Consider the following 163,287-nt stretch of genomic DNA (forward strand, 5'->3'; position numbering starts at 1 on the left):
TCACCCTGGTCACCGAGGTCGACGACGCCCAGGACCGGCTCGCCCTGGACAACCTGGGCGCCACCCTGCGCACCACCGAGGGCGTCGTCTCCGCGTCGCCGGTGACGTACAGCCAGGGCGGCGACACCGCCTTCCTCACCGTCGTACCGGACTCGTCCCCGCAGTCGGAGCGGACCAGCGACCTGGTGGACCGGCTGCGCGAGGACGTGCTGCCCCGCGCCGAGTCGGGCACGTCGCTCGACGTGCACGTCGGGGGCGTGACGGCCGGCTACGACGACTTCGCCTCCGTCATCGTCGACAAGCTCCCCCTGTTCGTCGGCGTCGTGATCGGCCTCGGCTGTCTGCTGCTGCTCCTCGCCTTCCGCTCGATCGGCATCCCGCTCAAGGCCGCCGCGATGAACGTGGCCGCGGTCGCCGGCGCGTTCGGCGTGGTCGTCATGATCTTCCAGTGGGGCTGGGGGAGCGACCTGCTCGGTCTCGGCAGCGCCGGTCCCATCGAGCCCTTCCTGCCCGTGATCATGGTGTCGGTGCTCTTCGGTCTGTCCATGGACTACCAGGTCTTCCTGGTGAGCCGGATGTACGAGGAGTGGCTGGAGACCGGCGACAACCGGCGGGCCGTCCGCGTCGGCCTCGCCGAGACCAGCCGCGTGATCAACTCCGCCGCCGTGATCATGATCTCGGTCTTCCTCGCCTTCGTGCTCAGCGGCGACCGCGTGATCGCCATGTTCGGCATCGCCCTCGCCGCGGCCGTCGCCCTCGACGCCTTCGTGCTGCGCACGCTGCTCGTGCCCGCGCTGATGCACCTCCTCGGCGGCGCCAACTGGTGGCTGCCGACGTGGCTGGACCGGATCCTGCCCCGGATCAGCATCGAGCCGCCCGACCGCCGTCCCGGCCATGAGAGGCTGGCCGCCGTCACGGACGCCGAGGTGGCGGACGTGCTGGCGAAGGAGGAGCGGCAGCGGGATGTACGCGATACGACTGGGTGACGACGGCGCCGAGATGCGCCCCCTGGAGATCTGGCACGCCGAGGAATTCCTCGCCCATCTCGACCGGGGCCGTGAGTTCATCAACCGGTACGTCCCCTTCGGCTCCCGCGCCACCGACCTGGACACGGCGCGTGAGGCGCTCCAGCGGTACGCCGACCTGCGCGCCGCCGACACGGCCTCGCTGCACGGGCTGTGGCTCGACGGCAAGCTCGTCGGCGGGGTCCTCACCCTGAACCTCGACGCGGCGGCCGGCACCTGCGAGGTCGGCTGCTGGCTGGAGCCCGCCGCCACCGGACGCGGACTCGTCACCCGCGCCATGCGCGTGCTGATCGACTGGGCCGTCGAGGAGCGCGGGATCCACCGCGTCGAATGGGTCGCCGCGTCCGGCAACACCGGCAGCATCGCCGTCGCCCGCCGGCTCGGCATGACCCGCGACGGCGTCCGCCGCGAGGCCCACCTGCACCACGGCGTACGGCACGACCTGGAGGTCTGGTCCGTCCTGGCCCCCGAGTGGCGCGCCCGCGACCAGCAGCCCGACGGGCGTTGAACGGAACCCCGGACGGACTCCGTACGGTGCGGAACACGGCTGAGAAGACGGCGGAACACGGCGGAGAAGACAGCGGAACACGGCGGAGAAGCCAGAGGGCGAAACCGGAACCGCGACCGCGCGACCCTCGCGGAGCCCGACGAGCGGACGGCGGAGCAGGGGCGGGAAGCCGCCGCGAAGAAGCGCGCCGACCGCGGCCGGGCCCCCGCACGGGGCCGGACAGGGCGCGGCCGCCGTCGTCTGTGCGGCGCCCGGCACGGTCTTCCTCACCCGCAGCCGGCCGGGCGCGGCGGCCGCCGCGCGCGAAACCCTGGCGGATCACATCCGTCGCCCGGGGTGGCGTCACCCCGGGGTGATCGGACCGCTGCCGACGGTGCTCACGTACACGGGCGTGCCGCCGGGACCGCCCTCGGCCTCCTGAGGGGGGTTTTAGACGCCGTCTCAGCGGCTTGCCGCCCACCGCGCACGACTTCTGAGGCATCACCGCCCGTGAAGATACGGAACTCTCCCGATGTGACCCGCCCGCCTCGGAGACGAAGGTGGAGGCATCGCAGAAAGCGATACCGGCACCCGATCCGAGGGGGAACCCGCCATGTCCGAGCACGAGCTGTACCGGCTTCGCCACGACGACCTGGTCCGCCGGGCCGCGGAGGAGCGCCGGGTCCGCGAGGCGATGCGGGCCCGCCGCGCCGCCCGCCACGTGTCCGGCGCACGCGGCGGCGCCGAGAGCCATACCTGGCGGCGGTCCCGGTCGGCCCGGACCGCATGAGCACCGCACCGGGGCGGTGGCCGCACGGAAGCGGCCGCCGCCCGTCGTCGGGTCCGGACAGCCGGTGGAGGCACACGGGACACGGAGGAGGCGGTGGCGTGCCGGCGCGCCGGGAGAGGAGAAGCGCTGCGCCGTCGTCGGACGCGCATGCGATGCTCGGAGGCGTGGAGACCAAGTCCGTCAGCCCCGTGTTCGTCGGCCGCACCGCCGAACTCGCCGTTCTGAACGACGCGTTCGACCGGGCCGGCGCCGGGGAGCCGCAGGCGTTGCTGATCGGCGGCGAGGCAGGGGTGGGCAAGACCCGTCTCGTGGAGGAGTTCGCCGCCGCCGTCCGGGACCGGGGCGGGACCGTCGCCCTCGGCGGATGCGTGGAGATCGGCGCCGACGGCCTGCCCTTCGCCCCCTTCTCCACCGCCCTGCGCCAGCTCCGACGGGAACTGCCCGGCCGGCTCGCGGCCGCCGCCTCCGGGCAGGAGGAGGAACTGGCCCGGCTGCTGCCCGAACTCGCCACCGCCGCCGCCCGCGAGGCCCGCCGCGACGAGCAGGGCATGGCCCGCCTCTTCGAGCTCACCGCCCGCCTGCTGGAACGGGTCGCCGCCGAGCACACCGTCGTCCTCGTCCTGGAGGACCTGCACTGGGCCGACGCCTCCACCCGCCATCTGCTCGCCTACCTCTTCCGCACCCTGCGCACCGGCCGCCTCGTCGTCCTCGCCACCTACCGCTCCGACGACATCCACCGCCGCCACCCGCTGCGCCCCCTCCTCGCCGAACTCGACCGGCTGCGCACCGTCCGGCGCGTCGAACTGCGCCGCTTCACCCGCGAGGAGGTGCACCGGCAGATCGCCGGCATCCTCGACCGCGAACCCGAACCGGACCGCGTCGACGACATCTTCGAACGCTCCGACGGCAACGCCTTCTTCGTCGAGGAACTCGCCGTCGCCGCCGACGAGGGCTGCCGCACCGGCCTCACCGACTCCCTGCGCGACCTGCTCCTGGTCAGGGTCGAGAACCTGCCGGAGAGCGCCCAGCGGGTCGTCCGGAGCGTCGCCGAGGGCGGCTCCACCGTCGAGGACCGGCTGCTCGCCGCCGTCGCCGGACTCGGCGAGGACGACCTCATCGAGGCCCTGCGCGCGGCCGTCAACGCCGGCATCCTCACCCCCGCCCCCGACCGCGACGGCTACCGCTTCCGGCACTCCCTGGTCCGCGAGGCCGTCAGCGACGACCTGCTGCCCGGCGAACGCTCCCGCCTCCACCGCCGCTTCGCCGAAGCTCTGGAGGCCGACCCCGCCCTCGTCCCCGCCGACGAGCGGACCACCCGGCTGGCCAGCTACTGGTACCACGCCCACGACGCCGCCAAGGCGCTGCCCGCCGTCCTCGACGCCTCCGCCGAGGCCCGCGCACGCCACGCCTACGCCGAGCAACTGCGCCTGCTGGAGCGGGCGATGGAGCTGTGGGACGCCGTCCCCGACGCCGTGCGCGCCGGACTGCGCCCGCTCGACCACGCCGAGGCCTACCCGTCCCCCGACTGCGGGGACCCCGGCGACGACCCCGGGACACGCCCGCTGCGCTACCTCGACCTGCTGGCCGAGGCCGCCGTCGCCGGCCGCCTCTGCGGCGAACGCGAACGCTCCCTGAAGCTCACCAAGCGGGCGCTGCGCCTCCTCGACGAGGACCCCGACCCGCTGCGCGCCGCCTGGTTCTGGGTGCAGCGCTCCCGGCTCGCCCAGGCCCTCGCCCGCGGTGACGGCCGGGACGAGCTGGGCACCGCGCAGGAACTGGTGCGCGGACTGCCGCCCTCCGAGGTGCACGCCGAGGTGCTCGCCTCCGCCGCCAGCTGGTCGATGCTGCACGAACCCGGACCCGACGCCATGGCCGCCGCGGAACGCGCCGTCGAGTACGCCCGCATGGTCGGCGCCCACGACATCGAGCTCAACGCCCGGCTCACCCTCGGCGGCCTCATGGTCGACGCCGGCGACATCGAGGCCGGGCTCGCCGAGATGCACGAGGTGAAGGACCGGGCGGCCGAGCTGGGCGTCGACATGGTGCTGGCGCGCGCCTTCGTCAACCTGCCCTCCGTGCTCGAAGGGGTCGGCCGCTCCGAGGAGGCCGTACGGCTCCTCGAGGAGGGCGTCCGGGTCACCCGGCGGCTCGGTCTGCTGGACTACCAGGGGTGGGTGTGGGGCAACCTCGCCGAGTCCCTGCTGTCCGTCGGGCGCTGGGAGGAGGCCGCCCTTGCCGCGGCCGACGCACAGCGGACCGAGCAGAGCGCCAAGCCGCGGGCCGGCGGCTCGATACGCCTGGCCCACCTCGCCTTCCTGCGGGGCGACACCGCCGAAGCGGCCCGCTGCCTCGCCGAGGCCCGCGCCCACTTCGGCACCCACGACCCGATGCCCCAGTACGCCCTCCCCATGCAGTGGGTCGCCCTCCGCCTCGCCGCCGCCGAAGGCCGCACGGAGGAGGCCCGCGCCGGACTGTCCGCCGCCCTCGACGCCGGCTTCCCGCCCGGCACCCAGCGCTACGGCTGGCCCCTGCTGCTCGCCGCCACCACCGCCGAGGCCGACCGGTACGGCGACCCGGCGGCCGAACCGGGCCGTCCGGAGATCCTCGACCGGATCCGCCGGGCGGCGAAGACCCTGGCCACCGGTGTGCCCCTGTGGAAGGCCCACGACGAGTGGCTGCGCGCCGAGCTGCTGCGCGCCGAGGGCCGGACCGAGCCGGACGCGTGGTCCGCGGTCGTGGCGGCGCTGGAGCCCCTGGGACGGCCCCACGACCTCGCCTGCGCCCGCCTCCGGCTCGCCGAGGCGCTGCTGGCCGCCGGCGGGGGCGAGGACGAGCGGGCCCGCGCCACCGGACTGCTGCGCCTCGTCGATGCCGTCGCCTCCCACCTGGGCGCGGCGCCGCTGGCCCGGGACGCCGCGCTGCTGGCCCGGCGCGGCCGCCTGGCGCTCACGCCCGCCCCGCGCGAGGAGGCGCCCCCGGCGCCCGCCGACCCGGCCGAGGCACTGGGCCTGACCAGCAGGGAGCGGGACGTGCTGCGCCTGGTGGCAGCCGGGCACACCAACCGCCGGATCGCCGAGGCGCTGTTCATCTCGCCGAAGACGGCCAGCGTCCACGTGTCGAACATCCTCGCCAAGCTGGGCGTCTCCGGGCGCGGCGAGGCGGCGGCGGTGGCCCACCGGCTGGGGCTGTTCCCCGACGGAACCGCGCATCCCGCCACCGCGCGACAATCGATCCAGGACACAAGCGGCCCGGCGCCCGCGGCCCTGGGAAAGGGGAACGATGTTCAACGCCTTCGAGGAACTGTTCTCCCCCGGGCGCAAACACACCCATGACGAGCAGAAACGCCTGGAACTGTCCCGGGAGGACGTCGGCGACGCCGACCCCGGACGCGGGCCGATAGACCTCGCGTCCGGAAAGGTCACCGTCCGCCGGGCGGCCCCGGCCGACGAGGAAACGGACGACACGGGGGACGCCCCGGACGCCCCCGCGGGGGACTGAGCACCGGCTAGCGGACCCGCAGCTCCAGGACGCGGTCGTCGTCCTTCTCCGGGTCGCCCCGGCCGTCCGTGTTGCTGGTCACCAGCCACAGCCGGTCGCCGCCCGCCGCGACCACGGTGCGCAGCCGGCCGTACTCGCCCTCCAGGAACGCCTGAGGGTCCGCGGAGGCCTCCGTCCCCTTGAGCGGTATGCGCCACAGCCGCTCGCCGCGCAGGCCCGCCATCCACACGGAGCCCCCGGCGTACGCGATGCCGCTGGGGGACGCCTCGTCGGTGCTCCACTGGGCGATCGGGTTGTGGAAGCCGCCCTCGTCCGCGTGGCCCTCGGCCTCCGGCCAGCCGTAGTTGCCGCCCGGCGCGACGGCGTTCAGCTCGTCCCAGGTGTTCTGGCCGAACTCCGAGGCGAGCAGCCGCTGTTCACGGTCCCAGGCCAGGCCCTGCACGTTGCGGTGGCCGTACGAGTACACGGGGGAGCCGGGGAACGGGTTGCCCGGGGCCGGGTCGCCGTCCGGGGTCATCCGCAGGATCTTGCCGCCGAGGGACTCCTTGTCCTGGGAGAGCCCCGTGTCGCCGCTCTCGCCCGTGCCCGCGTAGAGCATGCGGTCCGGGCCGAAGGCGATCCGCCCGCCGTTGTGGATCACGCCCTTGGGGATGCCCCGGAACACCGTGTCGGGCGCCCCGAGCTGCTCGCCGGCCGGCTTCCGCTCGTTGTAGAGCATCCGCACGATGCGGTTGTCGGAGGCCGAGGTGAAGTAGGCGTAGATCATGTGGTCCGAGGCGAAGTCGGGGGAGAGGGCGATGCCCAGCAGGCCGCCCTCGCCCTCGGCCGCGACCCCGGGCACCTCGCCCAGCTCGGTCTTCTTCCCCGTCGTCCCGTCGATCCGGGTGATCGTGCCCTTGTCGCGGGAGGACACCAGGAGGTCGCCGTCCCCGACCGGGGCCAGGCCCCAGGGACTGTCCAGCCCCGTCGCCACCGTCCGGACCACCGTCACCGAGCCCTTCGCGGGCGGGGTCCGCTCGGCCTTCCCGGAGGGCGAGGACGGGGCCGCGGCCGAGGGCGAGGAGGCGGCGGCGTCCTTCTCCGGCGGCGCTCCGCCGTCGGAGGAGCAGCCTGCGGTCAGCAGGAGCGCGGCGGCGGCCAGCACGGCCGTCACGGCTCGTCGTTGCACGATCTCGTCCCTTCGACGCGGCGGGTTCTGTCTGTCATACACCGCTCGCGCCTCACAGGTTCCCGCTTCGCCGGGCCCGAACCTCGCCGAGGGCCGGACCGGGCCGGACCGCCCGCCGCCGTCAGGGCCGGCCGCCCCGTGTCCCGGGCGGGGACCTCAGTCCCACGACCCCTGCGCCGGCGGCAGGCTCGCGATCTCCGCGAGATCCTCGTCCGTCAGCCGCAGATCCGCCGCCGCCGCGTTCTCCGTCACCCACCGCTCCTGCTTGGCGCCCGGCACCGGGATCACCTGGCGGCCCCGGCTCAGCACCCAGGCCAGGGCGACCTGCGCCGGGGTGACGTGCTCCCCGTGCCGGCGCGCGACCCGGCGCAGCCCCACCACGATCGGCTGGTTCGCGGCCATCATCTCGGCCGTGAACCGCGGATGCCGGGCGCGCAGGTCGTCCGCCTCGAACCCCTGGCCGGGCGTCAGCGTGCCGGTCAGGAAGCCGTTGCCCAGCGGCATCGCCGCCAGGAAGCCCACACCCCGCGCCTCGCACCACGGCAGCAGCGTCTCCAGCGCCTCCGGCGACCACACCGACAGCTCCGCCTGCACCGCGCTCACCGGGAACACCTGCTGCACGCGCTCCAGCTGCCGGATCGTCGCGTCGTGCAGCCGCGCCCCCGGCCGCCGCGACGAGCGCGCCCCGACCGCGCACAGGCCCAGCGCCCGCACCTTGCCCGCCCGCACCAGATCCGCCATCGCGCCCCAGGTCTCCTCGACCGGGACCTCAGGGTCGGCGCGGTGCAGCTGGTAGAGGTCGATCACATCGGTCTGCAGCCGCCGCAGCGACGCGTCGCAGGCCCGCCTGACGTACCCGGGGCGGCCGTTGGCCACGATGTGCTGGTCCCCCACCAGCAGTCCGACCTTCGTCGACACGAAGGCGTCGGCACGCCGCTCCTTCAACACCCGCCCGAGCAGCAGCTCGTTGGTGAACGGGCCGTACATGTCGGCGGTGTCGAGAAGGTCCGAGCCCGTGTCCAGCGCCCGGTGCACCGCCCTCAGCGACTCCTCGCCGCGCTGCCTGGACGTGCTGTAGGCCCAGCTCATCGGCATGCACCCGAGGCCCACCGCGCCCACCGAGAGCGCCGCCGCGCCGATCGTCCTGCGCTCCACCTGCTCGTGACCCTCCCTCTCCGGCCCCCCAACCTAACCTCTGCCGCTCCGGCGTCCTGAACTAGCCTCCGGGACATGACTCCTGACGTGTGGCTCCCCATTCCCCCGGACGAGATCGACGGACTCCCCGAGGGGCCGCGCTACCACTTCTGGGACGGCGGCGAGACGTACCCGGCCGACCCTGAGGCCTGCGACTTCTACGTCGTGCCGTACATGAAGGCCGCCGAGGTGTGCCTGCGTCCGCTGCCCCGGATGCGGTCCGTGCGCGTGGTGCAGACCCTGTCGGCCGGCATCGACCACGTGCAGCCCGGCCTGAAGGACCTGCCTTCGGGCGTGCGGCTGTGCAACGCGCGCGGGGTGCACGAGGCCAGCACCGCGGAGCTCACGCTCGCCCTGATCCTCGCCTCCCTGCGGGGCGTCCCCGACTTCGTGCGCGCCCAGGACCGGGGGGAGTGGCAGGGCGGCTTCCGGCCGGCGCTCGCCGACCGGACGGTGCTCATCGTCGGGTACGGCTCGATCGGCGCGGCCATCGAGGACCGGCTCACCCCGTTCGAGCTCGCGCGGGTGGCGCGCGTCGCACGCTCCGCGCGCACAACGGAGCGCGGGCCGGTGCATCCACTCACCGCGCTTCCCTCCCTGCTCCCGGAGGCGGACGTCGTCGTCCTGTCCACCCCGCTGACCGAGAGCACCCGGCATCTCGTGGACGCCGGGTTCCTGGCCCGCATGAAGGACGGCGCCCTGCTGGTGAACGTCGCCCGCGGGGCGGTCGTCGACACCAAGGCCCTGCTCACCGAGGTGGAGAGCGGGCGCATCACCGCGGCCCTCGACGTCACCGACCCCGAACCCCTTCCCGTGGACCACCCGTTGTGGCGGGCGCCGGGCGTCCTGATCACCCCGCACGTCGGCGGACCCACGTCCGCCTTCCTGCCGCGCGCGAAGCGGCTGCTGCGCGACCAGTTGCGCCGGTACATGAACCGGGAGGAGCTCGGGAACGTGATTCTGGTGACGGGAAGGGAAGACGTGTAGTCCGCTTCGAGTACCGTCCGCGACTCCCCGGGAGCGGTGGGTACTCGGCGGTTCGTTGATCGTCACGGAGCGTAGAGGGGCTATGTCCCTGAGTGACGATACTGGTGTATCGTCCCGACAGGGGCTGCGCCGTCGACCAACGGCGCGGGGGAGCGACAGGCGGACTGTGAGGGGGGCGACGGGCTATGCACGGTCGAGGGACCAGCGATCCGACGCGGCGGATGCGTCGGCGGCGACACCGGCGCACGGACACGCACAGACACGGTCAGCACATCCGGCGCGGCGACCGGACCGACGGCGCCGGCCCTCACCACCGGCCCCGGCGGACGACCGGCCGGCGGACCCGGACCCAGGTGCTCCGGGGCCCCTGGGGCGCGGCGGTGACGCGGACCGGGAGGGGCCGGTGAGCGCGCCGCCGACCCCCACTGTCGACGGAACGCTGCGTCCCGAGTCCGCCCCGCGGACCCCGCTGCCCGGCGCGCAGGCCGCCGGCCGCCGCCCCGGACCCGCCCTCCGGCTGGCGCTCGCCCTGGTCTGCGGCGCCTACGCCGTCGGCGCCGCGTTCGGCTGGGGGTCGGAGCGACTCGCTCTGATCATGGGGGACTTCGGACTGAGCGCCGCCGCCGCGGCCGCCGCCGTGTCCTGCGTGGTCTACGCCCGCAGCCGCCGCACCCGGTACCGGCCCGCCTGGCTGCTGTTCGGGCTCTCCTCGGCCATGGCGTCCCTGGGCAACCTGGTCTGGGGCTGGTACGAGGTCGTGCTGGACCGCGAGGTGCCGACCCCCAGTTACGCCGACCTGTTCTTCCTCTGCTTCGCGCCGCCCGCCATCGTCGGGCTGCTGGTGCTCGCCAAACGGCCCGTGACCAAGGCCGGATGGGTGTGCCTCGGCCTCGACGCCTGGCTGATCGGCGGCTCGCTGCTGACCCTGGCGTGGAGCCTCGCCCTCGCCCAGGCCGCCCAGGCCGAGGGACCGGGCGTCGCGCACACGGCGCTGTCCCTGGCGTACCCGCTGCTCGACATCGTCCTGGTCAGCATGGTGCTGGCGCTCCACTTCCGGCGCTCGTCGGTCAACCGCTCGGCGGTGAACACGGCGATCGGGGCGCTCGCGCTCACCGTGATGTGCGACGCCCTGTTCACCTCCCCGCTGCTGAACGCCGGCTACCGCTCCGGGCAGTTGCTCGACGCGGGCTGGTTCGCCGGGTCGCTGCTGCTGGCCTACGCCCCCTGGACCGCACCCCGCCGCGGCGGGCCCGAGCGGGAGACGCCCACACGCGTGGTTCGCGAGCACCTTCCCGGGCGGCGCCGCGCCCCGGATCACCAGCACGCGCCGCCGTCCGCCGGGGGCCCGACCCGGTACCAGCTCTCCCGGCCCGTCGCCGGATCGCTCGCCGCGCTCACCCCGTACCTCGCCGCGGCCGTGTGCACCCTGGGGATCCTCTACAACGTCCTCAACGGCCGCAGCGTCGACCGGGTCGTGCTGATCACCGGGGGCACCGTGGTGCTCGCGCTCGTCGTGCGCCAGGGCATCATGCTCCTCGACAACATCACCCTCACCCAGGAACTCGCCCAGGCGGAGAACCACTTCCGCTCCCTGGTGCAGGGGTCGAGCGACGTCATCATGATCGCCGCGCCCAGCGGCGTCCTGCGGTACGTCTCCCCGGCCGCCGCCGGGGTGTACGGCCGCCCGGCGGAGGACCTGGTCGGCACCGAACTGGCCTCCCTGATCCACCCGGAGGACCTGGGCCGCGTGGTGCACGAGGTACGCAGGTTCCTCGCCGCCGACCCGGTGGAAGAGCCCACCCTGCGCATCGAGTGCCGGTTCCGCTCCGGCGGCGGGGGCGCCTCCCGCCCGAGCGGGGCAGGGAGCGAGGAAACCTGGCTCAACGTGGAGTCGACCGTCAACCGGCACCACGGCGGCCTCATCTTCAACAGCCGGGACGTCACCGAGCGGGTCCGCCTCCAGGCCCAGCTCCAGCACAACGCGGAGCACGACCCGCTGACCGACCTGCCCAACCGCGCCCTGTTCACCCGGCGCGTGCAGCAGGCCCTCTCCGGCCGCCGCGCCTCGGACCGGGGCGCGGCCCTGCGCGGCACGGCGGTGCTCTTCATCGACCTGGACGGCTTCAAGGGCGTCAACGACACCATCGGCCACCAGGCCGGGGACGACCTGCTGGTGCAGGCCGCCCGCAGACTCCAGGACGCCGTCCGCAAGGGCGACACCGCCTCCCGGCTCGGCGGTGACGAGTTCGCGGCCCTCATCGTCGGCGACGGCGTCCGCGACCGGGACGCGCGCGAGCGGCACATCCTCGAACTGGCCGACCGCCTCAGGGTCACGCTCTCCCAGCCCTACCTCATCGACGGCAACGATGTCCGCGTCGCCGCCTCCATCGGAGTCGCCTTCGCCGAACCGGGGATCGACGCGGGCGAGCTGCTGCGCAACGCCGACCTCGCGATGTACCGGGCGAAGGCGGCCGGCAAGGGCCGGGTCGAGCTGTACCAGCCGCACATGCAGCAGGACGTCGTCCGCAGGGCGGAGCTGGCCACGCGGCTGCGGGCGGCGCTGCACCACGGCGAGTTCGCCCTGCTGCACCAGCCCGTGGTGTGCCTGGCGGACGGCCGGATCACGTCGGTGTGCGCCCAGGCGCGCTGGCGCTCCTCCCAGGGCGTGCTGTTCACGCCCGCGGAGTTCCTGCGCGTCGCCGAGGACAGCGAGAAGACCGCCGAGCTGGGCCGCTGGGTGCTGGAGGAGGCCGTCGAGCAGGCCGCCGAGCGGCACGCGACGGGCCTGCCCGTGCCGGTGACCGTGCGGCTGAGCGCGCGCCGGCTGCTGGACCGCTCGCTGCCCCTCGGATCGGTCGAGGCGCTGCTCACGCGGCACGGGCTGCCGTCCGGCTCGCTGATCGTGGAGCTGGCCGACACCGACCCCCGGGTCTCCCTCGACGAACTGGAACGCCGGCTCGCCGTGCTCAAGCGGCTCGGCGTACGGATCGCCCTCGACGGCTTCGGCAGCGGACGCGCGGCGATCACGGCCCTCAGACGACTGCCGGTCGACATGCTGAAGCTCGACCGCGGCCTGGTCGACGAGGTGGCGGAGTCCGCGCGCCTGTACAAGATCACCCACGGGCTGCTGCGGATCGCCTCCGACCTCGGTCTGCAGACCGTGGCCGACGGCGTGGACCTGCCCGAGCAGGCCGAGGCACTGCGTGCGATGGGCTGCACCCACGGGCAGGGCCTCGCCTTCTCCGGGCCGCTCGACGAGTACCGGCTGCGCCGGGCGCTGGCCGCCGGGCACTACCCGGTGCCGCACGGCCCGGCCGAGCCGGTGCTGGCGGGCGGGGGCGGTGCGCCGGTGTACTCCACGGGGGTGACGGCGGTGCTCAAGAGCGCTACGACACTCCGCTCACATCATGAGACACCCGTCCCACCCACTTGACAGTGAGTGTGCGCCAGGGGGAGGGTCAGTGCCATGCGCACCCGAATTCTCGTACTTGGACAGCGCGTCGGCTGACGCCGAGCGACGATCGCTCAGCGACCCACCACCCGGCGCGCTCCCCTCGCTTGCCTGACGGCACGAGGGGTTTTTTGTTGCACAGGCACCTGTCGAGCAGCACGCGTAACCCGCACGAACTTCGCAAAAACCCTCAGCATCGAGAAGAGAATGCCGATGACCGAGCAGGCCACCGGGGCCCCTCACCCGCAGCCGCGGCCCCGTTCCGGAGGACAGCAGTCCGTCGAGCACGTCACGGGCGCGCAGTCCCTCGTCCGCTCTCTCGAGGAGGTCGGCGCCGACACCGTGTTCGGCATTCCCGGCGGCGCGATCCTTCCGGCGTACGACCCGCTGATGGACTCCACGCGGGTGCGCCACGTCCTGGTCCGGCACGAGCAGGGCGCGGGTCACGCGGCCACGGGGTACGCGCAGGCCACCGGCAAGGTGGGCGTCTGCATGGCGACCTCCGGTCCCGGCGCCACCAACCTGGTCACGCCCATCGCCGACGCGCACATGGACTCCGTCCCGCTGGTGGCGATCACCGGCCAGGTCGCCTCCAAGGCGATCGGCACGGACGCCTTCCAGGAGGCGGACATCGTCGGCATCACCATGCCGATCACCAAGCACAACTTCCTGGTCACCCAGGCCGAGGACATCCCGCGCGTCATCGCCCAGGCGTTCCACATCGCCTCCACCGGCCGCCCCGGCCCGGTGCTGGTCGACATCGCCAAGGACGCCCTCCAGGCGAAGACCACCTTCTCCTGGCCGCCCGTCATGGACCTGCCCGGCTACCGGCCCGTCACCAAGCCGCACGCCAAGCAGATCCGCGAGGCCGCCAAGCTCATCACCACCGCGAAGCGACCGGTCCTCTACGTCGGCGGCGGGGTCGTCAAGGCCCGTGCCACCGCCGAGCTGAAGGTCCTCGCCGAGCTCACCGGAGCGCCCGTCACCACCACCCTGATGGCGCTCGGCGCGTTCCCCGACAGCCACCCGCTGCACGTGGGAATGCCGGGCATGCACGGTGCGGTCACCGCCGTCACCGCGCTGCAGAAGGCCGACCTGATCGTCGCCCTCGGAGCCCGTTTCGACGACCGCGTCACCGGCAAGCTGGACAGCTTCGCCCCGTACGCCAGGATCGTCCACGCCGACATCGACCCGGCGGAGATCGGCAAGAACCGCGCCGCCGACGTGCCGATCGTCGGCGACGCCCGCGAGGTCCTGGCCGACCTCGTCCAGGCCGTCCAGAAGGAGCACGCCGAGGGGCACCGCGGCGACTACAGCGCCTGGTGGAACGACCTCAACCGCTGGCGCGGCACCTACCCGCTGGGCTACGACCAGCCCGCGGACGGCTCGCTCTCCCCGCAGCAGGTCATCGAGCGCATCGGGCAGCTCGCGCCGGAGGGCACGATCTTCGCCGCCGGCGTCGGCCAGCACCAGATGTGGGCCGCGCACTTCATCCAGTACGACAAGCCCGCCTCCTGGCTGAACTCCGGCGGCGCCGGGACGATGGGCTACGCGGTCCCGGCCGCCATGGGCGCCAAGGCCGGCGCGCCCGGCCGCACCGTCTGGGCGATCGACGGCGACGGCTGCTTCCAGATGACCAACCAGGAGCTCACCACCTGCGCCCTGAACAACATCCCGATCAAGGTCGCCGTCATCAACAACGGCGCCCTCGGGATGGTCCGCCAGTGGCAGACCCTGTTCTACAACCAGCGGTACTCCAACACGGTCCTGCACTCCGGTCCCGACGACGTCAACCCGGAGGCGAGGGGCACCCGCGTCCCCGACTTCGTGAAGCTGTCGGAGGCCATGGGCTGCTACGCGATCCGCTGCGAGGACCCCGCGGACCTCGACAAGGTCATCGAGGAGGCGAACTCGATCAACGACCGCCCGGTCGTCGTGGACTTCATCGTCCACGAGGACGCGATGGTCTGGCCGATGGTCGCCGCCGGCACCTCCAACGACGAGATCATGGCCGCCCGGGACGTGCGCCCCGACTTCGGCGACAACGACGACGACTGAGCGAGAGAGACCGAAGAGATCATGTCCAAGCACACGCTCTCCGTCCTGGTGGAGAACACCCCCGGCATCCTGGCCCGGATCGCCGCCCTGTTCTCCCGCCGCGGCTTCAACATCGACTCGCTCGCCGTCGGCGTCACCGAGCACCCCGACATCTCCCGCATCACCATCGTGGTGAGCGTCGACGAGTTCCCGCTGGAGCAGGTCACCAAGCAGCTCAACAAGCTCGTCAACGTGCTGAAGATCGTCGAGCTCGAACCCGGGCAGGCCGTCCAGCGCGAACTCGTCCTGGTGAAGGTGCGCGCCGACAACGAGACGCGCTCCCAGATCGTCGAGATCGTCCAGCTGTTCCGCGCCAAGACCGTGGACGTCTCCCCGGAGGCCGTGACCATCGAGGCCACCGGGAGCAGCGACAAGCTGTCCGCCATGCTCCGGATGCTGGAGCCGTTCGGCATCAAGGAGCTGGTCCAGTCCGGCACCATCGCGATCGGACGCGGTGCCCGTTCGATCACGGACCGGTCGCTGCGTGCCCTGGACCGGTCGGCCTAAGACACGGAACGGGCGGCCGGGACACCGCCGGCCGCCCGTATCGCGAGACCCCCAACCTTCCCCCTCCCTCACCGTCATACGGTGGGACGCGACACCTGCACACAAGGAGAGAACCCAGTGGCCGAGCTGTTCTACGACGCCGACGCCGACCTGTCCATCATCCAGGGCCGCAAGGTCGCGGTCATCGGGTACGGCAGCCAGGGCCACGCCCACGCCCTGTCGCTGCGCGACTCCGGCGTCGACGTGCGCGTCGGTCTGCACGAGGGCTCCACGTCCAAGGCCAAGGCCGAGGAGCAGGGCCTGCGCGTGGTGACCCCGTCGGAGGCCGCCGCCGAGGCCGACGTCATCATGATCCTCGTCCCGGACCCGATCCAGTCCAAGGTCTACGAGGAGTCCATCGCCCCGAACCTGAAGGACGGCGACGCCCTGTTCTTCGGCCACGGCTTCAACATCCGCTTCGGCTTCATCAAGCCCCCGGCCGGCGTCGACGTCTGCATGGTCGCCCCGAAGGGACCGGGCCACCTGGTGCGCCGCCAGTACGAGGAGGGCCGCGGCGTCCCCTGCATCGCGGCCGTCGAGCAGGACGCCACGGGCAACGCCTTCGCGCTGGCCCTGTCGTACGCCAAGGGCATCGGCGGCACCCGGGCCGGCGTCATCAAGACCACCTTCACCGAGGAGACCGAGACCGACCTGTTCGGTGAGCAGGCCGTCCTCTGCGGTGGCGCCGCCGCGCTGGTGAAGGCGGGCTTCGAGACGCTCACCGAGGCCGGTTACCAGCCGGAGATCGCCTACTTCGAGTGCCTGCACGAGCTGAAGCTGATCGTGGACCTCATGTACGAGGGCGGCCTGGAGAAGATGCGCTGGTCGATCTCCGAGACCGCCGAGTGGGGCGACTACGTCACCGGCCCGCGGATCATCACCGACGCCACCAAGGCCGAGATGAAGAAGGTCCTCGCCGAGATCCAGGACGGCACCTTCGCCCAGACCTGGATGGACGAGTACCACGGCGGCCTGAAGAAGTACGACGAGTACAAGAAGCAGGACTCCGAGCACCTCCTGGAGACCACCGGCAAGCAGCTGCGCAAGCTGATGAGCTGGGTCGACGAGGAGGCCTGAGCCGCACGTTCCGAAGGGCCGGGGCGCCGCGCTCCGGCCCTTCGGGCGAACCAGGGGTAACGTCGGTGGCACGGCGTTGTCCATCCCGTCCGCCACGGACGGGTGATCCTTTCGAAGCGCGTAGGACGACGCCCCCGGCGCCACTACACTGCTGCACTACATACGCGTCAGGCCCACAGCGTCGTGCGTCTTCCACGCGGCTAGCACTTCTTCACCGCCTGCGGCCGTCGGGACGGCCGTCCGCATTGGGACTTGTGAGGACTCACGTGAGCTCGTACCCCGGTCAAAAAGCTACGGTACTCATCGCTGAAGAGCTGTCGCCCGCCACCGTCGACGCACTCGGTCCGGACTTCGAGATCCGGCACTGCAACGGCGCGGACCGAGCCGAACTGCTCCACGCCATCGCCGACGTGGACGCGATCCTGATCCGCTCGGCCACCAAGGTGGACGCCGAGGCGATCGCCGCGGCGAACAGGCTGAAGGTCGTCGCGCGAGCCGGCGTCGGCCTCGACAACGTCGACGTCTCCGCCGCCACCAAGGCCGGCGTGATGGTCGTCAACGCCCCCACCTCCAACATCGTCACCGCCGCCGAGCTCGCCTGCGGTCTGATCGTCGCCACCGCGCGCAACATCCCGCAGGCCAACGCCGCGCTCAAGAACGGCGAGTGGAAGCGGAGCAAGTACACGGGCGTCGAGCTCGCCGAAAAGACCCTCGGCGTCGTGGGTCTGGGGCGGATCGGCGCGCTCGTCGCGCAGCGCATGTCCGCCTTCGGCATGAGGGTGGTCGCCTACGACCCCTACGTCCAGCCCGCGCGCGCCGCGCAGATGGGCGTCAAGGTGCTGTCGCTGGACGAGCTGCTCGAGGTCTCCGACTTCATCACCGTCCACCTGCCGAAGACCCCCGAGACGCTGGGCCTGATCGGCGACGAGGCGCTGCGCAAGGTCAAGCCGACCGTGCGCGTCATCAACGCCGCGCGCGGCGGCATCGTCGACGAGGAGGCGCTGCACTCGGCGCTCAAGGAGGGCCGCGTCGCCGGCGCCGGCCTCGACGTGTACGCCAAGGAGCCGTGCACCGACTCCCCGCTCTTCGAGTTCGACCAGGTCGTCTGCACCCCGCACCTCGGCGCCTCCACCGACGAGGCCCAGGAGAAGGCCGGCATCGCCGTCGCCCGCTCGGTGCGCCTCGCCCTCGCCGGTGAACTGGTCCCCGACGCGGTGAACGTGCAGGGCGGTGTCATCGCCGAGGACGTCAAGCCGGGCCTGCCGCTCGCCGAGCGCCTCGGCCGGATCTTCACCGCGCTGGCCGGCGAGGTCGCGGTCCGCCTCGACGTCGAGGTGTACGGCGAGATCACCCAGCACGACGTGAAGGTGCTGGAACTCTCCGCCCTCAAGGGCGTCTTCGAGGACGTCGTCGACGAGACCGTCTCCTACGTCAACGCCCCGCTGTTCGCCCAGGAGCGCGGTGTCGAGGTGCGGCTGACCACCAGCTCGGAGTCGGCCGACCACCGCAACGTGGTCACGGTGCGCGGCACCCTCGCGGACGGCGAGGAGATCTCGGTCTCCGGCACGCTGGCCGGCCCCAAGCACGTCCAGAAGATCGTCGCGGTCGGCGAGTACGACGTCGACCTCGCGCTCGCCGACCACATGGTCGTCCTGCGCTACGAGGACCGCCCGGGTGTCGTCGGCACCGTCGGCCGCATCCTCGGCGAGGCGGGCATCAACATCGCCGGCATGCAGGTCGCCCGTGCGACGGTCGGCGGCGAGGCGCTCGCCGTGCTGACCGTCGACGACACGGTGTCCACCGCGGTGCTGGGCGAGCTGGCCGCGGAGATCGGCGCCACCTCCGCCCGCTCCGTCAACCTGGCCTGAGAGTCCGGGGGCTCCGCCCCCGGCGCCCCGTTCGCCCCGAACGGGCTCGTCCTCACACGCCGGACGGGCTGAGTGTGTCAGCCTGTCCGGCGTCTTCCGTGGGCTCTTCCGGACGCACCCGCACCCGGCGCAGCGTCACCGACGTCAGGACCGCCGCTCCGGCGAACACCGCGGCGCCCGCGATCGCCGCCGCGTTCATCCCCTGGGTGAAGGCCTCCCGGGCCGCCGCCGCGAGGGCGTCTCCCGCCTGCCCCGGAAGCCGCTCGGCGACGGCGAGCGCGCCGCCCAGCGTCTCCTGGGCCGCCGCCGGAGCGGAGTCCGGCATCCCGCCCCGGTACACGGCGGTGCCGATGGAGCCGAGGAACGCCATGCCCAGCGCCCCGCCGAACTCGGTGCCGGTCTCCATCAGGGAGGAGGCGGAGCCCGCCCGTTCCACCGGAGCGGCGCCCAGCGCGAGGTCCATGATCTGGGACATCACCGCGGTGACGCCCATGGCGAGCACACCGCAGGCGACCAGGACGAGCACCAGGTCGTCCGTGTCCACGGAGGCCAGCAGCGCGTAACCGCACACGGCGGTGGCGAAGCCCGCCGTCACCACGTGGGCGCGGTTGACGCCCTTCTGCACCAGATGGGCCGCGAAGGGGGCCGCGAAGCCGATGGGAACCGACGGCAGCAGGGCCCACAGGGCCGCCTCCAGAGCGCTCTTGTCGAGCACCGACTGGATGTACTGGCTGGTGAAGAACGCCGAGCCCATCATCCCGAACATGGTGACCAGATTGAGGGCGGCGGCCGGGCCGAAGCCGCGACCGCGGAACAGGGCCGGAGGGATCATCGGGGAGGCGGCCGTCCGCTGCCGGTGCACGAACAGGGCCGCGAAGAGCAGGCCGACGGTGACCGACACGACGTACCGCGCGTTCCAGCCCTCGGACGGGATCTCCTTCAGGCCGTAGATGACCGGCAGCACGGCGGCCATGGACAGCGGGACGCTCGGCCAGTCGAAGCGGCCCGGATCGGGGTCCTTGGACTCCGGCAGCAGGAGCGGGCCGAGGACCAGCAGCAGGGCCATCGCCGGCAGGTTCACCAGGAAGACCGAGCCCCACCAGAAGAACTCCACCAGCAGACCGCTCAGCACCGAGCCGAGCGCCACGCCCGCCGTCATCACGGCGGACCAGATCGCGATCGCCTTCGCCCGCTGCGCGGGATCCAGGAAGAGCGAGCGGAGCAGGGCCAGCGTGGAGGGCATCAGGGTGGCGCCGCCGATGCCGAGCAGCGCGCGGGCCGCGATCAGGGTCTCGGCGCTGTGCGCGTACGCCGCCACCAGGGAGGCGGCGCCGAACGCGACGGCGCCGATCAGCAGCAGCCTGCGACGGCCGATCCGGTCGCCCACCGAGCCCATGGTGATCAGGAGGCCGGCCACGGCGAAGGCGTAGATGTCGAAGATCCACAGTTGCTGCGTACCGCTCGGACGCAGGTCCGCGCTGATCTCCGGGACCGCGAAGTAGAGCACGGAGACGTCCATCGAGACCAGCATCAGCGGAAGCATCAGCACAACGAGGGCGGTCCACTCACGGCGGCCCGCCCGGTTCGGGTTCGGTGTCATGACGCCGACTGTACGCACGTCTTATACATTCGTCTAGAACGCTTGTGTAATACGTCCGTATGGGCAGCGGGGTAGGCTGCGGCCATGGGACACCGTGAGGATCTGCTCGAGGGGGCCAAGCGCTGCCTGCTCGCCAAGGGGTTCGTGCGCACGACGGCGCGGGACGTCGTCAAGGAGTCCGGCACCAACCTCGCGTCCATCGGTTACCACTACGGCTCCAAGGACGCGCTGCTCGCGCAGGCCTACATCTCCCTCCTGGAGGGCATGGGCGACGCCTTCGACGGCGACGGGACGGTGGACGAGGCCGCGCCGGGCTCACTGGAGCGGTTCGAGCGGGTGTGGGCGAACATCACCGCCACCATGAAGGACCCCGGTTCGGTGTGGCGGCTCAGCATGGAGGTGCTGGCCTTCGGCGACCGGCTGCCCGAGGTGCGCGAGCATCTGGTCGCGGCCCAGCGGGAAGCGGGGCGCGGGCTGGTGCCGCTGCTGATGGGCGGCCGGGAGGAGGACGTGTCCGACGAGACCGCCGACACCTTGGGCGCCTTCTACGTGACACTGATGACGGGCCTCATCGCCCAGTGGACCTTCGACCCCGGCAGCGCCCCCGACGCCGAGCGGCTCACCGCGGGCCTGCGCCAGGTGGTCGAGGCGGCCACGGGCAGGGCGCCCGCGGCCGCCACCGGCGACACGTCTACAGACGGTGCGCCTTGAGCGCCATGTGCAGCAGCAGGCGGTCCTCGCCGTCGTCCAGGTCGAGGCCGGTGAGCCGCTCGATCCGGGACAGCCGGTAGTACAGCGTCTGGCGGTGGATGCCCAGCTCCGCCGCCGTGCGCCCGGCCTGGCCCGCGCGGTCGAGGTACGCCTCGGCGGTGCGGGCCAGTTCCGTGTGCGCGGGGGAGAGCAGCGGACCGACGGCGGGGTCGTGGGCGGCGCCGGGCGGCAGCGCGGTCAGCAGGCGGTACGGGCCGATCGACGCCCAGTGGGCCACCGGTCCGAGGCGCGGCTCGGCCAGCGCCGCCCGCGCCGACGCCGACGCCTCGTCCCAGGCCGTGCCGAGGCCGGCGAGGCCCGTGCGGGACGCGGCGATCCCCGCGGCCACCGGGAGCCGGCCGGCCCGGCCCGCCGTACCGCCGTCCCGGGCCCGCTCCAGCAGCCGGCCGGCCGCGGTCGTCGCCGGCGTCAGTACGTCGGCGGAGCGCAGCCGCAGCAGCAGCGCGAGGGACACGGACGCGGCCCCCCAGGGCAGGGTGCACAGCGCCGTCGCGCCCGGCACCGTGCGGACCGAGGGGGCGTCGTCGGGGTCGGCCGACGGCCAGGGGGCGACGCACACCACCGTGTGCGGCCCCTCCGCGCGGCTGCCGAGGGCGGTGCGCAGCTCGGCGACCGCCATGTCCCGCTGCCAGTCCCGCTCCGCCGTCAGCACCGCCCGCAGCTCACGGGTGAGGTCCGCGCCGTGCTGCGCCTCGTCGGCGAGCAGCGCGCCGATCCGCGCCGTGACCCGCATGGCCGCGTCGAGCTGCTCCGGCGTGGGCCCGGGCTCGTCCTCCAGCAGCCAGACGTAGCCGAGCGCCACCCCCCGATGGCGTACCGGCAGGCAGACGCGCCCCCGGTGCACGCCCGCCTCCGGGGTGCGCGGGATGCGGACCGGGCCGGTCGCGCGGGTGATGCCGAAGCCCTCGAACCAGGCGCGGACGGCCGGTGTGGAGCGCCGGGTCAGGATCGAGCGGGCGCGCACCGGGTCCAGCGCGGACGGGTCCAGATCGCCCTCGCTGTCGTACGCGCCGAAGGCGATCAGCTCGAAGTCGCGGTTCTCCAGGGTCGCCGGAGCGCCGAGGAGCTCCGAGATCTCGTCCACCAGCTCCTGGTAGTCGTCCCTGTGTTCCGGCGTCACCCGGGCATTCTGCCGCAGGAACCGGAGTCCTTCATACATCTGTCTGAGATCTTGCCCAGGGATGCGTGACGTCTGTCGATGGCCCAGGATCGGGGTCATCCTTAAGTTTCACGGTGGTTCTCCGTGCCGTGCCCGAATGGTCGGGTGGCGGCCTCATGCAGCTTGTGGAGGTGCCCCGTGCTGGGTCCCGTGATTCTCGCCGCGTCGCGCAGCGACCGGATGCGACGCCTGATCTCGGCGGCCCCGGTGACCAAGCAGGTCGTCGACCGCTTCATCCCCGGCGAGACCGTGGACGAGGTCCTGCCCATCGTCCAGGAGCTCACCGGCAACGGCCTGGAACTCACCATGGACGTCGTAGGCGAGGACATCACCACCCCCGAGCAGGCCGAGGCCGCCCGTGACGCCTACCTGGAGCTGATCGACCGGCTGAAGCCGCTGGAGCTCGGCCCGCGCGCCGAGATGTCGGTGAAGCTGTCGATGTTCGGGCAGGCGCTGCCCGGCGGGCACGAACTGGCCCTCGCCAACGTCCGCCCGGTCGTCGAGGCCGCCGCCGAGATCGGCACCACGGTCACCCTGGACGCGGAGGACCACACCACCCTCGACTCGATGTTCGCCATCCACGAGGAGCTGCGGAAGGACGTCCCGCAGACCGGCTGCGTCATCCAGGCCTACCTCTTCCGGACCGAGGAGGACGCGCGCCGGCTCGCCGCCGCGGGCAGTCGCGTACGGTTGGTGAAGGGCGCCTACAAGGAGCCCGCCGAGGTCGCCTACCAGCAGAAGCACGAGATCGACAAGGCGTACGTGCGCATCCTGCGGACGCTGATGGAGGGCGAGGGCTACCCGATGATCGGGTCCCACGACCCGCGCCTGATCGCCATCGCCCAGGAACTGGCCCGCACCGCCGGACGCAAGCTCGACGAGTACGAGTTCCAGATGCTCTACGGCATCCGCGGGGACGAACACCTGCGGCTCGCCGCCGAGGGCCACCGCATGCGCGTCTACACGGCCTACGGCACCGACTGGTACGGCTACTTCATGCGGCGTCTGGCGGAGAAGCCGGCCAACCTCCGGTTCTTCGCCCGCAGCATGATCACCAAGGGCTGACACCACACCGCTCAGATAAGGAGTTACGGAACCCATGGACGCTGTGACCCAGGTCCCCGCCCCCGTCAACGAGCCGGTGCACGGCTACGCCCCCGGAAGCCCCGAACGGGCCCGCCTGGAGGCCAAGCTCAAGGAGCTGGCCGACAACCCGATCGACCTGCCCTGCACCATCGGCGGCGAGAAGCGGATGGGCGGCGGCGAGCGCTTCGACGTCGTGCAGCCGCACAACCACAAGGCCCGCCTCGGCACCTACGCCAACGCCACCCGGCAGGACGCCCAGGACGCCATCGACGCGGCCCTCGCCGCCGCCCCCGCCTGGCGCGCGATGTCCTTCGACGACCGCGCGGCGATCATCCTGCGCGCCGCCGAGCTGCTGGCCGGCCCCTGGCGCGAGACCATCGCCGCCTCCACCATGCTCGGCCAGTCCAAGACCGCCCAGCAGGCCGAGATCGACAGCCCCTGCGAGCTGGTCGACTTCTGGCGCTTCAACGTCCACTACGCGCGGGGCATCCTCGCCGAGCAGCCCCCGGCCAACTCCCCGGGTGTGTGGAACCGTCTCGACCACCGGCCGCTGGAGGGCTTCGTCTACGCGATCACGCCCTTCAACTTCAGCGCCATCGCCGCCAACCTGCCGACCGCGCCCGCGCTGATGGGCAACGTCGTGGTGTGGAAGCCGTCCCCGACGCAGACCCACGCCGCCGTGCTGCTGATGCGGTTGCTGGAGGAGGCCGGGCTGCCCAAGGGCGTCATCAACCTGGTCACCGGCGACGGCCTCGCGGTGTCCGAGGTGGCGCTGGCCCACCGGGACCTCGCGGGCATCCACTTCACCGGCTCCACCAAGACCTTCCAGCACCTGTGGAAGACGGTCGGCCAGAACATCGAGAAGTACCGCACCTACCCGCGCCTCGTCGGCGAGACCGGCGGCAAGGACTTCGTCGTCGCCCACCCGAGCGCGGACCGCGCGGTGCTGAAGACCGCGCTGACCCGCGGCGCGTTCGAGTACCAGGGCCAGAAGTGCTCGGCCACCTCGCGCGCGTACATCCCGGCCTCGATCTGGAACTCCGGCTTCAAGGAGGAGTTCGCGGCCGAGGTGGACGGCATCCCGATGGGTGACGTCACCGACCTGTCGAACTTCATCGGCGCCGTCATCGACGAGCGGTCCTTCGCGAAGAACAAGGCCGCCATCGACCGCGCCAAGGAGGACCCGGCCTGCACGATCGTCGCGGGCGGCACCTACGACGATTCGGTCGGGTACTTCGTCCGCCCGACCGTCATCGAGTGCACCGACCCGGAGAACGAGGTGTTCCGCACCGAGTACTTCGGCCCGATCCTCGCCGTGCACGTCTACGAGGACGAGAAGTACGACGAGATGCTGACCCAGATGGAGTCGGTGTCGGACTACGCCCTCACCGGCTCGGTCATCGCGAACGACCGCGCGGCGGCGGCGTACACGATGGAGAAGCTGCGCTACGCGGCCGGCAACTTCTACATCAACGACAAGTCGACCGGCGCCGTGGTCGGCCAGCAGCCCTTCGGCGGCGGCCGGGCCTCCGGCACCAACGACAAGGCGGGCGCCCCGCAGAACCTGATGCGCTGGACGCTGACCCGCGCCATCAAGGAGACGCTGGTCCCGCCGACCGACTACACGTACCCGCACATGGGCTGACGCCCTCCCCGGACGCGAACGGGCCAGGTCACCCCCCCGACCTGGCCCGTTCGTGTGTCCGAACACGGAAGAACCGCAGGTCAGGGCGGTGTGACCCACTCCACCGTCTCAAATAGTAGGAAGCCCAAGTAATTGTGCAGACAGGCGCCTGTCGCGCCCTTACTTTTGTAGGAGCCGAACGCATCGCTCGATCCAGCGAACGGCGGTTGTGAGCCGGTCCCGTGCAGGCGACCCCTGCGGCCGCGACTCCCCGCCCCTTCCGGCGTCTCGTCACCCTCCGCGCGTCTCCGAGTCCGCGCGCCTTTTCGAAGGAGTCGATCCGTCATGCCCGAGACGACCGCCCGCCGCGTCCGCCGTTCCGCCCGCAGCGCCGAGAACGACCGCAGGAACGCCGCCGCCGCACTGCAGCGCGCCCTCGACCGCCGGGACAACGGCGGCTCGACCGGCCACTGAGCCGTCGCCGGCCGGCCGCTGACACGCCCGAGGCGTCCGTATGCCGGACGCCCCATGTCATCCCGTGGGACGAGGAGTAGGGTGCCCGCATGTCTCGCAGCATCGATCTCGCAGTGATCCCCGGTGACGGCATCGGCCAGGAGGTCGTGGCCGAAGGCCTGAAGGTCCTCTCCGCCGTCCTCCCGCAGGATGTGAAGCTGGAGACCGAGGAGTACGACTTCGGCGCCCGGCGCTACCACGCCACCGGTGAGACCCTCACCGACGCCGACCTCGACGCGCTCCGGCGGCACGACGCGATCCTGCTCGGCGCCATCGGCGACCCGGGCGTCCCGTCCGGAGTCCTCGAGCGCGGCTTCCTGCTGAAGCTCCGCTTCGCCTTCGACCACCACGTCAACCTGCGCCCGTCCAAGCTCCTCCCGGGCGTCGCCACGCCGCTCGCCGGACAGCCCGAGATCGACTTCGTGGTCGTCCGCGAGGGCACCGAGGGCCCCTACACGGGCAACGGCGGCACCATCCGCAAGGGCACCCCGCACGAGGTCGCCACCGAGGTCTCCGTCAACACGGCCTTCGGTGTCGAGCGGGTCGTCCGCGACGCCTTCGCCCGCGCGCAGGCCCGTCCGCGCAAGAAGCTGACGCTGGTCCACAAGAACAACGTGCTGACCTTCGCCGGCCACCTGTGGACGAACGTCTTCACCAAGGTGGCCGAGGAGTACCCGGACGTCACCACCGACTACATCCACGTCGACGCCGCGACCATCTACCTGGTCACCGACCCCGGCCGTTTCGACGTGATCGTCACCGACAACCTCTTCGGCGACATCATCACCGACCTCGCCGCGGCCGTCTCCGGCGGCATCGGCGTCGCGGCCTCCGGCAACATCAACCCGAGCCGTGAGTACCCGTCCATGTTCGAGCCCGTGCACGGCTCGGCCCCGGACATCGCCGGCCAGGGCAAGGCGGACCCCACCGCCACGGTCCTGTCCGTCGCCCTCCTGCTGCGCCACCTCGGCCACGACGCCGAGGCCGCCCGCATCGAGGACGCCGTCTCCGCCGACCTCGCGGAGCGCGGCGGCCTGCCCGCCCGCAGCACCTCGCAGATCGGCGACGCCCTCGCCGCACGCGTAGCCGGCTGACCCGGCGCCCACCTCGACACACTCGAAGCCGCCGGGTCGCATCCGCACCCGGCGGCTTCGACGCGTTCTCCCGCCGGGTGCCGTCAACGACCACCGGGCCGCATTCACCCTGTTTCTTCCGCCGCCTCCGCCGGGCGATAATCGAACGCGGAGCCGCGGATTGAGGGAATGCTCGGACGTCCTAGTACTGGCCACGGGCCGTACGGGCGTGTGCGCGGCCCGTCACTACAACCGGTGAAGGACAAGCACTCATGACGACGCCCACGATCGAGCTCAAGCCCTCGGCCCACCCCCTCTCCGACGCGGAACGCGAAGCGATCCTGGCCAACCCCGGCTTCGGCCGCCACTTCACCGACCACATGGTGACGATCAAGTGGACCGAGGGCCGCGGCTGGCACGACGGCCAGCTCGTCCCGTACGCGCCGATCTCCCTCGACCCGGCGACCACGGTGCTGCACTACGCGCAGGAGATCTTCGAGGGTCTCAAGGCCTACCGGCAGCCCGACGGGTCCGTCGCCACGTTCCGCCCCGAGAAGAACGCCGAGCGGTTCCAGCGGTCCGCCCGCCGTCTCGCCATGCCGGAGCTTCCGGTCGAGACGTTCATCGAGGCGTGCGACGCCCTGGTCGCCCAGGACCAGGCGTGGGTGCCGGCGCACGGCGGCGAGGAGTCCCTCTATCTGCGCCCCTTCATGATCGCGACCGAGGTCGGGCTGGGCGTGAAGCCCGCCAACGAGTACCTGTTCCTGGTGATCGCCTCCCCGGCCGGCGCCTACTTCCCGGGCGGCGTGAAGCCGGTCTCCATCTGGGTCTCCGAGGACCGCGTCCGGGCCGTCCCCGGCGGCATGGGCGACGCCAAGACCGGCGGCAACTACGCGGCCTCCCTGCTCGCGCAGGCCGAGGCGGCCGCCAAGGGCTGCGACCAGGTCTGCTACCTCGACGCCGTCGAGCACACGTGGGTCGAGGAACTGGGCGGCATGAACCTGTACTTCGTGTACGGGAACAAGATCGTCACGCCGACCCTCACCGGGTCCATCCTGGAGGGCGTCACCCGTGACTCCCTGCTGGGCGTCGCCCGCGACCTCGGATACGAGGCGGTCGAGGAGCGCGTCTCGGTCGAGCAGTGGCAGCGCGACGCGGAGAACGGCACCCTCACCGAGGTCTTCGCCTGCGGCACGGCCGCCGTCATCACGCCCGTCGGCACGGTGAAGCGGGCGAGCGGCGAGTGGCAGCAGAGCGGCGGCGAACCGGGCGAGGTCACCCTCCGCCTCCGCCGGGCCCTCCTCGACATCCAGCGCGGCACGGTGGAGGACAAGCACGGCTGGATGCACAAGCTGACCTGACGGAAGGGGGGGGCAGGGCCGTCGCCCCGGCCCCCTCCCGCCCCCCTCGGGACCGCGCCCCGGTCCGCCGCGCGGGGCTGCCCTCCCTCCGGCCCCGCCCCGGGGCCGCGCCGCCCTTGTCCCCGGTCACGGCCGGGTTCCGCCGCCCCGGCCCTGTCCGGGGGCCCGCCGCCGGCCCCGCTTCGGGCCGCCGGGGCGGGACCCGACCCGCGGACGCCGGCCGTCACGCCGTCCGGCTGCGCGCCCTGCTCGACGGTCCGGCCGTCCACGTCGCGATCGGCCCGCGCGGCACCGGCCGGCCCCAGGCCCGGACCACGAACAGATCGCTCGACGAGACGATGCTCGCGGGCGCCTGGGCCCCGCCCGGAGAGCATCGGGCCGCGTCTCATCGCGCCACGCCGGCCGCCCGCATCCTGAGACGGGCGGTGAGCGGGAGGGCGGTGTGTGCCAAAATCCCCCCGTGCTCTCGTTCGCCACGATTATTGGCAGCAGGCGCGCCGGTCCGCAGTGACCGCACGTACGACACCGTACGGGCGGACACCGTCGTCCTCGACCCGCGCGCAGACCTCTCGCACCCGCGAGGGGTTTTTCTGTTTCTCGGCCCACCCGCAGCCGGGAACCGGGCGCGAGGGACCATGGGGGAACGGTGGAACCGGTCATTCCGGTAGACCGAGATCCAGTACAGGAGCCTTCAGACCATGACCGCAACCAGCGAGCCCGACGACTCGTTCCACGTCTTCGACACCACCCTGCGCGACGGCGCCCAGCGCGAGGGCATCAACCTCACGGTCGCCGACAAGCTGGCCATCGCACGGTACCTGGACGAGTTCGGCGTGGGCTTCATCGAGGGCGGCTGGCCCGGCGCGAACCCGCGGGACACCGAGTTCTTCGCCCGGGCCCGGCAGGAGATCGAGTTCCGCCACGCCCAGCTGGTCGCCTTCGGCGCCACCCGCCGCGCCGGCACCACCGCCGACCAGGACCCCCAGGTCAAGGCGCTCCTCGACTCCGGTGCGCAGGTGATCACGCTGGTCGCCAAGTCCCACGACCGGCACGTCGAGCTCGCCCTGCGCACCACCCTCGACGAGAACCTGGAGATGGTCCGCGACACCGTCTCCCACCTCCGCTCCCAGGGCCGCCGCGTCTTCGTCGACTGCGAGCACTTCTTCGACGGCTACCGCGCCGACCCCGCGTACGCCAAGGCCGTGGTCCGCGCGGCCGCCGAGGCCGGCGCCGACGTCGTCGTCCTGTGCGACACCAACGGCGGCATGCTCCCCGCGCAGATCCAGGCCGTGGTCGCCACCGTGCTCGCCGACACCGGCGCCCGTCTCGGCATCCACGCCCAGGACGACACCGGCTGCGCGGTCGCCAACACCCTCGCCGCCGTCGACGCGGGCGCCACCCACGTGCAGTGCACCGCCAACGGCTACGGCGAGCGGGTCGGCAACGCCAACCTGTTCCCGGTGGTCGCCGCGCTGGAGCTGAAGTACGGCAAGAAGGTGCTCCCGGACGGCCGGCTGCGCGAGATGACCCGCATCTCCCACGCCATCGCCGAGGTCGTCAACCTCACCCCCTCCACCCACCAGCCCTACGTCGGCGTCTCCGCCTTCGCGCACAAGGCCGGACTGCACGCCTCCGCGATCAAGGTCGACCCGGACCTGTACCAGCACATCGACCCCGAGCAGGTCGGCAACACCATGCGCATGCTGGTCTCCGACATGGCCGGCCGCGCCTCGATCGAGCTCAAGGGCAAGGAACTCGGCATCGACCTCGGCGACGACCGCGAACTGGTCGGCCGGGTCGTGGAGCGGGTCAAGGAGCGCGAGCTCAAGGGCTACACCTACGAGGCCGCCGACGCCTCCTTCGAGCTGCTGCTGCGCGCCGAGGCCGAGGGCGGGCCGCTGACGTACTTCGAGGTCGAGTCCTGGCGCGCGATCGTCGAGGACCGCCCCGACGGCACCCACGCCAACGAAGCCACCGTGAAACTATGGGCGAAGGGCGAGCGCATCGTCGCCACCGCCGAGGGCAACGGCCCGGTCAACGCCCTCGACCGCGCCCTGCGGGTCGCCCTGGAGACGATCTACCCGCAGCTCGCCAAGCTGGAGCTGGTCGACTACAAGGTGCGCATCCTGGAGGGCAAGCACGGCACCCAGTCCACGACCCGCGTGCTGATCTCCACCTCCGACGGAGCGGGGGAGTGGTCGACGGTGGGCGTCGCGGACAACGTCATCGCCGCCTCCTGGCAGGCGCTCGAGGACGCCTACGCCTACGGCCTGCTGCGCGCCGGGGTGGAGCCCGCCTGACCCGGCCCGGCGCGGCGGATCCCGCGGCCTGAGACGTCCGGACCGGAGGGCAGAAGGAATGCCCACCGGTCCGGATGTCCGTTTCGCGACGTATTCGGGTAGCGTCGAACATATGAAGGTCGCACTGATGCGCACCCTTGTCCGCCTGTTGATCGTGCCGGTGGCCGCCGCACTGGCGGTCCTGATGGCCGGTGCGCCGGGGGCGCAGGCGGCCACGGACGTCTCCGTCGTCGCCGAGAAGCTGCGCGAGAGCCCCGTCTACGTCGATCCCGAGGCCCGGGACATCCTGTCGGAGTCCGACGCCGAGGCCCTCGCCGACAAGATCGAGGACGCCGACAAACCCGTCTTCGTCGCCGTCCTCCCGGCCGACTTCCCCACCCAGAACCTCTTCCATGACCTGCGCACCGAGACGGGCGTCACCGGCCTGTACGGCGTCCGGCTCGGCGACCGCTTCGACGCCCGCGCCGACAGCAGTGTGCTCAGCCGGCAGGGCGTGGCCAACCTGGTCGGGTCCGTGCAGGGCGCCGGGGACGCCAAGGCCCAGCTCAACGACTTCGTCGACAGCGCCCTGCGCAACATCGGCGGCGGCGGGCCGAACTCCTGGAGCGACGGTTCCGGTGAGGTGCCCGTCGGCGGGCTGATCACGGTCGGCGCCCTGGTGGCGGCCGGCGGCGCGGGCGCGTACGCGGTGTCCCGCCGCCGCAGGCGCCGCCACGAGGAGGAGCAGACGGCCGCGCTGGAGAAGCTGCGGGTCGTGGTGGACGAGGACATCACCGCGTTCGGCGAGGAACTGGACCGCCTCGACTTCCACCCGGGCGAGCCCGGGGCGGACGACGCGATGCGCGCGGACTACGAGCGCGCGCTGGACGCCTACGAGAAGTCCAAGGCGTACATGGCGGCGGCCCGCAAACCGGAGGACGTCCGGGCGGTGACCCAGGCCGTGGAGGACGGCCGGTTCGCGCTCGCGTCGCTGGCCGCCCGCCGGGAGGGCAGGCCGGTGCCGGAGCGCCGCCCGCCGTGCTTCTTCGACCCGCGCCACGGCCCCTCCGTCGCCGACGCCCGGTGGACCCCGCCCGGCGGGACGGAGCGTGAGGTGCCGGTGTGCGCGGCCGACCGGGCCCGCCTGGCCGACGGGCGCGATCCCGCGGTCCGCGAGGTCGACACCGAGTACGGCCGCCGTCCCTACTGGGAGGCCGGCCCGGCGTACGGCCCCTGGGCCGGCGGGTACTTCGGCGGCGGCCTGCTGCCCGGCCTGCTGGTCGGCACCATGCTCGGCGGCATGATGGCCGGCCCCGGCTACGCGGCCGGCTACGGCGCCGGGTACGGCGACTTCGACGGCTACCAGGGCGGCGACGTCTCCGGCGCGGACTTCGACGCCGGTGACTTCGGCGGCGGGTTCGGCGGAGGCGGCGACTTCGGCGGGGGCGGCGGCTTCGGTGGCGGCGGCGACTTCGGCGGAGGCTTCTGACCGACGGCGGCGCGCGTCCGGGGCCGGGGCACGTACCGCCCGGGGCGCGCGAGGCCGCGCGCGCCCACGCGCTTTCAGGCACATGACGAGCGCCCGCCCTCCGGTACCGGGGGAGCGGGCGCGCTCGGATACGGCGGGGCGTCAGGCCTTGCGGATCGCCGAGATGTCGAAGTTCAGCTTGATCTTGTCGGAGACCAGCACGCCACCCGTCTCCAGGGCCGCGTTCCAGGTCAGATTCCACTCGGAGCGGAGGATCTCGGCCCTGCCCTCGAAGCCGACGCGCTCGTTGCCGAACGGGTCCTTCGCGGCGCCGTTGAACTCCAGGTCGATGGTGATCGGCCTGGTGGTGCCGAGGATGGTCAGGTCGCCGGTGATGCGGTAGTCGTCACCGCCCAGGGTCTCCGCCTTGGTGGAGCGGAAGGTCATGTCCGGGAACTCGTCGGTCCTGAAGAAGTCCGCGCTCCTCAGGTGACCGTCGCGGTCGGCGTTGCCCGTGTCGATGCTGTTCATCACCACGTCGATCGAGGCCGTCGACCTGCTCGGGTCCGTGCCGTCGAGGTGCAGCTCGCCGGAGAACTCCGAGAAGTGGCCCTTGACGTTGGTGACCATCGCGTGGCGGGCGACGAAACCGATCGTGGTGTGCGCGGGGTCGAGCGTGTAGTCGCCGGTCAGCGCTGCCAGGTCCGGGCTCACCGCGGAGCCGGTGGCGCCCTTGTCGTCGTCCTTGCGGCCGAAGAGACCCATGGTGTTCCTCCTGGGGGACGGGAAGATTCAGTTGAAGCTTCAACTAGCTTGCACGGCCCACCGTAGACCCATTCCCTTCAATATTCAACATCTTTCGGGAAGCTGTGTCGCGATCCGTTCGCCCGGACGAACGGGGAGCACCGGCCGGACCCGGGCCGGACCTAGTCAGGCAGCCGGCGGGCCGGTGCGCCCTGGGTCGCGCCGCGGGTGTGGACGTACAGCGTGCGCCGGTCGCCCACATCGAGCCGCTGGGGGAGCGGCAGCTCGTGACGCACCGGACGCGCGTGGTCGGCGAGCTGCCGGCGCGGGTCGTACACCTGGTTGAACCTCCACAGCATGCGGGCGAAGTTCGTCTGCCCGTGCGCCAGGTTCCGGGCCAGCACCCGCGCCGCCCCGAACGCCGTGCGCAGCCCCAGGTGCTTGCGGTTGATGACCGCCTGGGTGCGCACCAGCTCCTCGTAGAAGCGGTCCAGCGGCAGCGTGGTGGGCACCACCGCGTGCTGGATGTCGAACAGCCGGTAGTCGCGGGTGGTGAGCCGGCGCGACTCGGTGTGCCAGATCTCCGTGCCCGGGTACGGCGTCATCACCGTGAAGTGCACGATCTCCGGCACGGCCATCGCGAACTCCCGTACCACACGGAAGCGTTCCTCGTCCCAGGCCGGGTCCACGATCAGGTTGACGGCGACCTTGATGCCCATCCGCCGGGCCGTCTCCAGCGCCTTCAGGTTCTCGTCCGGGCTGACCCGCTTGCGGTACAGGTCGAGCCCCTCGGCGTCGATCGCCTCCATGCCGAGGAACATGTACCGCAGCCCCAGCCGTGCCCAGCGCTCGAACACCTCCGGGTGGCGCAGCAGCACGTCCGAGCGGGTCTCCAGGTAGTACCGCTTGCGGATCCGGCGCCGCTCGACCTCCGCCGCGATGGCGTCGCCGTGCTCGGGCCGGATGAACGCCACGTCGTCGACGATGAACACGTTCGGCTCGCGGACCGCTGCGAGGTCGTCCGCCGCCGCCTCCGGGGACGCCTTGCGGTAGCTGCGGCCGTAGAACGTCCAGGCGGAGCAGAACGAGCAGTCCCAGGGGCAGCCCCGGGTGAACTCGACCGACGCGCACGGGTCCAGTTCGCCGATGAAGTAGCGGCGCCGGCCGCGCGTCAGGTCCCGGGCCGGCAGCGGCTCGTCGATGCCGTGCAGCATCAGCGGGGCGGGGCCGTGCCCCGACGCCGTGACGACACCCGGCACCCCGTCCACCCCGCCGTCCCGCACCGCCTCGAGCAGCGGTCCGACGGCGGGCTCGCCCTCGCCCCGCACCACGGCGTCCACGGCGCCCTTCGCCTGCTCGATGACCTCCTGGGCGACGAACGAGACGCTGTGGCCGCCGAGGAACACGAAGCACTCCGGCAGCTCCTCCTTCACCCGCTCGGCCAGCCGGATCGCCTCGGGAACGTTCGCCAGGTAGTTCAGGGAGATGCCGAGCGCCTCCGGACGGAACGACCGCACCTCGTCGCGCAGCCGCCGCACGCTCAGCACCTGGAGATCGACCACCCGGACCTCGTGACCCGCCTCGCGGGCGGCGCCGGCCACCCGCTCCAGGCCCAGGGGTTCGAGCCGGAGGAAGATCTCGGAGTACATCAGGGCGCTGGGGTGGACGAGCAGCAGGCGCATCAGGGGACCTCGTCACGGTGCCGGGGAAGGGGCGGAACGTCCCTTTCGTAACCCGGCGCGCCCGGGCGCGTACGGTCCATACGCCCGCATGGCCCATCCGGCGGCACGCAGGAGTGGCCCCGCCGCGCGGCGGGAGCGGCCCCGCGACCGCACGGGTCACGGGCGGCGGAACCCGCGGGCGGGCCCCGCCGGGGCCGCCGCGAACGGGCCGCTGCGCTGGCGCGGCCCCCCGGACCGGGGGTGTCCTGGATGGCGAGGCCCGCAGCGACAGCGCATGGGAGACCGACTCGTGACCACCACCGGCTCCGATTCCACCTACGACCCCCCGGCGGACCCCGCCGCCTCCGCCGCGGCCGCGGCACTCGACCGGACCCCGCCCCGCGCCGACCGGCGCGTCGCCCTCGTCACCGGCGCGTCCTCGGGCATCGGCGCGGCCACCGCCCGCCGCTTCGCCGCCGGCGGATGGCACCTGCTGCTCAGCGGACGCGACCGGCGCCGGCTCGAGGAGACCGCGTCCGGCACGTCCGCGGTCCTGCTGCCCGCCGACCTCGCCGCACCGGACGGGGCGAAGATGCTGGCCGAGGCCGCGCTGCGGGAGGCCGGACGGATCGACCTGCTGATCGCCGGGGCGGGCATCGGCTGGGCGGGCCCCTTCCTGACCATGCCGCACACCGACATCGACCGGGTGCTCTTCCTCGACCTCAACGCCACCCTGCACCTGGTCCGCGAGGTGCTGCCCGCGATGGTGGCGGCCGGGAGCGGCCGGGTGGTGCTCGTCGGGTCGGTGGCCGGCGCGGTGGGCGTCCGCGAGGAGGCGGTGTACTCCGCCGCCAAGGCCGGACTGGCCGCGTTCGCCGAGGCGCTCCGGCAGGAGCTGCGCGGCACCGGCGTCGGCGTCACCCTGGTGGTGCCCGGCCCCGTCGAGACCGGCTTCTTCGCCCGCCGAGGCCGCCCCTACCACCGCTCCCACCCGCGCCCCACCTCGCCCGGCCGGGTCGCGGCCGCCGTGTGGGACGCGGTCGGCGAGGCCCGCGACGACACCTACATCCCGTCCTGGCTGACCCTCCCGCCGCGCGTCCGCGCCCTCACCCCCGGCCTCTACCGCCGGCTCCTCGACCGCTTCGGCTGAGGCCGTGTGCGTCCCCGCCCGCACGGGTAGGCACCCCGTGTTCCCGGTGCGGGGAGGGGCAGGGACGTGACACGGCGACCGCCGACGGGGGACCCGTACGACACCCTGCGCCGGCGCTGGGCCGGCCTCGCGCTCGGCGCCGGGTACGACCCGGCCGCCGAGCCGTACGCCTCCCGGCTCGCGGAGACGGGCGAGCGCGCCCGCGCCTTCCGGGCCGCGACGGACCCCGCTCCCGGCCAGCTCTGGCCCGACCTGCCCTTCGACCCGCCGTCCGGTGTCACCGCGACCTGCGCACGCCTGTGGACCATGACCCGGGCCTGGGCACAGCCCGGCACCGGCCTGACCGGCGACCCCGGACTGGCCGAGGACGTCCTGCGCGGTCTCGACCACCTCACCGCCACCGTCTGGCGCCCCGGCGTCACCCCCTACGGCAACTGGTGGGAGTGGCGGATCGGCACGCCCCGGCTGCTCACCGACCTCCTCGCCGTCCTCCACGAGCGGGCGGGGCCCGGGCGGACCGCCGCCGTCTGCGCGGCCGTCGACCACTTCGTCCCCGGCTCCGCCCTCACCGCGTACACCGGCGGCTCCACCGGCGCCAACCGCGTCGACCTGTGCCGCGTCGTCGCCCTGCGCGGCGTCCTCGGCCGCGACCCGGAGCGGATCGCCCTCGCCCGGGACGCGCTCTCCCCGGTCTTCCGGCACGTCACCGAGGGGGACGGCCTGTACGCCGACGGCTCGTTCGTGCAGCACGCCCGGGTCGCCTACTCGGGGACGTACGGGCAGGTGCTGCTCGACGGGCTGGGGCGGCTGTTCGCGCTGCTCGCCGGGTCGCCCTGGGAGATCACCGACCCGGCCCGGCGGCACGTCCTCGACAGCGTCGAACACGCCTTCGCTCCGCTGATCCACGACGGACTCGTCATGGACGCCGTCAACGGCCGCGCCGTCAGCCGGGGCCGTCTCACCGGCGACGACGAGCACGTCATGCGCTCCGACCACTACCACGGCGGCCTGCTGACCGCGTCGGTCGCTCTGCTCGCCGAGGGGGCGGACCGCGCGCGGCGCGAGCGGTGGCACGCGCTGGTGAAGGGCTGGATCGCGCGCGACACCGTCTGCGACCTGCTGACCGCCCCCCAGTTCGACGTGGCCGACCTGGCCCGGCTGCGGGCGATCGCCGAAGGACCCACGGCCCCCGCGCCCGCACCCGTCGGGCACCGCCTCTTCGCCGCCATGGACCGCGCAGTCCACCGCCGTCCCCGCTTCACCGCGTGCGTCGCCATGGCGAGCGACCGCATCGCCCACTACGAGTGCGGCAACGGCGAGAACCCGCGCGGCTGGCACACCGGCGCCGGAATGGTGTCCTGGTGGGCGGCCGGCCACGGCGACCAGTACACGGACTGGTTCTGGCCCACCGTCGACCCGTACCGCCTCCCCGGCACCACGGTCTCCACCAAGCGGCTGCCGGACGGCGCGGGCGGCGAGTGGGGCGAACCCGTGCCGGACGTCCGCTGGGTCGGCGGCGCCACCGACGGCACGTACGCGGTCGTGGGCCAGCACCTCAAGGGCCTCGGCTCCACCCTGGAGGCCCGCAAGGCGTGGTTCTGCCTCGCGGACGCCGTCGTCTGCCTGGGCGCCGGCATCACCGGCGCCGACGGCGTGCCCGTCGAGACGGTCGTCGACAACCGCAATCTGGGGGAAGCCGGCACGGCCGTCCTCACCCGCGGCCCCGACTGGGCGCACCTGGAGGGACACGGCGGCTGGATCGTCCTCGACGGCGAACTGCACACCCTGCGCGAGGACCGCACCGGAGCCTGGTCCGACATCAACGCCGACGGCCTGCCCGAACGCCGTACCCGCCGCTGGCAGACCCTCTGGCTGGACCACGGCACCGACCCCGCCGGCACCCGCTACGCCTACGTGCTCCTGCCGGGCGCCGCCCGCGGCGAAGTGTCCCGCCGCGCCTCCGGCCGGGGGTGGCTGCGCGTCCTGGCCAACGACGCCTCACGGCAGGCCGTCGACGTCCCCGCGCCGGGTCTCACCGCCGCCGCCTTCTGGCGTCCAGGAAGCGCGGGAGGGCTCACCGTCTCCCGCCCGGCCGCCGTGCTGCTCCGCCGCCGGGGGCGTACCGCTAGGCTCTGCGTGAGCGACCCGACCCGAACGGGCGAACCGGTGGAGATCGAATGGGATCACCCCGTACGGGAGGTGGTCGACGCCCCGGACACCGTGGAGATTCTGGCCACCGGCCCCCGGCTGCGGCTGCGCGTCACTCCGGGGGAGGCATGCGCGACCCACATGTGTGAGGCGACTCTCAGCCGAAGCCGTTTGTGCGACCCCGACAAGCACGAGGGCCTCTGAGCAGTCGGAACGCCTGCACGGCCCCCTGGTTCTGTTCACTGCTACCAGGAAAACACCCCGGACACTGTGAGGAGTCGACGGCTCGCAATCAGCGGCGGGCTTCGTAAGGTCACTACATGACCGTTTTGGATGAGGCGCCGGGCGAGCCGACCGACGCGCGCGGACGCGTGGCCGAACTGCACGAGATCCGTGCCCAGGCACTGGCCGGCCCGAGCGAGAAGGCGACCCGGGCGCAGCACGCCAAGGGGAAGCTGACCGCGCGGGAGCGCATCGAACTGCTGCTGGACGCGGGCTCGTTCCGTGAGGTGGAGCAGTTGCGCCGGCACCGGGCGACCGGCTTCGGTCTGGAGGCCAAGAAGCCGTACACCGACGGTGTGATCACCGGCTGGGGGACGGTGGAGGGGCGGACGGTCTTCGTCTACGCCCATGACTTCCGGATCTTCGGCGGTGCGCTGGGCGAGGCGCACGCCACGAAGATCCACAAGATCATGGACATGGCCATCGCGGCCGGTGCCCCGCTGGTCTCCCTCAACGACGGCGCGGGCGCCCGGATCCAGGAGGGCGTGTCCGCGCTCGCGGGGTACGGCGGGATCTTCCAGCGCAACACCAAGGCCTCGGGTGTCATCCCGCAGATCAGCGTGATGCTGGGCCCGTGCGCGGGCGGTGCGGCCTACAGCCCCGCCCTGACGGACTTCGTGTTCATGGTCCGCGAGACCTCGCAGATGTTCATCACTGGACCCGACGTGGTCAAGGCGGTGACCGGCGAGGAGATCACCCAGAACGGCCTGGGCGGCGCCGATGTGCACGCCGAGACGTCCGGCGTGTGCCACTTCGCCTACGACGACGAGGAGACCTGCCTCGCCGAGGTGCGGTACCTCTTGTCGCTGCTGCCGCAGAACAACCGGGAGAACCCGCCGCGGGTGGAGAGCTCCGACGCCGCCGACCGGCGCAGCGAGGTGCTGCTGGACCTGGTCCCGGCCGACGGCAACCGCCCGTACGACATGGCGAAGGTGATCGAGGAGATCGTCGACGACGGCGAGTACCTCGAGGTCCACGAGCGGTGGGCGCGGAACATCATCTGCGCGCTCGCGCGGATGGACGGCCAGGTCGTCGGCATCGTCGCCAACCAGCCGCAGGCCCTGGCCGGCGTCCTGGACATCGAGGCCTCGGAGAAGGCCGCCCGCTTCGTGCAGATGTGCGACGCGTTCAACATCCCGATCCTGACCTTCCTGGACGTGCCCGGCTTCCTGCCGGGCGTGGACCAGGAGCACGGCGGCATCATCCGCCACGGCGCGAAGCTGCTCTACGCGTACTGCAACGCCACCGTGCCGCGGATCTCGCTGATCCTGCGCAAGGCGTACGGCGGCGCGTACATCGTCATGGACAGCCAGTCCATCGGCGCCGACCTCACCTACGCCTGGCCGACGAACGAGATCGCGGTGATGGGCGCGGAGGGCGCGGCGAACGTCATCTTCCGCCGCCAGATCGCCGAGGCCGAGGACCCCGAGGCCATGCGGGCCCGCATGGTCAAGGAGTACAAGTCCGAGCTGATGCACCCCTATTACGCCGCCGAGCGCGGGCTGGTCGACGACGTGATCGACCCGGCCGAGACCCGCGAGGTGCTGATCCGTTCGCTGGCGATGCTGCAGACCAAGCACGCCGACCTGCCGTCCCGCAAGCACGGCAACCCGCCCCAGTAACTGGGAGAACAGACGATGACGACACCTGACATCCGCGTCGAGAAGGGTCACGCCGAGCCCGAGGAGGTCGCCGCGATCACGGCGATCCTCATGGCCCGCGCGGCGACGCCGCAGACCGCTCCGGCCCACCGGGGCCGCGCCCGGGCCGGCTGGCGCCGCCTGGAACGCGAGAACGGCTTCCGGGCCCCCCACAGCTGGCGCTGACCCCGAAGGGCCCCTCCTTTCCCAGGAGGGGCCCTTCTGCGATCCCCCTCAGGGGGCGGGGAACTGCGCGAGCGAGCATCCACGATCCACGCCCGGCGTCGACAGAACCGCGCACCCCGGTGGCCGTACCCACGGAAACAGCCCCCGCGCCGAAAGGCTGCGGGGGCTGTTCTCGCGTGAGGGGCGTCCTCAGCGCAGGCGCGCCATCAACGCGTGCTCCACGAGCGTGATGAGCGTCGACTTGGCGTCCGCCCGATGCCGCGCGTCCGTCGTGATGATCGGCGTGTCGGGCCCGATCTGAAGAGCCTCCCGGACCTCGTCCGGCGAGTACGGCTGCTGTCCGTCGAAGCCGTTGAGGGCGATGACGAAGGGCAGTCCGCTGTTCTCGAAGTAGTCGACCGCGGGGAAGCAGTCGGCGAGGCGCCGCGTGTCGACGAGGACGACCGCGCCGATGGCGCCGCGCACCAGGTCGTCCCACATGAACCAGAAGCGGTCCTGGCCGGGCGTACCGAAGAGGTACAGGATCAGGTCCTGGTCCAGGGTGATACGGCCGAAGTCCATGGCCACCGTGGTGGTGGTCTTGTCCCCGGTGTGGGTGAGGTCGTCGATGCCTGCCGAAGCAGACGTCATGACGGCCTCCGTGCGCAGCGGGTTGATCTCCGAAACGGCCCCGACGAACGTGGTCTTGCCCACGCCGAAGCCACCCGCCACCACGATCTTCGCCGAGGTGGTGGAGCGGGAAGGACCGCCGCTAGAGCTTGCGAAGTCCACTGAGCACCCTTTCGAGCAGTGTCACGTCTGGCTGGCCGCCGGCGTTCTCGTCGCCGCCGGGCTGATGGATGGCGACCAGTCCCGCCTCCGCCAAGTCGGCGACGAGGATCCTGGCCACGCCGAGAGGGATGGTCAGCAGGGCCGAGATCTCGGCCACCGACTTGATTTCCCGGCAGAGGTTGCAGATCCGCTGATGCTCGGGCAACTGGCCGTGCATCTGGTGCGGCTGCGCGGTGGTGTGCACCAGCGCCTCGATGGCGAGCTGGTACCGCGGCCTGGTGCGTCCGCCCGTCATCGCGTACGGGCGCACCAGGGGATTGTTCGCTGCCCCGGAGGGCGTCGGCTCGGGTGCCCGGCGCTGCGGCTGCACGGGCTGGATGCGCGGGCTCTGCGGCTGGTCGTACGGCGAGGGGCCGGGGCCCTGGGGCGCGTACGGCTGCTGAGGCGTGGAGGGGTAACCGTAGCGGTTCTGGGAACCGTCGTTCTGACCCTGGGCAGGGCCGTACGACCAGTTGCCCGCCGATGAACCGTCTGGGGGTGTTGCCACTTTCTCCTCCTCCGACTGTGCCTGGCACCCATCATGGTGGAGCCGCGTCCCGAAACCTTAAGGCCCCGGGACGCCATAGCGCACCGTCCGTCTGTCAGTTGAGAAGGCTCCCCTGGAGCTCCGCCCGAAGGTCCGGCGTGAGGACCGTACCCGCTCGGTCGACCAGAAGGGCCATCTCGTAACCGACGAGACCGATGTCCGCCTCGGGGTGTGCGAGAACCGCGAGCGACGAACCGTCGGAAATGGACATGATGAAGAGGAATCCCCGCTCCATCTCCACAACCGTCTGATTCACGCTGCCGCCCTCGAAGATCCGAGAGGCGCCGGCCGTGAGAGAGGTCAGGCCGGAGGCGACGGCCGCGAGCTGGTCGGCGCGGTCGCGGGGGAAGCCTTCGGACATCGCCAGAAGGAGTCCGTCGGCGGAGACCACCACCGTGTGGGACACCCCCGGGGTGTTGTCCACGAAGTTGGTGATCAACCAGTTCAGGTTCTGTGCCGCCTGGCTCATCGGGCTCACACTAACGCTCCTGGTCGTAGGTGCTGTCAGGACCGAAGCCCTGGCCGTTCGTTTCACTGCCTGCGGTGCGGCCTCTTTGGACACCGCGCCGCAGGTTGCTCAGCCTGCCCCGGACGTCCTCCGGGGCACGGGAGACCTGTGGGCCTCCCTGGGGGGTCGTTTCGGCGGCTCCCTGGACCAGGTTGGCCTTCGGGACCCTCCGTGGCAGGCCGGAGGAGGTCACTCCGCCCGCCTTGGGCTTCCGGAGCTGCGAGGCCTGCTGCCAGCGCTCGTCGTTGGCCGAGCGCCAGTCGCTGCCGCCGTTGCTCTCCGGAGTGGTGGCCGGCGGCTCCTGGTTCCCGAGGCCCGCGCCGTTCGCGGTGGCCCCGCGGCGCGGAAGCCCGGCGTCGGTGAGCTCGTGGGCCTCGGAGGAAGCCGGTCCCGGACGGTCGAAGCCTACGCTGTCCGGCTCACGCGCGTCAGTGGCCTGCGAGGATTCCCCCTCCGGGGTCTGTGCAGGGTACTGGTCCTGGTAACCGTTGTGGTAGCCGTCCTGCTGCGGCCAGTCGTCGTCCTGACGCCGCTCGCCGAAGGCCGGGAAGGAGCCCGTGGCGCCCGCGGGCGCCTGGCCGCCGCGGCCCGGCTCGGCGTAGGAGCCGTTCCGGTAGCCGCCGTTCTGCGGGAAACCGCCGGTCTGCGGGAAGCCGTCGCCCTGCGGCAGGTTGCCGTTCGGCGCGTAGTAGCCGTCGCCGTACGTCTGCTGCTGGTCGTCGTAACCGCCCTGCCGGCCGTCGTCGTACGCCTGCTGGTCGTACCCGCCGCCCTGCTGGTCCTGGTAGCCGCCGCCCTGCTGGTCCTGGTAGCCGTCGTAGCCCTGACCGTTGTCGTAGCCCTGCTGCTGCGCGGCGAACTCGTCCTGGTAGCCGCCCTCGGCGCTCTCCTGGGCGTCCCCGGCGGTCGGCTCGCCCGGCTGCGGCTGCGACTCCAGGGCCGCACGGCGACCCTCGCGCATCAGGGACCGGCCGACCGGGTCCAGCTCGCGGATGTCGTCGGGGACGTCCGCGTAGCGGCTGTCGTCGAAGCCCAGCTCCGCGGCGGTGCGCATCGGCTGGCCGAAGCTCTCACCCCGGACGTTCTGCTCCGGGATGATCTGCGAGACCGTGAACTCGTCCTGGGCCGGCGCCCCCTCGCCGCCACCGCCGTGGGTGATGGCGTCCGGCAGCATGACCAGCGAGGTGGTGCCGGCCTGCTCGCCCGAGGGGCGGAGCTGGACGCGGATGCCGTGCCGGTCGGACAGCCGGCCGACCACGAACAGACCCATGCGCTGCGAGATCGCGACGTCCACGGTCGGCGGGTTGGCCAGCTTGTGGTTGATGTCCGCGAAGTCCTCGGCGGTGAGGCCGATGCCCTTGTCGTGGATCTCGATCATGACGCGGCCGTCGGGCAGACGGGTCGCGGTGACGCGCACCTTCGTCTGCGGCGAGGAGAACGTGGTGGCGTTCTCCAGCAGCTCGGCGAGCAGGTGCACGAGGTCGGTGACCGCGCGGCCGTGGATCTCGGCCTCCGGCACGCCGGACAGTTCGATGCGCTCGTACTGCTCCACCTCGGAGGAGGCCGCGCGCAGCACGTCGACCAGCGGGACCGGCTGGTCCCAGCGGCGGCCCGGCTCCTCGCCGGCGAGGACCAGGAGGTTCTCGCCGTTGCGGCGCATACGGGTCGCGAGGTGGTCCAGCTTGAAGAGGTTCTCCAGCTGGTCCGGGTCGGCCTCGTTGTTCTCCAGGTCGGTGATCAGGGTCAGCTGGCCCTCGATCAGCGACTGGTTGCGGCGCGACAGGTTGGTGAAGATCGCGTTGATGTTGCCCCGCAGCAGGGCCTGCTCGGCGGCGAGCCGGACGGCCTCGCGGTGGACCTGGTCGAAGGCGCGTGCGACCTCGCCGATCTCGTCCGTGGAGTTGATCGGGATGGGCGTGACGTTGGTGTCCACCCGGCCGGGGTCGGTCCGGGAGAGCTGGTCGACCAGCATCGGCAGGCGCTGCTCGGCGATGCCGAAGGCGGCGTTGCGCAGCTGGCGCATGGACCGGCTCATCTGGCGGGCCACCATGCCGGCCAGGACGAACGCGGCGAGCAGCGCGAGGACGACGGCGGCGCCGGTGATGAAGGCGTCCCGCTGGGCGTCGGAGGCGATCTGCACGGCCTCGTCCACCGCGGTGTTCGCGAGGTCGGACTCGATCTGGCGGTAGCCGTCGAACTTGAGGGTGTTCATCGCCCACCAGTTCTCGGGCGTGATGCCCTGGGCGGCGAGGTCCTCACGGGCGGACTCGTCCGTGGTGGACAGCCGGCCCAGCTCGGAGATCATCGTCTCCGGCTTGGCGGGCGGCGGGACGTAGTCCGGGTCGGCCTGCGCGGCCGCCTTGGCCATGGCGGCGCCCTCGGCCTGGATGCGCGCGGTGATCTCCTGCAGCTTGGCGTTGTCCGCCTCGGTGCCGCCGCCCTTGTACTCCTCGAGGGCGATGCCCTCGAGGTAGGCGTACGAGAGGAAGGCCACGCGCTGGCTGGCGAGCTGGCTGTCGGTCGGGCCCGGCTTCGTCAGCAGGTGCATGCCGATGGCGCGCTCCAGCGACAGGGCGGACTTGGTCAGCGAGATCGCGTAGACCGTGCGGCCGTAGCTGGTGATGTTGCCGGCGCCGAGGTTGAGCTCGTTGGCGATCTCCATCAGGGGGTGGGCGACGGCGACGTAGCCCTCCTCCGTCTCCACGCCCTTGAGCTTGGAGGTGTAGGCGGCGGCGCGCAGCGCGGACAGCTTGGGCTCGGCCTCGCGGACGAGCTTCAGCCGGCGCTCCAGACCGGGCTTGGCCGGCACGTTCCGCGCGGCCTCGTCGAAGGCGTCGGCGGCCTCGTCGGTCGCCTCGCGCGCCTTGGTGACGTCCGGGTCGCTCTGGCCCTTGCCGGTCAGCAGCGGCACGGCGCTGACGTCGCGCTCGTTGTAGAGGGCGTTGGCGTACGTGAGGGAGGCCCGCACCAGGCGGGCGGTGTTCTCGGCGTCCTGCGCCTCGGTCCACGTGTCGATCGAGCTCTTCACCTGGAAGCCGCCCATGACGAGGCCGACCAGCACGGGTATGAGCAGGATCGCGTTGAGTCTGGTGGTCACGCGCCAGTTCCGCGGAGACATGCGTCCCCCGCCCTGAGCGGGCGCGGCCTTCGACTCGGGACCGGGCACGGGGGCGGGCGCCGCTGTGCGCGGCGGCGGCGTGAAGTTGCCCCGGGCCGACGGCTCGGGACTGTTCTTGCTTCGCCTCACTCGACCAACAACCTCTCGGCGGTCGGCACCTTCGTCGTGCCGCAGTGTCTCAGAGCCCGGCATGCCATCGACTACTGAGTACGTCTTTGACCCATGGGCGGTTCAGGCATTCCAGCATGCCGACCAGCGCTCATCCAAACATGGAAAGGCGAGGATCCCGAGTGATGTAAGTCCCAGATAAAACGGTCATAAAGAGCGAGCGCCGTCAAAAGGCGAGGTCTTCATGCGCGCAGCGATATCGCGCGAACGCGTCGCGTGTCGGCCTCACCCGATTCCTCTGCCGAAACGTTATGAACACCGGTGCCGGCCGTGTCCAAGGACACAGCCGGCACCAGTGGACCTACGACAACTGCAGTACGCCGCCTTCGACTTGGCTCTACCTGAGTCGTGCCATGAGGGCATGTTCGACCAGGGTGATCAGCGCACTCTTGGCGTCCGCGCGGTGGCGGGCGTCCGTGGTGATGATCGGGGCGTCGGGCCCGATCTGGAGAGCCTCCCGGACCTCGTCCGGCGTGTACGGCTGCTGTCCGTCGAAGCCGTTGAGGGCGATGACGAAGGGCAGTCCGCTGTTCTCGAAGTAGTCGACCGCGGGGAAGCAGTCGGCGAGGCGCCGCGTGTCGACGAGGACGACCGCGCCGATGGCGCCGCGCACCAGGTCGTCCCACATGAACCAGAAGCGGTCCTGGCCGGGCGTACCGAAGAGGTACAGGATCAGGTCCTGGTCCAGGGTGATACGGCCGAAGTCCATGGCCACCGTGGTGGTGGTCTTGTCCCCGGTGTGGGTGAGGTCGTCGATGCCTGCCGAAGCAGACGTCATGACGGCCTCCGTGCGCAGCGGGTTGATCTCCGAAACGGCCCCGACGAACGTGGTCTTGCCCACGCCGAAGCCACCCGCCACCACGATCTTCGCCGAGGTGGTCGAACGGCTCTCGGAGACCGTCCCGCCGCTAGAGCTTGCGAAGTCCACTGAGCACCCTTTCGAGCAGTGTCACGTCCGGGGCGCCTGTCGCCTCGTCGCCGCCCGGCTGGTGCACGGCGACGAGTCCCGCCTCCGCCAGGTCCGCCACCAGGATCCGGGCGACGCCCAGCGGCATGTTGAGCAGCGCCGAGACCTCGGCGACCGATTTCACCTCTCGGCACAGGTGGCAGATGCGCTGGTGCTCGGGGAGGAGCCCCATGAGCGCTGCCGGGTCGGCCGTCGTACTGATCAGTGCCTCGATGGCCAGCTGGTAGCGCGGCCTGGTCCGGCCACCGGTCATCGCATAGGGACGGACCAGTGGCTGGTCGCCCTCGTCCTCGTACGGCTCCGCGTACGGATCATGAGAGGCGGTGGGCGGGGTCATGAATCCTCCGGGCGGGACAGCAAGCGGTCAGTCGAGCCGTCGGAAGGGGCCGGTGGGGGGAATTGTGGCGGCCGGACGGTTTTTTGGTGAGACGGGTGGTGCCGGGGCCGGTCAGTGGAGCAGACTTCCCTGTAGTTCGGCGCGCAGGTCCGGAGTGAGGACCGCCCCCGCACGGTCGACCAGGAGCGCCATCTCGTAGCCGACGAGGCCGATGTCGCACTCAGGGTGTGCGAGCACGGCGAGGGACGAGCCGTCGGAGACGGACATGAGGAAGAGGAATCCCCGCTCCATCTCGACGACCGTCTGAGCGACGTTGCCGCCCTCGAAGATCCGTGAGGCGCCGGCCGTCAGGGAGGTCAGCCCCGAGGCGACGGCCGCGAGCTGGTCCGCGCGGTCGCGCGGAAAGCCCTCGGAGAGCGCCAGGAGGAGACCGTCGGCGGACACGACGACGGTGTGGGACACCCCGGGGGTGTTGTCCACGAAGTTGGTGATCAACCAGTTGAGGTTCTGTGCCGCCTGGCTCATCGGGCTCAACTAACGCTCCTGCTGGTGAGTGGGCCGCGGGAAGCTGCCGGTCTGTGCGGACCCGGCCTGACGACCCTGTGCGATACCCCGACGGAGATTGGTCAGCCGGCCGCGCACGTCATCGGGGGCGCGCGAGACCTGAGGACCGCTCTGGTGGGACTGCTGCTGAGCCGTGCCCGGGACGAGGTTCGCCTTGGGCACCCGGCGCGGCAGGCCGGAGGTGGTGACGCCGCCCGCGGCCGGCTTGCGGACGCGTTCGGCCTGCTTGACGAGCTCGTCGTTGGGCGAGCTGCGCCAGGCGGTGTCGGACCGCTGCGAGCCGGTCGGGCTCTGCGGTTGCGGGGACTGCTGCTGGGGCTGCTGCTGCGCCGGGGCGGGGCCGTCGCCCTGCTGCTCCTGCGCACCGCCGTTGCCGCCGCGGAACCAGTTGGTCTCCAGCGTGTCGTACAGCGGCGTACGGCCGTCGCCCGGACCGGTGGCCGGGGGCAGCGCCCACTGGTCGGACGGCTGGCGCTGCTCCTGCTGCGGCTGCGGGGCGACGGGACCGCCGCCGTACGCGCCGTTCACCCGCGGGCGCTCGAACTGGCCCGTGGAGGACGGGTCGCCGGAGCGGTCGGGCAGGGCGTAGTGGCCGGTCGCGCCGTTGTCCTGGCCCGGGGCCGGGTACTGGCCGGCCGAGCCGTTGTCGTAGCCCTGCACGGCGGGGAACTGGCCCGTGGGGGCCGGGTGCTGCGCGCCGGGCCGGCCGCCCTGCGGGGCGCCGAAGATGTCACCGCGGACGAACTGGCCCGCGGACTGGGCGCCGTTCGCACCGGGCCGGGCGTACTGACCGGCGTCCGGGCCGGGCGCGTTCTGCTGCTGCTCGTCGAACCGCGGGAACTCCGCCGTGGCTCCGGGACCCTGACGGTCGTCGAAGCGAGGCATCGCGGCGGTCCGGGAGACGTCCGGCTCCTCGTGGCCGCGCGGGGCGTCCATCGGGGTGCGCGGCGCCGGCGGCCGGGCGTTGTCGTCGCTCCAGCTCGGCGTGCGCTGCTGCTGGTCGCCGCCGGGCAGTTCCGGGCGGGCGCCGTCACGCGGCGGGAGCTGGGGACGGCGGCCGCGCTCGGCGGGGGCGTTGCCCCGCTGCGGCGGCACCTGACCGCGGGCGCCGCCGAAGGCGTCCTGGCCCTGGTTCCCGCCCGGACCCGCGGCCCGCGGGGCGTTCGGTCCCTGCTGCTGCCCGAAGCCGGCGCCGGCGCCCGCCGGAGCGGGACGGCCCTGCGGGGGAGCGGAGGGAGCGCCCTGGTCGAACAGCGAAGGCGGCTGGTTGCCCGAGGGGCCCTGCGGTCCCCGGCCGGGCAGCGCGGTCCGCGGGCCCTGGCCGGCCCCGAGGCGCCCGCCGGGCGCACCCCCGCCGGACTGGCCGGCCCCGGCGGAGCGCCGCGCGGCGGCGGCGCCCGCGGCGGCCTGCGCGGCGGCCGGACCACCGGCGCCCACGCCCGGCTGACCGGGCTTGCCCTGCGGCTTCTTGCCGCCCTGGGCGACGTCGACGGGCAGCATGACCAGCGCGGTCGTACCGCCGGAGTCGGACGGGCGGAGCTGGATCCGGATGCCGTGGCGCTGCGACAGACGGCCGACCACGAACAGACCCATGCGGCGGGAGACGGAGACGTCCACGGTGGGCGGCGAGGCGAGCCGCTCGTTGATCGCCGCGAGGTCCTCGGGGGACAGACCGATACCGGTGTCGTGGATCTCGATCAGCACCCGGCCGTCGGGCAGGGCGTGACCGGTGACCTTGACCTTGGTCTGCGGGGAGGAGAAGGAGGTCGCGTTCTCCAGCAGCTCGGCGAGCAGGTGCACGAGGTCGTTGACGACCCGGCCGGCCACTTCGGTGGTCGGCACCGAGGACAGTTCGATGCGCTCGTACTGCTCCACCTCGGACGCGGCGGCGCGGAGCACGTCGACCAGGGGGACCGGGCGGGTCCACCGGCGGCCGGGCTCCTCACCCGCGAGGACGAGGAGGTTCTCACCGTTACGGCGCATACGCGTGGCGAGGTGGTCCAGCTTGAACAGCGAGGACAGCTGGTCCGGGTCGGCCTCGCGGGACTCCAGCTCGGAGATCAGCGAGAGCTGGCGCTGGATCAGACCCTGGGAGCGGCGCGAGAGGTTGGTGAACATCGCGTTGACGTTGCCCCGCAGCAGGGCCTGCTCGGCGGCGAGGCGGACCGCCTCGCGGTGCACGTCGTCGAAGGCCGCGGCCACACGGCCGATCTCGTCCCGGGAGTGCACACCGACCGACTCGACGGTGGTGTCGACGTCCTGCGGGTCCGACTCGGAGAGCTGCTTGACCAGGTCGGGCAGGCGCTCCTGGGCGACCCTGGTCGCGGTGTCCTCCAGGCGGCGCAGCGACCGGATCATGGACCGGGCCACGACGAAGGCGCCGACCAGGGACACACCGAGCACGATGAGGATCAGCGCACCGGAGATGATCGCGTCGCGCTCGGTGGCGCTGCGCAGCTCACGGGCCTTCTGTTCCATCTCCTCGAGCAGCGAGTGCTCGATGTTCTTCATCTGCTGGATCTTGGTGGAGCTGTCGTCCAGCCAGTCACGGTAGGAGCGCGCGCCCACCGACTGCAGACCGAACTCGGAGGCCAGCGCGCGGCCGGCGTACTCGTCGGTCGCCCTGATCGTGGTGTTGCCCTCTTCGATGGGCAGCAGCAGGTCGGCGGCGGGGTTCTCGCCGTAGATGCTCTTGAAGACGCGGAGCTCGGACTTCTGGCTCTCCAGGGCCGACTGCGCGTAGAGCCGGTCGTTCTCGGTGAGCTTGCCCTTGGTGGTGTTGCTGGAGGGCAGCGCCGCGGCCAGGACGGCGCGCTGGATCGACGCGTACTCCTTGGCGGAGGAGAAGGACGCCAGGGCACGCGTGCGCTGGATCATGTCGGGGTTGCTGGTCGCCTCCGCCATGTCCTGCGAGAGGTCGATCAGGTTCTCGATCAGGCGGTGGTAGCCCTCGACGGTCTGCGTGGAGTTGTTCTCCTGCTGGAACGCCGTGTTGCGGATCTTGGCGAGCTCGCTCAGGTCGCCGGCGAGCTGGACCAGGTTGTCGCGGACGCCCTTGAGGTTGCCGTCCTTGCTCGCCGCGTCGATCTCCTCGGAGCTGTCGAGGAAGTTCGACATCGCGCGGTCGGTCTTCTCGCGGTAGCCCTTGACCGAGAAGTCCGTGCCCTTGCCGCCGTGCGCCAGCGGACCGGCCGACTGGTCGCGCTCCTCCTGGAGCGCGTGGGCCAGCTCGGTGGCCTGCTTGGTCATGTCCGTCAGCAGCTTCATGTTGTCGAGCTGCTGGATGTCGTCCATCGACTGCTGGATGCGCAACGCGCCGAGCGAGGTGGCCGCGACCACCGGCAGCGCGAGCAGCGACACCAGACGGGTCGAGATCCGCCAGTTGCGCAGGGCTATGCGCGGGCCCGGGCCGACCGGACCGGCGGGGGCGACCGGCGGCGTGGTCGGGGGTGTGGACGGCGCGCCCGCACCGGGGCGCTCGCCGCCGTGGTCACCGGGCGGGGTCGGCCCCTGGCTCTGGGCGTGCTGGGGCGAGGAGCTGACGGCCTTGGGGCCAGTCCCGCCCTGCGGCTCCGGCTCCGCCGAAGCGCTGCCATCCCTCTTGAAACGTCCCTGCACTAGCGTCGCAACCTCTGAACCAGGCGCCCCTCCGCGTGAACGGGGAGGCACGGTGTCGGCGTCATAGGGGCGCCCTGAATACGCCCCCGTGGTGGTCGTGATGGTCCGGCGCCGGTTCCCCCATCTCGCCGCCGCTCGGCGCGTGGTCGCGCCCCCTGTGCGCCGGCTCGATCCCTGCGGCGGTCCGTGAGATTCCAGCACAGTGCAGGATCTCCAACAAGGCCCGTGGGTCTACCCGTGACATACATGACACCCCGTGTCCGGCGGGTCACCAGTCGTAGAACGGGATCTTGACGATTTCGGGCATACCGGCCCGGACCGGCAGGGCCGGACGGGTGTCCCAGTCGGCATGATCAGGAGCGGAATGGTGGCTTCAGGGGCTCAATGTCCGATTCCGGCCGTCGATGCGAGCGTACGGAATGTCCGGATTGCCATGCACTTCGTGAGCAAACTCACACCCTGATCACGACTCCCCGCCCCGGGCCGCCGGGAATCGACTGTTTAGCCTGACGCTTTACAGGAACGGCAGAACCGACAACCCGCGCCCGCGTGAGGATCTTCCCGAGCCTCCGGGCGCCCGTGCACAGGACAGGGTCAAGTAAACAGTGAAGACGACGACGATGTTCCACAAGATCGCCAACCCGCGGCGCACGACGCTCGCGCACCTCGACGGTGCCGGCGACCTGCAGAAGCCGGTGCAGCAGGAGCACCCCGTCGAACTTCCGGCCCAGACGGCCAACCCCAGGCGCACCGTCCTCATGGAGATCCCGGTCGCGGCCGGCGCCGCGGACTGACACCGGTTCGTACGCGCGGCGCCCGGAAAACGCCCAGCGCGCGCCGAGCACCGACGAGGGGCGCCCCACCGCGGGGCGCCCCTCGTCGGTGCGCCGGGGCCGGACCCCTGCGCGTTAGCCTGGGGCGTCAGACTCCAGCCGCTTCAGTCAAGGGGACCAGCATCCCGTGCGCATCGCCAGATTCTCCATCGACGGGAACGTCGCCTTCGGCGCGGTCGAGGGCGAGAAGCAGGACGAGCTCGTCCTGGACATCATCAAGGGCATCCCGTTCTCGGACTTCGAGCTCTCCGGCACCAAGGTCCCGGTGAGCAAGGTCAGGCTGCTGCCCCCGGTGCTCCCCAACAAGGTGGTGGCCTTCGGGCGCAACTACGCGGACCACGCGAAGGAGATGGGCAACGAGGTGCCCGACGCCCCCTTCGCCTTCTTCAAGCCCGCCACCTCGGTCGTCGGCCCCGGCGACGAGATCCAGTACCCCTCCTTCTCCCAGGAGGTGCACCACGAGGCCGAGCTCGCCGTGGTCATCGGCCGGCTCTGCCGCGAGGTCCCGCGCGAGCGCGTCAAGGACGTGATCTTCGGCTACACCTGCGCCAACGACGTCACCGCGCGCGACGTCCAGAAGCGCGAGAAGCAGTGGGCGCGGGCCAAGGGCTTCGACACCTCCTGCCCGCTCGGCCCCTGGGTGGAGACGGACCTCGACATCGCCGCCGCGCACGACCTGACGATCCAGCTCACGGTCAACGGGGACCAGCGCCAGCTCGGCCGCACCAGCGAGATGATCCACTCCATCGAGGACCTGATCGTCAACATCTCCGAGGCCATGACCCTGCTCCCGGGCGACGTCATCCTCACGGGCACCCCGGCCGGGGTCGGCCCCCTGCACGTCGGCGACGAGGTCGCCGTCACCATCGAAGGCATCGGCACTCTCACCAACAAGGTTGTCAAGCGTGGCTAGCGCACCCGTACGCGTCCGTTTCTGCCCCTCGCCCACCGGTAACCCGCACGTGGGCCTGGTCCGCACCGCCCTGTTCAACTGGGCGTTCGCCAAGCGCCACGGCGGCACCCTGGTCTTCCGCATCGAGGACACCGACGCGGCCCGCGACTCCGAGGAGTCGTACGACCAGCTGCTGGACTCCATGCGCTGGCTGGGCTTCGACTGGGACGAGGGCCCCGAGACCGGCGGCCCGCACGCGCCGTACCGCCAGTCGCAGCGCATGGACATCTACCGGGACGTCGCGCGCAAGCTGCTCGACGGCGGCCACGCCTACCACTGCTACTGCTCCCAGGAGGAGCTGGACGCCCGCCGCGAGGCCGCCCGTGCCGCCGGCAAGCCGTCCGGCTACGACGGCCACTGCCGCGAGCTCACGCCCGCGCAGGTCGAGCAGTACCAGGCCCAGGGCCGCGAGCCGATCGTCCGCTTCCGGATGCCCGACGAGCCGATCACCTTCACCGACCTGGTCCGGGGCGAGATCACCTACCTGCCGGAGAACGTGCCGGACTACGGCATCGTGCGCGCCAACGGCGCCCCGCTCTACACGCTGGTCAACCCGGTCGACGACGCCCTGATGGAGATCACCCACGTCCTGCGCGGCGAGGACCTGCTCTCCTCCACCCCGCGCCAGATCGCGCTGTACAAGGCGCTGATCGAGCTGGGCGTCGCCGAGGAGATCCCCGCCTTCGGCCACCTGCCGTACGTGATGGGCGAGGGCAACAAGAAGCTCTCCAAGCGCGACCCGCAGTCCTCGCTCAACCTCTACCGCGAGCGCGGCTTCCTGCCCGAGGGCCTGCTCAACTACCTGTCGCTGCTCGGCTGGTCGCTCTCCGCCGACCAGGACGTCTTCACGATCGACGAGATGGTCGCCGCCTTCGACGTCACCGACGTCAACCCCAACCCGGCGCGCTTCGACCTCAAGAAGTGCGAGGCGATCAACGCCGACCACATCCGCATGCTCGACGCGAAGGACTTCGCGGAGCGCTGCCGCCCCTGGCTGCGCGCCCCGCACGCCCCCTGGGCGCCGGAGGCCTTCGACGAGGCCAAGTGGCAGGCCGTCGCCCCGCACGCGCAGACCCGCCTCAAGGTCCTCTCCGAGATCACCGACAACGTCGACTTCCTGTTCCTGCCGGAGCCGGTCTTCGACGAGGCGTCCTGGAACAAGGCGATGAAGGAGGGCTCCGACGCCCTGCTGCGCACCGCCCGGGAGAACCTGGAGGCCGCCGACTGGACCTCCGCCGAGTCGCTGAAGGCGGCCGTCCTGGCCGCCGGCGAGGCCCACGGCCTCAAGCTCGGCAAGGCCCAGGCCCCGGTCCGCGTCGCGGTCACCGGCCGCACCGTCGGCCTGCCGCTCTTCGAGTCGCTGGAGGTCCTGGGCAAGGAGAAGTCCCTGGCCCGCATCGACGCGGCCCTGGCGAAGCTCGCCGGCTGACCTCGCCCGCCGTGCAGGGGCGGCTCCCGGACACGTCCGGGAGCCGCCCCTCGGCGTTCCCCGGCGTCCCCGCGCGGGTCCCGGTACCGTCGGTGGCATGGACATCCGCGCCGTGGTCTGGGACGTCGACGACACGCTGTTCGACTACACCACCGCCGACCGGGAGGGCATGCGCGCCCATCTGGCCGTCGAGGGGCTGCTCGCCGGGTACGGCTCCGTGGAGGAGGCGCTGGCGCGCTGGCGGGAGATCACCGACCTGCAGTGGGCGCGGTTCGCCGCCGGCGAGGTGGACTTCGAGACCCAGCGCCGCGACCGCACCCGGGTCTTCCTGGGCCGCGAGCTGACCGACGCGGAGGCGGACGCCTGGTTCGACCGCTACCTGGTCCACTACGAGTCCGCCTGGAGCCTGTTCCCGGACGTGCTGCCCGTGCTGGACGCCCTCGCCGGCAGCCACCGGCACGCCGTGCTCTCCAACTCCAGCCTGCACGTGCAGGACCGCAAGCTGCGCGTGCTGGGCGTGCACGACCGCTTCGAGGCCGTCCTGTGCGCCGCCGAGCTGGGCGTGTCCAAGCCGGATCCCGGCGCCTTCCTGGCCGCCTGCCAGGCCCTCGCGCTGCCTCCGGAGCAGGTCGCGTACGTCGGGGACCACCCGGAGATCGACGGCCGGGGCGCCGCCGAGGCCGGGCTGCTCTCGGTGTGGATCGACCGCGCCGACGCCCGCGCGGCCCTGGAACCGCCCGAGGGTCCGCGGCGGATCGCGTCCCTCGCCGAACTGCCCTCGCTGCTGCGCGGCGATACTCGTTTTGGAGCCCCGACCTCCTTCGGGTAATGTTCTTCCTGCGCCGCGGGGAGCGGGCCGGAAGGCCGGAACCCCGAAGCGCAGAACTAGAACGAGATCCCCTCCGGGGCTTGCGTTCCAGTGGCCTATGGTGTAATTGGCAGCACGACTGATTCTGGTTCAGTTAGTCTTGGTTCGAGTCCAGGTAGGCCAGCTCGCAGAGCTCATCTGCACCCGCGGATCACATCCGCAAGCCCCCGTTGTGTAGCGGCCTAGCACGCTGCCCTCTCAAGGCAGTAGCGCCGGTTCGAATCCGGTCGGGGGTACAGATCCTTCCCGCGAGGACAGTCAGGGTAGCTCCCGCTGGCCACACGGTGACAACATCCGGCTGCCGCCGGATGAGGATCGCTAGGGCCCCCGTTGTGTAGCGGCCTAGCACGCCGCCCTCTCAAGGCGGTAGCGCCGGTTCGAATCCGGTCGGGGGTACTGACTGGTCTAAACCATCATTGGTCTATGGTGTAATTGGCAGCACGACTGATTCTGGTTCAGTTAGTCTTGGTTCGAGTCCAGGTAGACCAGCAGGATCTGTAGAAACGCATGATCCACGCCCCCGTTGTGTAGCGGCCTAGCACGCCGCCCTCTCAAGGCGGTAGCGCCGGTTCGAATCCGGTCGGGGGTACACCGGCGAAAGCCCTCCACCTCGGTGGGGGGCTTTCGTGCTGTCGGTCACTCGATGCCGTACCGCCGCGCAGACTCCTCCTCCTGCGCCAGCCGGTGCAGGGCGCGCAGCACCGGTTCGAACAGCACCGCCGACGCCACGGCCACCTCCACCTGCTCCTTGAGCGTGTCGTACGTCTCCATGTAGTCGAGCTGCCGGGACGCCACCTGGTGCATCAGCCGGGCGTACGGCGCCATCAACTCGGCGTCCCACGGATAACCGAGCCGCCGCAGTGTGGCCACCGCCACCACCAGCGAGCGGTGCACGGGGGAGAGGGAGGCCATCTCCCGCGAGGTCTCCCAGCCCAGCGACTCCAGCAGCCGGTCCACCTCCGCGCGGGCCGCCACCACGTCCGGGTCCTCCTCGTCCGGCTCCGGATCCTGCGGCAGCGCCCACAGGGCCGCGCCGAGGCGGATCGTGCGGCCGAGGGACTCGTCGTCGATGTGGCTCAGCACCTCACGGGCCTTGGCCACCGGGACGCCTCCCACCTGGATCAGCGCGCGCACCAGTCGCAGCCGCCGCAGGTGCTCCTCGCCGTACTCCGCCGTGGTCGCGTTGACGCGGCGGCCGGGCGGCAGCAGGCCTTCCCGCAGGTAGTACTTGATCGTCGCGGTGGACACACCGCTGCGTTCGCTCAGTTCAGCCAGCCGCACCTCTTGCGCCTTTCATGGGATAGCAAGACTATCCAAGAGTTCCCCGGGGAACTCGTCCAGCCCACCCTATGGATCCGGGAGTGAGACATGCGGCACAGGTTCGCGGTCGCCGAGCGCACCACCGCGGCGGCGGAGGGCGACGTCGTCGTCCTGCTGATCGGCATGCGGATCAACCGCTTCCGGGCGGTGCACCACTGGCTGCCCGTACTGGTCTCCATGCGGCGCATGCTGCGCGAACTCGGCAGGCGTCCCGGGAGCGGACTGCTCGAGCACCTCCTCCTCACGGCCTCGCCGCGGACGTACTACGTCGTCCAGTACCGGGAGTCCAAGGAGAAGCTCTACGCCTACGCGCACGCCCCGGGCACGGTCCACCACAGCGCGTGGACGTCTCTCAACCGCAAGGAGCGGGAGGGCAAGGCGCGCGGCCACGTCGGGATCTGGCACGAGACGTACGTGGTGCCGCAGGGCAACTACGAGGCGGTCTACGTCGACATGCCGGCGTTCGGGCTCGCGGCCGCGCACGGACGGACACCGCTGGAGAAGCGCGGCCGGCGCGCCGAGGACCGGTTCGCGTACCGGCCGGAGAAGCCGGCGGCGGCGGACGTGACGGAGAAGACCGCGCCGTCGGCGGTGGCCGACGGCGCGTGAGACGGAGGAGGGTCCGCCGCGGCGTTGGGGCGGACCCGTCCCCCGTGGACGTTGTCGTGGACGGGGGGACGCTCAGGAGCGGCGGAGCGCCTCGGAGAGGCGGGCGGCGGCGTCGATGACGGCCTGGGCGTGCATCCGGCCCGGGTGCCGGGTCAGGCGCTCGATGGGGCCGGAGACCGAGACGGCGGCCACCACACGGTTCGACGGGCCGCGCACCGGGGCCGAGACGGACGCCACACCGGGCTCGCGCTCGCCGATCGACTGCGCCCAGCCGCGGCGCCGTACGCCGGAGAGGGCCGTCGCCGTGAACCGGGCGCCCTGCAAGCCGCGGTGCAGCCGCTCGGGCTCCTCCCAGGCCATGAGGATCTGCGCCGACGAGCCTGCTTTCATGGTGAGCGTGGAGCCCACCGGTACCGTGTCCCGCAGGCCGGACAGACGCTCCGCCGCGGCGACGCAGATGCGCATGTCGCCCTGGCGGCGGTAGAGCTGGGCGCTCTCGCCCGTCACGTCGCGCAGGTGGGTCAGCACCGGGCCCGCGGTGGCGAGCAGCCGGTCCTCGCCCGCGGCCGCGGCCAGTTCGGCCAGGCGCGGGCCGAGGATGAACCGCCCCTGCATGTCACGCGCCACCATGCGGTGGTGCTCCAGCGCCACGGCCAGGCGGTGGGCCGTGGGTCGTGCCAGTCCGGTGGCACCGACCAGTCCCGCGAGGGTGGCCGGGCCGGACTCCAGAGCGCTCAGGACGAGTGCTGCCTTGTCCAGAACGCCGACGCCGCTACTGTTGTCCATGCAACGATACTTGCGTCTCACTCTGTGAAACGCAAGTTCAATTTTCCGTGGAACCCGCCACTCTTGAAGCACGAAGCAACGCGGCCCGTGGACCACCGGGCCTGACGGCGGACGCCCGGTGTCAGGGGCGCGGGCGCCGTCTCACAGATCTCTAGTTGGGCCGGAGGGCAACGTGCCGGCCGGAGGGAAAGCGATGGGTAGGACACTCGCGGAGAAGGTCTGGGACGACCACGTCGTCCGGCGCGCCGAGGGCGAGCCCGACCTCCTCTTCATCGATCTGCACCTGCTGCACGAGGTGACCAGCCCCCAGGCCTTCGACGGCCTCCGCAAGAACGGCCGCCGGGTGCGCCGTCTCGACCTCACCATCGCGACCGAGGACCACAACACCCCCACCCTCGACATCGACAAGCCCATCGCCGACCCGGTCTCCCGGGTCCAGCTGGAGACGCTGCGCAAGAACTGCGCGGAGTTCGGCGTCCGGCTGCACCCGCTGGGCGACGTCGAGCAGGGCGTGGTGCACGTCGTCGGCCCGCAGCTGGGCCTGACCCAGCCCGGCATGACGGTGGTGTGCGGCGACTCGCACACCTCCACCCACGGCGCCTTCGGCGGACTGGCCTTCGGTATCGGCACCTCCCAGGTGGAGCACGTCCTCGCGACCCAGACGCTGCCGATGACCCGCCCCAAGACCATGGCCATCACGGTCAACGGCGAGCTGCCCGAGGGCGTCACGGCCAAGGACCTGATCCTGGCGATCATCGCGAGGATCGGCACGGGCGGCGGCCAGGGCTACGTCCTGGAGTACCGCGGCGAGGCCATCGAGAAGCTCTCGATGGAGGCCCGGATGACCATCTGCAACATGTCGATCGAGGCCGGCGCCCGCGCGGGCATGATCGCCCCCGACGAGACGACCTTCGCGTACCTCGAGGGCCGTCCGCACGCCCCGAAGGGCGAGGACTGGGACGCGGCCGTCGCCTACTGGAAGACGCTGAAGTCCGACGACGACGCCGAGTTCGACGCCGAGGTCGTCATCGAGGCCTCCGAGCTGTCGCCGTTCGTCACCTGGGGCACCAACCCGGGCCAGGGCGTCCCGCTTTCGGCGTCGGTCCCCGACCCGGCTTCGTACGAGGACGCCTCGGAGCGGCTCGCCGCCGAAAAGGCCCTGGAGTACATGGGACTGGAGGCCGGACAGCCGCTGCGCTCCATCGAGGTGGACACCGTCTTCGTAGGTTCCTGCACCAACGGCCGCATCGAGGACCTGCGCGCCGCCGCGGACATCCTCCAGGGCCGCAAAGTCGCCGACGGCGTACGGATGCTGGTCGTCCCCGGCTCCGCGCGGGTGGGTCTGCAGGCCGTCTCCGAGGGCCTCGACGTGGTCTTCAAGGAGGCCGGAGCCGAGTGGCGGCACGCGGGCTGCTCGATGTGCCTGGGCATGAACCCCGACCAGCTCGCCCCCGGTGAGCGCTCCGCCTCCACCTCCAACCGCAACTTCGAGGGCAGGCAGGGCAAGGGCGGCCGGACGCACCTGGTGTCCCCGCAGGTCGCCGCGGCCACCGCGGTCCTCGGCCACCTGGCCTCCCCGGCCGACCTCGCCGCCGCCGACGACCGCACGCCCGCTGGAGTCTGATCAGCCATGGAAGCATTCACCACCCACACCGGCCGGGCCGTCCCGCTGCGCCGCAGCAACGTCGACACCGACCAGATCATCCCCGCCCACTGGCTCAAGAAGGTCACGCGGGACGGGTTCGAGGACGGGCTGTTCGAGGCCTGGCGCAAGGACCCCGAGTTCGTGCTCAACCGCCCCGAGCGGCAGGGCGCGACGGTTCTGGTGGCCGGCCCCGACTTCGGCACCGGCTCCTCCCGCGAGCACGCCGTCTGGGCGCTGCAGAACTACGGCTTCAAGGCCGTGATCTCCGCCCGCTTCGCCGACATCTTCCGCGGCAACTCGTTGAAGAACGGCCTGCTGACGGTCGTCCTCGACCAGAAGATCGTCGACCGGCTGTGGGAGCTTACCGAGGCCGACCCCACCGCCGAGATCACCGTCGACCTCGAGGCCCGCGAGGTGCGCGCCGAGGGCGTCACCGCCCCCTTCGAGCTGGACGAGAACTCCCGCTGGCGGTTGCTGAACGGCCTCGACGACATCTCCATCACGCTGCGGAACGAGGCGGACATCGCCGCGTACGAGGCGAAGCGTCCGTCGTTCAAGCCGCGGACGCTCACGGCCTGACCCCCTCGCGCGGTCGAAGTCCTCGGCAGAGGTCGACTTTCGGCCACCGCGACACCCCGCCCGTACCCCCGATCGGTCCGATCGGGGGTACGGGCGTCTTCGTACCCGTTCGGCTCCGCGTGCCCTCTTGAGAGTCGCCAACTTGCCACGTTAAGAAGGTGGTTGCCGGGGTACACGTGTCACGTGCCCGTGAGCTCCGGGTGTGTGCGGACGGCCGTCCGGCGCGGCAGTTGCCCCCTGCGCAGGCGACAACTCGCCCCAGATGGCACAATCTGTGCATGGAACACGACGGCCAACTCCAGCTCTATACGGCGGTCGCGGTCCGGCTCAAGGAAGCGCACTCGAGGGTGCGCGCACTGCAAGTCCCGGAGGGCGTACGGATGGCGCTGACCCGGAAGCTGCTGGTCATTACGGCCGCGGCCAAGCACGATCTCGCCGGTGCGGCAAGGCGTCTGGAGCGGTTCATTGCGGACCTCGACGCGGGGCGAATCCCCGAAGAGGAACGCTGAGCCAGTCGAGGCAACCGAGTCCGTTGCGGCACAAGGGTGATTAGCCCGTTTCGTGTTTGATTTGCGGTATATATCTGCCTAACGTGCGAAAAAGCTTGAACACATTCGTTCTGGCGATGTCTCCGAAGGGGAAGACGTGAACAAGGCGCAGCTCGTAGAAGCGATTGCCGACAAGGTGGGCGGCCGCCAGCAGGCCGCCGACGCCGTCGACCACGTACTGGACGCCATCGTCCGCGCGGTCGTCGCGGGGGAGCGGGTCTCGGTCACCGGCTTCGGTTCGTTCGAAAAGGTCGACCGCCCGGCCCGCTACGCCCGCAACCCTCAGACGGGTGAGCGGGTTCGGGTCAAGAAGACCTCCGTCCCGCGCTTCCGCGCCGGTCAGGGCTTCAAGGACCTGGTCAGCGGCTCGAAGAAGCTGCCGCGCGGCGGTGAGGTCGCTGTGAAGAAGGCTCCCAAGGGCAGCCTCAGCGGCGGCGCTTCGGCGACGGTGAAGAAGGCCGCGGCGAAGAAGACCACCGCCAAGAAGGCCACCGCCAAGAAGACCGCCGCGAAGAAGACCACCGCCGCCAAGAAGGCTCCCGCCAAGACGACGGCGACCAAGACCACGGCGAAGAAGGCCCCCGCCACGTCGACGGCCGCGGCCAAGAGCACCGCCGCGAAGAAGACCACGGCGAAGAAGGCCCCGGCGAAGAAGGCGACGGCCAAGAAGGCCCCCGCCAAGAAGTCGACCGCGCGCAAGACCACCGCCAAGAAGACCACCACCCGCAAGAAGTAGCGGACGCCTGGTCCCCCCTTCGGGCAAGCGGTACTCACGCGTCGGGCCGGACTCCCCCGGGAGTCCGGCCCGCGGTGTGTCCGAGGCCGCTCACGGGCGCGGTCAGAAGGTCTGCAGCGTCACCAGCGTGATCCGCAGGGACGCGCCCTCGCCCTCCGTCTCCAGCCGCACCCGCTGCCCGGGACGCAGCAGCCGCAGGCCGCCCGCGTCGAACGCCGCGGCGTCGAAGGGGACCGGGGTGCCGTCGTCCAGCAGCACCTGACCGCTGCGGCTGTCGGGGTCGTAGGTGTACGCGGTGGCCTGCATGTGCGGCAGCCTACTGCCGCCCGGCGGGCAGCCGCGCGGCGACCGCGGCCGTGCGGGGACCGACACCCAGCGCCAGCGCCGCCCGCAGATCGCCGCCCGTGTCCACGTCCTGCCGTACGGAGTCCACCGCGTCGAGCGTCAGCTCCACCGCGCCGGACGCCCGGTGCAGGGCGCGGGAACCGACGCCGAAGTGCGGACGCAGTTCCCGGCCCCGGCTCGCGGCGAGCAGCGTCGTGCCGAGCCCCGCGGAATCCGCGAGAAAGGACCGGGGGAATTCCGCCGCCGCGTCCAGGACCCGGGCCAGTTCCGCCGGGCGCAGCGCCGGCAGATCCGCGTTCAGGGCCGCCACCGAGGCCGCGCGGCGGGCGGCGCCCACCACCGCCGCGGCGTGGGTGAGCGCGGCGTTGAGCCCGGTCCGCGGCAGGTCGGGCACGGTCCCGGCGCCCAGCGCGGCCAGTTCCCGGGCGGCCAGCGTGTCGTCGGTGACGACCACCACATCCCGCACCGCCGGGCAGTCGAGCGCGGCCGCCACCGTGTCCTGGGCGAACGCGAGCGCCAGACCCGGCCGCAGACCGTCGTCCGCGGTATCCGCGAGCCTGCTCTTGGCCTGCGGCAGGGGCTTCAGGGGTACCACCAAGGTCCACTGCACGAGTGTTGCGTCCCTCTCTTGTCACGGTCATTGTCACCCGGGGCGGCCGACGGCCGGGGGAGCGGGCGTACGGTGTTCTCGACAGACCGGCAGCCCGGGGCGACACTTGTGCGGCCCGCCCGGCCTGAGGAGGCCGGGACCTGGGCCTGTCGTCCGTAAGAGGAAGGTGTACTTGTGCCGCGCCGCAGAATCGGCTTCTGGTACCGCTTCGCCGCGGTGCTCTGCAAACCGCCGCTGGTGGTACTGCTCAAGCGGGACTGGCGCGGAATGGAGAACATTCCGGCCGAGGGCGGATTCATCACCGCGGTGAACCACAACTCGCACATCGATCCTCTGGCCTACGCGCACTTCCAGTACAACACCGGCCGTGTTCCGCGATTCCTCGCGAAGAGCGGGCTTTTCAGCAAGGGATTCGTCGGCGCCGCGATGCGCGGCACCGGGCAGATCCCCGTGTACCGCGAGAGCACGGACGCGCTGAGCGCCTTCCGCGCCGCGATCGACGCCGTCGAGCGCGGCGAGTGCGTCGCCTTCTATCCCGAGGGCACCCTCACCCGGGACCCGGACGGCTGGCCGATGACCGGCAAGACCGGCGCCGCGCGCGTCGCCCTGCAGACCAAGTGCCCGGTGATCCCGGTCGCCCAGTGGGGCGCCAACGAACTGCTGCCGCCGTACGCCAGGAAGCCGCGGCTGTTCCCGCGCAAGACCAGCAGGGTGCTGGCCGGCCCCCCGGTCGACCTCTCGCGCTTCTACGACCGGGAGATGACCCCGGAGCTGCTCAAGGAGGCGACCGAGACGATCATGGCGGCCGTCACCCGCCAGCTCGAGGTGTTGCGCGGCGAGAAGGCCCCCGAGACGCCCTACGACCCGCGCGAGGAGCGGATGGAACAGCGCCGCAGGACGCGCGCGCAGCGGCGGCGGGACCGGGACGCCCGGCAGGACGGCGCACGGGGCGAGCGGGCCGCCGTGCGGGAAGTACGCGAAGAGGGGCTGGGTACGTGAGCAAGCCGGTCAAGGCGGCCGTCTTCGGCACCGGATCGTGGGGGACGGCCTTCGGCATGGTCCTCGCCGACGCGGGCTGCGACGTCGTGCTGTGGGGACGGCGCCCCGAACTCGCCGAGGCGGTCAACTCCACCCGCACCAACCCCGACTACCTGCCCGGGGTGGAACTCCCCGAGAACGTGCGGGCCACCTCGGACGCCGCCGAGGCCGCGCGCGGCGCCGACTTCACCGTCCTCGCGGTGCCCTCGCAGACGCTCCGCGGCAACCTCGCCCAGTGGACCGACCTGCTCGCGCCCCGCACGGTGCTGGTCTCCCTGATGAAGGGCGTCGAACTCGGCTCCGCGATGCGGATGAGCGAGGTCATCGACGACGTCGCCAAGGTCGGCCACGAGCGGATCGCCGTGGTGACCGGCCCCAACCTGGCCCGGGAGATCGCCGCCCGGATGCCGGCCGCCGCCGTGGTCGCCTGCACCGACGAAGAGGTCGCCCGGCGGCTCCAGACCGCCTGCCACACCCCGTACTTCCGGCCGTACACCAACACCGACGTCATCGGCTGCGAGCTGGGCGGCGCGGTGAAGAACGTCATCGGCCTGGCCGTCGGCATCGCGGACGGCATGGGCCTCGGCGACAACACCAAGGGCTCGCTCATCACCCGCGGCCTCGCCGAGACCACCCGGCTCGGCGTCGCGCTCGGCGCGGACCCGCTGACCTTCTCCGGACTCGCGGGCCTGGGCGACCTGGTGGCCACCTGCTCCTCGCCGCTGTCCCGCAACCACACCTTCGGCACCAACCTCGGCAAGGGGCTGACCCTGCAGGAGACCATCGCGGTCACCAAGCAGACCGCCGAGGGCGTCAAGTCCTGCGAGTCGGTGCTGGACCTGGCCCGCCGGCACGGCGTCGACATGCCGCTCACCGAGACGGTCGTGGAGATCGTGCACGAGGGCAAGCCCCCGCAGGTGGCTCTCAAGGACCTGATGTCGCGCAGCGCGAAGCCCGAACGACGCTGAGCGACGGCCCCCTCCGTTCGGCCCACGCACGGCGTTGCGGGCGCTGTGTCCCGGCTCCGGCAACGGGTACGCTCGTCGCGATATGAGCACCGAGAACCTCCCCCAGAGCCCCGACTCGCCGTCGCGCAAGCCGCGTGTGGCCGTCGTGTTCGGCGGGCGCAGCTCCGAGCACGGGATCTCCGTGGTCACCGCCGGCGCCGTCCTCAAGGCCATCGACCGGACCAGGTACGACGTCCTGCCGATCGGCATCACCCAGGACGGCCGGTGGGCGCTCACCGCCGACGAACCGGAACGCATGGCGATCGCCGAGCGCCGCACGCCCAGCGTCGACCAGCTGGCCGAGTCCACGGAGGGCGCGGTGGTGCTCCCCGTCGACCCCGCCGACCGCGAAGTCGTGTACAGCGAGCCGGGATCGGTGCCCAAGGCGCTCGGTGAGGTCGACGTGGTCTTCCCGGTGCTGCACGGCCCCTACGGGGAGGACGGCACCCTCCAGGGCCTGCTCGAACTCTCCGGCATGCCCTACGTGGGCTCCGGTGTGCTGTCCTCGGCCGTCGGCCAGGACAAGGAGTACATGAAGCGGGTGTTCACCTCCTTCGGGCTCAAGGTCGGCCCGTACCTGGTGATCCGGCCGCGCGAGTGGGCGCAGGACGAGGCGGCGGCCCGCAGGCGGATCGTGGACTTCGCCGGCGACCACGGCTGGCCGCTGTTCGTGAAGCCCGCCCGCGCCGGCTCGTCCATCGGCATCACCAAGGTCGACGACCTCTCCGGCCTGGACGAGGCCATTGCCGAGGCCCAGCGCCACGACCCGAAGATCCTCGTCGAGGCGGCGCTGCGCGGCCGTGAGATCGAGTGCGGCGTGCTGGAGTTCGCGGACGGGCCGCGCGCCTCGCTGCCCGCCGAGATCCCGCCGCCGGACGCGCACGCGTACTACGACTTCGAGGCGAAGTACATCGACTCCACGCCCGGCATCGTGCCCGCGCCGCTGACCGACGAGGAGACGGCCGAGGTGCGCCGGCTCGCGGTCGAGGCGTTCGACGCGGCCTCCTGCGAGGGGCTGGTCCGCGCGGACTTCTTCCTCACCGAGGACGGCGAGTTCGTGATCAACGAGATCAACACCATGCCCGGCTTCACGCCCATCTCGATGTACCCGCAGATGTGGCAGGCGACCGGCGTGAGCTACCAGGAACTCGTCGACCTGCTGATCCAGGCGGCGCTGCGCCGGTCCACCGGGCTGCGCTGAGCCCGGTTCCGTACGCGGGTCAGCTCAGCCCGGTTCCGCACGCGGGTCAGGAGGCGATCCCCTCGGGGATCGCCTTCTTCACGGCCGGGGCCAGATCGATCAGCACGCCCGTGCTGTCCCGCCCGTCGACCACCCTGACCTCGACGTACGCCTCGCGGTTGGCGGTGGTGAAGCGCTGGACGCCGTCCTCCTGCCTCTCCATCAGCCAGTCGACGCCGTTCACACCCCCGGGTACCGCGTCGGCGTCCTGGCCGTTGGCCACCTTGGGATCGGTCATCTTCGGCGGCCGCTCCACACCGCACCGCAGTATGATCGCCACGCCGCCCCAGCCCGCGGTCAGTTCGGACGCGGGTTCGGGGTCGTCGCGGCTCTCACCGTCCACCGTCGCCGGCAGGACCTGGTCCAGGTCCTGACACAGCCCGGTGACCTTCGCGTCCGGGCTGGGAACCGTCGCGGACACGTTGTCGTCTGCCGAGGAGCAGCCCGCGACGGTGATCAGCACCGCGAGAGCGGAGCAAACGGCGTGCCGGTGGCGGAAGGAGTTCACCGGCACAGGGTAGACGGGGGCTACAGATGCACCACCGGACAGGTCAGGGTGCGGGTGATGCCGTCCACCTGCTGGACCTTGGCGACCACCATGCGTCCCAGGTCGTCGACGGTGTCGGCCTGGGCGCGCACGATGACGTCGTACGGACCCGTCACGTCCTCGGCCTGGACGACTCCGGGGATCTTGCCGATCAGATCGGCGACGGTCGACGCCTTGCCGACCTCCGTCTGAATCAGGATGTACGCCTGTACCACGGAACCTCCAGGGCGGCCACGAGGATCATGTGGGGAAAAGGAACGCCACGGTACCGCGTCGCCGCTCGTCGCGGGGAGACCTGCGGGAACCGGGCCGTGCGCGCCGGGGTACAGGCACGGCGGACATTGACGGTCAGTTCGACCGTAGCGAGGACTCGGACGACCCGCGACCGGGCACGGGCAGGGATAGAAGGGGCGAAAGGGAAATGAAGGGCACTGTTGGTGAGCTCGGGGAGTTCGGGCTCATCAGGGAGCTCACCTCCCGTCTCACCACCACCCCGGCGGTCCGGGTCGGCCCCGGCGACGACGCCGCCGTGGTCTCCGCGCCCGACCGGCGGGTCGTGGCCAGCACCGACGTCCTGGTGGAGGGCCGCCACTTCCGCCGCGACTGGTCCACGGCCTACGACGTCGGCCGCAAGGCCGCCGCCCAGAACCTCGCCGACATCGCCGCCATGGGCGCCGTGCCGACCGCGCTGCTGCTCGGCCTGGTCGTGCCCGCCGAACTGCCGGTGACCTGGCCCAGCGAGCTCATGGACGGGCTGCGCGACGAGTGCCAGGTGGCCGGCGCGGCGGTCGTCGGCGGGGACGTCGTCCGCGGCGACACCATCACGGTGTCCATCACCGCGCTCGGCGACCTGCGCAACCAGGAGCCCGTCACCCGGGGCGGGGCGCAGCCCGGCGACATCGTCGCGGTGACCGGCTGGCTCGGCTGGTCCGCGGCCGGGCACGCGGTGCTCTCCCGCGGTTTCCGCTCCCCGCGCGCCTTCGTCGAGGCGCACCGGCGCCCCGAGCCGCCGTACCACGCGGGCCCGGCCGCCGCCGGTCTCGGCGCGACCGCCATGTGCGACGTCAGCGACGGCCTGATCGCCGACCTCGGGCACATCGCCGAGGCCAGCAAGGTCCGCATCGACATCCGCTCCGGCACGGTCGACATCCCCTCGCAGATGCACGACATCGGCCAGGCCGTCGGCGTCGACCCCATGCAGTGGGTGCTGACCGGGGGCGAGGACCACGCGATCGTGGCGACCTTCCCGCCGGACGTGAAGCTGCCCGCGCGCTGGAAGGTCATCGGCGAGGTGCTCAACCCGTCCGCGCTGCCGCAGGTGACCGTGGACGGGGCGCCCTGGACCAGCCAGGGCGGCTGGGACCACTTCGGGGACATCGAGTCATGAGCGCGCCGCCCCGGGTGCTCACGGTGGCCGGCTCCGACTCCGGCGGGGGAGCGGGCGTCCAGGCCGACCTGAAGACGATGCTGGCGCTCGGCGTGCACGGGATGAGCGTGCTCACCGCGGTGACCGCGCAGAACTCCCTGGGCGTGCAGGGCGCCTGGGAACTGCCGGTGGAGGCGGTACGGGCCCAGTACCGCAGCGTGGTCGACGACATCGGCGTGCAGGCGGTCAAGACCGGCATGCTGTCCTCGGCCGAACTCGTGGAGACCGTCGCCGACTTGCTCGCCGGCACGGACGCGCCGACGGTCGTCGACCCGGTGGGCGTCTCCAAGCACGGCGACGCGCTGCTGGCGGCGTCGGCGCTGGACTCCGTCCGCACGAAGCTGCTGCCGGTGGCGACCGTGGCCACCCCGAACCTGGACGAGGTCGCGCAGCTCACCGGCGTGCGGGTGGCCTCCGAGCAGGACATGCGGCGGGCCGCCGCGGCGGTGCTGGAGTTCGGCCCGCGCTGGGTGGTGATCAAGGGCGGCCACCTCTCCGCCGCCGCATCGCCGGAGGCCGTCGACCTCCTGACGGACGGCACGGAGGAGCACTGGCTGCGCGCCCCCAGGTACGACAACCGCCACACCCACGGCACGGGCTGCACCCTGGCCTCCGCCATCGCCTCGGAACTCGCCAAGGGCCGTACGGTCCCGGAGGCGGTGACGGCGGCGAAGACCTACGTCACCGGAGCGCTGGCTTCGGGCTTCGCCCTGGGCGGGGGCATCGGGCCCGTGGACCATGGGTGGGAGCTGCGGGGCGGGGAGAGCGGGGCGCGCAGGGCGGGCGCCGGGTGAGGCGGCGGTCCGGTCGCCGGAGGGGGATGCGCGGGGCGCCGGGTGAGGCGGCGGTCCGGTCGCCGGAGGGGGATGCGCGGGGCGCCGGGTGAGGCGGCGGCTCGGTCGCCGGAGGCGGACGTGCGGGGTGCTCGGTGAGGTGGCGGTCCGGTCGCCGGTGCGGGGTGGCGGGCGCAGGACGCCCGGGCCGTCACCCCGCCGTGCGCAGCAAAAAGCCGGTCCACCCGGAGGTGGACCGGCTCGTTGCGGCGATACCGGCTGTGGCCGCGCGCTCAGCGATTGCGTCAGCGCGAGACCTTGCCGGCCTTGATGCACGAGGTGCAGGCGTTCACGCGCTTCGGCGTCCCGCCGACCACGGTACGCACACGCTGGATGTTCGGGTTCCAGCGGCGGGACGTACGGCGGTGCGAGTGCGAGATGTTGTTGCCGAAGCCCGGCCCCTTGCCGCAGACGTCGCAGTTGGCAGCCACGGGTCACTCCAAAGACTTCAGATGCACTTACGGTTGATCCCGGCAGGCCGGGATCCAGATCCAGAGCTCGAAGAGCCCACGGATCCGAGTGGCGTTGCCAGGGGAGACGCCCGATCGGATCGGGCAACCGGAGCAGCATACAACGGCTGCACCCGTAGGACGAAACTAGCATGCCCGCTCACGGGCCGGCCCGCGCCCTCTTCCGGCAGGCGGGGGCCCACCGTCTACGCTGCGTGCCACGTCCAGCAGCTCGAGGAGGCACAGGTGCCGCAGGTGCCGCAGACGTTCGATGCTCTCGCGGTGCGTGCCTGGTGCGGTCTGGCGCTCGACGCGCTCGGACAGGCCCGGGAGGAGATCGACGCGATCAACGTCTATCCCGTGGCGGACGGCGACACCGGCACCAATCTCTATCTGACGCTGGAGTCGGCGGCCACGGCCGTGGAGGCGGTGTTCGCCGGGCACGAGGCCGGCGGCGGAGGCGCTCCCACCCCCGCCTTGGCCGACGCGGTACGGGCGATGGCGCACGGCGCGCTGATCGGCGCGCGCGGGAACTCCGGGACGATCCTCGCCCAGCTGCTGCGCGGCATGGCCCAGGTGCTGGCCGGTGACGACGCCCCGGCGCACGCCGACGGGCGGGGCCTCGGTCTCGCCCTGCGGCACGCGGCCGACTCCGCCCGGCAGGCGGTGGCGCACCCGGTCGAGGGCACGGTCCTCACCGTCGCCTCGGCCGCCGCCGACGCGGCGGGCGGGGCGGCCGGCGGCGACTGCGGCGCGGTGGCCCGCGCCGCCTACGAGGGCGCCCGCGCGGCGCTCGCCGAGACCCCGGAGCGGCTGGACGTCCTGCGGCGGGCGGGCGTGGTCGACGCGGGTGGACGCGGCCTGGTGACCGTGCTGGGGGCGCTCGTGGAGACGCTCACGGGGGAGACGCCCCGCGGCGCCGCGGGACGCGGTCCTGGACTGCACGCGCGCGTGGAACCCGCCGAGGAGGCGCACCGGAACCCCGCCCCCTGCGCGGACGCCGCGACCGTACCGGAGCCCGGCGGCCCCGCCTTCGAGGTGATCTACCTGCTGGAGGCCGAGGACGCGGCCGTCGCGCGGCTGCGGAAGCGGCTCGACGCCCTCGGCGACTCCCTCGTCGTGGTCGGCGGCGACGGCCTGTGGAACGTCCATGTGCACGTCGACGACGCCGGCGCCGCCGTGGAGGCGGGCGTCGAGGCCGGACGGCCGTACCGCATCCGGATCACCCGCTTCGGCGCCGGGGACGCGCACGCCCCGCGGGCCGAACGGATGCCCGCCGAGCGCGTCCAGCGGGCCGTGGTGGCGGTGGTGCCCGGCGAGGGCCTGGCGGGCCTTTACACGGAGGCCGGGGCCACGGCCGTCCTCGCCCGGCCCGGCGAACCGCCCGCCAGCGGCGAGCTCGTCCAGGCGGTACGGCGCGCGCACGCGCGCGAGGTGGTGCTGCTGCCCAACGACGCCGAGCTGCGCCACACCGCCGCCGCGGCCGCCGAGCAGGTACGGGCGGAGGGCGTCCGGGTGGCGCTCATCCCCACCCGGTCCGCGGTGCAGGGCATCGCGGCGCTGGCGGTGCACGAGCCGGAGCGCCGCTTCGACGAGGACGTGGTGGCGATGACCTCCGCGGCCGGCGCGACCCGCTACGCCGAGGTCGCCGTCGCCGAGCGGCAGTCCTGGACCATGGCCGGCATCTGCCAGGCCGGCGACGTCCTCGGCCTGGTCGACGGCGACGTGGCGGTCATCGGCCAGGACCTCACCGACACCGCCCTGGCCGTCCTGGACCGCATGCTCGCGGCCGGCGGGGAACTGGTCACCCTGGTCCTCGGCGACGGCGCCCCGGAGTCCGTCGCGGAACGCCTCGAGGCCCGGGTGCGCGAGGGCTACCTGGCCGTCGACACGGTCGTCTACCACGGCGGCCGGCAGGGCTCCGTCCTGCTCATCGGCGTCGAGTGACGCGAACGCCCCGGTCCGGCGCGGACCGGCCGGGCGGTCCGCCGTACCCGCTCTGTCAGTGGAGTGGTGTCCAATGGATCCCGTGCCCGCACTGGACGAACCACTGAAGAAAGTGCTCGGCCCCGCCACCGCGAAGGTGATGGCCGAGCACCTCGGCCTGCACACCGTCGGCGACCTGCTGCACCACTACCCGCGCCGGTACGAGGAGCGCGGCCAGCTCACCCACCTCGCCGACCTCCCGATGGACGAGCACGTCACCGTGGTCGCGCAGGTCGCCGACGCCCGGTTGCACACCTTCGCCTCCAGCCGCGCCCCGCGCGGCAAGGGCCAGCGGCTCGAGGTGACGATCACCGACGGCAGCGGCCGGCTGCAACTGGTCTTCTTCGGCGCCGGTGTCCACAAACCGCACAAGGAACTCCTGCCGGGCACCCGCGCGATGTTCGCCGGCAAGGTCTCCGTCTTCAACCGCCGCCTCCAACTGGCCCACCCGGCCTACGAGCTGCTGCGCGGGGACGCCGAGGAGACGGTGGAGAGCTGGGCGGGCGCGCTCATCCCGATCTACCCGGCCACCGCCAAGCTGGAGTCCTGGAAGATCGGCAAGGCGCTGCAGACCGTGCTGCCCAGCGCCCAGGAGGCCGCCGACCCGCTGCCCGAGCCGCTGCGCGAGGGCCGCGGCCTGGTCCCGCTGCCCGAGGCGCTGCTGAAGATCCACCGCCCGCACACCAAGGCCGACATCGAGGACGCCCGCGCCCGCCTCAAGTGGGACGAGGCGTTCGTCCTCCAGGTCGCCCTCGCCCGCCGCCGGTACGCCGACGCGCAGCTCCCGGCCGTGCCCCGCCGCCCGAGGCCCGACGGCATCCTCGCCGCCTTCGACGACCGGCTGCCGTTCACCCTCACCGAGGGCCAGCGCAAGGTCTCGGAGGAGATCTTCGCCGACCTCGCCACCGACCACCCCATGCACCGCCTGCTCCAGGGCGAGGTCGGTTCCGGCAAGACCATGGTCGCCCTGCGGGCCATGCTCGCCGTCGTCGACGCGGGCGGCCAGGCGGCGATGCTCGCGCCCACCGAGGTCCTCGCCCAGCAGCACCACCGCTCGGTCACCGAGATGATGGGGGAACTGGCCGAGGGAGGCATGCTCGGCGGCGCGGACGACGCCACCAAGGTGGTGCTGCTCACCGGCTCCATGGGCGCCGCCGCGCGCCGTCAGGCCCTGCTCGACCTGGCCACCGGCGAGGCCGGCATCGTCATCGGCACGCACGCGCTGATCGAGGACAAGGTCCAGTTCCACGACCTCGGCCTGGTGGTCGTCGACGAGCAGCACCGCTTCGGTGTCGAGCAGCGCGACGCCCTGCGCGGCAAGGGCAAGCAGCCGCCGCACCTGCTCGTCATGACCGCCACCCCCATCCCGCGCACGGTGGCCATGACCGTCTTCGGCGACCTGGAGACCTCCGTCCTGGACCAGCTCCCGGCCGGGCGCTCGCCCATCGCCAGCCATGTCGTCCCGGCCGCCGACAAGCCGCACTTCCTCGCCCGCGCCTGGGAGCGGGTGCGCGAGGAGGTCGAGAAGGGCCACCAGGCGTATGTGGTGTGCCCGCGCATCGGCGACGAGGAGGACGGCGCGAAGGCGAAGAAGAAGTCCGCCGGGGACGAGGCGGAGAAGCGGCCCCCGCTCGCCGTCCTGGACACCGCGGAGCAGCTCGCGCGGGGCCCGCTCGGCGGACTGCGCGTGGAGGTCCTGCACGGCAGGATGCAGCCCGACGACAAGGACGCCGTGATGCGCCGGTTCGCCGCCGGCGAGGCCGACGTCCTGGTGGCCACCACCGTCATCGAGGTCGGCGTCAACGTGCCGAACGCCACCGTGATGGTGATCATGGACGCCGACCGCTTCGGCGTCTCCCAGCTGCACCAGCTCCGCGGCCGTGTGGGCCGCGGCTCGGCCCCCGGCCTGTGCCTGCTGGTCACCGAGATGCCCGAGGCGAGCGCCGCCCGCCAGCGGCTGAACGCCGTCGCGTCCACCCTGGACGGCTTCGAGCTCTCCCGCATCGACCTCGAACAGCGCCGCGAGGGCGACGTACTCGGCCAGGCCCAGTCCGGCACCCGGTCCAGCCTGCGCGTGCTCGCCGTCATCGACGACGAGGAGGTCATCGCCGAGGCCCGCGAGGAGGCCACCCGGGTCGTCGCCGCCGACCCGGACCTGGAGCGCCTGCCCGCCCTGCGCACGGCGCTGGACGCCCTGCTGGACGAGGAGCGGGAGCAGTACCTGGAGAAGGGCTGACAGACTGGGACCGGCCCGGCCCCCACGGACCGACCCCCACGGACCGGCCCGCACGAACCGACCCGCACCCACCGACAAGGACCGAGGACATGACCCGCGTGATCGCCGGCGCGGCCGGCGGACGCCGCCTGGCCGTCCCGCCGGGGCAGGGCACCCGCCCCACCTCCGACCGGGCGCGTGAAGGCCTCTTCTCCACCTGGCAGTCGCTGCTCGGCGGCCCCCTCGACGGCGAACGCGTCCTCGACCTGTACGCCGGCTCCGGCGCCGTCGGCCTGGAGGCGCTGTCCCGCGGCGCCGGACACGTCCTGCTGGTCGAGGCCGACGCCCGCGCCGCGCGCACCGTCCGGGAGAACGTGAAGTCGCTCGGACTCCCCGGCGCCGAGGTGAGGTCCGGCAAAGCGGAACAGATCGTCCGCACCGGGCCCCCGGAGCAGCCGTACGACGTCGTCTTCCTCGACCCGCCCTACGCCGTCTCCGACGACGATCTCCGGGAGATCCTGCTCACACTCCGTTCCCAGGGGTGGCTCGCCGGCGACGCCGTCGTCACCGTGGAGCGCAGCACCAGAGGCGGAGAATTCGTCTTTCCGTCGGGTTTCGAGGCGATCCGGGCCCGTCGTTACGGCGAGGGAACGTTTTGGTACGGTCGCGCCGCCTCTACGTGCGAAGACGCACGATGACCGGACCGGAGAGCGAGGGATCACCAGTGCGCCGCGCCGTATGTCCCGGGTCGTTCGACCCGATCACCAACGGACACCTCGACATCATCGCCCGGGCCTCCCGGCTGTACGACGAGGTCTACGTCGCGGTGATGATCAACCAGTCCAAGAAGGGCCTGTTCGAGATCGAGGAGCGGATCGACCTGATCCGCCGCGTCACCGCCGAGTACGGCAACGTCCGGGTCGAGGCCTTCCACGGCCTCCTCGTCGACTTCTGCAAGCAGCGCGACATCCCCGCCATCGTCAAGGGCCTGCGCGCGGTCAGCGACTTCGACTACGAGCTCCAGATGGCCCAGATGAACAACGGCCTCTCGGGCGTGGAGACCCTCTTCGTCCCCACCAACCCCACCTACAGCTTCCTGTCCTCCTCGCTCGTCAAGGAGGTCGCGGCCTGGGGCGGGGACGTCTCCCACCTGGTGCCCGCCGAGGTCCTGACGGCGCTCACCGAACGCCTGCGCAAGGACTGAACCGGCCCCGGCGGAGGGGGCGTCCGGTGTCCACCGGACGCCCCAGGGCCGTACAGTCGTCCCGTCCGTCTCCAACACAGCTGTAGGGAGTGGCGAGCACACGGTGGACGTGCAGAAGAAGCTGGACGAGATCGTCGCCGCGGTCTCCAGTGCCCGGTCGATGCCCATGTCGGCGTCGTGCGTGGTCAACCGCGCCGAACTGCTCGCCATGCTCGACGAGGTGCGCGCGGCGCTGCCCGACTCCCTCGCCCAGGCGGAGGAGCTGATCGGTGGCCGGGAGCAGATGGTCGAACAGGCCCGCCAGGAGGCCGAGCGGATCATCTCCGAGGCGCACGCCCAGCGCGGCTCGCTGGTCGCCGGGACCGAGATCGCCCGCCGCTCCCAGGCCGAGGCCGACCGGATCCTCGCCGAGGCCCGCAAGGAGGCCGAGGAGATCCGCGCGGAGGCCGACGACTACGTCGACTCCAAGCTCGCCAACTTCGAGGTCGTCCTCACCAAGACCCTCGGCTCCGTCGGCCGCGGCCGCGAGAAGCTGCTCGGCACCGGCCCCGGCCTGGACGAGCAGGGTTACGAGGACGAGGACGCCCCCGAGCGCAGCCACGACCCGGAGACCCTGCGCCGCAACGCCGACGCCTACGTCGACGTCAAGCTCGGCGCCTTCGAGGCGGTGCTCGCCAAGACGCTGGAGGCGGTCGGCCGCGGCCGGCAGAAGCTGCACGGCCGCATCGCCAGCGACGACCTGGGCGCACTGGCCGACGACACCAGCACCGTCCAGCACTCCAGCGACGCCGACTACCTCGCCGACCTGGCCTCCCTCGCCGAGCAGGACGCCCAGGGCCGCAGGAGCGAGCAGCGGCAGTCCCCGCAGCCACAGCAGCCGTACGCCCCGCCGGAGCCCGCCTACCCCCCCGCCTCCGGCTACGCCCCGGCGGGAGGCGCCCCCGTCGGACAGCAGGCCGACCCGTACGCCGGCTACCAGCAGCAGTACGGCGGCGTCCAGGACCCGTACGCCCAGACCGCCGGCGGCTACGGCCAGGCCGACCCGTACGCGGCCTACCAGGGCTACGACGGCGCCCAGCAGGCGTACGACCCGGGCCAGGCCGCCCAGCAAGTGCCGCAGCAGGCCCAGCAGGGGTACGCGCTGGACGAGACGAGCCTGTTCGACACCAGCATGATCACGCCCGAACAGCTCGAGGCGTACCAGCGCGAGCGGGGCCTCTAGGGGCGGATTGGGCCGTGAGCGAAAGGTCCAGTATCCTGGCTCTTCGGTCGCGTGTATGACCGCGATCCACGCTGCCCGGGAACGCACCGTACGGCAGTGACACCCTCTGAGCTCGAAGATCGAAAGCAGGAATGGCTCTGAACGCCCGCCTCGACCACCGCAACCCCCTCGTGTTCGACACGCACGAGCTGGGGCGGCGGCCTGGTGCGCTGCAGCGCCTGACCCGTACGGTCGACGCCCCCAAGGACCTCGGTATCAAGGGAGTCGTCGGAGTGCCGGAAGGCGCCCCGGTGGAGCTCGAACTCCGGCTCGAGTCGGTCATGGAAGGTGTGCTCGTCACAGGCACCGCCCGTGCCAAGGCCGAGGGGGAGTGCGTAAGGTGTCTGGAGCCGCTCGAGCTGGAGCTCGAAGCGGACTTCCAGGAGATGTTCTCGTACCCTGACGCCGACGACCGGGGCCGCGTGACCGCGGAACCGGGCGACGACGCCGAGGACGACGAGGACAGGCTCTTCCTCGAGGACGGCCTGTTCGACCTCGAGCCGGTGCTGCGCGACGCGGTGGTGCTCGCACTGCCGATGCAGCCGGTGTGCCAGGAAGACTGCCCGGGTCTGTGCTCCGAGTGCGGAGCGCGGCTGGCGGACGACCCGGACCACCATCACGACGCCGTCGACATCCGTTGGGCGGCATTGCAGGGACTCGCCGACACCATGAAGGACGGCGAGAAGGACGAGATGAGCGGCGCCGAAGCCGGCGTCGACGAGAAGCAGGAGAAGTAGCCGTGGCTGTTCCGAAGCGGAAGATGTCGCGCAGCAACACGCGCCACCGCCGGTCGCAGTGGAAGGCTGCGGTCCCCACCCTGGTTGCGTGCGAGCGCTGCCACGAGCCCAGGCAGCAGCACATCGCGTGCCCGTCTTGCGGCACCTACAACAAGCGCCAGGTCCTCGAGGTCTGAGCGGCTGGTGAGAGGCACTGTGTCCACGCCGAAGAAAAACTCTGCGGACAACCAGGCCTCGTCCCCGACGCTTCTGGAAGGGCGGCTCGGCTACCAGGTCGAGTCCGCCCTTCTGGTGCGTGCGCTGACCCATCGTTCCTACGCCTACGAGAACGGCGGTCTGCCGACGAACGAGCGGCTGGAGTTCCTCGGGGACTCCGTGCTCGGCCTCGTCGTCACCGACACGCTGTACCGCGCCCACCCCGACCTGCCCGAGGGCCAGCTGGCCAAGCTGCGGGCCGCGGTGGTCAACTCGCGTGCGCTGGCGGAGGTGGGCCGCGGGCTCGACCTCGGTTCCTTCATCCGGCTCGGCCGGGGTGAAGAGGGAACGGGCGGCCGGGACAAGGCGTCCATCCTCGCCGACACCCTCGAAGCGGTGATCGGCGCGGTCTATCTCGACCAGGGCCTGGAATCGGCGGCGGAGCTGGTGCACCGCCTGTTCGACCCGCTGATCGAGAAGTCCTCGAACCTGGGAGCCGGCCTGGACTGGAAGACCAGTCTCCAGGAGCTCACCGCGACCGAGGGGCTCGGCGTTCCCGAGTACCTGGTCACGGAGACCGGCCCCGACCACGAGAAGACCTTCACTGCTGCCGCCCGCGTCGGAGGCGTCTCGTACGGCACCGGCACCGGCCGCAGCAAGAAGGAGGCGGAGCAGCAGGCCGCCGAGTCCGCCTGGCGGTCCATCAAGGCCGCGGCGGACGAGCGGGCCAAGGCGGCTCAGGAGGCCGAACAGGTCGTCCAGGCCGCCGAGGCCGAAGCCTCCGGCATGAGCGCCGACGCCCCGTCGGCCTCCGCCTGACGCAGTCAGCACGACCCGAGCGCCCGTCCCCGCAGCGGGGCGGGCGCTCGGTGCTCGCTCCACCGGTCCTGGGAGGGACACCATGCCCGAGCTGCCCGAGGTCGAGGTCGTACGGCGCGGACTCGAGCGGTGGGTCGCCCACCGGACCGTCGCCGACGCCGAGGTCCTGCACCCGCGCGCGGTGCGCCGTCACCTCGCGGGCGCGGACGACTTCGCGCACCGGCTGAAGGGCCACCGCATCGGCGTCCCGCGCCGCCGCGGCAAGTACCTGTGGCTGCCGCTGGAGGACACGGACCAGTCCGTGCTGGCCCACCTCGGGATGAGCGGCCAGCTGCTGATGCAGCCGCACGCCGCGCCGGACGAGAAGCACTTGCGGATCCGCGTCCGCTTCACCGAGCCGCAGTCCCCGGACGCCGGGCCGGCGGGGGACACCGAGCTGCGCTTCGTCGACCAGCGCACCTTCGGCGGACTGTCGCTGCACGACAACACCCCCGAGGGCCTGCCCGACGTCATCGCGCACATCGCCCGCGACCCGCTCGACCCGCTCTTCGACGAGGAGGCCTTCCACCAGGCCCTGCGCCGCAAGCGGACCACCATCAAGCGGGCGCTCCTCGACCAGTCGCTGATCAGCGGCGTCGGCAACATCTACGCGGACGAGGCGCTGTGGCGCTCCCGCATCCACTACGAGCGCCCCACGGCCGGCTTCACCCGTCCCCGCACCCTGCAACTGCTGGGGCACGTCCGGGACGTGATGAACGCCGCCCTCGCAGCCGGCGGCACCAGCTTCGACAGCCTCTATGTCAACGTCAACGGCGAGTCCGGCTACTTCGACCGGTCCCTGGACGCGTACGGCCGTGAGGGCCTGCCCTGCCGCCGCTGCGGGACGCCGGTGCGCCGGCGGGCGTGGATGAACCGCTCCAGCTACTTCTGCCCGCGCTGTCAGCGGGCGCCGCGCGCCGCGTCGTAACGCTCACGGGCCTCGAGGACGGCGTCCATGCGGTCCTCCAGGAGGTGGATGAGGGCCAGCAGGCGCTCGGCGACCTCGCGGCCCAGCGGGGTCAGTTCGTAGTCCACCCGGGGCGGGTTGGTCAGCTGCGCCTCGCGGTGCACGAGCCCGTCGCGCTCCAGCGCGTGCAGCGTCTGCGACAGCATCTTCTCGCTGACGCCGTCGACCCGTCGGCGCAGCTCGTTGAACCGCAGCGACCCCTCGTGCAGCGCCCCCAGCGTCAGCGCCCCCCAGCGCCCGGTCACGTGTTCCAGCGTGACGCGGGACGGGCAGGACCTGGCGAACACGTTGAAGGGGAGGTCCCGGTCCTCCGGGGCCGGCTGCGTGGTCGTCATGGGTTCAGCGTACTTCAGGGCAGCGCTCACCCACGGGTTGCGCTCACTCTGGGTAAGCAAGGGGGCTGGTGCGGCGACACCGGTCGCGGTGACACGGGCGGCGCCGCGACGCCCCGGCATGGGCGCACGCGCGGAGGCCGTCGTGCCGGCCCCGCCCTCCGACGGGTCCCGCCGGGCGCGGGCTGCCTCCTCCGCACGGACGGGGACCGGGACCTCCCCGACCGGACCCCGCCCGACCGGCGGGACCCGCGCCCCGCCCGGTAGGTCACCGGCCGGACCGCGGGTACTCAGTAGCCGAAGAAGTGACGGGCCGGGTCTCTGACCTGCGGCTGTGTAACCGATCAACGCTGCGACCTGCGACTTAGCTGTCGGCGGTTGTCAGCGTTGGTCGTCGTTGAGCATCCTCCGACGGCCCCGAGACGGCCCCATGGGCTATCCCGATGCGGCCATGGTTGCCGTGCCTCTGTGCTGTACCGCCGGTGTGCACGAACCGCTTACGTCAGACGCCACCGTTTGGTGGAATTTCGCTATGAGTCAGACACTCGCGACTGTCGCGATCACGGCTGCTTCTGCCTTCGCTGCGTCGGGCCTCGCGTCATCACTCGCTCTCTGGGGCGTGCGCAAGCAACTCGCAGTCCAACGCGAACTTGCGGCCCAGGAGCGGGCTGACCGTCGAGCTGCAGAGGGTCGGATCGCTCGGCGTGATGAGTACGCGCAACTAATCTCTACCGCGATTCAGTGTGCCTCGCTCATCCGTGAGGCCAAGGAACCCGACATCACCGACGAGGTTTACACCCAACGCGTTTCGGCGGCGCGAGCTGCGTTATCCGAGGTGATCAAGATCCAGGCAATCATCAGCGTGGAGGGCTCCGAAAACGTGATCAGGGCGTCCTCGGAGGCCCGGTGGAGCCTCGCCAGCGAGCTGGAGATTGTGTCCGCGCATCGTCGGGGGGCCGCTTCAGCTGATGAGGTGACGGAAGCAGGGCGAGCCAGACGGCGAGCGGTGGGCACCATGGCTGCTGCTGCGAGACGGGCTTTTGGCATCGCACCGGAACCTTCAGCAGCGGCGCCTTGCGTATCTGGGTGAGATGGGCCCCACGAAGGTCGGTGGAGCGGCTTTGGGCTGGAGCTGCTTTGGGGCGAGTGATCATGGCCCCGTAAGCTTCCGGCGCGTCGGGCAGTCTGTGGACCTGCCCGGTAAAGCACGACGTTGGGGCCATGATCTTAGAGGCTCGCCCCAAAGTGGCTGCCTAAAGCCGTGGAGCCGACCGCCCCAGCCACGACGGGTTCTGACCTCATGCCCGTGTGCCTGCCTCTTGGGCGGGCGCGGGCGGCCGGCGGTGCCGAGCGGGGCGGAGACATGAGCGCGGGCGCCGCCGGCCGCCCGCGCCCGCCCGGAGGAGCGAAGCGACGACGGGTGCTTGATGAGGTAGAGAAACCTGTAACTAGGGTCGCCCGGCCTTCGTGCTCATGGCTGTGGCGTTGCGTCTTCTTCCAGTGCTTTCAGCACCGATTCTGGGTCGCCGTTGTAGATCAGATGAGGCTCGTCTGACTCGGGGGGCACGAACCGGGTTCGGTAGCGGATCAGGTCGCTCTCAGAGAAGTAGATCGAGTTCGGATCGGCTTGGTGGCGGGCGTTTCGCTGGCTCACACGCGACCAGAGCTCTTCGTGACTCGCCTCCAAGTAGACCAGCACCGTGGCTGCCCCAGAGTCGTCCGCGATCGACCGCCACCGAGCACGCTCGTCTGGAGTCCAGAAGCCGTGATCGACCACTACGTCGTGCCCGGCCTGGAGCTGTTCACGTAGCTCCACTGCGGTCTCTTCGAGGATCGGACGCTCAAGGATGGGGAAGGTCCCCCGTGGGAAGTCGACGCCGTAGACACCGTGACGCCGGTACATCTCCTCGTCGGGGCACAGCCTGAGGAAGCCGCGGGCTGTAAGGGCGCGTGCCAGCGTCGTCTTGCCTGAGCCAGGAAGTCCCACCATGAGGACGCAGTACGGCTGGCGGGCGAGGTTGGCGTCTGTCACTGAGCCACTTCCGATTCGGTTCGCCACGTGCGGCCGGGGCCTCCAAGGTCGACGCCGTACTCCACGACGTTGCCCTCGCTGTCGACGAACTTCGCCGTCATCACGACCACTGGCTCTGTGGGTGGGTTCGAGGAGTCCAGCTCCAGCAGCTCGGCGTCCCCCGGCGTCAGCAGTCGCGCGGACGCGGTGTCGATGCGCTGGGTGATCGGTCGACCGGTGGCCTTGGCGATGAGCTGGAGTGAAGTGCCACCCGTCAGGCGCTCGCTCTTGGTCAGCTGCGGAATCAGCCTGCCGTACTGAGCGGGGATCCAAGAAGTTGAGTGGGCCACGATGCCGTGCCGATCGCGGTACACGCGACAGCGCTTGATTACGTCCGAGCCGGGCTTGAGGTCTAGGGCCTGCGCCACGTCAGCGGGCGCCGGCACCACTGCGGCCTGGTGGGAGTCGGACCGTTCACCGGATCCCCAGCTGGAGCCGGTCCGGTGTCCTCGGTCCTGGCGCTGAGCCCCGGAGGACATAGGAGCGGGACGGTCCAACACTTCTGTTCCGATCCCGTGGATGCCTCGGACCAGGCCCTCATTCCGCAGCGTCCTCAACGCCTTCTCGGCGGTCGCGGTGCTGACGTTCCACTCCTGCGAGAGGTTCTTGATGCTCGGCAGGAGTGAGCCCGGCGGAAGCTCGCCGGACGCGATTAGCTCCGCGTAGTGGGCGGCAATCTGCGCGTACGGCGCCCGGTTGTCGGCTTGGTCCGACATCTCGTCAACTCCCTTGATGTACAAGTCGGTTCCCTAGCATACCGCTTGACACCCTAGGGTGCCCTAGGGAACCTTAGGGATGTGCCCACCGGCTGGTTCGGTTGGTGGGTGTGCCCTGGCACCATTACGCCTGACCAGGGGCGACGCTCAACCGCCAAGAAGATCCGCCGCCCCTGGGTTCCCACGAAGGGAAGCTCCATCATGCCTGCGACGCTGACCTCTTCGCACTCCACCACGGGCAATGAGCGGTTACGCGGGGCCATGGTCGCCGCGAACGTGACCATCGAGGGCCTGGCCGATCACTTGGGCATCGACTCCAAGTCGGTGGAGCGCTGGCTGAGCACCGGCCGGACCCCGCACGCCCGTAACGCGGAGGCTGCCGCCAAGTTCCTGAGGGCGGACGCCTACCACCTGTGGCCCAAGCTCGGTGAGCGGCACCGCTCGACGCCGACGGCTCAGGATGAGGTGGTCGCCTGCTACCCAATGCGCAGCACGGTCCCCTATGGCCTGTGGCGCTCCACCCTGGCCGGTGCCACCTCGGTGATCGACCTGGCGGTGGCGAACCTGCTGTTCCTGGCCGATGCGGTATGGGACCTGCCTGCGCTGCTGGCCGACAAGAGCGCCGCCGGGGTGCGGGTGCGCATCGTTACTCCCGAGGACCCGGCCGGGCCGGTCACCGGGTTGGACGATGTCTTCCCTTCGCTGCTGTCTGTCCCCGGCCTGCGGCTGGCCACCCATCCCGGTCTGCGGGCCGACGTGATGCGCGCGGACGATGACCTGTTGGTCACCACGCCGATCGACGGGCTGACCCCGGCGCTGGCTCCGGTGCTGCACCTGCGGCGGCTGGGTTCGGCCCCGATGGTCGGCGGCTACCTCGCCACCCTCGATCACCTCTTCGCCACCGCCACCCCCACCCGGCCCGCCTCCTCGCACCTGCGGGCGGTGGCCGCGTGACGATCTTCCCCGTCGCCCCCGAGGCCGTAGCCGATGCTGCGGCCTCTGTGGGCACCGACCCCCTGACCCTGGCCGACCTGCTCCGGGTCGCCAATACCCCCGGCTTCGACCGCTGGCGCGAGCAGATCCGCCGCACGGGCGGCTGCGCCAACCCCATCCACCTGCAAGGCTCGACGGTCACCCGTGACACCAAGACCGGCGACGTCCTGTACTCCTACTCGACCGAGCAGGAGCCGGGCGGGCGTCTCCGGGTGGCCTGCGGCAACCGCCGTGCCTCGCGCTGCCCGGCCTGCGCCTGGACCTACGCGGGTGACACCTATCACCTGATCCGGGCCGGGATCACGGGCGACGAACGCAAGGACGTGCCCGCCACCGTGCGGGATCACCCCCGCGTCTTCGCCACCCTCACCGCTCCTTCGTTCGGCCCGGTCCACAACCGGCCCGACTCCGGCCGCTGCCGCTGCGGGAGCTCCCACACCGAGGGCGATCCCGCGCTCGGGACGGCGCTTGACCCTGAGTCCTACGACTATGCCGGGGCGGTGCTGTGGAACAACCACGCGGGTGACCTGTGGCGGCGCTTCACCATCTACCTGCGCAGAGAGATCGCCACCCGTGCGGGCATCACCCAAACCGCGCTGCGAGAGGTGTGCCGGGTCTCCTTCGGCAAGGTCGCCGAGTTCCAGAAACGCGGCTCGGTCCACTTCCACGCCGTGGTGCGCCTCGACGGCCCCGACGGCCCCAGCACCGTCCCGCCGGCCTGGGCCACCGTCGCTCTCCTCGAGGCGGCGATCCATGCGGCCGCCGCTCGGGTCGCCGTACCGGTACCCGCCTCCGGTGACTTCCCCGCGCGCACCCTGCGGTGGGGCTCGCAGGTCGACGTGCAGCCCATCGGGGCGCTGGGACAGGAGGAGCTGACCGAACAGGCCGTGGCCTCCTACGTGGCCAAGTACGCCACCAAGGCGGCCGAGACCACCGGCACCGTGGACCGCCGCATCGGGGAACTGGCCGAACTCGACCGCCTGGCGCTGCCCGCACACACCCGGCGGCTCATCGAAGCCTGCCGGGACCTGGACGACGCCTATCCGGACCGGCTGCTGTGGCGCTGGGCGCACATGCTCGGTTTCCGCGGCCACTTCTCCACCAAGTCCCGCCACTACTCCACCACCCTCGGCACGCTCCGCCAGGCGCGCGCCGACTACCGGGCCCGGCAGGAGCGCCGCGAGCGCGGGTTCTCCGAGGACCTGGACGACGCAGAGGGCTCCACGCTCGTGCTCGCCCACTGGACCTACGCCGGACAGGGCCACACCCCCGGTGAGTCTTGGCTGGCCGCCTCGATTGCCCGGGACATCCGGCTGAACCGCGAGACAGCACGCGAAGCCTTGGCAGACCTGGACGACTGGGAGGTGTCCGCATGAAGCGTTCGCTGCCGTCCCGCTACCTGACCCCGATCGACGTCGCCGACCTGCTCGGCGTGCCGGTCGAGACCGTCTACCAGTGGCGGCGCAAGGGCACCGGTCCCCGCGGCTTCCGCGTCGGCCGGCATCTCCGCTTCGACCCCGAAGACGTCCGCGCCTGGGTCGAGTCTCTGATGGAAGGGGCCGCCTGATGGCCGGACACATCCAGGACCGCTGGTACAAGACCGAGCCGGGGCCGGATGGCAAGCCCGTGAGGGTCAAGACCGACCGCTTCGGCGTCGGCCTGCGCTACCGCGCCCGGTACATCGGGCCGGACGGCTCGGAGAAGTCCAAGAGCTTCCCGGACAAGCAGAAGCGCAAGGCGGAACAGTGGCTCGCCAACATCGAGGCGGACATGTCGCGCGGCGACTACGTCAGTCCGGACGCTGGCAAGGTCACGTTCGAGCAGTACGCCACGGAGTGGATGACCACGCAGATCACGGACCCTCTGACGCGGGAGTCCGTCGAGAGCCGGTTGCGGCTCCACGCGATCCCTCACCTGGGCACGCGGCCGATGGGCTCCTTCACGCCGTCCCATCTCCGGCTGTGGCTGCGCACCCTGGAGGACCGTGGGCTGTCGGCCGGATACCGGCGAGGGATCTTCGCGCACGTCTCTACGGTCTTCACGGCTGCGGTGGAGGACCGGATCATCCGCACGAATCCGTGCAGTGCCCGGTCCGTGCGGGCTCCTCGCCTCGAACCTCGCAAGGTCAAGCCCTGGCCTGCCGAACGGGTCATGGCGGTTCGCGCGGCCTTACCGGAGAACTACCGGGCTCTCGTGAACGTCGCCGCCGGGTGCGGCCTGCGACAGGGTGAGGTCTTCGGCCTGGCCGTAGAAGACGTGGACTTCCTCGGGGGAGTGGTGCACGTGGTCCGGCAGGTCAAGCTCCTGCAACGTCACCGGCCGGTGTTCGCTCCGCCCAAGGGCGGCAAGGAGCGTGACGTGCCTCTGCCCGAGTCGGTGGCCTTCGCTCTGGCCGCGCACCTGAAGCGTCACCCGGCCGTGGAGGTCACCTTGCCGTGGAAGACGCTCGACGGTCCTCTAGTCACGGCGGCGCTGCTCTTCACCGGTTCCATGGGCTTGGCCCTCGACCGGAACCGCTTCAACGATCGCGTGTGGCGGCCGGCGCTTCGGGCCGCGGGCGTGGAGAACAGGCGGGACAACGGCATGCACGCGCTGAGGCACTTCTACGCCTCGGTGCTCCTGGACGCGGGGGAGAGCATCAAGGCGCTCAGTGAGTACCTGGGCCACCATGACCCCGGCTTCACGCTGCGGACGTACACGCACCTGATGCCGTCCAGTGAGACCCGGACCCGGGCCGCCGTGGACCGCGTCTTCCAGGACGAGGAACCTGCGGAAGACGGCCCCGGCACGGCCCAGGGACAGGATTAGGTCTCTGACCTGCGGTTATCTCAGTAGCCGAAGTTCTGCGTCCACCAAGGCCCGCCCGGGCCCATGTGGACGCCGACGCCCAGGGTCTTGAAGTCGCAGTTCAGGATGTTCGCCTTGTGGCCGGGGCTGTTCATCCAGGCCTCCATGACGGCTTCGGCGTCGCCCTGGCCGCGGGCGATGTTCTCGCCGCCGAGGTTGCTTATGCCGGCCGCCTGGGCCCGGTCCCACGGGGTGTCGCCGTCGGGGTCGGTGTGGTCGAAGAAGCCGCGCTTGGCCATGTCGTTGCTGAAGGCCGTCGCCAGTGCGGTCAGCGCGCTGTCCGCGGTGACCGGGCTGCAGCCGGCCTTGGCCCGCTCGGCGTTGACCAGCCGCAGCACCTCGGCGCCGGCCGCCGCCTCGACCGAGAACTGGCCCTGGCCCCTGTCGCCCGCCGTCCGCTCCGGCTCCGGCGTCGCCTTGCGGGCCGGCGCCTTCCTCTCGGTCTTCTCCGGGGCCGCGGCGGACTCCGTCCTCTCCGGGGTCCTCTCCGGGGTCCTCTCCTTCTCGGGCGCCTTCGTCGGAGCGGTCGAGGTGGACGGCGACGCGGACGGCGTCGGGGACACCGAGCGTCCGCCGTCACGGCTCGCGGGGGCGGACCCGTCGCGGCTCGGCGTCTCGGCGGGGCCGGACGTGCCGCCCTGCTCGGTCGGCAGGTTGGTCGCCACACCGCCGTCGGCCTGCACGTTGTCACTGGGGCCGCGGTCGCCGCCGAGCTTGTAGTTCTCCAGGCCCGGCACCGTGCCGGTGGCCACGGCGACCGTGCCGAGGGCCACGGCGGCGGAGACCCCGAGCAGCCCGGTGCGGACCGGCGTCGCGGGCTTCCTCTTCTTGCGCCGGCGCCCGCTCCCGCTCCCGGGCCGGTCGTCCGCGCCGACCGACGAGGTCACGGCGGTACGGGTGGGGCGGGGGCGCGGCCGGGGCGTCACGTCCCACTCCGGGACCGGGTCACCGGAGAAGGAGTGATCCGTGAAGTCGTACGCGGCGGTGCGCGGACCCGGGACGGTGGGGGCCGCGAGGGTGTCCGCGGCGTAGCCGTACGCGGCCGGAGCGGGGCCGGGCGCGCTGCCCGGGAAACCGCCCGAGCCGGTGCGGCCGGAGGGCGCCGCGGTGTCGTCCGTCGCGTACAGGTACGCCGCGGTGCGGGCGTACGTCTCCGCGTAGGCCTCCGGGTTCAGGTACGGCGCCGTGCCCATCGTGGGCGGGCCGTCGGGCGCGGCGCCTCGCGGGTCCAGGCCTTCACCGGAGGAGCCGTCGCGGCGGGTGGCCCCGGCGGCACGGCTCGTGGCGGCGCGGCCGGCGTCGGAGCGTCGGTGGCGTCCCATGTCCTGGCCTTCCTCGTCCTGGCGGTCGGCGCGTCTCGCGACCAGCCCGAAAATCGACGATCACAAAACTCACACGAACGAGTGAGTTTCATATGAGATTCATGGGTGGGGACGCTACCGCATGGCGCAAGGGGGCGAAGTGCCTGGTGTGACTTTGTCCGGTTAGGTTGCAGGCATGAGTGAGGATGTGCGACTGGTCGCCTGGGTCCGCGGACACGTCCAGGGCGTGGGCTTCCGCTGGTTCACCCGGGCCAAGGCCCTGGAGGTCGGCGGACTGCGGGGCTTCGCCCTGAATCTCGGCGACGGCAGGGTGCAGGTGGTCGCCGAGGGTGCCCGCGACCGCTGCGAGCGGCTGCTGGAGTGGCTCCAGGCCGGCGACACGCCCGGGCGCGTGGACGGAGTGACCGAGATCTGGGACACACCCCGCGGCGGCTACGACGGCTTCGCGATCCGCTGACGGAGCCCGCCCGCCCGCCGTGTCAGCGGCCACGTGCCCTCGCCGTGAGCCGTCCGAGAGTAAAAAAGTCCTGGTGATCGGGGCGAACCGCTTGCCGACGGCCACCGCGCCCGCCAAGATGACCGTCACGCCCCGAGGACCCGCGAAGATCGCGACGCCGCCGCCGTCCGGCCGTATGCGCCCGGTTGTCCCCCGATACGGGGCGTGATCGTGTTGACCCTCAAACTTTTTGGTGAGACGCTGAAAGCCCCGCGCACCTTAGCTGTTTGGCATGGCTGAACGGCAGTACAACTCCAGGCCTGCCAAGCATCGCGGGTGCTCATCCCTCACGACCCACACCGCATCGGTCGGTCACTCATTGTGGAGGACCATCCATCATGGCAAAGGCGCTTCTCGGTTACGTCGGCGGCTCCGACCCTCGACTCCTCGCCGAGATGCGACGGCTCCAGCAGCGCGTCCAGGACCTGGAATCCGAGCTCGTGCGGATCCAGGCCGAGAAGGACGCCCTGAAGGCTGCCGCTTCTCACGACAGGATCACGGAGAGCGTTGACGCACACCAGGCGGAGCCTGCGCTCACCTGATCACTGCACGCTCCACGCACAGCACGCAGTGGTCGGGCTCGCCCGTCACCACCGCCAGGCAGTCGGAACTGCAAGGGACGCTCCGGCGTCCCTTCTTTCTTCGCCCCTCCGCGTCCCGGACCCCTGAGTCTGCCTCCACGCGGTGAACCCCGCGACCCCGCGCCGCGCACTCTCTGTCCCGCGCACCCTTTCACCTTCTCAACGTCTGGCATGCCCTGCCCGTTCACCCGCGAAACCGCGCGCTCATGGAGTGAGACATGCCCGGCGGGTAGAGTCCGGCGGCGTGCACCTCAAGGCCCTGACCCTCCGCGGCTTCAAATCGTTCGCCTCCGCGACCACCCTCCGGTTCGAACCGGGGATCACCTGCGTCGTCGGTCCGAACGGTTCGGGCAAGTCCAACGTGGTGGACGCGCTCAGCTGGGTCATGGGCGAGCAGGGCGCCAAATCGCTGCGCGGCGGCAAGATGGAGGACGTCATCTTCGCCGGCACCACCGGGCGCCCCCCGCTGGGCCGCGCCGAGGTGTCCCTGACCATCGACAACTCCGACGGCGCCCTCCCCATCGAGTACTCCGAGGTCACCATCACGCGGACCATGTTCCGCAACGGCGGCAGCGAGTACCAGATCAACGGCGACACCTGCCGTCTCCTGGACATCCAGGACCTGCTCTCCGACTCCGGCATCGGCCGCGAGATGCACGTCATCGTCGGTCAGGGCCAGCTCGACTCCGTCCTGCACGCCGACCCGACGGGCCGCCGCGCCTTCATCGAGGAGGCGGCCGGCGTCCTCAAGCACCGCAAGCGCAAGGAGAAGGCGCTGCGCAAGCTGGACGCGATGCAGGCCAACCTCGCGCGCGTGCAGGACCTCACCGACGAACTCCGCCGCCAGCTCAAGCCCCTCGGCCGCCAGGCCGCCGTCGCCCGCAGGGCCGCCGTCATCCAGGCCGACCTGCGCGACGCCCGCCTGCGCCTCCTCGCCGACGACCTCGTGAAGCTGCGTGAGGCGCTCCAGGCCGAGATCGCCGACGAGGCCGCCCTCAAGCAGCGCAAGGAGGCCGCCGAGGCCGAGCTGAGGAAGGCCCTCCAGCGCGAGGCGCTCCTGGAGGACGAGGTGCGCCGCCTCACCCCGCGGCTGCGGAACGCCCAGCAGACCTGGTACGAACTCTCCCAACTCGCCGAACGGGTGCGCGGCACCGTCTCCCTCGCCGACGCGCGCGTGCAGAGCGCCACCTCCGCACCCCCCGAGGAGCGGCGCGGCCGGGACCCCGAGGACATGGAGCGCGAGGCCGCCCGCATCCGCGAGCAGGAGGCCGAACTGGAGGCCGCCCTGGAGGCGGCCGAACGCGCGCTGGAGGACACCGTCGCCCACCGCGCCGAACTGGAGCGCGAACTGGCCCAGGAGGAACGCCGTCTGAAGGACGTCGCGCGGGCCATCGCCGACCGGCGCGAAGGACTCGCCCGGCTCAAGGGCCAGGTGGGCGCCGCCCGTTCCCGCGCCGCCGCGGCCCAGGCCGAGATCGAACGGCTCGCCGCCGCCCGTGACGAGGCACAGCAGCGCGCCGTGGCCGCCCAGGAGGAGTACGAGACCCTCCAGGCGGAGGTCGACGGCCTCGACGCGGGCGACGCGGAACTCGCCGAGCGGCACGAGGACGCCAAGCGCCGGCTCGCCGAGGCCGAGGCCGCCCTCACCGCCGCCCGCGAGGCGGTCACCGCCGCGGAACGGAAACGCGCCGCGACCCAGGCACGCCACGAGGCGCTGGCGCTCGGCCTGCGCCGCAAGGACGGCACCGGGGCACTGCTGGAGGCGAAGGACCGCCTGGGCGGACTGCTCGGACCGGCCGCGGAACTGCTGACCGTCACCCCCGGCCACGAGGCCGCCCTGGCCGCCGCGTTCGGCGCGGCCGCCGATGCCCTGGCGGTCGCCTCGCCGTCCGCGGCGGCCGATGCCATCCGGCTGCTGCGCAAGCAGGACGCGGGCCGCGCCGCACTCCTCCTGGCCGGCGCCCCGGAACCCGCGCCCGACGAGCTGGACCCGCTCCCCGTGGGCCGGCACGCCGCCGGCCTGGTCGACGGGCCCGCCGATCTCCTGCCCGCCGTGCGGCGCCTGCTGCACGGCGTCGTCGTCGTCAGCACCCTCGAGGACGCCGAGGAACTCGTCCACGCCCGGCCCGGCCTCACCGCCGTCACCACCGAGGGCGACCTGCTGGGCGGCCACTTCGCGCACGGCGGTTCGGCCGGCGCCCCCAGCCTGCTGGAGGTGCAGGCGTCCGTCGACGAGGCCGCCGCCGAGCTGGAGGAACTCGCGGTGCGCTGCGAGGAGCTGGCCGAGGCGCAGGAGGCGGCGGCCGCCCGGCGCCGGGAGTGCGCGGCCCTCGTCGAGGAACTGGGGGAGCGGCGCCGGGCCGCCGACCGGGAGAAGTCCGCCGTCGCCCAGCAGCTCGGCCGGCTCGCCGGGCAGGCACGCGGCGCCGCCGGCGAGGCCGAACGCGCCGGGGCCGCCGCCGAACGGGCCCAGGAGGCGTTCGACAAGGCGCTCGCCGACGTGGAGGAACTCGCCGAGCGGCTCGAGGCGGCCGAGGAGATGCCGTTCGAGGAGGAGCCCGACACCTCCGTGCGCGACCGGCTCGCCGCCGACGGGGCCAACGCCCGCCAGACCGAGATGGAGGCCCGCCTCCAGGTCCGTACGCACGAGGAACGGGTCAAGGGGCTGGCCGGCCGGGCCGACTCCCTGGACCGGGCCGCCCGCGCGGAACGCGAGGCACGCGCGCGTGCCGAACAGCGTCGCGCCCGGCTGCGTCACGAGGCGGGAGTCGCCGCCGCCGTCGCCGCGGGCGCCCGCCAGCTCCTCGCGCACGTCGAGGTGTCCCTGGCCCGCGCCGCCGAGGAGCGCACCGCGGCCGAGGCCGCCAAGGCCCGACGCGAGGAGGAACTCGCCCGCGCCCGCACCGAGGGTCGCGATCTCAAGGCGGAACTCGACAAGTTGACGGATTCGGTCCACCGCGGCGAGGTACTCGGCGCCGAGAAACGGCTGCGGATGGAGCAGCTGGAGGCGAAGGCGCTGGAGGAACTGGGTGTCGAACCGGCCGGGCTGGTCGCGGAGTACGGCCCGCACCAGCTCGTGCCGCCCTCGCCCCCCGCCGAGGGCGAAGAGCTGCCGGAGGACCCGGAGCACCCGCGCAACCGGCCCCGCCCCTTCGTGCGGGCCGAGCAGGAGAAGCGCCTGAAGACGGCCGAGCGCGCCTACCAGCAGCTCGGCAAGGTGAACCCGCTCGCCCTGGAGGAGTTCGCGGCGCTGGAGGAACGCCACCAGTTCCTCAGCGAGCAGCTGGAGGATCTGAAGAAGACCCGCGCGGACCTGCTCCAGGTCGTCAAGGAGGTCGACGAACGCGTCGAGCAGGTCTTCACCGAGGCCTACCGGGACACCGCCCGTGAGTTCGAGGGCGTCTTCTCCCGGCTCTTCCCGGGCGGGGAGGGGCGCCTGGTGCTGACCGACCCCGACAACATGCTCACCACGGGCGTGGACGTCGAGGCGCGTCCGCCGGGCAAGAAGGTCAAGCGGCTGTCGCTGCTCTCGGGCGGCGAGCGGTCGCTGACCGCCGTGGCGCTGCTCGTGTCGATCTTCAAGGCGCGGCCCAGCCCGTTCTACGTGATGGACGAGGTCGAGGCCGCGCTCGACGACACCAATCTCCAGCGGCTGATCCGGATCATGCAGGAGCTGCAGGAGGCCTCGCAGCTGATCGTGATCACGCACCAGAAGCGCACCATGGAGGTCGCCGACGTGCTGTACGGCGTCTCCATGCAGGGCGACGGCGTGTCCAAGGTCATCAGTCAGCGTCTGCGCTGAAGCGGCGCAAGATCTTCAAGATGTGAACACCCGTAGGCATTGTCTGGGCTCCTGCGTCTCGAAACTCACATCCAAGGACCTATTGACTTCAAGAATTGAAGGCATAGTCTCTGCCATGTTGTTTTTACCTTCATGTGCCTACGGCGGAAACCATGAAGGGCTGACCCCCATCCGGCGACGTTGCCGGTGGCCCGAGGAGTACACGTGACCAGCACCGCGCAGGCACAAGCGTCAGGAGCCCGGACGGCTCATCCCGAACATCTCGGGCATGTCATCTTCATCGCCGCTGCCGCCGCCATGGGCGGCTTCCTCTTCGGCTACGACAGCTCCGTGATCAACGGCGCCGTCGAGGCCATCCGCGACCGCTACGACATCGGCTCCGCCGCGCTCGCCCAGGTCATCGCCATCGCGCTGATCGGCTGCGCGATCGGCGCCGCCACCGCCGGCCGGATAGCCGACCGCATCGGACGCATCCGGTGCATGCAGATCGCCGCGGTCCTCTTCACGGTCAGCGCCGTCGGCTCCGCGCTCCCGTTCTCCCTGTACGACCTCGCCTTCTGGCGCGTGGTCGGCGGCTTCGCCATCGGCATGGCCTCCGTCATCGGCCCCGCCTACATCGCCGAGGTCGCCCCGCCCGCCTACCGCGGCCGTCTCGGCTCCTTCCAGCAGGCCGCGATCGTCATCGGCATCGCCGTCTCCCAGCTGGTCAACTGGGGCATCCTGAACGCCGCGGACGGGGACCAGCGCGGCGAACTGCTGGGCCTGGAGGCCTGGCAGCTCATGCTCGGCGTCATGGTCGTCCCGGCCGTCCTCTACGGCCTGCTCTCCTTCGCCATCCCCGAGTCGCCCCGCTACCTGATCTCCGTCGGCAAGCACGAGCGCGCCCGGCAGATCCTCGCCGAGGTCGAGGGCGGCGAGACCGACCTCGACGCGCGCGTCACCGAGATCGAGACCGGCATGCGGCGCGAGGAGAAGTCCAGCTTCAAGGACCTGCTCGGCGGCAGCTTCTTCTTCAAGCCGATCGTCTGGATCGGTATCGGTCTGTCGGTGTTCCAGCAGTTCGTCGGCATCAACGTCGCGTTCTACTACTCGGCCACGCTGTGGCAGTCGGTCGGCGTCGACCCGTCGGACTCGTTCTTCTACTCGTTCACCACGTCGATCATCAACATCGTCGGCACCGTCATCGCGATGCTCTTCGTCGACCGCATCGGCCGCCGGCCGCTGGCCATCATCGGCTCGGTCGGCATGGTGATCGGTCTCGCGCTGGAGGCCTGGGCGTTCTCCTCGGACCTCGTCGACGGTCAGCTGCCCGCCACGCAGGGCTGGGTGGCCCTGATCGCGGCCCACGTCTTCGTCCTCTTCTTCGCCCTGTCGTGGGGTGTGGTCGTGTGGGTCATGCTCGGCGAGATGTTCCCGAACCGGATCCGCGCCGCCGCCCTCGGTGTCGCCGCCGCCGCGCAGTGGATCGCCAACTGGGCGATCACCGCGAGCTTCCCGTCGCTGGCGGACTGGAACCTGTCCGTCACCTACGTGATCTACACGGTGTTCGCGGCGCTCTCGATCCCGTTCGTGCTGAAGTTCGTGAAGGAGACGAAGGGCAAGCGGTTGGAGGAGATGGGCTGACGCCCCTCTTCCCCCTTTGACCCGAGGGGCGGGGGTCACCTCCCCGCTGCTCCTGCCCCTCGTGTGCGCCATCCCCACCCGCCCCGGTTCGGTCCGCCCGAGCCGGGGCGGTGGCGTCCTTCCCGGGCCCGTGCGGCCCGGCGGGGGGTGAGCGCGCGGCTCCCCGCGCCCTTCCGGGGCGTCTCAGGCGGGCGCGTCGGGAGCGGGGTCGCCGGGGGGAGCATGGCCGATACTGGACGGGTTATGGACATCGTCATCCTTGCTGTAGTCATCGCCGTGGTCGTGCTCGGCGCGCTCGGCGGGCTGATCGTCGGGAGCCGGCGCAAGAAGCCGCTGCCCCCGCCGCCGCCCGCCGCGCCCGACATCACCGCCCCGCCGGCCGAGCCGCACGTCGGCGAAGAGGCCGAGACGCCGCGGGAGGAACCGCGGCGCACCATCGAGGAGGTTGATCTTCCGGCGGGCGCCGGTCCCGTCGTCATCGAGGAACCGCCCGCCGCCGAGGCTCCCGAGATCGAGATCCCGGAGCCCACCGCCGGCCGCCTGGTCCGGCTGCGCGCCCGTCTGTCGCGGTCGCAGAACGCCCTGGGCAAGGGCCTGCTCACCCTGCTCTCTCGCGAGCACCTGGACGAGGAGACCTGGGAGGAGATCGAGGACACCCTGCTCACCGCCGACGTCGGCGTCCAGCCCACCCAGGAACTGGTCGACCGGCTGCGCGAGCGGGTCAAGGTGCTCGGCACCCGTACGCCCGAGGAACTGCGCGGGCTGCTCCGCGAGGAGCTGATCACGCTGGTCGGCCCGCAGATGGACCGCACCGTGCACACCGAGAACCAGGCCGGCGGCCCCGGCGTCGTGATGGTCGTCGGCGTCAACGGCACCGGCAAGACCACCACCACCGGCAAGCTCGCCCGCGTCCTGGTCGCCGACGGCAACACCGTCGTCCTCGGCGCCGCCGACACCTTCCGGGCCGCCGCCGCCGACCAGCTGCAGACCTGGGGCGAGCGGGTCGGCGCCCACATCGTGCGCGGCCCGGAGGGCGGCGACCCGGCCTCCGTCGCGTTCGACGCGGTCAAGGAGGGCAAGGAGATGGGCGCCGACGCGGTGCTCATCGACACCGCCGGCCGGCTGCACACCAAGACGGGCCTCATGGACGAGCTCGGCAAGGTCAAGCGGGTCGTGGAGAAGCAGGCCCCGCTGGACGAGGTGCTGCTGGTGCTCGACGCCACCACCGGCCAGAACGGTCTGGTGCAGGCGCGGGTCTTCGCCGAGGTCGTCGACATCACCGGCATCGTGCTCACCAAGCTCGACGGCACGGCCAAGGGCGGCATCGTCATCTCCGTCCAGCGCGAGCTGGGCGTCCCGGTCAAGCTGATCGGGCTCGGCGAGGGCGCGGACGACCTGGCGCCGTTCGAGCCGGGAGCCTTCGTGGACGCCCTTCTGGGGGAGTGACACCCCGGAGACGTCCGGCCCCGTACGCGAGGAAGCGCCCGCCCCCGAAAGCGATCGGGGGACGGGCGCTTCGCCGTACCGGAAGGGGTCAGGCGCCCGACCGGTGCGCCACGTACGCCAGCGTGCCGAGCAGCAGCCGTGCCTCCGGCGGACGGGCGGCGGAGTCCAGGGCGGGGGAGCGCAGCCAGCGCACCGGGCCGAGGCCGCCGCGGTCCGACGGCGGCGCCGTGATGTGCGTACCGTGTCCCAGGCCGCGCAGGTCGAGGGCGGCCGGGTCGTCCCAGCCCATGCGGTACAGCAGGTCGGGCAGGGCCTCGGCGGCGCCCGGGGCGACGAAGAACTGGGCCCGCCCGTCCGGGGTGGCGGCGACCGGACCGACCGGCAGGCCCATCCGCTCCAGCCGCGTCAGGGCGTGACACCCGGCCGGCTCCGCCACCTCGATCACGTCGAACGCCCGGCCGACGGGCAGCAGCACCGAGGCGCCCGGGAACTCCGACCAGAGCGCGGTCACCTCGTCCAGCGGCGCGCCCGCGCGGATCACCGGGGCGTGCTCCAGGGGGTGGGCGCCCGGCGCCCGGCAGGCCGTGCGGCCGCAGGAGCAGGCCCCGGCGACGGCACGGACGCCGGGCGCCACGTCCCAGCCCCACAGCCCCGTGTACTCCGCCACGACCGTGCCGTCCGAGGAGCGACCGCGCCGCCGCGAGCCGGACCGGATGTCACGGATGCCCCGGCTGATACCGATCGTGAAGCCCATGCCCCCTCCAACGGGTCCGGCGTACCGGTGGTCACGCACCGGGCGCGGTATGTGACTCTCTGTTTCCGACTTCCCGGCGCGACCCGCATCAACCGGCGCTTTGATGTGCACAGGATGGTGTGGCGGTCACCGCGCGCCCTCGGGCGCATCGCTGCGTCCACTCCTGTCCGTCCTGCGTCAAGTCAATCGCGGGACGGCGACGGTGCGTTCATTCGAAGGGGTGGCGAATGGTGGCGATTGCGGTTCCGCCGTGGTGAGACGGGTGATCATAGGGTTACTGTGTGTGCACGGTTTGGATGGGGCACACGCGCTCGTGGGTATGCCGGAGGCAACTCGGCTTCCCGTTCGAGGGGTGGCAACCGCCGGACGGGCGGCCCCGATCACCGGCATTCTGATAAGGCTTGGCGCACTCGGCGGCAAGCGGTCTTCAGGGATGGGGGCGTTCCAGTGAGCGGCAGCGGCGGTGGCGGGACGGGTTCTGCGAGTGCGGAGAAGCGCCCGAACGAGCTGCTCACCTCGTGGTTCGTCCGCAGCGGCTGGTCCAAGGGCGAGCTGGCCCGCCAAGTGAACCGCAGAGCACGGCAGTTGGGCGCCAACCACATCTCCACCGACACCTCCCGCGTCCGCCGCTGGCTGGACGGGGAGAACCCGCGCGAGCCGATCCCCCGCATCCTGTCCGAGCTGTTCTCCGAACGCTTCGGCGTCGTCGTCCCCGTGGAGGACCTGGGGCTGCGCACCACCCGCCCGGCACCCTCCGCGACCGGCGTCGACCTTCCCTGGACGGGCCCGCAGACCGTGGCCCTGCTCAGCGAGTTCTCGCGCAGCGACCTCATGCTGGCGCGGCGCGGCTTCCTCGGCAGCTCGCTGGCCCTCTCCGCGGGTCCGTCCCTCATCGAGCCCATGCAGCGCTGGCTCGTCCCCTCCCCGTCCAGCCCGCTGCCCACACCCGAGCCGGACGTCGCGCCCTCCTCGGCACGCGCCCGCGGCCGGCTGTCCAAGCCGGAGCTGGACCTGCTGGAGACCACCACCGTGATGTTCCGGCAGTGGGACGCCCAGTGCGGCGGCGGGCTGCGCCGCAAGGCCGTCGTCGGCCAGCTCCACGAGGTCACCGACCTCCTCCAGGAGCCCCAGCCGGAGACCACCACCAAACGGCTGTTCAAGGTCGCCGCCGAACTCGCCGAGCTGGCGGGCTGGATGTCGTACGACGTGGGGCTGCAGCCCACCGCGCAGAAGTACTTCGTGCTCGCCCTGCACGCAGCCAAGGAGGCCGGCGACCGGCCGCTCGGCTCCTACGTGCTGTCCAACATGAGCCGGCAGATGATCCACCTCGGCCGGCCCGAGGACGCCCTGGAGCTCATCCACCTCGCGCAGTACGGCAGCCGGGACTGCGCCGGCCCCCGCGTCCAGTCGATGCTGTATGCGATGGAGGCCCGCGCCTACGCCAACATGGGGCAGCCCGGCCGCTGCAAACGCGCCGTCCGCATGGCCGAGGACACCTTCGCCGAGGCCGACGAGTGGGACGAGCCGGACCCCGACTGGATCCGCTTCTTCTCCGAGGCCGAGCTGTACGCGGAGAACAGCCACTCCTTCCGCGACCTCGCCTACGTCGCGGGCCGCAGCCCCACCTACGCCTCGCTCGCCGAGCCGCTGATGAAGCGGGCCGTGGAGCTGTTCGGCCAGGAGGGCGGCGAGCACCAGCGCTCCTACGCACTCAACCTGATCGGCATGGCCACGGTCCACCTGCTCCAGCGCGAGCCCGAGCAGGGCGCGGTTCTCGCCACCCAGGCCATCAAGGCGGCCAAGAAGGTCCGTTCCGAGCGGGTCAACACGCGTATCCGAAAGACCGTCGACACCGCCGTACGCGACTTCGGGGACCTCGCCGACGTCGTCGAACTCACCGAGCGGCTCGCGATCGAGCTGCCCGAGACCGCCGAAGCGGTCTGACCACCGGCACACCCCTGGACCCCGGCCGCGGCCGGCCCTCCCGAACCGCCCGACTCGGCTCCCCCATGCCAGTCATTTCGGAAGGCCGGCCGCGGCCGGCCGTGTGTCTCCCCGGCCACGGCTCACCGCCGCACACCGGAGATCGCGCCACGACAACGATCGACGCGCCCCGGGTCCGGCGGTTCACCGACCCGTAACACGCCGGATGCCTTCGTCACGGCGGCGAAACAACGAGGGGCCTCCGCCGAAACCGCGCTGCGCCACTCTTCATGGCGCATAACCGGCCCACCCCTCCATCCCTCAAGGCTTCGCCCGCACGGGGCCGTACCAACGACGAGGAGACGCCGATGGCACCAGCCATCACCCTGGCAGCAGACGCGCCCACGCTGTCCGCCGCCAACACAGGGTTCATGCTCATCTGTTCCGCCCTGGTGATGCTCATGACCCCCGGTCTGGCCTTCTTCTACGGAGGCATGGTCCGGGTCAAGAGCACGCTGAACATGCTGATGATGAGCTTCATCAGCCTGGGCATCGTCACCGTCCTGTGGGTGCTCTACGGATTCTCCGTCGCGTTCGGCGACGACAAGGGCGGCCTCGTCGGCTGGAACGCCGACTGGGTGGGCCTGAGCGACATCGGCCTGACGGAACTGTGGGGCGCCACCACCATCCCGCTGTTCGTCTTCGCCGCCTTCCAGCTGATGTTCGCCATCCTCACGCCCGCCCTGATCAGCGGCGCGCTCGCGGACCGCGTGAAGTTCAGCGCCTGGGCCCTGTTCATCACCCTGTGGGTCACCGTCGTCTACTTCCCCGTCGCGCACTGGGTGTGGGGCGAGGGCGGCTGGGCCTTCGACCTAGGCGTCATCGACTTCGCCGGCGGCACCGCGGTGCACATCAACGCCGGTGCGGCCGCCCTCGGCGTCCTCCTCGTCATCGGCAAGCGCGTCGGGTTCAAGAAGGACCCGATGCGTCCGCACAGCCTCCCGCTGGTCATGCTCGGCGCCGGTCTGCTGTGGTTCGGCTGGTTCGGATTCAACGCCGGCTCGTGGCTCGGCAACGACGACGGCGTCGGCGCGCTGATGTTCGTCAACACCCAGGTCGCCACGGGCGCCGCGGTCGTCGGCTGGCTCGCCTACGAGAAGATCCGCCACGGCGCCTTCACCACGCTGGGCGCCGCCTCCGGCGCGGTCGCCGGTCTGGTCGCCATCACCCCGGCCGGCGGCGCGGTCTCCCCGCTCGGTGCCATCGCGGTCGGCCTCGTCGCCGGTGTCCTGTGCGCCATGGCCGTCGGCCTCAAGTACAGGTTCGGCTACGACGACTCCCTCGACGTCGTCGGCGTCCACCTCGTCGGCGGCGTCATCGGTTCCCTGCTCGTCGGCCTCCTCGCCACCGGCAAGGGCCAGTCCGACGTCGCGGGCCTCTTCTACGGCGGCGGCCTCGACCAGTTCTGGAAGCAGTGCGCCGGCGTCCTCGGCGTCCTCGCCTACTCCCTGGTCGTCTCCGCGGGCCTGGCCCTCCTGATCCACAGGACCCTCGGTATGCGCGTCTCCGAGGACGAGGAGGTGGCCGGCATCGACCAGGCCGAACACGCCGAGACCGCCTACGACTTCAGCGGCGCCGGCGGGGGCGCGGCCCGCACGGCAGCCGGCACCCCCGTCACCCCGGCCGAGAGCAAGAAGGTGGACGCATGAAGCTCATCACCGCCGTCGTGAAGCCGCACCGGCTCGACGAGATCAAGGAGGCCCTCCAGGCCTTCGGCGTGCACGGTCTGACCGTCACCGAGGCCAGCGGCTACGGCCGCCAGCGCGGCCACACCGAGGTCTACCGCGGCGCCGAGTACACCGTCGACCTGGTGCCCAAGGTCCGCATCGAGGTCCTGGTCGAGGACGACGACGCCGAACAGCTCGTCGACGTCGTCGTCAAGGCGGCCCGCACCGGCAAGATCGGCGACGGCAAGGTGTGGACGATCCCCGTCGAGACGGCCGTACGGGTCCGGACCGGCGAGCGCGGCCCGGACGCGCTCTGACAGCGGACCGACGGAACAGGAGACGCCGGGTGACGAGTACGGACACGCACGACCAGGCAGAGGACTCGGGACCCGGCGGCTACGCGGCGGCCCGGCTGCGCCTTCTCACCGAGAGGGCGCGGTCCGGGCCGCCGCGCCGTTCCGCGCTCGCCGGCCTCACCGACGACTGGCTCGCCGGACTCTTCGCCGCCGGAGCGCCCGGGGCGCGCGGGGTGTCCCTGGTCGCCGTCGGCGGCTACGGACGCGCGGAACTCTCCCCGCGCAGCGACCTCGACCTGCTCCTGCTCCACGACGGCAGCGCCCCCGAGGCCGTGTCCGCCCTGGCGGACCGCCTCTGGTACCCGGTCTGGGACCTCGGCCTCGCCCTCGACCACTCCGTCCGCACCCCGGCGGAGGCGCGCAGGACGGCGGGGGAGGACCTCAAGGTCCAGCTCGGCCTGCTGGACGCCCGGCACCTCGCCGGCGACCTCGGTCTCACCACCGCCCTGCGCACCACCGTCCTCGCCGACTGGCGCAACCAGGCCCCCGAGCGGCTGCCCGCCCTGCGGGAGCTGTGCGAGGAGCGCGCCGGACGCCAGGGCGAACTGCAGTACCTCCTGGAACCCGACCTCAAGGAGGCCCGCGGCGGGCTGCGCGACGCCACCGCCCTGCGCGCGGTGGCCGCCTCCTGGCTCGCCGACGCCCCCCGCGAAGGGCTCGCCGAGGCCCGCCGCCGCCTCCTCGACGTACGCGACGCCCTGCACCTGGCCACCGGACGCGCCACCGACCGCCTCGCCCTCCAGGAACAGGACCAGGTCGCCGCCGCACTCGGCCTGCTCGACGCCGACGCCCTGCTCCGCCAGGTCTACGAGGCCGCCCGGGTCATCGCCTACGCGGGCGACGTCACCTGGCGCGAGGTCGGCCGCGTCCTGCGCTCCCGCTCCGCACGCCCCCGGCTGCGGAAACCGGCGAGTGAGCGGGGCGACCTCATCGGAAGGGCGGTGGCGGGCGACGGGAGGGCGCTCGGCGGCGGGAAACGGGCGACCGAGCGGTCCCCGCTCGCCGAAGGGGTGGTGGAACAGGACGGCGAAGTGGTGCTCGCCCGCGCCGCGCGCCCCGACCGCGACCCCGTGCTCCCGCTCCGTGCCGCGGCCGCGGCCGCCCAGGCCGGGCTCCCCCTCAATCTCCACGCCGTACGCCGCATGGCCGCCGGCGCCCGCGCCCTCCCCTCGCCCTGGCCCGCCGAGGCGCGTCAGCAGCTCCTCACCCTGCTGGGTTCCGGCCGGCCCACCGTCGAGGTCTGGGAGGCGCTGGAGGCCGAGGGCCTGATCAGCCTGCTGCTCCCCGACTGGGACCGGGTGCGCTGCCGCCCCCAGCGCAACGCCGTCCACCTGTGGACCGTCGACCGGCACCTCGTCGAGACCGCCGTGCGCGCCTCCGCGTTCACCCGCCGGGTCAGCCGCCCCGACCTGCTGCTCGTCGCCGCGCTGCTGCACGACATCGGCAAGGGCTGGCCGGGCGACCACGCGGTGGCCGGCGAGGTCATCGCCCGCGACGTGGCCGCCCGCATCGGCTTCGACGCCGACGACGTCACCGTGATCGCCACCCTCGTACGCCACCACCTGCTGCTCGTCGAGACCGCCACCCGGCGCGACCTCGACGACCCCGCCACCGTGCGCTCCGTCGCCGAGGCCGTCGGCTCCCCGGGCACCCTGGAGCTGCTGCACGCCCTCACCGAGGCGGACGCCATCGCCACCGGACCGGCAGCCTGGTCCTCCTGGCGCGCCTCGCTCGTCGCCGGCCTGGTCGAGCGGGTCTCCGCCGTGCTGGCGGGCCAGGCCCCGCCCGGCCCGGAGGAGGCCGCGCCCACCGCACAGCACGAGCGGCTCGCCCTGGAGGCCGTGGCCACCGGCGCGCCCGTGCTGTCCCTGCGGGCGCAGACCGAGCCGCCCGCCGAGCCGTCCGAGGACCCCGAACCGATGGGCGTGGAGCTGATCGTCGCCGTACCGGACCAGCCGGGCGTGCTGCCCGCGGTGGCCGGTGTGCTCGCCATGCACCGGCTGGCCGTGCGCACCGCCGAACTGCGGTCCCTGGATCTCCCGGCCGGCGTCGACGGCTCCGTGCTGCTGCTGGACTGGCGGGTCGCCGCCGAGTACGGCTCGCTGCCGCAGGCCGCCCGGCTCCGTGCCGACCTGGTCCGCGCCCTGGACGGCGGCCTGGACGTCTCCGGACGCCTCGCCGAACGGGACGCCGCGTACCCGAGGCGCCGCGGGGTGGTCGCGCCGCCCCCGCGCGTGGCGGTCGCCCCGGCCGCCTCCCGGCACGCCACGGTGATCGAGGTCCGCGCGCAGGACGCCCCCGGGCTGCTGTTCCGCATCGGGCGGGCGCTGGAGGACGCGGCGGTACGGGTGCGGAGTGCGCATGTGAGCACGTTGGGGGCGAACGCGGTGGACGTCTTTTATGTGACGCAGGAGCAGGGTGTGCCTCTGCCGGGTGAAGAGGCGGTGGCTGTGGCACGGAAGCTGGAGGAGGCACTGCGGGCGTGACCTCCTGGTCACGTCATGCGTCTACGGGATGTGCTCCCCGCCGACGCGGGGCTTCCGTCCCCGCCTGCTGACCTCAGCGGGCGGGGGCGATGTGCTCGCCGGGCCGGATACCCTGGAGGGCAGCCCAGTCCGCCCCCGACCTCGAGGACCGACGCCACCGTGTTCGATACCCTCTCCGACCGCCTCAGCGCGACTTTCAAAAACCTCCGCGGCAAAGGCAGGTTGTCCGAGGCGGACATCGACGCCACGGCGCGTGAGATCCGCATCGCCCTCCTGGAAGCGGACGTGGCCCTGCCGGTCGTCCGGGCGTTCATCAAGAACGTCAAGGAGCGTGCGCTCGGCGCCGAGGTCTCCAAGGCGCTCAATCCGGCCCAGCAGATCATCAAGATCGTCAACGACGAGCTCGTCCAGATCCTCGGCGGCGAGACCCGCCGCCTCCGCTTCGCCAAGCAGCCCCCGACCGTGATCATGCTCGCGGGTCTGCAGGGCGCCGGCAAGACCACCCTCGCGGGCAAGCTCGGCAAGTGGCTCAAGGACCAGGGCCACTCCCCGCTGCTGGTCGCCGCCGACCTCCAGCGCCCCAACGCCGTCAACCAGCTCAGCGTGGTCGCCGAGCGGGCCGGCGTCGCCGTCTACGCGCCCGAGCCGGGCAACGGCGTGGGCGACCCGGTAAAGGTCGCCAAGGACTCCCTCGAGCACGCCCGGTCCAAGGTCCACGACATCGTGATCGTGGACACCGCCGGCCGCCTGGGCATCGACCAGGAGATGATGCAGCAGGCCGCGGACATCCGGGACGCGGTCTCGCCCGACGAGATCCTCTTCGTCGTCGACGCGATGATCGGTCAGGACGCGGTCAACACCGCCGAGGCCTTCCGCGACGGCGTCGGCTTCGACGGCGTGGTGCTCTCCAAGCTCGACGGTGACGCGCGCGGTGGCGCCGCCCTGTCGATCCGGCAGGTCACCGGCAAGCCGATCATGTTCGCGTCCAACGGTGAGAAGCTCGACGACTTCGACGCCTTCCACCCGGACCGGATGGCCTCCCGCATCCTCGACATGGGTGACCTGCTCACCCTGATCGAGCAGGCGGAGAAGACGTTCAGCCAGGAAGAGGCCGAACGGATGGCCTCCAAGCTGGCGTCGAAGAAGGGCCAGGACTTCACCCTGGACGACTTCCTCGCCCAGATGGAGCAGGTCCGCAAGATGGGCTCCCTCTCCAAGCTGCTCGGGATGCTCCCGGGCATGGGGCAGATCAAGGACCAGATCAACAACCTCGACGAGCGGGACGTGGACCGCACCGCCGCGATCATCAAGTCGATGACGCCCGGCGAGCGCCAGGACCCGACGATCATCAACGGCTCGCGCCGCGCTCGTATCGCCAAGGGTTCCGGTGTCGAGGTCAGCGCGGTGAAGAACCTGGTCGAGCGGTTCTTCGAGGCGCGGAAGATGATGTCCCGCATGGCTCAGGGCGGCGGCATGCCGGGGATGCCCGGGATGCCGGGGATGCCGGGCATGGGCGGCGGTCCCGGCCGCGGCAAGAAGAAGCAGAAGCAGGCCAAGGGCAAGCAGCGCTCGGGCAACCCGATGAAGCGCAAGCAGCAGGAGCAGGAGGAGGCCGCGCGGCGCGCCGCGGCGGCCCAGGCCGGCAACGCCTTCGGTCTGCCGCAGCAGGGCGGCAAGGACTTCGAGCTGCCCGACGAGTTCAAGAAGTTCATGGGCTGAGACCCGCGCACGGACGCCGCGGGGGCGCCTTCCTCGTCCGAGGAGGCGCCCCCGCGGCGTCCGTGGCCGAGCCCGTCAGGGCACGCGCGCGACGAGGTACCGGAACACGTTCGGCATCCACACGGTGCCGTCGGCCCGCTGGTACGGGTGGAGGGCCTCGGTCAGTTCCTTGTCGACCTGCACCTGGTCGGTGGCGGTGATCGCCGGGTCGAACAGGCCCGTCGACCTCAGGCCCCGCACGGCGCTGTCCGCGTCCGCGTAGCCGAAGGGGCAGGCGACCCGGCCGGAGCCGTCCGGCCGCAGGCCCGCGCGTTCGGCGACCCGCTCCAGGTCGTCCCGTTCGGTGGGGCGCCAGGCGTCCGCGCCGCGCAGCGGCTCCGCCAGCTTGGCGGCCACCCGCAGCACCGACGTGGTGGCGCAGCGCTCGGGCGGGCCCCAGCCGGCCAGCACCACGGCCGCCCCGCGTCCGGCCAGCGGCAGCGCCTCGGCGAGCAGCTCGCCCAGTCCCTCCGCGTCGCCCGCGAGGCACCCGATCGGTTCGAAGGCGGTCACCACGGTGTACCCGGTGGCGTCGGCACGGGCCGCCTCGGCGGGGGAGCCCTGCACGATCCGGGTGCCCGTGTGCGCGTGGGCGTCCCGCTCGTCCGGCAGCAGGCGTTCCCGTGCGAGGGCCAGCCGGTCGGACGAGGTGTCCACGCCGGTGATCGCCGCCCCGCGGGAGGCCGCCATCAGCAGGGCCAGTCCGGAGCCGCAGCCGAGGCCCAGCAGCCGGGTCGCCGGACCCACGTCGAGTCGCTCGTACACCGCCTCGTAGAGCGGTACGAGCATCCGCTCCTGTATCTCGGACCAGTCACGCGCGCGTGCCCGCAGGTCCACGCGCGGGGCCGTCCCCGTGCGCGACGGGTGCTGCCGCACGAGCGTAGGTGTCATAGGTAAGCGCCCCAATCAGCCGAGAAGTTGCCGCGGTCCTCGTTTCCCTGGCCCCCGTGCAGTGCGCCCGCACACCCCCCGTATGCCAGGAAACTCCGCCCTCGACGTGTCGTCCAGTGGAAGGGGGCGGCCGTTCGGCAGTTGCTCATGCCAGTGGCAAGAATTCACCTTCCGGTAATCAGGGGGCCGTTCGGTCCGTCACGGCGGAGTCGTTCCGCGGAACGTTCCGGCCAACGGCGACGGAGCGCCGGGGTCCGGAGGGAGGGGCGGTTCGCGGCGCCGGGGGCGGACCCGGTAGGTTCTGCGGTCACGGCGTTCCGGGTGAACCGGACGCCGCCTCCCGCCGCGAGGGCGGCCGAAAGGGCCCTTGCGCGTCCGAGGGGCGCACGCGCACCGGCGCGTGCAGACCGGATACACGCGGGGGCGTACGTCAGCCTACGCACCACCTTGCGGTGAGCTGCGAGGCTTCTCCGCAGATCAGCGCACCCGTGTTCGTCAGGACGCATCAGCGGCAACTGACGGGTACGTGCAAATTATTTGGGATGCCCCGGAATCGGAACACAGAGGCACCCCGGCTCGTTGTCATTACGTGAGCACGACACAGACACCACCTGTTCTCGCCGCAGAGCTGGCACAGGCGTGGGCCGACATTCAGCGGTACCACCCCGAACTGCCCGATCTCGCCGCGCCCGAGTCCCTGATCGGAGAGTCGTCGTCCGCGTGCGGGCACGAACTCTCCTTCGAGCGACTGCTGCACGAGGCAGTCCACGGCATCGCCGCCGCGCGCGGCGTGCGCGACACATCCCGAGCCGGCCGGTACCACAACCGCAGGTTCCTGGCCATCGCCGAGGAGCTGGGGCTGGACCACCCCGAGGAGCCGCACCCGAGCAGCGGCTTCTCGCTGGTCACGCTCACTCCCGAGGCGAAGCGCCGCTACCGCCCGACGACGGAGCGTCTCCAGCGTGCCCTCAAGGCCCACACCGCGGCGACCGCGGGCGACACCGCCCGCAGCTTCCGCGGTCCGGCCGCGCGGCACGGCTCGTCCGGCGGCGGCGTGCGCGTCAAGGCGGTCTGCGACTGCGGCCGCAACGTGCGCGTCGTCCCGTCGGTGCTGGCGCAGGCGCCCATCGTCTGCGGCGGCTGCGGAAAGCCGTTCCGGATCCCGGAAGTCGTCGCGGCGAGCTGAGGCCCCGGCACCTCGTGGGTGCCGGGGCCCGGCCCCGCCGGCCGCCGGACGCACCCGGCGCGGAAGCAGCGCGCGCCGGGTGCCGCTCCGTCGTGCCCACGTGCCCTCGCCCCGGGGCCGTCCGGCCCCTCAGGGTGTGGCACAATGGCTAGCTGTACTCGACAGCCGCACAGGACCCCTCTCTCCTCCGGCTGACGCGTCCATCGGGCACTCGGGTACCGCAACCCCACGCGGCTCACTCGCCGTGCCCCACCACGTCAAATCCAGGAGAACCCACTCCCGTGGCAGTCAAGATCAAGCTGAAGCGTCTGGGCAAGATCCGTTCGCCTCACTACCGCATCGTCGTCGCCGACTCCCGTACCCGCCGTGACGGCCGGGCCATCGAGGAGATCGGCAAGTACCACCCGACGTACAACCCGTCGGTGATGGAGGTCGACGCCGAGCGTGTGGCGTACTGGCTCTCCGTCGGCGCCCAGCCGACCGAGCCCGTGCTCGCCATCCTGAAGAAGACCGGCGACTGGCAGAAGTTCAAGGGCGAGCCCGCCCCGGCGCCTCTGCTGCAGCAGCCCGAGAAGCCCGCCCGCCCGTCCTTCGAGGCCATCGGCGGCGAGGACGAGGGCAAGGGTGAGGCCATCACCCAGAAGAAGAAGGCTGAGAAGAAGGACGAGGCCGCTGCTGAGTCCTCTTCGTCTGCGTCGACCGAGGCCTGAGCATGCTCGAGGAGGCTCTCGAGCACCTCGTGAAGGGCATCGTCGACAACCCTGACGATGTGCAGGTCGCCTCGCGCAACCTGCGCCGCGGTCGCGTGCTCGAGGTCCGGGTCCACCCGGACGACCTCGGCAAGGTGATCGGCCGCAACGGCCGCACCGCGCGCGCTCTGCGCACCGTCGTGGGCGCCATCGGCGGCCGCGGTGTCCGCGTCGACCTCGTCGACGTGGACCACGTCCGCTGACGCCGCAAGCAGCACCGGCTCGGGCCGGGGAGGGCCACTGGGCCGTCCCCGGCCCGCAGTCGTATGACAGGAGAACGAACACAGTGCAGCTGGTAGTCGCTCGTATCGGCCGCGCCCACGGCATCAAGGGCGAGGTCACCGTCGAGGTCCGCACCGACGAGCCGGAGCTGAGGCTCGGCCCCGGCGCCGTGCTGGCCACCGACCCGGCCTCCACCGGGCCGCTGACCATCGCGAGCGGCCGGGTGCACAGCGGCCGCCTGCTGCTGCGCTTCGAGGGCGTCCACGACCGCAACGGCGCCGAGGCCCTGCGCAACACCCTCCTCATCGCCGACGTCGACCCCGAGGAACTGCCCGAGGGCGAGGACGAGTACTACGACCACCAGCTGATCGACCTCGACGTCGTCACCGAGGACGGCGAGGCGGTCGGCCGGATCACCGAGATCTCCCACCTGCCCACCCAGGACCTCTTCGTCGTCGAGCGCCCGGACGGCACCGAGGTGTTCGTGCCCTTCGTCCAGGAGATCGTCACCGAGATCGACCTGGAGGAGCAGCGCGCGGTCATCGACCCGCCGCCCGGTCTGATCGACGACCGCGCCGAGGTCGCCTCGTCCCGGGACGCCACGGAATCCGGGGACGACGCCTGATGCGGCTCGACGTCGTCACGATCTTCCCCGAGTACCTCGACCCGCTGAACGTCTCCCTCGTCGGCAAGGCGCGCGTCCGCGGACAGCTCGACGTGCACGTCCACGACCTGCGCGACTGGACGTACGACCGGCACAACACCGTCGACGACACCCCGTACGGCGGCGGTCCCGGCATGGTCATGAAGACCGAGCCCTGGGGGGACGCGCTGGACTCGGTGCTGGCGGACGGCTACGAGCGCGGTGCGGGCGAGCCCGCCCTGATCGTCCCCACCCCGAGCGGCCGCCCCTTCACCCAGGAACTCGCCGTCCACCTCTCCGGGCGGCCCTGGCTGATCTTCACCCCGGCCCGTTACGAGGGCATCGACCGCCGCGTCGTCGACGAGTACGCCACCCGCATGCCGGTGTACGAGGTGTCCATCGGCGACTACGTCCTGGCCGGCGGCGAGGCCGCGGTCCTGGTCGTCACCGAGGCGGTGGCGCGGCTGCTCCCGGGCGTCCTCGGCAACGCCGAGTCGCACCGCGACGATTCCTTCGCCCCCGGCGCCATGGCCAACCTGCTGGAGGGCCCCGTCTACACCAAGCCGCCGTCCTGGCGCGGCCGGGAGATCCCGGACGTGCTGCTCAGCGGCCACCACGGGAAGATCGCCCGCTGGCGGCGCGACGAGGCGCTGCGGCGGACCACCGCCCACCGCCCCGACCTCGTCGAACGCTGCGAACCCGAGGCCTTCGACAAGAAGGACCGGGAGATGCTGTCCATCCTCGGCTGGGAACCGGACCCCGAAGGGGAGCCGTACGGCCGATTTTGGCGCAGGACCGGCGGCGTGGAAGAATAGGCCGCTGTTGTGCGCCGTCCGGCGAGCGCCCCTGCCGCAGGGGGACACGACGCCCGCCCCGAACCGCACAGCCCGATCCCGAACCTAGTTGCCGTTGATGACCTGCGGCATCAGCGAAGAAAGCAGACGACATGTCTCACCTGCTCGACTCCGTCGACTCCGCGTCGCTCCGCAGCGACGTCCCGGACTTCCGTCCCGGCGACACCGTCAACGTCCACGTGCGCGTCATCGAGGGCAACCGCTCCCGTGTGCAGCAGTTCAAGGGCGTGGTGATCCGCCGCCAGGGTTCCGGCGTGCGCGAGACCTTCACGGTCCGCAAGGTCTCCTTCTCCGTCGGCGTCGAGCGCACCTTCCCGGTGCACACCCCGATCGTGGAGAAGATCGAGCTCGTCACCAAGGGTGACGTCCGCCGCGCCAAGCTGTACTACCTCCGTGAGCTCCGCGGCAAGGCCGCGAAGATCAAGGAGAAGCGCGAGAACTGAGCGCTTTACCGGCGTCACATCGCGGCCGGATAGCATCTGGCCCCGATGGACACCGAAGCACAGCCGACGGAGCGCGACCGCTCCCTCCCCCCGGACCCCGAGGACTCCTCGGGCGCGCCGGGGCCGGAGGGGCGGTCGCGTTCCGCGTTGGTGTCGCGCCTCACGGACCGGCTGCCCGGCGGGCGGATCACGCTGACCCTGCTGCTCTGCCTGCTGTTCCTGCTGGCGGTCAACACGTTCGTGGCGCGGCCCTTCGAGATCCCGAGCGGATCGATGGAGAAGGGACTGACGGTCGGCGACCGCGTTCTCGTGAACAAGCTGGCGTACCGCTTCGGCGACGGGCCGGACCGCGGCGACGTGATCGTGTTCGACGGCGCCGGGTATTTCGGTGACGCCGACTACATCAAACGGGTCGTCGGGGTGGGCGGGGACCACGTGGTCTGCTGTGACGCGGAGGGGAGGATCCGGGTGAACGGCCGGTCGGTCGACGAGTCGGGCTTCCTGTTCCCCGGTGACAGCCCCTCCACGGTGCGGTTCGACGTGGTCGTGCCCGAGGGGCGGCTGTTCGTCCTCGGCGACCACCGCAGCAACTCCAGTGACTCGCGTGACCGTCTCGGGTCGCCCGGTGGCGGGATGGTGCCGGTCGAGGACGTCATCGGGCGCGCCGAGGGCGTCGTGTGGCCGTTCGGCCGCGCCGGCCTTCTGGAGCCGACGGACGCGTACGCGGGGGTGCCGGCGGGGGAGGCATCCGCGCGACCGGGGGCGGCGGGGGTCGCGGGGGCGGCCGGTGGGTCCGGGCGTGCTTCCGGGGCGGGCGTGGCCGGTGGGTCCGGGCGTGCCTCCGGGGCGGGCGTGGCCGGTGGGTCCGGGCGTGCCTCCGGGGCGGGCGTGGCCGGTGGGTCCGGGCGTGCCTCCGGGGCGGGCGTGGCCGGTGATTCCGCGGGCGTGCGGGAGACGGCCGAGGCTTCCGCGGGGGTGCGGGAGGCGGACGCGGCCGCACCGGCGGGGGGCGGTCATGGGTAACCGAGGCAAGCCCCGCGGCGTGCCGGCGAGCGCCGCCGAGAACCTGCTGCCCACCGGGGCCCGCCGGGCCGTCACCCCCTCCTCCGGCCGTACCCGCGCCGAACGGCGCAAGCTCCAGCGCAAGGTCAAGCGCCGCCGCAGGCGCAGCGCAGTCAAGGAGATCCCGCTCCTCATCGGCGTCGCCGTCCTGATCGCGCTGGTGCTGAAGACGTTCCTCGTGCAGGCGTTCGTCATCCCGTCCGGTTCCATGGAGCAGACGATCCGGATCGGCGACCGCGTCCTCGTCGACAAGCTCACCCCCTGGTTCGGCTCCAGGCCCGAGCGCGGCGACGTCGTCGTGTTCAAGGACCCCGGCGGCTGGCTCCAGGACGAGCGGACCGCGCCGAAGGCGGAGGACCCGGCCGGCATCAAGCAGATCAAGGAGGGCCTCACCTTCATCGGTCTGCTGCCGTCGGACAACGAGAAGGACCTGATCAAGCGGGTCGTCGGGGTCGGCGGCGACCGCGTCCAGTGCTGCGACACCCAGGGCCGCGTCACCGTCAACGGCGTCCCGCTGGACGAGGACTACCTCTATCCCGGCAACGCCCCCTCGCTGACGCCCTTCGACGTCACCGTGCCGGAGGGCCGGCTGTGGGTGATGGGCGACCACCGCGCGAACTCCGCGGACTCCCGTTCCCACCAGGACACCGACTACGGCGGCACCGTGTCCGAGGACGAGGTGGTGGGCCGGGCCGTGGTCATCGCCTGGCCGCTCGGCCACTGGAGCACGCTCGACGAGCCCACGACGTACGCCTCCGTGTCCGACTCGGCGCCGGGGTCGATCGCCGGCGCGCCGACGTCGCATAGGGTTGCCCCGGACGATCCCGGCCAACGTGAAGAGATGGTCCAGCTCCCGAGCCCTGCGGAACTCCCGCTCGTTATGGGAGTGGTGGGCCTGCGCCGGGCATGGCGCGGGCGGCGGCAGAGAGTGAGGAGTCGGCGTGGGGGATGTGGCGGTGGGCGCACGGTCCGGTCAGGGTGGCGAGGAGCCCCGCGGAGGCTCCGCGGGGCCGGGCGAACCGGGCGCGGGACACGCCGCGTTCTCCGGGAGTGACGAGCGTGCGGTCGAGGACGGCGGAGTGAACGAGGACGGGACGCGGACCGGCGGCCAGGAGCCGGACGGCTCGGAGCAGGACCGGCCGAAGAAGCAGCAGCGCTCCTTCTGGAAGGAGCTGCCGATCCTCATCGGCATCGCGCTCGTCCTGGCGCTGCTGATCAAGACGTTCCTCGTGCAGGCGTTCTCGATCCCCTCCGACTCGATGCAGAACACCCTCCAGCAGGGTGACCGGGTCCTGGTCGACAAGCTGACCCCGTGGTTCGGCTCCGAGCCCGAGCGCGGCGAGGTCGTCGTCTTCCACGACCCCGACAACTGGCTGGCGGGCGAGCCGACCCCCGACCCCAACGCGCTGCAGGAGGCTCTCAGCTTCATCGGCCTGATGCCGTCCGCGGAGGAGAAGGACCTGATCAAGCGGGTCATCGGCGTCGGCGGCGACACGGTCGAGTGCAAGGGCACCGGCCCGCTGAAGGTCAACGGCAAGGCGCTGAACGAGCCGTACGTGTACCCGGGCAACACCCCGTGCAGCCAGGACGACCAGGGCGGCCAGTTCAAGGTGAAGGTGCCCGAGGACCACATCTGGGTCATGGGCGACCACCGGCAGAACTCCCGGGACTCCCGCTACAACACGGCCGACAGCAACCAGGGCTTCGTCCCCGTCGACAAGGTCGTCGGCCGCGCCGTGGTCATCGCCTGGCCGATCAACCGCTGGACCAACCTGCCCGTCCCGGACACCTTCGACCAGCCCGGCCTGGACACCCCGGCGCAGAACGCGGCGGCCCTGACGGTCGCGCCGCCCGCGGTCGCGCTGGCCGGCGCGGTGCCGTTCGTGCTGTGGCGGCGCCGTCGCGCCTGACAGCGGGGCGCGGGGAGGGCTGACCCGCCCGCGTACCGCCGGGGTAGGGTGCCGCCCATGAGCGGTCAGAGCACGACGCGTACGGTCCCGGGCAGCGGCGGCTCCGGCACGGCACGGGCCGGCCGGACCGGACAGGTGCTGTCCAACGTGGCCGTCGTGCTCGGGCTGGTGCTGTTCCTCGGCGGGTTCGCCTGGGGAGCGGTGGTCTACCGGCCGTACACCGTGCCGACCACCTCGATGGCCCCGACGATCGGCGCCGGCGAGCGGGTGCTGGCCGAGCGCATCGACGGCGGCGAGGTCCGCCGCGGCGACGTCGTCGTGTTCACGGACGCGACCTGGTCGAACGCGCCCATGGTGAAGCGGGTCGTCGCCGTCGGCGGCGACACCGTCTCCTGCTGTGAGAACGGCAAGCTCACGGTCAACGGCAAGGAGATCGAAGAACCGTATCTCCCCGAGGACCCGATGGCGCGGTCCGCCGTCTTCCCCGAGGTGACCGTGCCGAAGGGCCGCCTGTTCCTGCTCGGCGACGAGCGCTCCGGCTCGGTCGACTCCACGGCTCACCTGACCGACGCCGCCGGCGGCACGGTCTCCCGCGACGCCGTCCGGGCCCGGGTGGACGCCGTGGTCTGGCCGATGGACGGCATGCTCGCCAAGCCCACCGGCTTCGAACAGCTCGGCCCCCTCTCCACGTCCGGACCGCTGCCGACCGTGCTCGCCGCGGTGACCGGTGGCGCGGTGCTGGTGCTCGGGGGCGCCGCCTACGGGCCGCTGGCCAAGCGCGCGGCCGCGTCCCGGGCCCGGAACGCGGCGGGGAGCACCGGTGGCCGCTGAACCCGCGCCGACGGCGCCGGACACCTGTGCGGGCGGGTTGCGCAGGGTCGCCCGGGTGGTCCTGCTCGACCCGCGGGACCGCATCCTGCTGCTGCACGGCCACGAACCGGACGACCCCGGCACCGACTGGTGGTTCACCCCCGGCGGCGGCGTGGAGGGCGACGAGACCCGTGAACAGGCCGCCCTCAGGGAACTCGCCGAGGAGACCGGCATCACCGACGTCGACCTCGGCCCCGTGCTGTGGCGGCGGCGCTGCTCCTTCCCGTTCGCGGGCCGCCAGTGGGACCAGGACGAGTGGTACTACCTGGCCCGTACGACGCAGACGGCGACCGCGGCCACGGCCCTGACCGAGCTGGAGCGGCGCAGTGTCGCGGGAGCGCGCTGGTGGACCTGCCCGGAACTGCTCGACGCCCGTGAGACGGTGTATCCGACCAAGCTCGCCGGGCTGCTGCGGAAGCTGCTCGACGACGGCCCCCCGGCCGCGCCCGTGACCCTGGACACCGAAATCGTCCGGTGACTCCCGGGACTGGCGCACAATGGTGGGATCGCACGGCTGAAGGGGAACATGCCATGAGCGCCGAGGACCTCGAGAAGTACGAGACCGAGATGGAGCTGAAGCTCTACCGGGAGTACCGCGATGTCGTCGGTCTGTTCAAATACGTGATCGAGACCGAACGGCGTTTCTACCTCACCAACGACTACGAGATGCAGGTCCACTCGGTCCAGGGCGAGGTGTTCTTCGAGGTCTCCATGGCGGACGCCTGGGTCTGGGACATGTACCGGCCCGCCCGCTTCGTGAAGCAGGTGCGCGTACTCACGTTCAAGGACGTGAACATCGAGGAGCTCAACAAGAACGATCTGGAGCTGCCGAGCGGGTGAGGTCACCCTTGTGGGTGGCGGGGTTGTCCACAGTCGTCCGGTTGTGCACGTGACGCGGCGGGAACCGGCGGGGGTGCGTGACGGTTGGCGCCGGAGGTGGTGCCGGCATGGACGCACGGCAGGACACGGAGCAGGTACGCGGTCGCGGGGTGGCGGCCCAGGCAGAGCCGGGCCGCGGAGGGCCGCAGGAACGCGGCGGGCGGGCCCGCGGCGCGCTCGGGAGGTACGGGGAGACGCTGGCCGCCCGGCGGCTCACCCAGGCCGGGATGACGGTGGTGGCGCGCAACTGGCGCTGCGGCCGGACCGGCGAGATCGACATCGTGGCGCGGGACGGCGACGCCCTGGTCGTCTGCGAGGTGAAGACCCGCCGCACCGGTTCCTTCCAGCACCCCATGGCGGCTGTCACGCCGGCCAAGGCGAGCCGGCTGCGCGGTCTGGCGGAACGCTGGCTCCAGGAACACGGGGGAGCCCCGCCCGGCGGCGTCCGCATCGACCTGGTCGGCGTGCTGCTCCCGAGACGCGGCGCTCCCGTCGTCGAGCACGTCAGGGGGGCGGCCTGACATGGGATTCGCCCGTACGTGTTCGGTGACCCTCGTCGGCGTCGAGGGCGTTGTCGTCGAGGTGCAGGCCGACCTGGAGCCGGGAGTCGCCGCGTTCACGCTGGTGGGGCTGCCGGACAAGAGCCTGACGGAGAGCCGGGACCGGGTCAGGGCCGCCGTGGTCAACTCCGGCGGCGAGTGGCCGCAGAAGAAGCTCACCGTGGGACTGAGCCCGGCGTCGGTGCCGAAGGCCGGCAGCGGCTTCGACCTCGCTGTCGCCTGCGCGGTGCTCGGCGCCGCCGAGCGGATCGACCCCCGCGTTCTCTCCGACATCGTGATGATCGGCGAGCTGGGGCTGGACGGTCGGGTGCGGCCGGTGCGAGGCATCCTCCCGTCGGTGCTGGCCGCGGCGGATGCGGGCTTCGAGCAGGTGGTGGTGCCCGAGTGCGCCGCCGCCGAGGCCGCCCTGGTGCCGGGCGTGTCCGTGCTGGGCGTGCGCAGCCTGCGCCAGCTCATCGCGGTCCTCACCGACGAACCGGTGCCCGACGAGGATCCCTTGGAGCCGGAGCGGCCCGACCCCCTGATGGCAGGACTGCGCGATCCCGGCAGCGGAGCGGTCACGGCCATGAGCGGCGGCCCGGGCCGGTACGACCAGGGGCACGACCTCGCCGACGTCGTGGGCCAGCACGCGGCGCGCACGGCGGTCGAGGTGGCCGCGGCGGGCGGACACCACCTGTTTCTCGAGGGCCCGCCCGGTGCCGGGAAGACGATGCTCGCGGAGCGGATGCCGTCCGTCCTGCCGCCGCTGGACCGGCAAGCCTCCCTGGAGGTGACGGCGGTGCACTCGGTGGCGGGTCTGCTGCCGCCGGGCCGGCCGCTGATCGACACCGCGCCCTACTGCGCGCCGCACCACTCGGCCACCATGCAGGCCCTCGTCGGCGGCGGTCCGGGGACGGCCCGGCCGGGAGCGGTGTCCCTGTCGCACCGAGGCGTGTTGTTCCTGGACGAGACCCCCGAGTTCAGCAGCAAGGCGCTGGACGCCCTGCGCCAGCCGCTGGAGGCGGGGCACGTGGTCATCGCGCGCAGCGCGGGCGTCGTGCGCTTTCCGGCGCGCTTCCTCATGGTGCTCGCGGCCAACCCGTGCCCCTGCGGCCGGTTCTCCCGCACCGACGACCGGTGCGAGTGCCCGTCCTCGGCCATCCGCCGCTACCAGGCCCGGCTCTCCGGACCGCTGCTCGACCGGGTCGACCTGCGGGTCGAGGTCGATGCCGTCACCCGTGGCGCGCTGACGGCGGCGGGCGCCCGGGGCGAGGCCACCGCCACGGTCGCCGACCGGGTGCGCTCGGCCCGGGACCGCGCCGCCGCGCGGTTCCACGGCACCCCCTGGCGCCTCAACAGCGAGATCCCCGGGCGTGAACTGCGCAGCCGCTGGCAGGCCGCACCGGGCGCCATGGACGAGGCCGAGCGCAGCCTGGAGCGGGGCGTGCTGACTGCGCGGGGGCTCGACCGGGTGCTGCGGGTCGCCTGGACCGTCGCCGACCTGGCCGGCCACGACCGCCCCGACGCCGGTGACGTCGCCCTCGCCCTGCAGCTGCGCACGGGCGTCCCGCGCGGGGTGCCGATGACGATCGGGGCGGGGGTATGAGCCAGGCGAGCGGGCCGCACGGTCCGACCGAACCGGCCGAACCGGCCGGGTCGACGGGTCCCACGGGGCTCACGGGGCTCACCGAGTCGACCGGATCACCGGGGCCGACCGGCCCGACCGCACCGGGCGGTCCCCTCGGCCGCGTCTTCCTCACCCGCGTCCTCGAACCCGGTGACGAGGCCGGCGGGCGTTGGGTGCGTGAACTCGGTGTGGATGCCGTGGTGCGGCGGCTGAGGCAGGGCGGGGAGCCACTGCCGGGCGTCAGCGCCAAGCGGTGGGCCGGGCTGCTGGCGAGGGCCGAGCGGGCCGACCCGCGCCGGGATCTCGCCGTCGCACGGGACGCCGGCGTGCGGTTCGTGAGTCCCGGGGACGCCGAGTGGCCCCGCCAGCTCGACGACCTCGGGGACGCCCGCCCGCTCGGCCTGTGGGTGCGCGGCAGCGCGGACCTGCGGATGTGGGCGCTGCGATCCGTCGCCCTCGTCGGCGCCCGCGCCTGCACCGAGTACGGCGCGTTCATGGCCGCCACCCTCGCGGCGGGACTCGCGGAGAAGGGCTGGATCGTCGTCTCCGGCGGCGCCTACGGCATCGACGGCGCCGCCCACCGCGGGGCGCTCGGCGCGGGCGGCGCGACCGTCGCCGTGCTCGCCTGCGGGGTGGATCGTCCCTACCCGCGCGGACACGCCGGGCTGATCAACCGTATCGCCGAACAGGGGCTGGTGGTCGGCGAGTTGCCGCCGGGCGAGCATCCGACGCCCAGTCGATTCATCCTCCGCAACCGCGTGATCGCCGCCCTCACGCGGGGTACGGCCGTCGTGGAGGCAGCCCACCGCAGCGGCTCCCTGGTGACCGTCCGCGCCGCCCGCCGCCTGGGACGCCACACGATGGGGGTGCCGGGCCCGGCCACCAGCGGCCTCTCCGCCGGGGTGCACGAACTGCTCCGGCAGGACGCCGTCCTGGTCACCGCCGCCGACGAGATCGTCGAACTGGTCGGCGACATGGGCGAGCTCGCACCGGAGCGCAGGGGGCCGGTCCTGCCCCGCGACCTGCTGGACCCGGCGGTCCGCCAGGTCCTCGCCGCGCTGCCGGCCCGCGGGGCGGCCCGCCCGGACGACGTCGCCCGCACGGCGCAGACCACGCCGGACGACGCGATCGCGAAGTTGTACGAGCTCCGAGCACTTGGTTACGTCGAACGACACGGCGACGGCTGGAAGTTGACGCGCCAGGCGATGATCTCGCTCCGGGCCGGTGCCGATGTCCGTTGACACAGCGTGTTCGGCCGTCCGGGGGAACCCCGACACGCCGTGGAAAATACGCCGGTTGGGGTATCCGGGTGATCACGCAGAGCGACGGATGTGCCCCGGCGGGACGGCCCCCGGAACGTATCTGCGCACGGCTCGGCCCCCGTTCTTCGCACACCGCGACGCCGTAGTCACGCTACGCTCACGAGGGCCCAGACACGGACAGGCCAGAACAGACATCGGACAGACAACGCGACCAGGCAGTACCAGCCCACGGCAGAACGGCACTAGGCGACGAATGCCCCAGCACACCTCCGGGTCCGACCGGGCGGCGATCCCCCCAGCCGCCCGCGACGGTGGCAGCGTGCGGCCGCCCGCTCCCTCGACGCTCGACGAGCTGTGGCGGTCGTACAAGGCGACGGGGGACGAACGTCTGCGGGAGCAGTTGATCCTGCACTACTCGCCGCTGGTGAAGTACGTCGCCGGCCGGGTCAGCGTGGGTCTGCCGCCCAACGTCGAGCAGGCGGACTTCGTCTCCTCCGGGGTCTTCGGGCTGATCGACGCGATCGAGAAGTTCGACGTCGACCGCGAGATCAAGTTCGAGACGTACGCGATCACCCGCATCCGCGGCGCGATGATCGACGAACTGCGGGCGCTGGACTGGATCCCCCGCTCGGTACGGCAGAAGGCGCGCAACGTGGAGCGCGCCTACGCCACCCTCGAGGCGCGGCTGCGGCGCACGCCGACGGAGAACGAGGTCGCCGCCGAGATGGGCATCACCGTCGGCGAACTGCACGCGGTGTTCAGCCAGCTCTCGCTCGCGAACGTCGTCGCCCTGGAGGAGCTGCTGCACGCCGGCGGCGACGGGGGCGACCAGCTGAGCTTCATGGACACCCTGGAGGACACCGCTGCCGACAACCCGGTGGAGGTCGCCGAGGACCGGGAGCTGCGCCGCTTCCTGGCGCGGGCCATCAACACCCTGCCCGAGCGCGAGAAGACCGTGGTCACGCTGTACTACTACGAGGGCCTCACGCTGGCCGAGATCGGCAACGTCCTGGGCGTGACCGAGAGCCGGGTCAGCCAGATCCACACCAAGTCCGTGCTCCAGCTGCGCGCCAAGCTGGCGAGTTTCGGCCGCTGAGCCCGGCGGTGGCCGCGATGACCGGCCGGCCCGACCCCTGGCCGCCGTGGGCGGGGCATCCGTAAAGTGGACGACGTGCCAAGGATTCGAGCGGCCTCCGTGGCCGAGCACCGGTCGATGCAGCGAGCCGCCCTGCTGGACGCGGCACGCTCCCTGCTGTCCGAGGGCGGTACGGAGGCGCTGACCTTCCCGGCCCTCGCCGAGCGCACGGGCCTCGCCCGGTCCTCCGTGTACGAGTACTTCCGCTCGCGGGCGGCCGTCGTCGAGGAGCTGTGCGAGGCCGACTTCCCCGTCTGGGCGGCCGAGGTCGAGGCGGCGATGGCGGACGCCGAGGGCCCCGAGGGCAAGATCGAGGCGTACGTCCGCAAGCAGCTGGAACTGGTGGGGGACCGTCGGCACCGCGCGGTCGTCGCGATCTCCGCGAGCGAACTGGACGCCGGCGCCCGCGAGAAGATCCGCGCGGCCCACGGCGGACTCATCGCCATGATCGTCGAGGCGCTCGCCGAGCTGGGGCACACCGAGCCGCGCCTCACCGCCATGCTGCTCCAGGGCGTGGTCGACGCCGCCGTGCGCCGCATCGAGCTGGGGGCGGCGGAGCACCCCGACGTGATCGCCCGGGCGGCGGTCTCCCTGGCGCTGGGCGGCGTCCGGGGCTGACGTCCGGCGCTCGGATCCCGGAGCCTGCCGGCCCGTACCGGAGCCTGGAAGCCCTCAGGGCAGGGGCACCCCGAGCACCGGGAGGAGCCGGGACGGACCCCGGTGGAGCAGCCACGGGGGCAGCAAGGAGAGCGGGTCCAGGTAGCTTTCGCCCCGCAGCAGACCCCAGTGCACGCACGGGGCCGCGCAGTGGGAGCCCCCCGCCTCCACCGTGCCGACCACCTCGCCCGCCGTCACCTCCGCGCCCTGGGGCACCGAGGCGCGCACGGGTTCGTAGGTGGTGCGCAGCGGCGGATCGCCGGTGCCGGCGAGTTCCACCGAGACGACGCCCTTCCCGGCCACCCGGCCCGCGAACGACACCCGGCCGTCCGTCATCGCCCGTACCGGAGTCCCCGGAGCCGCCGCGAGATCGACGCCCCGGTGCCCGGGCCCGTAGACGGTCGCCGGCGGTTCCCAGCCGCGCAGCACCTGGGGGCGTACCCCCACCGGCCAGGTACGGGCGATGGCCGGAACGGCGTCGTCCGCGGCTCGGCGCGCGCCCCCGCCGGCCGGCGGTGAAGGCGGTGACGCCACGTCCTCCGTCCCCGCCGCGAACAGCCGTGACGCCGGCGGCGCCAGCAGTGCCGCCACGGTCAGGGCCACCACCAGCACCAGCCGTACACACCGCCAGGTCCGGCCGTCCCGCCCGCTCCGGTCGTCCCGTTCACGCCACCCACGTCCCTCGTTCCATCCCTGTCGTCGCATGGCGGAAGCGTCTCCCGAGGACGTGATCCCCGCCGGACCTGTGGACGGCCACCCGGGCTGTGGACAACGGCGTCACCCGGCACCCCGCGGGTCCCGTACACTTCTGGTGGCGACCCGGGCCACCGGGTCGACTTCGCACGCCCCGACATCGGGACCGGTCACGGCCGTGGCCCGGTGTCAGCGCCCCTCGGTCCTTCGTGGCACGGCGCGTCGTGGGCGTCAGGCGCGGGAGCCGTCCGGCACCCGCGGCACAACCGAGCAATTCAAGGAGATACGGCCATGGCCGTCGTCACGATGCGGGAGCTGCTGGAGAGCGGCGTCCACTTCGGTCACCAGACCCGTCGTTGGAACCCGAAGATGAAGCGCTTCATCTTCACCGAGCGCAACGGCATCTACATCATCGACCTGCTCCAGTCGCTGTCGTACATCGACCGCGCCTACGAGTTCGTCAAGGAGACCGTGGCCCATGGCGGCACGGTCATGTTCGTCGGCACGAAGAAGCAGGCGCAGGAGGCCATCGCCGAGCAGGCCACCCGCGTCGGCATGCCCTACGTCAACCAGCGCTGGCTGGGCGGCATGCTCACCAACTTCTCGACCGTCTACAAGCGCCTGCAGCGCCTCAAGGAGCTCGAGCAGATCGACTTCGAGGACGTGGCCGCCTCCGGCCTCACCAAGAAGGAGCTGCTGGTCCTCTCCCGCGAGAAGGCGAAGCTGGAGAAGACCCTCGGCGGTATCCGCGAGATGCAGAAGGTGCCCAGCGCCGTCTGGATCGTGGACACCAAGAAGGAGCACATCGCGGTCGGCGAGGCCCGGAAGCTCAACATCCCGGTCGTCGCCATCCTCGACACCAACTGCGACCCCGACGAGGTCGACTACAAGATCCCGGGCAACGACGACGCGATCCGCTCCGTCACCCTGCTCACCCGCGTGATCGCCGACGCCGTGGCCGAGGGCCTCATCGCCCGCTCCGGCGGCGGCGAGGGCAAGGGCGAGAAGGCCGCCGGTGAGCCGCTGGCCGAGTGGGAGCGCGACCTGCTCGAGGGCGAGAAGAAGGCCGAGGAGGCCGCTCCGGCCGCCGAGGGCGAGAAGCCGGCCGAGGAGCCCGCTGCCGAGGCGCCCGCCGCCGAGGCCCCGGCCGCCGAGGCCCCGGCCGAGCAGGCCTGACCCCTCCGTCAGAGCCGATGACGGCGGGAGCGGTGACATGACGTCCGCTCCCGCCGTTCACCCGTAGACCGGCGGTGGCCCGGGACCTGTCCGCGCGGCGGTCCCGCCCCGCCGATCTTCGAACCTCCAGACTTCGAGAAAGATTCACAGACTCATGGCGAACTACACCGCCGCCGACGTCAAGAAGCTCCGGGAGCTCACCGGCGCCGGCATGATGGACTGCAAGAAGGCGCTGGACGAGGCCGACGGCAACGTCGACAAGGCCGTCGAGGCGCTCCGCATCAAGGGCCAGAAGGGCGTCGCCAAGCGCGAGGGCCGCTCCGCCGAGAACGGCGCCGTGGTCTCGATCATCGCCGACGACAACTCCTCCGGTGTCCTCGTCGAGCTGAAGTGCGAGACGGACTTCGTCGCCAAGGGCGAGAAGTTCCAGGCCGTGGCCGCCGCCATCGCCGAGCACGTCGCCAAGACCTCTCCGGCCGACCTCGAGACCCTGCTCGCCTCCGAGATCGAGGCCGGCAAGACCGTCCAGGCGTTCGTGGACGAGGCCAACGCCAACCTGGGCGAGAAGATCGTCCTGGACCGCTTCGCGCAGTTCGCCGGCGGCTACGTGACGGCGTACATGCACCGCACGATGCCCGACCTGCCCCCGCAGATCGGTGTGCTCGTCGAGCTGGACAAGCCCAACGCCGAGATCGCCAAGGGCGTCGCCCAGCACATCGCCGCCTTCGCGCCGAAGTACCTCTCCAAGGACGACGTCCCGGCCGAGGTCGTCGAGTCCGAGCGCCGCGTCGCCGAGGAGACCACCCGCGCCGAGGGCAAGCCCGAGGCCGCCCTGCCGAAGATCGTCGAGGGTCGCCTCAACGGCTTCTTCAAGGACGCCACGCTGCTCGGCCAGCCCTACGCGCTGGACAACAAGAAGTCCGTCCAGAAGGTCCTGGACGAGGCCGGTGTCACCCTGAAGCGCTTCACGCGCATCAAGGTCGGCATCTGAGTCCGCACCGCGACGGGCGCGCGACCCCGATAGGGTCGACAGCAGTCGTTCGGACACGCGTCCACGCACGCGCGCGTGCCGGGCGACAGCAGATCTGACGAGGAGGCCATTGCCGCATGGGATGCGAACCACGCCCCACCGGCAATGGCCTTCTTCGTATGTGCAACACGTGAAAGAGGCGGGATTCGACCATGACGACCAAGGCTGAGAAGAGCGACGACGGCAAAGTGCGCGGCCGGTTTCTGCTGAAGCTGTCCGGAGAGGCCTTCTCCGGGGGCGGAGGCCTGGGCGTCGATCCCGACGTGGTGCACGCCATCGCACGCGAGATCGCGGCCGTCGTACGGGACGGCGCGCAGATCGCGATCGTGATCGGCGGCGGCAACTTCTTCCGCGGAGCCGAGCTCCAGGTGCGCGGCATGGACCGCGCCCGCTCCGACTACATGGGCATGCTCGGCACCGTGATGAACTGCCTCGCCCTCCAGGACTTCCTGGAGAAGGAGGGCGTCGACTGCCGCGTGCAGACCGCCATCACCATGGGCCAGGTCGCCGAGCCCTACATCCCGCTGCGTGCCGTGCGCCACCTGGAGAAGGGCCGCGTGGTCATCTTCGGCGCCGGTATGGGCATGCCGTACTTCTCCACCGACACCACCGCCGCCCAGCGCGCCCTCGAGATCGACGCCGAGGCGCTCCTCATGGGCAAGAACGGTGTCGACGGGGTCTACGACTCCGACCCCAAGACCAACCCGGACGCCGTCAAGTTCGACGCCCTCGGCTACGGCGAGGTCATCACCCGGGACCTGAAGGTCGCCGACGCCACGGCCGTCACGCTCTGCCGTGACAACAGCCTGCCGATCGTCGTGTTCGAACTCCTGAAGGAGGGCAACATCGCCCGCGCCGTCAAGGGTGAGAAGATCGGCACGCTGGTGGGCGACCAGGCCGGGCACAACTGACCGGGGGATGGACAATGTCCTGCCGGTCGTGAACCGTGCAGGAAGAAGACGCGACGCAGCCGGCCGCCGCCCCGACCGTGGACCGCAGCCGGGCCTACTCAAGACACGCAGGAGCAAGTGGTGATCGAAGAGACCCTCCTCGAGGCCGAGGAGAAGATGGAGAAGGCCGTCGTGGTCGCCAAGGAGGACTTCGCCGCGATCCGCACCGGCCGTGCGCACCCGGCGATGTTCAACAAGATCGTGGCCGACTACTACGGCGCGCCGACGCCGATCAACCAGCTGGCCTCTTTCTCCGTGCCCGAGCCGCGCATGGCCGTGGTGACCCCGTTCGACAAGAGCGCGCTGCGCAACATCGAGCAGGCGATCCGTGACTCCGACCTGGGCGTCAACCCGAGCAACGACGGCAACATCATCCGGGTGGTGTTCCCCGAGCTGACCGAGGAGCGCCGGCGCGAGTACATCAAGGTCGCCAAGGGCAAGGGCGAGGACGCGAAGATCTCGATCCGCTCCGTCCGCCGCAAGGCCAAGGAGGCCATCGACAAGCTGATCAAGGACGGCGAGGTCGGCGAGGACGAGGGCCGCCGTGCGGAGAAGGAGCTCGACGACACCACGGCGAAGTACGTCGCCCAGGTGGACGAGCTCCTGAAGCACAAGGAAGCGGAGCTGCTCGAGGTCTGATGAACGACTCTTCCTGGGGGACGCCGCAGACCGGGTACTGGGGGCCGTCCGACCACGGACCCGGCCGGGGAGCTGTCCCGGCGGGTCCCGCGTACGATGCGCACAACGCACAGCAGACGCGCCCCATGCCCATCGTGCCCGACGTACCCGAACACGGCGGAGACCAGGATGCGGACCGGGGGGTCGCTCGGCTGAGCGGCCCCCTGTTCCGAGACGAGCCCACGCGGGCCCGCCCCCTGCCGGGGGAGGTGCCGCAGAATCCGGAGCCCATGCCCCACGCCCCGCAGCCGGCGCCTGCACCGCAGAAGAAGAGCGCGGGGCGGGACCTCGGTGCCGCGATAGGCGTCGGCGTCGGACTCGGCGCGGTGATCGTCGCGTCGCTGTTCGTCGTCAAGGCCGCCTTCGTCGGGGTGATCGCCGTCGCCGTCGTGGTGGGCCTGTGGGAGCTGACCACGCGGCTGGACGAACGCAAGGGCATCAAGGCGCCCCTCGTCCCGCTGGCGCTGGGCGGCGCGGCCATGGTCGTCGCCGGGTACGCGCGGGGCGCGGAGGGCGCGTGGATCGCCATGGCGCTCACCACGCTGGCGGTGCTGGTCTGGCGCATGACGGCACCGCCGGAGGGTTACCTCAAGGACGTCACCGCGGGCGTCTTCGCCGCCTTCTACGTGCCGTTCCTGGCGACGTTCGTCGCGATGCTGCTGAAGGCCGAGGACGGTCCGTGGCGCGTGCTGACGTTCCTGGCGCTCACCGTGGTCAGCGACACCGGCGCGTACGCGGTCGGCTGGCGCTTCGGCAAGCGCAAGCTCGCCCCGCGGATCAGCCCCGGCAAGACCCGCGAGGGCCTGCTGGGAGCGGTCGCCTTCTCGATGGCGGCGGGCGCGCTGTGCATGCAGTTCCTGATCGACGACGGCGTGTGGTGGCAGGGCCTGCTCCTCGGCCTCGCGGTCGCCGTCAGCGCCACGCTGGGCGACCTCGGTGAGTCCATGATCAAGCGGGACCTCGGCATCAAGGACATGGGCACGCTGCTGCCCGGCCACGGCGGCATCATGGACCGCCTGGACTCCCTCCTCCCGACGGCGCCGGTGGTGTGGCTGCTGCTGGCGATCTTCGTGGGCACGGGCTGAGGTCCGTCCTCCTGCCGCCGCACGGCCCCCGTCCTCCCGGAGGACGGGGGCCGACGCGTGCCGCCGCTCTCCAGGAGCGCGGCCCGGTCGACGCGCCCGGACTCCAGGTGATCCGCGGCGCACGCTTCGTGCAGGCGCCCGGCATGGGCCACGCGCTGCCTGCGGCCACAGGCGGAAGCAGCCGTTCCTCCGCGTGATCTTCGGGTGGCACAATCCCCGGGCATGACGCCGGATCCGCTGGTGGAACGTGCTCGTGCGCTGTGGCAGGACCTGGCCGGTGCACCCGTGGAGTTCGGACGACCCGCCGCCGGCGTGGTCGTCTCACCGGCGTCGAAGCTGTGTCCGCCCTCGTGGTGCGGGATCGTGGTCCTGGACGGAGCGGGGATCATCACGGTGCCGACGGACGAGGCCGCGGCGGCATATCAGGCCTGGCCGAGAAGGACGGCGCATCCGTCCGTCCTGACGGTGCCGGAGCATCGCGGACGCGGACCGGCGAAGACGGTGGCCTCTGCGGCGGTCGCGCACGCTCTCGGCGCGGGCCTCATGCCGCAGTGGAGAGGCCGACGGGCATCGTCCCGACGGGTCGCCCGCTCGTTCAGGTGCCGGGAGATCGGAGCCCAGTTGAGTGTTCGGCTCGGCGAGGACGGAGGGGCGGCACCGGCCACGATCCGCCCGGGGCTGCCGAGCCGCGACCGGTGACGAGCACCACCGACCGGTGCGGCGGCCGACGCCTGCGGGTCACCCTTGTGGATCTGCGACACTGGTACAGCCATGCCTAAGCCCGGAGAACTCACATTCGTAGCGCCGCGCGGAGCCAAGAAGCCGCCGCGGCATCTTGCCGATCTCACGCCTGCCGAGCGCAAGGAGGCGGTCGTCGCGGTCGGTGAGAAGCCGTTCCGTGCCAAGCAGCTCTCGCAGCACTACTTCGCGCGGTACGCGCACGATCCGGAGCAGTGGACCGACATCCCCGCCGGTTCGCGCGGGAAGCTGCGGGAAGCGCTGCTTCCCGAGCTGATGAGCGTCGTGCGGCACCTGTCGACCGACCAGGGGACGACCCGCAAGACGCTGTGGAAGCTGTTCGACGGGACGCTCGTCGAGTCGGTGCTGATGCGGTACCCGGACCGGGTCACCATGTGCATCAGCTCGCAGGCCGGGTGCGGCATGAACTGCCCGTTCTGCGCCACCGGGCAGGCCGGGCTGGACCGGAACCTGTCCACCGCCGAGATCGTGCACCAGATCGTGGACGGGATGCGGGCGCTCCGCGACGGCGAGGTGCCCGGCGGGCCCGCGCGGCTCAGCAACATCGTGTTCATGGGCATGGGCGAGCCCCTCGCCAACTACAAGCGGGTCGTCGGTGCCATCCGCCGGCTCACCGACCCCGAGCCCGACGGGCTCGGCCTGTCGCAGCGCGGAATCACCGTGTCGACGGTGGGCCTCGTGCCGGCCATCCACCGGTTCTCCGACGAGGGCTTCAAGTGCCGGCTCGCCATCTCGCTGCACGCCCCCGACGACGAGCTGCGCGACACCCTCGTCCCCGTGAACACCCGGTGGAAGGTGCGCGAGGTGCTCGACGCCGGGTTCGAGTACGCGGCGAAGTCCGGGCGGCGCCTGTCCATCGAGTACGCGCTGATCCGGGACATCAACGACCAGGCGTGGCGCGGTGACCGGCTGGGGCGGCTGCTCAAGGGGCGCCCCGTGCACGTCAACCTCATCCCGCTCAACCCGACGCCCGGCTCCCAGTGGACCGCGTCGCGGCCCGAGGACGAGAAGGCGTTCGTCGAGGCGATCGCCGCGCACGGTGTGCCGGTCACGATCCGGGACACCCGTGGACAGGAGATCGACGGGGCGTGCGGTCAGCTCGCCGCGACCGAGCGGTAAGGTGACCCCGGTCAGTACATCTGAACAGGCAACATCCGAATAAGCACACCTTCAGTACACCTTCATATTCCGACAGGGGAGCGCCACAGCGCTGAGAGTGCGGCACCGGCCGCAGACCCTCCGAACCTGGCCCAGGTCATTCTGGGTAGGGAGATCGGTCATCACTCGAGCTGTTGCGCCCTGCCCGGGACCCCGCCCAGGGGTCCCGGGCAGGGCCGCGTCTCTTCCTGGTCACTCCAGGAGGGATCAAGTGGACATCACCAAGAAGGTCACGGCCCTGGCGGTCGGTCTGGGGCTCGTCACGCTGTCCGCCTGCGGGTCGTCCGGCGCGGACGGCAGCAGCGGCAGCGGCGAGGGCTCCAAGACCGTGACCCTCGTCAGCCACAACTCGTGGGCCGTGTCCGAGGACGTCGTCGCCGCCTTCGAGAAGCGGTCGGGCTTCAAGCTCAAGGTCCTCGAGGACGGCGACGCGGGGCAGGCCGTGAACAAGGCGATCCTGACCAAGGACAACCCCCAGGGGGACGTCTTCTTCGGCGTCGACAACACCCTGCTGTCCCGCGCCCTCGACAACGGCCTCTTCCAGCCCTACGAGGCCAAGGGCTCCGACCTGATCCTGCCCGAGTACCGGGCCGACGAGGACAAGCACCGGGTCACCCCGGTCGACACCGGTGACGTCTGCGTCAACTACGACAAGGCGTGGTTCGAGAAGAAGAGGCTGACCCCGCCGAAGACCTTCGACGACCTGGTCGATCCCGCCTACAAGGACCTCCTCGTCGTCGAGAACGCCGCCACTTCCTCGCCCGGCCTCGGTTTCCTGCTCGGCACCGTCGCCGAGTACGGCGACGGGGGAGGCTGGGAGGACTACTGGAAGAAGCTCAAGGCCAACGGCGTCAAGGTGGTCGACGGCTGGGAGCATGCCTACAACGAGGAGTTCTCCGGCTCGGCCGGCGGCAAGCAGGCCAAGGCGGACCGGCCGCTCGTCGTGTCGTACGCCTCCTCGCCGCCCGCCGAGGTGATCTACGCCGACCCGCGGCCCGACACCGCCCCCACCGGCGTCGCCGAGGGCACCTGCTTCCGGCAGGTCGAGTACGCGGGGCTGCTGAGCAACGCCGAGAACCCCGAGGGCGGCAAGGCGCTGCTGGACTTCCTGGTCAGCAAGACGTTCCAGGACGACATGCCGCTCAACATGTTCGTGTACCCGGTGCGCGAGGGCGCCCAGGTGCCCGAGGAGTTCGTGAAGTTCGGGCCGCAGGCGAAGGAGCCGCGGACCATGGACCCGGCGAAGATCGCCGAGAACCGTGACCAGTGGGTCAAGTCGTGGACCTCGCTCGTACTGAAGTGACCCCGCGCCGGCCCGGACGGTGGCGCCGGAACGCGGCCCGGCTCGGCCTGATGGCCGTGCCGGCCGCGTTCTTCGCGGTCTTCTTCGCCTACCCGGTCGCCGCGATCGTCGCCCGGGGACTGAAGGCCGACGGCGGCTGGCAGCCCGGACGGATCGCGGACGTGCTGGCCCAGTCCGACATCCGCCAGGTGCTGTGGTTCACCACCTGGCAGGCGCTCGTCTCCACGGTCCTCACCCTGGTGACCGCCCTGCCCGGCGCCTACGTCCTGGCCCGTTTCGACTTCCCCGGCAGACAGGTGCTGCGGGCGGTGATCACCGTGCCGTTCGTGCTGCCGACGGTCGTCGTCGGCACGGCGTTCATGGCGCTCGTCGGGCGGGGCGGACTGCTGGACGAGCTGTGGGGCGTGCGTCTCGACACCACGGTCTGGGCGATCCTCCTCGCCCACGTCTTCTTCAACTACGCCGTGGTCGTCCGCACCGTGGGCGGACTGTGGGCCCAGCTCGACCCGCGTCAGGAGGAGGCCGCGCGGATGCTCGGCGCCTCCCGTCTCACCGCCTGGCGCACGGTCACCCTCCCGGCGCTCGCCCCCGCGGTGGCCGCCGCCGCGCTGATGGTCTTCCTCTTCACCTTCACCTCCTTCGGCGTGGTGCAGATCCTCGGCGGTCCCGCCTTCTCCACCCTGGAGGTGGAGATCTACCGGCAGACCGCCGACCTCTTCGACCTGTCCACGGCCGCCGTCCTCACGACGATCCAGTTCCTCGCCGTCGGCGCGATCCTCGCCCTGCACGCCTGGACCGTGCGGCGCCGCGAGACCGCGCTGCGGCTGGTCGACGCCTCGGTGACCGCCCGCCGCCCGCGCGGCGCCGGACAGTGGGCGCTGCTCGGCGGGGTCGTCGCCACGGTCGCCGTGCTGCTCCTGCTGCCGCTCGCCGTTCTGGTCCAGCGCTCCTTCGGCAGCGCCGGCCTCGCCTACTACCGGGCGCTGACCGAGGCGGACGGGGGCGTCTTCCTGGTCGCCCCGATCGAGGCGATCGGCAACTCCCTGCGCTACGCCGTCGCCGCCACCGTGATCGCCGTGGTGATCGGCGGTCTCGCCGCCGTCGCCCTGACCCGGCGGGACGCGGGCCGGCTGGTGCGCGGCTTCGACGCCCTGCTGATGCTGCCGCTCGGCGTGTCCGCGGTGACCGTCGGCTTCGGCTTCCTCATCGCCCTCGACGAACCGCCGCTGGACCTGCGCGCCTCCTGGATCCTGGTGCCGCTCGCGCAGGCACTGGTCGGCGTCCCCTTCGTCGTACGGACCATGCTGCCGGTACTGCGGGCCGTCGACGTGCGGCTGCGGGAGGCGGCGGCGGTGCTCGGGGCGTCGCCGTGGCGGGCGTGGCGGGAGGTGGACCTGCCGCTGGTGCGGCGGGCGCTGCTGATCGCCGCCGGGTTCGCCTTCGCGGTGTCGCTGGGGGAGTTCGGGGCGACGGTGTTCATCGCGCGGCCGGACAACCCCACCCTGCCGGTGGCCGTGGCGCGGCTGCTGGGACGGCCCGGGGACCTCAACTACGGGCAGGCGATGGCCCTGTCGACGATTCTGATGGTGGTGTGCGCGGTGGCGCTGCTGGTGCTGGAGCGGCTGCGGACCGACCGGACCGGGGAGTTCTAGATGCTGCTCAGCCTCGAGGCCGCGACCGTCCGCTTCGGCGGGCGGGCCGCGCTGGACGCCGTCGACCTCGACATCGCCGAGCACGAGATCGTGTGCGTGCTCGGTCCCAGCGGCAGCGGCAAGTCCACGCTGCTGCGCGCGGTCGCCGGACTGCGGCCCCTGGACGCCGGGCGGGTCCTGCTCGACGGACGGGACCAGTCGGGCGTGCCCGCGCACCGGCGGGGCGTCGGACTGATGTTCCAGGACCACCAGCTGTTCCCGCAGCGGGACGTGGGCGGCAACGTGGCCTTCGGCCTGCGCATGCACGGCGTGCCGCGCGCCGAACAGACGCGGCGCGTGGGCGAGTTGCTGGAGTTGGTCGGGCTGCCCGCCGCGTCCGGGCGGGCCGTCTCCGCCCTGTCCGGGGGTGAGCAGCAGCGGGTGGCGCTGGCCCGCGCCCTCGCCCCCAGCCCGCGGCTGCTGATGCTCGACGAGCCGCTCGGCCAGCTCGACCGGTCGCTGAGGGAGCGGCTCGTGATCGAACTGCGCGAGCTGTTCGGACGGCTGGGCACCACCGTGCTGGCGGTGACGCACGACCAGGGCGAGGCGTTCGCGCTGGCCGACCGGGTGGTGGTGATGCGCGACGGACGGATCGCCCAGTCCGGCACGCCTCTCGAGGTGTGGCAGCGGCCCGCCGACGCCTTCGTGGCCCGCTTCCTCGGCTTCGAGAACGTCGTCGAGGCCGCCGTGGCCGACGGCGTCGCCGTCACTCCCTGGGGCAAGGTGCCGGTGCCGCAGGGCGCTCCCGAGGGCACGCGGCCGCTGCTGGTCCGGCCTGCCGGGGTCCGGCTGGTCCCGGCCGGGGCGGGGCTGTGCTGCACGGTGACCGCGCGCACCTTCCGCGGCACCCATGTCGCCGTGCGCCTCCAGCCGGAGGGGGCGCCGGCGCTGGAGGCGGCCTGCGCGCTCCGGGACGCCCCGGACGTCGGGGACGTGACCGGTGTGGAGTTCGACGGCGCGGAAATCGCTGTTCTGGGCTGATCACCGGTACCTAGGGTGGGCGGCATGACACGACTCGCTCATGAGCGTTACTGCGACGAGATCGCCCATCAGGTGGGGCAGTTGAGGGCGGTGGTGACGTCGGGGACGGACCTGTCCCGCACGGTGCCGACCACGCCCGACTGGTCACTGGAACAGCTCGTACGGCACATCGGCGGCGCCCTGCGCTGGGCGGCCCTGATGGTGCGGACCGGGGCCGAGAAGGAGACCCCGGAGGAGGACGTGCCGGGCTTCGAGGGGCCCGGGGTCCGCGGTGACGCCGCCGCGCTGGACGCCTGGCTGGCCCGGAGCGGCGATCTGGCCGTCACCGCGCTGCGGGAGGCCGGGCCGGACGCGCGGGTGTGGAGCTGGGCGGGGATCGACAACGCCGGCTTCTGGGCCCGCCGTATGACCCACGAGGTGACCGTGCACCGCGCGGACGCCACACTCGCCGCCGGACTGCCCTACGAGGTCGCGCCCGAGGTGGCCGCCGACGCGGTCGACGAGTGGCTGGAGATCGTGGAGTGGGCGCAGCGGACACTGCCCGACGACGAGGTGCACGGGCTGCGCGGGCCCCTGCGCACGATCCACCTGCACGCCACCGACACCGCGCCCGAGGTGAACGCGGAGTGGCTGGTGCGGCTGGACGAGGAGGGGGTGTCCTGGCGACGCGGCCACGAGAAGGCCACGGTCGCGCTGCGCGGGCCGCTCGCCTGGGTGCTGCTCGCCTTCTACCGCCGCATCCCGCTGGACGACCCGCGCGTCGAGGTGTTCGGCGAGCGCGCGGTGCTCGACGGCTGGCTGGAACGGGCCACGTTCGGCTGACCGGTCCGTCGACGGCGAGCGGCCCGCCCCCGGTTCGGGACGGGCCGCGGGCGTTTCCGGGAGGCGTCAGCGCCGGCTGTTCGCCCCGCGGCGGCGCATGCCGAAGAAGATCGCGCCGCCACCGACGGCGACCAGGGCGGCCGCGACGCCGGCGATCAGGCCGGTGTTGGAGTTGGCGCCGGTCTCGGCGAGGTTGGACTCACCGGCCGGGGACGGGGCGTTGTCCGACGTGTCCGCCGGGGGAGCGGCGCTCTCGCTCCCGCCCTCCGACGGGACCGGGCTCGGCTCCTCGTTCTCCTCGGCCGGGGCCGAGGTCTCCTCCGACGGCGTGGGCTCGGGGGACGGGGACTCCTCCTCGTCCTCCTTGCACGGCGTCGACGGCGTGGTCAGGTTCGGCTTGATGTCCTCGTCCACGTACGGCTCGGCCTTGACGTGGATGCGGTAGACGGCGTTGGGCTTCCAGTCCTCCTCGAAGGTGATGGTCGTGCCCTCCTTGGACCCCTTGACCACCTGCTCGCCGACCTTCTTGATGTCGGCGCCGTTGTTCTGCAGGAACACCGTGACGGTGGCGGGGACGCCGGCCGGGTCGACGTCGGTGACGGTGATGACGCCCTTCTCACCGTCGCACTTCGCCTCGGCCGAGAACTCGTTGATGTTGCACGCCGCGGCGTTGCCGGCGGCTCCGAGCGCGAGCGCGGCGGACGCGGAGACGACACCGAGGGCGCGCACGGAGCGGGTCACGGTGCGGCGTGATACGGACAGAACTGCCACGTTTGTCCTTTACATGAAGCGTAAATGCGGGGGGTTGAGGGAGAGTTGACGAAAGCTCAGCACTCCCGTGAGGCTCCCAGGTCTATAAGCGCCGCATAAGTAGTGTCAACGCATATGCCTACCGGGGGACCGGGCTTTGCCTATTTGTTAACCACCCGGACGTTTACGCGCCCGAGGGACCGCATCGATCCGGCCGTCGCGGCCGGGAACGCTCACCGGCCGTACGTGGAGGGCCAGTTGAAGGAGCGGCCGGTCAAGAGGCGTGCCGTCAGCCCCCGCCGGGCTTCCGGCACGACGGGAAAACGGCAGGGGCCGGGCGCTCCGGCGAGCACCCGGCCCCTGCCGTGTCCGGTACGGCCGCCGACCGTCAGCCCTCCACGGCCGCCGGGTCCATCCAGACGACCTCCCAGGTGTGGCCGTCGAGGTCGTCGAAGGAGCGGCCGTACATGAAGCCGAGGTCCTGGGTCTCGCCGGCCGGGGACCCGCCCGCCGCCAGGGCCTTCTCCACCAGCTCGTCGACCTTCTCCCGGCTCTCGGCGCTCAGCGCCAGCAGCACCTCGCTGTTCTTGCGGGCGTCCACGATCTCCTTCTTCGTGAACTGCGCGTACTTCTCCTTCGTCAGCAGCATCGCGATGATCGTGTCACTGATCACGACGGAACCGGTGGACTCGTCGCTGAACTGCTCGTTGATGGAGTAGCCGAGCGCCGTGTAGAACTTCTTCGAGGCGTCGATGTCCTCGACGGGCAGGTTCACGAAGATCATCTGCTGGTACATGACGGGGCCTCTCCCTGTTCGTCGTCACCGTTCGTGGGGGTAGACCGGAGGCCCGCGCGGAACTCATCGCGTCCGGGAAAAGTTCTTCGACTTTCTTCGCCCGGCCCTCTTCGCCCGGCCTCTTCCGCTCAGCTGCCCAGCGGCCACGCCGACAGCTGGGCCACCGCCACGGTGAGCGGCCCGAACAGGGCGAACAGCGCACCCGCGCGCAGGGCGGCGGCCCGGCGCAGCGTCCCCGCGGGCGCCCCCAGCCGCCGCAGCGAGGCGGTGGTGTCCGCGTGCGCCTGTTTCGCCTCGACGGCCGCCGTGAGCAGCGTCGCCACCGTGCAGCCGGCCACCAGCAGCACACCCAGCACCACGAGCGGACCGGCCGACGGGTCGTGCCGGCCGTGCAGCGACGCCATCGCGTACGCGGCCGACACCACCGCGCAGACCACCCCCAGCGGGCGTCCGATGCGCGTCGCCTCCGTCATCAGCACCCGCCCGGCCAGCAGCCGCAGCGCGCCCGGCCGCACCGTCTGGAGCAGCCGCCCGCACAGATGGGTGAGCCCGGGGCCGACGAGGGCCAGACCGAGGGAGGTCAGGACCAGTCCGAGGAACGCGGCCGGGCCGTCCTCGGAGCCGGTACGGCTCAGGAGAGCCTCCACCGCCACCCCCACCGCGAGCACCGCGACGCCCCACGGCGCCCCCGACGGGGCCGCGGTCGGCACGGCGGGCGGGACGACGGCGTCGGCGGTCTCCGCGCCGGACGCCCCGGCCGACCCGGCCTGAGCGTCCCCCTGCTCCCGGCCGGGCGCTTCCGCGGTCGTGCGCCGCCCGTGCGCGGCGGCACCCAGCTGCCGGCCGAACCGCCCGTAGGCGCCGAAGGACTCCAGCACCGGAGTGCGCCGGTACGCGCCGAACCGGCCGTACGCCCGTGCCGCCCGGCCCGCGCCCGTGACCGGCTCGCGCGGCCGCAGCGTCACCGCCACCGCCGCCGACGCGCTGAGCGGCACCAGGGCCAGCAGGGTCAGCGCGGCCGGCAGCGGCAGGGGACGTCCGGCGGCCAGGAACTCCCTCGCGTCCCCGCCCAGGGGCGTGCCGGTCAGGTCGCCGCGCAGTTGGAGGAAGACGAGCAGCGCCAGCACGGAACCCAGGACGCAGGACACGGCCGTGGTCGCCGCGGAGACCGCCATCAGCTTGACGGGACCGAGCCCGACCGCCGAGAGACCGGGCCGGGGCCGGGTCGCCGGGTCGGTGCGGGCGACCGCGACCGCGAGGTGGACCGTGGCCGCCAGCGGCGCCGCGCACCAGGCCAGACGGAGCGCGGAGGCGGCGGGGTCGGAACGGCTCAGCGCGTGGCCGAGGGCGCTCAGCAGCAGGAAGCCCGTGCCGGCCGAGGCGCCGGCGACGAGGAGCCGGCGGACCTGGACGGCGGGCTGGGCCCCGAGGCTCAGACGGAGAGCGAGCACGCCGCCCGGCCTTCCGACTCGGCCGGTCCGGAGACCGGGGGGAGGTGCACGGTCCGCACGCACCGCCCGTCGAGCAGCGACACCGTGCGGTCGGCGAGGGCGGCGGTCTGCGCGTCATGCGTGGCGAGGACCACCGTGATGCCGTGCGAGCGGGCCGCGGTGGTGAGGGTGCGCAGCACGTGGGCGCGGTCGACGCGGTGCAGCGGGGCGGTCGGCTCGTCGGCGAACAGCACCGAGGGCGCCGGGGCCAGCGCACGGGCGATGCACACCCGCTGGCGCTCCGCGTGCGTCAGCTCCACGGGGTGCCTGCGCGCCCGGTCGCCGACGTCGAGGCGCTCCAGCCACTCCAGGGCGGCGGCTTTGGCGCGGCGCCGGCCGGTGCCGCGCAGCATGAGGGGCAGCGCGGCGTTCTCCCAGACGTTCAGCTCCGGCACCAGCACCGGCGCCGGGTCGATCCAGCCGAACCGGTCGCGGCGCAGCCGCTCCCGGGCCGCCGGGCCCATGGTGTGCACGGGCACGCTGTTGAACCAGACCTCGCCGTCGTTCGCGGGTACCAGGCCGGACAGACAGCGCAGCAGGGTCGACTTGCCGCTGCCGCGCGGGCCTGAGACGGCGAGGATCTCGCCTTCCCGGACGCCGAGCGAGACCCCGCTCAGGCCGGGTGAGCCGTCGTCGTGCCGGAAGCGCAGGGCGCGCGCCCAGAGCACGTCGTTGTCCGGTGGGGCCACCATGGCGTACACCTCGGTTCGGATCGGAAATGCCGTGCGTTCGTCGGGTAATTCCCCCGTCCGGGGGAACGAAAGGCGGGCCGATCGGTCACTGGGCACGCTAGGCAGGCGGTGGCGGGCGGCAGGACAGCACGCGGCCCCGGGCCGCCGTTTCTCACTCGAACGGACGGCACCGGGGCCGGTGTTGATCATTCAAAGAGAAGATCGGTACCACGGACGGCCTACAGTTTCGTCCACGCCTCCGTGAGGGTCGCGCGCAGGATCTGCTCGATCTCGTCGAAGGTCTCCTGGTGGGAGATCAGCGGCGGCGCGAGCTGGATGACCGGGTCGCCGCGGTCGTCGGCACGGCAGTACAGGCCGTTCTCGAACAGCTTCTTGGACAGGAAGCCGTACAGCACGCGCTCGGTCTCGTCGGCGTCGAAGGACTCCTTGGTCGCCTTGTCCTTGACCAGCTCGATGCCGTAGAAGAAGCCGTTGCCGCGGACGTCGCCGACGATCGGCAGGTCGTGCAGCTTCTCCAGGGTGGAGCGGAACGCGCCCTCGTTGTCGAGCACGTGCTGGTTGAGGCCCTCGCGCTCGAACAGGTCTAGGTTGGCGAGGCCGACCGCGGCCGACACCGGGTGGCCGCCGAAGGTGTAGCCGTGCAGGAAGGTGTTGTCGCCCTGGTAGAACGGCTCGGCGAGCCGGTCGGAGACGATGCACGCGCCGATCGGGGAGTAGCCCGAGGTCATGCCCTTGGCACAGGTGATCATGTCCGGTACGTAGCCGAACTTGTCACAGGCGAAGGTGGTGCCGAGGCGGCCGAAGGCGCAGATGACCTCGTCGGAGACGAGCAGCACGTCGTACCGGTCGCAGATCTCGCGCACCCGCCGGAAGTAGCCGGGCGGGGGCGGGAAGCAGCCGCCCGCGTTCTGCACGGGCTCCAGGAACACCGCGGCGACCGTGTCCGGGCCCTCGAAGAGGATCTGCTGCTCGATCTGGTCGGCGGCCCAGCGGCCGAACGCCTCCGGGTCGTCGCCGTGGATCGGCGCCCGGTAGATGTTGGTGTTCGGCACCTTGTGCGCACCCGGCACCAGCGGCTCGAAGGGGGCCTTGAGGGCCGGCAGGCCGGTGATGGACAGGGCGCCCTGCGGGGTGCCGTGGTAGGCGACCGCGCGGGAGATGACCTTGTACTTGGTCGGCTTGCCGGTCAGCTTGAAGTACTGCTTGGCGAGCTTCCAGGCGGTCTCCACCGCCTCGCCGCCGCCGGTGGTGAAGAAGACCTTGTTCAGGTCGCCGGGGGCTTCGTGCGCGAGCCGCTCCGCGAGTTCCACGGCCTTGGGGTGGGCGTAGGACCACACCGGGAAGAACGCCAGTTCCTGCGCCTGCTTGGCGGCGGTCTCGGCCAGCTCCTGCCGGCCGTGCCCGGCCTGCACCACGAACAGGCCCGCGAGACCGTCGAGGTAGCGCTTGCCCTTGTCGTCGTAGATGTGGGTGCCCTCACCGCGGACGATGGTGGGGACGGGAGCGTTCTCGTACGACGACATGCGGGTGAAGTGCATCCACAGGTGGTCGTACGCGGACCTGCTGAGGTCCTTGGGGGTGTCGGTGCTCACGATTATCGGGTTCCCCACATGTAGGTCTGCTTCTTGAGCTTGAGGTAGACGAAACTCTCGGTGGAGCGCACGCCGGGCACGGCCCGGATGCGTTTGTTGATGACCTCCAGCAGGTGGTCGTCGTCCTCGCAGACGATCTCGACCATCAGGTCGAAGGAGCCGGCGGTCATCACCACGTACTCGCACTCGGCCATCGCGGCCAGCGCGTCGGCGACGGCCTCCACGTCCCCCTCGACGTTGACGCCGACCATCGCCTGCCGGCGGAAGCCCACGGTGAGCGGGTCCGTGACGGCGACGATCTGCATCACGCCCTGGTCGAGCAGCTTCTGCACGCGCTGACGCACCGCCGCCTCCGACAGGCCGACGGCCTTGCCGATCGCGGCGTACGGCCGGCGGCCGTCCTCCTGGAGCTGCTCGATGATGGCGAGGGAGACGGCGTCCAACTGGGGTCCGCCGCCGTTCTTGGACTCGCGGGAGTCCTTGGGGTCTGCGCTTCGACTGGCCACGGGATCACTGTGCACGACGTATCGGCAGTTTCGCAAGGATCGATCGATGAAATCCGTTGTCGATGAAGCCTATGCGTGCGGATTTCGCAGATGCGGAGGGAGCGGGGGTGTTGAAAACGTCAGCCGTCCGTCTAGGGTGGGTGTCTCAGAGGTTGGACACCTCGACCCGTACACACCCGACACCTCGGGCATCACACGCCCGACACCTCGGGCACCCACGAGGAACACCAGGAGGACCTGCAGTGAGCACCGAGCTGCGTCGTCTGCGCAACTACATCGGCGGTGAGTTCCGGGACGCCGCCGACGGACGGACCACCGAGGTGGTCAACCCCGCGACCGGCGAGGCGTACGCGACCGCTCCGCTGTCCGGTCCCGCGGACGTGGACGCCGCGATGGCGGCCGCGGCCGAGGCCTTCCCCGGCTGGCGCGACACCACCCCGGCCGAGCGGCAGAGGGCGCTGCTGAAGATCGCGGACGCCTTCGAGGAGCGCGCCGAGGAACTGATCGCCGCCGAGGTGGAGAACACGGGCAAGCCCGTCGGGCTGACCCGCACCGAGGAGATCCCGCCGATGGTGGACCAGATCCGCTTCTTCGCGGGCGCGGCGCGGATGCTCGAGGGCAAGGGCGCCGGCGAGTACATGGAGGGTCTGACCTCCTTCGTGCGCCGTGAGCCGGTCGGCGTCTGCGCCCAGGTGGCGCCGTGGAACTACCCGATGATGATGGCCGTGTGGAAGTTCGCCCCGGCGATCGCCGCGGGCAACACGGTCGTCCTCAAGCCGTCGGACACCACTCCGGCCTCCACCGTCCTCATCGCCGAGATCCTCGGCTCGATCCTTCCCAAGGGCGTCTTCAACGTCGTCTGCGGCGACCGCGACACCGGCCGTCTGATGGTCGAGCACCCGACCCCGGCGATGGCCTCCATCACCGGCTCGGTGCGCGCGGGCATGGCGGTCGCCGAGTCCGCCTCCAAGGACCTCAAGCGGGTCCACCTGGAACTGGGCGGCAAGGCCCCGGTCGTGGTCTTCGACGACGTCGACATCGCCAAGGCCGTCGAGGGCATCTCCGAGGCCGGCTACTTCAACGCCGGGCAGGACTGCACGGCCGCCACGCGCGTGCTGGTGCACGAGTCCGTCCACGACGAGTTCGTCCGGGCGCTCGCCAAGGCCGCCGCCGACATCAAGACGGGCATGCCCGACGACGAGGACGTCCTCTACGGGCCGCTCAACAACCCGAACCAGCTCAAGCAGGTGGAGGGCTTCATCGAGCGGCTGCCCGCCCACGCGCGCGTGGAGGCCGGCGGCAAGCGGGTCGGCGACCGGGGCTACTTCTACGCGCCGACCGTCGTCTCGGGCCTCAGGCAGGACGACGAGATCATCCAGAAGGAGGTCTTCGGGCCGGTCATCACCGTCCAGTCCTTCACGGACGAGGACCAGGCCGTCGCGTACGCCAACGGCGTGGAGTACGCGCTGGCCTCGTCGGTGTGGACCAGGGACCACGCCCGCGCGATGCGGATGTCCAAGAAGCTGGACTTCGGCTGCGTGTGGATCAACACGCACATCCCGCTGGTCGCCGAGATGCCGCACGGCGGCTTCAAGAAGTCGGGCCACGGCAAGGACCTGTCGGCCTACGGCTTCGACGACTACACGCGGATCAAGCACGTGATGACCTCGCTGGACGGCTGACGCACGGGACGTCCGGCCCCGGACGGTGCACCGCACCGTCCGGGGCCGACGTGTGTCCGCACGACGTCCGGCCACACTTTTGAACATGTTCAACTCCAGACGTACGCTTCCGCCATGAGCGACAGAGCCGCCCTCCTCAAGGGCATTCGCGTCTGGCTGGTGTTCTTCGTCGTCTGCCTGGTGCTCAGCGGCGTCACGGCCTTCCCGCTGGTGCACGAACTGCGCTGGACCGAGGAGGTGTCGCGGTCCCTCGGCGTTCCCGAGCACCTCCCCGGCCTCATGGAGTGGATCGAGCGCGTACGGGACGGACTCGACGCGGCCGACGCCGACCACCCCTTCCTGCTCTACGGCACCGACTGGCTGGCCTTCGCCCACCTCGTGATCGCGGTCGCCTTCCTCGGCCCCTACCGCGACCCCGTACGCAACATCTGGGTCGTGGAGTTCGGCCTGATCGCCTGCGCCGGCGTCATCCCGCTCGCCCTGATCTGCGGGCCGGTCCGCGGCATCCCCTTCTGGTGGAGCGTCGTCGACATGGCGTTCGGCGTGTTCGGCGCGATCCCGCTGTACGTGGTCCGGAGCAAGATCAAGCGGCTCGAGGCGCTCACGGCGGACCTCGTCCCCGGGGTGTCCGCCGCTCCCGCTCGATAGGTTGAGGGCATGAGGGGTGAACAGGTGGGCGGAGCCGTCACGTGGGGGCTCCTGGGCGCTTGGGCCGTGCACGATCTCGAGGAACTGGCCACCGTGCCGGGGTGGTTGCGGAAGAACGTGCCCGAGCTGCGGCGGCGGTTCCCGCAGGTGCCGGAGCCGGTGTGGCGGCGGGCCGAGACCATGGGGGCGGCCGAATTCACCGCGGCGGTCGGCGTGATGGGGGCCGTCGTCGGGGCCGCGTCGGCCGCCGGGCGGCTGAGCGGAGGGCGATCCGGCTTCTACCAGGCCGCGTTGACCGGCTTCGGACTGCACGGGGTGATGCACATGGCGCAGGCCGCGGCGGTACGCGGCTACACCCCCGGCTCCGTGACCTCGCCGCTGGTCGTCCTGCCGTTCACGCTGTGGGCGCGCGGCCGGCTGCGCCGGGCGGGCGTGCTGCGTCCCGCACGTCCCCGTGACGCGGTGGCCGGCCTGGCGGCCGCGGGGGCGGCCACGGTCGCGTCGCACGTGGTGGCGCGCCGGCTGCTCGGAGCGGCACGCCACCGGTCGTCATGACGTGACGCGGTCGCGCAGCGCGCACAGGACGTCGACGCGGTTGGTGGTGATCGAGTCCACCCCCGCGGCCAGCAGGCGGCGCATGGAGCGACGGGTGTCCGGGGTCCACACGGACAGCAGGCAGCCGTCGCGGTGGACGCGCTCCGCGAGCGCCCGGTCCACCACGCTGAAGCGGTAGTTGAGCCAGCGCGGCCGGACCGCCTCGAGGAGCCCGGCGCGCACCGGGGCGTGGGAGGTGTGGGTGAGCGCGATCTCCGCGGCCGGGTCCACCGCCCGCACGGCGAGCATGGCGGGGGCGCCCGCGCAGTAGTAGACGCGGTCCTGGGCGCCCTGCTCCCGGACGACGTCCACGATCCGGCGCACGGCGCGCTCGCCCGGGGCGCCGGGCAGGTCGATCATCATCCGGCTGCCGCCGGTCGCCGCCAGCGCGTCGGCGAGGGCGGGCACCCCGCCGTCCGTCACCTCGCGCACCTCGCTCCAGGTGAGGGACGCCAGCGGACGGTCGTGGTCCCACAGGCGCGCGAGCGTCGCGTCGTGCAGCAGCACCGGGACGCCGTCCCGGGTGAGCCGTACGTCGATCTCGACCGCGTCCGCGCCCCGCCGGATCGCGGAGCGCAGGGAGGCCAGGGTGTTCTCGCGGACGCGGTACGGGTCTCCGCGGTGGGCCACGGCGGTCACGTTCTGCATGGGGGCCCTTCGCGGGTGGTCAGGAGGCGAGCCAGGAGGCGGTGTAGGTGTCGATCTCCGCCGCCAGCCGCGCCTTGCCGGCCGGGTCCAGGAACGACGCCTCGACCGCGTTCTTCGCCAGGTCCGCCAGGCCCCGCTCGTCGAGGTCCAGCAGCCGGGCGGCGACCGCGTACTCGGTGGCGAGGTCGGTGCCGAACATCGGCGGGTCGTCGGAGTTGACCGTCACCAGCACGCCGGCCCGGGTGAACTCCTTGATCGGGTGCTCGTCCAGGGTGGCGACCGCGCGGGTGGCGATGTTGGAGGTCGGGCACACCTCCAGCGGGATGCCCCGCTCGGCGAGGTGCCGCAGCAGCTCCGGGTCCCGCGCGGCGCTGGTGCCGTGGCCGATGCGCTCGGCGCCCAGCTCGTTCAGCGCGTCCCAGATCGTCTCCGGACCGGTGGTCTCGCCCGCGTGCGGCACCGAGTGCAGCCCGGCGGCGACGGCCCGGTCGAAGTACGGCTTGAACTGCGGGCGCGGCACGCCGATCTCGGGGCCGCCCAGGCCGAAGGAGACCAGGCCCTCCGGGCGCAGCCGGTCGTCGGTGGCGAGCCGCGTCGTCTCCTCGGCCGCCTCCAGGCCGGCCTCGCCCGGGATGTCGAAGCACCAGCGCAGCACGGTGCCCAGCTCGCTCTCGGCCGCCTTGCGGGCGTCCTCGATCGCGTCCATGAAGGCGCGCGCGTCGATCCCACGGCGGGTGGAGGAGAACGGGGTGATGGTCAGCTCGGCGTACCGCACCTGCTGCCGGGCCAGCTCACGGGCCACCTCGTACGTCAGCAGCCGCACGTCCTCGGGGGTGCGGATCAGGTCGACGACGGACAGGTACACCTCGATGAAGTGCGCGAAGTCCGTGAAGGTGAAGTAGTCGGCCAGGGCCTCGGGGTCGGTGGGGACCTTGGAGTCGGGGTGGCGGGCGGCCAGTTCCGAGACGATGCGGGGGGAGGCGGAGCCGACGTGGTGCACGTGCAGTTCGGCCTTGGGCAGCCCGGCGATGAAGGCGCGCAGGTCACGGACCTGTCCGGCGGTGGCCGCGGGGGCGTGGCGGTCGGTCAAGGTTCCTCCCCGGGAACGGCGTCCCGGGCCGGGACGCGGCGGGACGCGGGTGATCGGCTGATCGACGGTGCGGGGATCATCGTAGGCCGGGCGCACGCGGGACGGGCGCGGGCCGTACCATGACGGTTCGTCCGAGGAAGGGGTCGCAGCGCATGTCCGACGACGCACCGGCGCCGGGGGCTCGGGACCGCACGGGGGACGGAACGCCTCCGGCGGGTTCGTCCGCCCCCGAGGTGTGGCCGGCACCGGCCGACGGCGGGGCGCCGCACGTGGCCCCCCAGGACGGTTCGCTGGTGGACGCGCGGACCACGGAGACGGGGCGTGCCGCGGCGGACACACGGGACGCCGGGACGCCCGCGTCCGACCCCTGGGCGCTGCCCGGGGACCGTGCGCCGGCCTCCGGTGGTCCGGGCGGGACCGTGGTGGCGGGAGGGATCTCGCCGTGGCCGGCGCCCACCGTGCACGACCGGGCGGCGTCCGGCACGTCCTCGGTGCACGCCCAGGAGACGGTGACGTCCTTCCCGACGGCCTCGAACCCGGCCCCGCCCGCGCCCGCGTCCACACCCGGGCCTTACGGGAGTCCGTGGACAGGTCCTTCGGCAGCGGCAGCGGCAGCGGCCGCGCCCGTGCCGCAGGCCGCCGACCCGTTCGCGTCCCCGGCGGCCGGCGCGGCCGTCCCGCCGCCGCCCATCGGTCCGGAAGGGCCGGGGCAGCTCCCCTACGGCTATCCGCACGCGGGGTACGCCGGTGCGCCCGCCCAAGGACACCCCGGCTGGACCGGGATGCCGCCCCTGCCGAGCAACGGCATGGGCGTCTCCTCCCTGGTCCTCGGGATCATCGCGGCGGCCGGGTTCTGCTTCTGGCCGGTGGCCATCGCGCTGGGCGTCCTTGCGGTGATCTTCGGCGCGATCGGCCGCGGCAAGGCGAGCCGCGGCGAGGCCACGAACGCGGGGCAGGCCCTGGCGGGCATCATCTGCGGAGCCGTCGGCAGCGCGCTGGCTCTCATCCTGGGTGTCGTCGTCCTGGTCACCTGAGCCCGACGGCCCGACGGCCCGACGGCCGGGGCTCGCGCCTGCGGCGCCGACGCGGCCGGCACCGGACGCGGCCCGTCGGGAGGCGACCCGGGACGCACCGTCGGAAGGGCGGGGCGCCCCCGGTGCGTGGCCGCCGCGCTCACCAGGGCGCCGCCCGCGGCCGGCACCGGGGCCCCCACCCCCTTGGGCTGCCGCCGGCGCCGGTGCGCACGGAGGGGCGACGGACCCGCCGCCCCTGCTCCGCGGCCTCCGCTCCCCCCGCGGCCCACGCCGCCTCCCTCAGCCGCCTGCGTGCCTCCATCAGCGCGAAGCCCAGCAGGTTGGGGCCGCGCCAGCGGGTCGGGTCGTGGGTCGCCTCGTCGCCGGCCGCGAGGCCTATGCCCCACACACGATCAACGGGGCTGGCCTCGACCAGAATCCGCTCGCCCGTGCCCAGCAGGAAAGACCGCAGCCCCTCATGAGCCGCGAACTTGTGCATGCTGCCCTCCACCACGATCCCGAACCGCTCCCGCCGCCAGGTCTCCTCGTCGAAGCCGCGGACCAGGCGGCCCGCCTTCTTCGCCTGGGAGGGATGTGCGGCGGCCAGCACGCGCCGCTCGCCCTCGGCGTCGCCGAAGAGGCGTGCCTTGGCCGCCATCATCCAGTGCTCGGCGGTCGCGTACTCCACGCCGTCGACGGTGAACGGCGCCGGCCACCACTGGCTCAGGCAACTCGCCCCGATGCGGCCGTCGGGCAGCGGCCGGTGCCCCCAGAAGTGCAGGTACTTCACCCGCTCCCCGGCCCGCACCGCCTCGATCAGCGCCTCCCTGGAAGCCACCGCTCGTACGGTTCCGCCCAAGGCCATCACCCCCCGATGTCGATCTGTGCCAGAGCAGTCTCACAGGCGCCACTGACACTCCGTCCTGCCTTTTCCGTTGCCGCTCGACACCTGGTCGACAGATTCCGTCGCGTAACCAAATGGCAACAACGGAATCACTTGTTGGAGTGCCTCTGCTCTGTCAGGATCGGCACTCACATCGAGCTGGAGCCACGCCGCCCCCCTCGGGGACACGGAGGAGAGCGACATGCACAACCCCGGCAGCACCACGCAGGAACGATTCCCGGCCCGTGAACGGTTCGCGGACGGCGCGCAGTTCATCGCCGGCCGTCTCGCCGAGGGCACCTCGGGACGGACCCACTCCGTGGTCGACCCGGCCACCGGCGCGCAGGTGTACACCTACGGCCTCGCCGGGCCCGACGACGTCGACGCGGCCGTCGCCGCCGCCCGGGAGGCGTTCCCCGGCTGGGCCGGCGCCACCCCCGGCGAGCGCTCCGACGCCCTGCACCGGTTCGCCGCCGTGGTCGCCGAGCGGGCGGAGGACTTCGCCCGCGCCGAGTCGCTGCAGTGCGGCAAGCCGCTGAAGCTGAGCCGTGAGTTCGACGTGCCGGGCACGATCGACAACATCGCCTTCTTCGCCGGCGCCGCCCGCCACCTCGCGGGCCGGTCGGCCGGCGAGTACTCGGGCGACCACACCTCCTACGTCCGCCGCGAGCCCATCGGCGTCGTGGGATCCATCGCCCCCTGGAACTACCCGCTGCAGATGGCCGCGTGGAAGATCCTCCCGGCGATCGCCGCGGGCAACACCGTCGTCCTGAAGCCCGCCGAGCTCACCCCGCTGACCTCGCTGCTCTTCGCGCAGGCCGCGACCGACGCCGGCATCCCGGACGGCGTCGTCAACATCGTCACCGGCACCGGCAAGGAGGCCGGCGAGCGCCTGGTCGGCCACCCCGACGTGGCCATGACCTCCTTCACCGGCTCCACCGCCGTCGGCAAGCGGGTCGCCGAGATCGCCACCGCCACCGTCAAGCGCCTCCACCTGGAGCTGGGCGGCAAGGCGCCCTTCGTGGTCTTCGACGACGCCGACCTCGACGCGGCCGTCCACGGCGCCGTCGCGGGCGCGCTCATCAACACCGGCCAGGACTGCACCGCCGCCACGCGCGCGTACGTGCAGCGCCCGCTGTACGACGCCTTCGTGGAGCGCACCGCCGCGCTGATGGAGACCGTCCGGCTGGGCGACCCCTTCGCCCCCGGCACCGACCTCGGCCCGCTGGTCTCCCACGCCCAGCGCGACCGGGTGGCCGGCTTCGTCGACCGCGCGCGTGCCTACGCGCGCGTGGTGACCGGCGGGGAGACACCCCTGGGCGAGCTGGCCGGCGGCGCGTACTATCGCCCCACGCTGATCGCCGACGCCGCGCAGGACAGCGAGGCCGTGCAGTCGGAGATCTTCGGTCCGGTGCTGGTCGTCCTGTCCTTCGACACCGACGACGAGGGCATCGCGCTCGCCAACGACACCCCGTACGGGCTCGCCGCCTCCGCCTGGAGCCGTGACGTGTACCGCACGGGCCGGGCCACCCGCGAGATCAAGGCGGGATGCGTGTGGATCAACGACCACATCCCGATCGTCAGCGAGATGCCGCACGGCGGCTACCGGGCGTCCGGCTTCGGCAAGGACATGTCCGCGTACTCCTTCGAGGAGTACACCCAGATCAAGCACGTCATGTTCGACAACACGGCGGTGGTCCGCAAGGACTGGCACCGCACCGTCTTCGGGGACCGATAGCAGCCAGGCCGCCCGACCCGCGGCCACTTCCCGAAAGGGCACCACGCGCATGGAGCAGTACGAGCCCGACCGCCTCTCGCCGGTCCAGCAGGCCGCGATACGGCGCAGTCTCCGCAACGGCAGGGCTGCCCTCACCCGCCGTTCCCTGCTGCGCGCCTCGGCGGGCGGCGCGCTCGCGGCCGGCGGCCTGGGCGCGCTGAGCGCCTGCGGCATCCCCCCGGCGGGAAACACCGGGGGCGGCGTCCCCGCGGAGGACCACTCGGCGAAGGAGAGGACCGTGACCTTCTCCAACTGGACCGAGTACATGGACACCGACGACAGCGGGCGCAGGCACCCCACGCTGGAGGCGTTCACGAAGCGCACCGGCATCAAGGTCACGTACACCGAGGACATCAACGACAACACCGAGTTCTTCGGCAAGATCAAGCCGCAGCTCGCCGCGGGCCAGGACACCGGCCGCGACATCATCGTCCTCACCGACTGGCTGGCCGCCCGCCTGATCCGCCTCGGCTGGGTGCAGAAGCTCGACGCGTCGAACCTCCCGCACGCCTTCGCCAACCTGGCCCCGTCGTACCGGAACCCCGACTGGGACCCGGGCCGCGCCTACTCGTACCCCTGGCAGGGCATCGCGACCGTCATCGCGTACAACAAGAAGGCGCTCGACGGCGTCGAGGTGAAGACCCTCTCCGACCTGCTGGACAACCCGAAGCTCAAGGGCCGGGTCGGGCTGCTCACCGAGATGCGCGACACCATGGGCATGGCGCTGCTGGACATGGACAAGGACCCGCGGTCCTTCAGCGCCGACGACTACGACGCGGCCCTCGCCCGGCTGCAGAAGGCCGTCGACAAGGGGCAGATCCGCCGCTTCACCGGCAACGACTACACCTCGGACCTCACCAAGGGCGACCTCGCCGCGTGCGTCGCGTGGGCCGGTGACGTCGTCCAGCTCCAGGCGGACAACCCGGACATCGGCTTCGTCATCCCGGACAGCGGTTACATGCTCTCCAGCGACAACATGCTGATCCCCGGCAAGGCCCGGCACAAGACGAACGCCGAGCGCCTGATCGACTACTACTTCGAGCCGCGGCCGGCCGCCCGGCTCGCCGCCTACATCAACTTCGTCTGTCCGGTCGACGGGGTGAAGGAGGAGCTCGCGAAGCTCGACGAGGACGCGGCGAACAACCCGCTGATCCTCCCCGACAGCGCCATGCAGGCCAAGTCCCGTGCCTTCCGCTCGCTGAGCTCCGAGGAAGAGACGGCGTTCGAGGGCAAGTTCGCGAAGCTCACGGGGGCGTGACGAGATGAAGACCACCGAAGAGACCACCACGGCCGGCGGCGGTGACGTCCGCCTCACCGGGATCAGCAAGACCTACGGCGACTTCACGGCCGTGCACCCGCTCGACCTGACCGTCCCGGAGGGCTCCTTCTTCGCCCTGCTCGGCGCGTCCGGCTGCGGCAAGACCACCACCCTGCGCATGATCGCCGGCCTGGAGGAGCCCACCGCGGGCACCGTCCGCCTCGGCGACCAGGACGTCACCGCGCTGCCGCCGTACAAGCGGCCGGTGAACACGGTCTTCCAGTCCTACGCCCTCTTCCCGCACCTCGACATCTACGAGAACGTCGCCTTCGGCCTGCGCCGGCGCGGCATCAAGAGCGTGAAGAAGCAGGTCGAGGAGATGCTGGAGCTGGTCCAGCTCGGCGAGCAGGCGCGCAAGAAGCCGCACCAGCTCTCCGGCGGCCAGCAGCAGCGCGTCGCGGTCGCCCGCGCGCTGATCAACCACCCCAGGGTGCTGCTCCTCGACGAGCCGCTCGGCGCCCTCGACCTGAAGCTGCGCCGCCAGATGCAGCTGGAGCTCAAGCGCATCCAGACCGAGGTCGGCATCACCTTCGTGCACGTCACCCACGACCAGGAGGAGGCCATGACCATGGCCGACTGCGTCGCGGTGATGAACGCCGGCCGGGTCGAGCAGCTCGGCACCCCCGCCGACCTGTACGAGAACCCGCGCACCACCTTCGTCGCCAACTTCCTCGGCACGTCGAACTTCATCGAGGCCGAGGTGGACGCCACGTCCGGCGACGACATCGTGCTCAAGGCGGGCGGCGGCAAGCTGGTGCTGCACCGGGCCCGCACCAGCGCGCTCACCACCACGGGCGGCAGGATCCTCGCCGGGGTGCGCCCGGAGAAGATCTCCCTCACGCACGCCGACGACGCCGGCGGGATACCCGAGGGCCGCAACCGGATCACCGGCCGGATCACCGAGTCCAGCTTCATCGGCGTCTCCACGCAGTTCGTCGTCGACAGCCCGGTCTGCCCCGACTTCGAGGTCTACGTGCAGAACGTCGACCGGGACCCGCGGCTCGTGCCCGGCGCCGAGGTCGTCCTGCACTGGAACCCGGCGCACACCTTCGGCCTGGACGCCGCCCAGGACATCGACGCGGGCGTCGAGACGGTCGGGGAAGAGGTCGCCTGATGGCCACGGTCACCGAGGCGCCGCCGATGCCGGCGCCCGTCGCCCCCGAGAAGGAACCGCCGCGCAAACGCGGGCGCCGGACACCGTACCTGCTCCTGCTGCCCGGTCTGCTCTGGCTCGTCGTGTTCTTCGCGCTGCCGGTGATCTACCAGGCCTCCACGTCCGTGCAGACGGGCTCCCTGGAGGAGGGCTACGAGGTCACCTGGCACTTCGCCACCTACTGGGACGCGCTGTCCGAGTACTGGCCGCAGTTCGTCCGCTCGGTGCTCTACGCGGCCTCCGCGACCGTGCTGTGCCTGCTGCTCGGCTACCCGCTGGCGTACCTGATCGCCTTCCGGGCGGGCCGCTGGCGCAACCTGATCATGATCCTGGTGATCGCGCCGTTCTTCACCAGCTTCCTGATCCGCACCCTCGCCTGGAAGACGATCCTCGCCGACGGCGGCCCGGTGGTCGGCGCCCTCGACGCGCTGCACGTCCTGGACGTCACGGCGTTCCTCGGCTGGACCGCCGGCGACCGCGTGCTCGCCACCCCGCTCGCGGTGGTGTGCGGTCTGACGTACAACTTCCTGCCGTTCATGATCCTTCCGCTGTACACCTCGCTGGAGCGGATCGACCCCCGGCTGCACGAGGCCGCCGGCGACCTGTACGCCAAGCCGTCGACCACCTTCCGCAAGGTCACCTTCCCGCTGTCGATGCCGGGCGTGGTCTCCGGCACGCTGCTGACCTTCATCCCGGCGTCCGGCGACTACATCAACGCGGACCTGCTCGGCTCCACCGACACCCGGATGGCCGGCAACGTCATCCAGTCGCAGTTCCTGCGGATCCTGGACTACCCGACGGCCGCGGCGCTCTCGTTCATCCTGATGGCCGCGGTCCTCGCCGTGGTCACGGTCCACATCCGCAAGTCCGGCACGGAGGATCTGGTTTAAATGGCCTTCGTCAAGTGGTTCAGGCGCAACCTGGTCGTCATCGCGGGCCTGCTGACGCTCGCCTACCTCCTGCTGCCGAACGTCGTCGTCACGGTGTTCTCCCTCAACCGGCCGAAGGGGCGCTTCAACTACCAGTGGCAGGAGTTCTCCACCGACGCGTGGCGGGACCCGTGCGGGGTCTCGGGGCTGTGCGAGTCGCTCGGCCTCAGTCTGCAGATCGCCTTCTGGGCCACGCTCGGCGCCACGCTGCTCGGCACGATGATCGCGTTCGCGCTCGTGCGCTACCGCTTCCGCGCCCGCGGCGCGGTCAACTCGCTGATCTTCCTGCCGATGGCGATGCCCGAGGTGGTGATGGCGGCCTCGCTGCTCACCCTGTTCCTCAACATGGGGGCGGAGCTGGGCTTCTGGACGATCCTGATCGCCCACATCATGTTCTGCCTCAGTTTCGTCGTGGTCGCCGTGAAGGCGCGCGTGATGTCGATGGACCCACGCCTGGAACAGGCCGCGCAGGACCTCTACGCCGGCCCGGTGCAGACGTTCCTGCGGGTCACCCTGCCGATCGCCGCCCCCGGCATCGCGGCGGGCGCGCTGCTCGCCTTCGCCCTGTCCTTCGACGACTTCATCATCACCAACTTCAACGCCGGTTCGACCGTCACCTTCCCGATGTTCGTCTGGGGCTCCGCGCAGCGCGGCACGCCCGTCCAGATCAACGTCATCGGCACGGCCATGTTCGTGGTCGCCGTGCTGCTGGTGCTGGTCTCCATGGCGGTCGGCAACCGCCGCCGACGGCAGAAGGCATAGCGACCGGGCACCACAGTCCGCAGTAGGGAGTTGAGATCATGGCCTCGAGCGCCATGAGCCGTTGGACGCAGTCCCTCTCCGAGGCCCGGCCGGTCTCCTACTGGCTGGACGACCCCGGCCGCCCCGGCCCCGAGCCGGCCCTGACCGGCCGCGTCACCTGCGACCTGCTGGTCGTGGGCGGCGGCTACAGCGGACTGTGGACCGCGTTGATCGCCAAGGAGCGCGACCCCTCACGGGACGTGGTGCTGGTGGAGGGCCGCGAGGTGGGCTGGGCCGCCTCCGGCCGCAACGGCGGGTTCTGCGCCGCCTCCCTCACCCACGGACTGGCCAACGGGCTCGCCCGCTGGCCCGACGAGATCCACACCCTGGAGCGGCTGGGCGCCCGCAACCTCGACGCCATCGAGGAGACGGTCGCCCGCCACTCCATCGACTGCGACTTCGAGCGCACCGGCGAGATCGACGTCGCCACCGAGCCGTACCAGGCGGAGGAACTGCGCGCCTGGTACGACGAGATCAGCGCCCGTGGCCTCGCCGACGGCATCGAGTTCCTGGACGCCGACGCGGTCCGCGAGCAGGTCGACTCGCCCACCTTCGTGGCCGGGCTCCACGACCGCCGGGGCGTCGCCCTGCTCGACCCGGCCCGCCTGGCCTGGGGCCTCAAGCGCGCCTGCCTCGACCTCGGGGTGCGCGTGTACGAGCACACCCCCGCCCTCACCCTCCGGCAGTACGGCGCCGGCATGTCCGTCCGCACCCCGTACGGCGCGATCCGCGCCCACCGGGTCGCGCTCGGCACCAACGTCTTCCCCAGCCTGGTGCGCCGGGTCCGCCCCTACACCGTCCCGGTCTACGACTACGCCCTGATGACCGAGCCGCTCAGCGACGAGCAGCTCGCCTCCCTCGGCTGGAGGAACCGCCAGGGACTCGGTGACAGCGCCAACCAGTTCCACTACTTCCGGCTCTCCCGCGACAACCGGATCCTGTGGGGCGGCTACGACGCGGTCTACCCGTACGGCGGCCGGGTGCGCGCCGAGCACGACGACCGGCCGGAGACGTACGCCAAGCTCGCGGGTCACTTCTTCACCTGTTTCCCGCAGCTCGAGGGGGTGCGCTTCACCCACGCCTGGGGCGGCGCGATCGACACCTGCTCCCGCTTCTCGGCGTTCTTCGGCACCGCCCACGCGGGCCGGGTCGCGTACGCGGCGGGCTACACCGGGCTCGGTGTCGGCGCGACGCGGTTCGGGGCGGAGGTGATGCTGGACCTGCTGGCGGGGGAGCGGACCGAGCGCACGGAGCTGGAGATGGTGCGCAGCAAGCCGCTGCCGTTCCCGCCGGAGCCGTTCGCCTGGACCGGCATCGCCCTCACCAAGTGGTCGCTGGCCAGGGCGGACGCCCGTCAGGGGCGGCGCAACCTGTGGCTGCGGACGATGGACCGGCTGGGGCTGGGCTTCGACAGCTGAGCGGCGGGCGGGCCGCGCCGGGCACGAGCGGGGCCTGCGCGGGGGCTTGACAGGGGGATTGGTCTGGACCAAATTGAGCGCGCTCCACCCCTCCAACTCCCCCCTGCCCGGAGGCCCTCGTGGACCGCGCCAGACCCCACGCCCGCCGCCCCCTCGCCGCCCTGCTCACCGCCACCGCGCTCGCCGCGGCCGGCGTCACCGCCCTGACGCCGGCCGCCCGCGCGGCCGACGCCGACCTCGCCCGCAACGGCGGCTTCGAGACCGGCCTCGACGGCTGGTCCTGCCCGGCCGGCACCACCGTCACCTCACCCGTCCGCAGCGGCGCCTCCGCGCTGAAGGCCACCCCGGCCGGGTCGGACAACGCCCGCTGCGCCCAGACCGTCACGGTGAAGCCCGACTCCTCGTACACCCTCTCCGGCTACGTCCGCGGCGCCTACGTCCACCTCGGCGCGAGCGGCACCGGCACCACCGACGTCTCCGCCTGGACCCAGTCCGCCCCCGACTGGCAGAAGCTCACGACCACCTTCCGCACCGGCCCCTCCACCACCCGGGTCACGATCTACACCCACGGCTGGTACGGCACCGGCGCCTACCACGCCGACGACATCACCCTCACCGGTCCCGGCGGCGAGACCGGCCGGCCGCCCGCCCCGCCCACCGGCCTCACGGCGTCCGGAGCGACCGCCACCAGCGTCTCCCTGTCCTGGTCACCGGCCGCGGGCGCCACCTCCTACGCCGTCTACCGCGACGGGGCCAAGGTCCGCACCGTCACCGGCACCTCCACGACCGTCACCGGCCTGTCGCCCTCGACGGCGTACGCCTTCCAGGTCGCCGCCCTCAACGACGCGGGGGAGTCGGCCCGTTCGGCGACCGTCACCGCGACGACCACCACGCCCGACTCCGGCGGCGGCGACTCCGGCCTCCCGGACCACGCCCTGGTCGGCTACCTCCACGCGAGCTTCGCCAACGGCTCCGGATACACCCGCCTCGCCGACGTGCCCGACAGCTGGGACGTCATCGACCTGGCCTTCGGCGAGCCCACCTCCGTCACCTCCGGCGACATCCGCTTCGAGCGCTGCCCGGCGGCGGAGTGCCCGGGTGTGGAGAGCGACGCCGAGTTCAAGGCGGCGGTCAAGGCCAAGCAGGCGGCGGGCAAGAAGGTGCTGATCTCCATCGGCGGCCAGAACGGCCAGGTCCGGCTGACGACGACCGCCGCCCGCGACACCTTCGTCTCCTCCGTCTCGAAGATCATCGACGAGTACGGACTCGACGGCCTGGACATCGACTTCGAGGGTCACTCCCTCTCCCTGGACACCGGCGACACCGACTTCAGGAACCCGAGGACCCCGGTGATCGTCAACCTGATCTCGGCCCTGAGGACCCTCAAGGCCCGCTACGGCGACGACTTCGTCCTGACCATGGCCCCGGAGACCTTCTTCGTCCAGCTCGGCCACCAGTTCTACGGCAGCGGCCCCTGGGGCGGGCAGGACCCGCGCGCGGGCGCCTACCTCCCGGTCATCCACGCCCTGCGCGACGACCTCACCCTGCTGCACGTCCAGGACTACAACTCCGGCCCGATCATGGGCCTGGACGGCCGGTACCACTCCATGGGCGGCGCCGACTTCCACATCGCCATGACCGACATGCTGCTCACCGGCTTCCCGGTCGCCGGCGACGCGAACAACGTCTTCCCGCCGCTGCGCCCCGACCAGGTCGCCATCGGCATGCCGGCCACCGTCCACGCGGGCAACGGCCACGTGTCCCCGGCCGAGGTCGTCAAGACCCTCGACTGCCTGACGAAAGGCACCGACTGCGGCTCCTACACCCCCCACGGCACCTGGCCGGCCCTGCGCGGCCTGATGACCTGGTCGATCAACTGGGACCGCTTCGGCGGCTGGGAGTTCCAGCGGACGTTCGACGGCTACTTCGGCTGACCGTCACCCGGCCACCGCGTGCCACACCTTCCGCAGAAGCTCACGCTGCTCGGTGCCTTCCGGGGTGCCGAGCAGCGTGGGCAGATGCAGCGAGACGGACCGCACCCGGGCCGACACTGCGCCGTCGAACCGCCGGACGGCGACACTCTGCCGTGCCGTCGAGGCATTGCCGGGGTGGATCAGCACGCAGGTCGGCGGGTCGCCCGACGGCCGCCGAGCCAGAGCGTGTGCGTAAAGAGCGGCCTGGTAGAGATCCGACGAGGCGAGCTTCCTGTCGTCGTACAGCTTGTACTTGAGGTCCACGGGCAGCCGCAGTGACACCCCGTCGACGGTTCCCGACAGCAGGAGGTCCGGGCGCACCTCTCCGTAGGAACGCCCGGACCGCTCGTCGAACAGGACTCCCCGGTGCCGTGACTGCTCGCGCACCACCCATCCGGTGCCTGCGGCCGCCTCCCGCAGCACCCGGACGCCGAATGCCTCGAACAGGGCGTTCATGTCGATGAGCAGGGCCCGCGAGGCGAGGGGGCCGGCGGCGAAGAGACCGTCGATGCCGCCTCCGGAGAGCAGCAGGGCCGCCCAGTGGTGGGCACTCCGGTAGTGCGCGTTGTGCCGGTGGTGGCCGAGGCTCTCCCACGCGGTGCGGAAATCGCCCAGGGGCGTGGGGGCCATCTGCGCGAACCGGGTGGCGGCGCGGCGTGCCCGGGCACGCACGGTGGACGAGTCGGCGGTGCGTGCGACAAGGTCGACCGCCGCGGCGCACAGCCGGTTGTCCACGATGTCGGCGTCGTGCTCGTCGAAACGGCAGGCCAGCCGGTCCATCCTGCCGTGGTGGCGCAGCAGTTGCCGGTCGACGAGGAGACGGCCCCGGACGGCCGGGAGGTCGTCCTCGACCGTGACGTAGTCCCGGCGTACCCCGTGGGCCAGGATGCGCTCGCACTCCTCGGTCACCAACAGTGCCACCAGATCGCGCAGGTGGGGAGCGCCGCCGAGGACGGTGCGTGACGCGTCCAGCATGCCGTCCCGGCCGGCCGCGTATTCCAGCATGCGCAGGACGTCCAGCTCCGTGCCCAGGTACTTGGGCCGGATCCGGATCTCCAAGGCGTCCAGCCGCAGAACCCCCACGCAGGCGCCCGCGGTCACCTCCAGACGCTCGCCCGCCAGTTCCCGGATGTGCACCCGGGCCGAGAGCTGATCGTTCTCGCACCGCGCGCGGTCGGCCGGTCCGAGGCGCATTCCCGACACGATCCGCGTCTGGTGTTCGCGCAGCTCCAACGTTCGCACCGGTCTACTCCGCCGCTCCGTCCATGACCTGGAACTCGTTGTAGAGGGCTTTGACCAGTCCCTCGTCACTGAGCTCCCGCACCGTATGCGCCACGAGGTCGACCAGCCCTTCACCGAGGAAGGACGCAAGCAGGGAGTAGTCGTCGAATGCGTACTCCTGGAGCAGCGGCAGGATTTCGTCGCGGACGATCGCCGCCAGAGCGGACACCGAGTCGACCGGGGCGCCGTTCGGGAGGAAGAACGCCTGTCCGATCTGCTTCTCGCGGTCGAGGTGGGTGCGCACCCGTTGATTCAGTCCGTCGAGCAGGTCGGCCAGATGGAGCTGTTCCACGTGACAGCCCTGCAGAGCACCGGAGTCGGGCAGTTGCTCCAGGAAGGCGAAGCGACGGCGCACGGCCGCGTCCAGCATCCGGATGGAGCGGTCGGCGGTGTTCATGGTGCCGACGAGACACAGGTTCTCCGGCACGGAGAAGTGCTCCTGGCTGAGCGGCAGCAGCACCCGGTGGCCGCGTTTGTCCTTCTCCAACAGCGTGATCAGTTCACCGAAGATCTTCGGCAGGTTCCCGCGGTTGAGTTCGTCGACGATCACCAGGTAGGGATGCCCGGGGTCGGCTGCCGCTGCCTGGCACACTCGCTTGAAGACCCCGTCGACCAGGTTCAGGACGAGACCGTCCCTGCCCGTACCGCCCCTCACCGGGCGGAAGCCTTCGACGAAGTCCTCGTAGCCGTAGCTCGGGTGGAAGGTGACCGTGGTCAGTCGTCCGGACTCCGTCAGGGCGTCGAGCGTCCGCCTGAACGGCGCGGTGCCCGGTTCGGCATAGGGGTCCACGTCCGGCAGGTCGGCCGACAGTTCCCCAAGCCAGCGCACCGCGAAGCGCAGAGCGGTGTACGTCTTGCCGGTGCCCGGAGGGCCGTACAGCACCGCCTGACCCCGCCGGTCGAGCGCGTCCGCGAGGGTGGACAGCGCACCGTCGAGGGGCTGGGCGGGAGCGGTGTCGGCAGGGTCCGGCACCTGATCGTCCTCGAGGGCCAGCGGCGCGGATTTCGCGCGCCGGATCCTGTTCCACAGGGAGGCGGGCACATCCTTGACGGTGACGGTCGCCCACGACCGCTCCGGTTCCTCCAGTCGTCCCGCGTGGCTCTCCTCCCACTCCACCTGCACGGTGTGCCGGAACTCCGCACGGTCCTCACGCCACACGTAGCCGTCCCCGGCGATCCGGCCCACGCCCAGAACCTCGCTGGTGCCCCTGTTCGCGACGACGAGGTCACCCGGCCGCAGACTCAGCAGCTTCCACAACTCGTCGGCCTTGCTCGCAATCCTGGACCGGTTGCCGTGGTACTTCTCCGCGTACGCGGAGCTGAAGGCTGCCTGGAACTCGTCCTTGTCCGCGTACGACCGCAGGTCCGCCACGTCGTCCCAGCCGACTGCGACATAACCGCCCGCACGGCACTCGCCCCACACCGAGCCGTCCCCGCCCGGGGCGACCTTCACGATCTGCTGGGTCCGGAACGGATCGGACCACCAGTACAGGAAGAGCACGACCAGGTCGTACGACCAGCCGCGGAAGCGTTCGTCGGCGTCGATGACCTCCTTGAGCCGCGCCAGCATGGCGAACCGCTCCAGTTTGGGCGCAGGTTCCCCCGTCAGCCGTTGCAGGAAGTGGCGGACGACGTCGTTGCCGTACACCGGCAGCGAGACGTCCGGCGCGTAGACCCGCAGGGTTTTGGCGACCAGGGAGGGTCCCGAGCGGATCGCGTCGATGGTGTCGATGTCGGCGATCCGGCCCTCACGTGCGGCGGTCACCGCGGCGATGATCCCCGCCCGCACTTCCCGCCAGGCCTCCTGCTCGTCGGCGTAGCGCGCATCATGCCACCAGGAACCGTCCCGGCTGCGCCGGTAGATGAGGTGCTTGGCCGAGGAGCCGCCCGCGATGGTGCCCAACGCCTTGGTGCCGAACTCAAGGAGGTAGCAGTAGGGGCGGGTGCGGGCGCTGTCGCCCTGGCCCAGGGCGTAGCGCTCCAGCGGCAGGGTGGGCCAGTCCTCCCAGGGGAACTCCTCGTTCACCTGCCGCGCCGCGGCCTTCATGGCGTCCAGTTCCCCGGTGCGGCCGTCACGGTCGAAGGCCGCGACCGCCTCGTCCAAGGGCCAGGGGCGCATGGTGGCGGCCTGGCGCGGTGAGATGGGGCGCAGGACGCAACTGCAGACGCTGACGAGCGGCTGACCGTTTCCGCCGAGCAGGTTGACGGACCGGGCGAAGTCGGCACGGCCGTCGAGGTCGTGGGACGGCGCGGAGTCGATCAGCCGACGCCACAGCAACCGGCCGGGGTCAGGGAAGCGGGGGAGCCGGTGGCCGTCGGTGAGGTGCCCGCACCCGGGATCGTGGTGGATTTTGCGGCCGTACTGGGGGAGGATCACTTCCCCGGGTGACCGAGTGAGAGCGTAGTCGCGGTTCTCGAAGGTGACCGTCACCTGCTCGTGCTCGTCCGTCATGACGCCCTCCCCTGGTCCCGGTGGCCCCGCGACCGGCTACTCCTCGTGCTGTCGTGCTACCTGACCGTATCGCGCGGCGACCACGGACAGGGCATGGAGGAGGATCATCGACAGGCACCAGCTCCCCACCACGTCCAGCGGCCAGTGGTACCCCCGGCGCACCAGCCCGTACGAGGCGCCCAGGACCAGGACGCCGCACAGTGCGACCAGTCCTCGCCGGACGGCCGGCGACCCGAGCAGCGGGAGGAGCAGCAGGGTCGCCGCGCCGTACGCGACCATCGCCGTGGCGGTGTGGCCGGAGGGGTAGTAGCCGGTCGCCGGGGGGACGGCGGGGGTGCCGGGGCGGTCGGTCCAGGCCTTCAGCGGGGCGACCAGGACGGGGACCAGGATCATGGCCGCCGCCCCGGCGGCGGGCGGGAGCCACCAGCGGTCCATACCTGTGGCGCGCAGCCGCCACGCCGTCACGGCCAGCGCGAGCGCCAGGACGGGCACGGCGACCTCGACGTCGCCGAGGTCGGCGAGGAGTTCGGAGGCCCGGTCGGGACGTACCAGCGCGTCGCTCAGGCGCTCGTCCAGGTCGAGGAGCGGACCGTCGGCGAGGACCTGCCAGGTGATCAGCAGGAAGAGGAGGAGCGGCACGACCAGCAGCAGCATGCGGGACAGCTTCGCAGGCGGGAGGGTGCGGGCGCACCGGAGGGCCGGCGCAAAGGGGGGGTGTGCGCCGGCCCTCCGGGGAACGGCTTGCCGTGTCCGGTGCCCGGACGGCCGTCCGGATCGGAACGCCGCGCGCCCCGGGGGGTCTGGGGCGGGCGACCGTCCGATCGTGAGGAGACCCGGGGCCCGCGGGCCCCGGCTGTGTGCGCGAGGCACGACCAGGTCGAAGCTGGGGAGGCCCCGGCCTGAGCCGCCCACAGTCCCCTGTGGGCGGGGGTGTATCTCTCATCCGGGGAGAAACCTACGGCAGGGGGTGGCCCGGCGACAGGGCCCACGGCATCCTGTCATCCACCCCGCACACGTTCTTCACACGCTCTGCCGCCGTCCGGATCCGGACGACGGGGGCAGGGGGCCGGGCGGTCCACCTGCCCCGATGCCGGATCAGACGCGGGCGAGGGCCTGCTCGATGATGTCGAGGCCCTCGTTCAGCAGGTCCTCGCCGATGACCAGCGGCGGCAGGAAGCGCAGCACGTTGCCGTAGGTGCCACAGGTCAGGACCAGCAGGCCCTCCTGGTGGCAGGCCTTCGCCAGCGCGGCCGTCGTCTCCGGGGCCGGCTCCTTGGTGGCGCGGTCCTTGACCAGCTCGACGGCGATCATCGCGCCGCGGCCCCGGACGTCGCCGATGACGTCGAACTTCTCCGCCATGGCGGTCAGGCGGCCCTTCATGACCTCCTCGATGCGCTTCGCCCTGGCGTTGAGGTCCAGTTCCTTCATCGTCTCGATGGCGCCGAGCGCACCCGCGCAGGCCACCGGGTTCCCGCCGTAGGTGCCGCCCAGGCCGCCGGAGTGCGCGGCGTCCATGATTTCCGCGCGGCCGGTGACCGCGGCCAGCGGCAGACCACCCGCGATGCCCTTGGCCGTGGTGATCAGGTCCGGGACGATGCCCTCGTCCTCGCAGGCGAACCACTGGCCGGTGCGGCAGAAGCCCGACTGGATCTCGTCGGCGACGAAGACGATGCCGTTGTCCTTCGCGAACGCGCTGATCGCCGGCAGGAAGCCCTTGGCGGGCTCGATGAAGCCGCCCTCGCCGAGCACCGGCTCGATGATGATCGCCGCGATGTTCTCCGCGCCGACCTGCTTGGACATCTGGTCGATGGCCTGGGCGGCGGCCTCCGGGCCCGCGTTCTCCGGGCCGGTCGGCCAGCGGTAGCCGTAGGCGACCGGCACGCGGTACACCTCGGGCGCGAACGGACCGAAGCCGTGCTTGTACGGCATGTTCTTCGCGGTCAGCGCCATGGTGAGGTTGGTGCGGCCGTGGTAGCCGTGGTCGAAGACGACGACCGCCTGCCGCTTCGTGTACGCGCGGGCGATCTTCACGGCGTTCTCGACGGCCTCGGCGCCGCTGTTGAACAGCGCGGACTTCTTCGCGTGGTCGCCCGGCGTCAGCTCGGCGAGCGCCTCGGCCACGGCCACGTAGCCCTCGTACGGCGTCACCATGAAACAGGTGTGGGTGAAGTCGGCCAGCTGGGCGGAGGCGCGGCGGACGACGGCCTCGGCGGACGCGCCGACGGAGGTCACGGCGATGCCTGAGCCGAAGTCGATCAGACGGTTGCCGTCGACGTCCTCGATGATGCCGCCGCCGGCCCGCGTGGTGAACACGGGCAGCACGGAGCCCACGCCCTGCGCGACCGCGGCGGTACGGCGGGCCTGCAGCTCCCGCGACTTCGGGCCGGGGATGGCGGTGACGACGCGGCGCTCCTGCGGAAGTGCGGTCATGCGGGGCTCCTGGGGGGTGTGACGGACGCTCGTGGCTTCTTTTCCCGCAGGCTAGGGCGGGGGGAGAAGGCTGGGCATGCTCCATGTGGGCGTTGTCCGGCGGTCCGGGTTGTCCGTGATGGACATACCCGCCGGGGACCGGCCGTGCCGACGCGGCGCGGCGGGACGATCCGGCCGAACCCGGACCCCGGCCGTGCCATCGGTGGACGGCGCCTGTCGGGGCGTTAGATTGGCGTGTCTGTAGGCGGACGAGGCGGCTGCTCAGGGGGCAGGGGCGATGGACAGCGAGGGTACCCAGGACGCGCGGGGCACGCAGGCCGGCCCCGTGCCGCGCCCGGCGGGACCACCTCAGGTACCGGCGGCGCCACCGCGCCCCGCGCACGCGCCGGGCGTGCCGCCGCCCCCGGACGGCTCCGCGTTCCTCGCGTGGCTGCGCACCGCGCGCCCCGAGACGCCTCCCGGCATCTGGCGGTTCGGCCACCGGCCCCGCCCCGAGGAGGAGCCGGAGACCGTCCCCGGCCGCCAGCTGTTCAGCGGCGCGCTGATCGCGTTCCTCGTCGGCTGGCTGATCTGGTCGCTGCTGTGGAACGGCTACCTCGGCGGCTGGTGGCTGCTGCCGCTGTACGCGATGATCCCCGACTCCTGGGCCGAGCCGCACAGCTTCGCCGCCGTCGTGGTCGTCTACGCCTACTACGCGCTCATCGCCGGGATCATCATGGTCGGCGTGGGCCGGCTCGGCCGCTGGGGCGAGATCTGGCGCCGCTACGGCCCGCCCGCCTGGCGCCGCACCGGCGGACGGGACGAGCCTCCGCCCGCCCCGGAGGAGGACCCGGCCGCCTGGCCCGCGCTGCGCGCCGCCGGGGCCGTCGACGCCGCCGAGCGGCTCGCCTCCGACGCCCGGGCCGGGCTGATGCGGGACGTCGACCACGCCCGCATCGCCCGCGCCTGGCAGGGCGTGCGCACCGGCCGGCACAGCCTCGCCACCTTCACCGGGGCCGTGCTGAAGGACGGCGCCGCCGCCTGCCCGCACCCGTCCGGCGCCCGCGACCTGTCCGTCCGGCAGGCCCGCCACGACCTGCTCACCGGCCAGGTGCGGCTCGGCACCACCGCCGACGACCCGCGCAACCCCTACGCCTACCGCGGCGCCGGACTCGCCCTCGGCCCGGAACTGCTGGGGACCTCGATGCTCGCGGTCGGACCGGCCGGCTCCGGCAAGACCGGCGGTGTGGTCCGGCCGGTCGCCGAGTCGCTGTGCCTCCAGGCGCTCGCCGGACGGACCGCCGTGGTGGTGGTCGGCGCGGCCGGCGCGGGCCTCGGCCCGTCCGACGCCTACGACGTCGTCGTCCGCATCGGCAGCCCCGACTCCGTCCACGATCTCGACCTGTACGGCGGCACCACCGACCCCGACGAGGCGGCGGCCGTGCTCGCCGAGGCGCTGGTCGGCGACCTCGCGGACCCGCATCCGGGCAGCGACACCCGTCGCTCCACCACCGTCCTCGCCCAGCTCCTCGGGCCGTTCCGCGCGGTGCACGGCCGCTTCCCCTCGGTGCCGGAGCTGCGGCAGCTGCTCGACGGCGCCCCCGGCCCCCTGGCCGCCCTGCGCCAGGGCCTCCAGGACGCGGGCCGGGAGTCGCTGCTGCGCGAACTCGACGCCCGCGAACGGCAGATGGGCCACCCCGGTGACGTGGCCGGGATCCTCGCCGACCGGGTGGCGCTGCTGGACCGGCCCGCCTTCTCCGGCTTCTTCGACACCTCGGGGCAGTCCCGGCCGTTCTCCCTCAAGGCGCTCGACCACCCCGTCCGGGTGCGCGTGGACCTGCCCGAGCGGGGCCACGCCGACGCCTCGCGGATGCTGGCGCGGCTGGTCCTCGCCCAGTTCACGGCGAGCGTCACGGTCCGCGAGGACCGCTCCCTGTTCGCCTGCCTGGTGCTGGACGACGCCACCGGCGTGATCACCCCCGAGTCCGTGCGCGGCATCCAGCGGCTGCGGTCGGCCAACGCCGGCGTGCTGCTCACCCTGCGCACCCTGGACGACGTGCCCCGTCCGCTGCGCGGCCCGCTGCTCGGGGCGACCGGCTGCCGCATGGCGCTGTCCGGCGTGACCCCGTGGGACGGGCAGGATTTCGCCGAGGTGTGGGGCAAGGAGTGGACCGAGGCGCGGGACGTCACCGACCGGCAGATCATCGCCGACAGCCCGATGGGCAAGGCGGTGCACGCGCTGCGGCGGGCGATCACCGGCAAGGCGCCCACCGCGCGGGCGGTCACCGTGCGCCAGGTCGAACGCGAGCGCTGGTCGGCGTCCGAGCTGGCGCACGCGGTGCCCGCGGGGCACGCGGTGCTGTCGCTGACGAACGTCAAGGGGGAGCACGCGCCTCCGCTGCTGGTGGACCTGCGGGAGTGAGCGGTCCCGGCCGCCGGGGGTCGTACGGTGAGGCAGAATCGACACAAGTCGTTCATACGAGACGGCCAAATGATCACCGTTCTTGCACACCCGATCGCCGACCCGAAGGCTCACCGCCCCGATGCCCCCGACGCTCGCCTCGCTCGTCCACCACTCCGCGCTCAAACTGACCGTGCGCGCGGGGGAGGACCGCCTCGGCGCGCCCGTCCGCTGGGCGCACGCCAGCGAGCTCGCCGACCCGGTGCCGTACATGGAGGGCGGCGAGCTGCTCCTGATCACCGCGCTGAAACTCGACGCGGAGGACCGGGACGCGATGCGCCGCTACGTGAAGCGGCTGGTCGGCGCGGGCGTGGTCGGACTCGGTTTCGCCGTCGGCGTCCACTACGACGACATCCCCGAGGCGCTGGTCGAGGCCGCGAAGGAAGAAGGGCTGCCGCTGCTGGAGGTGCCGCGCCGCACCCCGTTCCTCGCCATCAGCAAGGCCGTGTCCGCCGCGATCGCCGCCGACCAGTACCGCGCGGTCACCGCCGGCTTCGCCGCCCAGCGGGAACTCACCCGGCACACCCTCACGGACGGCCCCGAGGGCCTGCTCGCGGCGCTCGCCGCCCAGGTCGACGGGTGGGCCGCCCTGTACGACGCCTCCGGCGCGGTCGTCGCCGCGGCGCCGGACTGGGCGGGCCGGCGCGCCGCCCGGCTGACCGCGGAGGTCACGCGGCTGCGCGAACGGCCCGCACCCGCCTCGTCGGTGGTCGCGGGACCGGAGAACGAGGACCGGGTCGAGCTGCACTCCCTCGGCACCGGACGCCGCCCCCGCGCCGCGCTCGCCGTCGGCACCGCGTCCGCCCCCGGCACCGCCGAGCGCTACGCCGTGCACTCCGCCGTCGCGCTGCTCACCCTCACCACCGAACGCTCCCGCTCCCTGCACGCGGCCGAACAGCGCATCGGCGCGGCCGTGCTGCGCATGCTGCTCGCCGGGGAGCCGGACCACGCCCGTGCGGTCGCCGGGGACCTGTACGGCGGCCTGCTCGACGCGCCGTTCCGGATCATCGTCGCCGAGACCGGCGCCGCCCCCGCCGCCCGCGCGCAGGGCGACGCGGGCGCCGACGCCCTCGGGGCGCTCGCCGAGGCCGCCGAGTCCGCCGCCGCCCGCTCCGGCGAGGCGGTCCTCGTGGTGCCGGAGGGGGACCGGCTGATCGTGCTGGCCGCCGACGGCGGCACCGTCGTCGGCGCCTGCTGCGACCACGCCGCCGCGCGGGAGGCGGCCCGCAAGACGAACGACGACGACCTGGTCGCCGGCCTGTCCGCACCGGCCGGCCCGATCGCCGCGTCCGCCGCCTACAAGCAGGCGGAGCAGGCGCTGTCCGTGGCCCGGCGACGGGGCAGGGTGCTGGTGGAGCACGAGCAGATGGCCGCCGGCTCCGTGCTGCCGCTGCTCGCCGACGACGCGGTGAAGGCGTTCGCCGACGGGCTGCTGCGGGCGCTGCGCGACCACGACGCGACCGGCCGCGGCGACCTCGTCGCCTCCCTGCGCGCCTGGCTCTCCCGGCACGGCCAGTGGGACGCGGCCGCCGCCGACCTCGGCGTCCACCGCCACACCCTGCGCTACCGCATGCGCCGCGTCGAGGAGATCCTCGGCCGCTCCCTGGACGACCCGGACGTCCGCATGGAGCTGTGGCTCGCGCTGAAGGCGACGGCCGCGGACACCGCCTGAGCCGCGGGGCCTGTGCGGCGGGTCCCGCCGAGGACGCGGCGTCGTCGGCCGCCGCCCCCGCTCCCGGCTTCGCTCCGGCAGGGGACCCTCATCGCGTCGAGTGCTCTCTCCGGCTCGCGGCCGGACGCACCGGGCCCCGCTCGCCTGCCCGGCGAGGCGCTGCCGGCGCCCTCCGGCCCGGTCCGCCGGACAGACCCTGGTGCCCGGCCCCCGCCCGTGCTGCCAAAGTGGCACGGAATTCCGGGGCAGTACTCCGCGCAGGACAAACGCCGGGCCGTCGCGCCGCACCTACCGTGGAGCCCAGCAACCCACGTACACCTCCTCCGCGGAAGGGCCGGGACCCCGTATGACTTCCACCCACGCCTTCTGGCTCGCCGGCCGCCAGGCCACCGGCGAGACCGCCTTCGACGTCACCTCCCCCTGGGACGGCCGGGTCGTCGGCGCCGTGAGCGTGCCGACCGACGCCCAGGTCGAGGAGGCCGTGGCCGCCGCGTACGCCGTGCGGGACGAGTTCGCCGCCACCCCCGCCCACGTCCGGGCCGCCGCCCTGGACCACGTCAGCCGCCGGCTGGCCGAGCGCACCGAGGAGATCGCCGAGCTGATCTCCGCCGAGAACGGCAAGCCGATGAAGTGGGCCCGCGGCGAGGTCGGCCGGGCCGTGTCCGTGTTCCGCTTCGCCTCCGAGGAGGCACGCCGCTTCAACGGCGGCGAGGCCCAGCGGCTCGACACCGACGCGGGCGGCCAGGGCCGGCTCGCCCTCACCCGCCGTTTCCCGAAGGGCGTCGTCCTCGGCATCGCGCCGTTCAACTTCCCGCTGAACCTGTGCGCCCACAAGGTGGCCCCGGCGATCGCCGCCGGCGCGCCCATCGTGCTGAAGCCGGCGCCGGCCACCCCGCTGTCCGCACTGATCCTCGGCGAGCTGCTGGCCGAGACCGGGCTGCCCGCCGGTTCCTGGAGCGTCCTGCCGGTGCCCAACGACCGCATGCCCGCCCTGGTCCAGGACGAGCGGCTGCCGGTCATCTCCTTCACCGGCTCCGAGAAGGTCGGCTACGCGATCATGGACTCGGTGCCGCGCAAGCACTGCACCCTGGAGCTGGGCGGCAACGGCGCGGCCGTCGTCCTCGCCGACTTCGCGAGCGACGAGGACCTGGATCGGGCCGCGAACCGCATCGCCACCTTCTCCAACTACCAGGGCGGCCAGTCCTGCATCTCCGTCCAGCGCGTCATCGCCGACGCCTCGGTGTACGACCGGCTGCTGCCGCGCATCGTCGCCGCCGTGGAGGCCCAGGTCACCGGTGACCCGAGCGACGACGCCACCGACGTCGGCCCGCTGATCAGCGAGGACGCCGCCCAGCGCGTCGAGGCGTGGGTGCAGGAGGCCGTCGAGTCCGGCGCCACCCTCCTCACCGGCGGCAAGCGCGACGGCGCCGCGTACGCGCCGACCGTGCTCACCGACGTGCCGGCCGACGTGACGCTCTCCTGCGAGGAGGTCTTCGGGCCGGTGCTGACGGTGCGGAAGGTGAACGGCGAGGAGGAGGCGTTCGCCGCCGTCAACGACTCCAAGTACGGCCTCCAGGCAGGTGTGTTCACCCACGACCTGCAGACGGCCTTCCGCGCCCACCGCGCGCTGGAGGTCGGGGGCGTGGTCGTCGGTGACGTGCCCTCCTACCGCGCCGACCAGATGCCGTACGGCGGCGCCAAGCAGTCCGGTGTGGGCCGTGAGGGCGTGCGGTTCGCGATGGAGGACTACACCTACGAGCGGGTGATGGTCCTCACCGGTCTCGCCCTCTGACGGAGGGACGCCGGCCGTGGGGGGGGGGGGCGGCGCGCCCGGCGGGGGCCCGGGCGCCCCGCCCCCGCCCGCGGGGGGCGCGCCCCCCCCCCCCCCGGCGCCGCCCCCCCCCCCCGGGAAAAGGACCGGCGGCCGGGGGGGCCGGCCACAGCGGCCCCCCCCGCCCCGCCCACCACCACCAGCATG

General features: G+C 72.1%; 140 protein-coding genes, 5 tRNA genes, 2 pseudogenes and 1 riboswitch (1 of these 148 running past the window's edge). Of the genes and pseudogenes, 106 read left to right on the forward strand and 41 right to left on the reverse strand.

All coding sequences use genetic code 11. The features are described 5' to 3' along the window. The 5 genes from ACIQ8B_RS16710 to ACIQ8B_RS16730 form a co-directional block, all read left to right on the forward strand. Positions 1-986, forward strand: the 3' portion of a protein-coding gene (locus ACIQ8B_RS16710; protein ID WP_403547549.1) for an MMPL family transporter. 1,261 nt of this gene lie to the left of the window's left edge; 986 of the gene's 2,247 nt are visible here — the last part of the coding sequence; the start codon falls outside the window, past its left edge; it ends in the stop codon at positions 984-986. Continuing rightward, positions 964-1,533 (forward strand): GNAT family N-acetyltransferase, encoded by a 570-nt coding sequence (locus tag ACIQ8B_RS16715; protein WP_290006770.1) that lies wholly within the window; start codon positions 964-966, stop codon positions 1,531-1,533. The genes ACIQ8B_RS16710 and ACIQ8B_RS16715 overlap by 23 nt, the downstream gene beginning before the upstream one ends. A gap of 592 nt (positions 1,534-2,125) precedes the next feature. Continuing rightward, positions 2,126-2,302, forward strand: a complete 177-nt coding sequence (locus ACIQ8B_RS16720; RefSeq protein ID WP_403547551.1) for a hypothetical protein — start codon at positions 2,126-2,128, stop codon at positions 2,300-2,302. 152 nt (positions 2,303-2,454) lie between these two features. Further along, positions 2,455-5,634 (forward strand): AAA family ATPase, encoded by a 3,180-nt coding sequence (locus tag ACIQ8B_RS16725; RefSeq protein ID WP_403547553.1) that lies wholly within the window; start codon positions 2,455-2,457, stop codon positions 5,632-5,634. Next, positions 5,582-5,800 carry a DUF6191 domain-containing protein gene (locus ACIQ8B_RS16730; RefSeq protein WP_106412299.1) on the forward strand — a complete coding sequence of 73 codons (219 nt, stop codon included), beginning with the start codon at positions 5,582-5,584 and terminating at the stop codon, positions 5,798-5,800. Before ACIQ8B_RS16725 ends, ACIQ8B_RS16730 begins: the two co-directional genes overlap by 53 nt. 7 nt (positions 5,801-5,807) lie before the next feature. On the opposite strand, the gene ACIQ8B_RS16735 is transcribed toward ACIQ8B_RS16730, so the two are convergent. Both ACIQ8B_RS16735 and ACIQ8B_RS16740 read right to left on the reverse strand, forming a co-directional pair. Continuing rightward, complete coding sequence (locus tag ACIQ8B_RS16735; protein WP_403547555.1) at positions 5,808-6,968, reverse strand: PQQ-dependent sugar dehydrogenase; 1,161 nt, start codon at positions 6,966-6,968, stop codon at positions 5,808-5,810. A gap of 156 nt (positions 6,969-7,124) precedes the next feature. Then, positions 7,125-8,123 (reverse strand): aldo/keto reductase, encoded by a 999-nt coding sequence (locus ACIQ8B_RS16740; protein ID WP_106412297.1) that lies wholly within the window; start codon positions 8,121-8,123, stop codon positions 7,125-7,127. Between the two features lie 75 nt (positions 8,124-8,198). On the opposite strand from ACIQ8B_RS16740, the gene ACIQ8B_RS16745 reads away from it, so the two are divergent. From ACIQ8B_RS16745 to serA, 6 genes are all read left to right on the forward strand, one after another. Next, the gene (locus ACIQ8B_RS16745) at positions 8,199-9,149 is read left to right on the forward strand and encodes a 2-hydroxyacid dehydrogenase (RefSeq protein WP_403547557.1); all 951 of its coding nucleotides are present in this window, start codon (positions 8,199-8,201) and stop codon (positions 9,147-9,149) included. A 403-nt stretch (positions 9,150-9,552) separates the two neighbouring features. Continuing rightward, entirely contained in the window at positions 9,553-12,582 is a 3,030-nt protein-coding gene (locus ACIQ8B_RS16750; protein ID WP_403547559.1) for an EAL domain-containing protein, read from the forward strand. Positions 12,583-12,813: 231 nt separating this feature from the next. Next, entirely contained in the window at positions 12,814-14,658 is a 1,845-nt protein-coding gene (locus ACIQ8B_RS16755) for an acetolactate synthase large subunit (protein WP_403547561.1), read from the forward strand. Positions 14,659-14,679: 21 nt separating this feature from the next. Next, entirely contained in the window at positions 14,680-15,204 is a 525-nt protein-coding gene (gene ilvN / locus ACIQ8B_RS16760) for an acetolactate synthase small subunit (protein WP_019524397.1), read from the forward strand. A 117-nt stretch (positions 15,205-15,321) separates the two neighbouring features. Next, on the forward strand, positions 15,322-16,320 hold the full coding sequence (gene ilvC / locus ACIQ8B_RS16765) for a ketol-acid reductoisomerase (RefSeq protein WP_403547564.1): 999 nt from the start codon (positions 15,322-15,324) through the stop codon (positions 16,318-16,320). 266 nt (positions 16,321-16,586) lie between these two features. After that, positions 16,587-18,188, forward strand: a complete 1,602-nt coding sequence (serA, locus tag ACIQ8B_RS16770; RefSeq protein ID WP_290006752.1) for a phosphoglycerate dehydrogenase — start codon at positions 16,587-16,589, stop codon at positions 18,186-18,188. A gap of 52 nt (positions 18,189-18,240) precedes the next feature. Here serA and ACIQ8B_RS16775 read toward each other — a convergent pair whose 3' ends face one another. Next, a complete protein-coding gene (locus tag ACIQ8B_RS16775) occupies positions 18,241-19,788 on the reverse strand; it encodes an MFS transporter (protein WP_403547566.1) in 1,548 nt (515 codons plus the stop codon). Between the two features lie 84 nt (positions 19,789-19,872). Here ACIQ8B_RS16775 and ACIQ8B_RS16780 point away from each other — a divergent pair, with 84 nt between their 5' ends. Next, complete coding sequence (locus ACIQ8B_RS16780; protein WP_290006750.1) at positions 19,873-20,499, forward strand: TetR/AcrR family transcriptional regulator; 627 nt, start codon at positions 19,873-19,875, stop codon at positions 20,497-20,499. Here ACIQ8B_RS16780 and ACIQ8B_RS16785 read toward each other — a convergent pair. Further along, a complete protein-coding gene (locus ACIQ8B_RS16785; RefSeq protein WP_403547568.1) occupies positions 20,480-21,718 on the reverse strand; it encodes a PucR family transcriptional regulator in 1,239 nt (412 codons plus the stop codon). The genes ACIQ8B_RS16780 and ACIQ8B_RS16785 overlap by 20 nt on opposite strands. A gap of 138 nt (positions 21,719-21,856) precedes the next feature. On the opposite strand from ACIQ8B_RS16785, the gene ACIQ8B_RS16790 reads away from it, so the two are divergent. The 7 genes from ACIQ8B_RS16790 (at position 21,857) to ACIQ8B_RS16820 (ending at position 31,143) form a co-directional block, all read left to right on the forward strand. After that, positions 21,857-22,783, forward strand: coding sequence for a proline dehydrogenase family protein (locus tag ACIQ8B_RS16790; protein WP_106412288.1), 927 nt, complete (start codon positions 21,857-21,859; stop codon positions 22,781-22,783). Positions 22,784-22,817: 34 nt separating this feature from the next. Then, a complete protein-coding gene (pruA, locus tag ACIQ8B_RS16795) occupies positions 22,818-24,449 on the forward strand; it encodes an L-glutamate gamma-semialdehyde dehydrogenase (protein WP_290006746.1) in 1,632 nt (543 codons plus the stop codon). 324 nt (positions 24,450-24,773) lie between these two features. Continuing rightward, a complete protein-coding gene (locus tag ACIQ8B_RS16800) occupies positions 24,774-24,902 on the forward strand; it encodes a hypothetical protein (protein WP_274543349.1) in 129 nt (42 codons plus the stop codon). An 89-nt stretch (positions 24,903-24,991) separates the two neighbouring features. Continuing rightward, positions 24,992-26,035 carry a 3-isopropylmalate dehydrogenase gene (locus ACIQ8B_RS16805; RefSeq protein ID WP_290006745.1) on the forward strand — a complete coding sequence of 348 codons (1,044 nt, stop codon included), beginning with the start codon at positions 24,992-24,994 and terminating at the stop codon, positions 26,033-26,035. 251 nt (positions 26,036-26,286) lie between these two features. Continuing rightward, entirely contained in the window at positions 26,287-27,375 is a 1,089-nt protein-coding gene (locus ACIQ8B_RS16810; protein ID WP_403547571.1) for a branched-chain amino acid aminotransferase, read from the forward strand. A gap of 698 nt (positions 27,376-28,073) precedes the next feature. Beyond that, positions 28,074-29,675, forward strand: coding sequence for a citramalate synthase (gene cimA, locus ACIQ8B_RS16815; protein WP_403547573.1), 1,602 nt, complete (start codon positions 28,074-28,076; stop codon positions 29,673-29,675). Positions 29,676-29,787: 112 nt separating this feature from the next. Continuing rightward, a complete protein-coding gene (locus tag ACIQ8B_RS16820) occupies positions 29,788-31,143 on the forward strand; it encodes a hypothetical protein (protein WP_403547575.1) in 1,356 nt (451 codons plus the stop codon). A 141-nt stretch (positions 31,144-31,284) separates the two neighbouring features. Here ACIQ8B_RS16820 and ACIQ8B_RS16825 read toward each other — a convergent pair whose 3' ends face one another. Continuing rightward, on the reverse strand, positions 31,285-31,887 hold the full coding sequence (locus ACIQ8B_RS16825; RefSeq protein WP_403547577.1) for a YceI family protein: 603 nt from the start codon (positions 31,885-31,887) through the stop codon (positions 31,285-31,287). A gap of 161 nt (positions 31,888-32,048) precedes the next feature. After that, the gene (hpnR, locus tag ACIQ8B_RS16830; RefSeq protein WP_403547579.1) at positions 32,049-33,548 is read right to left on the reverse strand and encodes a hopanoid C-3 methylase HpnR; all 1,500 of its coding nucleotides are present in this window, start codon (positions 33,546-33,548) and stop codon (positions 32,049-32,051) included. 289 nt (positions 33,549-33,837) lie between these two features. Between hpnR and ACIQ8B_RS16835 the strand changes: the two genes are divergently transcribed. The 4 genes from ACIQ8B_RS16835 to ACIQ8B_RS16850 all read left to right on the forward strand — a co-directional run bounded on the left by ACIQ8B_RS16835 (position 33,838) and on the right by ACIQ8B_RS16850 (position 38,933). Next, positions 33,838-34,677, forward strand: coding sequence for an SDR family oxidoreductase (locus ACIQ8B_RS16835; RefSeq protein WP_290006820.1), 840 nt, complete (start codon positions 33,838-33,840; stop codon positions 34,675-34,677). A 66-nt stretch (positions 34,678-34,743) separates the two neighbouring features. Next, positions 34,744-37,029 carry a polysaccharide lyase 8 family protein gene (locus tag ACIQ8B_RS16840; RefSeq protein ID WP_403547581.1) on the forward strand — a complete coding sequence of 762 codons (2,286 nt, stop codon included), beginning with the start codon at positions 34,744-34,746 and terminating at the stop codon, positions 37,027-37,029. Positions 37,030-37,145: 116 nt separating this feature from the next. Then, complete coding sequence (locus ACIQ8B_RS16845; protein WP_290006736.1) at positions 37,146-38,729, forward strand: acyl-CoA carboxylase subunit beta; 1,584 nt, start codon at positions 37,146-37,148, stop codon at positions 38,727-38,729. Positions 38,730-38,744: 15 nt separating this feature from the next. After that, positions 38,745-38,933 (forward strand): acyl-CoA carboxylase subunit epsilon, encoded by a 189-nt coding sequence (locus ACIQ8B_RS16850; protein ID WP_106412278.1) that lies wholly within the window; start codon positions 38,745-38,747, stop codon positions 38,931-38,933. 189 nt (positions 38,934-39,122) lie between these two features. Here the strand turns inward: ACIQ8B_RS16850 and ACIQ8B_RS16855 are convergent, their stop codons facing one another. The 8 genes from ACIQ8B_RS16855 to ACIQ8B_RS16890 all read right to left on the reverse strand — a co-directional run bounded on the left by ACIQ8B_RS16855 (position 39,123) and on the right by ACIQ8B_RS16890 (position 49,570). Next, positions 39,123-39,704 (reverse strand): ATP/GTP-binding protein, encoded by a 582-nt coding sequence (locus ACIQ8B_RS16855; RefSeq protein ID WP_044384251.1) that lies wholly within the window; start codon positions 39,702-39,704, stop codon positions 39,123-39,125. Then, positions 39,685-40,251 (reverse strand): DUF742 domain-containing protein, encoded by a 567-nt coding sequence (locus ACIQ8B_RS16860; protein WP_290006731.1) that lies wholly within the window; start codon positions 40,249-40,251, stop codon positions 39,685-39,687. Before ACIQ8B_RS16860 ends, ACIQ8B_RS16855 begins: the two co-directional genes overlap by 20 nt. 94 nt (positions 40,252-40,345) lie before the next feature. After that, positions 40,346-40,759 carry a roadblock/LC7 domain-containing protein gene (locus ACIQ8B_RS16865; protein WP_033321188.1) on the reverse strand — a complete coding sequence of 138 codons (414 nt, stop codon included), beginning with the start codon at positions 40,757-40,759 and terminating at the stop codon, positions 40,346-40,348. A gap of 10 nt (positions 40,760-40,769) precedes the next feature. Further along, positions 40,770-44,045 (reverse strand): nitrate- and nitrite sensing domain-containing protein, encoded by a 3,276-nt coding sequence (locus tag ACIQ8B_RS16870; protein ID WP_403547585.1) that lies wholly within the window; start codon positions 44,043-44,045, stop codon positions 40,770-40,772. Between the two features lie 376 nt (positions 44,046-44,421). Beyond that, entirely contained in the window at positions 44,422-45,012 is a 591-nt protein-coding gene (locus ACIQ8B_RS16875) for a GTP-binding protein (RefSeq protein WP_403547586.1), read from the reverse strand. Continuing rightward, positions 44,993-45,388, reverse strand: a complete 396-nt coding sequence (locus ACIQ8B_RS16880; RefSeq protein ID WP_006130593.1) for a DUF742 domain-containing protein — start codon at positions 45,386-45,388, stop codon at positions 44,993-44,995. Before ACIQ8B_RS16880 ends, ACIQ8B_RS16875 begins: the two co-directional genes overlap by 20 nt. Before the next feature lie 111 nt (positions 45,389-45,499). Further along, on the reverse strand, positions 45,500-45,913 hold the full coding sequence (locus ACIQ8B_RS16885) for a roadblock/LC7 domain-containing protein (protein ID WP_004983056.1): 414 nt from the start codon (positions 45,911-45,913) through the stop codon (positions 45,500-45,502). Between the two features lie 9 nt (positions 45,914-45,922). Further along, the gene (locus ACIQ8B_RS16890; RefSeq protein ID WP_403547588.1) at positions 45,923-49,570 is read right to left on the reverse strand and encodes a nitrate- and nitrite sensing domain-containing protein; all 3,648 of its coding nucleotides are present in this window, start codon (positions 49,568-49,570) and stop codon (positions 45,923-45,925) included. 605 nt (positions 49,571-50,175) lie between these two features. On the opposite strand from ACIQ8B_RS16890, the gene ACIQ8B_RS16895 reads away from it, so the two are divergent. The 9 genes from ACIQ8B_RS16895 (at position 50,176) to ACIQ8B_RS16935 (ending at position 54,241) form a co-directional block, all read left to right on the forward strand. Beyond that, positions 50,176-50,364: a hypothetical protein gene (locus ACIQ8B_RS16895; protein ID WP_133169060.1), complete on the forward strand. Its 189-nt coding sequence runs from the start codon at positions 50,176-50,178 to the stop codon at positions 50,362-50,364. Positions 50,365-50,530: 166 nt separating this feature from the next. Beyond that, the gene (locus ACIQ8B_RS16900; protein WP_106412273.1) at positions 50,531-51,316 is read left to right on the forward strand and encodes a fumarylacetoacetate hydrolase family protein; all 786 of its coding nucleotides are present in this window, start codon (positions 50,531-50,533) and stop codon (positions 51,314-51,316) included. After that, positions 51,309-52,784 carry a glutamate--tRNA ligase gene (gene gltX / locus ACIQ8B_RS16905; protein ID WP_403547590.1) on the forward strand — a complete coding sequence of 492 codons (1,476 nt, stop codon included), beginning with the start codon at positions 51,309-51,311 and terminating at the stop codon, positions 52,782-52,784. The genes ACIQ8B_RS16900 and gltX overlap by 8 nt, the downstream gene beginning before the upstream one ends. A 97-nt stretch (positions 52,785-52,881) precedes the next feature. Continuing rightward, positions 52,882-53,613 carry an HAD family hydrolase gene (locus ACIQ8B_RS16910; RefSeq protein ID WP_290006719.1) on the forward strand — a complete coding sequence of 244 codons (732 nt, stop codon included), beginning with the start codon at positions 52,882-52,884 and terminating at the stop codon, positions 53,611-53,613. 91 nt (positions 53,614-53,704) lie between these two features. Next, a tRNA-Gln gene (locus ACIQ8B_RS16915) sits at positions 53,705-53,776 on the forward strand. A 39-nt stretch (positions 53,777-53,815) separates the two neighbouring features. Next, positions 53,816-53,888 (forward strand) — tRNA-Glu (locus ACIQ8B_RS16920). Positions 53,889-53,975: 87 nt separating this feature from the next. Next, a tRNA-Glu gene (locus tag ACIQ8B_RS16925) sits at positions 53,976-54,048 on the forward strand. Positions 54,049-54,069: 21 nt separating this feature from the next. After that, positions 54,070-54,141: transfer RNA gene (locus tag ACIQ8B_RS16930), tRNA-Gln, on the forward strand. Positions 54,142-54,168: 27 nt separating this feature from the next. Continuing rightward, a tRNA-Glu gene (locus tag ACIQ8B_RS16935) sits at positions 54,169-54,241 on the forward strand. A 47-nt stretch (positions 54,242-54,288) separates the two neighbouring features. On the opposite strand, the gene ACIQ8B_RS16940 is transcribed toward ACIQ8B_RS16935, so the two are convergent. After that, a complete protein-coding gene (locus tag ACIQ8B_RS16940) occupies positions 54,289-54,933 on the reverse strand; it encodes a MerR family transcriptional regulator (RefSeq protein WP_106412270.1) in 645 nt (214 codons plus the stop codon). An 87-nt stretch (positions 54,934-55,020) separates the two neighbouring features. Between ACIQ8B_RS16940 and ACIQ8B_RS16945 the strand changes: the two genes are divergently transcribed. Then, complete coding sequence (locus tag ACIQ8B_RS16945) at positions 55,021-55,581, forward strand: DUF4188 domain-containing protein (protein ID WP_403547593.1); 561 nt, start codon at positions 55,021-55,023, stop codon at positions 55,579-55,581. A gap of 72 nt (positions 55,582-55,653) precedes the next feature. Here ACIQ8B_RS16945 and ndgR read toward each other — a convergent pair whose 3' ends face one another. After that, positions 55,654-56,367 carry an IclR family transcriptional regulator NdgR gene (gene ndgR, locus ACIQ8B_RS16950; protein WP_006130487.1) on the reverse strand — a complete coding sequence of 238 codons (714 nt, stop codon included), beginning with the start codon at positions 56,365-56,367 and terminating at the stop codon, positions 55,654-55,656. A 193-nt stretch (positions 56,368-56,560) separates the two neighbouring features. Between ndgR and leuC the strand changes: the two genes are divergently transcribed. From leuC to ACIQ8B_RS16970, 4 genes are all read left to right on the forward strand, one after another. Next, complete coding sequence (gene leuC / locus ACIQ8B_RS16955; protein WP_290006712.1) at positions 56,561-57,991, forward strand: 3-isopropylmalate dehydratase large subunit; 1,431 nt, start codon at positions 56,561-56,563, stop codon at positions 57,989-57,991. Between the two features lie 6 nt (positions 57,992-57,997). Next, positions 57,998-58,591, forward strand: coding sequence for a 3-isopropylmalate dehydratase small subunit (gene leuD, locus ACIQ8B_RS16960; protein WP_290006711.1), 594 nt, complete (start codon positions 57,998-58,000; stop codon positions 58,589-58,591). Between the two features lie 278 nt (positions 58,592-58,869). Beyond that, the gene (locus ACIQ8B_RS16965; protein ID WP_106412266.1) at positions 58,870-59,100 is read left to right on the forward strand and encodes a hypothetical protein; all 231 of its coding nucleotides are present in this window, start codon (positions 58,870-58,872) and stop codon (positions 59,098-59,100) included. 136 nt (positions 59,101-59,236) lie between these two features. Further along, positions 59,237-59,875: an HU family DNA-binding protein gene (locus ACIQ8B_RS16970; RefSeq protein WP_106412265.1), complete on the forward strand. Its 639-nt coding sequence runs from the start codon at positions 59,237-59,239 to the stop codon at positions 59,873-59,875. A gap of 102 nt (positions 59,876-59,977) precedes the next feature. Here the strand turns inward: ACIQ8B_RS16970 and ACIQ8B_RS16975 are convergent, their stop codons facing one another. Then, positions 59,978-60,181, reverse strand: coding sequence for a hypothetical protein (locus ACIQ8B_RS16975; RefSeq protein ID WP_031024169.1), 204 nt, complete (start codon positions 60,179-60,181; stop codon positions 59,978-59,980). 10 nt (positions 60,182-60,191) lie between these two features. Next, positions 60,192-60,830: a 2-phospho-L-lactate guanylyltransferase gene (gene cofC, locus ACIQ8B_RS16980; RefSeq protein WP_403547596.1), complete on the reverse strand. Its 639-nt coding sequence runs from the start codon at positions 60,828-60,830 to the stop codon at positions 60,192-60,194. A 174-nt stretch (positions 60,831-61,004) separates the two neighbouring features. On the opposite strand from cofC, the gene ACIQ8B_RS16985 reads away from it, so the two are divergent. From ACIQ8B_RS16985 to ACIQ8B_RS16995, 3 genes are all read left to right on the forward strand, one after another. Next, entirely contained in the window at positions 61,005-61,829 is an 825-nt protein-coding gene (locus ACIQ8B_RS16985; protein WP_403547598.1) for a lysophospholipid acyltransferase family protein, read from the forward strand. Further along, positions 61,826-62,836 carry an NAD(P)H-dependent glycerol-3-phosphate dehydrogenase gene (locus tag ACIQ8B_RS16990; protein WP_403547600.1) on the forward strand — a complete coding sequence of 337 codons (1,011 nt, stop codon included), beginning with the start codon at positions 61,826-61,828 and terminating at the stop codon, positions 62,834-62,836. The genes ACIQ8B_RS16985 and ACIQ8B_RS16990 overlap by 4 nt, the downstream gene beginning before the upstream one ends. 82 nt (positions 62,837-62,918) lie before the next feature. Beyond that, on the forward strand, positions 62,919-64,076 hold the full coding sequence (locus ACIQ8B_RS16995; RefSeq protein ID WP_290006698.1) for a D-alanine--D-alanine ligase family protein: 1,158 nt from the start codon (positions 62,919-62,921) through the stop codon (positions 64,074-64,076). Positions 64,077-64,122: 46 nt separating this feature from the next. Here ACIQ8B_RS16995 and ACIQ8B_RS17000 read toward each other — a convergent pair whose 3' ends face one another. Together ACIQ8B_RS17000 and ACIQ8B_RS17005 are read right to left on the reverse strand one after the other, a co-directional pair. Further along, positions 64,123-64,623, reverse strand: a complete 501-nt coding sequence (locus tag ACIQ8B_RS17000) for a DUF3515 domain-containing protein (RefSeq protein ID WP_403547602.1) — start codon at positions 64,621-64,623, stop codon at positions 64,123-64,125. 20 nt (positions 64,624-64,643) lie between these two features. Then, positions 64,644-64,877, reverse strand: a complete 234-nt coding sequence (locus tag ACIQ8B_RS17005) for an Lrp/AsnC family transcriptional regulator (RefSeq protein WP_004983019.1) — start codon at positions 64,875-64,877, stop codon at positions 64,644-64,646. Between the two features lie 206 nt (positions 64,878-65,083). Here ACIQ8B_RS17005 and ACIQ8B_RS17010 point away from each other — a divergent pair, with 206 nt between their 5' ends. After that, positions 65,084-66,049 carry a thiamine-phosphate kinase gene (locus ACIQ8B_RS17010; RefSeq protein WP_290006695.1) on the forward strand — a complete coding sequence of 322 codons (966 nt, stop codon included), beginning with the start codon at positions 65,084-65,086 and terminating at the stop codon, positions 66,047-66,049. Next, the gene (gene thiD, locus ACIQ8B_RS17015) at positions 66,046-66,882 is read left to right on the forward strand and encodes a bifunctional hydroxymethylpyrimidine kinase/phosphomethylpyrimidine kinase (RefSeq protein ID WP_403547604.1); all 837 of its coding nucleotides are present in this window, start codon (positions 66,046-66,048) and stop codon (positions 66,880-66,882) included. Before ACIQ8B_RS17010 ends, thiD begins: the two co-directional genes overlap by 4 nt. 284 nt (positions 66,883-67,166) lie before the next feature. Here thiD and rpmB read toward each other — a convergent pair whose 3' ends face one another. Then, complete coding sequence (gene rpmB / locus ACIQ8B_RS17020) at positions 67,167-67,352, reverse strand: 50S ribosomal protein L28 (protein ID WP_003993230.1); 186 nt, start codon at positions 67,350-67,352, stop codon at positions 67,167-67,169. Positions 67,353-67,616: 264 nt separating this feature from the next. On the opposite strand from rpmB, the gene ACIQ8B_RS17025 reads away from it, so the two are divergent. From ACIQ8B_RS17025 to mutM, 9 genes are all read left to right on the forward strand, one after another. After that, positions 67,617-69,317, forward strand: a complete 1,701-nt coding sequence (locus ACIQ8B_RS17025) for a DAK2 domain-containing protein (RefSeq protein ID WP_403547606.1) — start codon at positions 67,617-67,619, stop codon at positions 69,315-69,317. 73 nt (positions 69,318-69,390) lie between these two features. Continuing rightward, on the forward strand, positions 69,391-71,592 hold the full coding sequence (recG, locus tag ACIQ8B_RS17030) for an ATP-dependent DNA helicase RecG (protein ID WP_403547608.1): 2,202 nt from the start codon (positions 69,391-69,393) through the stop codon (positions 71,590-71,592). Between the two features lie 89 nt (positions 71,593-71,681). Then, on the forward strand, positions 71,682-72,269 hold the full coding sequence (gene rsmD / locus ACIQ8B_RS17035; protein ID WP_290006687.1) for a 16S rRNA (guanine(966)-N(2))-methyltransferase RsmD: 588 nt from the start codon (positions 71,682-71,684) through the stop codon (positions 72,267-72,269). A 26-nt stretch (positions 72,270-72,295) separates the two neighbouring features. Beyond that, positions 72,296-72,775: a pantetheine-phosphate adenylyltransferase gene (coaD, locus tag ACIQ8B_RS17040; RefSeq protein ID WP_106412255.1), complete on the forward strand. Its 480-nt coding sequence runs from the start codon at positions 72,296-72,298 to the stop codon at positions 72,773-72,775. 103 nt (positions 72,776-72,878) lie between these two features. Beyond that, positions 72,879-73,997, forward strand: a complete 1,119-nt coding sequence (locus ACIQ8B_RS17045; RefSeq protein ID WP_290006683.1) for an ATP synthase F0 subunit B — start codon at positions 72,879-72,881, stop codon at positions 73,995-73,997. A gap of 131 nt (positions 73,998-74,128) precedes the next feature. Then, positions 74,129-74,773: a DUF177 domain-containing protein gene (locus ACIQ8B_RS17050; protein ID WP_290006676.1), complete on the forward strand. Its 645-nt coding sequence runs from the start codon at positions 74,129-74,131 to the stop codon at positions 74,771-74,773. A 2-nt stretch (positions 74,774-74,775) separates the two neighbouring features. Then, entirely contained in the window at positions 74,776-74,949 is a 174-nt protein-coding gene (rpmF, locus tag ACIQ8B_RS17055) for a 50S ribosomal protein L32 (RefSeq protein ID WP_106412252.1), read from the forward strand. A 19-nt stretch (positions 74,950-74,968) separates the two neighbouring features. Next, the gene (rnc, locus tag ACIQ8B_RS17060) at positions 74,969-75,787 is read left to right on the forward strand and encodes a ribonuclease III (RefSeq protein ID WP_403547611.1); all 819 of its coding nucleotides are present in this window, start codon (positions 74,969-74,971) and stop codon (positions 75,785-75,787) included. An 82-nt stretch (positions 75,788-75,869) separates the two neighbouring features. Next, entirely contained in the window at positions 75,870-76,754 is an 885-nt protein-coding gene (gene mutM, locus ACIQ8B_RS17065) for a bifunctional DNA-formamidopyrimidine glycosylase/DNA-(apurinic or apyrimidinic site) lyase (RefSeq protein ID WP_290006672.1), read from the forward strand. Here mutM and ACIQ8B_RS17070 read toward each other — a convergent pair. The 3 genes from ACIQ8B_RS17070 to ACIQ8B_RS17080 all read right to left on the reverse strand — a co-directional run bounded on the left by ACIQ8B_RS17070 (position 76,727) and on the right by ACIQ8B_RS17080 (position 79,912). Continuing rightward, positions 76,727-77,128 (reverse strand): helix-turn-helix domain-containing protein, encoded by a 402-nt coding sequence (locus ACIQ8B_RS17070; RefSeq protein WP_290006671.1) that lies wholly within the window; start codon positions 77,126-77,128, stop codon positions 76,727-76,729. The genes mutM and ACIQ8B_RS17070 overlap by 28 nt on opposite strands. A gap of 1,468 nt (positions 77,129-78,596) precedes the next feature. Further along, a complete protein-coding gene (locus tag ACIQ8B_RS17075; protein WP_403547614.1) occupies positions 78,597-79,157 on the reverse strand; it encodes an AAA family ATPase in 561 nt (186 codons plus the stop codon). Beyond that, positions 79,154-79,912: a GntR family transcriptional regulator gene (locus ACIQ8B_RS17080; RefSeq protein WP_403547727.1), complete on the reverse strand. Its 759-nt coding sequence runs from the start codon at positions 79,910-79,912 to the stop codon at positions 79,154-79,156. Before ACIQ8B_RS17080 ends, ACIQ8B_RS17075 begins: the two co-directional genes overlap by 4 nt. A 201-nt stretch (positions 79,913-80,113) precedes the next feature. On the opposite strand from ACIQ8B_RS17080, the gene ACIQ8B_RS17085 reads away from it, so the two are divergent. The 4 genes from ACIQ8B_RS17085 to ACIQ8B_RS17100 are packed head-to-tail and all read left to right on the forward strand — an operon-like array spanning position 80,114 to position 83,713. Continuing rightward, entirely contained in the window at positions 80,114-80,866 is a 753-nt protein-coding gene (locus ACIQ8B_RS17085) for a helix-turn-helix domain-containing protein (protein WP_403547616.1), read from the forward strand. Between the two features lie 47 nt (positions 80,867-80,913). After that, the gene (gene repSA, locus ACIQ8B_RS17090; RefSeq protein ID WP_403547618.1) at positions 80,914-82,281 is read left to right on the forward strand and encodes a replication initiator protein RepSA; all 1,368 of its coding nucleotides are present in this window, start codon (positions 80,914-80,916) and stop codon (positions 82,279-82,281) included. Continuing rightward, complete coding sequence (locus tag ACIQ8B_RS17095) at positions 82,278-82,472, forward strand: helix-turn-helix transcriptional regulator (protein ID WP_391893993.1); 195 nt, start codon at positions 82,278-82,280, stop codon at positions 82,470-82,472. Before repSA ends, ACIQ8B_RS17095 begins: the two co-directional genes overlap by 4 nt. Then, positions 82,472-83,713 carry a tyrosine-type recombinase/integrase gene (locus ACIQ8B_RS17100; RefSeq protein ID WP_403547621.1) on the forward strand — a complete coding sequence of 414 codons (1,242 nt, stop codon included), beginning with the start codon at positions 82,472-82,474 and terminating at the stop codon, positions 83,711-83,713. Before ACIQ8B_RS17095 ends, ACIQ8B_RS17100 begins: the two co-directional genes overlap by 1 nt. Positions 83,714-83,733: 20 nt before the next feature. On the opposite strand, the gene ACIQ8B_RS17105 is transcribed toward ACIQ8B_RS17100, so the two are convergent. Continuing rightward, on the reverse strand, positions 83,734-85,074 hold the full coding sequence (locus tag ACIQ8B_RS17105) for a CAP domain-containing protein (RefSeq protein ID WP_403547623.1): 1,341 nt from the start codon (positions 85,072-85,074) through the stop codon (positions 83,734-83,736). Positions 85,075-85,249: 175 nt separating this feature from the next. Between ACIQ8B_RS17105 and ACIQ8B_RS17110 the strand changes: the two genes are divergently transcribed. The 5 genes from ACIQ8B_RS17110 to ftsY all read left to right on the forward strand — a co-directional run bounded on the left by ACIQ8B_RS17110 (position 85,250) and on the right by ftsY (position 93,022). Further along, a complete protein-coding gene (locus tag ACIQ8B_RS17110; RefSeq protein ID WP_403547625.1) occupies positions 85,250-85,531 on the forward strand; it encodes an acylphosphatase in 282 nt (93 codons plus the stop codon). Between the two features lie 377 nt (positions 85,532-85,908). Next, complete coding sequence (locus tag ACIQ8B_RS17115) at positions 85,909-86,112, forward strand: hypothetical protein (protein ID WP_150153121.1); 204 nt, start codon at positions 85,909-85,911, stop codon at positions 86,110-86,112. Positions 86,113-86,395: 283 nt separating this feature from the next. Next, positions 86,396-89,953: a chromosome segregation protein SMC gene (smc, locus tag ACIQ8B_RS17120; protein WP_403547627.1), complete on the forward strand. Its 3,558-nt coding sequence runs from the start codon at positions 86,396-86,398 to the stop codon at positions 89,951-89,953. A 204-nt stretch (positions 89,954-90,157) separates the two neighbouring features. Continuing rightward, a complete protein-coding gene (locus ACIQ8B_RS17125; protein WP_403547629.1) occupies positions 90,158-91,576 on the forward strand; it encodes a sugar porter family MFS transporter in 1,419 nt (472 codons plus the stop codon). A 243-nt stretch (positions 91,577-91,819) separates the two neighbouring features. Further along, a complete protein-coding gene (gene ftsY, locus ACIQ8B_RS17130; protein WP_403547631.1) occupies positions 91,820-93,022 on the forward strand; it encodes a signal recognition particle-docking protein FtsY in 1,203 nt (400 codons plus the stop codon). A gap of 88 nt (positions 93,023-93,110) precedes the next feature. Here the strand turns inward: ftsY and ACIQ8B_RS17135 are convergent, their stop codons facing one another. Beyond that, positions 93,111-93,776 (reverse strand): bifunctional DNA primase/polymerase, encoded by a 666-nt coding sequence (locus tag ACIQ8B_RS17135; protein ID WP_403547633.1) that lies wholly within the window; start codon positions 93,774-93,776, stop codon positions 93,111-93,113. A 447-nt stretch (positions 93,777-94,223) separates the two neighbouring features. Here ACIQ8B_RS17135 and ACIQ8B_RS17140 point away from each other — a divergent pair, with 447 nt between their 5' ends. From ACIQ8B_RS17140 to ffh, 5 genes are all read left to right on the forward strand, one after another. After that, positions 94,224-95,720, forward strand: a complete 1,497-nt coding sequence (locus ACIQ8B_RS17140; RefSeq protein ID WP_290006654.1) for a hypothetical protein — start codon at positions 94,224-94,226, stop codon at positions 95,718-95,720. A gap of 347 nt (positions 95,721-96,067) precedes the next feature. Next, positions 96,068-97,408 (forward strand): ammonium transporter, encoded by a 1,341-nt coding sequence (locus ACIQ8B_RS17145; RefSeq protein WP_403547635.1) that lies wholly within the window; start codon positions 96,068-96,070, stop codon positions 97,406-97,408. After that, positions 97,405-97,743: a P-II family nitrogen regulator gene (locus ACIQ8B_RS17150; RefSeq protein ID WP_006130453.1), complete on the forward strand. Its 339-nt coding sequence runs from the start codon at positions 97,405-97,407 to the stop codon at positions 97,741-97,743. The genes ACIQ8B_RS17145 and ACIQ8B_RS17150 overlap by 4 nt, the downstream gene beginning before the upstream one ends. A 29-nt stretch (positions 97,744-97,772) precedes the next feature. Beyond that, complete coding sequence (locus tag ACIQ8B_RS17155) at positions 97,773-100,268, forward strand: [protein-PII] uridylyltransferase (protein WP_403547638.1); 2,496 nt, start codon at positions 97,773-97,775, stop codon at positions 100,266-100,268. 159 nt (positions 100,269-100,427) lie between these two features. Continuing rightward, complete coding sequence (gene ffh / locus ACIQ8B_RS17160; RefSeq protein WP_106412239.1) at positions 100,428-101,987, forward strand: signal recognition particle protein; 1,560 nt, start codon at positions 100,428-100,430, stop codon at positions 101,985-101,987. A gap of 75 nt (positions 101,988-102,062) precedes the next feature. Here the strand turns inward: ffh and ACIQ8B_RS17165 are convergent, their stop codons facing one another. Then, entirely contained in the window at positions 102,063-102,917 is an 855-nt protein-coding gene (locus tag ACIQ8B_RS17165) for a methyltransferase domain-containing protein (protein WP_403547641.1), read from the reverse strand. Between the two features lie 589 nt (positions 102,918-103,506). Between ACIQ8B_RS17165 and ACIQ8B_RS17170 the strand changes: the two genes are divergently transcribed. From ACIQ8B_RS17170 to ACIQ8B_RS17250, 17 genes and pseudogenes are all read left to right on the forward strand, one after another. Beyond that, the gene (locus ACIQ8B_RS17170) at positions 103,507-104,103 is read left to right on the forward strand and encodes a hypothetical protein (RefSeq protein ID WP_033275912.1); all 597 of its coding nucleotides are present in this window, start codon (positions 103,507-103,509) and stop codon (positions 104,101-104,103) included. A 281-nt stretch (positions 104,104-104,384) separates the two neighbouring features. Further along, positions 104,385-104,813 carry a 30S ribosomal protein S16 gene (gene rpsP / locus ACIQ8B_RS17175; RefSeq protein WP_106412237.1) on the forward strand — a complete coding sequence of 143 codons (429 nt, stop codon included), beginning with the start codon at positions 104,385-104,387 and terminating at the stop codon, positions 104,811-104,813. Positions 104,814-104,815: 2 nt separating this feature from the next. Beyond that, complete coding sequence (locus ACIQ8B_RS17180; protein WP_003973401.1) at positions 104,816-105,055, forward strand: RNA-binding protein; 240 nt, start codon at positions 104,816-104,818, stop codon at positions 105,053-105,055. A gap of 83 nt (positions 105,056-105,138) precedes the next feature. Continuing rightward, positions 105,139-105,699 (forward strand): ribosome maturation factor RimM, encoded by a 561-nt coding sequence (gene rimM / locus ACIQ8B_RS17185; protein ID WP_403547644.1) that lies wholly within the window; start codon positions 105,139-105,141, stop codon positions 105,697-105,699. Next, entirely contained in the window at positions 105,699-106,532 is an 834-nt protein-coding gene (gene trmD / locus ACIQ8B_RS17190; RefSeq protein WP_403547646.1) for a tRNA (guanosine(37)-N1)-methyltransferase TrmD, read from the forward strand. The genes rimM and trmD overlap by 1 nt, the downstream gene beginning before the upstream one ends. Positions 106,533-106,663: 131 nt before the next feature. Continuing rightward, entirely contained in the window at positions 106,664-107,014 is a 351-nt protein-coding gene (gene rplS / locus ACIQ8B_RS17195; RefSeq protein WP_106412234.1) for a 50S ribosomal protein L19, read from the forward strand. Between the two features lie 45 nt (positions 107,015-107,059). Then, positions 107,060-107,803 (forward strand): annotated as a pseudogene (lepB, locus tag ACIQ8B_RS17200) (signal peptidase I); the annotation flags it as partial. Between the two features lie 226 nt (positions 107,804-108,029). Beyond that, positions 108,030-109,130: a signal peptidase I gene (gene lepB / locus ACIQ8B_RS17205; RefSeq protein ID WP_403547648.1), complete on the forward strand. Its 1,101-nt coding sequence runs from the start codon at positions 108,030-108,032 to the stop codon at positions 109,128-109,130. Continuing rightward, entirely contained in the window at positions 109,018-109,986 is a 969-nt protein-coding gene (gene lepB, locus ACIQ8B_RS17210) for a signal peptidase I (protein ID WP_403547650.1), read from the forward strand. The genes lepB (ACIQ8B_RS17205) and lepB (ACIQ8B_RS17210) overlap by 113 nt, the downstream gene beginning before the upstream one ends. A 57-nt stretch (positions 109,987-110,043) precedes the next feature. Next, the gene (lepB, locus tag ACIQ8B_RS17215; RefSeq protein ID WP_403547652.1) at positions 110,044-110,817 is read left to right on the forward strand and encodes a signal peptidase I; all 774 of its coding nucleotides are present in this window, start codon (positions 110,044-110,046) and stop codon (positions 110,815-110,817) included. Beyond that, a complete protein-coding gene (locus ACIQ8B_RS17220; RefSeq protein WP_290006626.1) occupies positions 110,807-111,334 on the forward strand; it encodes an NUDIX hydrolase in 528 nt (175 codons plus the stop codon). Before lepB (ACIQ8B_RS17215) ends, ACIQ8B_RS17220 begins: the two co-directional genes overlap by 11 nt. Before the next feature lie 53 nt (positions 111,335-111,387). Next, positions 111,388-111,696: a DUF2469 domain-containing protein gene (locus ACIQ8B_RS17225; protein ID WP_194040121.1), complete on the forward strand. Its 309-nt coding sequence runs from the start codon at positions 111,388-111,390 to the stop codon at positions 111,694-111,696. 107 nt (positions 111,697-111,803) lie between these two features. After that, positions 111,804-112,256 carry a YraN family protein gene (locus ACIQ8B_RS17230; RefSeq protein WP_403547655.1) on the forward strand — a complete coding sequence of 151 codons (453 nt, stop codon included), beginning with the start codon at positions 111,804-111,806 and terminating at the stop codon, positions 112,254-112,256. Position 112,257: 1 nt separating this feature from the next. Then, positions 112,258-113,880 carry a YifB family Mg chelatase-like AAA ATPase gene (locus ACIQ8B_RS17235; protein WP_403547657.1) on the forward strand — a complete coding sequence of 541 codons (1,623 nt, stop codon included), beginning with the start codon at positions 112,258-112,260 and terminating at the stop codon, positions 113,878-113,880. Then, positions 113,877-115,142, forward strand: a complete 1,266-nt coding sequence (gene dprA, locus ACIQ8B_RS17240; RefSeq protein WP_403547659.1) for a DNA-processing protein DprA — start codon at positions 113,877-113,879, stop codon at positions 115,140-115,142. The genes ACIQ8B_RS17235 and dprA overlap by 4 nt, the downstream gene beginning before the upstream one ends. 274 nt (positions 115,143-115,416) lie before the next feature. After that, positions 115,417-116,259: an RNA polymerase sigma factor WhiG gene (whiG, locus tag ACIQ8B_RS17245; RefSeq protein WP_028961759.1), complete on the forward strand. Its 843-nt coding sequence runs from the start codon at positions 115,417-115,419 to the stop codon at positions 116,257-116,259. 99 nt (positions 116,260-116,358) lie between these two features. Then, positions 116,359-116,916 carry a TetR/AcrR family transcriptional regulator gene (locus ACIQ8B_RS17250; RefSeq protein ID WP_290006812.1) on the forward strand — a complete coding sequence of 186 codons (558 nt, stop codon included), beginning with the start codon at positions 116,359-116,361 and terminating at the stop codon, positions 116,914-116,916. Between the two features lie 54 nt (positions 116,917-116,970). Here ACIQ8B_RS17250 and ACIQ8B_RS17255 read toward each other — a convergent pair whose 3' ends face one another. Beyond that, positions 116,971-117,660, reverse strand: coding sequence for a M23 family metallopeptidase (locus tag ACIQ8B_RS17255; RefSeq protein ID WP_403547661.1), 690 nt, complete (start codon positions 117,658-117,660; stop codon positions 116,971-116,973). Positions 117,661-117,939: 279 nt separating this feature from the next. Here ACIQ8B_RS17255 and rpsB point away from each other — a divergent pair, with 279 nt between their 5' ends. The 10 genes from rpsB (at position 117,940) to ACIQ8B_RS17305 (ending at position 129,281) form a co-directional block, all read left to right on the forward strand. Continuing rightward, positions 117,940-118,824, forward strand: a complete 885-nt coding sequence (gene rpsB / locus ACIQ8B_RS17260; protein WP_403547663.1) for a 30S ribosomal protein S2 — start codon at positions 117,940-117,942, stop codon at positions 118,822-118,824. Between the two features lie 154 nt (positions 118,825-118,978). Beyond that, positions 118,979-119,815, forward strand: coding sequence for a translation elongation factor Ts (gene tsf / locus ACIQ8B_RS17265; protein WP_290006612.1), 837 nt, complete (start codon positions 118,979-118,981; stop codon positions 119,813-119,815). Positions 119,816-120,006: 191 nt separating this feature from the next. Continuing rightward, positions 120,007-120,765, forward strand: coding sequence for a UMP kinase (gene pyrH / locus ACIQ8B_RS17270; protein WP_106412224.1), 759 nt, complete (start codon positions 120,007-120,009; stop codon positions 120,763-120,765). A 120-nt stretch (positions 120,766-120,885) separates the two neighbouring features. Then, positions 120,886-121,443, forward strand: a complete 558-nt coding sequence (gene frr / locus ACIQ8B_RS17275; RefSeq protein ID WP_006136598.1) for a ribosome recycling factor — start codon at positions 120,886-120,888, stop codon at positions 121,441-121,443. Continuing rightward, the gene (locus tag ACIQ8B_RS17280; RefSeq protein WP_403547666.1) at positions 121,443-122,567 is read left to right on the forward strand and encodes a phosphatidate cytidylyltransferase; all 1,125 of its coding nucleotides are present in this window, start codon (positions 121,443-121,445) and stop codon (positions 122,565-122,567) included. The genes frr and ACIQ8B_RS17280 overlap by 1 nt, the downstream gene beginning before the upstream one ends. A 771-nt stretch (positions 122,568-123,338) precedes the next feature. Then, on the forward strand, positions 123,339-124,445 hold the full coding sequence (rlmN, locus tag ACIQ8B_RS17285) for a 23S rRNA (adenine(2503)-C(2))-methyltransferase RlmN (protein WP_106412222.1): 1,107 nt from the start codon (positions 123,339-123,341) through the stop codon (positions 124,443-124,445). Positions 124,446-124,509: 64 nt separating this feature from the next. Further along, positions 124,510-124,615: riboswitch (TPP riboswitch) on the forward strand. 80 nt (positions 124,616-124,695) lie between these two features. Continuing rightward, positions 124,696-125,787 carry a thiamine ABC transporter substrate binding subunit gene (locus tag ACIQ8B_RS17290; protein ID WP_403547668.1) on the forward strand — a complete coding sequence of 364 codons (1,092 nt, stop codon included), beginning with the start codon at positions 124,696-124,698 and terminating at the stop codon, positions 125,785-125,787. Then, the gene (locus tag ACIQ8B_RS17295) at positions 125,784-127,439 is read left to right on the forward strand and encodes an iron ABC transporter permease (RefSeq protein WP_290006600.1); all 1,656 of its coding nucleotides are present in this window, start codon (positions 125,784-125,786) and stop codon (positions 127,437-127,439) included. The genes ACIQ8B_RS17290 and ACIQ8B_RS17295 overlap by 4 nt, the downstream gene beginning before the upstream one ends. Then, entirely contained in the window at positions 127,440-128,459 is a 1,020-nt protein-coding gene (locus tag ACIQ8B_RS17300) for an ABC transporter ATP-binding protein (RefSeq protein ID WP_403547670.1), read from the forward strand. A gap of 24 nt (positions 128,460-128,483) precedes the next feature. Further along, positions 128,484-129,281 carry a maleylpyruvate isomerase family mycothiol-dependent enzyme gene (locus ACIQ8B_RS17305; RefSeq protein WP_290006594.1) on the forward strand — a complete coding sequence of 266 codons (798 nt, stop codon included), beginning with the start codon at positions 128,484-128,486 and terminating at the stop codon, positions 129,279-129,281. 66 nt (positions 129,282-129,347) lie between these two features. On the opposite strand, the gene ACIQ8B_RS17310 is transcribed toward ACIQ8B_RS17305, so the two are convergent. The 6 genes from ACIQ8B_RS17310 to ACIQ8B_RS17335 form a co-directional block, all read right to left on the reverse strand. Beyond that, entirely contained in the window at positions 129,348-130,022 is a 675-nt protein-coding gene (locus tag ACIQ8B_RS17310; RefSeq protein WP_403547673.1) for an LAETG motif-containing sortase-dependent surface protein, read from the reverse strand. Between the two features lie 397 nt (positions 130,023-130,419). Further along, on the reverse strand, positions 130,420-130,827 hold the full coding sequence (locus ACIQ8B_RS17315) for a VOC family protein (RefSeq protein ID WP_106412218.1): 408 nt from the start codon (positions 130,825-130,827) through the stop codon (positions 130,420-130,422). A gap of 128 nt (positions 130,828-130,955) precedes the next feature. Then, a complete protein-coding gene (locus tag ACIQ8B_RS17320; protein ID WP_403547675.1) occupies positions 130,956-132,278 on the reverse strand; it encodes a hypothetical protein in 1,323 nt (440 codons plus the stop codon). Further along, positions 132,260-133,009 (reverse strand): ABC transporter ATP-binding protein, encoded by a 750-nt coding sequence (locus ACIQ8B_RS17325; RefSeq protein WP_403547677.1) that lies wholly within the window; start codon positions 133,007-133,009, stop codon positions 132,260-132,262. The genes ACIQ8B_RS17320 and ACIQ8B_RS17325 overlap by 19 nt, the downstream gene beginning before the upstream one ends. A gap of 218 nt (positions 133,010-133,227) precedes the next feature. Next, on the reverse strand, positions 133,228-134,601 hold the full coding sequence (locus ACIQ8B_RS17330) for an aspartate aminotransferase family protein (protein WP_290006579.1): 1,374 nt from the start codon (positions 134,599-134,601) through the stop codon (positions 133,228-133,230). 2 nt (positions 134,602-134,603) lie between these two features. After that, on the reverse strand, positions 134,604-135,122 hold the full coding sequence (locus tag ACIQ8B_RS17335; RefSeq protein WP_290006577.1) for an Lrp/AsnC family transcriptional regulator: 519 nt from the start codon (positions 135,120-135,122) through the stop codon (positions 134,604-134,606). 227 nt (positions 135,123-135,349) lie between these two features. Here ACIQ8B_RS17335 and ACIQ8B_RS17340 point away from each other — a divergent pair, with 227 nt between their 5' ends. From ACIQ8B_RS17340 to ACIQ8B_RS17350, 3 genes are all read left to right on the forward strand, one after another. After that, positions 135,350-136,789, forward strand: a complete 1,440-nt coding sequence (locus tag ACIQ8B_RS17340) for a gamma-aminobutyraldehyde dehydrogenase (protein ID WP_403547679.1) — start codon at positions 135,350-135,352, stop codon at positions 136,787-136,789. A 114-nt stretch (positions 136,790-136,903) separates the two neighbouring features. Continuing rightward, positions 136,904-137,437, forward strand: coding sequence for a hypothetical protein (locus tag ACIQ8B_RS17345; protein ID WP_403547681.1), 534 nt, complete (start codon positions 136,904-136,906; stop codon positions 137,435-137,437). Positions 137,438-137,446: 9 nt separating this feature from the next. Beyond that, on the forward strand, positions 137,447-137,992 hold the full coding sequence (locus ACIQ8B_RS17350; RefSeq protein ID WP_290006571.1) for an HXXEE domain-containing protein: 546 nt from the start codon (positions 137,447-137,449) through the stop codon (positions 137,990-137,992). Here ACIQ8B_RS17350 and ACIQ8B_RS17355 read toward each other — a convergent pair. Beyond that, a complete protein-coding gene (locus tag ACIQ8B_RS17355) occupies positions 137,987-138,679 on the reverse strand; it encodes a glycerophosphodiester phosphodiesterase (RefSeq protein ID WP_403547683.1) in 693 nt (230 codons plus the stop codon). The two genes, ACIQ8B_RS17350 and ACIQ8B_RS17355, sit on opposite strands and share 6 nt — an antisense overlap. Before the next feature lie 19 nt (positions 138,680-138,698). Beyond that, positions 138,699-139,865, reverse strand: a complete 1,167-nt coding sequence (locus ACIQ8B_RS17360; RefSeq protein WP_106412210.1) for an adenosine deaminase — start codon at positions 139,863-139,865, stop codon at positions 138,699-138,701. A gap of 56 nt (positions 139,866-139,921) precedes the next feature. Here ACIQ8B_RS17360 and ACIQ8B_RS17365 point away from each other — a divergent pair, with 56 nt between their 5' ends. After that, positions 139,922-140,803, forward strand: a complete 882-nt coding sequence (locus ACIQ8B_RS17365; protein ID WP_403547685.1) for a hypothetical protein — start codon at positions 139,922-139,924, stop codon at positions 140,801-140,803. A 268-nt stretch (positions 140,804-141,071) separates the two neighbouring features. Here the strand turns inward: ACIQ8B_RS17365 and ACIQ8B_RS17370 are convergent. Continuing rightward, positions 141,072-141,647 (reverse strand): annotated as a pseudogene (locus ACIQ8B_RS17370) (NADAR family protein); the annotation flags it as partial. Between the two features lie 220 nt (positions 141,648-141,867). On the opposite strand from ACIQ8B_RS17370, the gene ACIQ8B_RS17375 reads away from it, so the two are divergent. The 7 genes from ACIQ8B_RS17375 (at position 141,868) to ACIQ8B_RS17405 (ending at position 150,995) form a co-directional block, all read left to right on the forward strand. Continuing rightward, the gene (locus tag ACIQ8B_RS17375; RefSeq protein ID WP_403547687.1) at positions 141,868-143,403 is read left to right on the forward strand and encodes a gamma-aminobutyraldehyde dehydrogenase; all 1,536 of its coding nucleotides are present in this window, start codon (positions 141,868-141,870) and stop codon (positions 143,401-143,403) included. A 49-nt stretch (positions 143,404-143,452) separates the two neighbouring features. Continuing rightward, the gene (locus ACIQ8B_RS17380) at positions 143,453-144,700 is read left to right on the forward strand and encodes a spermidine/putrescine ABC transporter substrate-binding protein (protein ID WP_403547689.1); all 1,248 of its coding nucleotides are present in this window, start codon (positions 143,453-143,455) and stop codon (positions 144,698-144,700) included. A 4-nt stretch (positions 144,701-144,704) separates the two neighbouring features. Further along, a complete protein-coding gene (locus ACIQ8B_RS17385) occupies positions 144,705-145,874 on the forward strand; it encodes an ABC transporter ATP-binding protein (protein ID WP_403547691.1) in 1,170 nt (389 codons plus the stop codon). Further along, complete coding sequence (locus ACIQ8B_RS17390; RefSeq protein ID WP_403547693.1) at positions 145,874-146,803, forward strand: ABC transporter permease; 930 nt, start codon at positions 145,874-145,876, stop codon at positions 146,801-146,803. The genes ACIQ8B_RS17385 and ACIQ8B_RS17390 overlap by 1 nt, the downstream gene beginning before the upstream one ends. Continuing rightward, complete coding sequence (locus ACIQ8B_RS17395) at positions 146,804-147,604, forward strand: ABC transporter permease (protein WP_290006555.1); 801 nt, start codon at positions 146,804-146,806, stop codon at positions 147,602-147,604. Positions 147,605-147,642: 38 nt separating this feature from the next. After that, a complete protein-coding gene (locus tag ACIQ8B_RS17400) occupies positions 147,643-149,061 on the forward strand; it encodes an NAD(P)/FAD-dependent oxidoreductase (protein ID WP_403547696.1) in 1,419 nt (472 codons plus the stop codon). Positions 149,062-149,180: 119 nt separating this feature from the next. After that, complete coding sequence (locus ACIQ8B_RS17405; protein ID WP_403547698.1) at positions 149,181-150,995, forward strand: chitinase; 1,815 nt, start codon at positions 149,181-149,183, stop codon at positions 150,993-150,995. A 3-nt stretch (positions 150,996-150,998) separates the two neighbouring features. Here the strand turns inward: ACIQ8B_RS17405 and ACIQ8B_RS17410 are convergent, their stop codons facing one another. From ACIQ8B_RS17410 to gabT, 4 genes are all read right to left on the reverse strand, one after another. After that, positions 150,999-152,228 (reverse strand): McrC family protein, encoded by a 1,230-nt coding sequence (locus ACIQ8B_RS17410; RefSeq protein ID WP_403547700.1) that lies wholly within the window; start codon positions 152,226-152,228, stop codon positions 150,999-151,001. A 52-nt stretch (positions 152,229-152,280) separates the two neighbouring features. Beyond that, complete coding sequence (locus ACIQ8B_RS17415) at positions 152,281-154,767, reverse strand: McrB family protein (RefSeq protein WP_403547702.1); 2,487 nt, start codon at positions 154,765-154,767, stop codon at positions 152,281-152,283. A gap of 36 nt (positions 154,768-154,803) precedes the next feature. Further along, positions 154,804-155,421, reverse strand: a complete 618-nt coding sequence (locus ACIQ8B_RS17420; RefSeq protein ID WP_403547704.1) for a phosphatase PAP2 family protein — start codon at positions 155,419-155,421, stop codon at positions 154,804-154,806. A gap of 441 nt (positions 155,422-155,862) precedes the next feature. Beyond that, positions 155,863-157,197, reverse strand: coding sequence for a 4-aminobutyrate--2-oxoglutarate transaminase (gene gabT, locus ACIQ8B_RS17425; protein ID WP_290006542.1), 1,335 nt, complete (start codon positions 157,195-157,197; stop codon positions 155,863-155,865). A 277-nt stretch (positions 157,198-157,474) separates the two neighbouring features. On the opposite strand from gabT, the gene ACIQ8B_RS17430 reads away from it, so the two are divergent. The 3 genes from ACIQ8B_RS17430 (at position 157,475) to ACIQ8B_RS17440 (ending at position 163,101) form a co-directional block, all read left to right on the forward strand. Continuing rightward, positions 157,475-159,598, forward strand: a complete 2,124-nt coding sequence (locus tag ACIQ8B_RS17430; RefSeq protein WP_403547706.1) for an ATP-binding protein — start codon at positions 157,475-157,477, stop codon at positions 159,596-159,598. Positions 159,599-159,719: 121 nt separating this feature from the next. Next, positions 159,720-161,309 carry a PucR family transcriptional regulator gene (locus ACIQ8B_RS17435; protein ID WP_403547708.1) on the forward strand — a complete coding sequence of 530 codons (1,590 nt, stop codon included), beginning with the start codon at positions 159,720-159,722 and terminating at the stop codon, positions 161,307-161,309. A 346-nt stretch (positions 161,310-161,655) separates the two neighbouring features. Continuing rightward, complete coding sequence (locus tag ACIQ8B_RS17440) at positions 161,656-163,101, forward strand: aldehyde dehydrogenase family protein (RefSeq protein WP_403547710.1); 1,446 nt, start codon at positions 161,656-161,658, stop codon at positions 163,099-163,101. The last annotated feature ends 186 nt before the right edge of the window (positions 163,102-163,287 follow it).

This window comes from Streptomyces sp. NPDC096105, from assembly GCF_044763335.1.
Lineage (GTDB): Bacteria > Actinomycetota > Actinomycetes > Streptomycetales > Streptomycetaceae > Streptomyces.

What these genes read in the sequence shown, in the direction of transcription:
- ACIQ8B_RS16715 (WP_290006770.1), top strand. Translation starts at nt 964, where the DNA reads ATGTACGCGATACGACTGGGTGACGACGGCGCCGAGATGCGCCCCCTG.
- ACIQ8B_RS16720 (WP_403547551.1), top strand. Translation starts at nt 2,126, where the DNA reads ATGTCCGAGCACGAGCTGTACCGGCTTCGCCACGACGACCTGGTCCGC.
- ACIQ8B_RS16725 (WP_403547553.1), top strand. Translation starts at nt 2,455, where the DNA reads ATGCTCGGAGGCGTGGAGACCAAGTCCGTCAGCCCCGTGTTCGTCGGC.
- ACIQ8B_RS16730 (WP_106412299.1), top strand. Translation starts at nt 5,582, where the DNA reads ATGTTCAACGCCTTCGAGGAACTGTTCTCCCCCGGGCGCAAACACACC.
- ACIQ8B_RS16745 (WP_403547557.1), top strand. Translation starts at nt 8,199, where the DNA reads ATGACTCCTGACGTGTGGCTCCCCATTCCCCCGGACGAGATCGACGGA.
- ACIQ8B_RS16755 (WP_403547561.1), top strand. Translation starts at nt 12,814, where the DNA reads ATGACCGAGCAGGCCACCGGGGCCCCTCACCCGCAGCCGCGGCCCCGT.
- ilvN (WP_019524397.1), top strand. Translation starts at nt 14,680, where the DNA reads ATGTCCAAGCACACGCTCTCCGTCCTGGTGGAGAACACCCCCGGCATC.
- ACIQ8B_RS16775 (WP_403547566.1), bottom strand. Translation starts at nt 19,788, where the DNA reads ATGACACCGAACCCGAACCGGGCGGGCCGCCGTGAGTGGACCGCCCTC.
- ACIQ8B_RS16780 (WP_290006750.1), top strand. Translation starts at nt 19,873, where the DNA reads ATGGGACACCGTGAGGATCTGCTCGAGGGGGCCAAGCGCTGCCTGCTC.
- ACIQ8B_RS16785 (WP_403547568.1), bottom strand. Translation starts at nt 21,718, where the DNA reads ATGTATGAAGGACTCCGGTTCCTGCGGCAGAATGCCCGGGTGACGCCG.
- pruA (WP_290006746.1), top strand. Translation starts at nt 22,818, where the DNA reads ATGGACGCTGTGACCCAGGTCCCCGCCCCCGTCAACGAGCCGGTGCAC.
- ACIQ8B_RS16800 (WP_274543349.1), top strand. Translation starts at nt 24,774, where the DNA reads ATGCCCGAGACGACCGCCCGCCGCGTCCGCCGTTCCGCCCGCAGCGCC.
- ACIQ8B_RS16805 (WP_290006745.1), top strand. Translation starts at nt 24,992, where the DNA reads ATGTCTCGCAGCATCGATCTCGCAGTGATCCCCGGTGACGGCATCGGC.
- ACIQ8B_RS16810 (WP_403547571.1), top strand. Translation starts at nt 26,287, where the DNA reads ATGACGACGCCCACGATCGAGCTCAAGCCCTCGGCCCACCCCCTCTCC.
- cimA (WP_403547573.1), top strand. Translation starts at nt 28,074, where the DNA reads ATGACCGCAACCAGCGAGCCCGACGACTCGTTCCACGTCTTCGACACC.
- ACIQ8B_RS16820 (WP_403547575.1), top strand. Translation starts at nt 29,788, where the DNA reads ATGAAGGTCGCACTGATGCGCACCCTTGTCCGCCTGTTGATCGTGCCG.
- ACIQ8B_RS16825 (WP_403547577.1), bottom strand. Translation starts at nt 31,887, where the DNA reads ATGGGTCTCTTCGGCCGCAAGGACGACGACAAGGGCGCCACCGGCTCC.
- hpnR (WP_403547579.1), bottom strand. Translation starts at nt 33,548, where the DNA reads ATGCGCCTGCTGCTCGTCCACCCCAGCGCCCTGATGTACTCCGAGATC.
- ACIQ8B_RS16845 (WP_290006736.1), top strand. Translation starts at nt 37,146, where the DNA reads ATGACCGTTTTGGATGAGGCGCCGGGCGAGCCGACCGACGCGCGCGGA.
- ACIQ8B_RS16850 (WP_106412278.1), top strand. Translation starts at nt 38,745, where the DNA reads ATGACGACACCTGACATCCGCGTCGAGAAGGGTCACGCCGAGCCCGAG.
- ACIQ8B_RS16865 (WP_033321188.1), bottom strand. Translation starts at nt 40,759, where the DNA reads ATGAGCCAGGCGGCACAGAACCTGAACTGGTTGATCACCAACTTCGTG.
- ACIQ8B_RS16880 (WP_006130593.1), bottom strand. Translation starts at nt 45,388, where the DNA reads ATGACCCCGCCCACCGCCTCTCATGATCCGTACGCGGAGCCGTACGAG.
- ACIQ8B_RS16885 (WP_004983056.1), bottom strand. Translation starts at nt 45,913, where the DNA reads ATGAGCCAGGCGGCACAGAACCTCAACTGGTTGATCACCAACTTCGTG.
- ACIQ8B_RS16910 (WP_290006719.1), top strand. Translation starts at nt 52,882, where the DNA reads ATGGACATCCGCGCCGTGGTCTGGGACGTCGACGACACGCTGTTCGAC.
- ACIQ8B_RS16945 (WP_403547593.1), top strand. Translation starts at nt 55,021, where the DNA reads ATGCGGCACAGGTTCGCGGTCGCCGAGCGCACCACCGCGGCGGCGGAG.
- ndgR (WP_006130487.1), bottom strand. Translation starts at nt 56,367, where the DNA reads ATGGACAACAGTAGCGGCGTCGGCGTTCTGGACAAGGCAGCACTCGTC.
- leuC (WP_290006712.1), top strand. Translation starts at nt 56,561, where the DNA reads ATGGGTAGGACACTCGCGGAGAAGGTCTGGGACGACCACGTCGTCCGG.
- leuD (WP_290006711.1), top strand. Translation starts at nt 57,998, where the DNA reads ATGGAAGCATTCACCACCCACACCGGCCGGGCCGTCCCGCTGCGCCGC.
- ACIQ8B_RS16965 (WP_106412266.1), top strand. Translation starts at nt 58,870, where the DNA reads ATGGAACACGACGGCCAACTCCAGCTCTATACGGCGGTCGCGGTCCGG.
- ACIQ8B_RS16975 (WP_031024169.1), bottom strand. Translation starts at nt 60,181, where the DNA reads ATGCAGGCCACCGCGTACACCTACGACCCCGACAGCCGCAGCGGTCAG.
- ACIQ8B_RS16995 (WP_290006698.1), top strand. Translation starts at nt 62,919, where the DNA reads ATGAGCACCGAGAACCTCCCCCAGAGCCCCGACTCGCCGTCGCGCAAG.
- ACIQ8B_RS17010 (WP_290006695.1), top strand. Translation starts at nt 65,084, where the DNA reads ATGAAGGGCACTGTTGGTGAGCTCGGGGAGTTCGGGCTCATCAGGGAG.
- thiD (WP_403547604.1), top strand. Translation starts at nt 66,046, where the DNA reads ATGAGCGCGCCGCCCCGGGTGCTCACGGTGGCCGGCTCCGACTCCGGC.
- recG (WP_403547608.1), top strand. Translation starts at nt 69,391, where the DNA reads ATGGATCCCGTGCCCGCACTGGACGAACCACTGAAGAAAGTGCTCGGC.
- rsmD (WP_290006687.1), top strand. Translation starts at nt 71,682, where the DNA reads ATGACCCGCGTGATCGCCGGCGCGGCCGGCGGACGCCGCCTGGCCGTC.
- ACIQ8B_RS17050 (WP_290006676.1), top strand. Translation starts at nt 74,129, where the DNA reads ATGGCTCTGAACGCCCGCCTCGACCACCGCAACCCCCTCGTGTTCGAC.
- mutM (WP_290006672.1), top strand. Translation starts at nt 75,870, where the DNA reads ATGCCCGAGCTGCCCGAGGTCGAGGTCGTACGGCGCGGACTCGAGCGG.
- ACIQ8B_RS17070 (WP_290006671.1), bottom strand. Translation starts at nt 77,128, where the DNA reads ATGACGACCACGCAGCCGGCCCCGGAGGACCGGGACCTCCCCTTCAAC.
- ACIQ8B_RS17080 (WP_403547727.1), bottom strand. Translation starts at nt 79,912, where the DNA reads ATGTCGGACCAAGCCGACAACCGGGCGCCGTACGCGCAGATTGCCGCC.
- ACIQ8B_RS17085 (WP_403547616.1), top strand. Translation starts at nt 80,114, where the DNA reads ATGCCTGCGACGCTGACCTCTTCGCACTCCACCACGGGCAATGAGCGG.
- ACIQ8B_RS17095 (WP_391893993.1), top strand. Translation starts at nt 82,278, where the DNA reads ATGAAGCGTTCGCTGCCGTCCCGCTACCTGACCCCGATCGACGTCGCC.
- ACIQ8B_RS17100 (WP_403547621.1), top strand. Translation starts at nt 82,472, where the DNA reads ATGGCCGGACACATCCAGGACCGCTGGTACAAGACCGAGCCGGGGCCG.
- ACIQ8B_RS17105 (WP_403547623.1), bottom strand. Translation starts at nt 85,074, where the DNA reads ATGGGACGCCACCGACGCTCCGACGCCGGCCGCGCCGCCACGAGCCGT.
- ACIQ8B_RS17110 (WP_403547625.1), top strand. Translation starts at nt 85,250, where the DNA reads ATGAGTGAGGATGTGCGACTGGTCGCCTGGGTCCGCGGACACGTCCAG.
- ACIQ8B_RS17115 (WP_150153121.1), top strand. Translation starts at nt 85,909, where the DNA reads ATGGCAAAGGCGCTTCTCGGTTACGTCGGCGGCTCCGACCCTCGACTC.
- ftsY (WP_403547631.1), top strand. Translation starts at nt 91,820, where the DNA reads ATGGACATCGTCATCCTTGCTGTAGTCATCGCCGTGGTCGTGCTCGGC.
- ACIQ8B_RS17135 (WP_403547633.1), bottom strand. Translation starts at nt 93,776, where the DNA reads ATGGGCTTCACGATCGGTATCAGCCGGGGCATCCGTGACATCCGGTCC.
- ACIQ8B_RS17145 (WP_403547635.1), top strand. Translation starts at nt 96,068, where the DNA reads ATGGCACCAGCCATCACCCTGGCAGCAGACGCGCCCACGCTGTCCGCC.
- ACIQ8B_RS17150 (WP_006130453.1), top strand. Translation starts at nt 97,405, where the DNA reads ATGAAGCTCATCACCGCCGTCGTGAAGCCGCACCGGCTCGACGAGATC.
- ACIQ8B_RS17165 (WP_403547641.1), bottom strand. Translation starts at nt 102,917, where the DNA reads ATGACACCTACGCTCGTGCGGCAGCACCCGTCGCGCACGGGGACGGCC.
- ACIQ8B_RS17180 (WP_003973401.1), top strand. Translation starts at nt 104,816, where the DNA reads ATGCTCGAGGAGGCTCTCGAGCACCTCGTGAAGGGCATCGTCGACAAC.
- trmD (WP_403547646.1), top strand. Translation starts at nt 105,699, where the DNA reads ATGCGGCTCGACGTCGTCACGATCTTCCCCGAGTACCTCGACCCGCTG.
- rplS (WP_106412234.1), top strand. Translation starts at nt 106,664, where the DNA reads ATGTCTCACCTGCTCGACTCCGTCGACTCCGCGTCGCTCCGCAGCGAC.
- lepB (WP_403547648.1), top strand. Translation starts at nt 108,030, where the DNA reads ATGGGTAACCGAGGCAAGCCCCGCGGCGTGCCGGCGAGCGCCGCCGAG.
- lepB (WP_403547652.1), top strand. Translation starts at nt 110,044, where the DNA reads ATGAGCGGTCAGAGCACGACGCGTACGGTCCCGGGCAGCGGCGGCTCC.
- ACIQ8B_RS17225 (WP_194040121.1), top strand. Translation starts at nt 111,388, where the DNA reads ATGAGCGCCGAGGACCTCGAGAAGTACGAGACCGAGATGGAGCTGAAG.
- ACIQ8B_RS17230 (WP_403547655.1), top strand. Translation starts at nt 111,804, where the DNA reads ATGGACGCACGGCAGGACACGGAGCAGGTACGCGGTCGCGGGGTGGCG.
- ACIQ8B_RS17235 (WP_403547657.1), top strand. Translation starts at nt 112,258, where the DNA reads ATGGGATTCGCCCGTACGTGTTCGGTGACCCTCGTCGGCGTCGAGGGC.
- dprA (WP_403547659.1), top strand. Translation starts at nt 113,877, where the DNA reads ATGAGCCAGGCGAGCGGGCCGCACGGTCCGACCGAACCGGCCGAACCG.
- whiG (WP_028961759.1), top strand. Translation starts at nt 115,417, where the DNA reads ATGCCCCAGCACACCTCCGGGTCCGACCGGGCGGCGATCCCCCCAGCC.
- ACIQ8B_RS17255 (WP_403547661.1), bottom strand. Translation starts at nt 117,660, where the DNA reads ATGCGACGACAGGGATGGAACGAGGGACGTGGGTGGCGTGAACGGGAC.
- rpsB (WP_403547663.1), top strand. Translation starts at nt 117,940, where the DNA reads ATGGCCGTCGTCACGATGCGGGAGCTGCTGGAGAGCGGCGTCCACTTC.
- tsf (WP_290006612.1), top strand. Translation starts at nt 118,979, where the DNA reads ATGGCGAACTACACCGCCGCCGACGTCAAGAAGCTCCGGGAGCTCACC.
- pyrH (WP_106412224.1), top strand. Translation starts at nt 120,007, where the DNA reads ATGACGACCAAGGCTGAGAAGAGCGACGACGGCAAAGTGCGCGGCCGG.
- ACIQ8B_RS17280 (WP_403547666.1), top strand. Translation starts at nt 121,443, where the DNA reads ATGAACGACTCTTCCTGGGGGACGCCGCAGACCGGGTACTGGGGGCCG.
- rlmN (WP_106412222.1), top strand. Translation starts at nt 123,339, where the DNA reads ATGCCTAAGCCCGGAGAACTCACATTCGTAGCGCCGCGCGGAGCCAAG.
- ACIQ8B_RS17300 (WP_403547670.1), top strand. Translation starts at nt 127,440, where the DNA reads ATGCTGCTCAGCCTCGAGGCCGCGACCGTCCGCTTCGGCGGGCGGGCC.
- ACIQ8B_RS17305 (WP_290006594.1), top strand. Translation starts at nt 128,484, where the DNA reads ATGACACGACTCGCTCATGAGCGTTACTGCGACGAGATCGCCCATCAG.
- ACIQ8B_RS17315 (WP_106412218.1), bottom strand. Translation starts at nt 130,827, where the DNA reads ATGTACCAGCAGATGATCTTCGTGAACCTGCCCGTCGAGGACATCGAC.
- ACIQ8B_RS17325 (WP_403547677.1), bottom strand. Translation starts at nt 133,009, where the DNA reads ATGGTGGCCCCACCGGACAACGACGTGCTCTGGGCGCGCGCCCTGCGC.
- ACIQ8B_RS17345 (WP_403547681.1), top strand. Translation starts at nt 136,904, where the DNA reads ATGAGCGACAGAGCCGCCCTCCTCAAGGGCATTCGCGTCTGGCTGGTG.
- ACIQ8B_RS17350 (WP_290006571.1), top strand. Translation starts at nt 137,447, where the DNA reads ATGAGGGGTGAACAGGTGGGCGGAGCCGTCACGTGGGGGCTCCTGGGC.
- ACIQ8B_RS17355 (WP_403547683.1), bottom strand. Translation starts at nt 138,679, where the DNA reads ATGCAGAACGTGACCGCCGTGGCCCACCGCGGAGACCCGTACCGCGTC.
- ACIQ8B_RS17365 (WP_403547685.1), top strand. Translation starts at nt 139,922, where the DNA reads ATGTCCGACGACGCACCGGCGCCGGGGGCTCGGGACCGCACGGGGGAC.
- ACIQ8B_RS17375 (WP_403547687.1), top strand. Translation starts at nt 141,868, where the DNA reads ATGCACAACCCCGGCAGCACCACGCAGGAACGATTCCCGGCCCGTGAA.
- ACIQ8B_RS17380 (WP_403547689.1), top strand. Translation starts at nt 143,453, where the DNA reads ATGGAGCAGTACGAGCCCGACCGCCTCTCGCCGGTCCAGCAGGCCGCG.
- ACIQ8B_RS17385 (WP_403547691.1), top strand. Translation starts at nt 144,705, where the DNA reads ATGAAGACCACCGAAGAGACCACCACGGCCGGCGGCGGTGACGTCCGC.
- ACIQ8B_RS17390 (WP_403547693.1), top strand. Translation starts at nt 145,874, where the DNA reads ATGGCCACGGTCACCGAGGCGCCGCCGATGCCGGCGCCCGTCGCCCCC.
- ACIQ8B_RS17395 (WP_290006555.1), top strand. Translation starts at nt 146,804, where the DNA reads ATGGCCTTCGTCAAGTGGTTCAGGCGCAACCTGGTCGTCATCGCGGGC.
- ACIQ8B_RS17400 (WP_403547696.1), top strand. Translation starts at nt 147,643, where the DNA reads ATGGCCTCGAGCGCCATGAGCCGTTGGACGCAGTCCCTCTCCGAGGCC.
- ACIQ8B_RS17410 (WP_403547700.1), bottom strand. Translation starts at nt 152,228, where the DNA reads ATGCGCCTCGGACCGGCCGACCGCGCGCGGTGCGAGAACGATCAGCTC.
- ACIQ8B_RS17415 (WP_403547702.1), bottom strand. Translation starts at nt 154,767, where the DNA reads ATGACGGACGAGCACGAGCAGGTGACGGTCACCTTCGAGAACCGCGAC.
- ACIQ8B_RS17420 (WP_403547704.1), bottom strand. Translation starts at nt 155,421, where the DNA reads ATGCTGCTGCTGGTCGTGCCGCTCCTCCTCTTCCTGCTGATCACCTGG.
- gabT (WP_290006542.1), bottom strand. Translation starts at nt 157,197, where the DNA reads ATGACCGCACTTCCGCAGGAGCGCCGCGTCGTCACCGCCATCCCCGGC.
- ACIQ8B_RS17430 (WP_403547706.1), top strand. Translation starts at nt 157,475, where the DNA reads ATGGACAGCGAGGGTACCCAGGACGCGCGGGGCACGCAGGCCGGCCCC.
- ACIQ8B_RS17435 (WP_403547708.1), top strand. Translation starts at nt 159,720, where the DNA reads ATGCCCCCGACGCTCGCCTCGCTCGTCCACCACTCCGCGCTCAAACTG.
- ACIQ8B_RS17440 (WP_403547710.1), top strand. Translation starts at nt 161,656, where the DNA reads ATGACTTCCACCCACGCCTTCTGGCTCGCCGGCCGCCAGGCCACCGGC.